Annotated in this window: 207 protein-coding genes, 2 tRNA genes, 10 pseudogenes and 2 riboswitches (2 of these 221 cut by a window edge); of the genes and pseudogenes, 110 read left to right on the top strand and 109 right to left on the bottom strand. The window is 59.1% G+C overall.

Features of this window, described 5'->3' with window-relative positions; all coding sequences use genetic code 11:
- A pseudogene (locus tag JOE39_RS09115) lies at positions 1-133 on the top strand (transposase) (its annotated part extends 127 nt beyond the left edge of the window); the annotation flags it as partial.
- A gap of 268 nt (positions 134-401) precedes the next feature.
- Here JOE39_RS09115 and JOE39_RS09110 read toward each other — a convergent pair.
- Positions 402-1016: an IS110 family transposase gene (locus tag JOE39_RS09110; RefSeq protein ID WP_280922631.1), complete on the bottom strand. Its 615-nt coding sequence runs from the start codon at positions 1014-1016 to the stop codon at positions 402-404.
- A 271-nt stretch (positions 1017-1287) separates the two neighbouring features.
- Here JOE39_RS09110 and JOE39_RS09105 point away from each other — a divergent pair, with 271 nt between their 5' ends.
- The 11 genes and pseudogenes from JOE39_RS09105 to JOE39_RS09055 all read left to right on the top strand — a co-directional run bounded on the left by JOE39_RS09105 (position 1288) and on the right by JOE39_RS09055 (position 11056).
- Entirely contained in the window at positions 1288-1548 is a 261-nt protein-coding gene (locus JOE39_RS09105; protein WP_080288651.1) for a hypothetical protein, read from the top strand.
- 151 nt (positions 1549-1699) lie between these two features.
- Complete coding sequence (locus JOE39_RS09100; RefSeq protein ID WP_210077449.1) at positions 1700-1966, top strand: hypothetical protein; 267 nt, start codon at positions 1700-1702, stop codon at positions 1964-1966.
- Entirely contained in the window at positions 1963-2454 is a 492-nt protein-coding gene (locus JOE39_RS09095) for a hypothetical protein (protein ID WP_146052060.1), read from the top strand. The genes JOE39_RS09100 and JOE39_RS09095 overlap by 4 nt, the downstream gene beginning before the upstream one ends.
- A 1328-nt stretch (positions 2455-3782) precedes the next feature.
- The gene (locus JOE39_RS09090; protein WP_003394681.1) at positions 3783-4694 is read left to right on the top strand and encodes a LysR family transcriptional regulator; all 912 of its coding nucleotides are present in this window, start codon (positions 3783-3785) and stop codon (positions 4692-4694) included.
- A gap of 277 nt (positions 4695-4971) precedes the next feature.
- A complete protein-coding gene (locus tag JOE39_RS09085) occupies positions 4972-6000 on the top strand; it encodes a nucleoid-structuring protein H-NS (protein ID WP_096113646.1) in 1029 nt (342 codons plus the stop codon).
- Positions 5997-7187, top strand: coding sequence for an isocitrate/isopropylmalate family dehydrogenase (locus tag JOE39_RS09080; protein ID WP_210077451.1), 1191 nt, complete (start codon positions 5997-5999; stop codon positions 7185-7187). Before JOE39_RS09085 ends, JOE39_RS09080 begins: the two co-directional genes overlap by 4 nt.
- Entirely contained in the window at positions 7171-7890 is a 720-nt protein-coding gene (locus tag JOE39_RS09075; RefSeq protein WP_209996140.1) for an RraA family protein, read from the top strand. Before JOE39_RS09080 ends, JOE39_RS09075 begins: the two co-directional genes overlap by 17 nt.
- Positions 7891-7924: 34 nt before the next feature.
- Positions 7925-8278: pseudogene (locus JOE39_RS09070) on the top strand (antibiotic biosynthesis monooxygenase); the annotation flags it as partial.
- 86 nt (positions 8279-8364) lie between these two features.
- Entirely contained in the window at positions 8365-9336 is a 972-nt protein-coding gene (locus JOE39_RS09065) for a nitronate monooxygenase (protein ID WP_044312964.1), read from the top strand.
- Positions 9337-9422: 86 nt separating this feature from the next.
- The gene (locus JOE39_RS09060; protein ID WP_210078646.1) at positions 9423-10202 is read left to right on the top strand and encodes a hypothetical protein; all 780 of its coding nucleotides are present in this window, start codon (positions 9423-9425) and stop codon (positions 10200-10202) included.
- Entirely contained in the window at positions 10199-11056 is an 858-nt protein-coding gene (locus JOE39_RS09055) for a DUF6282 family protein (RefSeq protein ID WP_096113643.1), read from the top strand. The genes JOE39_RS09060 and JOE39_RS09055 overlap by 4 nt, the downstream gene beginning before the upstream one ends.
- A 50-nt stretch (positions 11057-11106) precedes the next feature.
- Here the strand turns inward: JOE39_RS09055 and JOE39_RS09050 are convergent, their stop codons facing one another.
- The 3 genes from JOE39_RS09050 to JOE39_RS09040 all read right to left on the bottom strand — a co-directional run bounded on the left by JOE39_RS09050 (position 11107) and on the right by JOE39_RS09040 (position 14907).
- Positions 11107-12285: an LLM class flavin-dependent oxidoreductase gene (locus JOE39_RS09050; RefSeq protein WP_209996143.1), complete on the bottom strand. Its 1179-nt coding sequence runs from the start codon at positions 12283-12285 to the stop codon at positions 11107-11109.
- 82 nt (positions 12286-12367) lie between these two features.
- The gene (locus JOE39_RS09045) at positions 12368-13345 is read right to left on the bottom strand and encodes an LLM class oxidoreductase (RefSeq protein ID WP_017279612.1); all 978 of its coding nucleotides are present in this window, start codon (positions 13343-13345) and stop codon (positions 12368-12370) included.
- Positions 13342-14907: an MFS transporter gene (locus JOE39_RS09040; protein WP_209996145.1), complete on the bottom strand. Its 1566-nt coding sequence runs from the start codon at positions 14905-14907 to the stop codon at positions 13342-13344. Before JOE39_RS09040 ends, JOE39_RS09045 begins: the two co-directional genes overlap by 4 nt.
- Before the next feature lie 158 nt (positions 14908-15065).
- On the opposite strand from JOE39_RS09040, the gene JOE39_RS09035 reads away from it, so the two are divergent.
- Together JOE39_RS09035 and JOE39_RS09030 are read left to right on the top strand one after the other, a co-directional pair.
- The gene (locus JOE39_RS09035) at positions 15066-15962 is read left to right on the top strand and encodes a LysR family transcriptional regulator (protein WP_003394692.1); all 897 of its coding nucleotides are present in this window, start codon (positions 15066-15068) and stop codon (positions 15960-15962) included.
- A 42-nt stretch (positions 15963-16004) separates the two neighbouring features.
- Positions 16005-16631 carry a glutathione S-transferase gene (locus JOE39_RS09030; RefSeq protein WP_057445323.1) on the top strand — a complete coding sequence of 209 codons (627 nt, stop codon included), beginning with the start codon at positions 16005-16007 and terminating at the stop codon, positions 16629-16631.
- Between the two features lie 118 nt (positions 16632-16749).
- Here JOE39_RS09030 and JOE39_RS09025 read toward each other — a convergent pair whose 3' ends face one another.
- Positions 16750-18078 (bottom strand): ATP-binding protein, encoded by a 1329-nt coding sequence (locus JOE39_RS09025; RefSeq protein WP_057445363.1) that lies wholly within the window; start codon positions 18076-18078, stop codon positions 16750-16752.
- 464 nt (positions 18079-18542) lie between these two features.
- Here JOE39_RS09025 and JOE39_RS09020 point away from each other — a divergent pair, with 464 nt between their 5' ends.
- Positions 18543-20150, top strand: coding sequence for a M10 family metallopeptidase (locus JOE39_RS09020; RefSeq protein WP_003341977.1), 1608 nt, complete (start codon positions 18543-18545; stop codon positions 20148-20150).
- Positions 20151-20241: 91 nt separating this feature from the next.
- On the opposite strand, the gene JOE39_RS09015 is transcribed toward JOE39_RS09020, so the two are convergent.
- Complete coding sequence (locus JOE39_RS09015) at positions 20242-20451, bottom strand: hypothetical protein (RefSeq protein WP_147466148.1); 210 nt, start codon at positions 20449-20451, stop codon at positions 20242-20244.
- A gap of 10 nt (positions 20452-20461) precedes the next feature.
- On the opposite strand from JOE39_RS09015, the gene JOE39_RS09010 reads away from it, so the two are divergent.
- The 7 genes from JOE39_RS09010 to JOE39_RS08980 all read left to right on the top strand — a co-directional run bounded on the left by JOE39_RS09010 (position 20462) and on the right by JOE39_RS08980 (position 27791).
- Complete coding sequence (locus JOE39_RS09010; protein ID WP_210077454.1) at positions 20462-21865, top strand: amidase family protein; 1404 nt, start codon at positions 20462-20464, stop codon at positions 21863-21865.
- Between the two features lie 80 nt (positions 21866-21945).
- Positions 21946-22704: a DeoR/GlpR family DNA-binding transcription regulator gene (locus tag JOE39_RS09005; protein ID WP_003315397.1), complete on the top strand. Its 759-nt coding sequence runs from the start codon at positions 21946-21948 to the stop codon at positions 22702-22704.
- Complete coding sequence (locus tag JOE39_RS09000) at positions 22682-23962, top strand: Zn-dependent hydrolase (protein WP_003394697.1); 1281 nt, start codon at positions 22682-22684, stop codon at positions 23960-23962. Before JOE39_RS09005 ends, JOE39_RS09000 begins: the two co-directional genes overlap by 23 nt.
- Before the next feature lie 10 nt (positions 23963-23972).
- Positions 23973-24926 (top strand): aminoglycoside phosphotransferase family protein, encoded by a 954-nt coding sequence (locus JOE39_RS08995; RefSeq protein WP_057445325.1) that lies wholly within the window; start codon positions 23973-23975, stop codon positions 24924-24926.
- Positions 24923-25858 (top strand): choline/ethanolamine kinase--aminoglycoside phosphotransferase, encoded by a 936-nt coding sequence (locus JOE39_RS08990; protein WP_003315393.1) that lies wholly within the window; start codon positions 24923-24925, stop codon positions 25856-25858. Before JOE39_RS08995 ends, JOE39_RS08990 begins: the two co-directional genes overlap by 4 nt.
- Before the next feature lie 146 nt (positions 25859-26004).
- Entirely contained in the window at positions 26005-26265 is a 261-nt protein-coding gene (locus JOE39_RS08985; RefSeq protein ID WP_003315392.1) for a hypothetical protein, read from the top strand.
- Positions 26262-27791, top strand: coding sequence for a sodium:solute symporter family protein (locus JOE39_RS08980; RefSeq protein WP_003394700.1), 1530 nt, complete (start codon positions 26262-26264; stop codon positions 27789-27791). Before JOE39_RS08985 ends, JOE39_RS08980 begins: the two co-directional genes overlap by 4 nt.
- A 23-nt stretch (positions 27792-27814) precedes the next feature.
- Here the strand turns inward: JOE39_RS08980 and JOE39_RS08975 are convergent.
- Together JOE39_RS08975 and JOE39_RS08970 are read right to left on the bottom strand one after the other, a co-directional pair.
- Positions 27815-27976 (bottom strand): annotated as a pseudogene (locus JOE39_RS08975) (LysR family transcriptional regulator); the annotation flags it as partial.
- A gap of 15 nt (positions 27977-27991) precedes the next feature.
- Positions 27992-28828 carry a pirin family protein gene (locus JOE39_RS08970; RefSeq protein ID WP_024665008.1) on the bottom strand — a complete coding sequence of 279 codons (837 nt, stop codon included), beginning with the start codon at positions 28826-28828 and terminating at the stop codon, positions 27992-27994.
- Positions 28829-28940: 112 nt separating this feature from the next.
- On the opposite strand from JOE39_RS08970, the gene JOE39_RS08965 reads away from it, so the two are divergent.
- Entirely contained in the window at positions 28941-29852 is a 912-nt protein-coding gene (locus JOE39_RS08965) for a LysR family transcriptional regulator (protein ID WP_046266021.1), read from the top strand.
- 30 nt (positions 29853-29882) lie between these two features.
- On the opposite strand, the gene JOE39_RS08960 is transcribed toward JOE39_RS08965, so the two are convergent.
- From JOE39_RS08960 to JOE39_RS08930, 7 genes are all read right to left on the bottom strand, one after another.
- A complete protein-coding gene (locus JOE39_RS08960) occupies positions 29883-30332 on the bottom strand; it encodes a helix-turn-helix transcriptional regulator (protein ID WP_122219901.1) in 450 nt (149 codons plus the stop codon).
- Between the two features lie 283 nt (positions 30333-30615).
- Positions 30616-31239: a PqiC family protein gene (locus JOE39_RS08955; RefSeq protein WP_003394705.1), complete on the bottom strand. Its 624-nt coding sequence runs from the start codon at positions 31237-31239 to the stop codon at positions 30616-30618.
- Positions 31236-32915 carry an MlaD family protein gene (locus JOE39_RS08950; RefSeq protein WP_003394706.1) on the bottom strand — a complete coding sequence of 560 codons (1680 nt, stop codon included), beginning with the start codon at positions 32913-32915 and terminating at the stop codon, positions 31236-31238. Before JOE39_RS08950 ends, JOE39_RS08955 begins: the two co-directional genes overlap by 4 nt.
- Entirely contained in the window at positions 32908-33522 is a 615-nt protein-coding gene (locus JOE39_RS08945) for a paraquat-inducible protein A (protein ID WP_003315385.1), read from the bottom strand. The genes JOE39_RS08950 and JOE39_RS08945 overlap by 8 nt, the downstream gene beginning before the upstream one ends.
- Positions 33519-34148, bottom strand: a complete 630-nt coding sequence (locus JOE39_RS08940) for a paraquat-inducible protein A (RefSeq protein ID WP_003315384.1) — start codon at positions 34146-34148, stop codon at positions 33519-33521. Before JOE39_RS08940 ends, JOE39_RS08945 begins: the two co-directional genes overlap by 4 nt.
- A gap of 269 nt (positions 34149-34417) precedes the next feature.
- Positions 34418-34717, bottom strand: a complete 300-nt coding sequence (locus tag JOE39_RS08935) for a protealysin inhibitor emfourin (RefSeq protein WP_003342005.1) — start codon at positions 34715-34717, stop codon at positions 34418-34420.
- A 30-nt stretch (positions 34718-34747) separates the two neighbouring features.
- Positions 34748-35818, bottom strand: coding sequence for a M4 family metallopeptidase (locus JOE39_RS08930; protein ID WP_003394709.1), 1071 nt, complete (start codon positions 35816-35818; stop codon positions 34748-34750).
- A gap of 267 nt (positions 35819-36085) precedes the next feature.
- Here JOE39_RS08930 and JOE39_RS08925 point away from each other — a divergent pair, with 267 nt between their 5' ends.
- Positions 36086-36427 carry a hypothetical protein gene (locus JOE39_RS08925; RefSeq protein WP_003319121.1) on the top strand — a complete coding sequence of 114 codons (342 nt, stop codon included), beginning with the start codon at positions 36086-36088 and terminating at the stop codon, positions 36425-36427.
- A 92-nt stretch (positions 36428-36519) separates the two neighbouring features.
- Here the strand turns inward: JOE39_RS08925 and JOE39_RS08920 are convergent, their stop codons facing one another.
- Positions 36520-36837, bottom strand: coding sequence for a DUF883 family protein (locus JOE39_RS08920; RefSeq protein ID WP_003384070.1), 318 nt, complete (start codon positions 36835-36837; stop codon positions 36520-36522).
- Between the two features lie 153 nt (positions 36838-36990).
- Between JOE39_RS08920 and JOE39_RS08915 the strand changes: the two genes are divergently transcribed.
- The 3 genes from JOE39_RS08915 (at position 36991) to JOE39_RS08905 (ending at position 39398) form a co-directional block, all read left to right on the top strand.
- Positions 36991-37245, top strand: a complete 255-nt coding sequence (locus JOE39_RS08915) for a hypothetical protein (RefSeq protein WP_003315380.1) — start codon at positions 36991-36993, stop codon at positions 37243-37245.
- A 118-nt stretch (positions 37246-37363) separates the two neighbouring features.
- The gene (locus JOE39_RS08910; RefSeq protein WP_003394711.1) at positions 37364-38725 is read left to right on the top strand and encodes an MATE family efflux transporter; all 1362 of its coding nucleotides are present in this window, start codon (positions 37364-37366) and stop codon (positions 38723-38725) included.
- Between the two features lie 22 nt (positions 38726-38747).
- On the top strand, positions 38748-39398 hold the full coding sequence (locus JOE39_RS08905; protein WP_003394712.1) for a TetR/AcrR family transcriptional regulator: 651 nt from the start codon (positions 38748-38750) through the stop codon (positions 39396-39398).
- 16 nt (positions 39399-39414) lie between these two features.
- On the opposite strand, the gene JOE39_RS08900 is transcribed toward JOE39_RS08905, so the two are convergent.
- Together JOE39_RS08900 and JOE39_RS08895 are read right to left on the bottom strand one after the other, a co-directional pair.
- Positions 39415-42156 (bottom strand): glycoside hydrolase family 3 C-terminal domain-containing protein, encoded by a 2742-nt coding sequence (locus tag JOE39_RS08900; RefSeq protein ID WP_210077456.1) that lies wholly within the window; start codon positions 42154-42156, stop codon positions 39415-39417.
- Positions 42153-42395 (bottom strand): hypothetical protein, encoded by a 243-nt coding sequence (locus JOE39_RS08895; protein ID WP_003394714.1) that lies wholly within the window; start codon positions 42393-42395, stop codon positions 42153-42155. Before JOE39_RS08895 ends, JOE39_RS08900 begins: the two co-directional genes overlap by 4 nt.
- A 597-nt stretch (positions 42396-42992) precedes the next feature.
- On the opposite strand from JOE39_RS08895, the pseudogene JOE39_RS26535 reads away from it, so the two are divergent.
- Positions 42993-43274 (top strand): annotated as a pseudogene (locus tag JOE39_RS26535) (hypothetical protein); the annotation flags it as partial.
- 37 nt (positions 43275-43311) lie between these two features.
- On the opposite strand, the gene JOE39_RS08885 reads toward JOE39_RS26535, so the two are convergent.
- Both JOE39_RS08885 and JOE39_RS08880 read right to left on the bottom strand, forming a co-directional pair.
- Positions 43312-44190 carry a glycoside hydrolase family protein gene (locus JOE39_RS08885; RefSeq protein WP_010409283.1) on the bottom strand — a complete coding sequence of 293 codons (879 nt, stop codon included), beginning with the start codon at positions 44188-44190 and terminating at the stop codon, positions 43312-43314.
- 129 nt (positions 44191-44319) lie between these two features.
- The gene (locus tag JOE39_RS08880) at positions 44320-44799 is read right to left on the bottom strand and encodes an LEA type 2 family protein (protein ID WP_003411342.1); all 480 of its coding nucleotides are present in this window, start codon (positions 44797-44799) and stop codon (positions 44320-44322) included.
- A gap of 190 nt (positions 44800-44989) precedes the next feature.
- Between JOE39_RS08880 and JOE39_RS08875 the strand changes: the two genes are divergently transcribed.
- Complete coding sequence (locus JOE39_RS08875; RefSeq protein WP_210077458.1) at positions 44990-46198, top strand: acetyl-CoA C-acyltransferase; 1209 nt, start codon at positions 44990-44992, stop codon at positions 46196-46198.
- A gap of 91 nt (positions 46199-46289) precedes the next feature.
- Positions 46290-47063 carry an enoyl-CoA hydratase gene (locus JOE39_RS08870; protein WP_024662353.1) on the top strand — a complete coding sequence of 258 codons (774 nt, stop codon included), beginning with the start codon at positions 46290-46292 and terminating at the stop codon, positions 47061-47063.
- Here the strand turns inward: JOE39_RS08870 and tssI are convergent.
- Positions 47003-48610: a type VI secretion system tip protein TssI/VgrG gene (tssI, locus tag JOE39_RS08865; protein ID WP_057445328.1), complete on the bottom strand. Its 1608-nt coding sequence runs from the start codon at positions 48608-48610 to the stop codon at positions 47003-47005. The two genes, JOE39_RS08870 and tssI, sit on opposite strands and share 61 nt — an antisense overlap.
- Before the next feature lie 326 nt (positions 48611-48936).
- Between tssI and JOE39_RS08860 the strand changes: the two genes are divergently transcribed.
- Positions 48937-49641, top strand: a complete 705-nt coding sequence (locus JOE39_RS08860; protein WP_003364547.1) for a YebC/PmpR family DNA-binding transcriptional regulator — start codon at positions 48937-48939, stop codon at positions 49639-49641.
- A 20-nt stretch (positions 49642-49661) separates the two neighbouring features.
- Here JOE39_RS08860 and JOE39_RS08855 read toward each other — a convergent pair whose 3' ends face one another.
- Complete coding sequence (locus JOE39_RS08855; RefSeq protein WP_046266013.1) at positions 49662-50966, bottom strand: leucine-rich repeat-containing protein kinase family protein; 1305 nt, start codon at positions 50964-50966, stop codon at positions 49662-49664.
- Between the two features lie 78 nt (positions 50967-51044).
- Positions 51045-51590 carry a TetR/AcrR family transcriptional regulator gene (locus JOE39_RS08850; protein WP_003394725.1) on the bottom strand — a complete coding sequence of 182 codons (546 nt, stop codon included), beginning with the start codon at positions 51588-51590 and terminating at the stop codon, positions 51045-51047.
- Between the two features lie 106 nt (positions 51591-51696).
- Between JOE39_RS08850 and JOE39_RS08845 the strand changes: the two genes are divergently transcribed.
- Positions 51697-52926 carry an MFS transporter gene (locus tag JOE39_RS08845; RefSeq protein ID WP_024665017.1) on the top strand — a complete coding sequence of 410 codons (1230 nt, stop codon included), beginning with the start codon at positions 51697-51699 and terminating at the stop codon, positions 52924-52926.
- Between the two features lie 36 nt (positions 52927-52962).
- Here JOE39_RS08845 and JOE39_RS08840 read toward each other — a convergent pair whose 3' ends face one another.
- From JOE39_RS08840 to JOE39_RS08830, 3 genes are all read right to left on the bottom strand, one after another.
- The gene (locus JOE39_RS08840) at positions 52963-54099 is read right to left on the bottom strand and encodes a M14-type cytosolic carboxypeptidase (RefSeq protein WP_046266012.1); all 1137 of its coding nucleotides are present in this window, start codon (positions 54097-54099) and stop codon (positions 52963-52965) included.
- A 100-nt stretch (positions 54100-54199) separates the two neighbouring features.
- Positions 54200-54751, bottom strand: a complete 552-nt coding sequence (locus JOE39_RS08835) for a sigma-70 region 4 domain-containing protein (RefSeq protein ID WP_003394729.1) — start codon at positions 54749-54751, stop codon at positions 54200-54202.
- A 494-nt stretch (positions 54752-55245) separates the two neighbouring features.
- Entirely contained in the window at positions 55246-55713 is a 468-nt protein-coding gene (locus JOE39_RS08830) for an Lrp/AsnC family transcriptional regulator (RefSeq protein ID WP_046266011.1), read from the bottom strand.
- A gap of 173 nt (positions 55714-55886) precedes the next feature.
- Between JOE39_RS08830 and JOE39_RS08825 the strand changes: the two genes are divergently transcribed.
- The gene (locus tag JOE39_RS08825; RefSeq protein ID WP_057445330.1) at positions 55887-59369 is read left to right on the top strand and encodes an indolepyruvate ferredoxin oxidoreductase family protein; all 3483 of its coding nucleotides are present in this window, start codon (positions 55887-55889) and stop codon (positions 59367-59369) included.
- A 98-nt stretch (positions 59370-59467) separates the two neighbouring features.
- Here the strand turns inward: JOE39_RS08825 and cobM are convergent, their stop codons facing one another.
- The 4 genes from cobM to JOE39_RS08805 are packed head-to-tail and all read right to left on the bottom strand — an operon-like array spanning position 59468 to position 61592.
- The gene (gene cobM, locus JOE39_RS08820) at positions 59468-60217 is read right to left on the bottom strand and encodes a precorrin-4 C(11)-methyltransferase (RefSeq protein WP_003394735.1); all 750 of its coding nucleotides are present in this window, start codon (positions 60215-60217) and stop codon (positions 59468-59470) included.
- Positions 60218-60249: 32 nt separating this feature from the next.
- Positions 60250-60699 carry a cobalamin biosynthesis protein gene (locus JOE39_RS08815; protein ID WP_003394736.1) on the bottom strand — a complete coding sequence of 150 codons (450 nt, stop codon included), beginning with the start codon at positions 60697-60699 and terminating at the stop codon, positions 60250-60252.
- Positions 60677-61399 carry a CbtA family protein gene (locus tag JOE39_RS08810; RefSeq protein ID WP_003422949.1) on the bottom strand — a complete coding sequence of 241 codons (723 nt, stop codon included), beginning with the start codon at positions 61397-61399 and terminating at the stop codon, positions 60677-60679. Before JOE39_RS08810 ends, JOE39_RS08815 begins: the two co-directional genes overlap by 23 nt.
- A gap of 10 nt (positions 61400-61409) precedes the next feature.
- The gene (locus JOE39_RS08805) at positions 61410-61592 is read right to left on the bottom strand and encodes a CbtB domain-containing protein (protein ID WP_003342053.1); all 183 of its coding nucleotides are present in this window, start codon (positions 61590-61592) and stop codon (positions 61410-61412) included.
- Between the two features lie 98 nt (positions 61593-61690).
- Positions 61691-61906: riboswitch (cobalamin riboswitch) on the bottom strand.
- Positions 61907-61964: 58 nt separating this feature from the next.
- A riboswitch (cobalamin riboswitch) is annotated at positions 61965-62192 on the top strand.
- 118 nt (positions 62193-62310) lie between these two features.
- On the opposite strand from JOE39_RS08805, the gene cobW reads away from it, so the two are divergent.
- The 4 genes from cobW to JOE39_RS08785 are packed head-to-tail and all read left to right on the top strand — an operon-like array spanning position 62311 to position 68842.
- Complete coding sequence (gene cobW, locus JOE39_RS08800; RefSeq protein WP_004417420.1) at positions 62311-63375, top strand: cobalamin biosynthesis protein CobW; 1065 nt, start codon at positions 62311-62313, stop codon at positions 63373-63375.
- A gap of 3 nt (positions 63376-63378) precedes the next feature.
- Complete coding sequence (cobN, locus tag JOE39_RS08795; RefSeq protein ID WP_210077460.1) at positions 63379-67143, top strand: cobaltochelatase subunit CobN; 3765 nt, start codon at positions 63379-63381, stop codon at positions 67141-67143.
- A complete protein-coding gene (locus tag JOE39_RS08790; RefSeq protein ID WP_080392765.1) occupies positions 67143-68177 on the top strand; it encodes an AAA family ATPase in 1035 nt (344 codons plus the stop codon). The genes cobN and JOE39_RS08790 overlap by 1 nt, the downstream gene beginning before the upstream one ends.
- Before the next feature lie 53 nt (positions 68178-68230).
- Positions 68231-68842, top strand: a complete 612-nt coding sequence (locus JOE39_RS08785) for a VWA domain-containing protein (protein ID WP_024650383.1) — start codon at positions 68231-68233, stop codon at positions 68840-68842.
- Positions 68843-69001: 159 nt separating this feature from the next.
- Here JOE39_RS08785 and JOE39_RS08780 read toward each other — a convergent pair whose 3' ends face one another.
- Positions 69002-69268 (bottom strand): hypothetical protein, encoded by a 267-nt coding sequence (locus JOE39_RS08780; protein WP_003315350.1) that lies wholly within the window; start codon positions 69266-69268, stop codon positions 69002-69004.
- 329 nt (positions 69269-69597) lie between these two features.
- Here JOE39_RS08780 and JOE39_RS08775 point away from each other — a divergent pair, with 329 nt between their 5' ends.
- Positions 69598-70923, top strand: a complete 1326-nt coding sequence (locus tag JOE39_RS08775; RefSeq protein WP_029572916.1) for a sigma-54 dependent transcriptional regulator — start codon at positions 69598-69600, stop codon at positions 70921-70923.
- On the opposite strand, the gene JOE39_RS08770 is transcribed toward JOE39_RS08775, so the two are convergent.
- Both JOE39_RS08770 and pnuC read right to left on the bottom strand, forming a co-directional pair.
- On the bottom strand, positions 70900-71445 hold the full coding sequence (locus JOE39_RS08770; RefSeq protein WP_003394748.1) for an AAA family ATPase: 546 nt from the start codon (positions 71443-71445) through the stop codon (positions 70900-70902). The genes JOE39_RS08775 and JOE39_RS08770 overlap by 24 nt on opposite strands.
- On the bottom strand, positions 71442-72005 hold the full coding sequence (gene pnuC / locus JOE39_RS08765) for a nicotinamide riboside transporter PnuC (RefSeq protein WP_024665025.1): 564 nt from the start codon (positions 72003-72005) through the stop codon (positions 71442-71444). Before pnuC ends, JOE39_RS08770 begins: the two co-directional genes overlap by 4 nt.
- A gap of 251 nt (positions 72006-72256) precedes the next feature.
- Between pnuC and JOE39_RS08760 the strand changes: the two genes are divergently transcribed.
- The gene (locus tag JOE39_RS08760) at positions 72257-73087 is read left to right on the top strand and encodes an undecaprenyl-diphosphate phosphatase (protein WP_003394753.1); all 831 of its coding nucleotides are present in this window, start codon (positions 72257-72259) and stop codon (positions 73085-73087) included.
- Positions 73084-73518, top strand: coding sequence for a DUF1294 domain-containing protein (locus JOE39_RS08755; protein WP_003422931.1), 435 nt, complete (start codon positions 73084-73086; stop codon positions 73516-73518). The genes JOE39_RS08760 and JOE39_RS08755 overlap by 4 nt, the downstream gene beginning before the upstream one ends.
- Here JOE39_RS08755 and JOE39_RS08750 read toward each other — a convergent pair.
- Positions 73513-73881 carry an MmcQ/YjbR family DNA-binding protein gene (locus JOE39_RS08750; RefSeq protein ID WP_003342070.1) on the bottom strand — a complete coding sequence of 123 codons (369 nt, stop codon included), beginning with the start codon at positions 73879-73881 and terminating at the stop codon, positions 73513-73515. The genes JOE39_RS08755 and JOE39_RS08750 overlap by 6 nt on opposite strands.
- Before the next feature lie 126 nt (positions 73882-74007).
- Between JOE39_RS08750 and pcaD the strand changes: the two genes are divergently transcribed.
- From pcaD to JOE39_RS08730, 4 genes are all read left to right on the top strand, one after another.
- Positions 74008-74799 carry a 3-oxoadipate enol-lactonase gene (pcaD, locus tag JOE39_RS08745; RefSeq protein WP_210077462.1) on the top strand — a complete coding sequence of 264 codons (792 nt, stop codon included), beginning with the start codon at positions 74008-74010 and terminating at the stop codon, positions 74797-74799.
- Between the two features lie 80 nt (positions 74800-74879).
- Positions 74880-75839, top strand: a complete 960-nt coding sequence (locus tag JOE39_RS08740; RefSeq protein ID WP_010409175.1) for a LysR substrate-binding domain-containing protein — start codon at positions 74880-74882, stop codon at positions 75837-75839.
- A gap of 74 nt (positions 75840-75913) precedes the next feature.
- On the top strand, positions 75914-76522 hold the full coding sequence (locus tag JOE39_RS08735; RefSeq protein ID WP_010409173.1) for an FMN-dependent NADH-azoreductase: 609 nt from the start codon (positions 75914-75916) through the stop codon (positions 76520-76522).
- A 377-nt stretch (positions 76523-76899) separates the two neighbouring features.
- Positions 76900-77940: a hypothetical protein gene (locus tag JOE39_RS08730; RefSeq protein WP_003422925.1), complete on the top strand. Its 1041-nt coding sequence runs from the start codon at positions 76900-76902 to the stop codon at positions 77938-77940.
- A 9-nt stretch (positions 77941-77949) separates the two neighbouring features.
- On the opposite strand, the gene JOE39_RS08725 is transcribed toward JOE39_RS08730, so the two are convergent.
- The 10 genes from JOE39_RS08725 to glgA all read right to left on the bottom strand — a co-directional run bounded on the left by JOE39_RS08725 (position 77950) and on the right by glgA (position 92013).
- Complete coding sequence (locus JOE39_RS08725; RefSeq protein WP_003342075.1) at positions 77950-78603, bottom strand: glycosyltransferase family A protein; 654 nt, start codon at positions 78601-78603, stop codon at positions 77950-77952.
- Positions 78572-79198 (bottom strand): SAM-dependent methyltransferase, encoded by a 627-nt coding sequence (locus JOE39_RS08720; RefSeq protein WP_122219913.1) that lies wholly within the window; start codon positions 79196-79198, stop codon positions 78572-78574. Before JOE39_RS08720 ends, JOE39_RS08725 begins: the two co-directional genes overlap by 32 nt.
- Complete coding sequence (locus JOE39_RS08715; protein WP_122219914.1) at positions 79195-79968, bottom strand: PIG-L family deacetylase; 774 nt, start codon at positions 79966-79968, stop codon at positions 79195-79197. Before JOE39_RS08715 ends, JOE39_RS08720 begins: the two co-directional genes overlap by 4 nt.
- Before the next feature lie 13 nt (positions 79969-79981).
- A complete protein-coding gene (locus JOE39_RS08710) occupies positions 79982-80995 on the bottom strand; it encodes an acyl-CoA dehydrogenase family protein (RefSeq protein ID WP_046266006.1) in 1014 nt (337 codons plus the stop codon).
- Entirely contained in the window at positions 80992-83175 is a 2184-nt protein-coding gene (glgX, locus tag JOE39_RS08705) for a glycogen debranching protein GlgX (RefSeq protein WP_004417444.1), read from the bottom strand. Before glgX ends, JOE39_RS08710 begins: the two co-directional genes overlap by 4 nt.
- A gap of 156 nt (positions 83176-83331) precedes the next feature.
- Positions 83332-83718 (bottom strand): DUF2934 domain-containing protein, encoded by a 387-nt coding sequence (locus JOE39_RS08700; protein ID WP_003342088.1) that lies wholly within the window; start codon positions 83716-83718, stop codon positions 83332-83334.
- 17 nt (positions 83719-83735) lie between these two features.
- Positions 83736-86519 (bottom strand): malto-oligosyltrehalose synthase, encoded by a 2784-nt coding sequence (locus JOE39_RS08695; protein ID WP_046266005.1) that lies wholly within the window; start codon positions 86517-86519, stop codon positions 83736-83738.
- The gene (malQ, locus tag JOE39_RS08690) at positions 86516-88594 is read right to left on the bottom strand and encodes a 4-alpha-glucanotransferase (RefSeq protein WP_210077464.1); all 2079 of its coding nucleotides are present in this window, start codon (positions 88592-88594) and stop codon (positions 86516-86518) included. Before malQ ends, JOE39_RS08695 begins: the two co-directional genes overlap by 4 nt.
- Complete coding sequence (gene treZ / locus JOE39_RS08685) at positions 88584-90398, bottom strand: malto-oligosyltrehalose trehalohydrolase (protein ID WP_074908385.1); 1815 nt, start codon at positions 90396-90398, stop codon at positions 88584-88586. The genes malQ and treZ overlap by 11 nt, the downstream gene beginning before the upstream one ends.
- Before the next feature lie 16 nt (positions 90399-90414).
- A complete protein-coding gene (gene glgA / locus JOE39_RS08680) occupies positions 90415-92013 on the bottom strand; it encodes a glycogen synthase GlgA (RefSeq protein ID WP_024650370.1) in 1599 nt (532 codons plus the stop codon).
- A gap of 615 nt (positions 92014-92628) precedes the next feature.
- On the opposite strand from glgA, the gene JOE39_RS08675 reads away from it, so the two are divergent.
- Positions 92629-93120, top strand: a complete 492-nt coding sequence (locus JOE39_RS08675) for a GNAT family N-acetyltransferase (protein ID WP_003315325.1) — start codon at positions 92629-92631, stop codon at positions 93118-93120.
- Between the two features lie 158 nt (positions 93121-93278).
- Here the strand turns inward: JOE39_RS08675 and JOE39_RS08670 are convergent, their stop codons facing one another.
- Complete coding sequence (locus tag JOE39_RS08670; protein ID WP_003315324.1) at positions 93279-93452, bottom strand: DUF6026 family protein; 174 nt, start codon at positions 93450-93452, stop codon at positions 93279-93281.
- A gap of 263 nt (positions 93453-93715) precedes the next feature.
- Here JOE39_RS08670 and gnd point away from each other — a divergent pair, with 263 nt between their 5' ends.
- The 4 genes from gnd to JOE39_RS08650 are packed head-to-tail and all read left to right on the top strand — an operon-like array spanning position 93716 to position 98944.
- A complete protein-coding gene (gene gnd / locus JOE39_RS08665) occupies positions 93716-94741 on the top strand; it encodes a phosphogluconate dehydrogenase (NAD(+)-dependent, decarboxylating) (RefSeq protein WP_074908386.1) in 1026 nt (341 codons plus the stop codon).
- Positions 94741-96273, top strand: a complete 1533-nt coding sequence (gene zwf / locus JOE39_RS08660; RefSeq protein WP_003394792.1) for a glucose-6-phosphate dehydrogenase — start codon at positions 94741-94743, stop codon at positions 96271-96273. Before gnd ends, zwf begins: the two co-directional genes overlap by 1 nt.
- On the top strand, positions 96266-97075 hold the full coding sequence (locus JOE39_RS08655; RefSeq protein ID WP_003394793.1) for a Cof-type HAD-IIB family hydrolase: 810 nt from the start codon (positions 96266-96268) through the stop codon (positions 97073-97075). Before zwf ends, JOE39_RS08655 begins: the two co-directional genes overlap by 8 nt.
- Positions 97076-97126: 51 nt before the next feature.
- A complete protein-coding gene (locus JOE39_RS08650) occupies positions 97127-98944 on the top strand; it encodes a glycoside hydrolase family 15 protein (RefSeq protein WP_122219916.1) in 1818 nt (605 codons plus the stop codon).
- On the opposite strand, the gene alkB is transcribed toward JOE39_RS08650, so the two are convergent.
- The 3 genes from alkB to JOE39_RS08635 are packed head-to-tail and all read right to left on the bottom strand — an operon-like array spanning position 98945 to position 100158.
- On the bottom strand, positions 98945-99631 hold the full coding sequence (gene alkB / locus JOE39_RS08645; protein WP_122219917.1) for a DNA oxidative demethylase AlkB: 687 nt from the start codon (positions 99629-99631) through the stop codon (positions 98945-98947).
- A 24-nt stretch (positions 99632-99655) separates the two neighbouring features.
- A complete protein-coding gene (locus JOE39_RS08640; protein WP_003342120.1) occupies positions 99656-99838 on the bottom strand; it encodes a hypothetical protein in 183 nt (60 codons plus the stop codon).
- A gap of 14 nt (positions 99839-99852) precedes the next feature.
- Complete coding sequence (locus JOE39_RS08635; RefSeq protein ID WP_003315318.1) at positions 99853-100158, bottom strand: DUF1883 domain-containing protein; 306 nt, start codon at positions 100156-100158, stop codon at positions 99853-99855.
- A gap of 167 nt (positions 100159-100325) precedes the next feature.
- Here JOE39_RS08635 and JOE39_RS08630 point away from each other — a divergent pair, with 167 nt between their 5' ends.
- A complete protein-coding gene (locus JOE39_RS08630) occupies positions 100326-100679 on the top strand; it encodes a hypothetical protein (RefSeq protein WP_003315317.1) in 354 nt (117 codons plus the stop codon).
- A gap of 55 nt (positions 100680-100734) precedes the next feature.
- On the opposite strand, the gene JOE39_RS08625 is transcribed toward JOE39_RS08630, so the two are convergent.
- Complete coding sequence (locus JOE39_RS08625) at positions 100735-101016, bottom strand: hypothetical protein (RefSeq protein ID WP_003400694.1); 282 nt, start codon at positions 101014-101016, stop codon at positions 100735-100737.
- Between the two features lie 373 nt (positions 101017-101389).
- On the opposite strand from JOE39_RS08625, the gene galU reads away from it, so the two are divergent.
- The 3 genes from galU to JOE39_RS08610 all read left to right on the top strand — a co-directional run bounded on the left by galU (position 101390) and on the right by JOE39_RS08610 (position 105053).
- On the top strand, positions 101390-102229 hold the full coding sequence (galU, locus tag JOE39_RS08620; protein ID WP_003315315.1) for a UTP--glucose-1-phosphate uridylyltransferase GalU: 840 nt from the start codon (positions 101390-101392) through the stop codon (positions 102227-102229).
- 101 nt (positions 102230-102330) lie between these two features.
- Positions 102331-103689, top strand: a complete 1359-nt coding sequence (gorA, locus tag JOE39_RS08615) for a glutathione-disulfide reductase (protein WP_210077466.1) — start codon at positions 102331-102333, stop codon at positions 103687-103689.
- An 89-nt stretch (positions 103690-103778) separates the two neighbouring features.
- The gene (locus JOE39_RS08610; RefSeq protein WP_050511493.1) at positions 103779-105053 is read left to right on the top strand and encodes a PAS domain-containing hybrid sensor histidine kinase/response regulator; all 1275 of its coding nucleotides are present in this window, start codon (positions 103779-103781) and stop codon (positions 105051-105053) included.
- 9 nt (positions 105054-105062) lie between these two features.
- Here JOE39_RS08610 and JOE39_RS08605 read toward each other — a convergent pair whose 3' ends face one another.
- Positions 105063-106073, bottom strand: coding sequence for a DNA-binding protein (locus JOE39_RS08605; RefSeq protein ID WP_057445337.1), 1011 nt, complete (start codon positions 106071-106073; stop codon positions 105063-105065).
- A 176-nt stretch (positions 106074-106249) separates the two neighbouring features.
- On the opposite strand from JOE39_RS08605, the gene JOE39_RS08600 reads away from it, so the two are divergent.
- The 3 genes from JOE39_RS08600 (at position 106250) to ahpF (ending at position 109570) form a co-directional block, all read left to right on the top strand.
- Entirely contained in the window at positions 106250-107209 is a 960-nt protein-coding gene (locus tag JOE39_RS08600) for a site-specific integrase (protein WP_003394810.1), read from the top strand.
- Between the two features lie 110 nt (positions 107210-107319).
- A complete protein-coding gene (gene ahpC / locus JOE39_RS08595) occupies positions 107320-107883 on the top strand; it encodes an alkyl hydroperoxide reductase subunit C (protein ID WP_002553298.1) in 564 nt (187 codons plus the stop codon).
- 124 nt (positions 107884-108007) lie between these two features.
- Complete coding sequence (ahpF, locus tag JOE39_RS08590; RefSeq protein WP_003315309.1) at positions 108008-109570, top strand: alkyl hydroperoxide reductase subunit F; 1563 nt, start codon at positions 108008-108010, stop codon at positions 109568-109570.
- A gap of 92 nt (positions 109571-109662) precedes the next feature.
- Here ahpF and gloA read toward each other — a convergent pair whose 3' ends face one another.
- Positions 109663-110184, bottom strand: a complete 522-nt coding sequence (gene gloA, locus JOE39_RS08585; RefSeq protein ID WP_017278557.1) for a lactoylglutathione lyase — start codon at positions 110182-110184, stop codon at positions 109663-109665.
- Positions 110185-110284: 100 nt separating this feature from the next.
- On the opposite strand from gloA, the gene JOE39_RS08580 reads away from it, so the two are divergent.
- Positions 110285-110893, top strand: a complete 609-nt coding sequence (locus tag JOE39_RS08580; protein ID WP_003394814.1) for a DUF4946 domain-containing protein — start codon at positions 110285-110287, stop codon at positions 110891-110893.
- A 473-nt stretch (positions 110894-111366) separates the two neighbouring features.
- Here JOE39_RS08580 and JOE39_RS08575 read toward each other — a convergent pair whose 3' ends face one another.
- The 5 genes from JOE39_RS08575 to mexE form a co-directional block, all read right to left on the bottom strand.
- The gene (locus tag JOE39_RS08575) at positions 111367-111729 is read right to left on the bottom strand and encodes a histone-like nucleoid-structuring protein, MvaT/MvaU family (protein WP_002553302.1); all 363 of its coding nucleotides are present in this window, start codon (positions 111727-111729) and stop codon (positions 111367-111369) included.
- Positions 111730-112215: 486 nt separating this feature from the next.
- Positions 112216-113310, bottom strand: a complete 1095-nt coding sequence (locus JOE39_RS08570; RefSeq protein ID WP_161420953.1) for a tetratricopeptide repeat protein — start codon at positions 113308-113310, stop codon at positions 112216-112218.
- A 142-nt stretch (positions 113311-113452) separates the two neighbouring features.
- Entirely contained in the window at positions 113453-114850 is a 1398-nt protein-coding gene (locus JOE39_RS08565) for a TolC family protein (RefSeq protein ID WP_161420955.1), read from the bottom strand.
- Positions 114850-118041 (bottom strand): efflux RND transporter permease subunit, encoded by a 3192-nt coding sequence (locus JOE39_RS08560; RefSeq protein ID WP_024665043.1) that lies wholly within the window; start codon positions 118039-118041, stop codon positions 114850-114852. Before JOE39_RS08560 ends, JOE39_RS08565 begins: the two co-directional genes overlap by 1 nt.
- A 12-nt stretch (positions 118042-118053) precedes the next feature.
- Positions 118054-119295, bottom strand: a complete 1242-nt coding sequence (gene mexE / locus JOE39_RS08555) for a multidrug efflux RND transporter periplasmic adaptor subunit MexE (protein ID WP_024665044.1) — start codon at positions 119293-119295, stop codon at positions 118054-118056.
- A gap of 317 nt (positions 119296-119612) precedes the next feature.
- Here mexE and JOE39_RS08550 point away from each other — a divergent pair, with 317 nt between their 5' ends.
- Positions 119613-121541, top strand: a complete 1929-nt coding sequence (locus JOE39_RS08550; RefSeq protein ID WP_011268122.1) for a methyl-accepting chemotaxis protein — start codon at positions 119613-119615, stop codon at positions 121539-121541.
- Between the two features lie 67 nt (positions 121542-121608).
- Here JOE39_RS08550 and JOE39_RS08545 read toward each other — a convergent pair whose 3' ends face one another.
- From JOE39_RS08545 to JOE39_RS08510, 8 genes are all read right to left on the bottom strand, one after another.
- Positions 121609-122406, bottom strand: coding sequence for an amino acid ABC transporter ATP-binding protein (locus JOE39_RS08545; protein ID WP_010408945.1), 798 nt, complete (start codon positions 122404-122406; stop codon positions 121609-121611).
- A complete protein-coding gene (gene ehuD / locus JOE39_RS08540) occupies positions 122399-123049 on the bottom strand; it encodes an ectoine/hydroxyectoine ABC transporter permease subunit EhuD (RefSeq protein WP_003422880.1) in 651 nt (216 codons plus the stop codon). Before ehuD ends, JOE39_RS08545 begins: the two co-directional genes overlap by 8 nt.
- Positions 123050-123052: 3 nt before the next feature.
- A complete protein-coding gene (ehuC, locus tag JOE39_RS08535) occupies positions 123053-123730 on the bottom strand; it encodes an ectoine/hydroxyectoine ABC transporter permease subunit EhuC (RefSeq protein WP_003383635.1) in 678 nt (225 codons plus the stop codon).
- A gap of 57 nt (positions 123731-123787) precedes the next feature.
- Positions 123788-124660, bottom strand: a complete 873-nt coding sequence (gene ehuB / locus JOE39_RS08530) for an ectoine/hydroxyectoine ABC transporter substrate-binding protein EhuB (RefSeq protein ID WP_003383636.1) — start codon at positions 124658-124660, stop codon at positions 123788-123790.
- A gap of 248 nt (positions 124661-124908) precedes the next feature.
- Complete coding sequence (locus JOE39_RS08525; protein WP_065088828.1) at positions 124909-126552, bottom strand: ABC transporter ATP-binding protein; 1644 nt, start codon at positions 126550-126552, stop codon at positions 124909-124911.
- The gene (locus JOE39_RS08520; RefSeq protein WP_065088827.1) at positions 126549-127481 is read right to left on the bottom strand and encodes an ABC transporter permease; all 933 of its coding nucleotides are present in this window, start codon (positions 127479-127481) and stop codon (positions 126549-126551) included. Before JOE39_RS08520 ends, JOE39_RS08525 begins: the two co-directional genes overlap by 4 nt.
- A 4-nt stretch (positions 127482-127485) precedes the next feature.
- Positions 127486-128436 (bottom strand): ABC transporter permease, encoded by a 951-nt coding sequence (locus tag JOE39_RS08515; RefSeq protein WP_198702205.1) that lies wholly within the window; start codon positions 128434-128436, stop codon positions 127486-127488.
- Positions 128433-130064 carry an ABC transporter substrate-binding protein gene (locus JOE39_RS08510; protein WP_096134192.1) on the bottom strand — a complete coding sequence of 544 codons (1632 nt, stop codon included), beginning with the start codon at positions 130062-130064 and terminating at the stop codon, positions 128433-128435. The genes JOE39_RS08515 and JOE39_RS08510 overlap by 4 nt, the downstream gene beginning before the upstream one ends.
- A 542-nt stretch (positions 130065-130606) precedes the next feature.
- Between JOE39_RS08510 and JOE39_RS08505 the strand changes: the two genes are divergently transcribed.
- The 4 genes from JOE39_RS08505 to JOE39_RS08490 are packed head-to-tail and all read left to right on the top strand — an operon-like array spanning position 130607 to position 133539.
- Positions 130607-131272 (top strand): amino acid ABC transporter permease, encoded by a 666-nt coding sequence (locus JOE39_RS08505; RefSeq protein ID WP_003318930.1) that lies wholly within the window; start codon positions 130607-130609, stop codon positions 131270-131272.
- Positions 131253-131912, top strand: coding sequence for an amino acid ABC transporter permease (locus JOE39_RS08500; protein WP_003318929.1), 660 nt, complete (start codon positions 131253-131255; stop codon positions 131910-131912). Before JOE39_RS08505 ends, JOE39_RS08500 begins: the two co-directional genes overlap by 20 nt.
- A complete protein-coding gene (locus JOE39_RS08495; protein WP_003349498.1) occupies positions 131909-132670 on the top strand; it encodes an amino acid ABC transporter ATP-binding protein in 762 nt (253 codons plus the stop codon). Before JOE39_RS08500 ends, JOE39_RS08495 begins: the two co-directional genes overlap by 4 nt.
- Before the next feature lie 44 nt (positions 132671-132714).
- Positions 132715-133539: a transporter substrate-binding domain-containing protein gene (locus JOE39_RS08490; protein WP_050511508.1), complete on the top strand. Its 825-nt coding sequence runs from the start codon at positions 132715-132717 to the stop codon at positions 133537-133539.
- 59 nt (positions 133540-133598) lie between these two features.
- Here JOE39_RS08490 and JOE39_RS08485 read toward each other — a convergent pair whose 3' ends face one another.
- Positions 133599-134501, bottom strand: coding sequence for a LysR family transcriptional regulator (locus JOE39_RS08485; protein ID WP_017278569.1), 903 nt, complete (start codon positions 134499-134501; stop codon positions 133599-133601).
- A gap of 139 nt (positions 134502-134640) precedes the next feature.
- Here JOE39_RS08485 and JOE39_RS08480 point away from each other — a divergent pair, with 139 nt between their 5' ends.
- Entirely contained in the window at positions 134641-135738 is a 1098-nt protein-coding gene (locus tag JOE39_RS08480) for an NADH:flavin oxidoreductase (RefSeq protein ID WP_210077468.1), read from the top strand.
- 16 nt (positions 135739-135754) lie between these two features.
- Here JOE39_RS08480 and JOE39_RS08475 read toward each other — a convergent pair whose 3' ends face one another.
- The 5 genes from JOE39_RS08475 to JOE39_RS08455 form a co-directional block, all read right to left on the bottom strand.
- Positions 135755-136411, bottom strand: coding sequence for an NAD(P)H-binding protein (locus JOE39_RS08475; RefSeq protein WP_210077470.1), 657 nt, complete (start codon positions 136409-136411; stop codon positions 135755-135757).
- A 60-nt stretch (positions 136412-136471) separates the two neighbouring features.
- Complete coding sequence (locus JOE39_RS08470; protein WP_004404979.1) at positions 136472-136858, bottom strand: nuclear transport factor 2 family protein; 387 nt, start codon at positions 136856-136858, stop codon at positions 136472-136474.
- Between the two features lie 61 nt (positions 136859-136919).
- Positions 136920-137663, bottom strand: coding sequence for an SDR family oxidoreductase (locus JOE39_RS08465; RefSeq protein ID WP_210077472.1), 744 nt, complete (start codon positions 137661-137663; stop codon positions 136920-136922).
- 70 nt (positions 137664-137733) lie between these two features.
- Positions 137734-138837 carry an alkene reductase gene (locus JOE39_RS08460; protein ID WP_004404982.1) on the bottom strand — a complete coding sequence of 368 codons (1104 nt, stop codon included), beginning with the start codon at positions 138835-138837 and terminating at the stop codon, positions 137734-137736.
- A 57-nt stretch (positions 138838-138894) separates the two neighbouring features.
- Positions 138895-139476: a TetR/AcrR family transcriptional regulator gene (locus JOE39_RS08455; protein ID WP_004404984.1), complete on the bottom strand. Its 582-nt coding sequence runs from the start codon at positions 139474-139476 to the stop codon at positions 138895-138897.
- Positions 139477-139642: 166 nt separating this feature from the next.
- On the opposite strand from JOE39_RS08455, the gene JOE39_RS08450 reads away from it, so the two are divergent.
- The 3 genes from JOE39_RS08450 to JOE39_RS08440 all read left to right on the top strand — a co-directional run bounded on the left by JOE39_RS08450 (position 139643) and on the right by JOE39_RS08440 (position 141447).
- The gene (locus JOE39_RS08450) at positions 139643-139936 is read left to right on the top strand and encodes a metal-sensing transcriptional repressor (protein ID WP_003318923.1); all 294 of its coding nucleotides are present in this window, start codon (positions 139643-139645) and stop codon (positions 139934-139936) included.
- 7 nt (positions 139937-139943) lie between these two features.
- Positions 139944-140843: a nickel/cobalt efflux protein RcnA gene (locus JOE39_RS08445; protein WP_210077474.1), complete on the top strand. Its 900-nt coding sequence runs from the start codon at positions 139944-139946 to the stop codon at positions 140841-140843.
- 178 nt (positions 140844-141021) lie between these two features.
- The gene (locus JOE39_RS08440) at positions 141022-141447 is read left to right on the top strand and encodes a VOC family protein (protein ID WP_003364399.1); all 426 of its coding nucleotides are present in this window, start codon (positions 141022-141024) and stop codon (positions 141445-141447) included.
- Positions 141448-141501: 54 nt separating this feature from the next.
- Here JOE39_RS08440 and JOE39_RS08435 read toward each other — a convergent pair whose 3' ends face one another.
- The 3 genes from JOE39_RS08435 to JOE39_RS08425 form a co-directional block, all read right to left on the bottom strand.
- A complete protein-coding gene (locus JOE39_RS08435; RefSeq protein ID WP_004404992.1) occupies positions 141502-142374 on the bottom strand; it encodes a LysR family transcriptional regulator in 873 nt (290 codons plus the stop codon).
- Between the two features lie 58 nt (positions 142375-142432).
- Positions 142433-144286, bottom strand: a complete 1854-nt coding sequence (locus JOE39_RS08430; RefSeq protein WP_057445345.1) for an ABC transporter ATP-binding protein — start codon at positions 144284-144286, stop codon at positions 142433-142435.
- Positions 144287-144365: 79 nt separating this feature from the next.
- Positions 144366-144992: a TetR/AcrR family transcriptional regulator gene (locus tag JOE39_RS08425; protein WP_003347677.1), complete on the bottom strand. Its 627-nt coding sequence runs from the start codon at positions 144990-144992 to the stop codon at positions 144366-144368.
- 110 nt (positions 144993-145102) lie between these two features.
- On the opposite strand from JOE39_RS08425, the gene JOE39_RS08420 reads away from it, so the two are divergent.
- The 3 genes from JOE39_RS08420 to JOE39_RS08410 all read left to right on the top strand — a co-directional run bounded on the left by JOE39_RS08420 (position 145103) and on the right by JOE39_RS08410 (position 148017).
- Positions 145103-146308, top strand: a complete 1206-nt coding sequence (locus JOE39_RS08420) for an MFS transporter (protein WP_210077476.1) — start codon at positions 145103-145105, stop codon at positions 146306-146308.
- 103 nt (positions 146309-146411) lie between these two features.
- Positions 146412-146729 (top strand): helix-turn-helix transcriptional regulator, encoded by a 318-nt coding sequence (locus tag JOE39_RS08415; RefSeq protein WP_003347681.1) that lies wholly within the window; start codon positions 146412-146414, stop codon positions 146727-146729.
- Positions 146722-148017: a type II toxin-antitoxin system HipA family toxin gene (locus JOE39_RS08410; RefSeq protein ID WP_210077477.1), complete on the top strand. Its 1296-nt coding sequence runs from the start codon at positions 146722-146724 to the stop codon at positions 148015-148017. Before JOE39_RS08415 ends, JOE39_RS08410 begins: the two co-directional genes overlap by 8 nt.
- Positions 148018-148115: 98 nt before the next feature.
- Here JOE39_RS08410 and JOE39_RS08405 read toward each other — a convergent pair whose 3' ends face one another.
- The 8 genes from JOE39_RS08405 to JOE39_RS08370 form a co-directional block, all read right to left on the bottom strand.
- Positions 148116-149042, bottom strand: coding sequence for a PfkB family carbohydrate kinase (locus JOE39_RS08405; RefSeq protein WP_210077479.1), 927 nt, complete (start codon positions 149040-149042; stop codon positions 148116-148118).
- Positions 149032-150501 carry a cytosine permease gene (locus JOE39_RS08400; protein ID WP_210077482.1) on the bottom strand — a complete coding sequence of 490 codons (1470 nt, stop codon included), beginning with the start codon at positions 150499-150501 and terminating at the stop codon, positions 149032-149034. Before JOE39_RS08400 ends, JOE39_RS08405 begins: the two co-directional genes overlap by 11 nt.
- A gap of 160 nt (positions 150502-150661) precedes the next feature.
- Positions 150662-151675 (bottom strand): ADP-ribosylglycohydrolase family protein, encoded by a 1014-nt coding sequence (locus tag JOE39_RS08395; protein ID WP_024683109.1) that lies wholly within the window; start codon positions 151673-151675, stop codon positions 150662-150664.
- A complete protein-coding gene (locus JOE39_RS08390; RefSeq protein WP_003411152.1) occupies positions 151672-152391 on the bottom strand; it encodes a GntR family transcriptional regulator in 720 nt (239 codons plus the stop codon). Before JOE39_RS08390 ends, JOE39_RS08395 begins: the two co-directional genes overlap by 4 nt.
- Positions 152392-152618: 227 nt before the next feature.
- On the bottom strand, positions 152619-153095 hold the full coding sequence (locus tag JOE39_RS08385) for a thioesterase family protein (protein ID WP_032662163.1): 477 nt from the start codon (positions 153093-153095) through the stop codon (positions 152619-152621).
- 106 nt (positions 153096-153201) lie between these two features.
- Complete coding sequence (locus JOE39_RS08380; RefSeq protein WP_074909434.1) at positions 153202-154167, bottom strand: L-carnitine dehydrogenase; 966 nt, start codon at positions 154165-154167, stop codon at positions 153202-153204.
- 57 nt (positions 154168-154224) lie between these two features.
- Positions 154225-155112 carry a 3-keto-5-aminohexanoate cleavage protein gene (locus JOE39_RS08375; protein ID WP_032662161.1) on the bottom strand — a complete coding sequence of 296 codons (888 nt, stop codon included), beginning with the start codon at positions 155110-155112 and terminating at the stop codon, positions 154225-154227.
- 73 nt (positions 155113-155185) lie between these two features.
- The gene (locus JOE39_RS08370) at positions 155186-156130 is read right to left on the bottom strand and encodes a choline ABC transporter substrate-binding protein (protein ID WP_210077484.1); all 945 of its coding nucleotides are present in this window, start codon (positions 156128-156130) and stop codon (positions 155186-155188) included.
- Positions 156131-156323: 193 nt separating this feature from the next.
- Between JOE39_RS08370 and JOE39_RS08365 the strand changes: the two genes are divergently transcribed.
- Entirely contained in the window at positions 156324-157268 is a 945-nt protein-coding gene (locus tag JOE39_RS08365) for a GlxA family transcriptional regulator (protein WP_210078647.1), read from the top strand.
- A 317-nt stretch (positions 157269-157585) separates the two neighbouring features.
- Here the strand turns inward: JOE39_RS08365 and JOE39_RS08360 are convergent, their stop codons facing one another.
- The 4 genes and pseudogenes from JOE39_RS08360 to JOE39_RS08350 all read right to left on the bottom strand — a co-directional run bounded on the left by JOE39_RS08360 (position 157586) and on the right by JOE39_RS08350 (position 159746).
- The gene (locus tag JOE39_RS08360; RefSeq protein ID WP_210078648.1) at positions 157586-158242 is read right to left on the bottom strand and encodes a DUF4225 domain-containing protein; all 657 of its coding nucleotides are present in this window, start codon (positions 158240-158242) and stop codon (positions 157586-157588) included.
- 134 nt (positions 158243-158376) lie between these two features.
- Positions 158377-158445, bottom strand: a pseudogene (locus JOE39_RS26310) (Hcp1 family type VI secretion system effector); the annotation flags it as partial.
- A 106-nt stretch (positions 158446-158551) separates the two neighbouring features.
- Positions 158552-158809 (bottom strand): annotated as a pseudogene (locus JOE39_RS08355) (AAA family ATPase); the annotation flags it as partial.
- 22 nt (positions 158810-158831) lie between these two features.
- Positions 158832-159746 (bottom strand): LysR substrate-binding domain-containing protein, encoded by a 915-nt coding sequence (locus tag JOE39_RS08350; RefSeq protein WP_003347707.1) that lies wholly within the window; start codon positions 159744-159746, stop codon positions 158832-158834.
- Positions 159747-160056: 310 nt separating this feature from the next.
- Between JOE39_RS08350 and JOE39_RS08345 the strand changes: the two genes are divergently transcribed.
- The 5 genes from JOE39_RS08345 (at position 160057) to pgm (ending at position 168913) form a co-directional block, all read left to right on the top strand.
- Entirely contained in the window at positions 160057-161079 is a 1023-nt protein-coding gene (locus tag JOE39_RS08345; RefSeq protein WP_003347708.1) for a zinc-dependent alcohol dehydrogenase family protein, read from the top strand.
- 590 nt (positions 161080-161669) lie between these two features.
- Positions 161670-163172: a hypothetical protein gene (locus JOE39_RS08340; protein ID WP_209996249.1), complete on the top strand. Its 1503-nt coding sequence runs from the start codon at positions 161670-161672 to the stop codon at positions 163170-163172.
- Positions 163173-163263: 91 nt separating this feature from the next.
- On the top strand, positions 163264-164670 hold the full coding sequence (locus JOE39_RS08335) for a PLP-dependent aminotransferase family protein (protein WP_210077486.1): 1407 nt from the start codon (positions 163264-163266) through the stop codon (positions 164668-164670).
- A gap of 105 nt (positions 164671-164775) precedes the next feature.
- Positions 164776-167103, top strand: coding sequence for an ATP-dependent DNA helicase (locus tag JOE39_RS08330; protein WP_210077488.1), 2328 nt, complete (start codon positions 164776-164778; stop codon positions 167101-167103).
- Between the two features lie 163 nt (positions 167104-167266).
- Positions 167267-168913 (top strand): phosphoglucomutase (alpha-D-glucose-1,6-bisphosphate-dependent), encoded by a 1647-nt coding sequence (gene pgm / locus JOE39_RS08325; RefSeq protein ID WP_210077491.1) that lies wholly within the window; start codon positions 167267-167269, stop codon positions 168911-168913.
- A 74-nt stretch (positions 168914-168987) separates the two neighbouring features.
- Here the strand turns inward: pgm and JOE39_RS08320 are convergent, their stop codons facing one another.
- Positions 168988-169263 (bottom strand): peptidylprolyl isomerase, encoded by a 276-nt coding sequence (locus JOE39_RS08320; RefSeq protein WP_002553334.1) that lies wholly within the window; start codon positions 169261-169263, stop codon positions 168988-168990.
- A 123-nt stretch (positions 169264-169386) separates the two neighbouring features.
- Here JOE39_RS08320 and JOE39_RS08315 point away from each other — a divergent pair, with 123 nt between their 5' ends.
- On the top strand, positions 169387-170556 hold the full coding sequence (locus JOE39_RS08315) for a PilT/PilU family type 4a pilus ATPase (protein ID WP_010408289.1): 1170 nt from the start codon (positions 169387-169389) through the stop codon (positions 170554-170556).
- 50 nt (positions 170557-170606) lie between these two features.
- Here the strand turns inward: JOE39_RS08315 and JOE39_RS08310 are convergent, their stop codons facing one another.
- The 7 genes from JOE39_RS08310 to JOE39_RS08280 all read right to left on the bottom strand — a co-directional run bounded on the left by JOE39_RS08310 (position 170607) and on the right by JOE39_RS08280 (position 178799).
- Positions 170607-172184 (bottom strand): ABC transporter ATP-binding protein, encoded by a 1578-nt coding sequence (locus JOE39_RS08310; RefSeq protein ID WP_032662137.1) that lies wholly within the window; start codon positions 172182-172184, stop codon positions 170607-170609.
- A gap of 1 nt (position 172185) precedes the next feature.
- Positions 172186-173208, bottom strand: coding sequence for an ABC transporter permease (locus JOE39_RS08305; protein ID WP_003393951.1), 1023 nt, complete (start codon positions 173206-173208; stop codon positions 172186-172188).
- A complete protein-coding gene (locus JOE39_RS08300) occupies positions 173208-174269 on the bottom strand; it encodes a microcin C ABC transporter permease YejB (RefSeq protein WP_010408276.1) in 1062 nt (353 codons plus the stop codon). The genes JOE39_RS08305 and JOE39_RS08300 overlap by 1 nt, the downstream gene beginning before the upstream one ends.
- Positions 174270-176138 carry an extracellular solute-binding protein gene (locus tag JOE39_RS08295; protein WP_210077493.1) on the bottom strand — a complete coding sequence of 623 codons (1869 nt, stop codon included), beginning with the start codon at positions 176136-176138 and terminating at the stop codon, positions 174270-174272.
- 234 nt (positions 176139-176372) lie between these two features.
- Complete coding sequence (locus JOE39_RS08290) at positions 176373-176654, bottom strand: peptidylprolyl isomerase (protein ID WP_002553340.1); 282 nt, start codon at positions 176652-176654, stop codon at positions 176373-176375.
- A gap of 81 nt (positions 176655-176735) precedes the next feature.
- Complete coding sequence (locus JOE39_RS08285; RefSeq protein WP_003318550.1) at positions 176736-177818, bottom strand: 3-deoxy-7-phosphoheptulonate synthase; 1083 nt, start codon at positions 177816-177818, stop codon at positions 176736-176738.
- Positions 177819-178568: 750 nt separating this feature from the next.
- Positions 178569-178799 carry a DNA-binding protein gene (locus JOE39_RS08280; protein WP_003318551.1) on the bottom strand — a complete coding sequence of 77 codons (231 nt, stop codon included), beginning with the start codon at positions 178797-178799 and terminating at the stop codon, positions 178569-178571.
- A 129-nt stretch (positions 178800-178928) separates the two neighbouring features.
- Between JOE39_RS08280 and JOE39_RS08275 the strand changes: the two genes are divergently transcribed.
- The 5 genes from JOE39_RS08275 (at position 178929) to JOE39_RS08255 (ending at position 182617) form a co-directional block, all read left to right on the top strand.
- Positions 178929-179243, top strand: coding sequence for a transcriptional regulator (locus tag JOE39_RS08275; RefSeq protein WP_026175340.1), 315 nt, complete (start codon positions 178929-178931; stop codon positions 179241-179243).
- Positions 179244-179411: 168 nt separating this feature from the next.
- Entirely contained in the window at positions 179412-180056 is a 645-nt protein-coding gene (gene uvrY, locus JOE39_RS08270) for a UvrY/SirA/GacA family response regulator transcription factor (RefSeq protein WP_002553344.1), read from the top strand.
- A gap of 2 nt (positions 180057-180058) precedes the next feature.
- A complete protein-coding gene (gene uvrC / locus JOE39_RS08265; protein ID WP_003393963.1) occupies positions 180059-181882 on the top strand; it encodes an excinuclease ABC subunit UvrC in 1824 nt (607 codons plus the stop codon).
- A gap of 32 nt (positions 181883-181914) precedes the next feature.
- The gene (gene pgsA, locus JOE39_RS08260) at positions 181915-182475 is read left to right on the top strand and encodes a CDP-diacylglycerol--glycerol-3-phosphate 3-phosphatidyltransferase (RefSeq protein WP_003410850.1); all 561 of its coding nucleotides are present in this window, start codon (positions 181915-181917) and stop codon (positions 182473-182475) included.
- A gap of 66 nt (positions 182476-182541) precedes the next feature.
- Positions 182542-182617, top strand: a tRNA-Gly gene (locus JOE39_RS08255).
- Between the two features lie 92 nt (positions 182618-182709).
- Here JOE39_RS08255 and JOE39_RS08250 read toward each other — a convergent pair.
- Positions 182710-183168, bottom strand: coding sequence for a DUF393 domain-containing protein (locus JOE39_RS08250; protein WP_003393966.1), 459 nt, complete (start codon positions 183166-183168; stop codon positions 182710-182712).
- 498 nt (positions 183169-183666) lie between these two features.
- Here JOE39_RS08250 and JOE39_RS08245 point away from each other — a divergent pair, with 498 nt between their 5' ends.
- The 7 genes from JOE39_RS08245 (at position 183667) to JOE39_RS08215 (ending at position 192232) form a co-directional block, all read left to right on the top strand.
- The gene (locus tag JOE39_RS08245) at positions 183667-184335 is read left to right on the top strand and encodes a DUF3313 domain-containing protein (RefSeq protein WP_003393969.1); all 669 of its coding nucleotides are present in this window, start codon (positions 183667-183669) and stop codon (positions 184333-184335) included.
- A gap of 571 nt (positions 184336-184906) precedes the next feature.
- Positions 184907-187354 (top strand): TonB-dependent receptor, encoded by a 2448-nt coding sequence (locus tag JOE39_RS08240; protein WP_210077495.1) that lies wholly within the window; start codon positions 184907-184909, stop codon positions 187352-187354.
- A gap of 42 nt (positions 187355-187396) precedes the next feature.
- Complete coding sequence (locus tag JOE39_RS08235) at positions 187397-188386, top strand: amino acid ABC transporter permease (RefSeq protein ID WP_003393975.1); 990 nt, start codon at positions 187397-187399, stop codon at positions 188384-188386.
- Complete coding sequence (locus JOE39_RS08230; RefSeq protein WP_003393978.1) at positions 188379-189164, top strand: amino acid ABC transporter ATP-binding protein; 786 nt, start codon at positions 188379-188381, stop codon at positions 189162-189164. The genes JOE39_RS08235 and JOE39_RS08230 overlap by 8 nt, the downstream gene beginning before the upstream one ends.
- A gap of 28 nt (positions 189165-189192) precedes the next feature.
- A complete protein-coding gene (locus JOE39_RS08225; protein ID WP_010405221.1) occupies positions 189193-190122 on the top strand; it encodes an ABC transporter substrate-binding protein in 930 nt (309 codons plus the stop codon).
- 22 nt (positions 190123-190144) lie between these two features.
- A complete protein-coding gene (locus tag JOE39_RS08220) occupies positions 190145-191728 on the top strand; it encodes an FAD-dependent oxidoreductase (RefSeq protein WP_024684343.1) in 1584 nt (527 codons plus the stop codon).
- A gap of 69 nt (positions 191729-191797) precedes the next feature.
- Complete coding sequence (locus tag JOE39_RS08215; RefSeq protein WP_003318564.1) at positions 191798-192232, top strand: RidA family protein; 435 nt, start codon at positions 191798-191800, stop codon at positions 192230-192232.
- A 33-nt stretch (positions 192233-192265) separates the two neighbouring features.
- On the opposite strand, the gene JOE39_RS08210 is transcribed toward JOE39_RS08215, so the two are convergent.
- The 4 genes from JOE39_RS08210 to xylA all read right to left on the bottom strand — a co-directional run bounded on the left by JOE39_RS08210 (position 192266) and on the right by xylA (position 197511).
- Positions 192266-193402 (bottom strand): sugar ABC transporter permease, encoded by a 1137-nt coding sequence (locus JOE39_RS08210; RefSeq protein WP_210077496.1) that lies wholly within the window; start codon positions 193400-193402, stop codon positions 192266-192268.
- The gene (xylG, locus tag JOE39_RS08205; protein ID WP_024649737.1) at positions 193403-194959 is read right to left on the bottom strand and encodes a D-xylose ABC transporter ATP-binding protein; all 1557 of its coding nucleotides are present in this window, start codon (positions 194957-194959) and stop codon (positions 193403-193405) included.
- Between the two features lie 102 nt (positions 194960-195061).
- Complete coding sequence (xylF, locus tag JOE39_RS08200; protein ID WP_210077498.1) at positions 195062-196063, bottom strand: D-xylose ABC transporter substrate-binding protein; 1002 nt, start codon at positions 196061-196063, stop codon at positions 195062-195064.
- A 131-nt stretch (positions 196064-196194) separates the two neighbouring features.
- Complete coding sequence (xylA, locus tag JOE39_RS08195) at positions 196195-197511, bottom strand: xylose isomerase (protein ID WP_024663180.1); 1317 nt, start codon at positions 197509-197511, stop codon at positions 196195-196197.
- Positions 197512-197680: 169 nt separating this feature from the next.
- On the opposite strand from xylA, the gene JOE39_RS08190 reads away from it, so the two are divergent.
- Positions 197681-198880, top strand: a complete 1200-nt coding sequence (locus tag JOE39_RS08190) for a XylR family transcriptional regulator (RefSeq protein WP_032662114.1) — start codon at positions 197681-197683, stop codon at positions 198878-198880.
- Between the two features lie 5 nt (positions 198881-198885).
- Here the strand turns inward: JOE39_RS08190 and JOE39_RS08185 are convergent, their stop codons facing one another.
- Complete coding sequence (locus tag JOE39_RS08185; RefSeq protein WP_003393999.1) at positions 198886-199653, bottom strand: C1 family peptidase; 768 nt, start codon at positions 199651-199653, stop codon at positions 198886-198888.
- 402 nt (positions 199654-200055) lie between these two features.
- On the opposite strand from JOE39_RS08185, the gene JOE39_RS08180 reads away from it, so the two are divergent.
- Complete coding sequence (locus JOE39_RS08180) at positions 200056-200508, top strand: DUF3237 family protein (RefSeq protein ID WP_003394002.1); 453 nt, start codon at positions 200056-200058, stop codon at positions 200506-200508.
- Between the two features lie 434 nt (positions 200509-200942).
- On the opposite strand, the gene JOE39_RS08175 is transcribed toward JOE39_RS08180, so the two are convergent.
- On the bottom strand, positions 200943-201374 hold the full coding sequence (locus JOE39_RS08175; RefSeq protein WP_003394006.1) for a VirK family protein: 432 nt from the start codon (positions 201372-201374) through the stop codon (positions 200943-200945).
- 209 nt (positions 201375-201583) lie between these two features.
- Here JOE39_RS08175 and JOE39_RS08170 point away from each other — a divergent pair, with 209 nt between their 5' ends.
- From JOE39_RS08170 to JOE39_RS08150, 5 genes are all read left to right on the top strand, one after another.
- A complete protein-coding gene (locus JOE39_RS08170) occupies positions 201584-203212 on the top strand; it encodes a methyl-accepting chemotaxis protein (RefSeq protein ID WP_046265945.1) in 1629 nt (542 codons plus the stop codon).
- 244 nt (positions 203213-203456) lie between these two features.
- Positions 203457-204461 (top strand): sugar ABC transporter substrate-binding protein, encoded by a 1005-nt coding sequence (locus JOE39_RS08165; RefSeq protein ID WP_004417558.1) that lies wholly within the window; start codon positions 203457-203459, stop codon positions 204459-204461.
- 15 nt (positions 204462-204476) lie between these two features.
- Complete coding sequence (locus JOE39_RS08160) at positions 204477-206048, top strand: sugar ABC transporter ATP-binding protein (protein WP_004417560.1); 1572 nt, start codon at positions 204477-204479, stop codon at positions 206046-206048.
- Entirely contained in the window at positions 206035-207039 is a 1005-nt protein-coding gene (locus JOE39_RS08155; RefSeq protein WP_004417561.1) for an ABC transporter permease, read from the top strand. The genes JOE39_RS08160 and JOE39_RS08155 overlap by 14 nt, the downstream gene beginning before the upstream one ends.
- A complete protein-coding gene (locus tag JOE39_RS08150; RefSeq protein WP_004417563.1) occupies positions 207036-208022 on the top strand; it encodes an ABC transporter permease in 987 nt (328 codons plus the stop codon). The genes JOE39_RS08155 and JOE39_RS08150 overlap by 4 nt, the downstream gene beginning before the upstream one ends.
- A 7-nt stretch (positions 208023-208029) precedes the next feature.
- Here the strand turns inward: JOE39_RS08150 and JOE39_RS08145 are convergent, their stop codons facing one another.
- Both JOE39_RS08145 and JOE39_RS26305 read right to left on the bottom strand, forming a co-directional pair.
- Positions 208030-209268, bottom strand: coding sequence for an acyl-CoA dehydrogenase family protein (locus tag JOE39_RS08145; protein ID WP_016568275.1), 1239 nt, complete (start codon positions 209266-209268; stop codon positions 208030-208032).
- A gap of 197 nt (positions 209269-209465) precedes the next feature.
- Positions 209466-209696 (bottom strand): hypothetical protein, encoded by a 231-nt coding sequence (locus tag JOE39_RS26305; protein WP_032620811.1) that lies wholly within the window; start codon positions 209694-209696, stop codon positions 209466-209468.
- On the opposite strand from JOE39_RS26305, the gene JOE39_RS08135 reads away from it, so the two are divergent.
- The 6 genes from JOE39_RS08135 (at position 209695) to JOE39_RS08110 (ending at position 215762) form a co-directional block, all read left to right on the top strand.
- On the top strand, positions 209695-210909 hold the full coding sequence (locus JOE39_RS08135; RefSeq protein WP_210077500.1) for an SfnB family sulfur acquisition oxidoreductase: 1215 nt from the start codon (positions 209695-209697) through the stop codon (positions 210907-210909). The two genes, JOE39_RS26305 and JOE39_RS08135, sit on opposite strands and share 2 nt — an antisense overlap.
- Before the next feature lie 15 nt (positions 210910-210924).
- Complete coding sequence (locus JOE39_RS08130; RefSeq protein WP_003394033.1) at positions 210925-211365, top strand: hypothetical protein; 441 nt, start codon at positions 210925-210927, stop codon at positions 211363-211365.
- Positions 211366-211369: 4 nt separating this feature from the next.
- Positions 211370-212770 (top strand): LLM class flavin-dependent oxidoreductase, encoded by a 1401-nt coding sequence (locus tag JOE39_RS08125; protein WP_024663416.1) that lies wholly within the window; start codon positions 211370-211372, stop codon positions 212768-212770.
- A gap of 438 nt (positions 212771-213208) precedes the next feature.
- Positions 213209-214948, top strand: a complete 1740-nt coding sequence (locus JOE39_RS08120) for a tannase/feruloyl esterase family alpha/beta hydrolase (RefSeq protein WP_024684335.1) — start codon at positions 213209-213211, stop codon at positions 214946-214948.
- Between the two features lie 200 nt (positions 214949-215148).
- Positions 215149-215222, top strand: a tRNA-Cys gene (locus JOE39_RS08115).
- A 249-nt stretch (positions 215223-215471) separates the two neighbouring features.
- The gene (locus tag JOE39_RS08110; RefSeq protein WP_003314807.1) at positions 215472-215762 is read left to right on the top strand and encodes a hypothetical protein; all 291 of its coding nucleotides are present in this window, start codon (positions 215472-215474) and stop codon (positions 215760-215762) included.
- Between the two features lie 152 nt (positions 215763-215914).
- Here JOE39_RS08110 and JOE39_RS08105 read toward each other — a convergent pair whose 3' ends face one another.
- Positions 215915-216292, bottom strand: coding sequence for a YceK/YidQ family lipoprotein (locus tag JOE39_RS08105; protein WP_003345840.1), 378 nt, complete (start codon positions 216290-216292; stop codon positions 215915-215917).
- Between the two features lie 179 nt (positions 216293-216471).
- On the opposite strand from JOE39_RS08105, the gene JOE39_RS08100 reads away from it, so the two are divergent.
- From JOE39_RS08100 to JOE39_RS08085, 4 genes are all read left to right on the top strand, one after another.
- Complete coding sequence (locus tag JOE39_RS08100) at positions 216472-217110, top strand: isochorismatase family cysteine hydrolase (RefSeq protein ID WP_024649723.1); 639 nt, start codon at positions 216472-216474, stop codon at positions 217108-217110.
- Between the two features lie 226 nt (positions 217111-217336).
- Positions 217337-218350 (top strand): 2-oxoglutarate and iron-dependent oxygenase domain-containing protein, encoded by a 1014-nt coding sequence (locus JOE39_RS08095; protein ID WP_004417573.1) that lies wholly within the window; start codon positions 217337-217339, stop codon positions 218348-218350.
- A gap of 1 nt (position 218351) precedes the next feature.
- Positions 218352-218738 carry a hypothetical protein gene (locus tag JOE39_RS08090; protein ID WP_003314811.1) on the top strand — a complete coding sequence of 129 codons (387 nt, stop codon included), beginning with the start codon at positions 218352-218354 and terminating at the stop codon, positions 218736-218738.
- 179 nt (positions 218739-218917) lie between these two features.
- Positions 218918-219571 (top strand): lytic polysaccharide monooxygenase auxiliary activity family 9 protein, encoded by a 654-nt coding sequence (locus tag JOE39_RS08085; protein WP_044313171.1) that lies wholly within the window; start codon positions 218918-218920, stop codon positions 219569-219571.
- A gap of 203 nt (positions 219572-219774) precedes the next feature.
- Here the strand turns inward: JOE39_RS08085 and JOE39_RS08080 are convergent, their stop codons facing one another.
- From JOE39_RS08080 to JOE39_RS08065, 4 genes and pseudogenes are all read right to left on the bottom strand, one after another.
- Positions 219775-220806, bottom strand: a complete 1032-nt coding sequence (locus JOE39_RS08080; RefSeq protein WP_044313078.1) for a methionine synthase — start codon at positions 220804-220806, stop codon at positions 219775-219777.
- A gap of 26 nt (positions 220807-220832) precedes the next feature.
- Positions 220833-221816 carry a DUF1852 domain-containing protein gene (locus tag JOE39_RS08075; RefSeq protein ID WP_096134231.1) on the bottom strand — a complete coding sequence of 328 codons (984 nt, stop codon included), beginning with the start codon at positions 221814-221816 and terminating at the stop codon, positions 220833-220835.
- A gap of 726 nt (positions 221817-222542) precedes the next feature.
- A complete protein-coding gene (locus JOE39_RS08070) occupies positions 222543-224183 on the bottom strand; it encodes a methyl-accepting chemotaxis protein (RefSeq protein ID WP_210077502.1) in 1641 nt (546 codons plus the stop codon).
- 693 nt (positions 224184-224876) lie between these two features.
- Positions 224877-225132, bottom strand: a pseudogene (locus JOE39_RS08065) (tyrosine-type recombinase/integrase); the annotation flags it as partial.
- Between the two features lie 433 nt (positions 225133-225565).
- Between JOE39_RS08065 and JOE39_RS08060 the strand changes: the two are divergent.
- The 3 genes and pseudogenes from JOE39_RS08060 to JOE39_RS08050 form a co-directional block, all read left to right on the top strand.
- Positions 225566-225829, top strand: a complete 264-nt coding sequence (locus JOE39_RS08060) for a DUF1652 domain-containing protein (protein WP_010405090.1) — start codon at positions 225566-225568, stop codon at positions 225827-225829.
- A 148-nt stretch (positions 225830-225977) separates the two neighbouring features.
- Positions 225978-226103, top strand: a pseudogene (locus JOE39_RS08055) (DUF1652 domain-containing protein); the annotation flags it as partial.
- A gap of 7 nt (positions 226104-226110) precedes the next feature.
- A pseudogene (locus JOE39_RS08050) lies at positions 226111-226352 on the top strand (iron chelate uptake ABC transporter family permease subunit); the annotation flags it as partial.
- Here JOE39_RS08050 and JOE39_RS08045 read toward each other — a convergent pair.
- Together JOE39_RS08045 and JOE39_RS08040 are read right to left on the bottom strand one after the other, a co-directional pair.
- The gene (locus tag JOE39_RS08045; RefSeq protein ID WP_003314819.1) at positions 226349-226771 is read right to left on the bottom strand and encodes a hypothetical protein; all 423 of its coding nucleotides are present in this window, start codon (positions 226769-226771) and stop codon (positions 226349-226351) included. The pseudogene JOE39_RS08050 and the gene JOE39_RS08045 sit on opposite strands and share 4 nt — an antisense overlap.
- A 141-nt stretch (positions 226772-226912) precedes the next feature.
- Positions 226913-227575, bottom strand: a complete 663-nt coding sequence (locus tag JOE39_RS08040) for an XRE family transcriptional regulator (protein ID WP_096116674.1) — start codon at positions 227573-227575, stop codon at positions 226913-226915.
- 87 nt (positions 227576-227662) lie between these two features.
- On the opposite strand from JOE39_RS08040, the gene JOE39_RS08035 reads away from it, so the two are divergent.
- A complete protein-coding gene (locus JOE39_RS08035) occupies positions 227663-227851 on the top strand; it encodes a hypothetical protein (RefSeq protein ID WP_024663636.1) in 189 nt (62 codons plus the stop codon).
- Between the two features lie 77 nt (positions 227852-227928).
- Positions 227929-228774, top strand: a pseudogene (locus tag JOE39_RS08030) (SGNH/GDSL hydrolase family protein) (its annotated part continues 145 nt past the right edge of the window); the annotation flags it as partial.

The raw sequence follows: 228774 nt of genomic DNA, 5'->3' as shown, positions 1-228774 counted from the left end.
GCTGGGTGAGCCAGCTCCAGCAGAAGCGTAACGTTGTAACGCCTCAGAGCAAGCATTGAGTCCAGAGCAGCAGGAAATCCAGGAGCTCGAAGTTCGTATCGCCCGTCTTGAGCGGGAGAAATCAATTTTAAAAATCTATGGTCACCCCCTTTTTTGCAATGCTGATTCATGGGCGAAGTAGTTGGCTTGCTTAAATCTATCCGGCGTCTATTGGATGATTCACACGCGCCATGATGAGAGTCGCGCCTAACGATCCTGAAAAGGCGACCGGCTTCTTGCTGAGCCAATTTTTAAAACAGGTTCTTCGTCAGGCTGATAGGCCGTTTACGTCATCCACTATTCAGCTATCGCAAAACCTGAAAGGTAAATCGTGGTACAGCAACAACTGCCGAATCAGGCGCTCAGGCGCCTGGCCCTGCTTCGTACTGCGTATGGTGCGCGGCTATCGCCCAAGCGATTCGCGCCAGCTTGTTAGCCAAGGCACGGGCCACAACATTGGAGTGGCGTCGACTCAGCAATGAACGAACCCAGTCGGCCAAGGCTCCTTTCTGGTGATCGAGTCTCTGCATGTAGACCCTGGAACATTGCACGAGCAACTGTCGAAGGTGCTTGTCGCCGCGTTTACTGATCCCCAGTAAGTTGGCCTTGCCGCCGGTGCTGTATTGCTTGGGTACCAATCCCACTGATGCGGCAAAGCCCCGGCTGCATCGATACTGCTTACCATCGCCCATCGCCCATCGCCCATCGCCCATCTCCACAGCTAGCAGGCTAGCGGTGATCGGGCCTACACATGGAATGCTCAGCAAACGGCTACCCAGATCATCATCGGCCACTTGGCATGCCAGCTCTTTATCCATTGCCTTGATTTGCTCATCCAGATAGATGAGGTGATTGTGCAAACGCTGCAGCAGCACCGTCAGACGAACGGGAAGTTCATGCTCAGCCAAAACAACCGCCAGACGCTTCATGATGGCCAAACCCTTAGCCCTCGCAGGGTGTGGGGGTGACCATTTCATTAGGCTACCGCGTTCTTGATGTCGGAAGAACACGAGCCATGCGCTTATCGATCGTAAGCGCCTCATGAACCACACACTCCAAACCAGCCATTGAAGCTTGATGCTGTGCTCCCGATTCTTTTCAGAAGTCAGCACTTCATGATGCGACGCGACACCAAAGTCGAAAAAGTCTGCCTCTACCCCAAGTCAGTGGACTTCCGAAAGTCATCGACGGCCTTGCTGCGCTGGTTGAGCTGAACAACAGCGCGAAAACTCACACAATGGCCTTAGCGTGAGCATTGATGACGACCACGGTAGCACCAAGGATGCCGTCAGCGGCGCAGGGAAGTATGACTATGCCACAAGCAAAGGTTCACACGCTCAAATTAGCAGACAGCACGTCGCAGTTCCTGTCCGGCCGACGGGCAATGAGACATTTGGCAACGGCAAGCAGCGCACCAGTCAGCAAGTGGTCGAGACGACCAACCGCGCCTCGACGCTTGAAGCTGGAAATGATCTGAACATACTCAGACCAGTCCCGTCACAAAAATAAAAAAACCAGCATTCAACTCGCCGCCGCGGCGCAAGCCAGCGCCATTACGCCAGCTGTTTTTGCGGCAGTACAACCCGTCATCAGAGTGCAGGGCCTGCCCAGCAGTTCGTTCGCTTCCAAACCGCAAAAATGCCTGATTGAAACCGACCCAGTGCTCACCCAGCTCAAGCAGTTCATGAGTTCGGATTACCTGCTCGCAGGCCTGGGCTACGACCCCGAAGTCAGTGCCAAGCGCTTGGGCGATGGCTTGTATGAGCAACGCCTCGTCCAGCAAGCAGTCGTGGCCCGCACCGGTCAGGCGTTCATCGATGGACAAACCTCCAACGAGGCCCAGTTCAAGTACCTGGATCCGGCTCAAGGCTTGAGCGTGCGGGGGATAAATTACTGGCGCAATCCGACCAGCAGGCGGGTGGGTTGATATTTGACGTCGCCAGTGGTTTGATCACTGCAGAGATTGGTGGGTTTGCGGTCAAGTGGGTTGGAGGGAAGTGGGTTCAGTTTGGCAGTGGTGCAAAAGCTACCGTGGAGGTGCCAGCAAACCAGCCTGTTTCAAGACCACCGTATCCTGTGTCGCAGGCAGATGGTGATTTTGGTTACTTAAGTCAACCAAGGCCGAGTAAGCCAGCAGCTTTTTTTGATCCACAGGCTTCAGCCAAAACTTTTATCGATAACGGAAGGATTAGTATTTCGGATTTAGAGCAATTTGTACCGCCCCGTACTCCAAATAGCTTCCAGTCTTCTGCTACGATTGCAGCTGGTAGTAAGTTTCAGTATAGAATCAATGGTCAGAATATCGAAGTGAAATGGCATGCGCCTGATGCAAGCGCTGCTGAAAGATTTCCTGGTTCTAATTCGGGCTCTGGATGGACGGCACAGATTAAAATAAGAGGTAAATTGCTGGGGTAAGATGGTTTGCTGTATAGAAAACCCTCCAGTTCTACACATATACCAGTGGGTTTCTAGGTATGAAAAAAATTGCTTACTACGCTGCGCTGCCAGAGACTATGACTAATAGCGACCTTGATTCTGAATTTAGAGAGTTGTTAGAAGGCTTTGAGTCTGGCGTTGTAGATAGGTCTGATTTTGTAAGGTCTTTATTAGGGCTAAGTGATAGGCAATGGCATGCTTATAGCGTTATAGAGGTTGGGCTTAGTGGGCGAGTCGAACGATGTTGATATCATTATGGGATTGCTATGATCTAAATATGGGTGAAGATGCGATTAATATTATGGTGAGATTAGGGTTTGAGGAAGTAAGTAAGTTTCTTGGCTTGCTTTCACCATAATGTGTGTCATTGGAGGTTTTTAATGAGGTTTCACTTGCTCTATCTGAGCTAGGTGCTTCGGTTTCAGATCCATGCAGTGGCATGCGTTAGAGGGTCGTAAGCGATGAAGAAAGCTACTGCTAGTGTTGGCTGAGTCCCGTCAAGTGTAAGCATTGCCAACGATTGTATTGAAGCGCCCATACGAAGAGGTGGATGCCCTTGCCAAGAAGTTGGTTGGGAATCGTGCAAGTTATGATCCACTGGCATGCCGTGGCGGGTTGCAAGACAAGCATCAGGCCTTGAACGATAGCAAAGCCGGTTCGGTACGGTATGGTTAAGGCCCTTGGAGAGAACACGTGTAGTGATTAATGCTCGGCTGCCGAAAGCGGCTCTGCTAAGCTAGGCTCGCTTCTAAAATCTTTCGCTTTTAATGGCGAACGAAAGGATATAGTTACTCGCTTCTAAAGACCTTAATTACAACGAAGAGCGAGTGGCTGGCCATGTTCGCTGCAGTCATTTTGGAGCAAGTCAGATTTTGCGGTAGGGGGTCTTACTAGCGGCATTCGCGGCAATGGGGAAAGCATCGATATGCTTTCAGATGCTGGACTTATTAAGTAATGTATTTTATGAGATATAAGTTCGCTGATGGATAGGTTTTGATAACGTGTATCTTCGAGCTAAGAGTATAATTGATTTTCTTATCTATTCTAAAATAATTCTACCTTGCTTCTGTTTTAAAAGCTGTCACCCGAGCAAAACCCCCACTCCGGACACCCCCGTCCCAAATCATCCGAACCCCACTCCGCAATCCCCACTCCGCAATAAACTAAACTACCCAGCGGCACCCGCTCGCTAGTCGGGCCTGAGGAAGTCGTTAGCCTTATCCTTATCGTTCTAAACGCCTGCCAACACTCAGTTCAAAACATAACGAAGTTAACTATTCGCACGAGCGCATAAGGATAAGGCTTGGATGACAATGACTCCAGTGGATGGATCGGCTACCTTCGATGTTAACAACCTGTTCAGAAAACCCAGGATCTGTTTTGACTGGGAGGACCTGCGTTACTTCGTGATGTTTTCCACGGTCAGTTCCCTGAGTGGTGCTGCAAGGATACTGGGTGTGGAGCACGCCACTGTTTCGCGCCGTATCGCTTCGCTGGAAAGGTCTCTCAATGTAAAGCTTGTCGACCGTCGCAAGCGTTTGTATGAACTGACTGATGAGGGACGACGTGTGGCGGCGATCGGGCGACAGATCGAGGCGCAGACCCAGGCTGTTGGTCGTCTCGCGGTTGCGGCTCAGGTGGTGCAGGGTGTGGAGGTGACCATCAGTGCGCCGCCGTCGGTGGCGGTCGAGAAGCTGGTGCCACAATTGGGGGCGTTTCGGGCGATGCATCCCGGCATTATGTTGCGCTTGTTGGGCGATCACCAGTATTCGTCGTTATCCAGTTGCCAGTCTGACCTGTGTATACGGTTTTCCAAACCTGTTGAAAGCGGCATTGTCGCGCGGCGTATTGGCACGGCTTCCTTTTCATTTTATTGCGCACGTTTTTATCTGGAGCAACGCCCTCCGCAGCAGTATGAGTTTATTGCTTATGACAATGAACTGATGAGTGACAGTCAGAACGGTTGGCTGAGGGATATCGTCGGTGATCGACCCTTTGTGCTGGAGGCCAAAACGGTGGAGTTGCAAATTCGTGCTGCGGAAACCGGTGTGGGCATCGCGTTACTGCCCAGTTTTGCCGTAGAGGACAATGATCGTCTTTGCCGGGTGGAGTTGTCGGCTCCGCTGGAAGTCGATGTCTGGCTCGGCGTGCATGAAGACCTGCGCGCGGTGGCGTCCATCCAGGCTGCCATGAATTATGTGGAAAGCTGTTATCGCTAGCCAGGCCTGAGTTCGCGCTGGTCATGTTGACGGTAAACAGTCTTGTGGTGAAAAAATTCCCATCCCCTCATCAAATATCGACAGTTTACAAGTTCGGCTGTTTTGACGAGGATCAATGTCGAGTGGAGCAGTTCATGACTCGAAACTCCGAGACGTTAAGGTGTCGGCTCGGCAAGGTTTGTTAGATGGCGCGCTGTTGGATAATTATAAAAACTCATGCAGTGGCAAGATCATCTCAAGCACCCTGGTGACACCCTAAGGACAGCCGGAGATTCTCATGGCCGACGTAAAAATTCTCGACGTTACCTTGCGTGACGGTGGTTATCGGAACAACTTCAACTTCACAGAAGATCAGGCGCAGATAGTGGTCGCTGGCTTGGCCAGTGCGGGTGTCGACCTCTGCGAAATTGGTTATTGCAAAGGATCCTTCGCCCCGAAAGGCGAGCACGGTCTGACCAGTGATGTAGGCGCAGGCTTCATTGAAAAGATTGCGCAGACGGCCAACGGCCGTATCGAACTGGCCGTCATGGTTCACCCCAGAAACATCGCCACGGATGACTTCGCCATGCTCAAGGAGCAGGGCGTTTCGATGATCCGCGTCTGTTTGAGGCGCGATCAACTGGATGAGGGGCTTGTGACCTTGTCGCTGGCTCGCGATCACGGCTTCAGTGTCAGCGCCAATGTGACGCATGTCACCTCGCAGACGCCAGGCAGCGTGCTTGATACGGCAGTGCGCGCGGAGGGTGCCGGCGCAGATATCGTTTGCTGTGCGGATTCCAATGGCCACATGTTGCCAGCCGATGTAGACCGACTGTTCAGTCGTCTCTCAAGCCGGCTGTTGGTGCCGCTGGGCTTTCACGCGCATAACAATCTGTCGTTGGCGCTGGCCAATGCAGCGGCCGCCATAGAAGCCGGCGCTGAATACATCGACACGTCCATATGCGGCATGGGCAAAGGGGCCGGCAATCTTCACCTGAGTATGCTGGTTGCCTACCTGGAGCGTACGGGCGTCAGTCATGGTTATGACCTGGTAAAACTGATGGAACTGTCGGAAGCCACGGCCCGCGCGGTACCGCACAACAATATGCCTAGCCCGCTGATGGATATCATTCTGGGCACTTACAACTTTCCCTATGACAGCAGTCAACGCGTGCGAGACACCCTCGAGCGCTTTCAACTGACCTCCGAGTACCGAGCGATCGAGGTGATGCATCAGCAGGACAAGGTGGCGCGTTTTGCGCCGCGAGCGGTGTTGTCGACCATCGCTACCGGCTTGCCGAATGGCGTCAAGGGAGTCGCGCTATGACCACTCAAGCGCTCAGAAAGCGCATCTGTGTCTTGCCCGGTGACGGGATCGGCATTGAGGTCATGGAGGCGGCACTGCCGGTAATCGCGGCGTTGAACCTGCCGTTCGATCTGATTGCGGCGGACATCGGTTGGGAATGCTGGAGGGCCGAGGGGGAAACCGTTCCGGCCCGGACCTGGGAGATTATGGCCAGTTGCGACGCGACATTGCTTGGCGCAATCACCAGCAAACCTCTGGCAGAGGCCGAAGCAGAGTTGCCACTGGCGCTTCAGGGCCAGAACCGCCGCTATGTCAGCCCGGTCATTCAGCTCAGGCAGAATCTTGACCTGTACGCCAATGTCCGCCCGGTCAGTGACATGACTGGCGAAAACAGATTTCGCTTTGTCGTGATCAGGGAAAACACCGAAGGGCTTTATGCGGGGCTGGACTTCGGTTGTATCCCGGATGCACTGGTGCCGCTGCTCGAAGAGCGAGAAGCCCTCGGCGCGGCGTGGCAGCGAGAAGGGCAGGATGATGCGACGGTGACGTTGCGCCTGCAGACGCGAAGTGGCCTGACGCGTATTTTCGAATACGCCTTCGAGTACGCCCGCAAAAACCACTTCACGCGGGTCACGTTTGTCGACAAACCCATGGTCCTGCGGCACAGCAGCGCCTTTGCACGGGGCATCTTCGAAGCAACAGCTCTGCGTTATCCGGACGTGACCGGGGTCATCGAAAACGTCGACGCGGTTGCCCTGTGGATGGTGCAGCGTCCCGAGCGCTTCGGGGTGATCGTTGCCGAGAACATGTTCGGCGATATTCTTTCCGATCTCGGCGCCGGAGTCATGGGAGGCCTGGGGTTTGCGCCCAGTGGCAACTTCGGCAATTCAGGGGCTTATTTCGAACCGGTGCACGGCAGCGCGCCTGCCCATGCGGGGTTGAACAAGGCCAACCCCGGCGCGATGTTCATGGCCATCGCGCTGATGCTGGAGCATTTGGGGTTCCCGGCCGAGTCGGCGTGTATCAGCCAGGCCGTCAGCCTGGTTTCTCGCACATCCACACGCACATATGACCTCGGCGGTTCCCATACCACGGCTCAGGTGGGCGAAGCGATCGTTCAACAGTGCATCGAGTTGCAGTCCCGCACGTTCGGGTATGGCAACGAACAGGTTTCAGCACAGGGAGAACGTCATGTCAGCGCACTTTGAAGCTGTACCCATTGCGCAAGCCGTGCTGGAGGCATGTGAACATCTCGACACTGCGTCCCTGTCTGACGCTCTGGACAGCCTGGGGGTCGACGGCGGGCTTTCGGGTATTGCCTCGCAAGTACCTGGCACTCGTTGCGTAGGCATCGCATTTACCGTGCAGTACGAGCCGGTCGATGTCTCTGCGCTATTCAAGGGGGCTGCCAACTATATCGATCATGTACCGGCCGGTGCGGTGATTGTTTCCTCAAACAACGGACGCCAGGACTGCACGGTATGGGGCGACATCATGACCCACTTCGCGTTGGCCAATGGTATCAAGGGCACTGTGATCGATGGCGTGGCACGCGATATCGATACGGTCATCGAGTGCCGTTACCCATTGTTCAGTCGCGGGCGTTTCATGCAGTCGGCAAAGAACCGCGCTCAACTCCAGGCTGTACAAGTGCCTCTGCTCATCGATGGCGTAACAGTCCGGCCCGGCGACCTTCTGGTGTGTGATGGCAGCGGGTGCGTTGTGATTCCCCAGCAACTGGCCGCCGAGGTCGTACGCCGTGCCCAGGCGGTCGAGCAGACAGAACGCCGCATCATCGAAGCCATATCGGCTGGCTGGACGCTGGAAAAAGCCCGCAGCACCTATCGCTACGACCAGCCCTGGCTGACTGACGCTGAAAAAATCAGCGTCGCGATGCCTTCGCAGGCGTGAACTGATCTGCCTTCCCACTTGAATGGAAATGATGATGAAAATGGAATTGTTCGACGCCCAATCCGTCAGCGATGACAACGCGGTTTATCTGATCAATGTCGTACAGGTAAATGAGGGGGCTCAGGATCTGGCCATTCAGATTCTTGAAGAGACGGTCAGTTACGTGGCACGCACTTACAGTGCCTTCAAATGGAGCCGATTGATGAGAAGCATCGACGGCAAGACCGTTATCAATCAGGCGCAATGGAGCGATCGCAGCCAGTTCGAGTCGCTGTTTACCGACGCAGAGTTTCTGTCGCGCTATTCCCGGTTGAAAGAAACCGGTACCTGGGAATATCACCTGTACAACGTGGCCGAGTACATCACCCCTGAAATTGCCTTACAAAAGGCCGGCTGGAGCCACAACCGGCAGAAGGGGGCGGCGCACAGGCCGCCTTCGTCTGATATTCACTCGGATTGCACAGGGATTATGCGATGACCACGATCAATACAGCACTGACCTCACTTCTGGGCATTGACCACCCGCTGATTCTGGCGCCCATGGGCGGCGCTTCCGGTGGGCGTCTGGCGGCTGCGGTTTCCCGTGCCGGTGGCCTTGGTCTGGTGGGTGCCAGTTACGGCGACCCGCAATGGATGGCGCGTGAACTGGAGATGATGCGAGAGGTGCAGCAGCCTTGGGGCGTAGGCCTGGTCATGTTTACCGTGGCCAAACAGTTCGAATTGCTTCTTCTGGCGCTGGAGTATCGTCCGGCGGTGGTTGCCCTTTCGTTTGGTGATGTACGTCCTTTCGTCAGGCCCATCCATCAGGCCAATGCCAAAGTCATCGTTCAGGTGCATGACGTCGACCAGGCGCTTGAAGCGCTGGACGCCGGTGCCGATGCGCTGATCGTGCAAGGTGCCGAGGCGGGTGGTCACAGTTTGCGCCGCGCTTCATTGCCGCTGTTTCCGGCGGTCCGCGACGCTGTGGGTGAGCATGTCGTGCTGATCGGTGCCGGCGGGATCGCCGACGGGCGTGGCATGGCTGCTGCGCTGGCGCTGGGCATGGACGGCGTGATGATGGGTACGCGCTTTCTGGCTTCACAGGAGGCACTGCCTTCCGAACGGGTAAAACAGAGACTGCTGCAGGCGGTTGCGAGCGATACGGTGCGAACCCGGATCTTCGATCAGGTGCGCGGCATCGATTGGCCCGAGGGCTACAGCGGACGTGTGATCGGCAATGACTTTTCCGCTAGCTGGGTGGGTGAGGAGCAGGCTTTCGCTGCGTCAGCCGGTCAACTGCGCCTGGACTATGAAGCCGCGCTGGCGGCCGACGATGTCAGTATCCGGGCCATCTGGGCAGGCGAAGTCGCGGACCTGATCAAGGAGGTGCTTCCCGCACAACTGATTGTCGAGTCGACCTTGCGCGGGTATGCCGCCAGTGTCGAACGCCTTCGCACGCCCCGCTGAGCCTTCACGATTGAGCCCTCACGATGGAGCAACGACCGGACCCGCTCGACAAGGCGGGTCTGGTTCTTTTTGCAGGAGCAAAAGCCATGAGTCATTGCATGACCTTCCGGACCTTTGGTGCCGGGCATTCGCGCGTCTTTATTCTGTCACCGGTGATGCCGGTCTGGGACGAAGGTGGATTTGCCCAATCGTTGATCGAGCATTTCACCGCCGCCGGTTTTCAGGTCACGGTGTTTGATTCCCTGTCACTGCCCGTTGTGCCGGGTGAGGACTTTGGCGCATTTACCGAGCGCTGGGCCTGCGCACTCGAGCCATGGGGTGTGCCGGATGTACTGGTCGGCGTTGCCCTGGGCGGTGCATTGGCGCAGGCACTGGCAGGCAGTTCATTTCTGCAGTCGACACCTGCTTTGCTGCTGCTGTCTTCCCCGGCCAAGGCCGACGGGTTACTCGATTCCAAGCTGGGACATATGGCGGACCTGGCCGAACAGGGGCATGTCGAGCAAGCCAGGCATCTGTTGGACAACCTGGTATTGCCTGACGGGCAGGTCCATGAACGAGCGGACCCAGCCGGCCACGAGAGTGACGCGACGCTTTCGATGCAGGGGCAGCGCCTGACAGTGGGTTTCCGGTTGCTGGCTGGTGTGGATCTCAGTGAATGCCTGCTCGATTACCAGGGGCGTGTGTTGAGCGTGTTCGGCGAAAAGTCGCAGTTGGTGGGCGTGCGCAATGTGCTGCGTACCCGTGGCCGGAAGCAACGCTCGCTGTGCGTGGAGGGGGGCGGGATGCGTCCTCTGGCGGATGACCTGAAGCAGGTGCTGGACAGCATCGACGCGTTCCTGATGACCCGCCAGGAGTGTGTGCAATGAGCCAGGTCGACGCGCTGAACTTCATCGATGTGCATTACCACGCCAATCCTGACGCGTTCATTCGTCGTCATGGTGCGATCGAGGCGGGCAGGTGCTACGCGCGGGCACAGGGCAGGGTGGTGCTGAAGAATCATCTGGGGTGTACGGCAGCCCAGGCGTGGGAAGCGCGCGATCAGGGTTTTCCGGTCAGCGGCTCAGTGGTCCTGAACGAGATTGCCGGCGGCATCGACTATCGGGTGGTCGAGCGCAGCCTCTGTTTGCGTGGCGATGAGCCGGGGCGTTTCATGGTTCATTTGCCAACCGTGACCGGCAGAACGCATGCCAGCACGCTGGCCCGCAACCTGAGCCATCCGTTGTTGCGGGACAAGCCCATCAAGCCTGCCAGAGTGACATCGGAGAACGGCCGTCTGACGCCACAGGCGCTGGATATTCTGAGAATGGCGCGTGACTATCCGCTGGTGATCTCGACCGGGCATGCCGATGCCGATGAAGTCAGGACGCTGATCGACGAAGCGCTGCGGATCGGTGTGCCGAGGTTGATGCTCAACCAGCCTGCCAATCCGTTGACCGGTCTAGACGCGGCCGAGCTTGCGCTGATCGGCACAGAGCCATCGGTCTACATCGAGCAGACCGCACTGACGTACTTGCTGGGCTATCAGGACCGGCAGGATTTCAGCGATGTGTTGAGTCATGTCGGCAATGTGGTCTACAGCTCGGACCTGGGGCAGACCAGTCAGGTCGATGTCCACGAGTGGCTGTCGCTGAGCGGGCAGTGGTTCGACGCGTTCGGCTTGAGCGGCGAGCGCCGCACCGAGGTGACTCTGTTGAATCCGCAACGCATGTTGGCCCTTTAAGCTGTTCGGATAAGGCCGCCCTGGCCAGCACTGCCAGGGCGGCCTGGCCATCAGGCTACTTCTGCGGACACCTTCGAAGTAATCGCCTCCACAACTCTGGGTTCACGCAGGCCCGCGTCTTCCATCAGTGGCAGTGTTTCTCTCACGAAGTCCTTTATACCCTCGTGGTAATCGAGCCACGTCAGGGCAATGCCGTCGATCCCCCAGTCAGAATACTTCCTGAACAGCTCCACGATCCTCTCGGGTGTGCCTACCAGTGGCACCCCGGCGAATCCGGCCTTGAAGTGGAAACGGAAACGCACGGCGTCTTCGGGGGTGAAAATGCCGGTCTGGATACCCAGCTCGCCGGTAATGATGTCGCAGCCCTCATCGTCACCCACCTGGTTGGCGTAATAGTCCAGGTAAGCGTCTGCTTCCTCTTGCGTGTCCTTCTGCACCACGTAGCCATAACACCATATCTTTATGTCACGGCCGAACTTCTGTTTCGCCAGGTCCTTGTAGGATGCAATCTGCTCACGCACCGCTTGTTCGCCGTCCAGATGTTTGACGATCAGGAACGCGGCGTCGCAATGTTCTGCGCAGAATAGTTTGCCGCGCGGCGACCCTCCGGCATTGATCAGGTAGGGTTTATTCAAGGGTTGTGGCTGCGAGATTGCGCCGCAGATGTAGAAATACTCGCCTTTGAAGTCGAACGGGGTCTGCTGCTCCCAGGCATTTTTTGCAATGTGCAGCCACTCTTCCGCGTAGTCGTAGCGTTTGTCGTGCTCCATCATGTGGCCGCTGAACATGCGCATTTCCGCGCCATACCAGCCGCAGAGGATATTCAGCCCGAAGCGCCCGCCGCTGATGTGGTCGATGGTCACCGCCTGTTTGGCCGCGAACAGCGGGTGCACGGTGGGCAGGTGCGAGGTGGTGAACACCGCGATCTGACTGGTCAGGGCTGCAATCCCGGCAGCCCAGGTATAGGTTTCGAAACAGACACCGCCGGTATTGTTGGTACCGCCGAAACCTTTCCAGCGGCCTACCGGTATGAAGGCTTCAAACCCCGCATCGTCGGCAATCCGGGCGATTTCCAGGTTGCCAGCCCAATCGTCTCCGCGCAGGCGTTCAGGCGCATTGGTGACGGTGCAGCCACCCTCGGTATTGGTGGAGAAAACACCCAGCTGTATCTTGTTCGGGCTGCTGCGCATCGGGTTGGTTTTTATCGGATAGGATTTTTCAGCGCGCATCGTGACCTCCCAGGTCGGTGGTTGGATCGTTCGTCCTTGCTAAATCCTGAACCTGCGGTGGCCGTGCCGACCAAGTAGTCGGTCAGGCATGATCACCCCGGCGGGTCGGGAAGTACGGCAGCACATACTCTTCCAGCTCTTGTAACACTTCTGTGGCCGGACGCCTCAGGGGCTTGAGGTTCAGCGCCACATGCGAAACCCCCTGTTCCCGCTGACGCTGCCACAGGGCGATGAGGGCGTTGCGCCCGGTACTGATTCCGCGGCCGACTTTCATCGGCGCGTCCTTGTTCTCGTCCAGATCGAAGAACGTCGCATAGCCGTAGGGCTTGAAGTGCCTTTGCTCATTGGCACTGCGCCAATGATTGATCACTTCAGGCAAGGTGTCGAAGCCGCTCTGATGCCATATCCAGCCATCCATGTGATTGGCCAGCCATTTGATGTCCTGCTGACAGCGGCCGATGGCAAGCATCGGCAGCCGCCCGAAAACCGGTTTCGGCAGTAGGTCCAGCGCGCCATTGAGTTGCCCGTAATGGCGCGATCTGAACACTGGAAAAGACTGCTCGGTCACCGCGTGCAGCAGTTCGACGCCGTCCCTGAAGCGTTCCGCGCGGGTGTCGAAATGCTCGCCGAACGCGGGATATTCGCCGGGCCTGTCCCCGGTAGACAAACCCAGCAGGAAGCGCCCCTCAAGCAACACGTCGACGCTGCACGCCTGTTTGGCAACCATCAGCGGATTGCGCAACGTCAATATGATACCTGCCGTGCCGATGCAGATTTGCCGGGTGACGGCAGACAGCAGCGCGGCGTAGACAAAAGGGTCGAACACTTGGCCGGCGTCGCCGAACCCCGGATCGAGAAGCGGTACGTCGCGCAGCCACAGCGCGGCGAAACCGGCCTTGTCGGCCTGAATGGCGAGGGCCAGATGGTCTTTCATGGTCGGTGCTGCGGAGTCGGGGTAGCCCTCCAGCGGCGCGATCAACCCGAACGTGAGATGACCCGGCGCGAACACTTTTGCAAAGGCTGGATGCCGCTTTGCGCCTGGTATTTCATAGGGACTCACTTGGTTTCGCCCGCCAGTTCAAGCGTGTCGGAGGGCTCTATGGGCGGTTCTTCATGAGCGCGTACGCGACCAAGCAGCGCAAAGACCGCCACGGCCGTCAGCACGGTGGCGGCGCTGAGAATGAACAGCAGATTGCGGAAGGCACTGACGTACTGTTGGTGCAGCAACGCTGCCTGACCGGACAGAATACTTGTCGCATTGTGCAGATCGCCCAAGGCAGCGCGGTTGGCCGCTTCGGTGACCACATCAGGTGAGACATCCTTGAGTGCGTCGAAAAGTCCCCATTGAATGAACGTTGCAAGCAGGGCACCCGCGATTGCGATAGCGATCCCGTCTGCCGAAACGCGCACCGCGTTGAAGATGCCGGTGGCCATGCCGGCGCGTTTTTTTTCAACGACACTGATCGCCATGCCGTCCATCAGCCCCCAGGGCAGGCCGATACCGATACCGATCAAGGCCATCGGCAGCAACGCTGTCCTGATCGCGCCACTGTCCAGTGCCAGCCCCAGCCATAACAGGCCGGCCGCCACCAGCAGCAGCCCGACGCCGGACAGCAGTCCTGACGTGAAACGACGTGCCAGCTGCGCTGCAAGCAGGGGCACGATCAGCAGGGGCGCCGCCAGGGCTGTCATCATCTGCCCGGTTTCAAAGGCGCTGAGGCCGTCGATACCAATGAAGCGCGCTGGCAGCATGATGATCAGCACGACGAAGAAAAATGCGGGAGTGGCTGCAAGAATCTGCACGCCGACAAAGCGCGCGCTCTTGAACAACGAGAGGTCCAGCATGGGACGGGCGACGCGCCGCTCCACCGCAATGAATACCCAGAACAGCAGCAGTGAGCCGATGATGCCACCCATCACCAATGGATCGGTCCAACCCTCTTCAGGGGCGAGCAGAATGGCATAAGTGAACAGGGTCAATGCTGCGGTAAAACTGATTGCGCCCGGCCAGTCCATACCTGTTGCGTCGGGATCCTTTGACTCGGTGGCGCTGAACAGCACCAGCAGGAACCCCGCAACGCCGATGAGTGCAGTCGCATGGAATGACCATTTCCAGCCTGCCGAATCCACCAGCGAGCCGGCTGCGAGAGGGCCGAAGGCCAGACCTATACCGAAGGTGGTGCCCAGCAGGCTGAAGACTCGGGTGCGCTCGGCGCCATGAAAGGTCTGGGCAAGCGACGACATCGCCCCGGCGAACGCTGCTGCACCGCCCAGGCCTTGAACCAGTCTGAGCAGGTCGATCTGGACGACGGAGGAGGCTGCCGGAATGGCGAAGGTGGAGAGCACGAAGATCGCCAGCCCGATCAACCAGACGCGTTTTCTGCCGTAGATATCCGTCAGGCTCCCGGCGGCCATCATCGCGCTGCCGTAGGTCAGGATATAGGCGTTGATGACCCAGGTCAGCTCGACGGCTGATCCGCCCAGTGCCTGGTTTATCGACGGTAGAACCACGGCAGGGCCCGTGAAGCATAACGGGATCAGAATGCCGGTCAGGCAAGCGGCGAGCAGTTGCCCCCATCGTCCTGCAGTGGGCTGTGTTTGAACCCTGTGTGCTGTGGTCATGTGCAATGTCCCTGTGAAGCGTGCCTGGGTTTTGCCGTGGTGCACGCGTTTATCCAAGAGCGATCGCCCTGCCGCGAGATTAGGGGTTGCGCCCGCAAACAAAAACAGGCTTATGTTCCGAACGTATAGGACAGGGTTGTCCTGAATAGGAGTGGGTATTGGAATCGCTCGGAAGCATCGCCGTGTTCGTTCTGGTTGCTGAAACGCGGAGTTTTACCCAGACCGGAAAACGCCTGGGCATCTCTTCGTCGGGGATCGGCAAGAGTATTGGCCGTCTGGAGGAGAGCCTCGGCGTCCGCCTTTTTCATCGCAGTACGCGCAGTATCGCCCTGACGCTGGAAGGCTCGATATTCCTGGAGCGTTGCCGCCGGATTCTGTCGGAGCTGGAAGCGGCGGAAATGGAGTTGAGCAATGCCAGAGACTTGCCCAAGGGCAGGTTGCGGATCAGTTTGCCATTGGTCAGCGGACTGGTGATGCCGGTGATCATCGACTTCATGCGTACCTATCCCGATATCGAACTGGACATCGACTTCTCGGATCGCATGGTCGATATCATCGAGGAGGGCTTCGATATCGTGTTACGCACCGGCGATCCCGGTGACTCGGGGCTGATGTCGAAGCGGATGGGCAGTTTCCAGTTGCGCATCGTCGGCGCTCCGGACTATTTTGCCCGGCACGCTATACCCCGGCATCCTGGGGACCTGAGTCAGCACGCCTGCCTGTTGCACAAGTTTCCCTCCACTGGAAGGTTTGAACACTGGCCGCTGCGTCGCGAGGCGGGCGTCGACGATCTCGAGTTACCCCAGGCCATGGTGTGTAACACCACCGAGATTCTGGTGGACGTAGCGCGGGCCGGGTTGGGAATTGCCTGTCTGCCGGACTTCATGATTTCATCGGCCATTCGCAACGGCGAGCTGATACCTGTCCTGGATGATTACACGGTGCATACCGGAACGTTCAGATTGCTCTGGCCATCCAGCAAGCATCTTTCGCTGCGCCTGCGAGTCTTCATTGATTTCATGCACGCCCATTTATTCGCTCCCCCGACAGTGTGACTGCGCGGAGCGAGCCTGCAGCACCTGGCAAGGAGCACTGCTATGTACACGCTTTTCGGCACGCAAGGTTCGGGTTCGGCTGCGATCGAGATAGCGCTTCGGCGTTGCTCGGTACCTTTTACCCTGAGCGACGCCTGTGGGTGGGAAGAGGGGCCTGGGAAGGAGGCATTGAGGCGGGTCAACCCGATGATGCAAGTCCCCACGCTGGTGCTGGCCGATGGCGCGGTGCTCACTGAAAGTGCTGCGATCCTGATTCATCTGGGCCTGGAGCACCCCGACTCCGGACTTCTGCCTGGCAAGTCCGCGCAGCGTGCTCAAGCGCTACGCGCGCTGGTTTACATTGCAGCCAATTGCTACGCCGCCATCGGGATTATTGATTACCCGCAGCGCTGGCTGGCAGGTTCCGACGATGGTCTGGAGAGGCTGCTCGAAGCGGGAGCCCGGACGCGGTTGCATGAACACTGGGAGACGTTTGCCGACCTGTTTGGTGATGCCGGGATCTGGTGTTGCGATGCGCCCGGCGCAGTGGAGATTCTGGCCTCTGTCGTGACGCAATGGAGTGGCGCGCGAGAGCACCTGCGTAATGTCCGGCCCGATTTTCATGCGCTGTTGCTACTGGTTGACGCGGAGCCAGTAGTCAACGCGGTCATACGACGCCATTGGCCTTGAAACCCCCGGCGACAGGATGAAGCAGGTTAGAAAATAAAAAAGCCGAACAGTGAATGTTCGGCCATTTTTATTTAACGGGTATCTGAAGTCACCACGCCTCGCCGGCGATGAGCCGTTGTTATTGTTCGGTTATATGGGCTGGTGCATTCGTTGCACTGATCGGGCCCAGTATTCTCAAGTAGAGATATACGGTAGTGCCACTCCCCGGTGCTGTTTCGACGCGTGCGCCTCCGCCGGCATTTACCGCAAACTCCTGCACCTGAACAAGGCCAAGCCCGGCACCCGGGTCCGAACTTCGGGTCGTGAAGAAAGGTTCGAACATTTGCTCTTTGAGCTCGGCAGCCATGCCTGGGCCGTTATCTTTCAGGCTGAGTACCAGATAATCGCCTTCCGGGAATTGCGGGTCGTCCTTGACGGACTCCAGCCGGGTCGAGATATGCACCTTGCCGGGGCCCGAAATTGCATCACGCGCATTGCTCAGCAGATTCAACAAGGTGGTATGCAATTGCGCTTCGGCGCACAACACGCCCCAGCCTCGGGCGGATAGGTCGAATGACAGCTCCAGCGTGTCGCCCGCCGAACGCAACAGAAGATCACGCGCGGCATCGATCCGTTCGCTGACATCAATGCAGATCAGTTCGGAACCGTCCTGGCGAACGCTGTTGAGCAGGCGAGTCACCAATTGGCGACCGTGATCCACTGCTCGCAGTCCGGTATCGCTGAGCGTCTCGACGTCGGCCGGGCGGCGTGAGCGCATGCGGATCAGTTGCAGGCTGGCGCTCAGTGCTTGGAGCAGGTTGTTGAAGTCATGAGCGATGCTAGCGGTGAGCATACCCAGCGACGACACCCGTTGCGACTGGCGCAGGTTGCGCTCCAGCGCCAGGCTTTGGCTCTGGGAGCTTTCGAGCCCCAGCGCCAGCTCGGCGGCGTGCTGGTCACGTTGTTCCGAGACCAGGCGGTATTGCATCAGGGCTGCGGTTTGCCGCGCCAGTGCGAGCAGCGCACGACGTTGCTGTTCGCTCAGTACACGCGGCCAGATATCGATCACGCAGACGGTGCCCATTGCATGACCGGCCTCGGTACGAATCGGCGCACCTGCATAAAAGCGGATGTAAGGAGGCCCGAGTACCAGCGGGCTTTCTCTGAAGCGAGGATCAGTGGTCGCGTCTTCAACCACCAGCACATCGGAAGGCTGCAGGATGGCGTGCGCGCAGAATGCCAGGTCGCGATGCGTCTCCTGCACGTCCAGGCCGATGCAGGCCTTGAACCACTGGCGCTCTCGGTCAACCAGCGAGACCAGCGCAATGGGCGCGTCGCACAGTGTTGTGGCGAGCAGCACAATGTCGTCGAAGTCTTGCTCGGGAGCACTGTCCAGTATCTTGAGATGCTCAAGGGACAGGACACGTTCTTCCTCGCTGGCGGGAAGTGGCGCAGGGTGGTGGGTCATGGGGCGCACCGCGATCGGATGAAATTGGGTCTTATGATGCCTATGATCCATAGAGTGCAGCAAGGTATACGCCGCATAAATCAGCTCGGCGTGCACAGGCTTGCACGATGTCCCCTTTATTCAGCCTGCTCACTCGACTCGCAGTGAAGAAATCCTGCGCAGTGGAAGGGCGTCACGGCCGTGTTTGAACACCCTCGGAACAGTCACTTCTTACTGTCGTCGCCGGTTCGAACAATCTATATAACGGCGCGTCATTAAATGACGCCTGTAATAAAAGTTAAAGTTCGCTCGACATAAGAAGTTGGCAGGTGCCGAGAGTAACGAGATGGCCCTTTTTAGCGCTGTATTTGTAACTTATTGTGTCCATATTATGCGTGCCGTGTAATAAACTGCCGTCCGGTTTTTGCCTTGGCAAAGATCGTGAGCCCATTAATAACGTCCCGTATTCTTCTGGAGCAACGCCAATGCCCGGCCCAAATGAATCAAGCCCTGCCGAACTTCTGCCCGACGGAGCTACTGACGACCGAGTCACCAGCCTGTTATGGGGGCCATTCTGGCTCGGGGACTCGTCCGGTACCCATCTGACTTACAGTTTTCATCGGGCCGACTCCGTCTACGCCACTGACTACAGTCGCTCGCAGGAGCCTGGTGATGCCTATTCGCTGACCGACGCCCAGGCGGCAGCCGCAAAAAGCGCACTGGATGCCTGGAGTGCGGTGGCAGATATCAAGTTCACCGAGGTTCAGGACACACCCGATAATGTCGGAGACATCCGTTTCGGCGGCTTCAAGGGCCTGCAAGGCACCGAGTTTGGCCAGGCTTATGCGCCGGGTACACTGGGCCGCTCCGGCGATGTCTGGATCGGGCCGAACGTCAACGCGGCCGATCCTGCCAAGGGCACGGATGATTACCTCACGTTCATGCATGAAACCGGTCATGCACTGGGCTTGAAGCATTCGTTCGAAGCCTCGCAGTACAACGACGTTCTGCTCGATGCCAAATTCGAAGATGCGCGTTACACCATCATGAGCTACACCAACAATTACAGCTTCAAGCCCACCACACCGATGTTGCTCGATGTCGCGGCCATGCAGTTTATATACGGTGCCAACACCCACTACCACACTGGCGACGACGTCTACAAATGGGCACCTGGGCAGTCGGTATTCGAGACCATCTGGGACGCTGGCGGCAAAGACACCATTGATGCCAGCAATCAGGAAGCATCGGTGAAAATCAACCTCAACGAGGGTGAGTTCAGCACCATCGGCAAGGCGTTTCTCGATTACAACGCGAACCCTGATGCACCGACATCGATGAATTCCGGTCTGGCGATCGCCTACGGGGCGCACATCGAAAACGCCATAGGTTCCGCTTTCAATGACACGCTGATCGGCAACGACCTGGATAACGTGCTCAATGGTCGCGGCGGTCTGGATACCATGATCGGCGGGCTGGGCAACGATACCTACGTCATCGATCAGGCAGGCGAACTGGACCTCGTTCAGGAAAAGGCCGATCAGGGCGTCGATACGCTGAAGATCACCTATGACAATACCTCGCCCATTGCACAGGTGATCAACCTCAATGCCGGGACGTTGGCGAACTTCGAGAATGTCCATCTCAAAGGCGAGGGCGCGTTCACCGTGCTTGGCAATGACCGCAACAACACCCTGACCGGCAATGATGCGGACAACGTTCTGTTCGGCGGCGCCGGCAATGACAAACTGGTGGGCGGTCAGGGCGCCGATATCATGACTGGCGGTAGCGGCGCTGACCGTTTCGTGTTCAACAACCTGTCGGAAATGGGCAAAGGCCACAACAGCGACGTGATCACCGACTTCAATAGCCAGCAAGGCGACAAACTGAGCTTCCTGAAGATGGATGCCAACGTGGACACCAAAGCGCTTGATGCTTTCAGCTTCATCGGCAGCGGCGAGTTCACCGGCGCTGGCCAGCTGCGTTTTGCTGATCATGTGCTGTCCGGCAACGTCAACGCTGACCTGCATGCGGACTTTGAAATCCAGCTGGTTGGCGTCACCGAGTTCCATGCTCACGATCTGGCGGTCTGATCGCTGAGCTGAAAGACCGATCACCATGACAGGACTGCGCCGCTGGCAGGCGCAGTCTTTTCTGGCCGACTTCCCCCTTTCTTTTCTGGTTTTAATCGCGCACCGCAATTGTGCGATGCGGCGTTTTGCGCGTTTTTTGGCACCGCGACGGTGCTGTTACAAAATTTAAAACCACAAATTCAATATATCCAACAAAACCCACTTGACTGATCAGAGCCTGCTGAATGTAATGCGCCGACAGTCGTTGGTGCCGTGCGTTGCGCATAAGTGTCTGAGAGGTATCTGCTTTGATTGAATCCAAGCCATCTTCCATGCCTACCGTGATCGAGGCTGCCACGCGTGTCCGCGAAGGGTATCTGACGCCTATACACTTGACCGAGTTGTGCCTTACAGCGATTGAAACCCACAATTCCACACTCAATGCATTCGGTGATGTGTATGCCGAGGCCGCGCTTGAACAGGCCGCAAGCATGACCGCCGAACTGCAGCGCGGTCAGGTACGCGGGCCGCTGCACGGCATACCTTTTGGCATCAAGGATCTCTTTTCCACTGCAGGACTACGCACCACGCGGGGGTCGTTGACTGCGCTGGAGTCGGTGCCGGTACAGGATGCACCCATCATCCGTCGCCTCAAAAACGCTGGCGCGATCATTCTCGGCAAGACCGCGACCACCGAGTTCGGCTGGACGGGCGCCAGTACGTCGCGGGTGTTCGGCAACGGGCGCAACCCGTGGGCCCCGAGCCTCACCAGCGGCGGCTCCAGCTCCGGTTCGGCCATTGCCGTGGCGGCGCGCATGGTTCCTGCGGCCCTGGGCTCGGACGGCGGCGGCTCGGTACGCATACCGGGCTCGTTCTGTGGCGCATTTGCCCTCAAGGGCACATTGGGGCGTATTCCCACCTGGCCCTGGTCGGCCACCGAAATGCTCAGTCATGCCGGGCCGATCACCCGAAGCGTGCGCGACAGCGCGTTGTTGTTCGACATTCTGTCGGGCCCCGATCCACTCGATCATCAGGCGCTGCCAGCCCCCGACGAGTCCTTTCTGGCCCGTTGCGACCAGCCGCTGCAACCCTTGCGCATCGGCTTCTGCCCAACGCTGTTCGACACCCCGGTCGATGCGCAAGTCGCCGCAGCGGTTGACGCCGCCGTGGGTAATATCGCCAGGTCGCTGCCCGTTACGGTCAGCACGCTCAAGCCGGATTGGCAGGACCCGCTGGCAACCTTCGAAACCCTGTGGGTCGCCGGGCGCGGTATTGCCTATGGCAAGGCGCTTGCGCAGAAGCTGGACCAGCTCGATCCGGGCTTTGCCGATCTGATCAGGCGCTCTGCCCAGTACAGCCTGAGTGATTATCTGCAGGCCCTGCAACAGCGTGCGGCGTTCGCCAATCAGGTGCACGCATTGTTTGACGATTACGATCTGCTGCTCATGCCCACCCTGCCGATTCTGCCGTTTGCCGCAGACGATGTAGCCCCTGTTGGCTATGCCGGGCAGGACGGCGCTGTGCCGTGGGCGCGCTGGACGCCGTTCACTTACCCTTTCAATATCACTGGCAACCCGGCCGCCAATTTGCCTTGTGGGCGGAGCGAAGCAGGACTGCCGATCGGTTTGCAGGTCGTCGGCCCACGCTTTGCCGATGCCCAGGTGCTGCAGTTCTGTGCCGCGGTAGAGGCCATTGCGCCCTGGGATCAGCACCTGCCACCGGTTTCGGGGCAATAGACATGTCGCTCTCGCACACGGATCAGCGGCCCAAGGGGCCGGACACTGGAGTCATCACTTTGCAACGGAATGTTACCCCTATGCTCAATCAGCCGCGCCTGGACGAAATCATGCGCCTGCTCGTTCAACAGCAGCGGGTCAAGGCGTCGGACCTTGCACAATTGCTGTTCGTCTCCGAAGAGACCATCCGCCGCGACTTCAAGCATCTGGAAGAAGAGGGCAGGTTAAGGCGCATTCACGGCGGCGCGATTCTGCCCAGGTCCAGCGAAGAATTGCCGTTGCAGGAGCGCAGCAGACTCAAGCCTCGCGCCAAGGCAGGCATCGCCGTACGTGCTGCGCAGCTGGTCAGCGAAGGCATGGCCATCTTCCTCGACACCGGTACCTCGACGCTGGCGCTGGCCCAGCAGCTGACCCGGTTCAGTCAGTTGAAGATCATCACCAACTCGCTGGACATCGCTCAGCTGATATCGCACCAGAGCGACAATCAGGTTCTGGTTGCGCCCGGCGATGTGCGGCGCACCGACAACGCCTTGATCGGCCCCCATACACTGGAGTTCGCCCGGCAGTTTCACTACGACATTGCCTTCATGGGCATCGGCGGCATTGATCTGGACTTCGGCCTGATGGATTACCAGGAGCCGGAAGCCATGTTGCGCAGGACGCTGGTCAGGCATTGCACGCGCAGCGTGGTGCTGGCCGACGATGGCAAGTTCGGTCATCGTACCTTTATCAATACCCTGCCATTTGCCGCGATCACGACGTTGGTTACCAATCGCGCGCTATCCGACGAGTTTGCGACACGCCTGGAGAAAGATCATGTCGACACCCTCTATTCCTGAGCTGATCGAGCCGAGCGCAACTGATCTGGCAGCGTTCGAAGCAGTGTTTCGGCAAAGCTCGGCCATCGGTGCGACTCCGGCCGGAGGCCTGCATCGGCTGGCGGCCTCGGCTGAAGACGGACAGGTGCGTGACTTGTTTCGGGACTGGCTCGAAGCGCACGGCTTCGAAGTACGCATCGACGCGGTGGGCAACCTGTTCGGCCTCATGATCTTTGATCCCGACGCGCCTTATCTGCTCTGCGGTTCACACCTGGACAGCCAGCCGAGTGCCGGGCGTTTCGATGGCGTGTACGGCGTGCTTGCCGGTGCCGTGGCGGTGTCCAGCCTGGTGCGGCAATTGCTTGAGCGTGGCGAAGTCCCGCGCTGCAATCTGGCAGTGGTCAATTGGACCAACGAAGAGGGCGCGCGCTTTCAGCCGAGCCTGATCGGCAGTAGTGTGTTCACCGGTGCCTTGACGCTGGACGACGCCTGGGAAAGCCGCGATGGCGACGGCATCCGTCTCAAGGACGCCCTGCAGGCCATCGGTTATCTTGGCAACGATCGGGTTGATTTGAACATTGCCGGGTATGTCGAAATTCATGTCGAGCAGGGCGCAGGCCTGGAAAGCAGCCAGACCGCCATCGGCGTGGTGCGCGAGACCTGGGCTGCCCTGAAAAGGCGGGTACGTTTCGACGGCGAGCAGAATCACACGGGACCTACACCCATGGCTGCCCGTCGGGATGCGTTGCTGGCCGCCGCACATACCATCACTGCGGTGCATGACGAAGCCTTGCAGCACGGCGTGCAGATGCACAGTTCGGTAGGCCGTATCGAGGTCTACCCCAATTCGCCCAACGTGGTGCCTTCGCGCGTTTCGCTGCTGATCGAATACCGCTCCCGCGATGTCGATCTGCTGAGTGCTGCCTCGGAACGCCTGGATGCAACGCTGCGCGCGATCGTTGACAAGACCATGACATCGTTTGAAGTGGAAAGCAGCGTGTTGCGCTCACCTGCCAGGCTGCATGACGGGTTCGCTGCACTGGCGCACGGCGTAGGCGCCGAGCTGGGTTTGTCGACCACCGACAGCATGACCGTTGCCGGTCACGACGCCATCAGTCTGAACAGGCGCTATCCCGTGTGCCTGCTGTTCATCCCCAGCAGCAATGGCGTTTCTCATAACGAAGCCGAATACACCAGCGATCAGGACATGCACAACGGTTTGCGCATGCTGACCGGTCTGTTGCATCGGGCTTGTACCTCATCCGCGTCATTTGGTTGAGGAGCTGACCATGTCATATGCCGACGACTTGACCAAGCGCCTGCGCAGCGCATTGACATCTTGCGGGTTCGCGGCAGACGCCGAGATCGAGAACGTTACCCAGGGCGTGGCCTCGCCTTCGAGATTGTCGACCGAGTGGGCCGGCTTTCGGGTCAGCAGCGTGCAAGGCGGTTGCTACGCCAAGGTTCTGCATGCCGACATGGCGCCACTGATCGATTTCGATAACGTAGCCCAGGCCAGCGAATCTGCCGGCCGTAGCGCGGCGGCACCGCGCCTGCTTGGCGCAGACCAGGCCAATGGCGTGCTGGTCTTCGAGGACTTGGGTGTCGACTGGCGAGCTGCGCGGCTCGACGATCTGCTCGCACCCGGCCGGCTTCAAGCGCTGTGGGCACTCAAGCGGCAGGTGCATGCCGGACCTGTGCCTGATGTCGTGCGTTCACCGATGGCGGATATCCAGCGCCTGCGCACACTGTGCGAGCACGATAACGTTGCGCTGCCTGCCGAGCATCAATGGATCGACCGTTGCGTCGACATGGCCTGGCAGGCGCTGCAGAGCCGATCCGTGCAAGCGGCTCCGCTGCACGGCGACGGTGTGGCCAGCAACGTCATGGTGTCCAGCGAAGGTCAGTTGCGTCTGGTGGATTTTGACTACGGTGGCTGCATGGATCCGTGGTACGACGTCGCGATTACCCTCAATGAGCTTTATTCGTTCGAGCGTCAGTGGCGCGAGGGGATCAGCGCGTGGGCCGGGCAATGCCTGGAAATCGACTACGCCGTTTGCCGTCTGTATGCGTTGATCAACGACTGGTACTGGACATTGTGGGGGCTTTGGGCCGGTACCACGTCCTCGCGGCCACTGGAGTTTTCCAAGGTTGGGCAATGGACGCTGTTGCGTTGCCGACAATGCGTTCAGGACCCGCGGCTGGAAGGCTGGATGCGTCAGGTTCAGGAGGGTAGAGCATGAAAACGTTAGGGCAGTCGGTCAGTACCCAGGAGCGACAACTGGAAGCCGCCGTGCGCAGCATCGACAGCTGGCAGGGCCGCCGCGTTGGCTACGAGCCTGTCAGTGGCGGCATCTCCAACACCAACTGGCGGGTCGAGGTCGAGGGCGCCGACACGGCGTACTTCTTCAAGGTGCCAGGCGTCGGCACAGAGATGTTCATCGATCGGCACACCGCCCACGAGGCCAGTGTGAAGGCTGCGCAAACCGGTTATGGCGCACCGGTTTTCGCCTTCCTCGAAGCCTTTGGTGTCGAGGTGTTCGAGTTTATGGAGGGCTGGCGGGCGTCGTCCAACCATGACTTTCTGCAGCGCGACATACGCCACAGTGCCCTGCACGGGCTCAAGGCATTCAACGATCAACCGTTGCTGCAACAGACCAAGACTGTATTCGACATGATCGCCGAGCATCAGAGCCAGGTGGCGGAACTGAAGGGCATCAAGCCTCAGGATGACGATTGGTTGTGCCTGCAATACCAGCGCGCGAAAGCGGCGCTGCAAGCTTCCGGGATCGATCTTGCGCCGTGCATGAACGACACGCTGGCAGGCAACTTCATGCTCAACGCGGATCGCCAGATTCGTCTGGTGGATTTCGAGTATGCCTCCAACAACGACCGCCATTACGAATTGGCGCTGTGGTTTGGCGAGATGTTTTTCAGCGACGACATGGAGCTGGCGCTGATCGAGGATTACTTCGGCCAGGTCAGCGCGCAAACCGTAGCGCGGATCAAACTCAACAAAGCCTTGGCCGACATCAAATGGTCGACCTGGGCGATGGTGCAGCACGCGGTGTCGCAACTGGACTTCGACTTCTACAAATACGGCACCTGGAAGCACATGCGCGCGCGCAGCATCATCAATGATTCGCAATGGGAAACCTGGCTGCGGCAGGTCTGAGTCGATCTCGTCTCGCGCGCCTTCGAACACGTAAGACACGTATTTCAATAATAAAAAAGTAGCGGGTAACCGCGTGTTTCTTTCACTGCTTGAGTTTTATCCGATCACTTATCCATAGCCAGATCCTGAAATTCAAGGAGCACTCCATGAGTAACGTTCCGTCCCTTTCTACCCCCGGCCGCCTGAAGAATCTGGTGTTTGGCCTGTACTTCTTCGCGCTGTTGATGATGGCGCTGTTTCCGCCGTTTTACCTAAAGGTCAGCGGCAGCGCCGTGCTGGTGTTGGGCATTCCGCTGCCGATCTTCTACTGGATTCTGATCGCGGTGCTCATGGGGCTGGGCCTGTGGATGCTCTACGTGGTCGAGTCGCTGCTGGGTGAAATTCCACAAGAGGGGGACGGGCAATGATCAGTACGACTATGGTTTCGGATCTTTACATCACCTTCGGCCTGATCGGTGTATTTCTGGCGGGCATGATTGCAGTGCTGTACGCGACGAACCGCAAGAGCGAGAGCTTTTCCGATTACGCGGTGGGCGGTCGCTCTTACGGGCCGTGGTTCATCGCCATGTGCTACACCAACTCCTGGTGGCCGGGCGCAACGTTCACGGCGTTCTTCGCCTTGTCGGTCAGTGGCGCGCTGGGCTTTTACGGCATGGTTTACGCCACGCTGGGCGTGACCGCGATGTACCTGATGGCCAATCGTGCCTGGACCTGGGGCAAGCGCTTCAACCTGACCACCCAACCGGATTTGCTGGGCATGCGCTTCAACAGTCCCGTGGTCAAACGCATTGCTTCGATCATCGGCATCATCTCGGTATTCCCCTGGGTGGTGATGGGGATTCAGGCCCTCGCGACGCTTTTCCAGTTCGCCAGCTTCGGTCGTTGGGGCGTGACCACCTGCCTGTTGGTCGGCGTGGCGGTGATCCTGATTCGTCAGTACTGGACGGTGAGCATGGGCATGCGCGGCCTGATCATGACTGACATGTACCAGGGACTGATTGCCTATGTACTGTGCGCTGCGCTGTGCATCTTCCTGCTGTTCGGCGCGCAGGCCTCGTTCAGCAACCTGTCGCAGCTGCCCGCCAGCATGTTGGTAATCCCGGGCGGAGCAGGCAGTACCTATGGCCCGATGTACATGTTCAGCCTGATCTTTACCGGCGTGATCGGCTCGATGTGCTGGCCGATGAGCTTTCAGCGCATCTATACCGCCAGCGGCGTGCGCTCGGTAAAGAAGGGCACGCTGCTGACCATCCTGCTGGTCGGCGGCTTCTACGGCATTCTGATGCTCTTCGCCGCAGCAATCAGCCAGGACCCCAATGTCGCGGCTCATCCGCAACACGGCTGGTTCCTGTCGTTGTTCGATATCGGCGGGCCATGGCTGCTTGGCGTGGCAATCATGATCGTACTGGCGGCCAGTATCGGCCATGTCGACGGCTGCGTGCAGGTGTGCGGTACGCAGTTTGCCAATGACCTGGCGACCTGGAGCAAGCCACGCAGTGATCGCGAGAAGACCATTCTCGCCAAGGTCGGCATGGTGGTGTTCATTGCGGCGGCCTCATTGCTGGCCTACCTGACCTTCGACTACGCCCGCCTGCAATTGCTGGCGCAGATTTCCTATCAGGGCATCATCCAGTTGGCCGTGCCGCTGTTTTTCGGCGTCTTCAGTCGTCATGGCAACAAGCAGGGCGCGATTGCCGGCATGCTGGTGGGGATCGTGATCGCCATCGTGCTGACCACGGTCTACCCGGATGACATTCCGGCGTTGGGCTCGTTGACCAGTGGCATCGTCGGTCTGATTTTCAATGCGGGCATCTTCGTTGCCTGTGCCGTTGCCATAAAACCGAGTGCGGATGAAGTCAGACGCGTCGATGAGCTGTTCGCCATGGCCGCGCCAGCGCGTCGTGGCGTGGGTCCGGTTGTGGCGATGAGCTGATGCTGCCTGTGTGCTGATGTGGCTCAGCGCGCATTGATAAGGTCGATGAAAGCCCTCAGCGGCGAGGGCAGGTAGCGGCGCCCCGGGTAGTACCGATAAGGCCCGGTGAAGCGCTGCCACCAGGGTTTGAGTATCGGTTCCAGTGCGCCGCTGTCCCGGTGAGGGCGTAGCCAGTCTTTGAACAGGAGGCTGCTGCTCAATCAGAGCCTGCCTTCCTCGCGCAACAGTGCGCCGATGCGTTCTATCTCCAGCTCGCCCTGAATCAGCGCGGCTTTGCTGGTGTGTACCGAGTAGTAGCCTGTGACCAGGTCGTGCGGATGCTTGACTGCCGATCCCAGCACGAAGTGGGTATCACCCTTGGCGACGATGTCGATGGGGCGATCCGATTCCTCGAAAATCACCAGTTCACCCGCGCCGACCGGGCCGCCTGCGTCGAGCTGTCCGGTGTTGACTGCCAGCCAGCCCACGCTATGGCCTGCGGGTGGTGTGTAGCGCCAGTGCTCGCCATCCTTGAGCTGTACTGCCAGATAATTCATGCCTTCCGGTGCTGGCAGGCTGCTTTTTGCGCTGCCATAGCGTCCCAGCAGCACGTTTGCCGGGCCTTGTTGTGCAACCTGCGCTGCCGACAGGTACACACTTTGTGCCGGGCCATTTTCCTGCGCGGCGGGCAGTGCGACCCATAGCTGAAAGCCCCTCACAGCCGAACCGTTTACTGGCTGGGCGTCATGCCAGACGCCATTGCCGGCGCTCATCCATTCCACACCGCCGCTGAGCAGTACTCCGGATTTTCCAGTGGTGTCTTCATAGGCGAGTTCGCCTTCGATCATGTAGGTCAGCGTAGCGATACCCGAATGCGGGTGCATGCCGAAACCCGTTTTCCCCGGCTCTGACGTGAAGCAGATTCGATCGAGAAACACGAAAGGCTTCAACAATTGACCCAGATCGCCCGGGCTCACCAGTCGGGTGATCGGCCCGCGAGTTCTGCCGGTGGTGCGATGGACGATGGCGCGTGGCTGAATGCTGACGATGCTGTTCATGGCGTTCTCCTCTGGGCCTTGATGCCTGAGCGCAAATAATAAGCTTCAATGGATTGCTTGATTAGTCGGTATAGTTGGCTTGGACTGATCCATAAATACGAGGAATGCGGGCGTGGCGTTCGATCTCAACGATGTTGCGCTGTTCGTGCAGGTGGTGCGCAGCGGCAGTTTTGCCCAGGCAGCAAGGCAGTTGGGCATGCCGTCCAATACGATCAGCCGCAGGGTTCAGCAACTGGAAATGCAACTGGACACGCGACTGTTGCAGCGATCGACGCGCAAGCTGGTGCTCACTCAGGCTGGAGAGGAGTTCTACGACCGATGCGTGGGCGCGGTCGACGGGGTGATGGAAGCCGCAGAGCAGCTTGCATCCGGGCGCGATGAGCCAAGTGGCCTGGTGCGTATCGCAGCGATGGCTGATTTCTTCGACTTTTTCTCGATGGACTGGGTGGCCGGTTTTCTTGCCCGTTACCCGCGTGTTCAACTGGAGTTCGTGCTCAGTGATGATCACGCCGACCTGATCGCTGACCGGCTGGACATCGCCTTTCGGGGTGGCCCTTTGCAGGACTCTGGGTACGTCGGGCGGCAATTGATCGATGAAGGCCATGACACGATGGTCGCCAGTCCTGCTTATATTGCCGCTCATGGCATGCCTGATTCCCTGCAGAGCCTGCACAGTCATTACTGTGTCAGTGCAGTGCATCGCGGCGGCGTCACGGCATGGCGGTTACTCGGTCCGGACACGAAGATGCATGAGGTACACATTGCCAGCCGGTTTAATGCCAACACCGCGCAGGCGCTGCGCAAGGCAACCCTCGCCGGGCTTGGTATCGCGTTGTTGCCTGCGACGCTGATCCGCTCGGATCTACGGGATGGCCGGCTGGTGCCGGTACTGCCCCGGTACCAGCGCATCAGCCATGGTTTGCATGTGCTTTATCCCAGCCGACAGCATCTGCCGCCAGCGGTGTCGGCATTCATTGCGTTGGTGCTGGACAAACTCAGGGACAAGGCGTTTGCGGCGCAATGAGCGGCCTTGGCGGCACGCGATACTTGCGCGTTACTTGATTCTTGACGTCATGTAGATCAGCCGCACGGTTGCGACGGTGATCGCTTCGGCGTCATTCTTGATGTTTTCCAGCTGATTGCTGTCCACATTGCCAACGCCTGCGTTCGATTCGATCAGGCGGGTGAAGTGATACAGGTTCTGGGTCGCGTCGTGCAGGTTGCCGTGCAAGCGTTCGACGACGCGGTTGAGCGGGCCACAGCTGTGGCTGTCCGACGTTATGACAGCGGGGACATTACGCGTAGCACTGAGGCCGGTGACCACATAGGCAACATCAACGCCGGCATTCGAAATGCTGGACAGATAATCCGCACGGGGAGAGCGGACGCCATTTTCGTAGTTACCCTGGGCATTGGTTTCCACGCCTCCTATCGCGCCCAGTGCACTTTGCGAAAGCTTGAGGCGCAAACGTTCCTTTTTAAGCCGCGGTCCGATCCCTGTCATCCGTTTGTCCTCGATAAACTGTGCACCGCTACAGTCAGGGTTAACAAGCGTTTCTGGCGTCGACTGATCAGACATCCCTGCAAGGGCGAGGAGTTGAGTGTTCGGTCCAATCAGGTACTAACGTACCAGACAGGTGGCCGAGTGTACGTAGGAATCCGCCAGGGTGATACATTTTTGTACCGAATTGAACGCTTTGAGCCGCGATGCCCAGGCGTCTGGCCGGAGGGTTCCAGGCTGAGTTCGGCGAAAACAGGAGGTCTTTTGCGCAGACCTCCCGATAGAGTTACAGGCAGCGCGAGGCGCGCTGTGCGGTCCAGCTCGCAGCCGTGACGGCGATCTTGTCTGCCAGCTGCGCGACCGCTTTCTGGTGGGCAATGATGAGATTTTCCATGCCTTCACCGGCCTCCTCGCGGATCACGCTGCTGCAGGTCAGGCTTTGCCGTTTGCTGCCCGCCGTGGCGCCAGCCTCGCGAAGCCCGAGTGTCCACACCACATCAATCAGGGCGTAGTTGCCGGGCATCGACTCGAAACGCCGCACGTCGGTACGGATCGACAGCGTTGGCTGGTCACTGTTTTTCGGCAAGCCGGCCATGTCGCGGCTGCCGAAGCGACGCTCCAGTTGCGGGGTCAGCGCATCGTGAAACTCGTCGCCCAGGGGTGATCCCCAGCGTTCGGTGTCCAGAATGGCCAGGCTGCCGTTACCCTGACGAACCACCAGCGGCGGCTGGTCGACCTGCACCGGCATGATCACCGGCAGCATCTCGAACTGGAACGGCATGGGTTTGCTGGCGGCCGTGCTGGTCGCGCTCATCGGCGCGATCAGCGTGTAGTAGTGGGTCTGTGTCGAGGTGCAGGCACCCAGGCCCACTGCTGCGGCAAGTACCATCAGTTTCAGGCGCAAGGTCATTGTTTTGGCTCCGGATCAATGGCTCGGGACGAGGACGGGGCGTTGAACGAACGTGGCGCTGCGTCGCCCGTACGGCCGCGAATCAGCGATTCCGGGTGGCGGCTGAGGAAGTCGGTCAGGACCCGCACCGAACGTGCAGTACGTTGCACTTCATCCATGGCCTGGCCCAGTTGCTGACGCGCAGGTGAATCTTCGGCGAACGAGTCGTTGGCAGTCCCCAGGGTTTTCTCGGCCTGCTGCAAGGTGCCACGCATCTGCGGCAACACGCTGCTGTTGACCTGTTTGAGGGTTTTCTGCAATTCGCTGAGGGTGCCGTTGAGGTTGCCCGCCAGCTGGTCGATCGGCAAGTTGCTGAGCTTCTCGACGAATGCCTGCAACTGCTCCTGCAGCTTGTCGAAGCTGCCCGGCACGGTCGGAATCTCCAGCGGTCGGGCCTTGGCGTTGAACGCCACCTTCGGCGCCTTTGGATCGAACTCCATGGCAATGTACAGCTGGCCAGTCAGCAGGTTGCCGTTACGCACCTGCGCGCGCAGACCATTGGCCACAAAGGCACCCAGTACGCGGGCAGATTGTTCTTCTTCATCGCCCGAGCCGCCGAGTTCCTTGAGCTTGGACTCGGCTGCCCCCAGGCGCTTGGGATAGATCACTGCGCCAACGATGCCGGGGAAGGTCTTGGTGGCCGGATCGTAGTCCAGATCCACCGAAACCACCTTGCCGATGTTGACCCCGAGGAAGTCAACCGCCGCGTTGACCGTCAGGCCGCGAAGCGATTGATTGAAGCGCATGCGGATATAGCGAGGCTCGCCGTCGGGAGGTGCCATCGCCGTGGCCTGGTCATCGAATATCTTGAATTCTGCGTTCTCGTCCGCCGGTTTCGAATCCGGGCTCCAGTTCGGCTCGCGAAAGGCGATACCGCCGGAAATGATCGAGGTCAGGGACTGCGTATTGACCTTGACCCCTGAGGCGCCGACGGTGATGTCGACACCGCTGGCGTTCCAGAAGCGTGTGTCAGTAGTGATGTACTGGTCGTTCGGAGCGTTGATGAAAATCTGTATGTCGACGCCGCGGCCGTCCTTGGACAGGTCATAGGCCACTACCTGACCGACCTGAATGCGGCGGAAGTAGATCGGTGAGCCGATGTCCAGCGAGCCCAGATCATCAGTGTGCAGCGTGAAGCGCTTGCCTTTTTCGCCGAAGGTCACCGGCGGCGGCGTTTCCAGGCCGGTGAAGCTGGCCTTGGTTTCCTCGGCGCTGCCGGCGTCGGCGCCGATGAAGGCACCCGAAAGCAGCGTGTCCACGCCCGAAACCCCATGTGCGCCGATGCGCGGGCGCACCACCCAGAACTGGCTGTCGACCCGCGTGAACGGAGTAGCGCTGGTGTTCAGCTCGATGGTGGCCAGCACATGCGTGCGGTCGTCACTGAGGCTGATATCCGTGACCATGCCGATCACCACGTTCTTGTATTTGACCTGGGTCTTGTTGGCTTCCAGACCTTCGGCTGTCAGGAAGCTGACAGTGATTCTGGGACCGATGTTCATCCAGTCATGCAAGGCCATGGATATGCCAATGATCGCGGCAACGATTGGCACCAGCCAGATCAGCGAGACACGCAGGCGACGACGTTTGACTTCAGGGCGTGGCACTGAAGCAGGCGGGGGGAGGGTACTGTCAGACATCTTCAACCTCTGCGTCCCAGATAAGCCGGGGATCGAAACTCATGGCGGCGAACATCGTCATCACCACTACCAAGCCAAAAAACAGAATACCGATTCGCGGCTCGATAGTACTGAGCTCGCGAAACTGAACAAGAGACGCCACAAGGGCTACAACCAGCACATCGAGCATCGACCAGTAGCCGATCAGTTCGATGAAGCGATACAGGCGCGCGCGCTCGCGCATCGCCCAGGTGCTGCGACGCTGGCAGGTGATCAGCAGCATGCCCAGCACCAGAAACTTGATGCATGGCACCAGAACACTGGCGACGAAAATCAGGATGGCGATGTCCCAGGAGCCGCTTTCGAAAAACTCGATGACGCCGCTCATGATCGTGCTTTCGCTGCGGTTGCCCAGCAGGTTGGTGTACATCACCGGCAGTACGTTGGCCGGGATATAGAAAATCAGCGCGGCAATCAGATAGGCCCAGGTGCGGCTGATGCTGTTGGGTTTGCGTTTGTGCACAGGTGAATCACAACGCGGACAGCGTGTAGCGTCCTCCTGGCAGGCATAACCGCAGGTATGGCACAGGCACAGCTTGTGTTCATGGGCGAAAGGGATGCCGTTCATTGCGGCTGCACTCCCAGTTCGTCCCACAACCGGCGGATATCCTTGTTGGCAATCAGCAGGATCAGCACCATCAACATTGCCATGGCCCAGAGCCCGACGCCGGGGTGTACGTCGAGCATCCCGGACAGTTTGATGATCGCCACCAGAATGCCAAGCATGCACACTTCGAGCATGCTCCATGGGCGCAAGTGCTCCAGGGCGCGCATGCAGGTTCTGAAGCCGGGCGCCACGATGCCCTTGTGCGCGTGTACCAGCACCCAGAACAGCAGGACGATCTGCAATAGCGGCGCAAAAATGATCGAAAGACCGGCCACCAAGGCAATGATCGTGATACGTCCTTGAGCAAGGGCTTCAACCGATTGCCACAGCGTCACCTCGTTGGAGAGGCCCTTCATATTGATGCTGATGACCGGGAACAGATTGGCGAATACGAACAGTATCGCTGCAGCGATGGTCAACGCCAGCAACTGTTCTATGGTCACCCGATGGCCGCGACCGAGCAGTGCTTCGCAGCGAAGGCAGAATGCTGCCTCGCCGGGCTGCAGAGGATGGGCTTCGTAGAGCGAGTCGCAGTGCTCGCAGATAATCAGGCCGGAAGAGTGTTCGATAGGATGCACAGTGCTCATCGACGCCATTGGTGCAGAGGTAAGGAGGTAAGAACGCGCAGCACGAAAAGATACCTCGTTAATGGCAGTGTGAAGCGTTTTTTTTTTGTACGGTCAACGCTAGCAGATCGGTACAAATCATTGACCGCCAGGGTGTCGGGTGGTTCACATGTCACTGCGCCATTATTCCATGCGCGGAGTCATGGTGGCGAATCCGGTAGCAGCGATGCCCCCCATCTGTCGACGAAAGGGCATCGCTGCGGCCAGAGTCCTTTGGCAAAGGGCCTGTCTCAGAGCTTGCCCGGTTTGACGCGTTGCTTGAGAAAGCCGAGCAACTGGCGGGCAGATGCAGGCACGTTGTGTTCGTCGAACGTCAGGCAGATTGCCTTGGCGTCATCCTCGATGGTGATTTCGTACTGATTCAGGTCCCGCGCTTCGTCATTGAAAGCACTGCTGGACTGATTCAGGCCGCTATCGCTCACCAGCCTCTGCAACTGCTCGGCTTCGGGCTGCTCAAGGGTGGCTGTATCGACTTCACAGCGTTTGACTGCACCTGCAAAACCGCCGGATTGCACTAGACAGACCTTCATTTCAAGCACCTTTGGGTGGTTACGCTTTGGCTATACCTTGAGACCGACCTCTTTCCAGGCCGCCTGCACGGCTTTTTTGGCTTTGGGGCCGAAGCGCGGGTCCGAGGCTATTTTTACGCTGGCCTTGGCACAGTCGATGAATTGACTGTCCGAGGCCAGCTCCAGCATCGTTTCATACCAGATTCTGCCCGCCACTTCCCAGGCATTTCCGCCCAGCGCCTTGGCCACCAGCACGAATGCCCGGTTGGGAATGCCCGAGTTGATGTGCACGCCGCCGCGATCCTTGGCACCGGTATACAGGTCGGCCATCGTCGCAGGTTGCGGATCATCACCCAGATCCGGATCGTTGGAATACGCAGTGCCGGGTTTTTCCATATCGCGAATGCCTCGTCGCGTCGGGGCCGGCACCAGCAACTCCTTGCCCACCACCCAGTCCGACTCGGCGGCGCTGGTGCCTTGTTTCCACTGGCGCACCAGCATGCCGAATACATCGGCAAAGTGCTCGTTCAAGGCCCCGGATTGCCCGCGGTAGTCAAGGTTCGAGGTGAAACTCTGCACGCCGTGGGTCAGTTCATGACCGATCACTTCAAGGCTGCCGGTAAAGCGCTTGAAGACCAGGTCATCCCCATCGCCGTAAGCCATCTGGCTGCCATTCCAGTAAGCGTTGCTCAGCGGTACATGCTCACCGTTGAAATCCACTTCGGCGACGTGCACGGTCGAGACCAGCGACATGCCACTGTCGTCCAGCGAGTTGCGTTCGAACAGCTGCGCATAGAAATCATAGACGTCGCCTGAGCCATCGTAGGCTTCATCGGTCGCCTTGTCGCCTGTCGCTGCCTGGCCTTCCTTGCGCACCACCGCGCCGGGGAGATCGTCAGTGCCTTTGGCATCATGAATCACACGGTGCTTTCGTCCGTCAGGCGATTTGATCGCGTGCATGGATGGCATGGTTCGCGCAGAGAGGCGGGAAGCAAGGAATGCCGAGCTGCTCGTCAGGTTGGCAATGGCCCGGGCGCTGACCAGATTCTTGGGGGACTGCGCCATACGCTCGAGCATGTAAGGCGGAATGAAACAATGCAGGGGATTTCGGTCGTCGCACATGATGAACTCCTGTTCTAATGCATCGATGGCGGCAAGCCACCGATCAACATGGTCGCAGTCATGTGACACTTCCTGTGGCGTTTATATGCAAAGAAATATCTGATTACATGATCGGCGGTTGCCGCCAAACCGGCCCGATGTGGTGATAGCCCCGTATTGCAGGTACTTCACGTCATTCCAGAGGCAGTGCGACACCTCGACACAGGTGATCAACGGGCCGCGCCGCGATGTTAGACTCGCGCCACTTCAGACGAGGAGCAAACCTACGTGCGCAAGACGGTAATGATGATAGCGGTACTGGCTCTGGCCGGATGCGATGGAGGCGGGCCCGCCAGGGATAAAGTCCAGGGGACGGCAGCGACTGCTCCGGTCTCTACGCCGCAGTGGTTCATTCAGATGAACTCGCGGGAGGCGGTCAGCGATTCCAGCGCCTGGTTGCTCGAGCGCAGTTATGCCCCGATCATCGTGGACGTGGACGGGAAACAGCAGGTATTGATAGGACCTTATGAAAGCCAGGCCAAGGCCGAGGAAGAGCGCGTGGCGTTACAGGCGAAGGTGACCAAATCGCACCGTTTTGCCGAGCCGTCTGTGGTACAGCACACCCGCTAAGGCATTCGCCAGGTTTACATCTGCTTCATCACGCGTTACTGCATCAGCATCGCGGGCCAGCAACCTGGCCCGCGATGCCGTTCATCAGTCGATCAACGACGACCCAGCAGCAGGCCTACTACCAGGCCAAAGCCCGCAGAAATAGCCACGGTCTGCCATGGGTGACCACCGATGTAGGTTTCGGTCGCTTCGACAACCGGCTTGGTGCGGTCGCGAACGCTGGCCATCGAGTCCAGTGCCTGCTTGAGTTTGGCGCTCAACTGTGCGCGCAGTGTCTCTGCTTCTTCACCCACCAGAGCAGCACTTTCCTTGAGCAATTTGTCGGATTCTTCGATCAGTGCCTGCAGGTCACTGAATGCCTGATCCTTGATTTGATCGGCAGCTTGTTGAGCAGGGGTCTTACGAGCCATGGGTGTATTCCTTTCAAGTGGTGGCAACAGTGTTCAATGGAGTCTCGCGCATCCTGAAAAGTTGCAATTGCTTGAATGACCCGACGCAAGACTCTGCAAACAATGCCCCTTACGGGTGTAAGATGCAGCCGTTTTTAGCCGTAGGTGACTGTGATGAGTTTCAATCTGGCCAATCGGCCGCTCCCTGAGCGTACCGCTCTCGAAGACGAAAAATCCCGGCTGTTCGAACTGTGGCAGAGCAATCTGGGCAAGGCAAAAGGCGAGGCGGCACGCCTGATGGGCGAGCGCGCCAAGCGCAAGGGCAAGTGGTCTGAGTGGGTTCGTTCCGAACTGGACACCATGAGTCCGCCGGAATACGCCAACATGGTCCGCAGTGAAGTGAATCGTCTGATGGCGGCGAGCAGGTAGCAGCACATCCGACAGCGATCCGACAATCCGGCGCTGATCGTTCTTCACGGTACAGCGTGAGGGTGTCTTGGTGAGGGTGTCTTGCCTTCCTGATCCGTAAGGCCTTTTGAGAACGTTGATGGCCCAAGCCAGTGCAAGATTTACCCAAGGCAGCGTAGCGCGTCATATCGTCGTCACCGCCAGTGCCAGCGCCTTGAGCCTGTTCGCCGTCTTTCTGGTCGACATTCTCACGCTGGTCTACGTATCGATGCTGCATGATCCCGTGCTTCTGGCAGCGGTCGGCATTGCCAAAGTCCTGATGTTTTTCAACGGCGCGCTGGCAACCGGCCTCATCATCGCCGGGGCGTCGGTGCTTTCCGCGCGTATCGGCCATCGTGCGGCCAGATCGATACCCAGGCTCACTGGCAGCCTGATGCTCATGGTGATCACGGTCAGCGGTCTGGCAGCCGCCGCCCAGTTGACGTTTATCGTGCCGATCATGCGATGGCTGGGTGCCGAGGCGGCCACTTACGAAGCAGCGCGCAGTTTTATCTGGCTGACCCTGCCTTTTACCGCGTTGCAGGCGGTGATGCAGATGTCGGCGCAGATGCTCAGAACCATTGGTGACAACCGCCGGGCGATGGGCGTTGTGCTGTCCGCTGCCGCCTCGCTGGCAGTGGCAGACCCGTTTTTCATCTTCGGGCTCGGCCTGGGGCTCGACGGTGCAGGGATCGCGTTTGCCGTATCCGCAGCAGTTTCAGCATCCATCGGGCTGTATTGGGTGCGCAGCCGAATAGGCATGGTGTTTACCCGCCATCTGAAACTGTTGCGTCTGCATGCGCGGCATACTTTCAGGCTGGCGCTCCCGGCGATGGCGGCAAATCTGGCGACGCCGGTCGGTTTGGCTTATCTTGTCGCCTCGCTATCGGCATTTGGCACTTCCGCTCTGGCCGCGATGACGGTGCTGGATCGGGTCATACAGTTTTCGTACTGCGCTTTTTTTGCCCTGCCTGGCGCGCTGGCTCCGGTGCTGGGTCAGAACATTGGTGCGAGCCGCGATGATCGCGTGCGTTCTGCGGTCATTTTTACCCGGCGGCTGGTGGTCTGCTACGGGCTGGCCGTGTGGCTGGTGCTCCTGCTCTGTGGTGGCATGATTGCCGACCTCTACCAATTGGGGGACGAAGCCCGCGCCGTGTTCATGGCCTTTTGTTTGTGGGGCGGCGGTCTCTGGGTTCTGATTGGTCTGGATTTTGTCGCCATCGCGGTGTTCCTGACCATGAACAGGTCATGGTGGGTCGCGGTGTTTGCCTGGCTGAGGGCAACGGCGGGTACGGTGCCGTTCGTCTTCGCCGGGACCCACTGGTTTGGCAGCAGTGGTGCCTTGCCCGGCATGTTTACCGGCAATGCGCTCATCGCGCTGGTCTCCATCACCACGGCGTCGCTGACGGCGAAACGGTTTTTTACCAGCAGGGCCCCGGTCATGAGCGTCGGGGTACATTGAATCAAGGCGTTATCAGGTTTTTATGGTCATCGAAGAATCAGGGAATGAATCCGCAGAAACGGCACCACCCAAGCGTCGCCGCGCGCCCAAGGGAGACATGCGCAGAAAGGCCTTGCTGGACGCCGCTACCGTTGTTTTTGCCAGAGACGGCTATTCGAGCGCGTCGATGCGCGAGGTTGCACTGCTTGCCGGTATCACCACGGTAGGGTTGCTGCACCATTTCCCCAACAAGGAAGCACTGCTCGCCGCCCTGCTGGAACGCAGGGACCAGCGGGTCACCTCGCGTTTTCAGGATCTGGTCACCGAGCCGACGCTTGAAGGGTTTCTGAAGTTTCTCAAACTGAGCATGAGTTTCAGTATCGAGAGCGCCGAGGAATGTCAGGCCGCGTTGCTGATGAATACCGAGAGCCTGTCGAAGGCGCACCCGGCATGGGCCTGGCACCTTGAACGATTCCATCTGACCCACGAACACGCACGCGGGCATTTGCAGGCGTTGATAGAAGCGGGGGAAGTGCGCGGCGATATCAATGTCAAAGCCCTGGCCCAGGAGATCTTCTCGGTCATGGACGGCTTGCAGATTCAGTGGCTGCGAAGCCCCCAGGACGTGGATGTCATGGCGGTTTTCGATATCTATGTGCAGCGATTGGGAAGGGATATCAAGGCTCATCCATGAGCCTTGACGGGGTGCATCAGTAGGTCTGTGCAGCGCTGACCTGGACTGCCTTGCGCAGTGGCAATGGCAGCGGGTTGCTGTCACGCGTGGTCAGTTTTTCCGGGTACAGGGTGATCAGCGTCCTGTTGAGCGTGAGGTTCTCAGAATCCGCGCCGACGAGGATCTTGAATTTCCCGGCATCGACGTCCCAGCTTGCCGTCTTGTCGACGTAGTAAGCCAGGGAGCGCGAGTCTATCGGTACGCTGACGGTCTTGCTCTCGCCAGGCTGCAGGTACACCTTGGTGAAGCCCTTGAGCTCTTTCTCCGGGCGGTCAACAGCAGGTTTGACCGGCTGCACGTACAGCTGCGCCACTTCAAAGCCTGCCTTGTCGCCGGTGTTGGTCACCGTGAATTTCACGTCAACCGTCGAGCCTGGGGTCAGCACGTTGGTCGACAGTTTCAGGTCGCTGTAGCTGAACGTGGTGTAGGACAGGCCATAACCGAATGGATAGAGCGGCTTGGCGTGTTTCTTGTCATACCCGCGATAACCCATGTACAGGCCTTCGCTGTAGGTCATCTCGGTCAGCGGGTTGCTGCCGCGGTAGGCCGCCGGGTCCGGATAAGAGGCATAGCTCGGGTTGTCCTCAATGTTCTTGTCGATCGTGACCGGCAACTTGCCCGACGGGTTGATCTTGCCATAGAGGATCTCGGCCAGTGCCTGACCGCCTTGCTGGCCCGGGAACCAGGCTTGCAGTGCAGCGCCGACCTTGTTCGCCCATGGCTGCATATTGGCCACGCCGCCGCCGTGCATGACCACGATGGTGTTGGGGTTGGCCTTGGCGACGAAGCTGATCAGTTCCGCCTGTTGGTCTGGCAGATCGAAGCCGTGGTCGGAACCTTCGCCTTCGTTTTCAGACGTGGTGCCGGTCGCAACCACCACCGCATCGTATTTCGACAGGTCCTTTGGCGGACGCAACGCAGCCCAGCTCATCTGTACGCCGGTCAGGCCGCCCAGTGCCGGAATGAAATTGCCCTGTACGCGCTGGTATTCCAGTTTCACGGTATAGGTCTTGCCGGCCGACAATGCCGCAGTTTTACCCGACGTTGTCAGCGCATTCACCACATCGCCCGAGTAAGGCACGCCGTCGCTCTGCACGATGAGTTCATCGTTGACCCAGAGCTTGTAGGGGCCATCTGCACGCACCTTGAACGCCTGAGCACCCGAGATGGTGGGCTTGATGGTGGTGGTGAAACGTGCCGAGAAAGCACCGGCTGTCGGGCTGAAGCCAGACACCGCAGTGCTGCCTGCGTTGGTCACGTTGCTGCCGGTGGTCCAGTTCAGGTTCACGCCGGGCTCGACACGCGTCAGCACCGGGTCACCGGAAAAGCTGGTGTTGGAGAAGTATTCGGCTTTTACCCCGGCGTTGCTGATCCCGTTGTCGCCGGTTGCTGGCTGATACCACACCGAGCTCGCCGGATTCAGGCTCATCTCTGACAGATACGTGACATCGCTGCTGCTGGATGCGAGTTGCTGCAAACCGCTCAGCTCGGTCACGTAGCTGTTGGGCGGTGAGTTAGCGGTGCCGAAAGGCGATGCCGGTACGTCGTGCGCCCAGTTGCCGATCACGGCGATTTTTGCCGAACGGTCCAGCGGCAGCAGCGGTTTGCCGGCAGCGGTGTTCTCGTTGCGCAGCAACACGATGGATTCGCGCGCGGAATTCAGCGCGGCACGCATGCCGTATTCCGGATGCTCCAGGGTCTTGGCGGTGTTGAGGTTGTTCTGCAGGTCATAGCTGACGATGCCGCGCAGGTTGCGTTTGACCTTGTCGTCGATCACGTTCTGAGTCAGTTGCCCGCTCCACAGGTAGGGCAGGAGATTGGCTTCGGTAAACTGCAGGCCGGAGGGCATGTCGATGTCCGTACCCGCCCACGCGCCCTTGAAGGCATCATGAATGGCATTGAAGTCACTGATGACCATGCCCTGATAGCCCCATTCGCCCTTGAGCACTTCGGTGATCAGGTGATGGTTTTCGCAGGCGTAGTCGCCGTTGACTTTGTTGAAGCCGCACATGATCGAGGCGACATTGGCGTTCTTCACCATCGATTCGAAGCCTGGCAGGTACAGCTCGCGCAGGGTGCGCTCATCGACCTTGACGTCGATCGCCTGACGATTGGCTTCCTGCTCGTTGGCCAGGTAGTGCTTGCCGCTCGCCTGGATACCTTGGGCCTGGATGCCGTTGACGATAGCGGGTGCCAGCACGGCGCCGAGGAACGGGTCTTCACCGCTAACGTATTCTGCCGAGCGGCCGTTGTAGGGCGTCCGGTACAGGTTCGCGCCCGGCGAGAGCATCTGCTGACCGCCGGAAATGCGCGTTTCATAAGCGATGGCCAGGCCGAATTCCTTGGCCCGGTTGATGCTCCAGGTCGCTGCCAGCGCAGACTGCGACGGGTATTGAGCGCCGAATGTGGCGTTGTTGACGTGCACGCCCATGGACGAGTCATACGCCACGGTGCCCTTGATGCCCCACTTGAGCAGGGACGGGATCATGTGGCCGTCGTTGACGCGGGTGAAGTTGATCTTTTCCGACTGGCTCATGTTGTCGAGAATCGAGCTGACACGCGCCTCGACTTCGTTGCCGGTCGCCGGGGTCACGGCGGCGAGTGCCAGGTTGGCCTGCATGACGCTGAACGTCAGCAGGCTCAGGCCCAGCGTCTGTTTGAAGGCTGACAAGGCAAGTGTCCTTCCGGTCGATGTGATCGGTTGATTGAGGTTGTTCATGGTCGTTGTGCCTGGGCAGGGGCGTCGTCGGTGTCCACCGGCGCGTCAAGCAGGGACGACGAACTCTGTTGTTGGGCCGGATTGATCTTGTCGGCGCCTGACAACTGGTCGCGCTTGGCTTCCACCTGCGTCCGGATCTGTTGATCGGACCCATTGGCAGGTGTGCTGGAAGTTGAGTCCGCGGCGAAAGTTAAGGCACTTTGCGCGCACAGAAGTACTGCACTGAAAACAGACAGCATTGATCTATTCATCGATTGAATCTCGATTGATGGTTTGCAGGATAAAAACGGACGGCTGTTGCAATGGCGCAGGGCTCGGCTGAACACTCAGTCCAGCGCGACAGTAAAAAGTTCACAGGCCACTAAAGTATGAGCAATGGAGATTTTAATAAATGATGCCACATGGCTATCACGTGGTTTTTTCAGATGAGGCCAGATGATTTAAACAGAATTTTAAGAATAAAATCGTTAAATTGACAATTTTAACGCAATTAATAGCCAATATATTCCATCTATATGGGTTTTTATTGTTTTTTAATAAACCTAATTGTCGTTAGGTTTAGCGAGCTGGTAAGCTTCGCATCCTCGTGGTTCGTGCGCGTTTTAAAGGCTGGCTCTTTAAGAGAAAGTATCGAGATGTCCACATGAATTAATGAACGCTTAAAGGGGTTTTCACCGCGTGGAGTGAACATTAATCAACGACGCCCTTACTATTTATTCCATTAAAACTGGACGTGAAATTGTGCAGTATCGATCAACCTTTGCCCTGTACAAATGGCACAAGGGCGATAGGAATAATCAGCCGGTGGTGCGTCATTTTTATTTTCGTTAAAGGCAATAGTGGTGAGTGACGGAAAACAGCGGGTGGACCTCGCGGTGTTGAGCATCGTCGGTCGCCTGTGCTTCAGCAAACCGCAAAAACTGACCTTCGGTCAGATCTACAGGGAGCTGGTGCGCGCGTATTCAAGCGCCCCGGCGATCCATGTCTGTGTGGCGACGGTCGACACGCTGGTCAGGGAAGGGCTGTTGATCTCGACAAGAGTCCTGGAACCCGATCAGTCATTTCCCTACACCCAACACATCATCAGTGGTCTGACCGAGATCGGCGCAGCCTCGCTGAGAGGCTGCGAAGATGCGTTGACCGAGCCGCGCGGGGTTACTCGCTGTGTGGCAGCGACAGGTAATACTGGCCCAGTTCGGTCAGCTTGCCTTCAGCGTCCAGCAAGCTTGAAAAGTGCGGGTCAGGGTTCATCCGGCCCGTGAACCAAGCGTATCTGAACACGTCCTGGCGCTGCTCAAGGGTAGCGACCATCTCCGCCATCTGGCGTTTCTGCTTGTCGACTGAATCAATCTGCGCTCCGTCATCCGGGGCGTGCCAATTGGCGAACTCGGTGACCCAGAAGGGCTTTCCGTACTTTGCCAGTCGGTCGAGCATCCCCGGCAAGCCATAGTCGTACCAGTGAAAAGCCAGGTAATCGATGCGCGGGTCCCGATTCTGATTCATCGACCGATAGGCCGTGTAGAAGGCATCGAGCCACACGACCGGGTCGCCGTAGCCTGGCATGGTTCCCCAGTTCATCGCTGGCCCCACCAGCTTTACACCGGTCTGGGCGGCGATCTGTTCCAGCCTCGGCCAGAAGCTGGCCGCCGCTTCGGGTGTCATGTTGGCCTGATCGAGCAGATTCGGCTCATTGATCACCAGCAGATAGCGGATGGCTGAGTGAGCCAGCAGGTATTGCTTCAACTGCCCGTCGTCAACGTTGCCGTTCCACACCATCGGGATGAAATCCACACCGTACATCGAGGCGTAATCGTAAGACGCCAGACGGTCATGGGGCCTGGGGCTCCAGTTGTACCACCAGCTCACGCCCGACGATAACGCACTCAGGTCGGCGGGCAAGGCGATGTCGTAGGCGATGCCGCGCTTGGCGCTTTTTTCTGCAGCCCATGACGGTGCCATGCACAGGCTGAGCATCAGCGTCACAAGGGCCAGAAAAGTCGGGAAAAAACGTGCTGACGGGTTCTGTGGGGTCATTGGCAAATCTTCCTTGAGGGTGGGGAGGTGCAGAGCATGCGCTGCAGTCAGCCAGCAGAAAGCATGCCACCTGTGTCGTCCCGTTTACCCTGCCAAACCCCTACATGCATTACCACCCGTAATGACTTGTTACCAGGGATCTCCCTCTGCCTGGCGCAAATCCAGCGTGCCGCTGTCACTGAAGCGCATCGTACCGAACAGGCCGCCAGCCAGCTTGCCGCGAAGCGTATAGGGCAGATTGTCCAGACGCTGGCTCTGACTGAGCCCCAGTGCCTGGCGTAGGGCCGCGAATGCCGACACGCTGACCGGCACCACCAGCACTGCCTCGGAAAAGCGTCCTACAGTGCCTTTCTGGTTGCTGACCCCGGAGGCCAGCAGCCTGTCGTTCACGTCGAGGTCCAGCGCGACGCCGTTGTAGTTGATCTCGGTTTCGTTTGGATTCTGCACCCGCAACGTTACCGCCATGCGCAGTTCCAGACCCTGACCGGGGATGGGTTCGATACCCACGACGCTGATCGTCAGCGGGTCTCGATGGGGAATCAGCGCACAGGCGCTCAAGCCGAGGATGAGCAGTCCCGAGAGCAGGGCGCGGATCAGGCGTAGCGACATTCGTGTGCTCCAGCGTCAGGTTCAGTGATCTTCAGACCTCGCCGGTGATGAGAGATTCGGCGCGCCAGGCACGATGCCGGGATAGCGGCTAATCTGCCTGCCTCAACCATTGCGTCTGCAAGGCAGCAGGTTGATGATTCCACCGTACCTATAGAAAACCGTACCTATAAAAACAAGACTGGAGATAGCCATGTCCATCGAAAGGACACCCCCTCGTCAAGATCCTGTGGTCATTGTCAGTGCCGTGCGCACGCCCATGGGCGGTTTTCAGGGCGACCTGCAGAGCCTCAGTGCCACCGCGCTGGGATCGATCGCCATCCGTGCCGCTGTCGAGCGCGCAGGCATTGAGCCTGAAGACGTGGAGCATGTACTGTTTGGTTGTGTACTGCCGGCAGGTCTCGGTCAGGCACCCGCTCGGCAGGCGGCGCTGGGTGCCGGGCTGAGCCATGCGACGCTGTGCAGCACGGTCAACAAGATGTGCGGTTCCGGCATGCAGACCGCAATCATGGCCCATGACCTGTTGCTGGCAGACAGTACTGCGGTGGTGGTGGCTGGCGGCATGGAGAGCATGTCCAATGCGCCTTACCTGCTGGACCGCGCGCGCAGCGGCTATCGCATGGGGCATGGCAAGGTGCTCGATCACATGTTTCTCGACGGCCTCGAGGATGCCTATGAGCCAGGCCGGTTGATGGGCACCTTCGCCGAGGACTGCGCCGGGCTCAACGGTTTCAGTCGCGAGGCACAGGATGCGTTTGCCCTGGCCTCACTGGCTCGCGCGCAACAGGCCATTGCCGGAGGCCATTTCGACGCCGAGATCGTGCCAGTGCAAGTCACCGTGGGCAAAGAGTCGAGGCAAATCACTCACGATGAGCAGCCACCCAAGGCGCGTCCGGACAAGATTCCCACGCTCAAACCCGCTTTTCGCAAGGGCGGCACGGTCACCGCGGCCAACTCCAGTTCTATCTCCGATGGCGCAGCAGCGCTGCTGTTGATGCGTCAGTCCGAGGCTCAGCGGCGTGGCCTGAAGCCTCTGGCGGTGTTACATGCGCATGCTGCGTTCGCCGATCGGCCGAGTCTGTTTCCAACGGCGCCGATAGGCGCCATTCAGCGCCTTTTGGGCAAGACAGGCTGGGCGCTGGACGACGTCGATCTGTTCGAGATCAATGAGGCGTTTGCCGTGGTGCCGCTGGTGGCGATGCACGAACTGGGGCTTGAACACGAGAAGGTCAACGTCAATGGCGGGGCCTGCGCGCTCGGCCATCCGATCGGTGCCTCGGGTGCGCGAATCATCGTGACGCTGCTGGCGGCCTTGCAGCATCGACAGCTCAAGCGTGGCATTGCGGCGATCTGCATCGGCGGCGGTGAAGCTACCGCAATAGCTGTCGAGATTTTGAATTAACCATTATTAATCAATGGCTTGATCTAATAATTGAATGTTAATTCTATAAAAAGCTGCTTATTGCATAATTAAACAAAAAGGATATTTATCAATGCTTTACGAGACGCTTCTCATAGAGGTTGTAGGTAGTGTAGGTCTGATCAAGCTGAACCGGCCCAATGCGTTGAACGCCTTGAATGCGCGCCTGATCAACGAACTGAACCATGCCCTCGACCAGTTCGAGGCGGACGGTGCGATCGGCTGCATCGTACTGACTGGTTCGGAAAAAGCCTTTGCCGCCGGTGCGGACATCAAGGAAATGGTCGACCTGTCCTACCCACAGATCTACCTCGATGACCTGTTTCGTGAAAGCGACCGGGTCGCCGCCCGACGCAAACCCCTGGTGGCTGCGGTAGCCGGTTTTGCCTTGGGTGGCGGCTGTGAACTGGCATTGATGTGCGATTTCATTCTGGCCGCTGAAAACGCCAGGTTTGGACAGCCCGAGATCAATCTCGGCGTGTTGCCGGGCATGGGCGGTACGCAGCGCCTGACCCGCGCGGTGGGCAAAGCCAAGGCCATGGAAATGTGCCTGACTGGCCGGTTGATCGATGCTCATGAGGCCGAGCGCGCGGGTCTGGTGGCCCGCGTGCTGCCGCTCGATCAGTTGCTGCCGGAAGCGCTGGCAGTGGCAGCGGTCATCGCCAGTAAATCCCTGCCAGTGGCGATGATGGTCAAGGAGAGTGTCAACCGCGCATTCGAGGTCAGCCTGGCCGAAGGCATCCGCTTCGAACGCCGGGTGTTTCACGCCGCGTTCGCCAGCCAGGATCAGAAGGAGGGCATGCGCGCCTTTATCGACAAGCGCCAGCCCGATTTCAAGGACTGCTGATCTTTATGGCCCACGATCAGGATACGTTGCGCGTCAACGTGCAGCGCCGCGGCTTGCCCGCGCACCAGCAATCCGTCGTGGGCATTGACGTGCAAGTGCTCACCGCTCGCCACTCGAATACAGCCAGCCGGTTGTGCCGTCATCCCGTCCAGCTCATGGCCCGGTGACAGTACTGCACAAATCACAGGCCGTTCGGGATGATTGTCGAGAAAGCGGACCCGCACTCGTGCGCCCGGCGCTAGCCGATCAACCTCCGGGCAGGCGACCTCGGCCATCGGCCAGCGTTGTACGGGTTCGTCTTGCGGGCTTTGCACGTGCCAGTCGAAGCGGATTGAACGATATCCGGGTTGACCCGGCTGGGTGTCGCTGCGCTGCAATGTGGCGAAATGCTCACCGGTGGCCGCGGGTCTCGGGTGGTTGATCGACGGTCGAAACGGCGTCGCCCACGGAATGACCCTGAAGCTGTTGCAGTAACCGTTGCCTTGCAGCTGTTCAGCCTCGGGTGACGAACGTTGCGCTTCGACGAGGATGCGCAGGATTGCCAGTGCATCATGGGCGGCGGCACCTTTCAGCACCTGTAACTGCCTGCCCGCGTGAACCACTTCGGTCACTAACCATTGGTCATTGAGCAAGGGCTCCGGATGATCGAGCACCTGGATGACTTCACCACACTGCAAGGCGGTGTCTGTGCTTCGCCCTCTGACATCGCGCCTTTCGCAGCGCAGGCGCTCCAGCCTGCGACTGCCACGCTGCCGGCTCAGGGCCTCCTGGGGGCTGATTGCTCCACGAAAGCCTGGCGGTTGAAAGGCATGATTGGCCGCTATGGTCAGAGGGTGCTCGGGTGCGCGCGCAGGTTGCGGGTGGTCGGTGGGTTGCCTTGAAACAGGCGGAAAACCCAGTCGTTCGGCAAGGTGCTCCAGCGTCTCTCGCGGCGCGCCTGACGTTTGCGGGTGCTTGAGGCGCACCGGCAATGGCTGCGCCGGAAAGCTCGCAGCGTCGTCCGAGAACACCAGCCGATGGCCGCTCTGGCGATGCTCAAAACGAAAATGCATGCCTTCTTCCTCGCACAGGCGCTGCAGCAGGTGCAGATCGCTTTCGTCGTACTGGATATGCAGCGGCCTGGCAGGATAAAGACCATTCACGTGTTCGAATCGGTATGCGTTCGCGCCGATACTGTGCGCTTCAAGCAACTGCACGATCAGTTGAGGAATCGCAAGGTCCTGATAGGTGCGGCGTTGTCGATGTTGCACCAGCCGGTGCAGATCAGGCACCAGAATCAGGTGGTAGAGACTCACGCGAGCCCCGCGGTGGAGCCGCGCCGCATGGTCGATAAGGCCATGCCTGCCGCTGCCGGATTCGCCGAAGCTTAGAAACGCTTCACGATTCAATAGGCTGCGCACATCCAGTTGCGGGTCGCTGCCGATCATCCAGATGTCGAAGCGATACGTTTCATTGAGGGCTTCATGGCCTGCGAAGCTGATGATATGCAGATCCGGCTGGCAGTCGGTGATCGCCAGCATGAAGGGCACTTGCAGGTCCTTGCGCATCGGCGGGGCTCTCTAGCTTGAAAAACGGGGCCACGCAGGTTACGGAATACGGGGTTACAAAAGCATTGCTGCGAGGTTTTTCGGAAAAAGCCTACAAGCGTTGATGGAAAGACGATGATTGCGGTTGGACGAGTTGGCAGCCATCCTGGCGAGTTCATAAGGGCAATCTGCCTGTCGGGGGTTTCATCTGCCGTGATCGCGTATAAAATGCGCCGCGCCGGACAGGGTATTTGCCGGTGACCCTTTTTCAGCGCCTTGCCAGCGTCGCGTTCTGTCAGTTATGCAGGCGCAGACGGCGAGGTGCCTAGCGAATCAAGAGAGCAGACATGGGCGCACAGTGGAAGGTCAAGCATAAAGAAGCGGCAGCCAATGCCAAGGGACGTACGTTTGGCAAGCTGTCCAAGGAGATCATGATCGCGGCTCGTGCTGGCGCAGACCCGGACATGAACTCGCGTCTGCGGCTGGTGGTCGAGCAGGCCAAGAAGGCTTCGATGCCGCGCGAGACCCTGGAGCGTGCCATCAAGAAAGGCGCAGGCCTGCTGGGTGAGAGCGTTAACTTCGAGCGTCTGACCTACGAAGGTTTTGCGCCACACCGCGTGCCGGTGATCGTCGAGTGCCTGACCGACAACATTAATCGGACGGTCTCGGAAATTCGCGTGCTGTTCCGCAAAGGCCAGTTGGGTGCTGCGGGTTCGGTTTCGTGGGACTTTTTGTATCAGGGCATGATCGAGGCTGTTCCTGCAGCAGCGGATGCCGACCCGGAGCTGGCGGCAATCGAGGCCGGCGCCCAGGATTTCGAGCCCGGTGAAGAGGGCGCGACGCTGTTCCTGACCGAATCCACCGACATGGACGCGGTCTGCAAGGCGCTCCCGGAATTCGGTTTCACCGTTCAGTCCGCGCAACTGGGCTACCGCCCGAAAAGCACCGTGGACGGCCTGACCGATGAGCAGATGGCCGAAGTCGAAGCGTTTCTCGAAGCCATCGACAACCATGATGACGTGCAGAACGTTTACGTGGGCCTGGCAGGCTGATCACTGCGCAATGGAGCGCTTTACGCGCTCCATGTTTTGATCTGTAGAAGAACCTCTGCCAGCGACGGTCGTTGCTGGCAATCAGGCTGCACGCAGCTCGCCTGCAGCGCCTGTAGACCCGCCATGATGTTCTGATCCTGCGGTTCTGCCTCGCAACGCTCCAGCAATTCCCCCAGCAAGATACCGAATGCCCGCGTTTCGATGCGCTCCAGCGCCTCACCCAGCCCGGCTGACGGGTGAAAGGACGCCGCGCCGAAGTCGCTCAGCAGGCAATTGCCATCCTCTTGCACAAGAATGTTGTGACCATAAAGGTCGCCATGCGTGATCCCGCGGGCGTGCAGGTGCGCGGTGACCGATGCGATGCCTTCAGCGAGGCGCAGCAGCACCGGCAGGGAAAAGCGCGTGTCGTTGGCGTAGACATCGCGGCTACAGGACTCCAGGCTCGGCGGACCGGCAAGATTGCCGAAATCGGGGGCTATCAGCGCCATGACCAGGCCGCGCTGCTGCTCGGGATGCCCGCTGATCTGTCCAAGCACCTCGATCAGCTGTGCGTGGCGGCCTGCGGCGATGCAGGCGGCCATTTCATTGAGCGGCGAGCCATCGCTGGTGACCGCGCCCTTGTACAGCTTGACCGCTGCCATGCGCTCAGCGCCGGCGTCGTGCCAGACCGCCTGCTGGATGATTCCCGACGCACCTTCGCCCAGGCGCTGGTGAAGGCTGAGGTGCTGCCAGGGGATTTCCCGGATCGGCGCGGTGGGACGTTCGGCGCACAGCGGGTTGTCGGCGAAGGCGAGCCATGCCAGCGCAGGCAGGCTCAGCAGCCAGTCCGGCAACTCGGTCAGACGATTGGCCGCAATGCGGATCAGCTCCAGCTTGTGACACTGCGCGAGGGTCAAGGGCAGGGTGCGCAAGCGGTTGCCGGCGAGCATCAGCTTTTGCAGGTCCGGGCGGCGGCCCAGTTCGTCGGGCAGTGACTCGATGCGGTTGTCGGTGAGGATCAGCCAGCGCAGGCGCGGCGGCAGTGCCGCTGCGCTGACCTGCTCTATGCGATTGGCCTTGAGGCCGACAATCTGCAACTGCGGGCATTGGCCAATGCTTTCCGGCAGGTGCGTAAAGGCGTTGTCTGATACGAACAGGACGCGCAGGCGGGTCAGGCGACACAGGTCGTCGGGCAGCGAGGTCAGCCTGTTGCCGCTGAGATTCAAGACTTCCAGCGTGTCGGCCAGGTCGAAGATTTCGACCGGGAATTCGCTCAGGCCACAGGAGAGGTCAAGCCGTTTGATGCCTGCCAGCTTGCCGGCGCGTAGATCTGCGAGGGTGTGCATGAATAGGTTCGGTCATTGGTGTCGGACGAGGCGCGCATGATAACGGGAGTTGCCGCCTCTGACTCCCCGCAAAGCGGCTCAGCTAAGGCAGCGGTCGACCCATTGACGCACGCGTTCGGGCGTCGGCGCCGATTCGGCATACAGAATCCGGTAAATCATGGGCGCAATGACGGCATCGATCATGTCGTCGGCACTGGGGGAAGCCTCGCCGCGAGCCATGGCGCGATCGATCATGACCTGCAGCTGCTCGCGAACCATCGCTGCACACTTGCCCACACAGCCAGACGTGCTGGCGGCCACATCGCGCATCAATGCCCGGCCAGGTGCCGAGGACATTTCGTCCAGATACATTTCACTCCAGGTCAGCAGGTCCTGATGCAGACTGCCCTGATCGATCGGCACGTCAGGGCGCAGGCGCTCCAGGGCAGCGTCCGCCAGCAACGTGGTCAGATCACCCCAGCGGCGATAAATGGTCGACGGCGTAACGCCTGCACGGGTCGCGATCATCGGCACGCTGAGTGCTGAGCGATCGTGCTCCTGCAACAAGTCGCGGACCGCGCGATGGATGGATTCCTGCACCCGGGCACTGCGGCCTCCGGTGCGAATTGCTTCTTTAATAGCCATACGGCGGACCTTAACACAAAGTATTTGCTTTAAGCGCTACCACGTCGCACACTCCGCAAAAGCTAATTTATGGCTTTAACAGGTTGCATTGGCGGAGAGCGTATTCATGTCCCTTTCTTCAAACGATTCGACGTCGCCAGACGTGAAGTCTGACGGTCGGGCACCAAACCATCTCGGGTTTCTGGCGTTTACCACGTTATGCTTTTTTGCCGCGTCCAGCACGCCCACGCCGCTCTATCACCTGTACCAGGAGGCATGGGGATTCTCGGCGGGCGTGCTTACCCTGATTTTTGCAGTGTATGCATTCAGCCTGCTGGCCGCCTTGCTGATGGGTGGGTCGCTGTCGGACTATCTGGGGCGGCGCCCGGTGATTTTCGGCGCGTTGCTGCTGCAAAGCGTCTCGATGCTGCTGTTCATTCTGGCCAGTGATGTCAGCTGGCTGGTGGCCGCGCGTCTGCTGCAGGGTTTTGCGACGGGGCTGGCTGCCAGCGCACTGGGCGCAGCCTTGCTGGACAATGATTCGGTCAAAGGGCCGTTGATCAACAGTATTTCGCCGATGCTCGGCATGGCCGTTGGCGCTCTGGGCACGGCACTGCTGGCGCAGTTCGCGCCGATGCCGCTTATGCTGGGTTACTGCTTGTTGCTGGCCGCATTCCTGAGTCAGGCCCTGTACCTGGGACGCGTCGAGGAAACCGTCAGTCGCCAGCCCGGTGTCTGGCAATCCCTCAAGCCCTCATTGCATGTACCGCAGCAGGCACGGCGCATGCTGTGGCTGGTTCTGCCGGTGGACATCGCCGCATGGGCACTGGGTGGCTTCTTTCTGTCGTTGAGCCCGTCCTTGCTGGTGGCGGCGACCGGTTCCACTTCACCGCTCAATGGCGGCCTGGCGGTTGCGGCGCTGACCCTCAGCGGCGCGGCGGCGATTCTGACGCTGCGTCAGCGCGAGCCGGTGCTCGGCTTGTGGGTAGGTGCGAGCTTTTTGCCACTGGGTGTCGCGGTGATACTGCTTTCGATCAACCTCGGTTTGCTGTGGCTGTTTTTCGTCGGCGCAGTGGTCGCAGGTGTGGGGTTCGGATCGAGCTTTCTGGGCGCACTGCGCATGCTCATGCCTCTGGCGCATGCCCACGAGCGGGGCGGGCTGATGTCGGCTTTTCTGGTGCTCAGCTACCTGGCCTTCTGCATACCGGCACTGGTCGCCGGATACTTCGCCCACTCGGCGGGCCTGGTGATGACCAGTAATGTCTACGGGGCAGTGGTGATCACCCTGGCGCTGATCGCACTGGCCAGTCTGATCGTACGACGGGTCGCCAACGTAAACAAAAATGCCCACGCATAGGTGGGCATTTCGGTTTGCCTGAAGGTAGCAGCGCTCTTAGCGAAGCTCTTTTACCATCTCGGACAGCACGGTCAGTATTTCCCCGGCCAGTTGCGCAGAGCGCTTGCCTGACCAGCCGGTGACCGGGTCTGGCGCGTTGTCGTGATCCTTGAACGGCATTTCCAGGGTCAGTGACAGGCACTTGTAGCGTTCGCCCACGGCATTGGCGGCCAGGTTCATGTTGGCCTGACCGGGTGCGCCGCGTGGGTAGCCATGAACCGTCTGAAAGTTGTCGCTGACCTCGCACAGGCGGCTGCGAAAGCGCTCTTCAAGCTGGCGTTGTTGCGCGGTATACCCCGGATTACCTTCGCAGGCGGCGGTGAATACGTAAGGGATTTTCTCGTCACCGTGCACGTCGAGGAACATGTCCACGCCGTATTTTTCCATCTGCTGCCTGATGAAGGACACTTCCGGGCTTAGCGCTTCGGTACTGTCCTGCCAAGCGCGGTTAAGGTCCTTGCCGCTGGCGTTGGTGCGCAAGTGGCCATGAAAGGCTCCGTCCGGGTTGGCGTTGGGCACCAGATACACATCCGCTTCCGCCAGCAATTGCTGCAGTGGGGCGTCATCCTTTTGCTGGAGGCGTTCTATCACGCCCTCCATGAACCATTCGGCCATGTGTTCGCCAGGGTGCTGCTGGGCAATCATCCAGATCTTGCGTTTGCCTTCGGCACCGTCACCTTTGCGCAGCAACTGAATATCCCGACCCTCGACGCTTTTGCCGACAGCCAGCAACTGTGCACCGGCTTTTTCCTGAGCCTGTTCGATCAGCCAGTCATGGCGTTCACGGCTGTAGGGTTCGAAGTACGCAAACCAGACCTGCGGCTGCTCTGCGGCCAGGCTGAAATTCAGCGCCTTGCCGTCGAAATCCGACGCTACCCGAAACCAGTTCTGATGGTCGTAAGACGCTACAGCGTTGTAGCCGGTCCAGGCATTGTTGAAGGTGGATTCGCTGGCATTGATGAGGCTGAAGCCATAGGTCTGGCCGACGTTCAGGCCGTCTGCCTTGAAATGAAACCACTGGAAATGCGCACTTTGCGTGTCGGGCCGAATCGCCAGCCTGATATGCGCCGGGTCGCTTGCGTCGAGAACCAGAATGTTGCCGCTGTCGAAATCTGAACCGATAGTGAGAGTCAAGATAGGTGCCTGCTGCGTAGATGCCTTTTCAAGCGGCTACTGTACACCGATCAACATCGCGCCCTGCGACGTAAACTTCACTGCAACGGTCATCTGCGCGTCAGGACATGGCCTCGGCGGTGACCATCAGGCTGCAGATGAAGGCGGTCAGCAGGCACCAGACCAGATACACGCGGCGCTTGCGTCGATGCCAGCCGGATGCGCCGAGCAACGAGGCGGGTGCCTGCAACTGACGCCACAAACGCTCGCTGTTCTGGAAGGCCGAAAGGTGCGCGGCATCGGCGTCCAGCCAATGGCGAAATTCGATGCGTTCGCTGGCGGTTGCCGCAGGGCTCTGCAAGTGCACATACCAGCGGCTGGCGCGATCCTGAAGGGTGGCCTGAATGGCAGCGCTGGTGGTGTCTGCCGCGCCTGGCACATAGGCCTTGCCCAGCGCGCGAAGCATCGCGCGCTCTACCCGCGCGATGTCGACGCTCATGAAGGCTGCAATGTCGGCATAGGCCAGGCCGTCGAGTCGGCTGAGCAGGAATATCTGCCGGGTCCGGCGCGAGAGCTTGCCCAGTCGGTGGCCGAGTTCGATGGCCTGCAGCGTGGGTTGCGGCTCGGGCAGGCGGACGGGGAGGTGCAGTAGAGACGAGAGCTGATTACTCATGATGTATCGCTCGCTGATCGTCCATGGGAGTCTTCCTTGCGGTGTCGGGTAGCGTCCGTGACAAGCGTAGACTAGTGAATACGAGAATCATTCTCAAGTGAAAAGTCCCAGCATTTACGTTTTATCTGCCGCATCCAGGCGTTTTTGCCCTAAAAGCATGGCCTTGATCGAGGCGCCTTTGCTATGATCCCCGGCATTGCAACACACCGCGCAACACCCAGACTTCATTAGCCTGAAGCAGCGAAACCATAAAGAAAGAACCAAAAAAAGACCCGGCGATAAGCCGGGTCAAAAACCGTGATTAGCCTGATGAGGAGATAATCAGGAAGCCGACCTAAGACTTCCGGGTTATCCAGCGAGTCTCGCGACCCGCTGATGCAATAATAATCATTATCATTTGCAAGTCAAACGTTTTTATTGCCCTCATTGATACCGATAATCCGCCAGCGCTCGCTCGGCGGATTTTCTTTTCTCGATTTTCCCCGATTCTATTCCTAGTCCAGCGGCAGCTCCGTGGTGCGCTTCACCGTGCTCATGGCGATGTTCGAATGGGCCTCGTGGACGTGGGGCAATTGCAGCAAATGATCGCGCAGAAAGCGTTCGTAGCTGGCGATGTCCTGCGCCACCACCTTGAGCATGAAGTCCATCCCCCCGGCCATCGTGTAGCACTCCAGCACCTCGGGGTGGCCGATGATTGCCTCCTCGAATTCGGCCAGATAGCGGCGGCCATGGCCTGACAGCTTGACCTCGACGAACACGGTCATACTCAGTCCCAGCTTCTGGGTACTGAGCAGGGCGACCGTGCGTTCGATCACTCCGTCCTCCTGAAGCCGGTGAATGCGCCTCCAGCAGGGCGATTGCGACAGCTCGACCCGCTCGGCGATTTCCGCTGCCGACACGCTGGCGTCATGTTGCAGCAGACGAAGAATCTTGCGATCGATGGGGCTCAATTTTGGCTGCATGAATTGACCTTGTTTTTTGTTCTGGCCGAAAAAAGCATGCTGAATATCAGCAGATTTGCGCGCATTTAGAAAGAAAAAGCCTCTTTGCTGCTGGCAGTCTAGTTGCAAGGCTGCCGGGCAGGACCGTCCCGGCGTACAAGACCTGACCTTATAAGAACAAGAGAGGTATTCGCATGTCCCTGGCTGATATTCGTCTGGATGATAAATACCGGCTTGCCACCGGCAACCTGTACCTGACTGGCACGCAGGCCCTGACCCGCCTGCCGATGCTGCAAAAGCAGCGCGATGAGGCGCAGGGCCTGAACACTGCCGGGTTTATCTCGGGCTACCGCGGTTCGCCGCTGGGCAATCTGGACAAGAGCCTTTGGGACGCCAAGGACTACCTGCAACAAAACGCCATCCATTTTCAGCCGGGCATCAACGAAGAACTGGCCGCCACGGCGGTCTGGGGCAGTCAACAGGTCAACCTGTTCCCGCATGGCAAGTACGATGGGGTGTTCGCCCTCTGGTACGGCAAGGGACCGGGTGTAGATCGCTGCGGTGATGTCTTCAAGCACGGCAACTCAGCCGGTGTTGCGGCCAACGGCGGTGTGCTGATCCTGGCGGGCGACGACCACGGCTGCAAATCATCGACCATCGCTCACCAGAGTGAGCATGCGTTCATCGCATCGATGATCCCCGTGCTCAACCCCAGTAATGTTCAGGAGATTCTCGACTACGGCATCATTGGCTGGGAGCTGTCGCGCTACAGCGGTTGCTGGGTGGCGATGAAGACCATTGCCGAGAACGTCGACTCTTCCGCGGTGGTCGAGGTCGATCCATTGCGGATCAAAACCCGTATCCCGGACGATTTCGACCTGCCTGAAGGCGGTTTGCATATCCGCTGGCCGGACCCGCCGTTGGCCCAGGAGGCGCGACTCAATACCTACAAGATCTACGCAGCCAGGGCCTTCGCTCGTGCCAACCAGCTCAACAAGGTGGTGATCGATTCTGCGCAACCCCGGCTGGGCATCATCACCACCGGCAAGTCCTATCTGGACGTGCGTCAGGCCCTCGAAGAGCTGGGTATTGATCAGGAGCTGTGCGAGAAGGTCGGGATTCGCGTGCTCAAGGTCGGCATGAGCTGGCCGCTGGAGCCGGTGTCGGTGCACGACTTTGCCGAAGGGCTGGACGAGATTCTGGTGGTCGAGGAAAAACGCAGTGTCATTGAAGACCAGTTGACCGGTCAGCTTTACAACTGGCCTGTTGAGCGCCGGCCAGTGGTGGTCGGCGAGTTCGATGAGCAGGGCCGCTCACTGCTGCCGAACCTCAGCGAGCTGACCCCGGCAATGATTGCCAGGGTGATCGCCAAACGCCTTGCGCCGTTCTACAGCAGCCCGCAGATCGAAGCGCGCCTGCAGTTTCTCAGCGACAAGGAGCAAGCGCTGCAGGCCCCCCTGTTCACCACCCAGCGCACCCCGCATTTCTGCTCCGGCTGCCCGCATAACACTTCGACAAAGGTGCCGGAGGGCAGTCGCGCCCTGGCCGGGATCGGTTGCCATTACATGACCATCTGGATGGACCGCGAAACCGATACCTTCACCCAGATGGGCGGCGAGGGCGTGACCTGGATCGGTCAGGCACCGTTCACCGAAACCCCGCACGTTTTCCAGAACCTGGGCGACGGCACCTATTTTCACTCGGGGCACCTGGCGCTGCGTGCGGCAGTTGCGTCCAAGGTCAACATTACTTACAAGATTCTCTACAACGATGCGGTGGCCATGACGGGTGGCCAGCCGATCGACGGCGTGCTGCGCGTCGATCAACTGAGTCGTCAGGTATTCAACGAAGGCGTGCAGCGCATCGCGCTGGTTTCCGACGAGCCGGACAAGTACCCGAATCGTGAAGACTTCGCGCCGATTACCACCTTTCATCATCGGCGCGATCTGAACAGCGTGCAGCGCGAGTTGCGCGAGTTCAAAGGCGTGTCGGTCATCATCTACGACCAGACCTGCGCCACTGAAAAGCGCCGCCGTCGCAAACGCGGCACAATGCCTGACCTGGAAAAGCGCGCCTTGATCAACCCGGCGGTGTGCGAGGGCTGCGGCGATTGCGGGGTCAAATCCGGGTGCCTGTCTGTACTGCCCAAGGAAACGGCGCAGGGGCGCAAGCGCGAAATCGATCAGAGCGCGTGCAACAAGGATTTCAGTTGTGTGGAGGGTTTCTGCCCGAGCTTCGTCACCGTGCATGGCGGCAAACTGCGCAAGCCTGCGTTGCCCAAGCAGGTCGAAGCATTCGCGCGTCTGCCGGAACCGGCACTGCCGTCGCTCGACAGGCCGTTCAATATTCTCCTGCCAGGTGTCGGCGGCACAGGGGTGACCACCGTCGGCGCGATGCTGGGCTATGCCGCGAATCTGGAAGGCAAGGGCTGCAGCGTGCTCGATCAGGCCGGTCTGGCACAGAAATTCGGTCCGGTGGTCAGCCATATCCGCATTGCCGCGCGCCAGGAGGATCTGTTTGCCGTGCGTATCGCCGCCGGTGAAGCGCACCTGCTGCTCGGCTGTGACTTGCTGGTGGCTGCCGGCCCGGACGCGATCGCCAAGCTCGATAGCAAGATTTCCCATGCGGTGGTCAACAGCCAGCAAACACCGACCGCCGAGTTCACGCGCAATCCGGATGCCGTGTTTCCGGCCGAAGCCATGAAGCAGACCATCATTGAGGCGGTCGGCGCGGCGAAGACCCACTTTGTCGAAGCCACATCACTGGCTACTCGACTGATGGGCGACAGCATCGCCAGCAACCTGTTCATGCTCGGCTATGCGTTTCAGCTGGGCCTGATTCCATTGACCTCGGCGGCCATCGAGAAGGCCATCGAACTCAACGGCGTAGCGGTCAATCTGAATCAGCAGGCGTTTCTCTGGGGGCGTCGTACCGCACATGATCCTGCTGCTGTGGAGGCCTTCGTCAACCCGCAAAACAAGGTCAGCGAGCCGCAGCCAATGGACCTTGATCAGCGCATCCAGAGTAATGTCGATACCTTGAAGCAGTATCAGAGCGCCGCCTACGCCAAGCGCTATCTGGCATTGGTGCAACGCGTACGCGACAGCGAATCGCGCGCGTTCCCTGGCCAGCAGCCGACGCTGACCGAGGCCGTGGCATTCAATTACTTCAAATTGCTGGCCTATAAAGACGAATACGAAGTGGCGCGGCTGTACAGCAACGGCGAGTTTACCCGCCAGTTGCAAGCGCAGTTCGAGGGTGACTATCGACTGGAGTTTCACTTGGCACCGTCGTGGCTGGCCAAGCGCGATCCGCACAATGGCCTGCCGCGCAAACGTAGTTTTGGCCCGTGGATGCTGCGCGCGTTCGATGTGCTGGCGACGTTCAAATTCCTCCGTGGCACGGCGCTCGATCCGTTCGGTCGCAGTCTCGAACGTCAGCAGGAGAGGGCGCTGATTGACCGCTATGTCAGCGATATCGAACTGATCCTGCAACACCTTCAGGCGCAGAATCGCCACACCGCCTTGAGTCTGGCACGCCTGCCGGAACGCATTCGCGGCTATGGCTACATCAAGGAAAGCGCCATGAAAGCGGCTGCCGTGCAGGCCGATATTCTGCGCAAGAGCCTGGAAAGCGGCGAAGTGGCCGCGCCGAAGCTGTATGAGGCGGCTGCCTGAGGAGGGCAATACCGATCAGCGTGCCAGCCCAGCGTTGGCACGCTTTTCATCACGCCATGCGTCGCCGCTCATTACTGCGATCACCATGGCGGTACTGACTACACCGGCCTGAACAGGTGGGCATGCCCGGCGCGGTAAAGCGAGGACTCGCTGAAGGTGTCATCGGCAAGTACACGTCCGACCAGAATCAGCGCCGTACGGCGAAAGCCCTTGGCCTGTACCTTTTCGTGAATATCTGCCAGCGTGCCAACGGCCCAGTCCTGATCCGGCCAGCTGGCGCGATGCACCACGGCAATCGGGCAGTCGGCACCGTAATGTGGCATGAGCTCCTCGACGATCCGCTGCAGGTTGTTCACCCCCAGATGAATCGCCATGGTTGCCCGATGGCTGGCCAGACTGGCCAGTTCCTCGCCGTTGGGCATTGAGGTCTTGTCGGCATAGCGGGTCAGAATCACGCTCTGCGAAACGTCCGGCAGGGTCAGCTCGACGCCCAGCAACGCGGCGCAGGCAGCGGTCGCGGTCACCCCCGGAATGATTTCGAACGGAATGCCCAATTCGCGCAGATGGCGGATCTGCTCGCCGATAGCGCCATACAGGCTCGGGTCTCCGGAATGCACGCGCGCCACATCCTGGCCCTGTGCGTGCGCGCGCTTGATCAGCTCGATGATCTGCTCCAGATGCAGTTCGGCGCTGTTGGTCACCTGCACGGCCTGATGACCTTCCAGCACGGCGAGGGGCACCAGCGAGCCTGCGTAGATAATGACCGGGCAGCTGCGAATCAGGCGTTGGCCCTTGACGGTGATCAGCTCCGGATCGCCAGGGCCTGCACCGATGAAATAGACAGTCAATGAATTCTCCGGGGTGAATGAGCGCGGGGAGATTATCCGCTGTGCGCAGGGCTGATTGCCAAGGCAAAAGTGGCCTGCGCGCTTTTCTGCCGTTCGATCAGCAGGGTGGCCGTACCGTCGCCCAGTTGCGCCGCCAGTGCCAGGGCCGAGCCCTCGGCGACGCCATGACAGCCCGTGTTCTGGAACACCTGCGCAGAACGGTGAGTGAGGTGCAGTTCCCACGCCACCAGTTGCGCGGCGTTGAAGCACACCAGTGGCACAGCCAGTTGCCCGGCCAGCTCAAGCAGGCCGGGCTCGGTTTCTTTCAGGTCGATGGACGCCAGCGCGGTCACCCGGCCAATGTCCAGCTCAAGTGCCTGCAGGCTCTGCTCGAGCAGATCGCGCAACAGCGCAGCCGAGCAGCCGCGCCGACAGCCCAGCCCGGCAACCAGAGGTGCGCCGGGTTGAAGGGTCGCTGGATCAGGCCTGATGCAGGTCGACATTGTCGGTATGCACGTCGTTTCTGCGGAACAGCCAGGCACTGATCAACCCCAGCGCGACCCAGAACAGCGCGTTGGTCAGCAGCGAGGCAATCATGAACTGCGATTCCAGAGCCTCGGGAGCCAGGCTTTCATGGACCAGCGGCTGTGGCGCGCCAAGCACATGCGGGACCAGCAGAATCGCCACGCCCAGTGCTTTGAGCAGCCAGTTCTGACCGAACACCAGCAAGGCCAGCCCGGCGGCAGTCGACGCGGCAGCGCCGAGCCACCACAGTTGCCGCTGACTCAGCTCGGCGGCCGCTGTGCCTGGCAGTTCGGGTGGCAGGCCAAGGGTGGGGGCCAGCACGAACACGGCAAAACCGGCCAGCCCCCACCATGCGCCTTGCACGGTGCGACCTGGCGCCCGCAGGGTGTAAAGCCCGGCAAGCATCAAGGCGAAGCCCACCGCGACCACCAGGTTACCGCCGGTGGTGGACAGCACACGCTGCCAGCCGTTTTCGGGCTCCCAGGCCGCTTCGTCATGGGCATGGCTGTGTTCGGCCATCGCGCCGTCCGCGTGCTGATGCAGTTGCTCGGCAGGTGCGTTTTCGTAGGTCTCGGCCTGCTGGATCAGCGGCACCACCCACAGGCTTTGCAGCAGCGTCAGCAGCAGGGCGGCGAGCAGGCCGGTGAAACCTGCGGTGTAGGCGATTCGCTTGAACATTGTGAGGCCCTCAATGGCAAGGAAAGGCAGCGCTGTGACGGGTGTCGTGTGCCGCGTTGTGCACGGCCGCGATGTGCGAGAAACCGGCGAAGTACACCAGGCAGGCGCCGAGAAGCGCAGCGCTGATGGCGGCTGTCAGGCGTTGAGTACGTGTGGAGCTGGGCGCGGCGGCGTGGCTGCTGATGGTCGACATGGCGTTCCCTCTTGTTGGTGATCGGCAAGTGGGCCACGCGCAAAAGAACCTGCCGGCAGACGCCGGAGGTTTCAACTGCGCCCGCCCACCGCGGGTTTGTCATTGCAAGCATATCGGGCCGGTCTCCGGGCTCGCGAGGGACCAGGACGTCAGTGCGTCAAAGCCTGCAAGGTCACCTTCCCATGCCAGCGGCACAGTGGATCAGACCTACTCTCGCTTACCGTTGCGGGGGCAGCACCGGACTTGCTCGACAACGCGAGCGCACCGGTTTCCCGTTTCACCCCGTGAGGGGCACCCGAAACAAGGCGCACAGGAGAGCATGGGCGGCGGGGCAGCGTCAATCTGAACGATTGACCTCTCTGCAGTCACTGCGTAGCCTTGCTGATTCGAGGTTCTCCCTGCGTAAAACATCACCCAGTGGAGCTAAGACGGGAATGCGGTACATGCCGCAGCTGCCCCCGCAACTGTAAACGGTCATGTTCATTGCACAGCCACTGCTGCGGCGGGAAGGCGCGATGAATGCGTGTCGGCACATTATTATTCATTGTCTGCCGCACGCCGCCGTGAGCCAGGAGACCTGCCTCGAACGGGCCACACATGCTGCGGCTCTGGAGAATTCTCACTACAACCGGGCGGGGTGATCCGGTGGCGATCCGATCTGCGTGTCCTGCATGCGGTTCTCGTCCTGTTTGCCCGCCGCACTGCCAAAGGGCACCTGATGAAAACACTGGCCAAGCTTCCCGTCACCATCGTCACCGGCTTCCTCGGCTCGGGCAAGACCACCCTGTTGCGGCACATGCTCGACAACGCTGAAGGGCGGCGCATTGCGGTCATCGTCAATGAGTTCGGCGAGCTGGGCATCGACGGAGAAATCCTCAAGCAGTGCACGATCGGCTGCACCGAAGAAGAAGCCAACGGCCGGGTGTACGAACTGGCCAACGGTTGCCTGTGCTGCACCGTGCAGGAAGAGTTCTTCCCGGTCATGCGCGAACTGGTCGCGCGCCGTGGTGATCTGGACCATATCCTGATCGAAACCTCGGGTCTGGCGCTGCCCAAGCCGCTGGTCCAGGCTTTTCAATGGCCGGAAATCCGCAACGCCTGCACGGTCGATGCGGTGATCACGGTGGTCGACAGCCCGGCGGTATTGGCCGGTACTTTCGCTGCCTTCCCGGATCAAGTCGATGCGCAGCGCAAACTCGATCCCAACCTGGATCACGAGTCGCCCCTGCACGAACTGTTTGCCGATCAGCTGGCCAGCGCCGATCTGGTGATCCTCAACAAGGCCGACATGATCGACGCCGAAGGTCTGGCGACGGTGCGTGCCGAAGTCGCCGAGGAGCTGCCGCCTGCGGTCAAGGTGATCGAAGCCAGCAGTGGTCGCCTGCCGATCAGCGTGCTGCTGGGTGTCGGTGCCGAGTCCGAACTGCATATCGATGCTCGCAAGACCCACCATGATCACCACGACGATGACGATCATGATGACCACGATCACGACGCGTTCGATTCGATTTCCCTGAAGCTGCCGCAAGCCGATGAGAAAGTCCTGCTCGATGCACTGAATCAACTGGTGGTGCAACACGGCATTCTGCGTGTGAAGGGCTTCGCGGCCATTCCCGGCAAGCCGATGCGCCTGCTGATTCAAGGTGTAGGCACGCGTTTCGACAAGCACTTCGACCGCGCCTGGCGTGCCGATGAAGAGCGTGCCACACACCTGGTGCTGATTGGTCAGGAACTGGATGCCGCAGCCCTGCAAGCGCAACTCAATGCTGCGATTGTCGGCTGACCCATGCATTTACTGAGAACCCAGCCCGGCGGTTTCGTACCTGACGACAATATTGCCGATCTGGGCCAGACCCCGGCCGAGCTGGTGATTCTCTGCAGCGGCGACTCTAGCCTGGCGCTGCTGGCCGAAGCCGCCCGGCAGCTCCCCGACGACTACCCCAGCCTGCGTCTGGCTAACCCGATGCAGGTCCAGAATCACGCCTCTGTCGACCTGTACGTCGATGAAGTGCTGCGTCACGCAAAGGTCATTCTGATTTCTCTGCACGGCGGTATTGGCTACTGGCGCTACGGCGTCGAGCGGCTGATGGAGCTCGCGGCACGCGGCGTTCAGGTCATTCTGGTGCCCGGTGATGACCGTCCTGATCCGGAACTGAGTGATCTGAGCACCGTGCCTGCCGTAGAACGCGACCGACTCTGGCAGTTTCTGCGTCAGGGTGGCCTGCAGAACGCGCTGCAGTTGTACAACTGCATGGCCAGTCGCTGGCTGGACCGCGATTATTCCTGGGTCGAGCCCGCGCCGTTGCCGCGCACAGCCATCTACCATCCTCGCCTGGCAAGCGCGCAGCTTGCCGATTGGCAGGCAGACTGGCTTGCCGAGCAGCCAGTGGTGGCGCTGCTGTTCTATCGCTCGCACCTGCAGGCCGCCAATACCGGTTTCATCGACGAGTTCTGTGTGCGCTTGCAGGCGCAAGGCATCAACCCGCTGCCCATTGCTGTGGCCAGCCTCAAGGAACCCGGCTGTTTCACTCAGGTGGAGGACTGGCTGGATGAGGCTGAAACCGAGCTGATCCTCAATACCACCGGTTTTGCTCAGTCGAGTCCGGAAGCGCCGCATCTGCGTCCGTTCCGGCGCAACGTGCCGGTCATTCAGGCCATCTGCGCGCAGGACAACGAGCCTGCCTGGCAGGCCAGCGAACAGGGCCTTGGCGCTCGTGATCTGGCGATGCACATTGCCTTGCCGGAGCTGGACGGACGCATCATCAGCCGGCCGATCAGCTTCAAGGACCTGGCCTGGCGCAGTGAGCGCAGCCAGTCGGACGTGGTCTGCTACCGTGCCCAGCCGGACCGGATGGATTTCGTCGCGGAACTGGCGCGGCGCTGGATCGAACTTGCGCGCCTGCCCAATGGCGAAAAGCGCGTGGCGCTGATTCTCGCCAACTACCCGACTCGCGACGGAAGGATCGGCAATGGTGTGGGGCTCGATACCCCTGCTGCGGCGCTGAATATTCTGCGCGCCATGCAGGCCGAGGGCTATCCGCTGGCACCGTTGCCGGACACTGGCACCGAACTGATCCAGCAACTGCTGGGCGGCGTGACCAATGATCTGGACAGTATCGACCAGCGCCCGTGTCACCAGAGCATGGCGCTGGAGGAATACCTGGCGGCGTTCAATGAACTGCCGCAGGAAAATCGCGACGCAGTGAACGCCCGTTGGGGCACGCCGGACACCGATCCGATGTTTCGCAGCGGCCGGATGATGATAGCCGGACTGCGCTTTGGCCTCACGTTCATCGGCATTCAACCGGCACGGGGTTATCAGGTCGACCCGAGCGCGGTGTATCACGACCCGGATCTGGTTCCACCCCATGGCTACCTGGCGTTCTACTTCTGGCTGCGCAAGGCCTACGGCGCGCATGCGGTGGTGCATGTCGGCAAGCACGGCAACCTCGAGTGGCTGCCGGGCAAAGGCGTGGGGTTGTCGCGAACCTGCTGGCCGGACGCGGTGCTGGGCGCCATGCCGAACATCTATCCGTTCATCGTCAACGACCCGGGCGAGGGCGCACAGGCCAAACGGCGCACTCAGGCGGTCATCATCGATCACTTGATGCCGCCGCTGACCCGCGCGGAGACCTACGGCCCGTTGCGTAATCTGGAACTGCTCGCCGACGAATTCTATGAAGCGCAAATGCTCGATCCGCGCCGCGCGCGCGAGCTGCAGCGTGACATTCTCGAACTGGTCCGTGAAACCCATATCGACCGCGAACTGGCGCTGGGCGAGAACCTCGACAGCGATGCCGATGCGGCGCTCTGGCTGCCACGTCTGGACACTTACCTGTGTGATCTGAAGGAATCGCAGATTCGCGATGGCCTGCATATCTTCGGTCAGTCGCCACAAGGCCGTCTGCGCATCGACACTTTGCTGGCGCTGCTGCGTATTCCGCGTGGTGACGGGCGTGGCGCTCAGTCCAGTCTGTTGCGCGCGTTGAGCAAGGCCTTCGAGCTAGACTTCGACCCGCTGAACTGCGAGCTGGCCGAACCCTGGACCGGCCCGCGCCCCGCTGCGTTGCAGGCCTTGAGCAGCGACCCTTGGCGCAGTGCGGGCGACGCGCGCGAGCGGCTGGAGCTTTACGCCGCCATCCTTATCGAACGCGTCACGCAGGGCGAAGCGTTGACCGACTTGCCGGCGCACGATGATCTGGCCCAGATTCTCGACAGCCTGCGTGACGTCGTCGCGCCGCGTCTGGATGCCTGCGGCCCCGGCGAAATGCAGGGCATGCTTGACGCGCTGAGTGGTCGTTTCGTGCCGGCAGGCCCCAGCGGCGCGCCGAGCCGGGGGCGCCTGGATGTGCTGCCCACTGGCCGCAACTTTTTTACCGTGGATGTGCGCAACCTGCCGACCACCACGGCCTGGCGAATCGGCTTCCAGTCCGCCAACCTGTTGCTGGAACGACACCTGCAGGACCATGGCGATCACCTGCGCCAGTTGGGCCTGTCGGTGTGGGGCACGGCGACCATGCGTACCGGCGGTGACGACATTGCCCAGGCCATGGCGCTGATGGGCGTGCGTCCGGTGTGGGCGACGGGCAGTCAGCGGGTCGATGACTTTGAGATTCTGCCGATCAGCCTGCTCGACCGCCCACGAGTGGACGTGACACTGCGGGTCTCCGGTTTCTTCCGCGATGCCTTCGCCAACCTCATCAAGCTATTCGACGCTGCGGTGCAGGCCGTCGCGGCGCTTGACGAGCCCGACGACATGAACCCGCTGGCGGCCAGGGTCCGTGAAGAACGGCAAGGCTTCATCGCAGAAGGCCTGAATGAAGACGAGGCGGCGCGTCAGGCTGGTTGGCGGATATTTGGTGCCAAACCCGGTGCCTACGGCGCTGGCGTGCAGGGCGCGATCGATGGCCGTCTGTGGCAGAGCCGCGACGACCTTGCCGAGGTTTACCTCAATTGGGGTGGTTACGCCTATGGCGCTGCCGATGAAGGTACGCCCGCGCGCCAGCGCTTTGCCCAGCGGCTTTCTCAGGTGCAGGCGGTGCTGCAGAATCAGGACAATCGCGAGCACGACCTGCTCGACTCAAATGACTACTACCAGTTTCAGGGCGGCATGCTCGCCGCTTCTGAAACCCTCAGCGGGCAGAAGACCGCCAGTTACCATGGCGATCATAGCCAGCCCGACCTGCCGAAAATCCGCACCCTCAAGGAAGAGCTGAACCGGGTGATACGCTCGCGCGCAGCGAATCCGAAATGGATCGAAGGGGCCAAGCGCCATGGTTACAAAGGTGCTTTCGAGATGGCCGCGACCGTGGATTTCCTGTTCGCGTTCGATGCGACCACCGAGCTGATCGATGATCACCAGTACGCGCTGCTCGCCGACGCCTATCTGCTGGACCCGGCGACTCGCGATTTCATCGCCCAGCACAACCCCGATGCGCTGCGCGACATGACCGAGCGCATGCTCGAAGCCCAGCAGCGCGGCCTCTGGCAGGAGCCTGGCGAGTATCAGCAGGCGCTGGAAGACCTGCTCCTGGACATAGAAGAGAACTGATGACCGTGTTTGACTCAACGATGAGCGAAACTCCGCATTTTCCACTGGCCGCTGTGGTGGGTGCCGATGACCTGAAACTGGCGTTATGCCTGACTGCCATTGATCCGCGCATCGGCGGCGTGTTGATCGAAGGGCCAAGAGGCATGGCCAAGTCGACGCTGGCCCGCGGTTTGGCCGATGTGCTGGCCAGCGGTCAGTTCGTCACCTTGCCGCTGGGCGCTACCGAAGAGCGTCTGGTCGGCACGCTGGATCTCGACGCCGCGCTGAGCGAAGGCCGCGCGCGCTTCTCTCCAGGCGTGCTGGCCAAGGCCGACGGTGGCGTGCTGTATGTCGATGAGGTCAACCTGCTTGCCGACCATCTGGTCGATCTGCTGCTGGACGTCGCGGCCAGCGGCGTCAACCTGGTCGAGCGCGACGGTATCTCCCATCGTCATGCTGCGCGTTTCGTGCTGATCGGCACCATGAACCCCGAAGAGGGCGAATTGCGCCCGCAGTTGCTGGATCGCTTTGGCCTCAATGTGGCCCTGAGCGGCCATACGCTGCCTGCCGAGCGCAGTCAGATCATCCGTCGCCGTCTGGATTTCGACAGCGATCCGCAGAGCTTCTGCCAGCAGTGGCAAATGCAGCAGGATGCCTTGAAGCGGCGTTGTGAACAGGCACGTCAGTTGTTGTCGGGCATCGAGCTGGATGACCAGTCCCTGGCAATGATCACCGAGCGCTGCTTTGCCGCAGGCGTCGACGGCATGCGCGCCGATCTGGTCTGGCTGCGGGCTGCGCGTGCTCATGCAGCGTGGCGGGGTGCGGGGCACATTGAAGAGCAGGACATCGAGGCCGTTGCCGAATTTGCCTTGCGTCACCGGCGCCGCGAGCCCTCGCCACCGCCGCAGAATTCCGAGGCACCGCCGCCGCCACCAGGATCGTCCAGCAAACAGGCCGAGCCTGAAAGCGGGCAGGGCAGTTGGGGTGAGTTGCCCGCCCAGGCAGTCACGACCGGATCACGCCGCGAAGTGCCGAGCTGGCCAAAAAAGCCCTAGGCATCCGTCCCCGCGCCATACAGGGGGCGGATGCCATTCCCCGTCCCGGTCGACTGGCCTGCGGCAGGCAGGGCGCTGTGCGTGTCGGGGCTGATGGACCGGTGCAATGGTTGCCGACTTTTTTGCGCGGTCAGCCGAAGAGCCATAAGGACCTGGTGCGTCAGCCGCGTAGCAGCCGGCCCAGCGAGTTATTGCTGGTGATTGTCGATGCTTCGGCGTCTACCCGCCGCCATCAGGCGTTGAGTCAGGCCAAGGGCCTGCTGTCGCAGATGTTCGACGATGCCTATCGACGCCGGGCTCGGCTGGCCTTGCTGACCGCCAGCGGCACTGCGCCACGCTGGCAACATCAGGGGCTGAAGGCCTCATCGGCATTGACACCCTGGCTGGATGCACTGGGGGCTGGTGGTGGTACGCCGTTGCCGGAAGCGCTGCAACAGGCGGCTGAATGGTTGGCGCAACGGCAAAAACGCTATCCGGCCGAACAGCAGCGGGTTCTGGTGCTGACCGATGGTCGGATCAAGTCGTTGCCGGCACTGCCCGCGTTCGACTGCGCCAGTTTGCTGATCGATATCGAGAAAGGCCCGATCCGCCTGGGAAGGGCGCGGGAACTGGCATCGAGTCTGGGGGCCGAGTACCGGCACATTGATGAGTTGAAGCGGGTCTGAGGGTGGGGAACCCGTCAGGCCCTGTGCTCTCTTGCCGATGCTCTGCGGGGTTGGCGCGCGCAGAGCATGGCACTGAGAACAAATTCCTGTGGGCGCGGCGAGTGCGGCGATCCCACAGGTTTTCCATTACGCCAAGCGGGGAGCCGGCTCAGTCAGCCATCAAGCCGGCATGGTCCACGGCTCAAGGTCGTAGCCTTCGTTGCTGATTTCTGCACGGGCCTGTTCCAGAGCGCTGGCCAGCTGGCGCTTGTCGGAATAGGTGCTGCTCGGGATCTGCTTGCGACCGATACGATTGCTGGTGCGGTCGATCACCGTCAGGCTCAGTTCGCCGTTACCGTCCTGTGGTGCCCAGGCAACACACTGGAAGGGTTCAAAAGCGTGTCCAGCGATCAGAAGTGCATCGTTGAAGCGCAGTGGGGCGTTCATGGTCATTTCCTCAAGTGCCCATATCAATTCAGTCACGGCGGCGGGCTAACCGTCCGGCTGGTTACTTGTGTTGATGAACGACAAGGGGGCATGAGTCACACTGTTCAATGAAAATAGTTGCGAATTATTTTCGACGGGCGCGCGCATGGATGTCCCGGGCAAAAAGGGTCGGGCATGTAGCGCGTTAATGACTTCAGGTTATGAGCGTTAGACCCAAACGGTACAACGCCGCGTCAAATATTTGCTAGGGTGATGATTGGGCTCGCCAACAGACTGTTTATAAAAAGCTTTTCAAAATCCCTCCATACGCCGGGCGCCAAGGAAACTTCATGCATGGATCGGCCCCAACACGACGTCTGTTAATGCTCGATGGCGGTGACGACTGTCATCCATTGATCCCTGTTCTGATCGAAGCCGGCTGGACGGTGCAGGAAAGCCCATCGGGTTCGGCAATCATTTCTGATTGTGATGTAGGCCTGATTCACCTGACGTCCGATCATTTTGAACACTTGCCCAGGCTTGAGGCGCTGTTCGTTAACAGCCCGGTGCGCTGGATTGCCGTGCTGTCAGCCAGTGATTTGCGCCGCGAGAAAATCGGCGATTTCGTCTGCCGCTGGTTTTTCGACTTTCATACGCTGCCTTTCGATGCCGGTCGGCTGCACGCCTCGCTGGACAGGGCGTTTACGGCCGGGCCGCCGCCAGTGCAGGGCTCGCCATCGCCGTTCAGCGCGGACCCCGAGTTGCTCGGCGACAGTCGGCCTGTCCGTGAACTGCGCAGGCTGCTGAGTAAACTGGCGCCCACCGATTCGCCGGTGCTGATCAGGGGCGAGCGGGGCACGGGCAAGGAACTGATCGCCCGCAGCCTGCATGCTCAGTCCTTGCGACGTGACAAACCCTTTATCGTGGTTGATTGCGCAGCGCCTGACGGGCAGTCGATCCACACCGTGCTGTTCGGTCATGAGGACGGCGGGTTTGACGATGCTCAGGCGCGTAGGGTCGGACTGCTTGAAGCCGCAGACGGCGGCACGCTGTTGCTCGACGAGGTCGGTGAGCTTCCGCTGGATACCCAGGCGAGCCTGCTGCGTTTTCTCGAAGACCGGCAGATCGAGCGCGCGGACGGCGGTGAGCCGATTGCAGTGGATGTGCGGGTGCTGGCCGCCACTCGCGAGGATCTGGAAACGGCCGTGCGCAAAAAGCGCTTTCGCGAGGACCTTTATTACCAACTCAATGTGCTGCAGGTCGGTGTAGCGCCGCTGCGCGAGCGCCATGGCGATCTGGCGTTGCTGGCTAACCATTTCGCCCATGTGTACAGTCAGGAAACCGGCAGGCGGGCGCGCAGTTTCAGTCAGGATGCGCTGGTGGCGCTGGGCAAGCACGATTGGCCGGGCAATGTGCGCGAGCTGGCCGGTCGCGTTCGGCGCGGGCTGGTGCTGGCCGAAGGCAGGCAGATAGAAGCGGCAAATCTGGGCCTGCTGGGCGAAGAGGACAGTGTTGGCAACATGGGCACGCTGGAGGATTACAAGTCCCGGGCCGAGCGTCAGGCCTTATGCGACGTGTTGACGCGCCACAGTGACAATCTGAGCGTGGCGGCCAGAGTGCTGGGTATTTCGCGACCGACGTTTTATCGTCTGTTACACAAGCACCAGATCCGCTGAGTCGTCCAGCAACTGCGAGACAGCGCTCAGCGCCTGCTCGCGGCGCTGCTCCCAGCTACCGCCCACTATCCGGTAAGCCTGCTGGTGGTGTTCCAGCCATTCCCGGCTGGCGTTGAAAAAGGCCTGGCGTTCACCCAGCTGCGGCTGGCAGCGCTGGCCGTCGCTGATCCAGTCAACGCCCTCGGGCGACAGCAGCAGGTGCAGGTCATAGGAACGGCTCAGCAGTTGCTGTTCGATCCACGCAGGGCAGTCGCCGAACAGCGTGCGGCTCCAGAGCATGTTGCTCAACAGGTGCGTGTCGAGTATCAGCAAGTTTGGCTCTGCGCCGCGCGCGGCGTCTTCCCAGGCCAGTTGGCCCTGAGCGATGGCCGGGATATCGGCGTAATCTGTGTCGCGGCCCTGCTGATCGATGAAATACCGCACATATTCGCCGACCAACAGGCCGCCGAACCTATGCTGTATCTCCGCCGACAGCCAGCTCTTGCCACTGGACTCGGGGCCGGTGAGGACCAGAACTTTCATCGCGCCAGCGCCAGATCGTTGCGCCACTCGCGCCAGCCCTGCACCGCCAGCAGGGTGAACAGGCCATACAGCGCAGCCGTCAGGTAAAGGTCCTTGTAGATGAACAGGCCGACGAAAATCACATCGAGCAGGATCCACAGCGGCCAGCACTGAACGCGCTTTTGCGCCATCCAGACCTGCGCCACCAGACTGAACCCGGTCAATGCGGCGTCCAGCCAGGGTTGTGCCGCATCGGTGAAATGCGCCATGCCGGCACCCAGTGCAACGCTGATGAGTACGCCGAACGCTAGCCCCTTGAGCACCGAACTGTTCTGCAACGTGGTTACGGCTTTGACCGGAAGGCCGTCACCGTGCCGGGTCCATTGCAGCCAGCCGTAGACCTGCAGGCCTGCGTAGATGACCTGCAGGAGCATGTCCGAATACAACTTCACGTCGAAGAATATCCAGATGTAAATCACCACCATGACCAGGCCAATTGGCCAGCACCAGGGATTCTGCTTCACTGTCAGCCAGACTGCGATAACGCCGATGGCGGCAGCGAAGAGTTCAAGCCCGGACATGGCGGCTCCTTGGTGAGGGTGGTGAGGGGTGGGGCCGGCGATTGTATGCGCTTCTGCGCGCGGCGTGCAGCTTGTGTTGCGCCGGAGCTTACGTCAGCAGGCGTTGTGCGTGCAGGTCTGCTAGCATTCCGCGCCTTGCATTTGCGCGAGTTTCTTCAAGCTTCGTTCAGGCATGTGGCGGCATAGTGGCAAGCATTTTTTACACGACAACATTAAACAGCGAGCCTGCGGCATCGCTTCATGGGGGAATGATGGATCTTTGGACCGCTGCTCAGGCGTTGATATTGGGTGTTGTAGAAGGGTTGACGGAGTTCTTGCCGATCTCCAGTACCGGGCATCAGATCATCGTCGCCGACCTGATCGATTTTGGCGGCGAGCGTGCCATGGCCTTCAACATCATCATTCAGTTGGGGGCGATTCTGGCAGTAGTCTGGGAGTTTCGGCGCAAGATCCTCGACGTCGTCGTGGGTTTGCCCAAACAGCAACAAGCGCAGCGTTTCACCCTTAACCTGCTGATCGCCTTCATGCCTGCCGTGGTGCTGGGCGTGATTTTCGCCGATACCATTCACCACTACCTGTTCAATGCCATTACCGTGGCCACGGCGCTGGTCATCGGTGGGGTGATCATGCTTTGGGCCGAGCGCCGCGAGCACACCGTGCGCACCGAAACCGTCGATGATATGAGCTGGAGCGATGCGCTCAAAATAGGCTTGGTACAGTGCCTGGCGATGATCCCCGGCACCTCGCGTTCGGGTTCGACGATCATTGGCGGCCTGCTGTTCGGCCTGTCCCGCAAGGCGGCGACCGAATTCTCGTTCTTCCTGGCCATGCCGACCATGGTCGGTGCCGCGGTGTATTCGGGCTACAAGTACCGTGACATGTTTCGCCCGGACGACTTCGCGGTATTTGCCATCGGCTTCATCACCTCGTTCATCTTCGCGATGATCGCAGTGCGCGGTTTGCTCAAGTTCATCGCCACTCACAGTTATGCGGTGTTCGCCTGGTATCGCATCGCCTTCGGCCTGCTGATTCTGGCGACCTGGCAGTTTGGCTGGATCGACTGGGCATCGGCCAAGGCATGACAGCGAACCGCGAGTCGTCACGGCCAGCCAGCCGTGGCAGGTCGCCGGTCCGGCAACTGCGCTTGAAGGTACTGGTGTTGTTGCTGCTGTGTGCGTTACCGGTTTACGGCACGGCGTCGCTGTGGCTGAGGCAAGTCACGCCGATCCCGGCGCTGGTCTTGATCGTCATGAGCCTGCTGGCGTTCGTGCTTTACCGGCATGACAAGCGACAGGCCGGCAACGCGGGCCAGCGCACCCCGGAGAACGTCCTGCATGGCGTCGAGCTGCTCGGTGGTTGGCCCGGCGCGCTGCTGGCGCAGCAGGTGTTCCGGCACAAGACCCGCAAGGTATCTTTCCAGGTCGTGTTCTGGCTGATCGTGCTGGTGCATCAGGCGCTGTGGATTGACTGGCTGTTTTTGGGCAAGCGGCTTGTGCAACTGTTGCCGTTATAGCTTCAGGCCGATCTGCTGCCGTTTCGGCAGCTTGCCGACCACCAACTGGTGCGAGCGGGTCAGCAGGTCGCGCACCTCATCGGCGCTCAGCGTCTTCAGGTCGGCCACGCTGATCCAGTGCGCACGCGCCAGGTAGGGTGCAGGTCGTATGCCGGGTCGATCCACGTAACCCAGAAACAATTCCGGGTGGACCTTGAACGCAAGGTCCTCGCCGACCAGATCCATGACCGCGAACATTTTCTTTTCGGCGACGGAAAAAACCCGTATGCCGCCCCACTTGTAGTCTTCACGCGCGCCTGGCAGGTCGAGACAGAATCTGGCGATGTCTTCCTTGTGCAGGGTCTTTTGCGGGCTCTTTGGCATGGATGCTCCCTGGGTTCTGACGGCGCACGGTAAGCTGTTCGATAGCCGCACGGATATTCGATCCGCCGATTGTATGCTGCTGCGACACTGATTAGTGTGCAGCTTTGCCTTTCTCCGGAGTTTCGAATGTCTGCCGTGCAACTCGCTGATGGTCAACTGAACTACCTGCTCGAAGGTCCGGCGGGCGCGCCCGTGCTGGTGTTGTCCAATTCCCTGGGCACTGATCTGCACATGTGGGACAACCAGGTGCCTGCGTTCACACGCCACTTTCAGGTATTGCGTTACGACACGCGCGGCCATGGCAAATCGCTGGTCACTGAGGGCAGTTACAGCATCGAGCAAAACGGTCGCGATGTGTTGGCGCTGCTCGATGCGCTGGACATCGACAAGGCTTTTTTCTGCGGCCTGTCGATGGGCGGGCTGATCGGCCAATGGCTGGCAATCAATGCGCCGCAGCGCCTGCACAAGGTCGTGCTGTGCAATACGGCCGCCAAAATCGGCAACCCCGATGTCTGGAATCCTCGTATCGAAACCGTTCTGCGTGACGGCCAGTCGGCCATGGTCGCGTTGCGCGATGCCTCGATCGCACGCTGGTTCACGCCTTCCTTCGCGCACGCCGAGCCCGCTGCGGTTGACACGGTCGTCGGCATGCTGGCACGTACCTCGCCACAGGGCTACGCAGCCAATTGCGCGGCTGTGCGCGATGCGGATTTCCGTGAGCAGATCGCGTCCATCGAACTGCCGGTGCTGGTGATCTGTGGCACGGAGGACGCTGTAACAACCCCGGCGGACGGGCGTTTCATGGTCGAACGGATTCAGGGTTCGCAGCTCATCGAACCGCACGCGGCCCACCTGTCCAGCGTCGAGGCGGGTGAGGCATTTACCGGCCCGGTGCTGGCATTTCTGACTGCCGAATGACCCGGCGCGATCCTCAGCCGCGGCCTTGAGGCACGGAGCACGGCGCTGCATACTCCCGGCTCTGAAAACGAGGTGGCCGGGTGTTTGATCTCAACGATCTGTTTTATTTCGTCCAGGTGGTCGAGTGCCTCGGCTTTGCGCCGGCAAGTCGCAAGCTGGGGATCCCCAAGTCCAAGCTCAGCCGGCGCATTGCCGGGCTTGAGGAGCGCCTGGGGGTGCGCCTGATTCACCGCTCGACCCGCACCTTCGCGGTGACCGAAAGCGGGCGTGACTATTACGCGCACTGCGTGGCCATGCTGGTCGAGGCCGAGGCGGCCGAAGAGGCCATCCTGCGTTCCAAATCCGAACCGCAGGGCAGGGTGGTGATCAGTTGTCCTCCGGCTCTGGCAGCGATGGGCTTCAACGAGACCATCGCCCGTTTCGCGGCCGAGCACCCCAAGGTTCAGATCCAGGTCGAAAGTACCAACCGACGCGTCGACCCGCTGACCGAGAACATCGACATTGCGCTACGTGTGCGCTTTCCACCGCTGGAGGACGACGGGCTGGTGGTCAAGAAGCTCGGGCACAGTGCCCAGCGTCTGGTGGCGCGCGCGGACCTGGCGGCCAGGCTGTCGGCGACGCCTTCTCTCGACGCGCTGTCGACACTGCCCAGCCTCGACATGCCGTCTTCGAATCACGAGCACCGCTGGTTGCTGGAGACGCAGCCCGGCCAGTATGCCGAAATACGCCACACGCCGCGGCTCATCAGCTCGGACTTGGACATGATGCTGCAGGCCGCCTTGCAGGGTGTAGGCGTAGCGCAGCTTCCCGAGCTGATTGTCAGGGAAGCGTTGCAGGACGGACGTCTGATCGAGCTGTTCAGCGAGCACCGACCCAAGTGCGGCATCGTGCATGCCGTGTTCGCCTCGCGCCGAGGCCTGCTTCCAGCGGTCAGGGGCCTGCTGGATGTGTTCGAGACCTCGTTCAAAGAGCTTAGCCTGAGTCCTGATTCGCTTTATTGTTCTCTTAATAGAACGAACAGTCGCATTCAAGACCACTAATCAGCTATTGCGATCAAGGATAGGATGCTCGCCACTTCATCGCTCAGTGGCGATTTTCTTATGGGAGCTACGTTATGAATCTATTGCACCTCGACTCCAGCATCCTTGGCGATCACTCTGCTTCACGTCAGCTGACCCGTGAGGTTGTCCAGGCCTACCTGAATGCGCACGCCGACAGCCAGGTCACCTACCGAGATCTGGCCAGCGATGCGCTTGGGCATTTCTCTGCCGCCAGCCTCGCCGCAGCGGGCACGCCTGTAGACGTCCGTGACGCCGCCCAGCAGCAGGAAGTGGCAGGCAACGAAGCCACCTTGCAGCAGTTTCTCGATTCGGACGTGCTGGTCATCGGCGCACCCATGTACAACTTCACCATCCCGACCCAGCTGAAAGCCTGGTTTGACCGGATTCTGATCGCGGGTCGCACGTTCCGTTATTCCGAAGCGGGCCCTGAAGGCCTGTGTGGCGGCAAGAAAGTCATTATCGTTTCCACCTCAGGCGGGCTGCACGCCGGGCAACCCACGGGCACCGGTCACGAAGAGCTGCTCAAGACGCTGTTCGCCTTCATCGGTATCACCGACCTGCAATTCGTCCGTGCCCACGGCCTGGCGTATGGCGAAGAGCCGCGTGCCAGCGCCATGAGCGCTGCTCAGCAATACATTCAGAACGAGTTGTTCGCGGCCTGATCCAGAGCGCTGTACACGAAACTCTACAACCTGCGCGGGGTTTTCCTGCCGGGTTGTGGAGTTTTTTTGTTTCTGATGCGGGCCGATGGGTTGCCGGTAAGCTGCTTGTTGACGGGAGACAACCTTGACAGCTTCCTTACAGGTAATGGCGATCTTTCGGGACTAGACTAGCCTTTTCGAGCAATGCCTTGTCAGGCTGGCGAAAATAGTCGCCCTCGCGAAAAAACAACGGGCAGTTTATGGCCCGGCTTGTGCACTATTTCTGTTTTCAACACTCATATCTGGGTGGGTACGGCGCGCTGGAGCATGATGCTCGACACAAGCGCTTGATGGATTGTCCGGACGAGGTTCCGGATTTGCAAAGGTTGGGCCTTGCCATGGTACGTCTTTGTGCAGTGATGCTGGTTTTCCTGCTCGATAGCCTTGTTTCGGTGCACGCTCTGGCGGACGAGTCCTGGAGCGCGGGCTATCACGCGTTGAGTTTCCCTGATCCACTGGATTCCCAGCCGGTCGAGGCCATCGCCTTTTACCCCTCGACCGCCGCCGAGCAAGTGAGCATCCTGCATGGCTATCGCGTCGAGGCCGGTGAAGAGGCGCCTATCGCAATGGGCCGTTTCCCCTTGCTGTTGCTGTCGCACGGTAATACCGGCACCCCGCTGGCGCTGCATGACCTGGCCACTTCGCTGGCGCGGCAGGGGTTTGTGGTGGTTGCCGTGGTCCATCCTGGCGACAATGATCGCGATCACAGCCGTCTCGGCAGCCTGAGCAACCTGTACGGTCGGCCGCTGCAGATTTCCGAAGCGATCAGTACGGCCTTGCTCGACCCCTTGCTGGCCCCCTATCTCAATGCCCGGCAAGTGGGCGTGATCGGTTATTCGGCCGGTGGCGAAACCGCGCTGATTCTCGCTGGCGCGCAGCCTGATCTGCAGCGTCTGCGTCAGTACTGCGTCGAACGCCCGACAGACCGCGACGCCTGCAAGACGCAGGGCGAACTGGTCGCGGACCGTGATGACCTTCATGCTCAGGCTGATCCGAGGGTTGGCGCGTTGATGTTGATGGCACCATTGAGCCTGATGTTCGGCCGTCACACGTTGGGTGATGTGCACGTGCCGGTTTTGATGTACGCGGGAGATGACGATCAGTTGCTGGCGATCGACCGAAACGCAGAGGCACTGGCGCGCAAGCTGCCGCAGCCGCCCGACTACAAGCTACTGGCCGGGGCAGGGCATTTTGTCTTCATGGCACCGTGCAGTGATGAGCAACGCGCCAGTGCGCCGTTGCTGTGCAACGACCCTGACGGCGTGGACCGCGAGGATATTCACCGCAACCTGAGTGCCGAAGCGGTGCGGTTTTTCAGTGCGGCGCTGAATTCCGCCGACGATGACCGTTCAGGCATGCAAACGGCGCATCATCAGTAAGCACGCCGTTCAGGCATTCAGCGAACTTAGAAAATCACCAAACCCGCCCCTGGCTTTCGAGTCGAGGCGGGTGCTGGTTGTGACCTTGGGGCGGCAACTCCAGGCGATACGCGCACCGATCAACTCCAGCTGCTGAATCAGGTGCACGTCTTCGTGGCAGGGCAGTGCCGGAAAACCACCTGCGCTGATGTACGCAATCGAGCTGACGCCCAGATTGGCACCATGAATGTGTCTGTGACCTTCACGGTGCTGGTAATGCTGCAGGTAAGCAGCTTGCGCGGCCGCCGAGATGTCCTTGCTCCAGTCGCCGGGCGTGACCGTTCCGCATACCGCGTCGGCATCCAGCGCCAGCTGTTCGGCAAGCCAGTCACTGGCCACGGTGCTGTCGCCATCGGTACACGCCAGCCAGCGTGCACCCCGGTCGAGAAGAAACTCCGCGCCCTGTGCTCGAGCCTGCCCCACGTTGCGCGCCGACACTTCGAGAATCATCACGCCATGGGCACGCGCGATCTCCGCCGAGCGATCAGTGCAGCTGTCGAGAACCACCAGCACCTCTACGCATTCGCCCTTGAGGTCGGGGTGTGCAGCCGCTTGCTTTATCGTTTCGAGACACAAGTCGAGTAACTGCTCTTCATTGTGCACCGGGATCAGTATGCCGATCATCGGAGAATTCCTGTTCTGCTACGGAGGTTCCATCACGACTCCACAGGTCCAGCAGGAAATCCTGTTCGTGATGACTGAAAAGTCGATGCATGGACAAGCGTGCAGCAAGGATGTCGTGAACCGCCTGGGCGTTCAGCGGGCAGCCTTCGATATCGGGCCGCCAGTGACAGGCGAGCAACTGGCCATCCGGTGCGAGGGCCGCCAGTGCACGGTCGATCAGGCCGTGCAGGTCGTCGGCGTCCAGGTAATAACCCACCTCGCTGAAGACGATCAGGTCAAATTCGCCCTGTGGCCATTGCTGCGGCAAACGCGCCTGCAACACTTTGGCATGGGGCAGGCCGGCCAGACGCTTGCGTGCCAGATCCACAGCCAGATTCGAGGTGTCGCAGCACACCAGCGAATCGCAGCGCCCGGCAAGATCGGCACTGAGTTCACCGTTGGCGCAGCCAGGCTCGAATATCGAGCGGTAGCGTTCGCGGGGCAGAGCGGCCAGTGTCAAGGCGCGCTTACGCCGTTCGTACCAGCGTTGCTTGAATGCCCACGGGTCCTCGTTGTTGAGAAACAGCTCATTGAAATAACTGTCCTCGACGCTCATGTGAACACCACTTCAAAGGGCTGCAGCAGCCTTTCCAGCACTGCGTCCGGCAAAACCGGGGAAAGACCGATGGCCGGATCACCCTGCAACTGGCTGGTGAACGCTTGGGCAGCATTGCGTTTATGGGCCAGCGTGACCGGATCGAGCAGCAGCTTGCGCGCTCTGTCCCATGGCAGGCGTTGGTCTTCAGGATCAGCCCAGTGCCAGGCCCAGACCGGTACCTCGTGGAACTGTGCTCCGGTGGTCTTGCAGGCCTTGGCACTGGCTCTGCCGACCGCCTCATGGTCGCTGTGGCCATCTTCTGCCCAGGTGGCGAATACCACGTCGGCAGGGCCCAGATGCTGTTCAAGAAAGGCCACCAGTTGATCTTCCGCGTCGGCCACGGCGCCGTCCTGAAGGCCGCAACGCAACCACTCGAGGCGTTCTGCAGGTATACCGAGGCGATTTAAGGCTTCGGCACTTTCCTCAGGTCGGACTTTGCACAGACGATCGACGGGCCAGAGCGTGGAGCCCGGATGGCTAGCCGTACCATCGGTGACCGAGATCAGTAACAGGTTGCGTTCCAGTTGCGCCAGTTGGCTCATCAGACCGCCACAGGCCAGTATTTCATCATCCGGGTGCGGGGCGATGATCACGGCTCGGCAATTGGCCGGCACCAACAAGTCAGCGGTGATCACAGGCAGGCCGTGCAGCTTGGTCGAAGCGTTCCAGGCGGCGAGGGAAGTACCCTGGCCGGACTCGTCATCACTCACTACGAACCCTTCACTCATGCTCTATACACTCTCATAGTGACCACGTGCGTGCAGCGGGCAACGCCTTGCCGGACAACTGGCCCAACGCCGCCAAATCCTGCTCGGCGTGGCTCTGACGCAGGAAAACCGGCAGGTCGGTGATCAGCCGGGCAAAGTGCGGGTCCTTGCAATAAGGGCCGGCCCCGACGGCCCTGCCCACATGCTGAATCACCAGATCGGCGGCTTGTTCGACATAAGCACGGCAACGTCTGGCAAGCATCTCGGCATTCTCGGCGGGCGCCTGATCGAGGTGCGCGGCAGCAGCGCGCAACACATCGATTGCGGCATGCAGTGCGACGTCCACAGCGCCAAGGTGCGCAAGGGCGTGCGGGTCCTCACGCTTGCCGACATGGGCCACCAGGCGCTGCGCGATGGCGCGTGATGCGCCGTACCAGCAGGCCGCAATGCCGATGCCGCCTTGCCAGAAGCCTGGTCTGTCGAGATAGCCGCCCGGCTTCCCGATCGCCTGACCGATGGCGTTGTCGAAGACCACGTCGATACTGCCGGTAGCACCCATGCCCACTGCGCGCCAACCGTCGCTGGTCATGTGTACGCCGGGTTGGCCAAGGCGTACTGCAACCAGCTGCTGCCGATGTTCGGCGTCCCATGCAGTGATCAACGCATGGCTCAACGCCGAAGCGCCTGAGCACCATGCCTTGCGGCCGTGCAGGCGAAGTGCATCGCCTGCGCCGCTGATATTCACCCGTGCCTGCGGCGGCTCTGCCGCCCACATGCCCCAGGCGCTGAATTGTTCGGGGGGCGGGGCACCCAGTTCCGCCATGATCGCCAAGGCGTCTGTGTGCCCCTCGTACAATTTGCACAACCCCAGGTCGTGGCCTGCAACGCAGGCCAGCGCCCGCCAGCGCTCAAGTGTCTGACCGCGGGCAGGCAGGGGAAGCTGATCCAGACCTTCGTTGACCAATGCCTGCAAGCACTCGCCCAGCGCACGCGTATCGGCATAACCGTGCTTGCGCCAGTCGAGAAACTCGCTCAAGGCATCGATCATTGCTGGTCTTCACGCTTCAGTTCGAACAGCAGCAGCGAACGCGGCGTTACGGTGTATTGCGAACCGAACGCGAAGTGCTCCTTGCTGCGTGCATCATCCTGATTGGTGTCGATCAGGCACTCGTAATGGGTACCTTCAGGCACTTCCGGCAGGGTGAAGTTGACGCCGTCATGATGCGCGTTGACCACCAGCAGCAGCGTGGCGTCGGCACCCGCGCGGCGGATACCGGTTTCCTGTGCGCGACCGTCCATCAGCATGCCCAGGCAACGGCCATTGGCATCGTGCCACTGCTCGACGCTCATCTCGTTGCCATCCGGAGCAAGCCAGGTGACGTCCTTGACGCCGATCTCTTCGTTATAGTCGCCTACCAGGAAGCGGCTGCGACGCAGGATCGGGTAGGTTTGACGCAGCTTGATCACGCGAGTGACGAACTTGAGCAGCGCTTCGCCATCTTCGTCCAGATCCCAGTTGATCCAGCCAATCTCGCTGTCCTGGCAGTAGGCATTGTTGTTGCCGTGCTGAGTACGCGCGAATTCATCGCCCGCCACAATCATCGGTGTACCTTGTGCCAGCAGCAGGGTGGCGAACAAGTTGCGCATCTGGCGCAGACGCAGAGTATTGATTTCCGGATCTTCGGTCGGACCTTCAACGCCGTGGTTCCAGGACAGATTATTGTTGCTGCCGTCCTGGTTGTTTTCGTCGTTGGCTTCGTTGTGCTTGTCGTTGTACGACACCAGGTCATGCAGCGTAAAACCATCGTGCGCGGTGATGAAGTTCACGGACGCCTGTGGACGACGGCCGCGCTGGTTGAACATGTTGCCGGACGCGGTCATGCGCGCAGCGAAGTCAGCCAGTTGAGCTTCGTCGCCTTTCCAGAAGGCACGAACCGTGTCGCGGAACTTGTCGTTCCATTCCATCCAGCCGGGTGGGAAACCGCCCACCTGGTAGCCGCCCGGACCGCAGTCCCATGGCTCGGCGACCAGTTTGACCTGACGCAGCACCGGGTCCTGACGACAGGCGACCAGGAAGCTGTGGCGCTCGTCGAAACCGTCGTGGTAGCGGCCCAGAATGGTCGCCAGGTCGAAGCGGAAGCCGTCGACGTGCATTTCCGAAGCCCAGTAGCGCAGGGAGTCGGTGACCATTTGCAATACGCAAGGATGGCTCAGGTCGAGAGTGTTGCCAGTACCCGAGTCGTTGATGTAGTAGCGCTTGTCGTCCGGCATCAGGCGGTAGTACGAGGCGTTGTCGATACCGCGCATCGACAGGGTAGGGCCCAGCTCGTTGCCTTCGGCGGTGTGGTTGTAGACCACATCGAGAATGACCTCGAGACCGGCGTGGTGCAGGTGCGCAACCATTTCCTTGAATTCGGCAATCTTGCCGCTCGCCAGGTAACGCGGGTCCGGGGCGAAGAACGCGATGCTGTTGTAGCCCCAATAGTTGGTCATGCCCTTTTGCAGCAAATGCTGGTCGTTGACGAAGGCATGAATCGGCAGCAGCTCGACGGAGGTCACACCCAGCTTGCGAATGTGCTCGACGACCGGCGCTGATCCGAGACCGGCGAACGTGCCGCGCAGCTCTTCGGCCACCTCAGGGTGACGCATGGTGATGCCGCGTACGTGGGTTTCGTAGAAAATCGTCTTGTCCCAAGGCGTACCGACGCGCTGATCACGGCCCCAGGTGTAGGCCTCGTCGATCACCTTGCTTTTCGGTACGAAAGGGGCGCTGTCGCGTTCGTCGAAGCTCAGGTCGCCGTCAGGATGGCCGATGGTGTAACCGAACAGCGCTTCCGACCATTTCAGTTCGCCGACCAATTGCTTGGCGTACGGGTCGATCAGCAGCTTGTTATGGTTGAAACGATGACCATTCTTTGGATCGTACGGACCGTACACGCGATAGCCGTAGATCTGGCCCGGGTGAGCGTCCGGCAGGTAGCCATGGTAAATCTCGTCGGTGTATTCCGGAAGCTCGATGCGTTCCAGTTCGATTTCGCCAGTGGAGTCGAACAGGCAAAGCTCTACCTTGGTGGCGTTTGCCGAGAACAGGGCGAAGTTGACGCCCAGGCCATCCCAGCTTGCACCGAGAGGAAAGGGAAGTCCTTCACGAATGCGAGACGGGGTACTGCCAGGGTTGTCTAGCGGGGCTGAATTATCTTCTGCCGGTGTAGTGGACTTCGTATTCATGGTGACTTCCTGACGTCGAATGATTTTCTGAGCGGCCAAGGCCGCTACCGAAGCCGCTGGCTTCGATACTGACGATAATCTAAGGGGGTGTAGCAGGCCTCATCTCTGGTCAGAGCGAGACCTGCAATAGTTGACCGGTGCGCGGCCAGAAGAGTTTCAAGAATTCGACGGCTTGCGCGGCTTCTTCGGAGCAGGTTTGGCAGGCGCGTCGGTTGCAGCGGCTGCAGGGGGCTTGGCCTTGGGAGCAGGTTTGGCAGCCGCCTTGGGAGCAGGCTTGGGCTTGGCTTCGCCAGCAGGCTTCGGCGCAGGCGCCGATTTTGCGGCGGGCTTTGCCGCGCCCTTGGCAGGCGCCTTGGCGCTGTCTACCTCAGGCAGCTTGGGCTTGGTCGATTTGCGCACACTGGACTTGTTCGGCGCCAGCGCTTCGGCCTCGGCCAGCTTGCGCGCCATTTCCCAGTGACGCTCGTCGTGACCGGAAGGTTTACCCTCCGATTCCCAGATTTGGTAAGCAAAGTCGCGAATTCTTTTTTCGTCGGCACTCATCTTGAGACTCCCAGCTATTACATAGTTTGAATAAGCAGATTGACGGAAAATCTTTCAAGCGCTGCACTGAGCGGTACTTCCCGATCACTCGTCACGACAACGTCAGAAAAGAGTCCCTTCCAGTCAGAACCGGAGTCGGCAAACGGCAACATGATCCGTGTGTCGCCCCAATTGGCAGCATTAATCAATGGAGTTTGCGCAGTACCCAATAGTTCACTGCATGTGCGTGGTACTACGATGATAGCGCGCACTCCTTGCGTCTCCCGGGCAAAGGCCATCACCTGCTCGGCGTGGCTGCCCTTTACTTCCAGCGGTTGATAACTGCCCTCGCTGAACAGTCCCGGATGTTCGGCACGCAGGTTCAAGACCTTCGCGATCAGCGCCTGCTTGATGCGCCCGTCCTTCCAGTCAGTCAGCAGCTCGGTAACGCTTGCGTCTTCGGCCAGAGCCTGTTTCCGTGCAGCGTAGTCAACCGGGCGGCGGTTGTCCGGGTCCACCAGGCTGAAATCCCAGAACTCGGTGCCCTGATACAAATCAGGAACACCGGGTACGCTCAAGCGTAGCAAGGTTTGCGCCAGACTGTTGAGCGCGCCGGCGGTGGCAATACGGTTGGCTGTCGCACTGAGGGATTGACGCAACGCCAGGGCTTCCGGTGCCAGCAGCAAACGCTCCAGAAATTCGCGGCAAGCGGTTTCGTAGGGCTGATTCGGTGCACTCCAGCTGCTTTGCAGCTTGGCTTCGCGCAGGGCTTTCTCCTGCCACTGGACCATGCGCTTCGCGTATTCCTGGTGAGCTTCTTCGCCCTCCAGGCTTAGCGGCCAGCTGCCCAGCAAGGCCTGATAAAGCATCAGCTCGTCGCCGGCACTGATCGTCGGCTCGTCACCCTTGAGCGGCATCGCCAGCTGTCTCCAGCGCTCCACCTGTTCGGCGTACCACGGGGCGCATTCACTCAGCACCGCAAGGCGTGTACGCGTATCTTCGCCACGCTTGTGATCGTGCGTTGCAGTGGTCAGCAAATTGTCTGGAAACTTCTCCAGACGTTGCAGGCAAACCTGATGGAAGTCTTCTACCGGCGCACTGAAGTGCTGCGGATGGAAACCCACATCGTTGCGCGAGAGCAGCACGGCAGAGCGGTAGAACGAGGTGTCTTCCACCGACTTGGCGGCAACCGGGGAGGTCAGCTGCTGGAAGCGTACACAGGCATTCTTGTAGGCCTTGCGCAGCGGGCCGCGTGGCAGTTTTCGCCACGGTTCGCCACCCAGCCAGCGTGCCAGGTAATCCAGCACCGGCCAGTCGCCTTCGTTCAGCGTTGCACGCGCGCCTTCCATGGCCTGCTGGAAATACTTGTCGTCTTGCGCAGAGCGGCCGCACACCGAGATGTACGTGCGATAAATCGGAAAATTGACGATCAGCGCGAGCAGGGCACGGCGAATCGCACCCAGGGTCAGGTCACGGCTCATCAGGTCGCTGCGTGCAACCTGCAGCAACGATTGAGCAACGTTCTCGAAATCGCCCGCCAGCGTGCCATGCAGGACCAGATCACGGGCCACCAGTACTTCCTGATCGAAGTCAGCGGTACGTTCTGTCAGGCGGCTCCACAGCTCACCCAGAGGCTCTTCGCCCTTGGGGTCGTGTTGCAGCAGTGACACCTGGTTCATGAACTCGTAACCGGTCGTGCCGTCAACGCTCCAGTCTTCACGCAGCGGCTCGTCGGGGCCGAGGATTTTCTCGACGAAGATCGGCAGATGATCAATCTGCGCGTGCTCGGGGCGCAGTTTGAGCAGACTTTTGACCCGACGATGCAGCTTGCGACCGTAGCCGCGCGGATCAGCCAGGCCATCGATGTGGTCGATACGCAGCCCATCGACCAGGCCATCGGCAATCAGCTGGAATATCTTGCCGTGGGTGGCTTCGAACACCTGTGGCCGCTCGACACGCAGGCCGCCCAGCTCGTTGATGTCGAAGAAACGCCGCCAGTTGATGTCATCGCCAGCGGTGCGCCAACTGGCCAGACGGTAGTGCTGACGCTCCAGCAACTGGTGCAGGCGCTGAAAGCCTTGAGGCTTGCTCGAATCGAAATGCGCGAGGATCTGCTCGACACCCTTGAGCACCTGCGGGTCCTTGGCCAGCTCGGCTAACTCGGCCTTGGCCTGGCGTGCACGCTCATAGGCCTGCGGGAACTGCGCCAGTGCGGTGAAACGCTGGGCCATTTCCTTTAGTTGGGGGTGATCCACGGCCTGCAACAGCGAGTCGTAAGTCAGTGGGCAGATCGGAAAGTGATGCTGATAGTGCTCGATGTAGAACGCACCATGCTCTGCGTCGAAGCGCAGCGGGATTTCGCCGGCCTGCAATACCGTGCCGTAATCGCTGCTCAGGAATGGCAGCAACAGTTGACCTTCCAGCAGTGGGTCCGGCGAATTCCACTGAATGTCGAAGAACTCTGCATACGGGCTGCGACGGCCCCATTCCAGCAGGTCCAGCCACCACGGGTTGTCGGCACCGCCGACCGCCATGTGGTTGGACACGATATCAAGAATCAGCCCCATGCCGTGCTCGCGCAAGGTCTCGACCAGGCGCAGCAGGGCAGGTTCGCCGCCCAGTTCCGGATTGATGACCGTCGGGTCGACCACGTCATAGCCGTGCATCGAGCCGGCACGGGCTTTGAGCAGCGGCGATGCGTAGATGTGGCTGATACCCAGGCTGGCGAAGTAGGGCACCAGTGGCACGGCGTCGTCGAGGGTGAAATCCTTATGGAATTGCAGGCGCTGGGTGGCGCGCAAAGGCTGTAATGGACGGGTCATTGATCACGCTCCGTAGCCTGCAGCCGGGATCGGGAAAGCAATTCCAGTCGTCGAGCAGCATTCGGGTTATCTAGCAGAGAGGCCGCATCGCCGGGAAGACGCCTGCGCCAGTTGGGGTGGCTGTCAATGGTGCCGGGCAGGTTGGCCTGTTCTTCGACACCCAGCGCGTCTTCTATCGGCAGCAATACCAATGGCGCACGTGTATGACCCAGGTAGCTGATGCTCGCGTCGATGATCTGGGCCGGATCTTCAGTATCGGAGGGCATACTGTCGATGTTCTGACTCAAGGCACGCCGCAGGCTTTCATATTCCCGCGTGCGCTCTTCGCGCCACTGCGATTCGTGCTGATCGTCAATATGACCGAGGCGCGCGTTCCACTCGATATCCAGCTCGCTGAGCCAGCCTGCCAGGGTCGGCAGGTCGTGGGTACTGGTGGTCGCCAATGCTTGATCCGACCAGTCGAGAATCGGCTTGAACTGACCATTGTTCTGTTCGAACAGCAGTACACGCATGCCAAGAATTGCCCTGGCACTGAGTTTTTCGCTCAGGCCTTCAGGTACCGTACCGAGGTCTTCACCGAGCACGATCGCCTTGTGCCGCCAGGATTCCAGACTCAGCAAGCGAAGCATGTCGTCCAGCGGGAAGTTCAGATACGCGCCCTCGCTGGGAGGCGCCCCTTGCGGGATGACCCATAGGCGCTGCAAGCCCATGACATGGTCGATACGCAACCCGCCAGCATGGGCGAAGTTGGCCCGCAGCATCTCGATGAACGCGCGAAAGCCATTACGTTTGAGGCCGTCCGGCGAAAACGCGGAAATCCCCCAGCTCTGGCCGGCACGGTTGAGAATGTCTGGGGGAGCGCCGACGGTCAGAGCCGACAGCAGCTCGTCCTGGCGGCTCCAGGCCTGGCTTCCTGCGCCATCGGCGCCCACTGCCAGGTCGGCGATCAGGCCGACGCGCATGCCGCTGCTGCGTGCGGCAACCTGTGCACGCTCCAGACCACGGGCTATCAGCCATTGGGCGAACGCATGAAAGCTGATTTGCTCGCGATGGTTTTTGGCAAATTCTGCGACGGCGTCGCCGCGAGGGTCTTTGAACTGCTCAGGCCATTCATGCCAATTGCTGCCGATGTTCAGCGTTTCTGACTCGGCACACAGTGCTTCGAAGCGGCAGTGATTTTCCAGCGCTTCGCCACCGCTGTGGCGGAAGCTGTTGAAGTCTTCGTGCAGCGGGTGATCACCCGCGCTGAAGCCTTGATAAAGCGCGTGCAGCGCTTTCCATTTGGCGTTGGCCGCGGCTGGCCAGTCGATCAGCGTTTGTGTTTCAAGGCGCTTCATCTCGTCGCCGACGCGCGCGTCTTCGATGGCCTGACGCCACGCACTTTCACCGACAATCGCACCCGGCGACGCGTACAGGCTGTTGAGGAACAGCCTGCTGGAAGGTGAATAAGGACTGTAACGGTGAGGGTCATTGGCGAACATGGCGTGGATCGGGCTGATGCCCAGCGCATCGGCCCCTCGCTCGCCAGCAGAGCGCAAGACTTTCTCCAGCGCCTCGGTGTCACCAAAACCGCCATCGCCTTCACGCCGCAAGCTGTAAAGCTGGGCGGTAAGGCCCCAGCCGTGCGGCTTCGAGGTCTCGGTGGCCATTGCCATGCTGAAGCAGGTTTTCGGCGCGACCGCGATGGTCAGATGCTGTCCTGCGATTTCCAGCTGCTGGTAGCCGGGCGGAGCGAGCGCCGGAAGCTCTGCGTTCGAGGTCAGTCTGGCATCCAGTGAAGAGCCGTCTTCGAGGTGTAGCGTGAACGGCGTTTGTGGCGCGAACCACTGGGACAGGTCCAGATTGCTTTCCACATCGACCGTCAGCAGTGGCGGGGCGCTGGTGCCGTGACTGGCTTTTTGCAGGCGCAGCAGGCTGGCATCGATAGCCTCGCCGCTTTCAGCAGGATAGCCCAGCGCTTCCAGAACCTTGTGCAGTACATCCGGGCTGACGGTCTGCGGCCGAGCGTTGGCATCGACCCAGTGCACCGACAAGCCTGCCTCGGTCGCAAGCCTCTCCAATTGCTCATTGTTCATCCTGTTCCTCCAGAACATCACTTGCTTTCAGGCTGACAATGGCCGTGTAAGCATTGAGGATGCCGCGTGGGGAAAGTTCGGACGATTTCTCTGCGCTGGAGAATATCTCGCGGGCACCCGCTTGTGGCGGTGCGTCAACCGCATGCTCGCTGAGATTGAGGTCAATACGCAGCTCGCTGCCATCACCCAGTGTCCACCGCGCACTGACCGCCTTGTCACCGAGAATATCGGTCTTCAGGAAGCGTGCGCCCTGCAGGCGCGGCATGATCTCCTGATGGCGCAAGGCCAACAACTGCGTATAGAACTCCAGCCAGCTGCGATGATCCAGGCCTATGTCGGTATCGAGATCGACCGCTGAAAACGCCGGGCGTGACGCTTCGAATGTCTTGATGTCGTTTGGATCAGGAATGTGCTCGCGCTTTTCCGGATCGGCGAATGCGGCGAAATCAGCGAACTCCTTGCGACGTCCTTCACGTACCGCATCGGCCAGCTCGCCGTGGTGGCTGGTGAAGAACAGAAACGGTTCGCTGGCCGCCCATTCATCGCCCATGAACATCAACGGGATCATCGGTGAAAGCAGCAGCAGCGCAGTGGCGGCTTTCAATGCCGCAGGCGCGCAGAGCTGCGGCAGGCGTTCACCGAGTGCGCGGTTGCCGATCTGATCGTGGTTCTGCAGAAACAACACAAAAGCCGACGGCGACAGGTGCGCACTGGGCTCGCCTCGCGTATGCCCGTGACGCGTCGGTTCGCCTTGGTAGACAAACCCTTCGCTGAGCAGACGCGCAAGCTTTTGCGTGGGCTCTTTGGCGAAGTCTGAATAATAAGCGTCGGTTTCACCGGTCAACAGCACGTGGAGGGTGTTGTGCCCGTCGTCGTCCCATTGAGCATCGAAGCCCTTTTCCAGAAGACCGGCCTGGTTGAACTCGTTCTCAAGGTTCAGCCACACGTGGCGGCCTGGTTCAATGCGGCCACGAACCCGCTTTGCGAACTCGGGCAGGAAGGTCTCGTCGCGAATGGCGTGTACAGCGTCCATACGCAGTCCGTCGAAGCGATACTCGAGCAGCCACATCAGGGCGTTGTCAACGAAAAAGTCGCGCACCTGCGGGCGTCTGAAATCGATCGCATCACCCCACGGGGTGTGCAGGTCTGTACGGAAAAATTCTTTGGCGTAGCTGCCCAGGTAGTTGCCATCCGGCCCGAAGTGGTTGTACACCACGTCCAGAATCACCATAAGGCCAAGACCGTGGGCGGTGTCGATCAGGTGCTTGAGCTGTTCCGGCGTGCCATAGGAAGACTGCGGAGCGTAGTGCAGAACGCCGTCATAGCCCCAGTTGCGATCACCGGGGAACTGCGCAAGCGGCATCAGTTCGATTGCGGTAACGCCCAGTTTGGCAAGTCGTGGCAGGTGCTTTTCCACGCCAGCGTAGCCACCCATGGCGCCCACGTGCAGTTCATAGATGACAGCTTCGTGCCAGGGACGCCCGTTCCATGCAGTGTTTTGCCATGAATAAGCGTCAGGGTCGACGACGAGGCTTTCAGAATGAACGTCATCGACCTGCGCGCGGGAGGCGGGGTCAGGAACGTCCAGCTCGTGGTCGATCCTGAAGCGGTAGCGAGTACCCGCCTTGCAGCGGGCCTCCAGGACGAACCAGCCGTCTGACTGAGGCAGCATGGCCAGTGACTGGCCATCCTGCAGTTCGACATTTACGAAGGAGGCATCCGGTGCCCAGAGGGCAAACCGGGTGTGTTCAGGGTCCAACAAAACGGCGCCGTGGCGCCAGTTATCGTCTGTACGCAGGGGCATCCATTCAATCCTTAACCTAGTAGTTGCTGGAAATACTCACGTTTTTCTTCAACAGATCGCGATAGAGATCTGCGTAGGGCTCTACTGCCTGATGCCAGTTGAAGGGAGCCGCCATGGCACGGCAGCGCATGGCGTTGAGCAGCTCCGGATGGGCGAAGACCTGGAGAGCGCGATTCAGGGCCTCGGTGTAACTTTCGACTGTCGATTCATTGAACAGAAAGCCAGTGACACCATCTTCGATCGTATCGGCCAAGCCACCTGTATTGCGTGCGACAGGCAGCGAGCCGAAGCGTTGCGCATACATCTGGCTCAGCCCGCATGGCTCATAGCGGGACGGCATCAGCAGGAAATCGCTGCCGGCGAACATGCGTCGTGCGTCGGTTTCGTTAAAGCCAATGCGCACGCCAACACGCCCGGGGAAGCGTGCAGCCAGCTCGCGCATGGCATCTTCTTCTTCGGGTTCACCGCGTCCGATGATTGCGATCTGCCCGCCATTATTGACGATGTGTTCGGCAACGCCGATCGTCAGGTCCAGGCCTTTCTGGTACACGAGACGTGACACCACGGCGAACAGCGGCCCGGTAGAGGCATCCAGCTCGAACAGTTCACGTACGTAGTCAGCGTTGATTTCCTTGCGCGTCCATTCGTTGGGCGCAAAGTGGCAGATCAGATGTTCGTCGGTGGCGGCATCCCAGCTTTCGTCGATACCGTTGGGAATGCCGCTGAGCTGGCCCTTGTTGGCCTTGCTTTGCAGAAAGCCCTCAAGGCCGCAGCCGAACTCCGGGGTGGTGATTTCCCGAGCGTAGGTGGCGCTCACGGTGGTGATGTGGCTGGCGAAGGCCATGCCTGCCTTGATGAACGACAGCTGACCGTAAAACTCCATGCCTTCAGGGGTGATGGCGGAGTCCGGGATGCCCAGCTCACGGCTCGAGGCAGTGCTTACGGTGCCTTGATAGGCGAGGTTGTGAACAGTGAAGATACTTGGCGTGGACTGCCCGCGCCAGCGCATGTAAGCAGGCGCCAGGCCGGCGGGCCAGTCGTGGGCATGAACCAGCTCGGGGCACCACTGGCTCTTGACTTCGCCAGCCGCGAACTCGGCAGCTGCCAGGCCCAGACGGGCGAAGCGAATATGGTTATCGGACCAGTCGCGGCCAGTGCTGTCGGCGTAAGGGGTGCCTTCGCGCTCGTAAAGCTCCGGGCAGATCAGTACGTAGATCACCAGACCGTCTTTCATGTCCATACGACCGACCTTGCAAGGCGGCAGCGCTGCATGCCCGCCCAACTGGCTGATGATATGGATAGGATTACCGCTGTTGATGACCTGCGGATAACCTGGAATCAGTACGCGAACGTCATGCAGGTGGCGCATGGCTCGCGGCAGTGCGGCAGACACATCGCCCAGCCCACCGGTTTTCACCAGATCGGCCAGTTCGGAGGTCACGAACAACACTTTGCGTCTGTTGACCTGGGACATGGTCGGCTGAGGCTGAACAGTCGACGTTGGCATTTGCAACACAGGAACGCTCTTGTTAGAGAACACCGGCAGATGAGTCAGCTCGCCGACAGGCTGGTTAAAACTCTCTCCCTTCTGGGTTTTCACAGCGGCGCTAATCATCAATTTTTCCCCTTAAAACAGTCTTGGTGCATCACTTGATTTTTATTGGCCATTTCCTATGGCCGGGTACACATACGTGCACTACGCAAGATCGATACCCGTTTTGACCATGCATAGTGACAAAGCGGTGTGATGTCGCCATTACCGGATGTCAGCCAATAGCATAGATGCTCTAATCACCTGACCCGGCGGTTTTGGAGAAGTTTCGACTTTTTTATTTGCGAATGTCTGGCACAGGCTTCGACGCCCCGCATGATGGCAGGCTGCAGGTGGCAGCCGGGTTGTCGCTGCGCTTTTTCAAGGCTTTTTTCTGCGTCCGGAGAGCCCGTTACCGGTCGTCGGATCGTTGGACAATCCCGTCCAGACACTTGGTTTTCATCACTTATACCGTAGGGGGCCGGCTGTGATGAGCAGCAATGGTGCGTAACGCCTTTTCCGGGTGCGTGTATTGGTCAATCTGCGGGCGCGACGAGAAAATCCTTACATCTACGTTGGAACATTTTGGCGCAGGGCAGGATAGAATCGGGCCACAAGCCCCGGCCTTGACACTGGCCTGAGGCATCACCCTTTGACTGATTTCACTGAATCACTCTGATTGAATTGACGAGGATGGAAATGGAAGCCCCCGAGGTACTGGTACTGCAAGCGAGCTATACAAATCCTGTGCACGCGGATGCGATCGGGTTCGTTTTGAATGAATATGCGATGGATGCCATGGGGACCGGGCGGCCTCTGTCGAGCGACACCCGTCGCCAGTTGGCAATCGAACTCGCAAAGCGTCCCTATGCGTTCAGCGTGCTGGCATTCATATCGGGTGAACCGGTGGGGTTGGTCAATTGCTTCGAGGGGTTTTCAACCTTTGCCTGTCGTCCGTTGGTCAATATTCATGACGTCGCGGTGCTCTCACAATATCGTGGCCTCGGTATCAGTCAGAAAATGTTGCTCAAGGTCGAAGAAATTGCACGCCAGCGTGGCTGCTGCAAGCTGACGCTTGAAGTTCTGGAAGGCAACGAGGTTGCGCAAGGGGCTTACAGAAAGCTCGGTTTCGACAATTATCAATTGAGCCCTGAAATGGGGCGTGCCATGTTCTGGCAGAAAGCGCTGTAGAGAGCTTATTCGCCAAGGGTCTTTTTTGATCGTTCAGGTGCAGACCGGGCGGCTCGGAAGATCAAGCAGGCTGCGGGGATCAACAGGGGGCAGGTCAGGTGGGCAAGCCAGATGATCGGGCTTGCCCTGAGGCGTTTTGAAGAATGATACAGTTGCGGTCAGGCCTGAAGCATCTTGCCAGGGGCGGATAACTGCGATTGCTGCAGTATCGAGCTCAAATGAGCCACTTTTTTCTGCAACTGCTCGCGCTCTTCTTTTAATGTGCGCAGTTCGTCACGACGGATAGTGACATACAGGGTTTGTGGTGCAATTGCTGGTAGTACAGTGCCCATTGCTCACCTCGCAAATGGCGGATTCAACCTCAGAGAGGTCCATGGCAATGACTTTCAATCCCTGAGCGCCGCTGCTTACCCTCTCTATCGGCACCGATTTTGATTTCTTTTGCATGATTTTGGAACTTTTTTATTTTTAATTGTCGCGAATGTCTCTTAATCGCGACAAAATGCACCACAGGAGGGCGCTCGCGTCTTCATCTTCTCGCAAGGGAACCGACGTTCCGCCTCGCTTGACTAAACAGCATGCTCGCAATCTGTCGATGCGCTGGACGGCAAGCGACGCACCTTTTTACGATTTAAGGAGCACCTTCATGCAACTTGGGATTATTGGACTGGGCCGCATGGGCGGCAATATCGCACGCCGCCTGATGCTGAATGGTCACACGACTGTGGTGTACGACCGTGATGAAGCATCGCGCAACGCCCTGGCCAATGACGGTTCGACTGCGGTCGCAGATCTGAAGGAACTGGTCGGCACGCTCGCCAAGCCCCGTGCTGTCTGGGTAATGCTCCCGGCTGGTGCGCCGACCGAAGACACCATCCAGACCCTCAGCGAGTTGCTTGACGCCGATGACGTGATCATCGACGGCGGCAACACTTTCTACAAGGACGATATCCGTCGCGCTCAGGAACTGACCGAGAAGGGCCTGCATTATGTCGATGTCGGCACGTCAGGCGGCGTCTGGGGCCTCGAGCGCGGCTACTGCATGATGATCGGAGGCGAGGCTGCCGTTGTCGAGCGCCTCGATCCGCTGTTCGCGACACTGGCTCCGGGTCTTGGCTCGATCGAGCGCACCCGTGACCGCACCTCGACCGATGATCGCGCCGAACGTGGTTATATCCACTCCGGCCCTGCGGGCTCCGGGCATTTCGTGAAGATGATCCATAACGGCATCGAATACGGAATGATGCAGGCCTTCGCCGAGGGTTTTGATCTTCTCAAGCAGAAAAACTCCGAACTCCTGCCGCCTGAACAGCGTTTCGACCTGAACACGGCTGACATTGCCGAAGTCTGGCGTCGTGGCAGTGTGGTGTCGTCCTGGCTGCTGGACCTGACCGCCGACGCCCTGGCCACCGATCCGCATCTGGATGCGTTCTCTGGTTCGGTTGCCGACAGCGGCGAAGGTCGCTGGACCATCGAGGCGGCCATCGAGCAGGCGGTTCCGGTTCCTGTGCTGTCCAGCGCTCTGTTTGCGCGATTCCGTTCCCGCCAGACAAGCTCGTACGCAGACAAGATGCTCTCTGCCATGCGCTTTGGATTTGGTGGCCACAAGGAACCCAAGTAATGGGCCTGTCGCGTGGCAGTGCCGAGCAAAAAGCCGAGGTAGCCCCACCCACGACCCTGTTTCTGTTCGGTGCCCATGGGGACCTGGTCAAGCGCCTGTTGATGCCGGCGCTTTACAACCTGTCACGCGACGGTCTGGTGGATGAAGGGTTGCATATCGTCGGCGTCGATCACAATGCGATCAGCGATGCCGACTTTGCGAAAAAGCTCGAGAACTTCATTCGTGATGAAGCCGCCGGCAAGGTTGCCGGCGGCGGCAAGGATCCGCTCGATCCTGCGCTCTGGGGCAAGCTGGCCGAGCGCATCAGTTATGTGCAGGGCGACTTCCTCGACGATTCCACCTATCAGGACATCGCCAGCAAGATCGAGAGCACCGGTACCGCAAACGCGGTGTTCTATCTGGCCACCGCGCCGCGATTTTTCAGTGAGGTTGCCCAGCGGCTGGGCTCGTCAGGTTTGCTGCAGGAAACCGAAGAAGGCTTCCGTCGTGTCGTGATCGAAAAGCCGTTCGGCTCCGATCTGGCCAGTGCGGTGGAGCTCAACGGCTGTCTGCTGAAGGTCATGAGCGAGAAGCAGATTTACCGGATCGACCATTACCTGGGCAAGGAGACGGTGCAGAACATTCTGGTCAGCCGTTTTTCCAATGGCCTGTTCGAGTCGTTCTGGAACAATCACTACATCGATCACGTACAGATCACGGCTGCGGAAACCGTAGGCGTGGAAACCCGTGGCAGCTTTTACGAGCATACCGGGGCCTTGCGCGACATGGTGCCCAATCACCTGTTCCAGCTGCTGGCGATGGTGGCGATGGAGCCACCTGCCGCTTTCGGTGCCGATGCCGTTCGCGGTGAAAAGGCCAAAGTGGTCGGCGCGATCCGGCCCTGGAGTCAGGAGGAAGCCCTGGCCAATTCGGTGCGTGGTCAGTACGCCAAGGGCGTGATGGGCGACAAGGAGGTCGTCGGCTATCGTCAGGAAGATCGCGTGGAGCCGGACAGCAACACCGAAACTTACGTTGCGCTCAAGGTCATGGTCGACAACTGGCGCTGGGTGGGTGTGCCTTTCTACCTGCGTACCGGCAAGCGCATGAGCGCTCGCAGCACGGAAATCGCCATCTGCTTCAAGCCTGCTCCTTATGCGCAGTTCCGCGATACCGAAGTCGACCGGCTCAAGCCCAACTATCTGCGGATCCAGATCCAGCCCAACGAAGGCATGTGGTTCGACCTGTTTGCCAAGCGTCCGGGCCCGGAATTGAAAATGGAGGATATCGCGCTGGGCTTCGCCTACAAGGACTTCTTCGAGATGCAGCCCTCCACGGGGTACGAAACCCTCATTTATGACTGCCTGACCGGTGATCAGACGCTCTTTCAGCGTGCCGACAACATCGAGAACGGCTGGCGTGCAGTGCAGCCGTTCCTCGACGCTTGGGCCGCTCAGCCGCAAGTGCAGCTTTACGAAGCTGGCAAGGATGGCCCGCAAGCGGGTGAAGAGTTGCTGAGTCGTGATGGTCGGGAATGGAGAGAATTGAATGTCTGAACTGCCTGTACAGTTCCTGTTGTCTGACATCGACGGCACGCTACTGCGCCGTGATCACAGCCTTAGCCAAGCCAATATCGACGCCATCAAGCGTCTGCGTATTGCCGGCGTTCACTTTACGCTGGCCAGCAGTCGGCCGCCGAGGGCCATGCGTCAGGTGATCGAGGCGCTGGATGTCGACCTGCCCACCGTGGCATTCAATGGCGGCACCATCACCCATCCCGATGGCAGCCTGCTGGTGGCTCATCGCATTGACCCGCGCGCCGTTCGCATCTGTCTGGAGTTGTTTGCCGGGCAGAACGTTGCCATCTGGGTGTTTGCCGACGATCAGTGGCTGCTGATCGATCCCGACGCCGCTTACGTCGATCATGAGCTCGATGCGCTGGGCTATGACTATGTTCAGGTCGAGAGTTTCGAGCCGTATCTGGATCGCGTCGACAAGATCGTCGCGGCCAGCGGTGATTTCGAGCTGCTCAAGACCCTTGAGGCGCGCCTCAACCCGCAGATCGAAGGGCTTGCGCTGGCGGCCCGTTCGCAAAAATACTATCTGGATGTGACTGCGCTGGAGGCCAACAAGGGTTCCGCTCTGGTCGCGCTGGCGGACTATCTGGGCGTCGACCTGTCGCGTACGGCGGCCATAGGCGACGGCGGTAACGACGTGGCAATGTTCCACAAGGCCGGCTTGTCGATCGCCATGGGGCAGGGCGAGCAGACAGTCAAGGGACAGGCTGATCATGTTACTGATAGCAATGAGCAGGACGGAGTGGCCAACGCCATCGAGCGTTACATCCTGAACGTCTGATCGAGCTGCATACCCACGTTAACGAATCATCATCACGACGGGCATTTCTGAATGGCTGCACTGATCGAAGACTACGCATTGCTGGGCAGCTGCGAGACGGCGGCGCTGGTCGCCCGTGATGGTTCGCTGGACTGGTTGTGTTTCCCCCGCTTCGACTCGACGGCCTGTTTCGCCGCACTGCTGGGCGGTGATGAGCATGGCCGCTGGAAGATCGCGCCAACCGCCGAGGTTACCGCTGTCGAGCGCCGTTATCGCGACGGCACCCTGATTCTCGAAACGGTTTTCGAAACCCGTGACGGTCGCGCGATGCTGATCGATTTCATGCCCATGAAGACCTCCGGCCACGTGGTGCGCATGGTGGTCGGGCTATCCGGTCGGGTCGAGTTCGCTGTGGACCTCGCCATCCGTTTCGATTACGGCAGCAGCGTCCCTTGGGTCGAGCGAAAGGATGCTCATACACTGACCGCAGTCGCCGGGCCGGAAATGCTGGTTTTGCGCAGCCCTGTGGCCCTGCACCCACAGGATCATCACACCGCCAGCCTTTTTCACGTGGATGAAGGCGAGCGCAAGGTCTTCACACTGGCCTATCAGGCATCCTTTGCACCCTTGCTCGATCAGATCGATGCCGATCGGGCCTTGGAGACCACCGCAGCCTACTGGCGCGAGTTTTCTGATCGCTGCCCTGACGTCGGGCCGTGGACGGCGCAGGTAAAGCGCTCGCTGATTACGCTCAAAGCCATGACTTATGCGCCCACCGGTGGCATCGTTGCCGCCGTGACCACCTCATTGCCCGAGCAGTTGGGCGGCGAGCGCAATTGGGATTATCGCTATTGCTGGTTGCGTGACGCCACCATGACCCTTCTGGCATTCATGAATCTGGGTTACTTCGAGGAAGCCCAGGCCTGGCGGGACTGGCTGTTGCGCTCGGTTGCCGGTAATCCGGAGCAGATCCAGATCATGTACGGCGTAGGCGGCGAGCGACGTTTGCAGGAGTACGAGCTGCCCTGGCTGAGTGGCTATGAGAACTCGCTGCCGGTGCGTGTAGGCAACGGTGCGGCAACGCAGGTTCAGCTGGACGTCTACGGCGAAGTGGCCGATGCGATGATTCAGGCACTGCGCGGCGGTATGACGCAGCATCCGCGCAGTCTGGCGATTTCCAAGGTGGTCATGCCTTATCTGGAGAAGATCTGGCACCTGCCGGATGCGGGCATCTGGGAGATACGCTCCGAGCCGCGCCACTTTACGCATTCGAAAGTCATGGCCTGGGTGGCCTTTGACCGTAACGCCACGCAGATTGCCCAGGCTGCCGAGAGCGATGAGGATCGTGCGCTGGCAGTGCATTATCGGAAGGTGGCGGACGAGATCCATGCCGATGTCTGTCGCCACGGTTTCGATGCCGAGCTTGGCAGCTTCGTGCAGACTTATGGCTCGACAGAGGTGGACGCCAGCCTGCTGCAGATTGTGCTGACCGGTTTTCTTGCGCCCGAAGATCCGCGTGTTATCGGTACTGTCGCGCAGATCGAGCGCACGCTGATGCAGGATGGTCTGCTGCTGCGCTACGACAACGAGCGCAGTGTCGATGGCGTCGCCGGCCGTGAAGGGACGTTTCTGGTCTGTTCGTTCTGGCTGGCCGATGCCTATGTCTTGCTGGGCCGGGCTGATGATGCCGCGCGGCTGTTCGAACGGTTGGTGGGTCTGTGCAACGACGTCGGCCTGCTGGCCGAGCAGTACGATCCGAAGGGCGGGCGCATGCTGGGCAATTTCCCTCAGGCGTTCAGCCACATCGGCATCATCAATACGGCACTCAACCTGCACCGGGCGGTATGTCCGGCGCTGGCCAGGACTTCCGGCGCGCTTGAAGAGGCCTGATCAGCTGTCGCGGCCAGCCTTGCGAAAGGTCAGGTTGATTCGTTGCTCACCCAGTTGCGGATGCTCGGCCTGCTTGATTGGCAAAATGCCGTGGAAGCGCAACCTGTCCTCGTCACCCCAAACCACAACGTCCCCATGAAACAGGGAGATGCGTTGGGTCTTGTCGCTGCGCAGCTGGCCTCCGAACTGGAAGATGGCCGGTATGCCCAGTGATACCGACACCACTGGCCAGCGATGGTCGTGTTCGTTCCGGTCCTGATGCAGGGACATCCTGGCGCCCGGAATATAGCGATTGATCAGGCAGGCGTCAGGGACGAACCCGGCATAGCCTGCTGCCAGTGCGGCATCCTGCGCCAGCTGCATGAAGACGTCCGGCATCGCCGGCCAGGCCTGTCCTGTTTGTGGGTCGGTTGCGCTGTATCGGTAACCGTGACGGTCGGTTATCCAGCCCAGTTGTCCGCAACTGCTCAGCGCTGCCGACATGCTCAGACCGCTGGGGGTCTTCATGTGCCGGAACGGGGAGAGTCCCAGTGTTGCCTCAAGGGCGGACAGCAGCTGCGGCATGGCGCTCAGCGCAAAGCCTCTGAACAGCCATGACCCAGGCCCGATCCGCTCATCGTTTCGAGGCTGGGCCGTCTGGTCCGCGAACAGGTCCAGAGTGGCGGGAGTGTCACCTTTGCGTTGCATGATCGGATCGAGCTCCGGTGAGTATCAGAGAGCCTTGCTGACCTTGACGTCGGTAATAAGGTCGTCGCTCTCGCCGTGCATTTTTTTCAAGGCGGCCTCGGCTTCCTCGGTGGATGCCGATTGCAATTGGGCGAATTCAAAGCGGCGTTCGCCATTGAGCTTGTAGCTGACAGCGAATTTGGTCGTGCGCGGGACTGGATTGTTCACGGTGACTCCTTGCATCATCCCAGGCGAGTGGTCGAGCGCCGGACGATCTTGATCTTGTGAGTGAAGGGCAGTTTGCGTCCGGCGTTGGTATCTGCCTTGCGGCCTGCGGTATCGATGGTGATGTTCCAGAAACCGGTGCTTGGTGCGGCGATCTTGGCCGGAAATCTGTCAAACGCGCCGCCATGATAGGTGTGCCGACCACCATTTTTGAAGCTGCGAAAATTCGCATCGTTCATCAGGCGAATATTGCAGGTCTGAGAGCACTCGATGACGACAAGGTCGTCCTCGTTGAGATGCTCACGCTGGTGTACGAATTTCATGACGGGCTCCGAAATGGGGGTTTTTCTGAAAAATCAAAACGATAGCATGCGACGCCCGCAATTTGACGTCGGTGAGCATTAATTTGCCGTGTTTCCGGGAAAAAATGCCTCAGCCGGGATTTAATTGCCCTAGGGCTTGTCGTAGGACCTTTATTTGGAGGCTTTGTATGAAACTGGCTGCTGTAGTAGTCCTGGCTCTGGCAATGACTGGCTGTGCCACAGTAAATGACATTGAGCATACACCCCCCACCATGAACGTGATGTCGGGCAAGAATCCTCAGGAATACGCTGATTGCTTCGCTGGCAAGATCAGCAGCAGTCGCAAGCCGCCTCTGATCGAGCCTCGTCATGACGGCCTGCGGGTCATCGTCGCGCAGAAACTCAGCAAGGCACCCGCAGCATTGGTCGATATCGAGAGCCGCTCGGGCGGTAGTACGATCAAGGTCTACGAACGACTTTCCAATGTGCCTATCCGTTTCAGGGATGTGCAGAACGCTGCCGAAGCGTGCATTTCAGGCTGATAGGTCAGGCTCGGTCAGCTGGCCCTGCCTGTGGTGGGCAGGGCGGCAGACCCGACTATTTGCAGACCACCAGCACGCTGCGACTTTTGTAGTTGCCAACGTCCACGCCCAGTGTCTTGTCGCTTTCGGCAGGCTGAGGGGTACCATCTGTGCCGACAATTTCATAGCCTGTGCCTGCACAGGACGCGTCCGCCTTTTCGTAGCAGCTTGCCCAGGACATTGCCTCGCCGGAGCAGTCGATGCTCAAGCCCTGTTTGCCGTTTTTCAGGTAAGTATTGGAGGCGGTCGCGCAGCCGGTAAGGCCCAGCACAGCAATAATGGACAAAATTCTGATCATGTTTTTCGCTTCGAGATAAGGCCAGTGAATTAATAAATGCGAGCGTTGGACTGGTAACAGGTGCCATCGTTCCGCCATGTTTTGCATCATAAACTGCCGGCTTCTCGTTTGTCGCGGCCTGGCCATTCACGAACCCTGATGTAAAGGCTGCAGCCGTCGACAAAGGCCATTCCAGGCGGGCTGCGCTGGGTCTAACGGTAGTTTGAGGGTGAACTGCGCGGCATTTGTGTACAGGCAATATCCAGAAACTGCGGAACTATCTGTACGAGTATTCCTCTATGATGGCATCGGACGGCCAAAGGCAGCATTGTAAGGTGACTGCCCCATCATTAGACTGCGCCGTTAACACCAACAGCCCTTACCAAGGACTTTTATGATCAAGAAATGCTTGTTCCCAGCAGCCGGTTACGGCACTCGCTTCCTGCCAGCGACCAAGGCCATGCCCAAGGAAATGCTGCCGGTGGTCAACAAGCCACTGATCCAATACGGTGTTGAAGAAGCACTCGCGGCTGGCTTGACTGAAATTTCCATCGTGACCGGCCGCGGCAAGCGCTCGCTCGAAGACCACTTTGACATCAGTTACGAGCTGGAGCACCAGATCAAGGGCACCGACAAAGAGAAATACCTGGTCGGCATCCGCAAGCTGATCGATGAGTGCAGTTTTTCCTACACCCGTCAGACCGAAATGAAAGGCTTGGGTCACGCCATTCTCAGCGGTCGCCCGCTGATCGGCAACGAAGCGTTCGCCGTGGTTCTGGCGGATGACTTGTGCGTCAACCTCGAAGGCGACGGCGTGCTGGCGCAGATGGTCAAGCTGCATAAGCACTACGGCTGCTCGATCATCGCCATTCAGGAAGTTGATCCGTCGGAAACCAACAAGTATGGCGTGATCGCGGGTGAAGAGATCAAGCCTGGTCTGTTCCGCGTGACCGACATGGTTGAAAAACCGAAGCCTGAAGATGCACCGTCCAACCTGGCGATTATCGGCCGCTACATTCTGACGCCGGACATTTTCGAGAAAATCGAACAGACCGAGCCAGGCAAGGGTGGTGAGATCCAGATTACCGACGCCTTGATGAAGCAGGCTGCAGAAGGCAACGTGCTTGCCTATAAATTCAAGGGCACGCGTTTCGACTGCGGTGGCGCTGAAGGCTATATCGAGGCGACAAACTTCTGCTTCGAGCATTTCTACAAAGCCGGCAAAGCTCATTGATTTTTGAATGACGCTGCTGTGAGAACGCCACCTTCGGGTGGCTTTTTCATTTCTGAATGACCGTCAGGCGGTTATGCTGTGACCCTGCTCAGGAGATATCGATGGCTTTTGATTTTGATTTTTTTGTAATTGGCGCCGGTTCAGGCGGCGTTCGGGCGGCACGTTTTGCTGCCGGTTTTGGTGCGAAGGTCGCTGTGGCCGAAAGCCGCTATCTGGGTGGGACCTGCGTCAACGTGGGCTGCGTACCCAAGAAGCTGCTGGTATACGGGGCGCACTTTTCCGAAGATTTCGACCACGCCAAAGGGTTTGGCTGGTCATTGGGTGAGGCCAGTTTTGACTGGTCCACGCTGATTGCCAACAAGGACAGTGAGATCAGTCGCCTCAACGGCATCTATCGCAAATTGCTGGTCGACAGCGGTGTTACCCTGCTCGAAGGCCACGCAAAGATCGTCGGGCCGCAGCAGGTCGAAATCAACGGCCAGACTTATCGCGTCGAGCGTATTCTGATTGCCACCGGCGGCTGGCCGCAGGTGCCTGAGGTGCCAGGGCGCGAGCATGCCATTACGTCCAACGAGGCGTTTCACCTCAAGACGCTGCCAAAGCGCGTTGTGGTTGTGGGCGGTGGCTATATTGCCGTGGAGTTCGCTTCGATCTTCAACGGACTGGGCGCCGATACCACGCTGGTCTACCGTCGCGAACTGTTTCTGCGTGGTTTTGATGGCAGTGTTCGTACCCATCTCCACGAAGAGCTGCTCAAGCGCGACATGACGATTCGCTTCAACAGCGATATCGAGCGCATCGACAAGCAGGCTGACGGCAGTTTGCTGTTGTCCATGAAAGGCGGCGGTACACTCGAGACCGATTGCGTGTTCTACGCGACGGGGCGTCGGCCGATGCTCGACAATCTTGGTCTGGACAGTGTCGACGTCAAGCTGGATGAGCACGGTTACATCAAAGTCGATGAGCATTACCAAAGCAGCGAGCCTTCCATCCTGGCCATCGGCGATGTCATTGGGGGTGTGCAACTGACCCCTGTCGCGCTGGCTGAAGGCATGGCGGTCGCGCGTCGACTTTTCAAGCCCGAGCAGTATCGCCCGGTAGACTACAATCACATCCCGACGGCAGTTTTCAGTCTGCCTAACATTGGTACGGTCGGCCTGACCGAAGAAGATGCAATCAAGGCCGGTCACGATGTACAGATTTTCGAAAGCCGTTTCAGGCCGATGAAGCTGACCCTGACCGATGATCAGGAGCGCACATTGATGAAGCTGGTCGTCGATGCTAAAACCGACCGCGTGCTGGGCTGCCATATGGTGGGGCCGGATGCTGGCGAAATCGTCCAGAGCCTGGCCATTGCCATCAAGGCTGGCGCGACCAAGCAGGTATTCGACGATACTATTGGGGTGCACCCGACTGCGGCAGAAGAGTTCGTCACCATGCGTACGCCTGTCAAACGTTAAGTCACGCAGCGCCCGGAGTTCAGGAAGAGCTCTGGGGTAAAAGCTTGAAGAGGATGGATCCCGTGAATAGAGAACAACCGCCGGCCAGAATGCCATTGCATTCGGCTGAGCAGGACCGCGAAGTCGCGCAGTACATCGATGCCTTGCGTGAAAGCGAGCGTCAGTTCAGGACATTGGCTGACAACATGAGTCAACTGGCCTGGACTGCCAGCCCCCGAGGGCAGGTTCACTGGTACAACGAGCGTTGGTATGCGTACACCGGCGCCTCGCTCGAGGCCATGACTGCCTTGGGTTGGCGCTCGGTTCTGCATCCCGAACATCGCGAGCGCGTGATGGCGCGTTTGCAATACTGCTTTTCCACCGGCTCGATCTGGGAAGATACCTTCCCGATACGTGGCAAGGACGGCGCATTCAACTGGTTCCTGTCACGCGCGTTACCCCTGCGCGATGCACGGGGCCACATCACCCACTGGCTGGGTACTCACACCGATATCACCGCCCAGGTCAATGCAGAAGAAGCGTTACGCGAACTCAACGAGAGTCTTGAGTTGCGCGTCGCCGAGCGCACGCGCGAGCTGAAAACCACCAATGAGTTGTTGCAGGCCGAAATTGCCGAGCGAGCGATGGCTGAAGAGGTCTTGCGTCACGCGCAAAAAATGGATGCGATTGGTCAGTTGACCGGGGGCATCGCCCATGACTTCAACAATGTACTTTCCGGCGTGATTGGCGCACTGGACATGATCAGGCTGCGTGTGGAAGCCGGGCGGATCGGTGAGGTCGAGCGCTACCTGGATGCCGCAGCAAGCTCGGCAAACCGGGCTGCTGCACTGACCCGCAGGCTGCTGACATTTGCCCGCCGGCAGTCGCTCAATGTCACCGTGGTAGATGTCAATTGCATGGTCCGCTCGATGGAAGAGTTGTTGCGAGGTACGGTCGGCGCTCATGCGCATCTGCAGATCGAACTGGAGGAGGGGCTGAGTGCGATACGCACTGATGAGCATCAACTGGAAAATGCCCTGTTGAATCTGGTCATCAACGCTCGCGACGCTGTGCCTGTCGGAGGGACGCTGTGCGTGCGCAGTCGCTCGCTAACGCTTGCGACGCAAAAAGACGGTCTGCTGCCTGGCGACTATGTACTGCTGAGTGTCGAAGATAACGGCTGCGGCATTGCTCAGGATGTCATCGATCAGGTGTTCGATCCGTTTTTCACCACCAAGCCGGTAGGTCAGGGGACCGGGCTGGGTTTGTCGATGGTCTATGGCTTTACCCGGCAGACTGGTGGGCACGTGCATATAGACAGCACTGAAGGTCAGGGGACGCGGGTTGATTTGCATCTGCCGTGCGGCGAGGTCGCGCTTGCCTGAATCTTCAGGTCATGTCTGGTCTGATGGCTTCTTCTTGGCGGCTTTGGGTTTGTCCGGCTGATCGAGCCTGATCTGCAGGTTTTCCAGTGCCGCTTCCTTCTTGGTCAGCAGCAGTTCCAGCATGCGGCTCTGTTGCTGCGCATCGGTCATGCCTTGTTTGAGCGCGGCGTTTTCGTCCTGCGCGCTGCGTAACCTTTCTTCCAGTAGTGCGCATTGGGTGTGGGCGTGCTGCTGTTGTTCTGCGAAGGCGACATTCTGCGTGTTGGCTTGCTTCAACTGGTCGGTCTGGCTGTGCAGTTCGCGCAGGGTGGTGCGATTTTCAGCCAGCAGTCTTTCGTTGTCTCGATTGAGCTGTGTGATGTTTTCCTGGTGCATAGCCATGCCTTGCTGCGCCTGTCGCAGTTCCATTTGCAACTGCTGAACCTGGCTTTCGTGGCGTCGTTGCTCCTGTACGCGTTGTTCTCTGATCGAGTTGCGATAGTGCTCCAGCGCCTCGCGGGCATGCTGGTGCTTTTCTTCCAGAGAGTGGATCTGCCCGTCCTTGTCGTGCAGACGGGCCTCCAGATCCTGATTGGCCTGTAGCAACCGGGCGTGTTCTGTCTGCACATCCTGCAGTGTGCCTTGCGTGTGGCGCAGGGCGGCAGCTTGTTGTTCCAGTGTCTCTGCGCGCTGCTGTGCGTGTTTTTCCAGTTGGCTGATCTGCTCCTGAGTCGCCGCAAGTCGCCGCTGGAGGATATCGCGCTCGGCCTGATACTGATCGTGCGCCTGATCGATACGTTCCTGTGCTTGCTCCTGAAGCCGCTGGGCGAGATGAGCCACCAGATCGCTCAACTCCTCGTTGATATCCGGTGCCGGGGCTTGCGTGGATTCGAGCTCCTTCAGATAGCGGTGAATGGTGGTTTTCGACCCTGTATTACCCATTTCGATACGTACCGCATCGATGCTGGGGTTTTCGCCTCTGGACAGCAGGGACGCCCTTGCTTTCTGTACTAAAGCCTTGTTTACACCGCCGCGGGCCATGCTGTCTCCTACGATTTCGTACTGTGGTATGTACTCTGTAATTACATACTATCTGTTTTGAAATAATTAGCTATTTTTTGAATTAATTAACACGGGATATTGGCGTATTATCCCGTGTCAGGTGCTGTCAGCTACCTTTACGGCACCTTTACCGGTACACCCAGCAGGTTTTAGCCATGAACGACGTTGATCGCTATATCGAGGCGGCGACCCGCGACAACACGCGCCGCAGCTATCGGGCTGCAATCGAGCATTTCGAGGTGACATGGGGCGGGTTTCTGCCGGCGACCAGCGAAAGCGTGGCGCGCTACCTGGCGAGCCATGCCGGGACGCTGTCGGTGAATACCCTGAAGTTGCGCTTGTCAGCGCTGGCCCAGTGGCATATCAGCCAGGGCTTTGTCGATCCCACCAAGGCACCCATGGTGCGCAAGGTCATCAAGGGCATTCGCGCGCTGCACCCGGCGCAGGAAAAGCAGGCCGAGCCTTTGCAGTTGCAGGATCTGGAAAAAGTCATCGCCTGGCTGGAGATTGAAATACGTGAAGCGAGCGCACAACACGATCAGCCGCGTCTGTTGCGCGGTCGACGTGATTCGGCGCTGATCCTGCTGGGATTCTGGCGCGGGTTTCGCAGCGACGAGCTTTGCCGCCTGCAAGTACAGGATGTCAAGGCCATCGCCGACTCGGGAATCAGCCTTTATCTGCCGCGCAGCAAAGGCGATCGCGACAATCTCGGCAGGACCTACCAGACCCCGGCCTTGCAGCGGCTGTGCCCGGTGCAAGCCTATATAGAGTGGATCAACTGTGCCGCGCTGGTACGCGGTCCGGTCTTTCGGGCAGTAGATCGTTGGGGTAACCTTAAAGAGGAGGGGCTGCACGCCAACAGCGTCATCCCGTTGCTGCGTCAGGCGCTCCAGCGTGCAGGCATCGCCGCAGAGCACTACACCAGCCACTCGCTGCGCCGGGGCTTCGCCAGTTGGGCGCACAGTAACGGCTGGGACCTCAAGTCACTGATGTCCTACGTAGGCTGGAGGGACATCAAGTCGGCGATGCGCTACATTGATGCCGCTCCGTTCCTGAGTCCACCGGAGGCGGGGAGCGGTCCGAAGGTTTCTTCTATCAATAAGCTGCCTTCATAGTGAAAAGCAATCAGTGACATCAGGTTTGCCAATGAGCGATTGTCATCGATCATGCGTAAGCTTCACTCCATCGAATTCACAACCCATCCAACCCATCAGGAGATATACCGATGCCTATCATCAACAGCCAGGTAAAACCGTTCAAGGCTACCGCATTCAAGAACGGCGCTTTCGTTGACGTCTCGGACGCTGACTTCAAAGGCAAGTGGTCTGTCGTATTCTTCTACCCGGCCGACTTCACCTTCGTATGCCCGACCGAGCTGGAAGACCTGGCTGACAACTACGAAGAGTTCAAGAAGCTGGGCGTTGAAATCTACAGCGTTTCGACTGACACCCACTTCGCCCACGCTGCATGGCACAACACTTCGCCAGCGATCGGCAAGATCCAGTACACCATGATCGGTGACCCGACCCTGACCATCTCCCGCAACTTCGACGTGCTGATCGAAGAAGCCGGTCTGGCAGATCGCGGTACTTTCGTGATCAACCCTGAAGGTCAGATCAAAATCGTCGAGCTGAACGACGGCGGTGTTGGCCGTGACGCTTCCGAGCTGCTGCGCAAGATCAAGGCTGCTCAGTACGTTGCCGCTCACCCGGGCGAAGTCTGCCCAGCCAAGTGGAAAGAAGGCGAAGCTACTCTGGCTCCGTCCCTGGACCTGGTTGGCAAGATCTGAGTCGCATGAATCGGCTAGGGGCGTTGAGCTCTTGAGCAAGTAAACCGCATCGCCCCAAAAAACGCCCGGGCGGTAATCGCCTGGGCGTTGTTATTTCTACCCTTTGTAAACAGGAAGCCGCCACATGTTGGACGCCAATCTTAAAGCCCAGTTGAAATCCTATCTGGAGCGGGTTACTCGCCCCATCGAGATCGTCGCGTCCCTTGATGACGGCGCGAAGTCTCAGGAAATGCTTGCACTGCTCAATGATGTGATCAGCGTTTCCAAGGACGTTACCCTGAATGACAGCGGTACCGACGCGCGTACTCCGTCGTTCTCGCTGAGCAGCCCTGGCCACGATATCAGCCTGCGTTTTGCCGGTATCCCCATGGGTCACGAATTCACCTCGCTGGTCCTGGCGCTGCTGCAAGTCGGCGGCTATCCACCCAAGGTCAGTGCGGAAACCATCGAACAGGTTCGCGCGCTTGAGGGCGAATTCCATTTCGAAACCTATTTCTCGCAGTCCTGCCAGAACTGCCCGGACGTCGTCCAGGCATTGAACCTGATGGCAGTGTTGAACCCTGGTATCAAGCACGTCGCTATCGACGGTGCGCTGTTCCAGGACGAAGTGACCGATCGCAAGATCATGTCGGTGCCGAGCATCTATCTGAACGGTGAGTTGTTCGGTCAGGGCCGCATGGGGCTGGAAGAGATTCTGGCCAAGATCGACACTGGCGCCGGTGCGCGTCAGGCGGAAAAACTCAACGCCAAGCAGGCCTTCGATGTGCTGGTCGTAGGCGGTGGTCCCGCAGGTTCTGCGGCGGCCGTCTACGCTGCCCGCAAAGGCATCCGCACCGGTGTTGCCGCCGAGCGTTTCGGCGGTCAGGTGCTGGACACCATGGCCATCGAGAACTTCATCTCGGTACAGCATACCGAGGGGCCGAAACTGGCCGTGGCGCTTGAAGAGCACGTCAAGCAGTACGAAGTCGACATCATGAACCTGCAACGTGCCGACAAGCTGATCCCTGGCGCAGCCGGCGAGTTGCACGAAGTGAAGTTTGCCAGCGGTGCCAGCCTCAAGGCCAAGACGCTGATCCTTGCCACTGGCGCACGCTGGAGGGAGATGAACGTGCCGGGCGAGCAGCAGTACCGTAACAAGGGTGTGGCTTATTGCCCGCACTGCGACGGCCCGCTGTTCAAAGGCAAGCGAGTCGCTGTCATCGGTGGTGGTAACTCGGGCGTCGAGGCTGCAATCGACCTGGCGGGTATCGTGTCGCACGTGACACTGCTGGAGTTCGACGTGCAGTTGCGTGCCGACGCGGTGCTGCAGCGCAAGTTGCACAGCCTGCCGAACGTGACTGTGATCACCAGCGCGCAAACCACTGAAGTGACCGGTGATGAGCAGAAGGTCAACGGACTGCGCTACAAGAACCGCACTACAGGCGAAGAGATCACCGTGCCGCTCGAAGGTATCTTCGTGCAGATCGGCCTGCTGCCCAACAGTGAATGGCTCAAAGGTGCCATCGAGCTGTCGCCGCGTGGCGAGATCGTGGTCGATTCCCGTGGTGAAACCTCGGTGCCGGGTATCTTCGCTGCTGGTGACGTAACGGTCGCACCGTACAAGCAGATCATCATTGCCCTGGGCGAAGGTGCCAAGGCCTCCCTGAGCGCCTTTGACCATCTGATCCGTACCTCCGCACCGGCCTGATCGGACAGCGGTAAACAAAAAGCCCCGTGAGCGATCACGGGGCTTTTTGCTTTCTATGCGGGTCGCTCCTTGCCGGAGCGATCACCGCGGTCTCAGAGCGGCGTTGGCTGGATGATCTCCACCCAGTAGCCGTCCGGGTCCTTGATAAAGGCCAGGCTGTTCATGCGGCCATCGGACAGGCGCTTCTGAAAGTCGACGCCCAGGCTTTCGAATCGCTCGCAGGCGACCTTCACGTCCGGCACCGACACGCAGATATGGCCAAAGCCGCGCGGGTCGCTGTTACCGTTGTGGTACGACGCGGTGGCATCGCTTTCGGTACCGTGGTTGTGGGTCAGCTCCAGAATGCCGGGGATCGACTTCATCCATTCGTTGCGGGCAGCGTCGTCTTCCGGGATCTGTGCCTTGTCGACCCGCGCCAGAAAGTACAGGCTGAATTCGGCTTCCGGGAAGTCACGTTTCTCTACCAGGCTGAAGCCCAGTACGCGGGTATAGAAATCCAGCGATTTGGTGATGTCCTTGACGCGCAGCATGGTGTGGTTGAACACAAACTGCCGGGTGGCCGCTTCAGGATTGGCTGTGACGCCCGGTAGTGTGTTGAGTTCGTGCAAGCTCATCAATGTGTCTCCAACAGAATGTACAAATAATGCCAAATGATACGGGGCAGGGCAGGCAGTGCCAAACCCGGCGCGTATAACGTCGCGTCGGCCTTGCTCGATGCCGACAACAGGCTCAGAATTTCCGGTCAACCGTTTTGGCGACCCGATCATGATCCTTTCGCACTACCGACGCTCCGTGCCAAGCCTGTGCCTGTTCCTGCTGCTGGGCACTGCTCAGGTCCATGCCGCCGATGCAATGATCGTCTGGCCCGCAGGCTGGGAGGTCGAGTCGATACCGACCGAGTCGGGCGAGCCCGTTCAACCGTCCGTGCAGGTCAGACAGCGCGCGGTGAAAAACGATCAAAGTGGAAATCCGCTGATGGTCATGGAGCTCACCCAAACGCGGCTGGCGCCGGGACATGACGTCAATGTCCAGGGCGTTCTGCTGGAAATGCGTAAGTCGGTTCAGGTCAATTTTGCCCGCAGTGGGTTGCAGAGCGTCTGCACGCATGTCCGTGAAAGTCGGCTTAGCGTGGTGCCCGCGCTCGAAACCACCTGCACCATTACTCAGAATGGTGTGCACGTGTTGACCCAGACACTGGTCGCGGCCGCCAGCAAGGATCTGGCCTGGTCATTGTCCTACGCGGGATCGGCAGACGGTTATGCGAGCAACAAGGATGAGGCACTGCGTATTCGTGAGAGTCTGCGTCTGGACGTTACGCAGTGAGATCTGCCTTTTCGCAGACAAAAAGAAGCCCGCCGAGGCGGGCATGGGGCGCTATTCCTTTAGCGGTCTTCATCATCCGAGAGTCCATGTGAAAAAAGTGTGAAGCTGCGCTGTGTTGCGCAATCGATGCGTTTCAGCGCGACGAATCATTGAGAAACAAATAGTGATGTATCTCATCACGCGGTCAAACTGAATAATTACTCTACGCACTTCAGGAACTGTTCAGGTTTGTAACTGTGTGCTGAATCGCATAATCCGGATTTATTGACGTCATTATTCTCGCGGCATTTACACGCTGCATTGAAGTATACGAACCGGGCAGTCCACCTAATCATGTATATGAATTTCCGCTGCGGATCGACAGGTACTGTGTGATGACGCCTGAGCACAGCCCTGCAGTACGCAGGTGAAGAGCTGCAGTGACGAAGATAAAAAAGCCCTGCAAGTGCAGGGCTTCAAGTGACAACTTGCAATCAGGCACGCAGCCATGAATCAACAGTGTCTACACCGTATTGCTCTTTCCATGCCTTGAGGCCGCGATGGTTGCCGCCCTTGGTTTCAATCAGCTCGCCGGTATGCGGGTTCTGGTAAACCTTGACCACGCGTGCACGGCGACGCTTTGGCCCTGCGGGTGCAACCAGCGAGGTTGCACTCGAAGGGTCAAGGATTGCGATGATGTCACGCAGGCTTTTACCGTAGGTGCCCATCAGGTCCTGGAGCTTTTGCTCGAATTCGATCTCCTTCTTCAATCCGGCGTCATTCTTCAACGATTCCAGCTGTGCAAGCTGTTCCTGAAGGGCTTTCTCTGCTGCTCGAAACTCGGCAAGTCTGGACAATTAATATACTCCAACAATGTAATGGCTGTTGTCAGCCCTATAAAGCGATGAGACAAAACTGATAGGTCGATTCGCTCACTCGAGGGTGCCCGATACCTGCGGTTTCTATGCTGAAACTTGGCCTTTGCGGCTTGTCGTTGTGCAGATAGAGGGTATTTATAACTCAGTCGCCCGCAAATGATGCACTTTTTTTTCCAGTTAGAAAATAGCCTTTCACAAATTCGTTAAATGGCGCAGGGAGACGATGTTGGATATAGGGGATGATGTCCGTGTTGTAGGCAGAGGGGCGTTGTAAGTTATTTCCGATATTAGCCACGGATGGAAAACGTGCCATGAGAGAGTGAATGGCTTGGAAAAAGAAATATCCGACAGGCAAAAGGAGTGTCGGATGAGGAAATGGAGGGAATGTCTGAAGGCCACGTGCTGAAAGGCGCGTGGACCACTCAAAGATGGCCTTTCGCCCGTATCCACGTTGCGTTTTTGACCCTACAACCCCTGTTGCAGCACAGGGTCATCCGGGTTCTGCTGCTCGAGCTCGGCCAGCAGAATCTGCACGTTCTGCAACTGACCGTTCTCTTTCCAGTACTGGATCAGCAGCACCCTGGCCTTGCGATTTGCGGGCTGGTTCTGAACGATCTGGGTCAACTGGCGCTGTGCCGCTTCGAGCTCGTTCAACGAGTGCAGTGCAACCGCCAGGTCATAGCGATAGTCGTTGTTATCGGGTGCCAGTTCCGTGGCCTTGGCCAGGCTGAGCACGGCGAATTCCGCCTGGCCGTGGTTCAGCAGCCACATGCCCAGTGCGTGCTGGAGCATGGACGAGCCAGGGTTGTGCTCCAGCAACTGTGCGAAAAGGCCGCGCGCCTGCTCGGCCTGGCCCTTGCGGTCCAGTAATTCAATGTGCGCCAGCGCTGCTTCGATATTGCCCGGGTCCAGCGCGGTTGCCCGCTGCAGTGCCGTGAGCGCGGGCTCCAGATCGCCAGTCTGCAGATACAGCCTGGCCAGTTGCAGCTGGTTTTGTGCGCTTTGCGGCTGGCTCTTGAGTGACTCCTGAAACGCCTCGGCACTTTGCTGCAGAACGGCAAAGTACAGGCCCAGCTCATCAGGTGATAGGCCGAGCAGGGCGCTGGTGGCGCGAAACCTGACGGATTGTTCGGCGTCATCCAGCAGCGGGCCGAGCAACAGACTGCGCTGGCTGTTGGAGACCAGCCTGACGCTGACATCGATGGCCGCTTCGCGCACTTGAGCGGACGGGTTACTCAACGCAGCGTCGAGCAACTTGAGGGCCTGGGGGCTGGGATAGTCGTTCAGTTCGGCGAGCAGGCTGATGCGTTGCGTGTCAGACAGGTCAGTACGAGCCAGTTGTTGATACAGCACGCGCGCGGCACCCGGTTTGCCGTCATGTGCCTGCTCCAACGCCTGCGCATAGGTATGACTCAGCTTCACGGGAGCGGTCTGGATGGGCATGCGCCACCACCAGAAAACCAGCGAAAGCACCAAAAGCGCTGCAGCCGCTGCGCCGATCAGCCAGCGACGTCGAGAAGTGGGTTGAGGCGATAACCCCGTGTTAGAAAGTCTGGGCATATCGATTTCCAATGCTTGACGGGTTGCAGCTTCGGGGAGTGGCTGGCAGCTGTCAAACGGCAATCATGATGCAGCCGGGTTTCAGGCAAAAAAAGCCCCGCGGCCTGATCGGACGCGGGGCGGGTTTACCGGCTTTTCAGGTTCAGGCCTGAGGCTGCCAGCCACCACCCAGTGCCTTGTAGATAGCCACAATGCCGCGGTACAGCTCGATTTCTGCCTGCGCCTGAGCGTCCTCGGCCGCCAGACGCTCGCGCTCGGCATCCAGCAGGACCAGGAAGTCCGCCGTGCCTTCGCGATACTGCACCGAGGCCAGTCTGGCCGCCGAGCGACTCGCATCGCTTTGGCGCATCAGCGAGACCAGCCGCTGCTGGCGTTTGTCGTAATCGCTGAACGCGTTCTCCGACTCTTCCAAGGCGAGCAGTACTTGCTGCTCATAGTTGGCCAGTGCGCCCTCGGCGTCAGCGTCGGCACTGCGAATCTGCGCCCGGACACTGCCCAGATCGAAGGCTGCCCAGGTGATGCTCGGGCCCAGCGACCAGGCTCTGGCCGCTGACGAACCGATCTGCGAGCCGCGTCCGGCGGTAAAGCCCAGAAAACCGCTCAGGCTGACCCTTGGGAACAGATCGGCAGTCGCAACGCCGATACGTGCGGTCGATGCAGCGAGTTGTCGCTCGGCTGCACGGATGTCCGGCCGATTGCGCAACACTTGCGTAGGGTCGCCAATCGGCAAGGCCTTGGCGATGGCCGGCAGTTTGCTAGGGCTCAAGTCGACGCTGAGGTTTTCCGGACGCTCACCCAATAACGTGGCGATACGGTTGCGTTGGCGAGCCTGCTCGGCCTGCAACTGCGGAACGGTCGCTTCGACAGCGGCCAGTCGTGCCTCTGCACGCACCACATCCAGCTCATTGCCCACACCCGCATCCCGCAGTTGCGTGGTCACGTCCTGAGAACTCTGCTGATTTTTCAGGTTGTCGCGGGCAATGGCTTCTCGTAGCTGTGCGCCGCGCAGTTGGCCGTAGGCGTCGACCACCTCGGCAATCAGGGTGACCTGAAGCTGATAGAGGTTGGCCTCTGCAGCTTCCTGATCGGCGTCGCTGGCTTCCAGCTGGCGCTGGATGCGCCCGAACAAGTCCACTTCCCAGGCCATGTCCAGGCCCAGGTCGTAGCGCTCGCTGTTGACTCGGCGCTCGGTGATGCCGGGTTGCTGACCCTTGCCGATGTCACTGCTGGCGCGGCTGGTCACCACTGGCATCACATCGTTGGCGACGTCATCGCGAATGGCTCGCGCCGACTTGAGCCGGGCGAAGGCGACGCGCAGATCGCGGTTGCCGTCCAGTGACCTGGCTACCAGTTTATTGAGGGTCGGGTCCTCGAACTGCTGCCACCAGGCTCTGTCCACTTTGCTGCGGTCATAGCTGCCCTGGGCGGCGGACGCCAGTTTCGCTGGCGCCGTAACCGGTGCCCGGTAGTCGGGGCCCACGGCGCAGGCCGCCAGTGCCATGACCAGCAGGCTCGGGATGAAGACTTTGTACGCGCTCATCAATGCATCTCCGCAGGCAGGTTTTGCTGGCTGTTTACCCTGGCGGCCTTGCGGGCCTCTTGGCGTTCGACGTAATTACGGATAAGCACGTAGAACACCGGCGTCAGCAGCAGGCCGAAGAACGTGACACCCAGCATCCCGGAGAACACTGCGACACCCATCGCATGGCGCATCTCGGCACCCGCACCGCTGGACAGCACCAGAGGCACGACCCCCATGATGAAGGCGAACGAGGTCATCAGGATCGGCCGTAGACGCAGGCGGCATGCCTCCAGTACCGCATCCAGCGGGCTCATCCCTTCAGCCTGTTTGTCCTTGGCGAACTCGACGATCAGAATCGCGTTCTTGCACGCCAGGCCTACCAGTACGATCAGGCCGATCTGAGTGAAGATGTTGTTGTCGCTGCCGGCGATCATCACCCCGGCAATCGCCGAGAGCAGGGTCATCGGTACGATCAGGATCACCGCCAGCGGCAGGCTCCAGCTTTCGTATTGGGCTGCCAGTACCAGAAACGCCAGCAGCACACAGAGCGGGAACACGAACAGCGCGGTATTGCCCGAAAGGATCTGCTGATAGGTCAGGTCGGTCCATTCGTAGATCATGCCGGTCGGCAGTTCCTCGCGAAGCAGTTTCTCGACCGCTGCCTGAGCCTGGCCAGAGCTGTAACCCGGTGCCGCTGCACCGTTGATTTCAGCAGTGATGAAGCCGTTGTAGTGCATGACGCGGTCGGGGCCGGCGGTGTCGCTGACCTTGACGAAGGTTGCCAGCGGGATCATCTCGCCCAGGTTATTGCGTACCTTGAGCTGACCGATCTGGTCGGCATCCTGACGGAACTGCTGCTCAGCCTGGACATTGACCTGATAGGTGCGGCCAAACCGGTTGAAGTCGTTGGCATACAGCGAACCCAGATACACCTGCAGCGTGTCGAAAATATCACTGACTGCAACGCCGTGGGTCTTGGCTTTCTCGCGGTCAATCGCAGCATCGACTTGCGGCACGTTCACCGTGTAGCTGGTAAACAGCCCGGCCAGTTCCGGCACGCTGCGGCTTTTGGCGATGATGTTCTGGGTTTCCTTGTACAGCTCGTCATAGCCGAGGTTGCCACGGTCCTCGATTTGCAGGCGGAAGCCGCCGATGGTGCCCAGGCCTTGTACCGGTGGTGGCGGGAAGATCGCCATGTAGGCTTCCTGAATCGAGGCAAACTGACCGTTCAGCGCGCCGGCAATTGCATTGGCCGAGAGGCTCGGGTCTTTGCGCTCGTCGAACGGCTTGAGGGTCACGAACACCACGCCGTTATTCGGGCTGTTGGTGAAGCCGTTGATCGACAGACCCGGGAAGGCAATGGCGTCTTGCACGCCAGGCTGCTTGAGGGCCAGCTCCGACATGCGTTTGATGACATCTTCGGTACGGTCCAGGCTCGCGGCGTCCGGCAGTTGGGCAAATGCAACCAGGTATTGCTTGTCCTGGCTAGGGACGAAACCGGTCGGTGTGCTGGCGAAACCCATCCAGGTCAAAACCATCAGGCCCGCATAGACCAGCAAGGCAATGCCGCTGCTGCGAATAACCCTGGCAACCGTACCGACATAGCCATGGCTGGCTTTCTCGAAAAAGCGGTTGAACGGGCGGAACAGCCAGCTGCCGAGCATTCTGTCGAGGAAGCGTGAGAAGCGATCCTTGGGCGCGTCATGACCTTTGAGCAATACCGCGGCCAGTGCAGGCGACAGGGTCAGCGAGTTGAAGGCGGAAATGACCGTCGAAATGGCAATGGTCAGCGCGAACTGCTTATAGAACTGTCCGCTGAGCCCGGAAATGAATGCCGCAGGCACGAACACAGCGCACAGCACCAGCGCCGTCGCAATGATCGGCCCCGTGACTTCGGCCATGGCCTTGTGCGTGGCGGCGACCGGCTCCAGGCCCAGCTCGATGTTACGCTCGACGTTCTCCACCACCACGATGGCATCGTCGACCACGATACCGATCGCCAGCACCAGGCCGAACAACGACAGCGCGTTCAGCGAGAAACCGAACATATGCATGACCGCAAAGGTGCCGATCAGCGAGACCGGTACGGCCACCAACGGGATGATCGATGCGCGCCAGGTCTGCAGGAACAGGATCACCACCAGCACCACCAGGATCAGTGCTTCGAACAGCGTGTGAATCACTGCCTCGATGGAGCCGCGGACGAAGATCGTCGGGTCATAGACGATGCTGTAGTCCATGCCTTCCGGGAAGCTTTTCTTGAGCTCGGCCATCCGTGCGCGTACATCGTTGGAGATGTCGATGGCGTTGGAGCCGGGACGCTGGAAGATCGGGATCGCTACCGCAGGCTGATTATTGAGCAACGAGCGCAGCGCGTACTGGCTGGAGCCCAGTTCGATGCGTGCAATGTCCTTGAGGCGAGTGATTTCACCGTCGGCACCGGCTCGCACGACCACGTTTTCGAACTCTTCCTCACTGACCAGGCGGCCCTGAGTGTTGATCGACATCTGAAAGCTGGTGGCATTCGGGGAGGGCGGAGAACCCAGCTGGCCAGCGGCGACCTGACGGTTCTGTTCGCGAATCGCATTGACCACGTCAGTGGCGGTCAGGTTGCGTGAGGCGGTCTTGTTCGGATCGAGCCAGACCCGCAGCGAATAATCGCCCATGCCGAACAATTGCACGTCACCGACGCCGCCCAGTCGCGCCAGCTCATCCTTGATGTTGAGCACGGCGTAGTTGGACAGGTACAGCATGTCGTAGCGTTTGTCCGGTGAGGTCAAGTGCACGACCATGGTCAGGTCGGGGGAGGCCTTGTCCACAGTGATGCCGATGCGTGTCACTTCTTCAGGCAGCTTCGGCTCGCTGCGGGTCACGCGGTTCTGCACCTGCACCTGCGCGTTGTCCAGGTCGGTCCCCAGTGCGAAGGTGATGGTGAGGGTCAGCTTGCCATCGGCGGTGGCCTGCGAGGACATGTAGAGCATGCCTTCGACACCGGTAATCGCCTGTTCCAGTGGCGAGGCCACGGTTTCGCCGATCACCTTAGGGTTGGCGCCGGGGAAGTTAGCGCGTACCACCACGGTTGGCGGCACGACTTCCGGATATTCACTGATCGGTAGCTGGAACAGCGAGATGGCACCGGCGATCAGGATCAACAGCGACAGCACTGCGGCGAAGATCGGCCGTGAAATAAAGAATTTGGAGAAGTTCATCGGACGAGTCCCTTAGCCGCGCGGCGCGGCAGCGCTGGCGATTTTGACGGCCGCTTTGGGCGCCACTTGTGGCAGGTTGCTGGCTTCGAGGGCCTGGCGTTGTTTGAGCAGTGCGGCGAGGGTGTCGGCGCTGGCCATCGGAGTGACTTCAGGGTCCACAGGCTGGCCGGGACGAACGCGCTGCAAGCCTTTGACGACGATGGTGTCATCCTTGGCCAGACCATTGCGCACAATGCGCAGGCCTTCGATTTTCGGCCCCAGCTCGACAGCCCGGTAGGCGGGCTTGTTGTCCTTGTCCATGACCAGCACGAACTTCTTGCCCAAGTCGGTGCCCACCGCTTCGTCGTTGATCAGCACGGCCGAGTAAGTGCCGCTGCCCACCAGTTTCAGGCGCGCATATAGACCGGGGGTAAACGCACCGTCGGCGTTATCGAACACGGCGCGGCCACGAATGGTGCCGGTCCTCGGGTTGACCTGGTTGTCGACAAAGTTCATCTGGCCCAGGTGCGGGTTGCCAGGTTCGTTGGACAGCCCCAGGTACACCGGCGTGGTCTGACCGCGCTGGCCTTTGCGGGCCAGCTCGGTGTACTTGAGGAACACGCGTTCGTCCGCGTCGAAGTAGGCGTAGACCTTGTCGGTGGAGACCACGCTGGTCAGGGCGGTGACATCGGCGGTGACAATGTTGCCAGCGGTGATTTCGGCACGGCTCACGCGACCTGAAATCGGTGCGGTGACACGGGTGAAACTGAGGTTCAGTCGAGCCAGGTCCAGTTGCGCCTGAATGGCCGCGACACCGGCCTTGGCTTCCTGCGCCGAAGTGGTCCGCGATTCGGCCAGCTCGGCGGAAATCGCATTGTTGCTGCGCAGACGCTCACCACGCTGGGCTTCGCTGTCACTGCGCGAAGCGACTGCGCGGGCCTGTTGCAACTGGGCTTCGAGACGGCGGACTTCCGACTGGAAAGGGCGCGGATCGATCTGGAACAGCAGGTCGCCTTTCTTGACCAGCGCGCCGTCGGTGAAGGCTACCTGATCGATCTGACCGGCAACCCTCGGGCGCACTTCGACGGTTTCAGGTGCTTCGAGACGACCGGTGAATTCATCCCACTCGTTGACTGGCTGCTCCAGTACCTTGGCCACACTGACCTTGGCTGCGCCAGGCGCACTGGTGGCTTCCGGCGCACGGCCGCAAGCACTGATGACGATCAAGGCGAGGGCGGTGAGAGGGTAGCGCAGATGGCTGATTGTCTGGTGCATGGGAAGTTCCGCCAATAGTGAAGAATGGGGCGGATTCTGTTGCGCACGGGGTGTTATTAACGAATCGAATAAACCGAAGGTTACTATCACCGACAATGATGAGTAGCTATAGGTCTGTGAAACTCCCTGAGCGAGTGACCCTGAAGGCGGACTTTGGCCAGGTATTCGGGGCTGCAAGTGCTGGCCTGACAGAGTGCCAAAAAAGCTCATGTCATATTGCTATCTCTTCGATAAATCTTTGCAATCGCCGCGGCTATTAAGTTGTTCCGCGAACAGTCGATCCTTGGGTATCACGATAAATCCCGAGGAAAGATTTGATGAAGTCGACATGGCTGGACAATTTGAAGGTCAGCAAAAAGCTGAGTGTAGGCTTCGGTCTGATACTGCTGGGCGTGCTGACGGTCACCGCGATCGGTTACCTCAGCACCAACCTGCTGATCGAACGGCTGGGTAAGGCAGCCAAGGTTTCCGAGGTGAAGGCCGATGCGCTGAGCCTCAGGATCGCTGCGCAGACCTACACCGCCAAGCCTGACGCGAGCAATTCGCAGGGCTATACGTCGGCTCTGGACAACCTGGGCAAGACCATCGAGGACGGCCTGAAGATTCTGACCGTTCCGGTCAACGCCGATATGCTCAGAGGGATTCGCGACCAGGCGGGTGTCTTGAAGCAAACGTTCAGCCAGTTGGTCGATAACAATCGGCAAATTGATCAGGCCATGCAGCCGCTGATCACCATTTCCGAACAGGTCAGCGGAAGTTTCGAAACACTGCTGCAAAAGACCTTTGACGACGTTTCCCGCTCGCTGGACCAGAGCGGTATCGATCAAGTGAAGATTGCCGGCGACCTGCGCAATGGCATGACCAACTTTCGCCTGGTGTTTCGCCGTTATATCAGTATCCCGACTGCTGAAAACAGGCAGATTACTTTCGACGCTGCCGATTCGCTGATCGCTCAGGTGGGCAGCGCGCGCAATCAACTGCCTAACAAGGCCGGCCCGGCGGTGGATGAGGCGCTCGCGGCGCTGCAACAGTACAAGTCGTTGATGGTCTCCATCTCGCAACTGATGCAACAGAACGATCAGATTCGCGACAGCCTTCGCCAGCAGTCAATGGACATCGTCACCAGTGCGGAAAAGCTGATGGCGGGTCAGGTTGTCAGTGCCAATAAAGAAAAAGACAGTGCAGTAACCCAGCTGCTCACCGTGGCGGTGATCGTATTGCTGCTGGGCATCTTCGCGGCGATCCTGATTACCCGTCAGATCACCCGTCCGCTCGATTCGACAGTGATCGCGGCGCGTCGGATTGCCGACGGCGATCTGACCAACGACCTCAGTACCACTCGCCAGGATGAACTGGGCCTGCTGCAAAACACCATGCAACACATGACCGTATCGCTGCGGACCCTGATTGGCGGTATCAGCAATGGCGTGACACAAATTGCCACGGCGGCCGAGGAGCTTTCAGCCGTCAGCGAGCAGACCAGTGCGGGTGTCACTCAGCAGAAACTGGAAGTCGACCAGGTGGCGACCGCCATGAACCAGATGGCTTCCACCGTTCAGGAAGTGGCGCAGAACACTGAAGATGCATCGCAGGCCGCCAGACAGGCCAGTGATCGTGCAGCCCATGGCAGCAGCGTGGTGCAACACGCCACGCGTGAAATCAGCCAGCTTGCCGGTGAAGTGGGGCAACTGGGCGAGGCCATGCAGCGCCTGATTCAGGACAGTGACAAGATTGGCGGTGTCATCGATGTGATCAAGGCGGTGGCAGAACAAACCAACCTGCTGGCCCTCAATGCCGCGATCGAAGCTGCACGCGCAGGTGAGCAGGGCCGTGGCTTTGCCGTGGTGGCCGATGAGGTGCGTTCGCTGGCTCAGCGTACACAGTCATCCACGACTGAAATCGAGGCGCTGATAAAGTCCTTGCAGGATGGCACTGGCGCGGCATCGGAGCTGATGAATGCCAGCCGTCAACGTACTGAAGGCACCGTGGCGCTGGCGCGCCAGGCCGAAGAATCGCTGCTTGAAATCACTCATTCGATCGTGACCATCGAACAGATGAGTCAACAGATCTCTGCTGCCGCTGAAGAGCAGAGCGCCGTTACCGACGAAATCAATCGCAGTGTCATCAGCGTACGCGATATTGCCGACCAGTCTGCCACGGCTACCGAGCAAAGCGCGGCGTCTACCGTGGAACTGGCGCGCCTGGGCAGCAACCTGCAGGACATGGTTGCGCGCTTCCGGATCTGATGGTCGCCACTTTCAAAAAGTCGCGACGTTCAAACGTCTCACAATGCAAGAAGAGCGGCGCTGGCAATCAGCGCTGCTCCACCCGCTGCAGAAATCTTCGAGTCCGTTCGTTTTGCGGATTCAGCAGAATTTCGCTCGGGGTGCCGTCCGCCACGATGCGGCCTCCCTCCATGAACAGCACCCGGTCAGCGATGTCCTGAGCGAATTTCATCTCGTGGGTCACCAGTAGCATGGTCATCTGAAATTCGTGGGCAATCGAGCGAATCACCGCCAGTACCTCGCCGACCAGCTCGGGGTCGAGCGCCGACGTGACTTCATCGAACAACATGACCTGCGGACGCATGGCCAGCGCTCTGGCAATCGCTACGCGTTGTTGCTGACCACCGGAAAGCTGGCTCGGATAGGCATCGGCCTTGTGAGCAAGCCCGACCAGTCCGAGGTATTGATGCGCGCGCGCAAGGGCCTCTTCACGAGTCAGTCTGAGCACCCGTAACGGCGCTTCGGTGACATTTTCCTGCACGGTGAGGTGCGGGAACAGGTTGAACTGCTGGAACACCATGCCTACCCGATGCTCCACCGGAGCCTTGCGTGCGCCAGGCCAGCGCCATCCGGATGCGCGCGCGGGCACTGTTTCGCCTGCGACTTCTATGCTGCCTTGCTGGTAGTTTTCCAGGCCCTTGATAAGGCGCAATACCGTTGATTTGCCCGAGCCACTGGGGCCGATCAAGGCGACTTTCTGACCTTGAGGAATGCTCAGGTCCAGATGGTCGATGATCCGGTTGCGGCCGAAGTCCTTGACCACGTGTTTCAGCTGTATCTGCGCAATGGTGACGGACGGAATTGCGGTGTGTGCGAGATCAGACATGGCTGCGCCTTTCCAGGTATTTGAACAGCAACGAGGTCGGCACACTGATTGCCAGAAACATCAGCGCCATCACCGTGTACGGTTCGTTGTAACGATAGGTCATGCCAGCGATCTGCTTGGCAGCCTGAAACAGTTCAGGAATAGTAATCACCGCCAGAAGTGGCGTTTCCTTGAACATACCGATCAGGTAATTACCGAGCACCGGCAGCATGGGTTTCAACGCCTGCGGCAGGATGATGCGCCGCCAGGTGTCGCCACGATTGAAGTCAAGGGCGCGTGCGGCTTCCCACTGTCCGGCCGGGATGTCGTCAATGGCACCGCGATACGCTTCGGCAATATAGGCCGCGTAATAGCAGCCAAGACCTATCACACCGGTGGTGATCGCCGGGAAGGTGATGCCCGCCAGCGGCAGCGCGAAGAACAGCACATACAACTGGACCATCAACGGCGTATTACGGAAAAAGCTCAGGTAGCCTTTGCTCAGGCGATGCACGATGGTTATCTGCGAGCGCAGTGTCAGGGCCAGGATCAGACCGAGCAACACCGCGAGCAGGAACCCCAGCACCACGACCTGTACGGTCACCAGCAAGCCCTGAAACAGCTCCGGCAGAATCGACCAGGCGAATGCGATATCAAACTCCATCGTTCATCCCCTGGCCGTGCGCCACGCGGTGGCGTGCTGCTCATAACGCTTGACCAGCCAGCTCAATGGCCAGGCCATCACGAAATAGCACACCAGCACGATGCTCCAGATCAGCGTTTGCTGGCCCAGCGTGGTGATCAATTGACTGCCGGTAAAGGTCAGGTCGGTGAGGGTGATGAGCGAGACCAGCGACGTGGTTTTCAGCAGCTCGACCAACTGATTGCCCATCGGCGGGATCATGAACGGCAGGGCCTGCGGCAGAATGATTCGCCGAAATGCGCTTATCGGCCCGAAGTCCAGCGCACGCACAGCGTCACGTTGACCCTGGCTGACGTTGATCAGTGCCGAGCGAATGATTTCCGCGCCATACGCCGAAAACGTCAGGCCCAGCCCCAGCACGCCGGTGGTCATGGGGGACAGGCGGATGCCGAACAGCGGCAGAATGAAGAACAGATAAAACAGCAGCACCAATGCCGAGATGCCACGCAGCACCTCGACATACACCGTGGCGAACCAGCGTAACGCCCGGAAGGGCGACAGGCGCATCAGGGCGATTACAAACGAGAGCACCAGCACCAGCAGTTCGGCAAGCACGGTGATCTGCAGGGTGATCCAGGCACCGTGGGCCAGTTGTCTGGCGATGAAACCTGCGGTTTCCAGTGTTGCAGCATCAACAGGCATGGCCGTACTCGTGTGGGTCAGGGCCGTTTACTGCGCGCCCTTGCGGGGCGGGGCAGGTCATGGGTTGCAGCGTTGGACTGCGGTGATGGCCGGGTCAGCCAGTTCATTTTCGGTGTAGCCGTACTTCTGCAGGATTTTCAGCAGCTCGCCCGACGCCCGGAGTTTGGCCAGTTGTTCGTTAAAAGCCTGTTCAAACGCCGGATCATTTTTTGGCAGGCCATAGGCATGGTAATTCCAGCCCGGTTTGCCACTGGCGTCCGGGATCTGCTCGAAAGGCAAGGCGCGTTCGATGTCCGCGCTGTTGGCTTTCTTGATCAGACTGATGACTTCGGCGTCCGGGAAATAAACCACGTCCACGCGACCCGCCTGCAAGGCGGCCAATGCCTCGGTGTCCTTGTCGAACAACACCACGTTGCCGTTGGCGATACCGCTGTCTTTGGCTTCCTGAACCTGATTGCTGCCAGGTTGCGTGGCCAGGCGCACCTTGGTGTTGCCGGCGACGTCCTTGAGGCTGTGCAGGTTCAGCGGGTTACCGGTTTTGACAATGAACGCACCGCCGGATCGTGTCACCGGGTTGGAGAACGCGATGACCTTGCAGCGATTCGGATTGATGAACAGGCCTGCACCGATCAAGTCGAAACGACCGGCTGCCAGACCCGGCACCAGCGAACCGAAGTCAGTGATAGGCGTCTCGATCTGCTTGATGCCCAGCGGTTCTAGAATCGCCCGCAATATCTCGACATTGGCCCCGGTGGCTTTGCCGTCGGTGCCGATGTAGGCATAGGGCTGTTCATTGGCGATACCAGCGGTCAGGCCGTCAGTGCGACCTTTTTCCAGCAGTCCGGCCAGGGCAGGGAATGAAATGACGGCATTCAGCAGCAGCGCTGAACCCATCAGGGCTGGGAACGACAGGGGGGTGATGCCTTTCATTGCGGGTGCTCGAAGTAGGGGAATAGGGCTTCTTGCTGATGCGGCCTGAACATGCGGGTCAGGTGCGCAAGCGCAAGGTAGCTTGGTCTTGCCTGCATCCTGCTTCGGCAACGTTTAGTGCATAAGACGCAACTCTATAGCTATTAAAAAAATAATTTAAATATCGATAAGGAATATGCATATACGCAGTCGCCGCCGTTATGGATGCCAAGCGTCGTGCGACCTATTGATGCAAGACCAGGTATTTGTCAGTGCGTCCCTGTTTGCAACTCCAGACGCCGGCCAGGTATCGCGGCAATCAACTCCTGGGTGTAGGCCGCTTCAGGTCTGGCAAAAACTTCCTCGGCCAGACCCTGCTCGACGGTCTTGCCATGCTTGAGCACCAGTACCTGGTGGGCAACGCTGGCGACCACTGCAAGGTCGTGAGAGACCAGCACGTAGGCGATGCCCGATTCGGCTTGCAGCTCGACCAGCAGGTCGAGGATCTGCGCCTGCACCGACACGTCCAGTGCCGAGACCGGCTCATCGAGCAGCAGCAGATCGGGCTGCAGGGCCAGCGCTCTGGCAATGGCAACCCGCTGACGCTGGCCACCGGAAAGCTCGCGCGGCAGGCGGTCCAGATAGGCCACGGGCAACTGCACTCGCTCTATCAACCGGCGTGCGGCCTGCTCCAGTTCGCGGCCTTTGAGCAGGCCGAACGAGACCAGGGGTTCGACGATGCTTTCGAATAACGTGAAGCGTGGGTCAAGGGCCGCGAACGGATTTTGCTGCACCAGTTGGATACGCCGTCGCAGTGGTCTGAATTCGCGCCAGCCCAGGTCGGTGACATCCTGGTCGTCCAGTAAAACTCGTCCGTGGGTGGGCTTCTCCAGGCCCAACGCAATGCGCAGTGCAGTGCTTTTGCCAGAACCGGACTCGCCGACGATGGCCAGTGTCTGACCGGGAAAGACCTTGAAACTGACATCCTGCAACGCCTGAAACTCTGCCTCTTCGCCTTTTACGTAGGGCAGACGGTAGGTCTTGCTGATGTTGCTCAGGTTCAGCAATGGTGTGTCATTGGCCAGGACCCGGCGTGGAGCGACCGGGCTTTTGCGCTGGCCGAATGCTGGAGCGGCGGCGATCAGTGCTCGGGTGTAGGCATGGCCTGGGTTGACGAGAATCTGCTCGGGTGTGCCATGTTCGACCAGCTCGCCGTTGTTCATGACCAGCACCCGGTCAGCGCGGTCGGCCGCCACACCGAGGTCATGGGTAATGATCAGCAAGGAGATGCCACGCTCGGCCACCAGACGTTGCAGATGATCGAGGATCTTGCGTTGTACCGTCACGTCCAGAGCGCTGGTGGGCTCGTCGGCGATGATCAGGCGCGGATTGCCTGCCAGGGCGATGGCAATCAACACGCGCTGGCGCATGCCGCCGGACAGTTCGTGCGGGTACTGACGAGCGCGTAACAAGGGCTTGTCCAGGCCGACTTGCTGCAGCAGTTCCAGCACATCGGCATCGACTGTCGGATAACGCCCGCCATGCGCCTGCAGCAGTGCTTCGGCAATTTGCCGACCGATGCGCAGAGTCGGGTTCAGGCTGACCATCGGGTCCTGCGGCACCAAGCCGATCACGCTGCCGCGAATCCGACGTTTCTCGCGCTCGGACGCATGGCTCAGATCGTGACCATCAATCTGCAGTTCGCCACTGGTGATGGTTGCGTTATCCGGTAGCAGGCCGAGGATTGCGTTGGCCATCGTCGACTTGCCGGAACCCGACTCGCCGACAATCGCCACGGTTTCGCCCTTGGCGACCTGAAACGAAACGTTGCGCACGGCCTGATTGACCTGCCCGTCGAAACGATAGGCAACGCCCAGGTGTCGGATGTCGATCAGTTGCGGGGTGTCGGTCATCGTTGAATCTCTTCCAGAGTGCGTGCGATGTGGTTAAAGCTGAACACGATAGCGACCACGAACAAGCCAGGCAGTAGCGAAACCCAAGGCGCAGTCATCAGAAAGTGCCGACCGTTGGCGATCAGCGTGCCCCATTCGGCGGCTGGCGGTTCAGCACCAAAGCCGAGGAAGCTCAGCCCGGCCGTCGCCAGAATCGCCGCGCCGAAGTCCAGTGTGGCCAGCACCGCCACCGGGCCCCAGGCGTTGGGCAGAATGTGTCGCAGCAGGGTACGGGTCCAGCTCGCGCCGCCCAGACGTGCAGCTTCCACGTAGGGCAACGTCTTGACCCGCAGCACTTCTGCGCGGGTGGTGCGAGCGAAACCGGGAATGATCCCTACGCCTACTGCTATGGCTACCGGAAGGGTGCCGAACCCGATGGCTGTGACAATCGCCAGCGCCAGTAGCAAGCCGGGCAGGGCCAGCAATACATCGATCAGGCGCATGATCACCGCATCGATGCGCCCGCCTGCGAAACCGGAAATCACCCCCAGACTCAAGCCGCCGGCCATGGCGATGCCAACCGCCAGCAGTGCGGCCTGTACCGAGAGGCTGGAGCCGTGCACCACGCGGGTATAAAGATCACGGCCCAGCTCGTCGGTGCCAAACCAGTGCGCAGCATTGGGGGCGGTGAGCTTGTCGGCAGGCGAGGTGGCATAAGGTGCGTAGCTGCTCAGGAGATGGGGTGCCAGCGCGGCCAGCAGCGCAAAGGCGACGATTGCCACTGCCAGCAGAAAACCCGGGCGCCGCAACAGGGGGCGCGCGGCTTCCGCGATCCGGCTCAGGCTGCTGCGCCGTCGCCACAGCGCTGCAGGTGCGGTTTTAACTGGAATGGTTTCACCGGAAGCAACCAGGCGAGCCAGGCGCGCAAGGCGGTTGTCGAAGATAGTCATGTCTTCAGGAGACCTTTGGCATATGGGCGATGCGCGGATCCAGCGCGGGATACAGCAGGTCAACGATCAGATTGACCACGACGAACGCAGCTGCGGAGACCGCAACGATGGCCAGTACCACCGGGATGTCCTGACGCAGTACGGCTTCCTGGGCAAGTCGACCGACCCCGGAGCGGGCAAAAATGGTCTCCACCAGCACCGCGCCGGACACTGTGTTGCCAACCTGCAGGCCGATCAGTGTCAGCAGCGGCAGGGCAGCGTTCTTGAACGCATGGCGGGCTTGAACCTGCGCGCGGGTCAGGCCCTTGGCATAAGCGGTGATGATGTAGGGCTCTTTCCAGACGCCCTGAAAGCCGCGTTGCAGGACCTGGGCGTACACCGCGGCGCTAGGGATCGCCAGCGTGACGGCTGGCAATATCAGGCTTGAGAAACCCTGATTGCCGGTCGCCGGGAACCAGCCAAGAGTGAACGCGAACAGTTGAATGAACAGCAGGCCCATCCAGAAGACCGGCACCGAGAAGCCCAGCGACGGCAGTCGTGACAAGGCGACTTTCAAGGGCTGCCAGCGTACGTAGGCTGTGAGATACGCCAGACCGATCCCGCCGATCAGTGACAGAACAATGGCAAGCCCCGCGAGGCTCAGGGTTTGAGGCAGGCGTTCGATCAGCAACTCCGACACCGGGCGATTGAGCGTCAGCGAGTTGCCGAAGTCACCGTGCATGGCTCCCCACAGCAAATCGACGTATTGCTCGAATATGCCCCGGTCCAGCCCGTAATAGAGCTTGGCCTGAGCGAGGTCCTGCGCTGAAAGTGAGTCGATTTCGACACCCGAGGCGCTGAGCATGATCGACAGGGTGTCGCCGGGCAGCAGGTACAGAATGAAATAGGTGACGCTGTAGGCCCCCCAAAGTACCAGCAGTGCTTGCGCGATGCGACTGAGGATATAGCGGCTCATGGCGTTGCCAGCTCGATGTCGTTGAACAGCGCAAAGCCTTCCGCCGTCCAGTGGAAATTGCGTACGTTTTTCGCTGTGGCGGCTTGCCAGACCCGCTCGTAGACCGGGAACGCCGAGCCTTCGTCGACCAGCAGGTCCTGCAACTCGCCATAAGCCCGGGCGCGCTGTTCGCTTTGCGTGGCGGTCAGCCCGGCGTCGAACAGCGCAAGGGCTTTGGGCAATGTTTCCGGCGCGTAAAGGTTGGTCGCCAGTGTCGAACTGTTGGCGCTGCGCGGGTCGATGATGGTCTGCAGGATGATCGGGTCGGCGCGGGTCATGTAGGTGGACGTCAGGTCATAGTTGCCTGCCGCGTTGGCCGCAGCCCATTCGGCGGTGGTCACCACGTTGAGCTTGAGCTCGATACCCACCTTGCGCAGTTGATCCTGAATCAGCACATCACCAGCGGTTTCAGCGGGGGAAAGGTTGTAGGCCAGCTTCAGTCGCTTGCCTTCTTTATAACGATAGCCGTCGGCGTTTTTCTGCCAGCCCGCAGCGTCGAGCAGGCGCTCTGCACCTTGAGGGTCGTAGGCCAGTTTGTCGGCCTGGCTTTTATAAAACGGCGTGGTGACGTCGTAGATGCCGGAGACCACCGGGAATTGCGGGTTATAAACGGTGGCTGCGTAGGTCTTGCGGTCGATTGCCTTTTGCAACGCCAGACGCACGCTTCGATCGGCGAGGATGCGATTGCCGCGGGTATTGGGATACAGGTTCAGGGCCGGTCCTGGCAGCGACCGGCTCTGAATGGTCGCGCCCCTGGACTTGAACAGGCTGAGGTCCACCTCGGAGAACGGATTGCGCGGCCAGAGAATATCGACCTGCCCCTGAACGAACTGGCCGTTACGTACGCTTTCTTCCGGCACGTAGCTGACCTCGACCGCGTCCAGATGCGCCTCGCCCTTGTTCTGCGCATTGGCCGATGGCCAGGCATAGCCCTTGCGTTTGGTCAGGCGCAAACCACTTTCAGGGGTGTAGCGCTCCAGCACGAATGGCCCGGTGCCGATGATTGCACCTAGCGAGCGCTGCTTGACGCTGAGCGCGTAGGACTCTGGAGCAAGAATGGCGAGATTGGTGGTGGAGGTGGCTTGCAGAAAGCCTGCATTGGGTTGGGCCAGCACCAGTTTGATGGTGAAGTCGTCCAGCACCTCTGCGTGGTCGTAACCTTTGAGGTAAGTGGCGCCGAAGGTGGCTGGCAATTGTGCGGCGAACGACTTGTCCGCGTCGTAGGCCGTCTTCACCGCTTGAGCGTCGAAACGTGTGCCGTTGCTGAAGGTCACGTCCTTGCGCAAGTGAAAGGTGTACTCCAGCGCGTTGTCACTGATTTCCCAGCGCTCCGCCAGCCAGGGAATGATCTTGCCGGTCTGTGGATCCTGATCGGTCAGGGACTCTGCAATATTGCGCAGCACCACCCGATGCTCCAGCCAGTAAACCTGAAAAGGGTCAAGGCTGACCAGCGTGGTGTTGTCTCTGAAGAACGCCACCTTGAGGGTTTTGGCTGCCTGGCCGTCCTGGCCGGAAGGTGAGCAGCCGAGCAGGGTAATGGCTGTGACGGCGGCGAACAGCAGGCGCGAGAGGAAAGGGCGCCCAGTCATCGGACTGTGCTCCGGGTCGCGAATCCATTTGAGAAAGTCGAAGGCGGTGTACGGCGCATGGAAGGTCCTCTTCAAGTCGAGCACAGTGCTTCAGCACTGATTTCTTAAGACCGTATTCTTATGAGGGGGACGCTGTAAAAGTCTTTTTTCTTCTAAGCTAATATAGGATTTTATGATTTATAAGATGGTTTATTATGCTTAATTAGTATTTTTTCAGATGCTTGCTGTTTCGGGCACCGAACAACGTTGGCGAAAACGAAAAAGCCCTCGATTTGAGGGGCTTTCTGTCTTTGTCACCGTGCAGCCCATCCGCTCTGGATAGGTCATTGCATAGGAAGCAGGAAGTGCTTCCAGCTGTATTCAGACTTTTCTGACGCAGTCAGATGACAATTCAGGCGTGTGTGATTTTTCGCGCTCTATGCTTATTCTAAAAAGATATTAAATTTATAAAAAACAGAAGGTTAAGCTATATATCAATACATAAGTTCAAGGCCCCGCCTGATGTGTTTTCTGTACATGTACCTCGATGTGGATGGCCAGCAATGACCTTCGATTACGCATTTGCCATTTCCACCTTGCCTGCCTTCCTCAAAGCCGTTGGTGTCACCCTTCAGGTGGGGCTGATTGCAATCCTGACCTCGCTTACTGTAGCGGTCGTTAACGCTGCGATTGCCACGTTCAAGGTGCCGGTCCTGCATCGTCTGGTGCCGGTGTACGTCGAATTGGCGCGTAACACGCCATTGCTGATTCAATTGTTTTTCATCTATTTTGCCTTGCCGACGCTGGGGATTCGCGTGTCGGGTTTCGCGTCGGCAGTGATTGCGATGACCTTTCTCGGCGGTGCTTACCTGACCGAGATTCTGCGCGCTGGCATAGAGGCCGTGCCCAAGGCTCAGATCGAGTCGGGGTTGTCCATCGGACTGTCCCGCTGGCAGCTACTGCGCCACGTGATTCTGCCGCAGGCGGGCATCCTCAGCCTGCCGGCACTGTTCGCCAATTTCGTCTTTCTGCTCAAGGAAACCACCGTGGTCTCGGCTGTCGCGGTGCCGGAAATTCTCTACACCACCAAAAGCTACATTGCCCTGTATTACAAAACCTACGAGATGCTCGCGGTGATGACCGGCCTGTGCGTGTTGCTGTTCCTGCCGTTGTCTTTGTTACTCGGTCTTCTGGAAAGGAGGCTCCAGCATGGCCAGTTCGGGTCTTGAGTTGTTGTGGGTGTCTGCGCCGCAGTTGATCACGGGGGCAGGGCGCACATTAGGGATTTCACTGTTGGCAATCGTTTTCAGCAGTCTTGGCGGCCTGTGTTACGGCGTGCTGCGCAGCCTTGGCAAACGCTGGCTGGAGGTGCCGTTGCGGATCTATCTGGAGCTGTTCCGGGCGATTCCGGTACTGGTCTGGCTGTACTTGTTCTTCTTTGGGTTACCGATTTTCCTTGGCCTGAGCATTCCGGCGTTCTGGTGCGCGGTCCTGGTGCTTTCTTTGTGGGGGGCCAGCGAGGTCGGTGAGGTAGTGCGCGGCGGGCTGCGTTCGATTCCACGCGGGCAACGCGAAGCAGGCTTGGCAATCGGTCTTGGTCTGGGCCAGTTGTATGGTCGCGTGCTGTTGCCACAGGCACTCAAGCGGCTGACGCCGCCGGTGATCAATGTCTATACGCGGCTCATCAAGACCAGCTCGCTAGCTGTCCTGATCGGAGTCGTGGACGTGACCAAGGTCGGCCAGCAGATCATCGAGCGCACGTACGAATCGGTGCTGATCTACGGCTTCCTGTTTCTATTCTTTTTTATCGTTTGTTATCCGCTGTCGGCCGCCTCGCGTGTGCTTGAACGGCGCTGGAATCACGCATGAGCACATTGATCGAACTGTCCGGTTTCAGCAAAAACTTCGGTGACACTCCGGTGCTCCGAGACATCGACCTGAGCGTGAAAGAGGGCGAAGTCGTGGTGATTCTTGGCCCCAGCGGGTGCGGCAAGAGCACATTGCTGCGCTGCCTCAACGGCCTCGAACTCGGTCATGCCGGCAGCCTGCGCTTTGCCGGCAAGGCGCTGCCCGCCAACGCCGACTGGCGGCTGGTCAGGCAGCAAATCGGCATGGTCTTTCAGAGCTATCACCTGTTTCCGCACATGACCGTACTCGACAATATTCTGCTCGGCCCGTTGCGCGTGCAAAAACGTAGTGCAGCCGAGGCTCGTCAGCAGGCCGAGGCATTACTGCAGCGGGTGGGCCTGACGGAAAAACGTGATGCCTATCCGCGCGAGCTGTCCGGCGGCCAGCAGCAGCGTATCGCTATCGTGCGTGCGCTGTGCATGAACCCCAAAGTCATGCTGTTCGATGAGGTGACCGCAGCCCTTGATCCGGAAATGGTCAAGGAAGTACTGGAAGTGATCCTCGACCTCGCCCAGGGCGGGATGACCATGCTCATCGTCACCCACGAAATGGCCTTCGCGCGCGCGGTGGCCGACCGAATCCTGTTCATGGACCGCGGCCGGATCGCGGAACAGAACGACCCCGAAACTTTCTTCAGCGCCCCGCAGACCGCACGCGCGCAGCAGTTCCTGGAGAGGTTCTCCTACGTGGAAAACATGCCAAAAAGGAAAGCATCGTGAGCTTCAAAACTGCCCTCGTATTACCGTTGATTGCCTTCACCCTGATGGCGGGTTGCGACAAGCCTGCCGAGCAGAAGCCCGTGGCCAAGGCTGCCCCTTCACCGTCCAGCAGTTACCTGGAAACCATCAAGGCTCGCGACAAGCTGATTGTCGGCGTGTTCAGCGATAAACCGCCTTTTGGCTTCGTCAACGAGCAGGGCCAGTACGTCGGTTTCGACACTGACCTGGGCAAGCGTTTCGCCAAGGACCTGTTGGGCGACGAGAAGAAGATCGAGTTCGTAGTGGTCGAACCTGCCAGCCGCATACCGTTTCTGCAGAGCGACAAGGTAGATTTGATTCTGGCCAACATGACGGTTACGCCGGAACGTCGAGAGGCAGTGGATTTCACCAACCCGAATCTGCGTGTTGCAGTTCAGGCACTGGTGCCGCAAGCCAGTCCGGTCAAGACGCTGGACGATCTGGCGAGCAAGACCACCATCGTCACCACCGGCACCACGGCTGATCTCTGGCTGACGAAAAATCATCCTGACTGGAAAGTGCTGAAGTTCGAGAAAAACTCCGAGTCGCTGCAAGCGCTGGCCAATGGTCGCGGTGATGCCTATGCGCAGGACAATCTGGTGCTGTTCAGCTGGGCGAAGAAAAACCCCGGCTATCGCGTGCTGGAGCAGAAACTCGGTGACGAAGCGCCAATCGCTCCTGCCGTCAAAAAAGGCAATATCGAACTGCGCGACTGGGTGAACACCGAACTGGCCAGGCTGGGCGAAGAGAAATACCTGCTCAAGCTCTATGATCAGTATGTACGCCCAGAGCTGGCCGAGGGCACAGACCCCAATGCGGTCATCGTCGAAGGCGGAAGGTGGAAGCCTTGATGGCTATGATCTGATTTCCGCGGATGGAGCGCGAACCGGCGAGAGGCCGGTTCGTTTGTCTACAGCGTGGCACCGCCTGCAACTGCCTTGCTCTCAAGCTCTGCTTCGAGGCGATCGACGAACAAGCGTACCCGGTGAGGGACGCGCTGTCGGGTTGGCAATACCGCCGTGACAGACAACTGCTCGGGGATGACGTCCTCGAAGTGTATCTGCAGAAGGCTGCCTTCACGGATTTCCTGCTGAACATCCCAATAGGTCAGCATCGCCAGCCCGAGGCCCTGTTTGCACGCCGTGCGCACCGCTTCGACGCTGTTGGCCGAGAACGCCCCCTGAGCGCGAATGGCCACCGGCTCGCCTTCTCTGATGAACGGCCAGTAAGGCATCGCATGCAAGGTTATGCACGGGTGTTGACGAAGTTCGTCAAGGATTGATGGCTGGCCGTGCCGTGCCAGGTAGTCGGGGCTTGCACACACGACCCGGGGGTTGGGCGCCAGCGATCTGGCCACCAGCGCGGAGTCACGTATCGTGGCGATCCGAATGGCGACATCGATGCCCAGCCCGGCGATGTCCACGATGCTGTCCGACAGCGTCAGGTCGATACTCAGTGCCGGGTTCTCCTGCATCAACGCAGGCAGCAGCGGCATGATGACGGTCTGACCAAACACGCTGGGGGCAGTGACCCGCAATACGCCATTGGCCGTACCCGCATCGGCTTTCAGCGTTGCACGGGCGGTTTCGCTGGCGTGGAGCATGGTTTTGGCATGCGGCAGAAACACTTCGCCTTCCGGCGTCAGTGATACCGAGCGGGTGGTGCGGTGAACCAGCCTGACGCCCAGGTCGTTTTCCAGCGCAGCCAGACGTCTGGAGATTGCCATCGGCGACAACCCGAGTCGACGCGCCGCTTCCGACAGGCTCCTGCTGGAGGCAATGGCGGCGAACACCTCTATATCAGATATTTGCACGGATTCTATCCATTTTCGTTAAAGCGCCTTATCTGCACGGCCGGGTTCCAATGGGCTGCGCCAGCCCTTAACGTTGCTGCAGGTTCTGTCAATGACTGCGGGCAATTCGCAGCCGGTCTGCACAGTGAGGATTTGAAGTATGAGCGAGACAAACAAACACGTTACAGCTCCGTTCGATAGAGGTCATCTGAAACTGAAGAACAGGTTTGCGGTGGCGCCCATGACACGTGTGAGCGCGGACGAGCAGGGCAGTGCAACGCAGACCATGGCGCGCTACTACGAGCGGTTCGCCAAGGGCGGTTTTGGCCTGATCATCACCGAGGGCAACTACACCGATCGCAGTTCTTCCCAAGGCTACCGCTTCCAGCCCGGGCTCACCGATGACGAGCAAGCTCAGGCCTGGCGTGCCACGACCGATGCTGTGCACCGCCATGGCAGTGTCATGATTGCGCAGCTCATGCACGCCGGTGCGCTCAGTCAGGCTAATCGCTTCGTCAGCGAGTCGGTGGGTCCTTCGGCCATTCGTCCCAAGGGCGAACAGATGGCGTTCTATTACGGCGCGGGCAGCTACCGGATTCCGCGGGCGATGAGTGACAAGGATATTGCCGAGGCCATTGACGGGTTCGCCCACGCGGCGCAACTGGCTATCGGCACTGCAGGCTTCGACGGTGTCGAGATACATGGTGCGAACGGCTACCTGCTCGATCAGTTTTTGACCGACTACAGCAATCAGCGCACCGATCAATGGGGCGGTGAGGTCGGACAGCGTCTGCGACTGACGCTCGAGGTCATCGCCGCAGTGAAAAAAGTCGCCGGGCAGGCACCGGTGGGCGTGCGTCTCTCACAAGGCAAGGTCAACGACTTTCAGCACAAATGGGCGGGGGGCGAGCGCGATGCCGAAATCATTTTCGCTGCGCTGGCCGATGCCGGCGTCGATTACATCCATGTGACCGAACACGAAGCATGGCAGCCGGCGTTTGCCCAGGGTCAAGCCAGCCTGGTCGAACTGGCCAGTCGCTACGCGCCGGATGTCACGCTGATCGCCAATGGCGGCCTGCACGATCCGCAAAAAGCCGACCAGGTGCTTCGTGAAGGCGCGGACATCATCGCGGTGGGCAAGGGGGCGCTGGCCAATCCGGACCTGCCAGAGTTGTTGCGTCAGGGCGCGGCACTCCGCGACTTCGATCCAGCTATTCTCGGGCCGATTGCCAATATCAAGGACAGTGAGTTGGTGTAGGCGTTGCTGACAAGCATCAGCGCCGGCTGAGCGTGCGTAACGCCACGTAGACAGGCGTTGCGCCCTGGGTCAGTTCGATGATCTGCCGGGATATCTCGATTCGGTCGACCAGTGCAGCCAGGAAAGCGGCTACGTCATCGCGCGGTATTTCGCTATACGCGACAGCCGGACCTGCGCTGACCTCACCGGTACCCGCGCTGTCGACCAGGGTGCCTGGCCTTAGAATCACCCAGTCCAGTGCGGAAGAGGCCAGATACACATCGGCTTGTTTTTTCACCCGCATGTAATTCTCGAATCCAGCGGAGGTGTCTGTACCGCGTGCAGCTTCAGGAAATGCCGACACCAGCAGAAAGCGACTGACCCCGGCAAGCACAGCGGCCTCAACAGCGGTCTCCAGGCCCTTGCCATCAATGGCGTTGGTCAGCTCAATGCCTGCGCCGCCAGCCCCAGCGGTGAAAACCACGACATCGCTGCCTGTCATCGCAGCGGACAAACGAGAAGCGTCCAGCTCGGTGAGGTTGCCGAGCAATGGTATGGCGCCAGTCGCTTTGATTGCCGCCGACTGTTCTTCTTTTCGGTGCAGTGCGATCACTTCATGACCGCCGCCGCCAAGGTTTTTCAGAAGGCGCTGGCCGACCTTTCCGGCTGCGCCGATGACAAAAACTTTTGACATGAAATCTTCCTCTGGTGGGTCGTGCGCCGACGCTCAGCACTATCGGCGCAATCAGCCGTGTTAGCCTTCAAATTGATGGTAGACCTTGGCAATCACTTTCCAGCTGTCGTCGATTTTGATCAGCGTCAGGTAGTCGTTGTAGTCCGCACCAATGGCATCCTTTTCCATATCGACCCGGACCACTGCCGTGGTGGGCGTAATGGCAAGGACGTCCAGACGCGTCGTTATGTCTGGAGCGGTACCATTGGTTTCGACGAAGGTGTACAGGTTGCTGATCGGTCCACCCAGCAGTTGACCATTGGTGAAACCATACATCACTGCATCTTTGTGGAATGCTTCCTCGATAGTGGCAACGCTGCCTGTACGCAAGCCTTCTACGTACTTGCTGGCCGTTGCGATAACTGCGTTGTAGTCGTTGGTCGGGACGGCTTTGATGTTATTGCTCATGGGTGTTACTCCTGGGTTGGGAACTGATTGCATGGCAGGTGAATCAGGATCGCCTGCCTGATTACCAGTCCTGACGGGTTGGCGAGATGATCAGATCGTTCATGGTTACGTTGGCTGGCTGATTGAGGGCGTAGATCACGGCGCGGCTGATATCCTCAGGCGCAATGGCGATTTCATTAAGCGCTTTGGCCGCCTTGCGGCCCTCGGGATCTGTGACCTTGTCGGCCCAGCCGGTATTGATCATGCCGGGGCTGACAGTGCTGACGCGCAGACCGTGCTGCACGCCCAGCTCCTTGCGCATCGATTCGGTCATCGCCTGGACAAAGAACTTGGTAGCGCTGTAAACGCCGGCTGCCGGGCCGACCTGATGACCTGCGACCGAGTCCATGTTCAGGATCTGACCAGACTTCTGTTCGATCATGAACGGCAGAACTGCCGCTATGGAGTTCAGGTAGCCCTTGATGTTCACGTCGACCATCGCGTGCCAGTCCCGGGTTGCGAGATCGACCCAGTTGGAGAACAGCATCAGGCCTGCGTTATTGACCAGAATGTCCACAGAGCCATAGGTGTCATTGGCGAACTGTGCCATCCGCTGTGTTTCGTCAGCGCTGGTTACGTCAGTTACGCAGCTCACTGCTCTGTAACCGGAAGCCTGTAGTTCACTGATCATAGCGACCAGCCCTTCTTCATCCCGGGCGGCCGCTACGACATTGGCACCATAGGCTGCTAGTGATTTGGCTGTTGCCGCGCCGATCCCCGACGAGGCGCCGGTGACGATTACTGTTTTCTTGTCGAGATAATTCATGTCGTGTTTTTCCTTTATCGCGGTATTTCCGGCATCCGGGAGTTGATGGTGGGGAGGAGCCGGCTCTGGCTTAGTAATTACCCATTGGCCAGTCGATATAGCCTTTGGCACCGCCGCCGTAGTACGACTCACGAGGTGCAATGGTCAGCTCGGCACCATGGCGCAGACGGGCGACGAGATCGGGGTTGGATATGAACAAGCGACCGAAAGCCACCGCGTCGATCTTGCCCTGCGCCCGGCGCTCGATCGCCATCTCCAGGTCATAGTTGTTATTGCCAATGAACGGACCGTTGAACCGGGCGCTCAGTGCATCCATGTCGACACCTTCCGGCACTTCACGGGAGGTGGCAGTGGCGCCTTCGACAAAGTGCAGATAGGCCAGATTGAATGTGTTCAGTTGCTGGATCAGGTAGCCATGAAGGCCCATGACGTTGCTGTCGGGCGGGGTATTCCCGGCATCGGGCGTTACCGGAGACAAACGAATACCCACGCGGTCACTGCCCCAGATATCCACGATGGCCTGGGTGACTTCCAGCGTCAGGCGAGCGCGGTTTTCTATCGAGCCGCCATACTGGTCGGTGCGCTGATTGGTCGAGTCGCGCAGAAACTGGTCCAGCAGGTAGCTGTTGGCCGAATGGACTTCAACGCCATCAAAACCGGCCCTTTTGGCGTTCTCTGCGGCGTGTTTGTATTGCTCGATGATGCCGGGGATTTCGCCGGTTTCCAGTGCGCGCGGCATGGAGACTGGTACAAAACCGTCGACGGTGTAGGTATTGCCCTCGGCCTTGATGGCGGACGGGGCTACCGGTGCCTCGCCATTGGGTTGCAGGTCGACACTGGAGAATCGCCCCACATGCCATAGCTGGCTGACAATCTTGCCTCCTGCTGCATGCACAGCGTCGGTGACTGCCCGCCAGCCTGCGACTTGTTGATCACTCCAGATCCCCGGGGTCGCGGCATAGCCTCGACCCTGAGCGGAAATGTTTGTCGCCTCGGCGACGATCAGCCCTGCCGTAGCGCGTTGCGCGTAGTAGGTTGCGTGCAGTTCATTGGGAACACCATCCTCGCCATAGCGGCTGCGTGTTACCGGTGCCATCACGATACGGTTCGCCAGCTCCATAGAGCCCATGGTGACGGGTGAAAACAGGTCGGTAGTGTTATGGGTGTCATTCATCAAATACTCCACATAGTAGACCAGTCGTCTACTTAAAAGACTAAAAAAAAATGCCTGCTACCGCAGCAGGCGCTTGGTCATGGTCAGTGCTTTCTCGAAAGGTTCGGTGGACCTGTTCACCTTCGCCAGAAGGGAAGCGCCAAGCCATAGCTGATACAGGGACTCTGCGAATCCTTCATGATCGCCCTCGGGATGAATACTGTCATCGGCGACGCCCATGTCTACACAGGCAGTCAGGCGTTTAATGATGTTTGCTGTGCCGACCTCGAGCACACCACGCATGTCTTCAGACAGATCGCAGACTTCCGCCCCCAGCTTGACGACCAGACACTTGCCTTCGGGAAGGTCGGTGCCCTGGGTTTCTATCCAATAGTTGAAGTAGGCCATTAACCGCTCGGCACCACTTCCCGGACGTGCCATGAGGGCGTCGACTCGGCCCAGGTACTCGGAAAAATACTCTTCCAGCAGCGCCTGACCGAATTCTTCCTTCGATTTGAAATAGTAATAGAACGAGCCTTTGGGTACCCCAGCCGTGCTTAATACCTCGGCGAGGCCAACGGCGGTATAGCCTTTGTTCGTCATGAGCGAGCGGGCCACATCAATGATGTGCTGTCGCATGTCCTGGGCTGGTTTCTTCATAATGCCAAGCATCCTAAACGTAAACCGACCAGTCGTCTAGTAAGTTTTCGGGGAATCTGCCTGCGCAAAAAAGAGCCTTAGTAAATGTATATCGCATAGGCTTTGACTGTATCCCCCCTGGGGGGATAGAGTGCCGGTCTGAATCACCCAGACTGGAGCTCGATCCATGAGTGAACACGACCATCCCCACGGCCATACGCACCAGTCCCACGAAGCTGTCATCAAGCGCCTGAAACGGGCCGACGGTCATTTGCGCGGCATCATCACCATGATCGAAGAAGGGCGCGAGTGTGTGGACATCGCCCAGCAGTTGCACGCGGTCGAGAAAGCGGTGTGCCAGGCCAAGCGCACGTTGATTCAGGATCATATCGATCACTGCCTCGAAGACACGCTCGGTTCACTCGCCAGGGGCGAGCGGGCACCGCTGGAAGCCTTCAAGCAAATCACCAAATACCTTTAGGTCTCGCATGCCCAACTTCGTCGAGTTGTTGCAGCAAGGTGGTTCGCATGCCTGGCTGTATTTCCCCAGTGCCATTTTGCTGGGCGCGTTGCACGGGCTAGAGCCCGGGCATTCGAAAACCATGATGGCGGCGTTCATTGTGGCCATTCGTGGCTCGGTGAAACAGGCTGTGATGCTTGGCGTCGCAGCTACCGTTTCGCACACCGCCGTTGTCTGGCTGGTGGCCATCGGCGGGATGTATCTGGGGCAGGGGCTGGACGCTGAAACCACGGAGCCTTACTTTCAGCTCGCGTCGTCTGCCGTGATCATCGCCATTGCATTGTGGATGCTGTGGCGCACCTGGTGTGGCGAGCAGCTGTATAAGTTCGAAAGTGCCCGGCTGAGTCACGGGCATACAGGCCATGGCCATGAGCACGACGTGGACTCCCATGAGCATGAGCATGAGCATGAGCATGAGCATGAGCATGAGCATGGTCACAGCCATGACCACAGCGATCTGGAAGGCTTGAACCTGAGCGCCGAAGGCTATCAGGACGCCCATGAAAAGGCCCATGCTGACGACATTCGCAAGCGCTTCACCCATCGCGAGGTCAGCAATGGCCAGATCCTGATGTTCGGATTGACCGGGGGCCTTATCCCTTGCCCGGCGGCCATCACCGTGCTGCTGCTGTGTCTGCAGGTGCAGCAGGTCACCCTGGGCGCGATGATGGTGATCTGTTTCAGCGTGGGGCTCGCCATTACGCTGGTCACTGTTGGCGCTGCCGCCGCCATCGGTGCGCGAAAAGCCTCGAATCGTTTTCCCTGGCTCAGTGCCGCCGCTCGACGCGCCCCTTATCTGTCCAGCGTCCTGATTATCTGTGTCGGGATGTATGTAGGGATCAACGGCTGGATCGGTCTGCACTCGTGAGATGGCCGGGTGTTTGAGACTGGCAGCTATCACAAAAATAATTTGTGTATCTTGAAAATATATATTGATTTTTATTGGCGTCGGCCGGCTTTAGCATGAGTGGACCTTGAAGAAGTCGCCGGGCAGCGAGCGCGTCGTCCGGCTTCACCCGCCACCAAGAGCTGCAACCGGAGTCCTGATGAGTCTTTCTCCTTTCCACCTTGCAATCCCGGTTTATGACTTGGCCGCGACACGTGCCTTCTACGGTGAAGTGTTCGGTCTTTCCGAAGGGCGCTCCAGCGATCAGTGGGTCGACTTCGATTTCTACGGGCACCAGTTGGTGATTCATGAACACCCGAAAACCGCCTCTCAAGAGAGCGTGCACAGCAACCCTGTAGACGGTCACGACGTGCCGGTTCCGCATTTCGGGATCATTCTGGAATGGGCCCAGTGGGAGGCCTTGGCCGAACGCTTGAAATCCTTCGGCACCGAGTTCGTCATCGAACCCTACATTCGTTTCAAGGGGCAGGTGGGTGAACAGGCCACCATGTTTCTTTTCGATCCCTGCGGTAATGCGCTTGAGTTCAAGGCCTTCAAGGACATGAGTCAGCTGTTCGCAAAATAGTAAAAAGCCTGGCGCGCACCACGTCGCGCCAGGCTTGCTTGAGTGGGCGCAACGCTAACCAGTCATCACGTGGTCATTAATCAGCTGCACCAGCGTGCTCACCGGTTCGGTCAGGCTGCGGCGAGCACGATGTACCAGGCCGATATCGCGATGGAACGTATGCGCTTTCAAGTCGATAGAGCGCACACCGGCGTGCCATGTCTGCAGGGTTGCCGTTTCCGGAACCAAGGCTACGCCGACGCCGTTGGCGACCAGTTTGATGATCGCATCCAGTTCATCGAGCTCGCAGACTTCGCGCAGCGAGACATGGGTCTGGCGCAGGAACCGGTCGACCTGACGGCCACCAAACGACGATCGATCGTAACGAATGAATGGATGAGCCGAAACCAGCTCGGCCCAGTCATCCCCCGGCATGTCGACAGGCACGATAAGGCGATAGGGCTCACGGACCAGTGTCGTCCAGCGCAGGTCGCTTTGCAGTGAGAACGGCGGGCGGATGATCGCTGCCATGTCAATTTCGCCAGCGTCCACCTGATTGACCAGGTCCATGGACAGGCCGGGGATGACACGCGTCCTGCACGCGGGGAATTGCTGATGAAACCGAGCGAGCGCTTCCGGCAGAAAGGAGCGTTGCACAGAGGCTATTGCGCCGATGGTCACCAGCACGCTGGCGGGCAACCCGACCGTAGTAGTGCCCAGGCTGCTGAACTGGCGCACCAGATCCTGACCTTGTAGCAACACTTGCTGCCCCATGCGGTTGAGCTGGGCTGAACGTCCTTTTCGGTCGAACAATTCGACGCCCAGTTCAGCTTCAAGGCGCTGCATCTGCGCACTGACAGCGGCCTGGGTCAGCCCGATCTTGCTGCCCGCCGCAGCGAAAGTGCCTTCTCTTGCCACGGCGATAAATGTTTTCAGTTCTTTGATCATGGGCAAAGAATAATTGTATTTTTACTGAAAGCACATTTGTTTATTTTGTTGTTGATGCCTATCCCATGTCCTCGGCCACACCCTGATCCTCACCGAGAAACCCGCCGCTCTGGTGCTGCCATAGCCGCGCATAGGTTCCGTTTTTGCCCAGCAGTTCGGCGTGGGTGCCTTGTTCGATGATGCGGCCGTCGTCCATGACAATCAGCCGGTCCATGGCGGCAATCGTGGACAGGCGGTGGGCGATGGCAATCACCGTCTTGCCTTGCATCATTTCATCGAGGCTCTCCTGAATCGCCACTTCGACTTCCGAGTCCAGCGCACTGGTGGCTTCGTCGAGCAGCAGGATCGGGGCGTTCTTGAGCATCACCCGGGCGATGGCGACGCGTTGGCGTTGTCCGCCCGACAGCTTGATACCGCGCTCACCCACCAGCGTGTCGTAGCCACTGTGGCCTTGTTTGTCGCTCAGTTGGCTGATGAACCCGTCGGCTTGCGCACTCGCCGCAGCGCTGCGGATTTGCTCATCAGTCGCGTCGGGGCGTCCGTAGGCGATGTTGTCGCGAATGGAGCGGTGCAGCAGCGAGGTGTCCTGCGTGACCATGCCGATGGCACTGCGCAAGCTGTCCTGAGTGACGTGCGCAATGTCTTGCCCATCAATGCTGATCGACCCCTTGTCCACGTCATAAAAGCGCAGCAGCAGGTTGATGAGCGTGGATTTGCCGGCACCGGAGCGACCCACCAGGCCGATTTTTTCACCAGGACGAATGGTCAGGCTCAGGGCATCGAGCACCTGACGTTCGCCGTTGTAATTGAAGCTCACGTTATCGAAGGTGACCGCGCCACCGCGGGTGACCAGAGCCTTCGCGTCTGGTGCATCCTCGACCTTGGGACCGCGGGTCAAGGTTTCCATGCCGTCCTGAACGGTGCCGATGTTCTCGAATAGCGAGGTCATCTGCCACATGATCCAGTGCGACATGCCGTTGATACGCAACGCCATGGCGGTGATCGCCGCGACCGCACCGGTGCCGACCTGGCCCTGGTGCCACAGCCACAGGGCGTAACCGCCAGCACCCATGATCAGCGCGACCACCAGTGCCTGATTGACGATCTCGAATTGGCTGACCAGACGCATCTGGGCCAGGCCGGTGAGCTTGAAGTCCTCCATCGCGGCCCGCGCGAAATGCGCTTCACGCTTGGAGTGCGAGAACAGCTTTACCGTGGTGATGTTGGTGTACGCGTCCGAGACACGTCCGGTCATCGATGAGCGCGCGTTGGCCTGCTCCTGGCCGACCTTGCCCAAGCGTGGCACGAAGTACAGCATGGCCAGACCGAACAGCATCAGCCAGCCAAGGAAAGGCAGCATCAGTTTCAGGTCGAAGCCGCCGGCCAGGGCGATGATCGCGATGAAGTAGACGCCGATACCGAGGACGATTTCGACGATCGTGAACAGCACCTCGCGCACTGACAGCGCTGTCTGCATCACCTTGGTGGTGACGCGGCCGGAGAACTCATCGGAGAAAAAAGACAGGCTTTGCCGCAACATCAATCGATGGAAGTCCCAACGCAGCCGCAGGGGCAGGTTGATCGCCAATACCTGGTGCTGCACCATCGTGCGCAATGCCACCAGCACGATGCTGCTCAGCAATACCAGGCCGATGCCCCACAGCACGCTACTTTCCTGCACGGCCGTATCGCCGCCCGCCTTCCAGGTGGACAGCAGGTCCACGACCTGCCCGAGGAAGGAAAACAGCCAGGCTTCGTAAATCGACACACCGGCACACAGCAGCGCAAACGCAAGGATGTAACCGCGTGCCCCTCGCGTGCAGGCCCAGAGAAACCTTGCCAGGCCGTCAGGTGGCGGCGGCACTTCGTCAGGCGGGAAGGGGTCAAGCCATTTTTCAAACGCGCGAAGCATGGTGTTCTCCAAAAAAATCAGTGCAAAGAGTCTGGCGTCCTCGACGCCTCCCGAACCTCTTCCAGATTGAGCTTCAGGGTCAATGTTTGTCGGCGCCATTGCCCAGGCTGTCCCACAGTCTCATCACTTGGGTCACTGCGGCGTCCAGTGTGGCATGTGGGACACCGTCGCGCGCCAGTGTAGACAAACCCAGAAGAAAACTGTCAAACACGGCCGCGAGCGTTTCCGGTATTACCGTCGCGGGCAGCTCGCCTGCCGCAACGGCGCGCTGGATACAGGCCACGATACCTGCGCGGTTCAGATCCCTGGCGCGCGCAAGAGGTTCGGAAATGGCCTTGCTCTCGTCCGAGCAGGCGCTCATCAGCCCTAACGCCACCAGGCACCCCGTGGGATGCCCTGGCTCGCATTGCATTTTCGCAGAGCGGCGAAGGGTGAGTTCAATTGCGTCTCGGGGTGGCAGGGTCGTATCGAACAGGCTGTCGGTGACTCGCCCGTAGGTGTCGAGGTAATGCTCCATCACTTCATTGAACAGGGCCTGCTTCGAACCAAACGCTGCGTAGAAGCTCGGCGCCGTGATACCGCCACCGATGGTTGCCTTGAGCTGGCTGAGGGAGGTTGCGTCGTAGCCGTGCTCCCAAAACAGATGCAGCGCCTGAGTGATCGCTACATCACGGTCAAATGTACGCGGACGCCCCAGCTGTGCCATATCGAGTCTCCTTCGGAATTAATTAAATACTAATCGATACATAAGTCGTTGACCACCTGACTCCACCTGCTTATATTTGTACCGATCAGTATATTAGTGAGGGTATTTCAGTGACTACGGATGAGAAACAGGGCGAAACACTCCCGCTGGGGGCGTTACTGGCGCTGGCAATGACGGGGTTCATCTGCATTGTCACCGAGACCTTGCCGGCAGGTTTGTTGCCGCAGATCGCCGACGGGTTGGAGGTGTCCGCATCGTTTGCAGGGCAGATGGTGACTGTTTATGCGTTGGGTTCATTGCTGGCCGCCATTCCGCTGACGATCGCCACGCAAAGCTGGCGGCGCAGAACGGTATTGCTGGTGACGATTATCGGCTTTCTGGTGTTCAACAGCGTCACTGCATTGTCGTCCAATTATGGACTGACCCTGATCGCAAGGTTTTTCGCAGGCGTCTCGGCGGGTCTGGCCTGGAGCCTCATCGCCGGTTATGCACGGCGCATGGTGGTCCCGCAACTGCAAGGCCGCGCATTGGCCGTGGCGATGGTCGGTACGCCCGTTGCCTTGTCGCTGGGCGTGCCTCTGGGAACCTGGCTTGGCGGCTTCATGGGCTGGCGCATGGCGTTTGGCCTGATGTCCGGGATGACCGTGCTGTTGATCATCTGGGTGCTGGTCAAAGTGCCGGACTATCCCGGCAAGTCCTCCTCACAGCGCATGGCGTTACGTCAGGTCTTTTTCACGCCCGGCGTACGCTCGGTGCTGGGCGTGGTTTTCACCTGGATGCTGGCTCATAACCTGCTTTACACGTACGTCGCTCCCTTCGTTTCCGCGGCGGGGCTGGCGAATGATGTGGACCTGGTATTGCTGGCATTCGGGGTCGCCGCACTGGCGGGCATCTGGGTTACGGGACGGTTGGTTGATCGCCATCTGCGCAAGACAGTGCTTGCCAGCCTGGCAACCTTCGCAGCGGTGTCAGTGTTCTTCGGCGTGTTTTCCGGCTCTGCAACAGCCATTTACATCGGCGCTTTTATCTGGGGGCTGACCTTCGGCGGTGCCGCCACGCTGCTGCAAACCGCGCTCGCCGATGCGGCAGGCGAGGGCGCAGATGTAGCGCTTTCGATGAACGTCGTGGTCTGGAACAGCGCCATCGCAGGCGGAGGGTTACTGGGTGGCGTGTTGCTTGGCCACTGGGGAGCAGGTTCCTTTCCCTGGGTCTTGTTGATGCTTTTGCTGCTGAGCCTGTTGATCGCACTGCGCGCAGGTGCTCATGGTTTTGCACGGGGCAGCCGGCTGGACCGGGAATGTGGTCTGGCAGGGTGATCCGATCAAGAACCGGAGTATGGACATTAAGCTGCTTGCTGATATAGGAGGTTAATTCTATAATTTTGTGAATTAAATAGCTGAGGCGAGCTTTATACACATTATGTTGGATTTAAGCTTCAGCAAGCCCGGTGAGATCGTCAAGCGCCTTTGCGACCGCCTGCGCACAGAGCGTCTGGCGCTGAATATGACACAAGCCGACCTCGCCGGGCGTGCCGGCATCGGCACAAATACGGTCTCCAACCTCGAAGCCGGACGAAATGTCGGATTCGAGAACGTCGTGCGGGTGGCTATGGCTCTTGGCCGAACCAAGGAACTCGAAGGCCTGTTTCTGCCAAAGCTGGACAGCATCGAAGACATTCGACGCTACGAAAACAGCGCCAATCGTCTCCGTACAAAGAGGAAGTCCGGCGATGCTTGAGCAGGTTAACGTCTTCTACGAGGGCTGGGGTGAGCGATGGCAGTGGGGCACGCTGGTCTCGACGACCGCTTTGACCGGTCGCCCGCTGATCGTGTTCGAATACAGCAATGAAGCCAGACAAAGGGGCCTGGAACTGTCCTCCTATACGCTGCCCCTGGAGGGGGGCAAGTTGCGCCGAGACTTCCCGGACCATCAGCTGTACTTGCCAGGGCCTGTTTACGACTCGTTGCCGGATGGATGGGGCATGTTGTTGATGGACCGTCTTTTCAGGCGCCGCGGGCTCACCACCGCGCGCATCGGCCCTCTGGAACGGCTGGCCTATATCGGTAGCAGCGCAATGGGCGCCATGACGTTTGAGCCCGTGGCGCCCGAAGGGCAGGAATCTGACGTCCACATCCCGCTGGAACAGCTCGCCGCCGATGTGAAGCAAGTATTGCGTGGAAACGGTGGCGAGTTCCTGCAGGCATTACTGCTGGTGGGTGGCTCGCCTCAAGGGGCAAGGCCCAAGGCTCTCGTCTATCGCGATCCTGAAACTGGCGGGTTTACCACTGCGGCTACGCCGGGCTTTGAAGCATGGTTGATCAAGTTTCCGGCCAAAGAAGAACACGCAGAAGTGTGCGCCATCGAAATGGTCTACGCCGAGTGCCTGCGCATGTGCGGTATCGAGACCCCTGACACCCGGTACTTCAATCTGCCTGATGGCCTGGCAGCGTTTGCCAGTAAGCGATTTGACCGTCGCGATGGTTTACGTATACCCATGCAAAGCCTGGCCGCCTTTACGGGGGCAAATTACCAGTCTCCGGGTGTGTTGGACTACGTCAACTTTTTGCGGGCAACACAGATGTGTACCAACGATGTGCGAGAGATGGCACGCGCGTTCGAGCGTGCCGTTTTTAACGTTGCGTTCAACAACCGAGACGATCATCCCAAGAACTTCGCCTACATCATGTCGCAGGACGGTCAGTGGAAACTGTCGCCGGCTTACGACGTAACCTTCTGCGAGGGGGCAGGCGGATACCATCAGATGGACGTGATGGGAGAGGCGCTGGAGATTTCCCGTGCGCAAATGCTTCGGCTTGCCGAGGAAGCCGAGATGTCCCCGGACGCTGCAACTGGAGTGATTGACAGCATGTGTGATGTAGCAAGCCGGTTTACAGCCATCGCCGAGAACCTCTGTCCGCAGGTTATTACTCGAGACACCCTGCGCATGATCCAGAGCCGCATTGATCAGAACGTAGCCCGGTTACACCACAGTCAGGTCGACGGCGGTCACGGGCGATTCTTATAAACGACGCTGCCAGTGCTTAGGGCCGTGTGGAAGACTTTGAGCATCCGCAAACTTGCCTGTCATTATCTCCATCACGGTGCAGCGCGGCTCAAGCCAGCCTAAAAATCGGCCCCCACCAGCGCATCTACCTCCTCACGGCCAGGCGCAGTCGCCGGCCCCCGGCGTGTGACCGCAATCGCTGCTGCCGCATTGGCGCGCAGCGCCGCGCGGTCGACACTGCTGCCTCTGGCCAACTCGGCCAGCAGCACACCGGCATGAGCGTCGCCGGCACCATTGGTGTCGATTGCCGTGACGGCAAAGCCGGGTATGTGTCGCGTCTGTCCGGCATGGTGGATCCAGCAACCGGCTGGGCCGTCACGAATCACTATGAGCGCATCTTCGCGCAGAATGGACGCCAGCCTGTGGAGCGCGTCGGTTGGCGTCCGGGTTTGCGTGAAGCGCAGGGCTTCTTCGCAGTTGCTGGACCATACGCTGATCAGCGGAAGTACGGCGCGCATCTCGACGCCATGAAGCGCATCCACCAATGGGCCCGGGTCGAATACCACGGCAGTGCCGCTGGGTAATCCGCCCAGCCAGGCGAGCAGGGCTGTGACCTTGTTTTTGTGGGCCAGGCTGTAGCCGCTGACAAATACGTAGTCTTCGGCGCTGACCAGCACGCCCTGCAGGTCATCGGCAGACAAACCACCTTCAGCGCCCACATAGGAGATGAACGAGCGCTCGGCCGAGGCTTCCACCAATGCAACGGCCAGGCCGGTGTCCTCACCGGGAACGGGCATCGTGGAAATCTCCACACCTTCGTCGCGCATGGCCTGACGAGCAATGTCGCCGAAGCGGCCTTGGCCATGGCGACCCAGATAAACGGTGCGCAAGCCATTGCGGCACGCAGCGGCCATGACATTGAAGCCTCCACCGGCCTCGAACGTGGCGCTGCTGGCCAGCACATCTCCGCCCGACGGCGGCAGGCGGTCGATGGCCATGACCAGGTCAATCACGACCTGGCCGGTGTAGAACAATTTAGCGGGCATGGGCAGCCTCTTTGGTAGCGATACGGCGATCACGTGCCCCGCCGAGCAGCGCATACAGGCCACCGGCGACAATGAAGGTCACGATCCAGCCCAGGCCGTTATGACCCAGCCAGGAATCGGCAAGGAAGCCCTTGAACAGCACATGCTCCGGGGTGGTGGCCACGGTGGTGAAGCTGAAGCCAAGCACGATTGCCAATGCCCACGAACCCAACGCGCGCCATTCGACGCCGCCGCGATACCAGTAAGCGCTGCGTGGGGTCTGGTCCAGCAGGTCTTTTGGGGAGTAGATGTGGCGGTGCAGCAGGTCGACGACAAAGATACCGACCCACGCGGTAATGGGCACCGCCAACATCGAGATGAACGTAATGAAAGGGCCGTAGAAACTGTCGGCGATCAGCATGAAGTAGATCGAACCGGCAAAGATCGCGATGATATCGACGATGACTGCGTGTACTCGTTTGACCTTCAGGCCGAGGGTCAAGGTGGTCAGGCCGGCCGAGTAGACCGACAGGTTGTTGGACAGCAGCAGGCCGCCGAACGCAGTGATCAGATAGGGCACGGCCATCCAGGTGGGCAACATCTCGCGAATGGCGATGATCGGGTCGGTGGCTGACGCCAGATGATCGTTGCCCACCGACAACAGGCCGCCGAGAGTGATCAGCAAGACCAGTGGTATCCCCGCGCCAAACGCTGCCGAGGCCACCAGTCGAGTGGCCTTAACGCTGGCGTGCTGATAGCGCGACATGTCGGCGCCCGCGTTGGCCCAGCCGATACCAGTGCCTGCGGCCATGGTGCCGACACCGATTATCATCGCACTCAGCGGCGCTGCTGGCGCGTCGAAGACCAGGCTCCAGTCGATGTGGGTGAGCAGAAAGCCACCGACCACCAGGTTCAGCGCGCCAAACAGGTAAGTCGCCCATTTCTGGATGACCAGCAAGGTGGCATGGCCCAGGCCCGAGACGGTCAGGGTCAGCAGCACGAACAAGGCGATGAACAGCAGGGTCAGGCCAGGCGAGTTTTTCGCCTCCACGGGGGTGCCGAAAAGGATCGCGAACAGTGACAGCAGGACAAACGCGGCGGTGGTGGTGTTGACCGTTTCCCAGCCCAGACGCGACATCAGCGAAACCAGCGTGGGCCCGATATTGCCTCGCACCCCGAAGATGGCCCGGGACAGGGTCAGGCTCGGTGCCCGCCCGCGGCGCCCGGCAATGGATATGACGCCCACCACGGCGAACGAGCCGGCGGCACCGAGGATGGCGACGATAATTGCCTGCCAGATGGCCAGCCCCTGGAACGCTACCAAGGTGGCACCAAGCGGCAAGCCCAGGATGCTGATATTGGCGGCGAACCAGACCCAGAACAGTTGCAGCGGGTGGCCGTTGCACTCGTTTTCAGGAACGGGCTCGATGCCGCGGGTTTCCAGCTGACCCGCACTTTGAGAGGGGGACGATGTAGTCATTTGCGTTGCTCCTATTGCCTTTATTGTGGTTGTGGCAGTACGTCAGCAGGTGCAATCCAGTGCAAATTGGCTTTTCCGAAATCGGGTCAGCCTGATCGCCGCTCGGAAGGCTGAGGGCGAGGGTGATATTGTTCACAGTGGGCGAGCACAGCCCGGTCCATCAACCGGTGCGCAGGGCCAGCAGTTGTTCGACCAAAGGCGCGAGGTGGAGCGCGTTGACCGCATCAATTTGCTCTATCAACGCCGCCGGCCAGGCGTGCATGCCGTTGCAGGCACCCAGCATGGCACCGAGAATGGCGGCAATCGTGTCGGTGTCGCCGCCCAGGCTGGCTGCCATGCACACCGCATCGAACGGACTGAGCTGGCTGCTCGCCACGCGGTGGGCGAGGGTGAACGCAGCGACCACTGATTCCTGTGAGGCAACCGAGGTGCCAATCACATCGTGCACTCGGTCGGCCAGTTGGTCGTCTGTGCAGTCGGCGCACAGTGCCTTGGCCCATTGAATGCGCGCGGCGATACGCCCACCCGCAACCCAATGGCCATGGCGTTCGGCACTCAGGGCCACCTCGGCGCCTGTCTCCAGAGCTTCGGCCAAGGGCGCGCCATTGATCCCGGCGGACACCACGGCCGCGACCGCCGCCGCGCTGGAGATGCCCAGCGTGGTGTTATGGGTCACCTGGCAGGCCTGCACCACCAGGGCCATGAAGGCCTCGCGGTTGCTCACGTCGCCCGCGATGCCCACCGGGGTGATACGCATTGCCGCGCCATTGGTGGTGCCGAAGCGGCCGGCCTCTTCAGGGCTATGGCCGTCAAGGATCATTTCAATCGCGCGTTTGGTCGATGGCCCCAGCAAGTCGTAGGAGCCCTTGGCTTTCATCGCGGCTTCCCACTCGATCAGGCTGTGGGCCAGGGCTGTCGGGTCGATGCTGCCGCCGCCGGCCACCAGCAACTGTGCCACCAGGATGGCCTGCTCGGTGTCATCGGTGATAGCACCGGCCGGCATGTTGGGTGCGATCGGCTGGTCGGCATCGGCGCCGATCAGCGTACTGATACGGCCATAGCGTTGCAGGATCAACGCGCGCGGCAGCGACTGCGTCGGCATGCCCAAGGCGTCGCCCAAGGCCAGGCCATAAAAGGCCCCCAGGCCTCGGTCTTGCAGAAAGGTTGCGCTCATGTGGACGATCCGAAGGCGAGATGAAGGCGAAAATGCACGGGGTCCAACAGGCTCTCCACGTGCTCCATAAAACGTTCACGGCGGTCAAAGGTCGTGCGCACGGCCTTGAGAAACACCGTGCCGGGCTCGCGTGCCAGCAGCACGGCGTCATCACGGTTCAAAGGCCCTGCGCCGATCCACTGATCGCCCTTGTCGCCAATGAAACCGTGGGCGGCCATGGTCACCGTCAGTGACTGTTCCAGCAGGCCGTTTTGCGGCAGGTTTTCCAGGCCATCAACCGCCGGGATCAAGGCGCGCTCGAGGGAAACGATACTGCCATCGGCGGCGATACGTCGGCGGTCCAGCGCCACCAGGCTGGAAGTGCCCAGGCGCACTTCCAGGTCGGGCCGTTGCACCGCTACCAAGCGCAGGATTTCGGTGCGCACGCCAGCACCCGTGTCCGCCAGGGCCTGGGCCCAGCCGGCACGTTGGTCCAGGCTGAAACCGTCGTAGGTGACGATCGAACCCACACCGGTCTGCGTGGCAATGAAGTTACGCCGCTTGAGCTCGGACAACGCTTCGCGCAGCGTGCCGCGGCTGACGTTGAATTCCTGGGCCAGGAGATTTTCCCCGGGAAGCAGCGCGCCGGAGCTCATCTGACCGCTTTCGATACGGCGGATCAGCTCATTGATCACCTGGGTTTTCTTGTCGAATCGAACCTGTCTAGTCATGTACATTTTATAGTGGCCTGTTGGGTTGGAGTGCAAGCTGTTTTTGCATGGCAAACCGTGATGCAGCGCACCAATGTTTAATGGATTGCGCAAATGATGCGCGCAGTTCGACAAGTAACCCTGCAGGTCCGCCTGCCAGGTTTTTGAAGAGAGCCGTTTGTCACGCACCCTTCAGTGTCAGCCTGGGCAGTCCGATGTGGATCAAGGTATTGGCAGTGAGGGGGCTCTTTCGATTATTTTCCAGCGTGCAACCCAATCACCCGACCAAGGAGCTTGGGCCTCGGCAGCTCTGACTGCCCAGCGCTCATAGCGTCAAGTCTTTCCTTCGTTGCCTTGGTGAACATCGTTGCATGCGGGCCTGCCAGGTCTACGTGCAACAGCATCTGCTCATTGCCAGCCAGTTCCATCTCATCGCCTGCCAAATGCAAGCTGTGATAGAGATGTAGGCGCTTGGCGTCGTGGGCGATCAGTTGGGTATGCACCTCAACCTCGGCGCCGAGTTTCACTTCGTGCAGGTAATTGAGGTGCAGTTCCAGAGTGAACAGCGAGTGGCCGCTGGCTTCGCGGTTATCGCTATCCAGCCCCAGGGCTTCCATCAGCCCGTCAGTGGCATAGCTGAATATCAGCAGGTAGAACGCGTCACGAAGGTGGCCGTTGTAGTCGACCCAGTCGGGTTGGACTCGGGTGGTGTAGGTGGTCAGTGCAGGCATGTCGGGGGATTCCGGGTCAGTACTGATCAAATGAGGGAGCTGGCGTGCTCTGCAGGGCGATGGAAGATTCACAGCTCCCAGCAAAGGCAAGCCGGTTTCCCGAGGGTCATTCCGCAAAGCTCATGCCATGCCTGGCCTTGGTAGTCTTCACCGCCTCCATCACGGCGAGCAAGCAATCGTCACGGTAGCGCTCCAACGCCGAAATACTGTGTTTACCCAGCTGATCAGTGGTGCCGTCGACCACATCGTCGATCAGTTTGCCGGTCAGTTCCGGTGCCGGCAGGTAGGTCCATGGCAACTGCAACGCCGGGCCGAACTGAGTCATGAAGTGGCGCATGCCCGCATCGCCACCCGCCAATGTGTAGGTGAGAAAGGTGCCCATGAACGACCAGCGCAACCCGGCGCCGAAGCGGATCGCATCATCGATTTCGCCGGTGGTCGCCACGCCGTCATTGACCAGGTGCAGCGCCTCGCGCCATAGCGCTTCGAGCAAGCGGTCAGCGATAAAGCCGGGGACTTCCTTGCGCACATGCAGCGGGCGCATACCGAGTGATTCATAGACCTTGATTGCCGCCTGTATGGCCGCCGGAGCAGTATTCTTGCCGCCCACCACTTCCACCAACGGCAGCAGGTACACCGGATTGAACGGGTGACCGACCACGCAGCGCTCGGGGTGCGCGGAGCTTTCGTAGAAGTCACTTGGCAACAGGCCTGACGTACTCGAGCCAATTAACACATTCGGCCTGGCCGCCGCGCTGATCCTGCTGTGCAGATCCAGTTTCAGTTCCAGGCGTTCCGGGGCGCTTTCCTGAATGAAGTCGGCTTCTCTGACACATTCCTCAATGGTGGCCACGAAGCGCAGGCGAGTTTGGGATGCGCCGGGTACCAGGCCCTGTTGCTCCAGGGCGCCCCAGGCATTGGCGACACGTTTACGCAACGCTGCTTCGGCGCCGGGCGCGGGGTCCCAGGCGACCACATCCAGGCCATGGGCGAGGGCGCGGGATACCCAGCCACTGCCGATGACGCCGCTGCCAAGAGCGGCGAAGGTTTTGATTTCGGTGATAAAGCTCATGGCGACGCTCCTGAAGAGTGCGGTGATTCAATCACGGGGTTTTATGTCTCGGAGGCTTTAGCCACGCTTGGTAAGGCCCATCTTGATGCGGCCTTCTGCCGGGGTCATGACTCGTGCGCCCAAGCGGCTGAGAATTTCACTGGCGCGTTCCACCAATTGACCGTTGGTGGCTAGCACGCCCTTGTCCAGCCACAGGTTGTCCTCCAGACCGACCCGGACGTTGCCGCCCAGCAACACCGCTTGCGCAGCCATCGGCATCTGCATGCGGCCAATGCCAAAGCCCGCCCACACCGCATCGGCGGGCAGATTATCGACCATGGCTTTCATGGTGGTGGTGTCGGCGGGTGCGCCCCATGGAATACCCAGGCACAGCTGGAACAGCGGGTTGTCGAGCAGACCTTCCTTGATCATCTGTTTGGCGAACCACAGGTGGCCGGTGTCGAAAATTTCCAGTTCGGCCTTTACGCCCAGCGCCTGGATACGTCTGGCGCCGGCGCGCAGTTGCGACGGGGTGGACACATAAATAGTGTCGCCGTCGCCAAAGTTCAGGGTGCCGCAGTCGAGGGTGCAGATTTCCGGCAGCAGTTCCTCGATGTGGGCCAGGCGTGTCATTGGGCCGACCAGGTCGGTATTGGCACCAAACTCCATCGGGTGCTCACCGTCGCCAATCTCCAGATCGCCACCCATGCCAGCAGTGAGGTTGACGATGATGTCGATGTCGGCCTCCCGAATGCGCTCCATCACTTCGCGGTACAGCGCCACGTCGCGGCTGAACTTACCGGTGTGTGGGTCGCGCACATGACAGTGCACCACGGTGGCACCGGCTTTGGCGGCCTCAACCGCGGCGGCCGCGATTTGCTTGGGCGTGACCGGTACGTGAGGGCTTCGGGCGGTCGTGTCGCCAGCACCGGTGAGTGCGCAGGTGATGATGACGTCGTGGTTCATGGGTGGCTCCTTACAGGCGTGATGACGCCGTTCGCGACCCTGGAGGATCGCGAAACGGCCGTTCAAAATCAGGTTATTGGCTGCTCAATTGAAGGTTTGCCGCAGCCGGTTTGCCGTCGAAGGTGGTGACGCCTTCAAGCCAGCGCGCCTGGTCTTGCGGATGGTCTTTGAGCCATTGTCTGGCGGACTCGAGAGCATCCTTGTGATCCAGTAACGGCTGCATCATCCGGCTCTCGTCGGCGGCGGTGAATGTCAGGTTAGTCAGCAATTTGTGCACGTTGGGGCACTGTTCGGCATAAGTCGGCGAAGTGACCGTCCACACAGTGGCCATGCCCTCGTTCGGGCCCAGGGCGTCGTCGCTGCCGTTGAGGTAAGTCATCGCCACGTTGACGTTCATCGGGTGCGGCGTCCAGCCGAAAAACACCACGGCTTCCTTGCGGCGTACGGCACGGTCCACGGCGGCGAGCATGCCGGCTTCGCTGGACTCCACCAACTGGAATTTGCCCAGGCCGAACTGGTTTTTGGCGATCATCGCCTTGATCTGGGTATTGGCGCCTGAACCAGGCTCGATGCCGTAGATTTTGCCGCCCAGTTCCTTCTCGAACCTGGCGATATCGGCAAAGGACTTCAGGCCCTTGTCCGCCAGGTAAGTCGGCACGGCGAGGGTGGCGCGAGCGTCTTCCAGGCTCGGTTTGTCGAGCACTTTGACCTTCCGGGCTTCGACAAACGGCGTGATGGTCTGGGTCATCAGCGGGTTCCAGTAGCCCAGAAAGAGATCCAGGCGCTGGTCGCGGATGCCGGCGAAAATGATCTGCTGGGAAGCGCTGGTCTGTTTGGTCTTGTAACCCAGGCCGTCGAGCAACACTTGGGTCATGGCGCTGGTTGCGATCACGTCGGTCCAGTTCACCACACCCATGCGCACGTTCTGGCATGAAGCGGCATCAGTTGCCATTACATTGCTGCTCAACAGAGCGCTGGCGCTGAGTGCAAGCACGCTGCAGCTAATCAGTCGGTTCATGGAGGGGGCCTCGGCAGATTGTTATTGTGGGGTGTCGGCGTCTTTGTGCACCGTGGAAACAAATTACCCTGCCTGGAGAACGGCGAAGCGAACTGCAGCGACCCGCTTTTGCACTGCGGCGACCTGCCCCTTGAATGCGCTCATGAACGGGAGTATCAACGTGCCACGCTGCAGGTCCGACGAGAGCGCTGACATGGCCCAGGATTTCTATTTTTTGCTGATGCCGGGGTTCTCGGCCATCGGCTTTATCTCCGCGCTGGAGCCCTTGCGGGTGGCCAACCGCTTTGGTGGCGAGCTGTACCGCTGGCACGTCCTGAGCGCCGATGGCGGCGCGGTACAGTCGAGCAACGGCATGTCGGTCAACGCCGACGCGGCGCTTGAGTCGCTGAAAAAAGGCGCGACCCTGCTAGTAGTGGCTGGCTTTGAACCGCTGCAGTTCGCCACGCCGGCCCTGCAGCAATGGCTGCGTCGCCTTGATCATGAAGGCGTGACCCTGGGCGCCATCGACACTGGCGCCTGCGTGCTCGCTGAAACCGGCTTGCTCGATGGCCATCGCCTGACCCTGCATTGGGAAGCCATCGAAGCGTTCAAGGAGTCCTACCCACAGCTCACCGTGACCCAGGAACTGTTCGAGATCGACCGCCGCCGCATCACCTGCGCAGGGGGCACAGCGTCCATCGACCTGATGCTCGACCTGATCGCCCAGGCGCACGGCCCCGAGTTGGCGATTCAAGTGTCCGAACAATTCGTACTGGGCCGCATCCGCACGCGCAAGGACCACCAACGCATGCAGATCGCTACGCGCTACGGCACCGCCAACAAGAAATTGGTGCACGTGATCGGAGAGATGGAGCAGCAGACCGAACGCCCCCTCAGCACGCTGGCCCTGGCCGAAGCGATCAACGTCACCCGGCGCCAGTTGGAGCGCTTGTTTCGCCTGCACCTGAACGACACACCGAGCAACTTCTATCTGGGCCTGCGCCTGGAGAAAGCCCGGAAACTGCTGCGGCAAAGCGGTCTGAGTGTGCTGGAAGTGAGCATCGCCTGCGGGTTCGAATCGCCGTCGTATTTCACTCGCAGCTATCGAGCACGTTTTACGAAATGCCCGAGGGAGGATCGGCGGCGGGAGGGGGTTTGAACTTTAGTATTGGACGTGGGCGGGCGTACGTAATCGGTATACTGATCGACTCATTATTGAGTCTCTGATTAATTAAGAAAAACTGTATATTGCAGACTATATAAATCAAAGTCTGTTTATTTTTCCATGGAATAATTTAATGCAAAAAAAAGAAATTATAATAAAAAGTAGTGTTGCTACAAATCTAGCCGCAAAGACGCTAAGATCAAAAAAGTAACTAAGTAGAAGCAATATCCATACTGAATGAAAAGCCGCGCACGCAATCGCAAATAGATAAACTCTTGCGTTTGAAAAAAATCGTCCAGCTTTTTGTCGGTTCACTGTTTTTGCATTCCGTCTACGGTGATAGCGTCGGCGGCCCTATCTATGACCAATACAGGTATTGAGGTGTTTCTATATGCACGAACATAATCAGTTCTAATGTATCTAAATAGGCGCCAAGAGTCTGGTTTTAGAACCAGCTTAGTGACACCATATACAGACATCGCAAGGTCGGCTGACCCGTAGGCCATATTTCCTTCTTGTGCTCCGTAACCAACTGCTTTCGCTGCTGCTTGGTACCCCTTTCTTACTGGGCCTTCTGTGTCACTGCGCCCCTCCCAAAGGTTGCGCCCGTTTTCATAAACGTTATTTGCACCATGAGCCATAATTGGTACACCGGCAACGAGGCACAGCGTACCTACAGAGCCATAGCAAATGCCCGCGCCCGCTACGAATTGCATTGCTCCGGCGACTGCGCCAACGCCTTTTTTGGCAACCTCCCATGACTGAGTAAACAAGCTATTTTGTTCATCTTTTAGTTCTTTTAGGCCCTGCTCAGGACTTTTTTTACCTTCAGAGACATCATTAACAATACTTTTAGCGTAATAGGCGACTTCACGGTTGAACTGCAAGCGCAGTGTGCCGTTTTTAATATGCTTGATGCCTAATGTACAGGCTTGCTCCCCTAGGTTTTTAGCGGCGGCACTGACCATCAAATAGTTTGTGCTGTTTTCGTCTGTTGGTTTCATTCTTCACTCCCGCCAGGTGATGTATGTGCGGTTAGTCATACATCTACCCTTGAGATTAATTTTTCAATTTTATTTGTTGGTACTCAATCCATTCGCTTACCTTTGTGCCCATCGTCAAGAGACTCGCCCTCAACACCATCAACCTTCATAAACGCATCAAAAGACATAGAACTCCCTGTTCTTCAAAAACAAAAATGAAAAAATCAGTCGCATTTTAGTATTTCTGCAGAATTAGTACCATTGCAGAATGCACAATCACCTTCCGTTGGCGTCTGACAGTTCTCGTAGGGCAACAGGCGAGTGGGTGGTCAGGAAAACCTGGAGGGTTTCCGGTGTGTCCTTGGTGCCCAAGGAGTCCATGAAACGAATCAAACGATGAGGTTCCAGGCCATGCTCCACCTCATCTACCAATGCTATGGAGGCTGCCTGTGCTACCTGGCGTTGAAGGCCCGCTACCAGCAAGCGAGACGATCCCGTGCCGAGTGATAGCAGAGGAATGCCCTAAGGATTGTGCAAGGCAATGGCGCCATCACTACAGCCTCCCCAACGCCCCCTAAAGACTATCCGGATCCCCAAAAAACATCTGAATCCGCGACCTCAACCAACGCTCCCCGGGGTCATTATCCTGCGCGCCGCGCCAGGCCATGTGCAGTTCGAACGTCCTGGTTTCAATCGGCAGGTCTTCAGAGCGCACGCCTCCTGCGGCGGTCAGGACCTGCGCCGCATAATCAGGCACGGTGGCGATGATGTCGGTGCCGGTGAGCAGTGTGGCCAGGCCGTTGAACTGGGGCACGGCGAGGACGACGTGGCGTTTGCGGTCGAGTTTTTCCAGGTGTTCGTCGATGAAGCCGCTCAGGTCGCCGGCGAAGGAGACCAGTGCATGGGGGCGGGCGCAGAAGTCGTCGAGGCTCAACGGGCCGGGTATCGAGTCGGCGCGCAGCAGTTGCGGCTTGCTCCTGCGCAAGACTTTGCGCTTGGCGTTGGCGGGCAGGTCCTGGGTGTAGCTGACGCCGACGGAAATCTCCCCGGAGGCAAGCAGGGGCGGCATGAGGATGTAATTGACTCGCCTGACTACCAGCACAATGCCCGGCGCTTCGGAGCGCAGACGCTTGAGCAGGGTGGGCAACAGTGCGAACTCGACGTCATCGGACAGGCCGATGCGGAAGACCGAGGTGCTGGTCGCCGGGTCGAACTCCGAGGCGCGGCTGACCGCTGTCGAGATGGAGTCGAGTGCCGGGGAGAGCAGGGCGAAGATTTCCGTCGCCCGGGCGGTGGGCTCCATGCTGCGCCCGGTGCGCACGAACAGTGGATCATCGAACAGGCCGCGTAGCCGTGACAGCGCAGCGCTGATTGCCGGCTGACCGAGAAACAGCTTTTCCGCCGCACGCGTGACGCTGCGCTCATGCATCAGGGTCTCGAAAACGATGAGCAAATTGAGGTCGACGCGACGCAGGTCGTTGCGATTCATGCGGAATATCTCGGGCCATTTGTCGGTTGAGGACGTGAGCAGGGTGCGATAGTACGAGCAAATGCGGGTCGGGGGCAGCGAAAATTACTGTGGGGGTTACTGAATGTCCACACGGCTTGCAATGTTTCGTCGACATGCGAACAATGGCGGCCATTACGCGCATCGACGCCCAGACGCTGTCTGGCTGCGCCGTGCAGCGCACAGGACACAATCGATGACAGGCATGTCGACTATTAATAGCCACCGATGGTGTTGCCGGCAATGCCCGGATAAAGTTTGTGGCATCAAGGTTCACCAGGCGAGGTTCTAAATGTCCCGCACGATCCGTTTTCACCAGTTTGGCCCGGCCGAGGTGCTCAAAGTCGAAGAGCATCCTGTCGCGTCGCCTGTCACCGGCGAGGTACAGGTGCGTGTTCAGGCCATCGGTGTCAGCTGGTACGACGTTCTTTGGCGGCAAAATCTCGCGTCTACCCAAGCCCGGCTGCCTGCCGGTCTGGGTTATGAGATGGCTGGCGTGGTTACCGCGCTGGGCGACGGTGTTGATGATCTGCAAGTGGGCGACAAGGTCGCCAGTTTTCCTGCTGCCGACGCCAATCAGCACCCGGTTTACGGCGAATCCATCGTCATGCCGCGCCGTGCATTGACCCGCTATCCGGATGTACTGACGCCGGTCCAGGCCAGCGTGCATTACACGCCGTATCTGGTGGCTTACTTTGCATACGTTGATCTGGCGCGTATCAAGTCCGGTCAAACCGTACTGGTCACCGACGCCAGCCACTGCTCCGGCCCTGCATTCGTGCAGTTGGGCAAGGCGCTGGGTGCTCGGGTCATCGCCGCGACCAAGACCGAAGACGCCCGTGAGTATCTGCTGTCACTGGGGGCCGACAAGGTGGTCGTCACCGAAGAACAGGACTTGTTGATGGCGATCAACAAGTACACCGACAACCGTGGTGTCGATGCCGTCTTCGATGGCCTTGGTGGTCCGCAGATGTCGATCATGGGCGATGTGCTTGCGCCACGTGGCAGTCTGGTGCTGTATGGCCTGCAAGGTGGTAATCAGACGCCGTTTCCGGCCTGTGCCGCGTTCCAGAAGAACATCCAGTTCTACGTGCATTGCCTGGGCAATTTCACCGGCAAGCCCGAGCTGGGCATTACCCAGGATCAAGAAGCGCTGCAGCGTGCCTTGCAGGACATCAATCAGATGACTCGCGACAAGGTACTGGCGCCGTTGCAGACGCGCAGCTTTCCGTTCGAGCAAGTGGTGCAGGCGCACCGTTACATGGATGTCTGCCCGATTGGCGGGCGTGCGGTGCTGGAAGTCGAGGCGGTCTGATTCATCACCTCCTGGTCAGCGCTCGTTATTGAAAAGCCTTCCGGTCGGAAGGCTTTTTGCATTCTATATTGCAAAAGAGACGCCAGATATTAAACGACGTCAATGACGCACCTGTCAGCTTGCCGAGAAGTGCATAACCTTGAATGAAGGGTGAAAATAAAATCGACAACAGGGTCGGCAGGATTGTTTATTTGAGTGTATGAGTTCTGTCAGTGAAGGCGGCATTATAAATATCATTTCCTACGAGGCAGAATGAAATATTAACAGCGACGGGTGCTCGGCCGCTTGTGGTAAAGCCTGAGCGTCCTGGCTGTTGGGGTTGCGGGCTGTTAAGTTGAAAAAAATCGTTTGTCGCCTGCGTTCAATTGCACACATTAAACAGTGTGTTTAATCAGTTGAAAGTGTGCTCCGGACTGCACTGTTTTTCAACGCAAACTGTCTATTGTAATTGTTTCAAAGATGCTGATAATGCGTCGGTAATTACCACTCAGGGAATGAGTCATGCGCGACTATAAGTTTGGTTGTCAGCTTGATGTTCAATGTTCTGTCTGCACCGTGTCATGTCTTGAGCGACAGGCAGGTGGCACACAATGAGTTCTATTCACGAACAGGCAATGAATTATGTCTACCAGCAAGTGCTGCAACGCTTGTTGGGGTACTTCTCGCGTGCAGAGCGCACCGCGCTGCAGTTGTTGATCCAGCGTCTGATTGTTGCGGCCGGCGGGATCGAGCGGATTGCCGGCTTCAAGGTGCTGGTGGCTTTCGGCGGTGGCAAGGACAGTGCCTACACGCTTGCCTTTTTGCGCGCTGCCCAGTTGAGCATTGCCTGCCGCTCGCCCGCCACGTTCAACCTGCGGGTTGCCAATCGGCGTCACGCGGGCATGACCCCTGCGGTGATGGATAACATCAACCGCACCTATTCAGCGTTGTTTCTGTATGACGACCCGCGTGTCGAGATGCTGGTGATCGACAATCAGTACACCCAGGCCTTCGAGCCGGACCTGCCTTTTTCCAGTGCGGGGCGTGAGCAGAATCGGCTGGACATGCTGCTGGGTGGACACCTGTCCGCAGGCGACGCCCGCACTACGTTTTGCAACACCTGCTACCTCGGGCTGGCGGAGTTTCTGGGGCGCGCCCTGAGCTGGGGCAGCGGTGTCGATGCGGTGGTCAGTGGCGACTCGCGCAGAGAGCAGCGTCAGTACGCGACCTGGATCATGCGTCTGGCTCAGCGTACCGGGCAATACTCGGGCAGTTGGGGCAAGCAGACGCTGGCCAGCGTGCTCAAGGTCATCGATACGATTGGCCAGGCCTATTATCACGAGCTGTACGGCGAGGACGATGACAGCCCGCCGGCAAGCCGAGCCATGGTGCTGCCTGAAAAAAGCAGCACGCCGGCGTTCATCACTATTGCCGATCTGGTCAGTTGCAAGGCGGACGAGCACTGGAACCTGCTGACCGAATTCCTCGATTTCCGCTTCGATGATCTGTCGTTCAGTTTCAGTGAATCGGATTGCGCCAACCCTTTGTTGATGGCTCACATGCGCGGGCTGACGGCGCAGTACCTGCAAGCGCGTACTTATGCCGACGGGATCGCCGAATACCTTGAACTGGCGACGTCACTGATGCGCAGAAAGCAGATGCCGCCGCGATTGATCGACCAGACGCTCAGCGCTTATGCCGGTCGGGCGCGCATCGAGGCGCGCCGCGAGCTGGCATCGAGCTTCGCTCAGGAGGGCTTCGGCCTGAACGAGACTCAACTGGTGTGCATGCTGTTTTCGCCGTTCGTGGATCATGGCCATGGCCTGGAGTCGTTTCTGCGCAGTTGCCACTCAGGGATGCTGGTGGCGCTGCCGGATCTGCACAAGGCGCTGTCGGGTTCGACGGCGCCGGACCAGGTCATGCAGTGGCTGGTGGATATCAGCGGTTTGAGCCTCAAGTCATTGCACAACCTCTACGGCAAGCAGCGGGTGAACTTCGACGACCCGCAGTCAATCATTGCCAGAATCCGCGCTGCCGACCCCGACAAGCGCCGGATCATGACCGTCGACCCTGCGACGGGTCAGGCAGTGGCCGAGATGCTCTCGGGACGCTGATCCGGTTGCTAGGCATGGCTGCTGCCTGCAAACGGCGTCGGTCATGCAGCAATGTTCTGAAGCCTGTTCTGGTTGAGCGGCGGGTACCTGCATGAAAAACAACACGGATTTCGCCTATCAGGCGGTCTACCGCTACCTGGTGCGTCTGGTTGACCAGCAGCAGGGCGAGCCGGCGCTGAAAATGCCGTCACTGCGACAGCTGGCCCAGCGACTGAACGTATCGATATCGACGGTGCAAAGCGCCTATTCATTGCTGGAAAAGGAAGGGCGCGTCTATTCGCTGCCAAAATCGGGTTATTACTCGGTAGCGCGCAGCTTGAGTGCGCAGGGACACGTAGTGCCGGACGCAGACGGCGATCTTTTGCAGGCCCTGTACGACAACGCCCGGTGTCCCGGCATGGTGTTGCTGGGCTGCGATGAGCCGGCGCTTTTGCACGTCCAGGACAGTCCGCTGCCAGCAATGGAACGCGAGCTGGGCAGGCATTACCCGCGTCAGCGGGACCCGGTTTTTCAGCCATTCGGCGAGCCGGAACTTCGCACTGCGTTGGCCGCCCGTTACACCCGCGATGCAGCGCATTGCTGGCACGCTGACAATGTCTATGTCGCCGCTGACTTTCACGGCGCACTCAAGGCGGTGCTCGGCACGCTGCGGCTGCGCGGCGGCACTGTACTGGTGGAGTCGCCCTGTGCCTGGGGGGTGCTGCGCCTGCTGCAATCATTTGATATCCGGGTTATCGAACTGCCGCTGGACGAGACCGGCAGCCTTGATGCGGCCCGGCTCGACGGTCTGCTGCGCGGCCATGACATAGGGCTTGTCGTGTTGCCCTCGTTGCTGAACCCGGTGCGAGGCAGCGTGCGTCCGCAGAACAACAGCCAGGCTGTCGCCGAAGTGCTCAATCGTCATCAGGTCTGGGTGCTGGAAAACGACAGTCACACCGGGCTGCAGTTTGTTGGCGGGCAAGCTCCGCTGCGCCACTGGATCGACCCGCAGCGGCTAGTGATCATCGGCGGATTCGAGAAGAGCATGGGGCCTGAAGCGCCCTATGCTTACCTGCTGTGCAAGAGCCTGGATACGCGATGGCAGCAGTATTTCTGCCTGCGAGCATTCGAACTGCCGCCGCTTCGGCAAAGGGCCATCGCCAGGTTGTGCAGCAGCGGGCGTCTGGACAGGCAGTTGCTGGCGTTGCGAGAGACGCTGGGCAGACGCATGCAGTCGATGACCCGGCAATTGGATGAACACACCGGCGGGGCGCTGCGTTATCAGTTGCCCGAGGGCGGCTGCGGCGTGTGGGCCGAGAGTGCGTACCCCGTGGACATGCGCCAGGTCTTCATTGCGTTGCTGGCCCAGTCGATTGTCGTCAGCCCCGGTGAGCTGTTCACTGTGCAGAACCGCTACTCGCAACATCTGTGGGTCAGTTATGCCACTGACTGGACCCGTGAACCTGCCAGGCTGCTGAGCGCGCTGGGAGAGGCATTGGGCCAGGCTCGTCTGCCATAGACGTCGACATGGCAGGCCGTCGATCCATTTCTGTTTGCCAGACGTGTTTCAAGGTTGTTAACTGGACGCTTGTCCAGTATTCACAACCAACGGCTCCCCAGCGCAGTGACCCCGAACGCCCCCGTAAACCCTGATCCCGAGCCTGTCCTCGCCAGCGAGCCGCCTGCACGTTATGTCGTGGCCGTGCGCGCGTTGTGTGAGTTCACTGCCAAGGTCGGCGACCTCGACCTGCGCTTCACGCCGTCACCCACGGCACAGGAAGGCATTGCCGGGCATCGCACGGTCGCCACGCGGCGCGGTGCCGATTACCAGGCCGAACTGTCGTTGAGTGGCGATTATCGCGAGCTGACGGTAAGGGGCAGGGCGGACGGCTATGACGCCAGTCGCAATCAACTGGAAGAGGTGAAGACCTATCGCGGTGAACTCGACGCGATGCCGGCCAACCACCGTCAGTTGCACTGGGCGCAGGTGAAGGTCTACGGCTGGCTGCTTTGCCAGCGCCTGCAGCTTGAGAGCGTGACGCTGGCGCTGGTGTATTTCAACATTGTCAGCGAGCAGGAAACCCTGATTCGCGAGCCGTTCAGTGCGGCCGCGCTGCAAGCGTTTTTTGAACGACAGTGCACGATATTCCTCGGCTGGGCGCAGCAGGAACTGGCGCATACGCGGGCGCTGCACACGACACTGGGCAGCCTGAAATTCCCCCACGCGTCTTTCCGCACCGGGCAGCGGGTGTTGGCCGAGTCGGTGTACAAGGCCGTCAGTACCGGCTGTTGCCTGATGGCTCAGGCGCCGACCGGTATCGGCAAGACGGTGGGCACGCTGTTTCCCTTGCTCAAGGCCGCGCCCGGCCAGAAGCTCGACAAGATTTTCTTTCTCACCGCCAAGACGCCGGGGCGTCGACTGGCACTGGATGCGCTGGAAGTCATCAATCACAGCGCGCCGGAGCTGAAGCTGCGGGTCCTCGAGCTGGTGGCGCGCGACAAGGCCTGCGAGCATCCGGACAAGGCCTGTAACGGTGATTCCTGTCCGCTGGCCAGCGGCTTTTATGATCGTCTGCCAGCCGCTCGCTCGGCGGCGCTGACCTCGCCGTGGCTGAATCAGGCGGGCGTACGCGATGTGGCCTTGCAGCATCAGGTCTGCCCGTATTATTTGAGCCAGGAACTGGCGCGCTGGGCTGACGTGGTCATCGCGGACTACAACTATTACTTCGACCTGAGCGCGCTGCTGTTCGGCCTCGGTCAGCTCAATCAGTGGCGCGTTGCGGTGCTGGTCGATGAAGCCCACAACATGGTCGAGCGGGCACGCCAGATGTACAGCGCCAGCCTTGACCAGAGCCAGCTGAAAGCCTTGATTCAGACAGCGCCCGAGCCTGTGAAGAAAGCCTTGCAGCGTCTGGATCGACAGTGGAATGCGCTGCACAAGGTACAGCCCGGCGCCTATCAGGCGTACTCGGCAGCACCGGAAAAGTTCATCGGCAGCCTCAACCAGTGCATCTCGACCATCGGTGATCATTTCAACGAGCACCCGCAGGCCGTGGATGGCACGTTGCAGGGGTTCTACCTGGAAGCCATCGGCTTTGTGCGCATCGCCGAGCTGTTCGATGAGCATTTCATTTTCGACATCACTCGGCGCGAGGCGGGCGGCAAGTGCATTCTGTCGCGCCTCAGCCTGCGCAACGTCGTTCCCGCGCGTTTCATCCGCCCGCGCCTGACCGCTGCGCGCAGCACGGTACTGTTTTCCGCAACGCTCAACCCGCGCCACTATTACGCGGACCTGCTGGGATTGCCTGCCAACACGGCATGGATCGACGTGGAATCGCCGTTTCATCACGATCAGCTCGACGTGCGCATCGTCAGTCGCATTTCCACGCGCTTTACCCATCGTCAGGCTTCGCTGGCGCCGATTGTCGAACTGATGGCCGAGCAGTTCGACACGCGGCCGGGCAATTACCTGGCGTTCTTCAGCAGTTTCGATTACCTGCAACAGGTCGCCGAGCTGATGGCGCGCACTCACCCGCACATCAGCCTTTGGCAGCAGGCACGGGGGATGAGCGAGAGTGAGCGCCACGCATTTCTCGACCGGTTCACCCTGAGCAGTCAGGGCATCGGTTTTGCCGTGCTGGGCGGCGCGTTCGGTGAAGGCATCGACTTGCCGGGCGCACGCCTGATCGGCGCATTCATCGCTACCCTGGGCCTGCCTCAGCTCAATCCGGTCAACGAACAGTTCAAGCAGCGTATGGCCGCGCTGTTCGGTGCCGGTTACGACTACACCTACCTTTACCCTGGCGTGCAGAAGGTGATACAGGCAGCCGGACGGGTTATTCGCAGCCAAAGTGACAGCGGTGTGGTCATGCTCATCGATGACCGCTTTGCCGAGCACAAGGTGAAGCAGTTGTTTCCAGCGTGGTGGCGGCCCGAAACGTCGATGGCCTGAGTTCGGTTGCCGTTTTGGCCATTGAGCTGAAACAGAGGCAGATGTCGGGGATCAATACTCAAGCAGCGCTGTCGAACTGCCAGTAAACTGCGGCATCGACCACCTTGGCAGCTGCAACAAGTCTTTATTTTTTCTCCGTATTTCATTTCTTCGTGGAGGTTGTATGAGTCTCAGTCCTTTCGCCGGCAAGCTGGCACCTGCGCAGTTACTGGTCGATATTCCGAGACTGGTCACGGCTTACTACACCGGCCAGCCCGATGCATCGGTGTCCACTCAACGTGTTGCGTTCGGCACTTCCGGGCACCGTGGCACATCGTTTGACCTGGGTTTCAACGAATGGCATGTGCTGGCTATCAGTCAGGCGATCTGCCTGTACCGCAAGGCCAACGGCATCGACGGTCCCTTGTTTTTGGGTGCCGATACCCACGCGCTGTCCACCCCGGCCGCTGCCACCGCGCTTGAAGTGCTGGCCGCCAATGGCGTGCAGGTGATGATTTCGCAAGGTGACGAATACACCCCGACGCCTGCGGTATCCCACGCGATCATTTGCTACAACCGCGGCCGTACTTCAGGGCTGGCGGACGGCATCGTCATTACGCCGTCGCACAACCCGCCGCAAAGCGGTGGCTTCAAGTACAACCCGCCCAATGGCGGCCCGGCCGACAGTGATGTCACCAAGTGGATCGAGAACAAGGCCAACGAACTGCTGGCCGAGAAAGTCACTGGCGTTTCACGCATCAGCCATGAAAAAGCGCTGCGTGCCGATACCACGCACCGCCATGATTACATCAACACCTACGTGGCCGACCTGAAAAACGTGATCGACATGGACGCCATTCGCAACTCGGGCCTGCGTCTTGGTGTCGACCCGCTGGGTGGCGCCGGAGTGAATTACTGGTCGGCGATTGGCGAGCATTACGGCCTGAATCTGGATGTGGTCAATAAATTTGTCGACCCTACGTTCCGTTTCATGACGGTCGACTGGGATGGCCAGATTCGCATGGACCCGTCCTCCAGCCACGCCATGCAAAGCCTGATCGGTCTCAAGGACCGCTATCAGGTTGCATTTGCCTGCGATCCGGATCACGACCGTCATGGCATCGTGACCCCGTCTGGCGGACTGATGACGCCCAACAGCTACCTCGCCGTGTCTATCGACTATCTGTTTCAGAATCGTCCTGAGTGGCGTGCCGATGCAGCGGTCGGCAAGACCGTGGTCAGCAGCGGCATGATTGATCGTGTGGCCAAGCGCCTGGGCCGTCGCCTTTATGAAGTGCCGGTCGGCTTCAAGTATTTCGCGCAAGGCCTGTTTGAAGGCTCGCTGGGTTTTGGCGGTGAAGAAAGTGCCGGCGCCTCGTTCCTGCGCCGCGACGGTACGGTCTGGACCACCGACAAGGATGGTCTGATTCCGGCCTTGCTGGCTGCGGAAATGACCGCGCGCACCGGTCGCGATCCAAGCCAGATCTACAAGACCATGACCGAAGAGCTGGGCGAGCCGTTCTCGACCCGCGTCGATGCCAAGGCCAACCCGCAACAGAAGGCACTGCTGAGCAAGCTGTCGCCGGAGCAGGTGACTTCCACTGAACTGGCGGGTGAGCCTATTCAGCAGGTGCTGAGCAATGCACCGGGCAACGATCAGGCGTTTGGTGGCGTGAAGGTCATGACCGAAAATGGCTGGTTTGCGGCGCGCCCTTCAGGCACCGAGGACATCTACAAGATCTACGCCGAGAGCTTTGTCAGCGAAGATCACCTCAAGCGTCTGGTGGCAGAAGCTCAAGTGCTGGTAGACGGCGCCATTTCGCCGAACTGATTGCCGCGCTGGTCAATGCCCGAAAAACCTCGAACCGCTCTCGGTTCGGGGTTTTTCAGCTTTTGAACGGTGTTTCAGTCGCGATAGAACACCTGCACCAGGTGATAGCCGAATTTGCTTTTGATTGGCCCATGCACGACGCGCAACGGCTTTTTGAAGATCACCTGATCGATGGCACCGACCATTTGCCCAGGCCTGACTTCGCCCAGATCGCCGCCACGTTTGCCGGACGGGCAGCTAGAATGCTTTTTAGCCAGCACGTCAAATGCCTCACCCTTGGCAATGCGCAGCTTGAGCTGTTCGGCCTCTTCGGCGGTCTTCACCAGAATATGGCGGGCTTGGGCTTTCATGTCGCAATATCACCTGCTGCAAAAGGCTGCCATTATGCCTGCTCTTGCTGAGCGACGCCCGCACGTCACGCGTGCCGTCCTGACGGCCGTGGTCTTTTTACTTCATTTTGTACGGTATTGATTATGGATTTCCCGGCGCTGTTGAAGATTCTGGCCAGTCAGGACGGATCGGACCTGTACCTCTCCACCGGAGCACCACCGTGCGCCAAGTTCAACGGTGTGCTCAAGCCACTGGGCAGCGAAACCTTCAAGCCGGGGGAGGTCGCAGTCATTGCCCAGGGGCTTATGGACGAGGAGCAGAAGCTCGAGTTTCAACGCGAACTGGAGATGAACCTCGCCGTTTCTATGGCGGGTATCGGCCGGTTCCGGATCAATATCTTCATGCAGCGCAACGAGGTGTCCATCGTCGCGCGGAATATCAAGCTGGACATCCCGCGTTTCGAAGACCTGTTCCTGCCGCCCGTGCTGCTCGACGTGATCATGGAGAAGCGCGGTCTGGTGTTGTTTGTCGGGGCCACCGGTTCCGGGAAATCGACCTCTTTGGCGGCGCTGATCGACTACCGTAACCGCAACGCCAGCGGCCATATCATCACCATTGAAGACCCGGTCGAGTTCATCCATCGCCACAAGAAGTCGATCGTCAACCAGCGCGAAGTCGGGGTCGATACTCGCAGCTTCCATGCGGCACTGAAGAACACCCTGCGCCAAGCGCCGGATGTGATTCTGATCGGCGAGATTCGTGATCGCGAGACCATGGAGCATGCGCTGGCGTTTGCCGACACCGGCCACCTGGCGATCTCGACACTGCACGCCAACAACGCCAACCAGGCGCTGGACCGGATCATCAATTTCTTCCCGGAAGAGCGTCGCGCGCAGTTGCTGCATGACCTGGGCAACAACCTCAAGGCATTCGTCTCCCAGCGACTGGTCAGAACCCCGGATGGCAAGCGCCGCGCGGCGGTGGAAGTGATGATGGGCACGCCGACCATTCGCGACCTGATTCAGCGCAATGAACTGACCGAACTCAAGGGCATCATGGAGAAGTCCGGCAGCCTCGGTATGCAGACGTTCGACACGGCGCTATTCAATCTGGCCGTTGAAGGTGCAATCAGCGAAGAAGAAGCCCTCAAGAACGCCGACTCGCAAAACAACGTGCGCCTGCGCCTCAAACTGCACAGTGAAGGCGGCGCCGGGACCCTGACCACACCGCCGCCGGCACCGACCGGCAGCAGTACGGCAAGCACCGCCGAGTGGGGGCTGGTCGATGATGACGCGCCGGGTCCGCAGGCTTAAATCGGTGACGCTCCTACGCCTTCCGGGCAGAAGCTTCGCTGTGGGCCAGATCATTCAGGATGCGCGGCCGCCAGCAATTCCTGCGTGTAGGGATGTTGCGGCGCCTCGAAGACATCATGACTGGCGCCACGCTCGACGACTTTGCCATCCTTGACCACGATCACGTCGTGGGCGAGGGCTTTGACCACTGCCAGGTCATGGCTGATGAACAGATACGTCAGGCCATGCTTTTCCTGGAGTTCGCGCAACAGCGCCACGACCTGTTTCTGCACGGTGCGGTCCAGCGCCGATGTCGGCTCATCGAGCAGAATCAGTGCGGGTTTCAGCACCAGCGCGCGGGCAATGGCGATGCGCTGACGCTGGCCACCGGAAAACTCATGGGGATAGCGGTGCCGGCTCTGCGGGTCGATGCCGACTTCTTCCAGCGCCCGAATGACCTCTGCATCGCATTTCGCCGGGTTGTACTGGCTGTGCACCTCCAGTCCTTCACTGATGATCTGCGCCACTGACATGCGCGGGCTGAGGCTGCCGTAAGGGTCCTGAAAGACCACTTGCATCTCTTTACGCCACGGGCGCATCTGTTTCTGACTGAGGCCGTCCAGCGCCTGTCCGCGAAAGCGGATGCTGCCGCGTGACTCCAGCAGACGCAGGATCGCCTGGCCCAGTGTCGACTTGCCGGAACCCGACTCACCAACGATACCGAGGGTTTTGCCGCGCTCGATGCTCAGGCTGATGTCATCCACCGCCTTGAGGTATTCCTTGTGCCGCCGCAGGATGCCGCCGGTCAGGGAAAACCAGACCTTCAGGTTGTCGACTTGCAGCACCGTTTCCCGGGTGTCGCGTGGCAGCGGCTCGCCGGCAGGTTCGGCGTCCAGCAGCAGGCGGCTGTAGGGATGCTGAGGTGATTTGAACAGCGACTTGCAATCGGACTGCTCGACGATTTCGCCGGCGCGCATTACGCAGACGCGCTGAGCGACGCTGTGCACCAGGTTCAAGTCATGGCTGATCAACAGCAGCGACATGTTCAGGCGCTGCTGCAGCTCCTTGAGCAGCAGGAGGATTTTGCGTTGCACCGTGACGTCCAGCGCAGTGGTCGGCTCGTCCGCAATCAGCAGCTCCGGCTCGCAGGCCAGTGCCATGGCAATCATCACCCTCTGGCGCTGGCCCCCGGACAGCTCGTGCGGATAGGCTTTCAGGCGTTTTTCCGGCTGTTGAATGCCTACCAGCTCCAGCAGCTCGACAATGCGTTTTTGCGCTTCACGACCACTGATGCCGCGATGCAGCAACAATGTCTCGCCGATTTGCCTGGCTACGCTGTGCAGCGGGTTCAGCGAGGTCATCGGCTCCTGGAAAATCATCGCAATCCGGTTGCCACGCAGCTTGCGAAGGGTGCGGTCGTCGGCCCCCACCAGTTGTTGACCCCGGTAGGTGATGCTGCCTGTGGTCAGGGTGCCGCTGCGGGGCAGCAATTGCAGGATCGAATGGGCGGTGACGGACTTGCCGGAACCGGATTCGCCAACCAGTGCCAGACACTCGCCACGGTGCACATCCAGGCTCAGGTGGCTGACCACTTTCTGCCCGTTGAAGGCGACGCTCAGGTCGCGGATTTCGATCAGGTTTTCCGACATGTCAGGACCTCGGGTCGAAGGCGTCACGCAGCGCCTCTCCTATGAATACCAGCAGCGTCAGGATCAACGCGAGGGCAAAGAACGCCGTCAGCCCCAGCCAGGGCGCTTGCAGGTTCTGCTTGCCCTGGGCGATCAGTTCGCCCAGCGACGCGCTGCCGGCAGGCATGCCGAAGCCCAGAAAATCCAGTGCAGTGAGGGTCGAGATGGCACCGGTAAGAATGAACGGCAGATAGCTCAACGTCGCATTCATCGCGTTGGGCAGGATGTGGCGCAGGATCACTTTTCGATCCCCCAGACCGAGCGCGCGAGCGGCCTTGACGTACTCGAGGTTGCGGCCGCGCAGAAACTCGGCGCGCACCACATCGACCAGGGTCAGCCAGGAGAACAGCGCCATGATGCCCAGCAGCCACCAGAAATCGGGTTCGACGAAGCCTGACAGGATGATCAGCAGGTACAGCACCGGCAGGCCCGACCAGACCTCCAGCAGACGCTGACCGAACAGGTCGACCCAGCCGCCGTAATAGCCCTGCAACGCCCCGGCGCTGATGCCGATCAACGCGCTGATAAAGGTCAGTGCCAGCGCAAACAGGATCGACACCCGGGCGCCGAAGATGACCCGCGCCATGACGTCGCGAGCCTGATCGTCGGTGCCGAGCCAGTTTTCTACAGAGGGCGGGCTGGGGGCCGGGGTGGTCAGATCATAGTTGGGCGTGTCGTCACTGAACGGGATGGGCGGGAACAGCATCCAGCCGTCCCCTTTGCTGATCAGCGTGCGCACGTAGTCGCTGCGGTAATCGGGCTGGAATGGCAGCTCGCCGCCGAATTGCTGCTCGGTATAACGCTTGAACACCGGGAAATAGAGTGAGTGCTGATAGCTGACCAGCAGCGGCTTGTCATTGGCGATCAGTTCGCCACCCAGGGTCAGGGCAAACAGTCCGCAGAACAGCCACAGCGACCACCAGCCGCGGCGATTGCTGCGAAAGCGCTCCAGGCGACGACGGGCCAGCGGCGAAAGGCTGCGCATCATGCATTCCTCGCGCTGAAGTCGATTCTGGGGTCGACCAGCGTGTAGCAGATATCGCCGATCAGTTTTATCAGCAGGCCGAACACGGTGAAGATGAACAGCGAGCCGAACACCACCGGATAGTCCCGCGACACAGCGGCTTCATAGCTCATGCGGCCCAGGCCATCCAGCGAGAAGATCACCTCGATCAGCAGCGAACCGGCAAAGAACACGCTGATGAAGGCCTGCGGAATGCCCGACACCACCAGCAACATGGCATTGCGAAACACATGGCCATACAGCACCCGCCGCTCGCTCATGCCCTTGGCGCGGGCCGTGGTCACGTATTGGCGGGTGATTTCGTTGAGAAAGGAATGTTTGGTCAGCAGTGTCAGCGTGGCAAAGCCGCCAATGACCAGCGCCGAGACCGGCAGCGCCAAGTGCCAGAAATAGTCAGCGATCTTGCCGATCGTGGTCAGTTGCTCGAAATTGTCCGAGACCAGTCCGCGTACCGGAAACCAGTTCAGCGACGTGCCGCCACAGAACACCACCACCAGCAGCATGGCGAACAGAAAGGCTGGCATAGCGTAACCGATGATGATGGCGGTGCTGCTCCAGATATCGAACTGGCTGCCGTGTTTGACCGCTTTGCGAATCCCCAGCGGGATCGACACCAGGTACGTCAGCAATGTCGCCCAGAGCCCCAGCGATATCGACACCGGCATTTTCTGCAGAATGAGGTCGGTCACCGTTGCGCCGCGAAAGAAGCTGCTGCCGAAATCCAGTCGTGCGTAATTCTTCAGCATCAGCCAGAGACGTTCGTGCATTGGTTTGTCGAAACCGTATTGGCGTTCGATCTGCTTGATCAGTGCCGGGTCCAGCCCCCGCGACGCCTTGGAGTGGCCACCGGCGGACTCGCTGGCACCGGCGCCCACGGTCGCACCGCCGATCCCTTGCAGGCGAGCAATGGCCTGCTCCACAGGCCCACCCGGAGCGGCCTGCACGATGAAAAAGTTGACCAGCAGAATGCATAGCAGGGTAGGGATGATCAGCAGCAGGCGACGCAGAATATAACCCAGCATTCACTGCATCTCCGAAACGGTGGCTGATGCGCCGCGTTTTTCAGCGAATTGCTCATTGGTCAGCGGTGTCGGGCTGATTTCCCACCATGTTTCGATGGCCTCATTGTTGCTGGCCTGAATTTTCGGGATGCCGAAACGGTTCCACCAGACGGTTGAAGAGCCTGGCGGATAATAGTTGGGAATCCAGTAGTAGTTCCACTGCAGTACCCGGTCAAGGCAATGGGCGTAGTCGGTCATGGTCTGCTTGCTGTCGGCCTTGAGCAGGCCGGCAATCAGCGCATCGACGGCGGGGTCTTGCAGCGCCATGTAATTACTCGAGCCAGGGTCCATCGCCACTTTGGAGCCGAAACTGCTGTACAGCTCGGCACCGGGCGATGTCGAGACCGGGTAGCCGGTGACAATCATGTCGTAATCGCGGGCCATGACGCGGTTAAGGTATTGCGCGGCATCGATGCGGCGAATGTCGAAGTGGATACCGATCTGCGCCAGGGTGCGTTTGTAGGGCAGCAGCATTCGCTCGAAGCCTGTTTGTGCATTGAGAAAGGTGAAGCTGAAGGGTTCGCCCTGGGCATTCACCAGCTCATCGCCCTTTGGCGTCCAGCCTGCTTCCTTCATGAGGGCCAGCGCTTGCAGCTGCTTGTCGCGAATAAAGCCTGTGCCATCGGTTTTGGGCGTCTCGAACACGCTGTCGAACACCTGATCGGGGACTTTGCCGCGCAATGGTTCGAGGATTTTAAGCTCAGCCGGCGTGGGCAGTTCGCTGGCGGCCAACTCCGAGTTGGAGAAGAAGCTGTTCTGGCGGATGTACATGTTGCGCATCATCTGCCGGTTGGTCCATTCGAAGTCCCAGAGCAGCGACAGCGCCTGGCGCACGCGGCGGTCCTGGAACATGGGGCGGCTCAGGTTGAAGACGAAACCCTGCGAGCTTTGCACCGCGCCTCTGGCCAACTGGGCTTTCTGCAGGCGTCCGTCGCTGAGCGCCGGGCCGTCATAGCGAATTGAATAGCCGGTGGCCGAAAACTCGCGGTTGTAATCGTAAGCGCCGCCTTTGAGTACCGTACGTGCAACATCGGTGTCGCCGAAGTATTCGATGCTGAACCTGTCGAAGTTATACAGGCCTTTGCTGACCGGCAGGTCCTTGCCCCACCAGTCCGGATCGCGCTCGAAGGTGACGGTGCGGCCCGGGTCCACATGGCTGATCCTATAGGGCCCGCTGCCCGGCGGAATCTCAAAGCCGGCACCGCTGGCGAAGTCACGGGTTTTCCACCAGTGCTCGGGGAATACCGGAAGCGAAGCCAGATCGAGGGGCAGGGTGCGGTTATCGCTGTTCTTGAAGTCGAAGCGGATTTGCGAAGGTGATTCGACCTCCACGCCCTTGACCGCTTCAAACTGGGTCCGGTATTGCAGGTTGCCCTGCGTCATCAGCAGCTCGTAGGTGTACTTCACATCACTGGCGGTAATCGGCGTGCCGTCCGCGAAACGTGCCTTGGGGTTCAGGTAAAAGCGCAGGGAGAGGCCATCCGCGCCACGCTCCATTTTCTCGGCGACAAGCCCGTAGACGGTGTAGGGCTCATCCATCGAGCGCGTGGCCAGTGGGGAGTAGAGCATGCCATTGATCTGCGAAACGCCCATGCCCTTGTCGGTGAACGGCATCAGGTGATCGAACTGGCCGATTTCTATGGCCGAGCGCCGCATGCTGCCACCTTTGGGGGCGTCCGGGTTCACGTAATCGAAGTGCTTGAAGTCGGCGGGATAGCGTGGCGCTTCGCCGTAAACGGTCAGAGCGTGTTGCGGGGCTGCGGACAGCGATTGGGCAGCGCCAACGAAGGTCAGCGTCAAGGCGAGCAACGATGAAAAAACAAAACGCATGACTCGAATCCTGACTGACGTTCGCAAGCGAATGTCAGGGTTAAAGGCGACTGGCTGTACAGCGGTGACAACAATCATGGCAGAGCTCATGCCTCTGCATCGCGCTATCTTCTACAGACAAATGGGCGCTTCGCCAAGCCACTGCGCGCATGCCGGGTCACTGTGTCGTTGAAACGGCCACATACAAAAACGGCCCATCCGAAGATGAGCCGTCTGGCACCCGGTGCGACAGGATCAGTCCTGACGGCTGGTCACTTCCAGCAGGTGATAGCCGAACTGAGTCTTTACCGGACCCTGAACGGTGTTCACCGGAGCACTGAATACGACAGTGTCGAATTCCTTGACCATCTGGCCTGGACCGAACGAACCCAGGTCACCGCCTTGACGGCTCGACGGGCAGCTGGAATTGGCCTTGGCGATTTCAGCGAAATCAGCGCCGCCTTCGATCTGCGCCTTGAGTTCGTTGCATTTTTCTTCGCTCGAAACAAGGATGTGGCGGGCAGTGGCTTTAGCCATGGGGAATAATCTCCTGTGAAAAAAAAGAAACAGCCTACCGGATTCAGTGCGGTATTTCCCGACAAAGTTCCTTCGCTCTGTTTATCTGTAACGCAGACGGTCAACCGCACGACGCAGCAGGCGTTCGGTACCTTCCCAGCCAAGGCAGCCATCGGTGACCGAAACGCCGTACTGCAGCGTTCCGCCCAATGCCTGGCAGCCGTCGAACAGGTGGCTTTCGATCATCATGCCGATCAGCGAGGTGTTGCCTGACAAGCGCTGTTCCAGTACGTCCTCGAACACACCAGGCTGACGCAGCGGGTCCTTGCCACTGTTGGCGTGGCTGCAATCGACCATGATTCGCGACGCGACATTATTCTTGCTCAGGCTCGCCTGCACGTTGGCCACACTTTGGTGATCGTAATTGGGGCCGCCGTGACCGCCGCGCAGCACGATGTGCGTATCCGGATTGCCTTGTGTCTCGATAATCGCGGGGTGGCCATGACGGTCCATGCCAAAGTGGCGATGTGGATGCGCGGCCGAACGCATCGCGTCGCTGGCCACCGTCACGCCGCCGTCAGTACCGTTCTTGAACCCGACAGCCATGGGCAGGCCGCTGGCCATTTCCCTATGGATCTGCGATTCGGTGGTCCGAGCGCCAATCGCGACCCAACTGAGCAGATCGTCGAAGTAGCCCGCCGCCATGGGTTGCAGTATCTCGGTGGCGATCGGCAGGCCCAGGCCCAGCATCTCCAGCATCAATTGCCGCGACAGCGTCAGGCCCTCGGCCATGTCGTCACTGCCATCGAGGCGCGGATCGTAAGCCAGGCCTTTCCAGCCCACGGTCGTGCGCGGTTTTTCGACGTAAGCGCGCATTACCAGCAGCATCTGATCACTGACTTGCGCGGCAAGGTCGGCCAGTCGCTCAGCGTACTCAAGGGCGGATCGAGGGTCGTGGATCGAGCAGGGGCCGACGATGACCAGCAGTCGCGAGTCTTGGCCTTCAAGTATGGCGCGTACGGCGCGGCGATGGGCGGCAACCTGTTCGGTGAGCGCTGCGCCGAGGGGCAGACGCATCTTCAATTCCAGAGTACCTGGCAGGCGTTTCGAGGCGGGGCTGTTGTCCGCCAGATTGACGGCGTGGCTGGACAGGTCGGACGGGGTTACGGCAACGGACGAGTTCATGTTCTGGCTTCCTGGGCTGGCGGGAGCTCCCGCGCAGACCTACTGGGGTGTTCGACAAAGGGCTTCTAGAACCGGGGGTATGTGCTTGCCACCTGGCAGAGACCGAACGGAGGCGGCAGGCTGTCCCGAACGGAGGTGGCTAAATCGCCAGGCAAAATCGATGTCGTTGCGGTAATAAGTGGCGTAGTTCATGTCGTGATCCTCGATGCGATGCAGGTTGATTGCTTACGGCTGTTCTTGAACAGACCGTTGAAATACGTAGTCCTGAAAAAACAAAACCCCCGGTCGGGAAGCCGACCGGGGGTTAGAGAATTCTCTGGTTGGCGTCCCCTTAATGTGGGCGCCGGATGGGTATCAGGCGCGCCAGTGGCTAAACCAATACCCATAATAAGAATCAACGGATGCGCTCACCGAGGCCGCTTGCGCAGCCACGGCGCGCGCACGGCAAGCAATGCCGGTAGCAACGTCGAGTAGCGGTGAAGTGGATTGCAGCATGGTGGGTCTCCGTAGATTGAGCGCAAGCTTACTTCAGGAAAGGAGGCACCTTCAATTGGAAAATTCAATCAGCGGGATTATCGATTTCTGCGAAGGCAGGCAGATGGAATCTCGTTAGCGACAGCGAACCGCTCAACGGTCGACGGCATGCAGTATTCGGGGCGGGCTATTTTGCCTGCAACGCTGTATACCTGAATGCAGGCAACGGCTTTGGCGTTTTGTCCGGGATGCGTTGTCGCCAGCCAACAACGGCTATTATTCACGTGCATCTTCATGCAGGGCTTCCGTGTTCGGGACCGTCCCGATCTTCATGCCCAGCAGTACAGCTACCTTATGCGCTTCACCGCGCCTTCCTTTCTTGCGTCCTGCCAGTACCTGGTAAGTGGTCGCTGGATCAATGCTGTTTTCACGAGCGAACTCCTGAACAGATTTGCCCTGTTGATCCAGCCAAGCCTTGGCTTGTGCGGCGGTGCGTATTCCGGGCATAGTTCAAAACCGTTCAAATCTATTCAATTCCGCGGGATTCTAACATTCGTTAGGATAGCTACAACAGGATCATAGGTTCAAATGAGTGGAATCGGTTGCCGGTTGAGAAAGGAAAGAGAGCGTCTGAGGATGTCTCAGCGTACATTTGGTGAGATAGGAGGGGTCGAGGCCAACGCCCAAGGGAAGTACGAAAATGGTGATCGCGCGCCGAAGGCCGATTATCTGGCTGCGGTTGCGGCCAAAGGTGTTGACGTACTTTATGTGTTAACTGGGACGCGAACGCCGGTGCCGATCGACAACCTCAGTCTCATCGAAGAAAAGATCCTCGGCAATTACCGGGTGCTGGGCAAGGAAGATCAGGACGCTATCCGGCGCCTGACAACCACTATTGCCGAGCTCTCGGGGCTATCATCGGGGGCTGCGGAACTTCCGTCGGCCAAGTGATACAAGACCGGAACGGGCGTAGCCCTGCCGGCACATCGAGTTTTTACAGCCCTGCCTGATGTGCCTGCCATCATATTGATGTGAGACGTTGCTCGCAGTGCTAGGTCTGCCTCGTTGTTTTTGTTATGGTGATTGGCATTCGTTATGACCGTTGCGCGAGGTGTCTGCTTGATTAAGGTGCTAGTTGTCGATGACCATGATCTTGTCCGGACAGGCATCACACGCATGCTGGCCGACATTGATGGTCTGCAGGTTGTCGGGCAGGCCGATTCCGGCGAGGAATCCCTGAAGAAAGCGCGCGAGCTCAAGCCTGACGTCGTATTGATGGACGTCAAAATGCCGGGTATCGGAGGGCTGGAAGCCACGCGCAAGATGCTGCGCAGCCACCCTGATATCAAGGTCGTCGCTGTCACCGTCTGTGAAGAAGACCCTTTCCCGACCCGTTTGCTGCAGGCTGGCGCTGCCGGTTACATGACCAAGGGTGCCGGGCTTGCGGAAATGGTCCAGGCCATTCGCCTGGTGTTTGCCGGTCAGCGCTACATCAGCCCGCAGATTGCCCAGCAACTGGCATTGAAGTCGTTTCAGCCGCAAGTCAACAATTCGCCGTTCGATCTGCTGTCCGAGCGCGAGATCCAGATTGCTCTGATGATCGTCGGCTGCCAGAAAGTCCAGACCATCTCGGACAAGCTGTGCCTTTCACCGAAAACCGTTAATACCTACCGATACCGTATCTTTGAAAAGCTCTCGATCAGCAGTGATGTTGAACTGGCTTTGCTCGCTGTACGTCACGGCATGGTTGATGCCAGCGCCTGAACATGACCCAGACATTTGATCCAAGTGCATTTCTCGCGACCTGCAGCGGTCGCCCCGGCGTCTACCGTATGTTCGACGCCGAAGCCACACTGCTTTACGTCGGCAAGGCCAAGAACCTCAAGAAGCGTCTTGCCAGCTACTTCCGCAAGACTGGACACGCGCCCAAGACCGGGGCGCTGGTGTCGCGTATCGCCCAGATCGAAACCACCATCACGGGCAACGAAACCGAAGCGCTGTTGCTGGAGCAGACCCTCATCAAGGAGTGGCGGCCCCCGTACAACATTCTCTTGCGTGACGATAAGTCCTACCCCTATGTGTTTCTGTCCGATAACGCCTTTCCGCGGCTGAGCATTCATCGTGGCACCAAGAAGGCCAAGGGTCGTTATTTCGGGCCTTACCCAAGTGCAGGCGCGATTCGCGAGAGCCTCAGTCTGCTGCAAAAGACTTTCCAGGTGCGGCAGTGCGAGGACAGCTACTTCAAGAACCGCACACGTCCTTGCCTGCAATATCAGATCAAGCGCTGCAAAGGGCCATGTGTCGGGCTGGTCGAGCCTGAGGTGTATGCCGAGGACGTACGTCACTCGGTGATGTTTCTCGAAGGGCGCAGCAATGCCCTGAGCGACGAGCTGAACGCCTCCATGGAAAAAGCCGCGATGGCGCTCGATTTCGAACGTGCAGCCGAGTTGCGCGATCAGGTTGCCTTGTTGCGCCGCGTCCAGGATCAGCAAAGCATGGACGGCGGTACCGGCGATGTCGACGTGGTCGCCGCATTCGTCAACCCTGGCGGTGCCTGCGTGCACCTGATCAGCGTGCGGGGCGGGCGGGTGCTGGGCAGCAAGAACTTCTTTCCGCAGGTGGGCATAGAAGAGGAGGTCGGCGAAGTGATGTCGGCATTCCTGGCACAGTATTTCCTCGGCGGCATCGACCGTGAGCTGCCCGGCGAAGTTATCGTCAATGTCATCAACGACGATTTCCCCGCGTTCGTCGACGCCGTCGAAGAGCTGCGCGGCGTCGAGATGGTCATCAGTCATCGCGTGCGCGGCACCCGGGCGCGCTGGCAGCAAATGGCGGTCACCAATGCCGAGCAGGCACTGACCGCGCGGCTGGCCAACCGTCAGCACGTTGCTTCTCGGTTCGAAGCGCTGGCCAAGGTGCTGGGTCTCGAAGACCCGCCAATGCGCCTGGAATGCTACGACATCAGCCACTCCAGCGGTGAGGCGACCGTAGCGTCCTGCGTGGTGTTCGGCCCCGAAGGCCCGATCAAGTCCGATTACCGGCGTTTCAATATCGAAGGCGTAACTGCAGGCGACGACTATGCCGCCATGCACCAGGCGTTGACCCGGCGTTACAGCCGCATCAAGGCCGGGGAGGGCAAGTTGCCTGACGTGCTGCTGGTGGACGGCGGCAAGGGGCAGATGTCCATGGCGCGCGACGTGCTCAATGAATTACAGGTTCCTGATCTCATCCTGCTCGGTGTGGCCAAGGGCACCACGCGCAAGGCAGGTTTCGAGACTTTGTATCTGAACGACTCGGCGCATGAATTCACGTTGCCCGGCGACTCTCCGGCCCTGCACCTTATTCAGCAGATTCGCGACGAGGCACACCGTTTCGCGATCACCGGCCACCGTGCCCGCCGCGGCAAGACCCGGCGTACATCGACCCTCGAGGGCGTGGCGGGTGTCGGGCCGACCCGGCGTCGTGACCTGCTCAAACATTTCGGCGGATTGCAGGAATTGTCCCGTGCCAGCATCGATGAAATAGCAAAAGCACCCGGAATCAGCAAAAAGCTGGCAGAGTCGATTTATGCAAACCTGCACAGCGAGTAGAATGCTCGTTCACCTCGTAGCCAGTTGTGCCGATGAATATCCCTAATCTGATCACCGTACTACGCGTTTTACTGATTCCGATCTTCATTTTGTTGTTCTACATGCCTTATCACTGGAGCTACATGGCGGCCAGTGCAGTCTTTGCGTTCGCTGCGGCGACCGACTGGCTCGACGGGTATCTGGCCCGCCGTCTTGAACAAAGCACGCCCTTTGGTGCCTTTCTCGATCCGGTAGCCGACAAACTGATGGTGGCCGTGGCATTGGTGCTGCTGGTTCAGGCGCATGCCAATCTATGGCTGACGCTGCCCGCCGCGGTGATCATCGGCCGTGAAATCGTAATCTCTGCACTCCGCGAATGGATGGCGGAAATCGGCGCGCGTGCGCAGGTTGCCGTTTCCAACATGGGCAAGTGGAAGACAGCGGCGCAGATGCTCGCGCTGGTCATTCTGCTCGGTAACCCGCCGGCCATCACCGTTTGGGTCATTCTTGGCTATGCGTTGCTGCTTATCGCTGCGGGGCTGACACTCTGGTCCATGGTGCAATACCTGAGAGCCGCATGGCCGCACCTCAGGACGACTGCAGAAAAAAAATAAGTTTTTGAATCAAAGGCTTGACGCCGCTATCTGAACCGCTAGAATAGCGCCCGTCATCAAGACAATGCGGGAATAGCTCAGTTGGTAGAGCACGACCTTGCCAAGGTCGGGGTCGCGAGTTCGAGTCTCGTTTCCCGCTCCAAATATTGATTCACTGAACCCTGCGGGCTTAGTGAATCAGCAAAAAAAGACGCCCAGGCGTCTTTTTTCGTTTCTGCGGTAAGCAGTCCTTGTTTACCTTTCCGTACTGGAATTCCGCTTGGCCGAAGCAGGTTTTGCGTCCGGGACCGCACAGCTGTTGCTACTGCAACGGCGGCTGCCGTCAGGGTGGGGCAGCCAGGCAAGGTAAGGGCGCGAGCGGCAAAAAAGCCGGTAGCCCAGGTTGAACACGGGCCTCATGAATCGCCACGACAGCGGCGCGACCCACGCACCCAGGCCGGCCGCTCGCCAACTCCAGAGTGTCGCGTCCAGACCCTTGACCCACGTGCCATCGTTGAATCTGGCGTGCAGTAACGACTCCATATCCTCAAGTGTGAATCCCAGAGAAGTGGCGTCAAAGGTGTCATCACGAATATCCACGAACAAAAGCCGCTCAGGCTTTGCATGGGCGCGCAGGGTTCTGACCTCTCGGGCGCAGAGCGGGCAGTCACCATCGAAGTAAAGTGTCAGCGGCCATTCAAATTTCTTGTACATCGCTAATAGTCTTGTATAGGTTTTTTACACCTTATGCTCAAAAGACCGTGCTGACAATGGGCGGTGGCCTTCATCCGGGCCTTGGGTTTCGAGTACTACCGATCCAAGGGGTGTTTAGCCCACACTTACCTGACACGCTGCCTGTCTTTCCAGGTCAATAATCTTAAAGCCATCAAAAGTATACCGGTGTGTACATTTTAGATTGACGAGCGCTTTGCAAACGTCTAAAAGTATACACCTTGGTACAGTTTTGGTGTTGCCGGTTTCGCTACGAGCGACGGCAAAGCCCAAACGGAATGAGTCATCTTTCAGTGCCAACAGATAGCGAACGATTGAATGCCGTGCAATGCGGTATCAACGTTCGCGAATAGCCCGCAACAGGCAAAAAAGAGAGCTCCTCACTAGAAACAATGCTGTTCAAGCGCGTTGCCTGCAGGCGTGCCTGATGGACGGTGAGCGTTTGAATTTCAATGACCGGATCCTGCTGGAGAATTCCGCATGCACTACGTTAAACACATGAAGTTGTCCGTGCTTTTGTTGTTGGGATTTCTGGCCGCGGGGTGTGCCAGCCACGAACCGTCCCCTTACTCGGGCATAGAGTCCTCGCTCGAAATGCGGCCTAACGAGCAGGACAGTACCGGGCGTATACCGTTTAAATACACCACCGCAGTCAACTGGAATAAATACGATCAAATCATGCTTGAGCCCGTGGTGATTTACACGGGAGTGGATGCCCAGTTTTCCGGGCTGGAGCGCAAGGACCGCATAACCCTTGCCAACGACATGACGGTCAGGTTCTCCGAGGCCTTGGGGCGACACTTTCGATTCACCGCCACGCCGGGGCGCGGTACGTTGAGGATTCGTCTGACACTCACCGGGGCCGAGACCACTGTCGCCGGGCTGTCGACGTTCTCCAGATTCGATATCGGCATGGGCTCTTATAACCTGGTTCAGGCGGCCCGAGATCGTAAGGGGACTTTTACCGGCTCCGTGAGTTATGCCGTCGAGATCTACGACGCGTCCACTTCGCAACTGCTGGCGTCCTATGTCACCCGGCAGTATCCGAAGGTCTATGACATCGGCTCAACCTTCGGAAGTCTGTCGGCGGCGCAGGCCGGCATTTCGAGAGGGGCGGACGAGCTGGTTGAGCTTCTGCTCTCGAAGTAGGCAATGTGGCGTGAAGCCCGGCTTGATAACCGGGCTTTTCGATCTGGAAAATTTCTCATGCAGAAAATGTTATTTTTAAATAATTAAATTTAATCTAGATCAGAAATAATAATATTAGCTTATGACCAAATAGAATTATATTTTCGAAATTGATTCCGTTATGTTTGGTTTCAACAGCCTACCCCTTACCTCGGATGGTACCAATCGTAATCAAGATTCTGTGTGTCATGCCGCCAGACTGCACGGTGTGACAGGGGCGCTGCAACGCTGACCCCGGTGCAGAATCGTTGGAAGGGAGTTCAACGTATGTTGCCTGTTCAATCCTGCCATTGCCTTTACTTCTCTCGCCCTGTCACTGACAGGCGCGTCGCCTTGCCACTGCTGCGCACCAACTGTTCGCCTCACAGCTAGTTCGTTCAGACCGCTAAGTGCCAAACCCGGCCGCAGGCTTTCCTGCATGTCGTTGATCACTTTTAAAACCGTGCATGCCGCGCCGTCCTCAAAACAGCGGGAATGTCCGATTTCGCGATTTGGATGTGTGGCTGCTATGACAGCCATGTCTGGAGTGGGTATGAAACAAGCCTTACAACGTGCCCGGGTATCGACTGCTGCAATGGGCTACTGCCCATTGGCGTTGGCGATAGGGGGCGTGTTGCTGTCAGGGACCATAAGAGCCCAGGAAAACAACACCGACGACCCGCGTACCTTGTCCACTGTGGTGGTCACCGGTAATCGCGGTGCCGAGCAACGCACGGTCACCAGCAGCCCGGTACCGATCGATGTGGTCAGCGCCAGACAACTACAGAGCACCGGCAAACCCGGACTGATGGAAGCCCTGAGTGCAGTAATTCCATCGCTGACCCTGCCGGAAAAAACCGGCTGGGATGCCAGCGGCATTGCCCGTGCGCCCAACTTGCGTGGCTTGAGCGCCGCCGAAGTGCTGGTGCTGGTCAATGGCAAGCGTCGTCACACCAGCGCCACCCTGAACATCAACGGTATTAACACCGGGGCTGCCCCTGCGGACCTGGACCTGATCCCCATCAGCGCCATCGACCATGTTGAAGTCCTGCGCGATGGCGCAGCGGCCCAATACGGTTCCGATGCGATTGCAGGGGTCATTAACGTCATTCTCAAGGCTGACACCAGCGGTACCTCGGTGAGCAACGCCGGGCTCGGCTATGACGGCAAGAAGCAGACTGTGCAGCAAAGCCTCAACAAGGGTTTCGAGATTGGCGACGGGGGCATTGTGCAACTGGCGCTGGACGCCCGCAGCCAGAATGATGACAACAAGGCCAGCGCCAATGGTTACAGTTACGAGCAGGCCTATGACCTGGCGGGCAAGTCCACGTATGGCGGCTACGGCACGCCAAAGACCAACCTGCTGACTCTGGGTTACAACGCCGAACTGCCCATCAATGACAGCCTGAGCCTGTATTCCTTCACCACGTATTCACGTCGTAAAGCCGAGCAGGGGCAAAATTTTCGCCTGCCGACCATCACCAATACCATTACCACCGGGCCTAACGGATACCCGGCGGGATACACACCGACCTGGTACATCGATGAAGATGATTTCCAGGCCGCATTTGGCGGCAAAGGCACCGTCGGCGAATGGGATTGGGATCTTTCCAGCACCTACGGACGCAACGAAGCCGCGCAGGGCACCACGCACAATCAGAACCCGTCCCTGGGTGAAGACACGCCCAATCGCTTTACTTCCGGTACGTGGATCTCCACCGAACTGACCACCAATCTGGACTTCAAGCGCGGCTTCGACATCGGCCTGCAAAAGCCCCTGGATTTGTCCTATGGCCTCGAGCATCGGCGTGAGACGTATGAGGTGCAGGCCGGTGACTATGAATCCTATGCCAATGGCGGCTACTGCATTACGCCGGGCAACTGCGCGTCTTCCGGAGCGCAAGTCACCAACGGTATTTCCCCTGACGAAGAAAGCAGCGCGTCGCGTAACAGTGTCGCCAGTTATGTCGACGTGGGCTTCAACCCTGTACCGGACTGGTACGTTGGCAGCGCATTTCGCTACGAGCATTACAATCAGGGCGTGGGTGCGACCCGCAGCGGCAAACTGACCACGCGTTACGATTTCACTCCCCAATTCGCTATACGCGCCACCGTCAGCAATGGTTTCCGTGCGCCGTCTCTGGCCAACAGCCTGTTCAGTGCGCGCTCGACCACGTATGGCGTGGTGGACGGGGTCTATCAGTCCATCAACTACGGCGTGTTGCCAACGGGGTCCGGGGCTGCGAAAGCGCTGGGTGCCGAGGACCTTAAACCGGAGCGCTCGACCAACTTCAGCCTCGGTTTCACGCTCACACCGACCGACCGCCTCACGCTGACCGCCGACGCCTACGTGATCAATTTGCGTGACCGCATCACCCTGACCGGCACCTTGCTGGGCAATGAGGTCACGCAGGTGCTGCTCAACAATGGCATCGACTCGACGTCGGGTGGCCAGTACTTCATCAACGGTGCCGACACCCGTACCAAGGGGCTGGACCTGGTCAGCAATTACAGTCAGGACCTGGGGCAGTACGGATCACTTAAGTGGACGGCGGCGTTCAACTGGAACCAGACAAAGATCCTTGGCTACAAGGAGTCCACCTCGATTCTCGGTACGTCCTATGAACTGATGGACCGCGAAGCGCGCAATCTGATCACCGGTGTGCAGCCGCGCACCAAGCTGATTCTGGGCGGTGACTGGAGTATCGAGCGCTTCAACCTGAATCTGGCGCTGACCCGCTACGGCGCTTACAAGGAGGTCAATTCCTCAGCCAATCGTGATCTGGACCGGGTGTACGGCGCCAAGTGGATCACCGATCTGGACCTTGGCTACAACCTCAGCAAAAACCTCAATGTCGCCATCGGAGCCAAGAACCTGTTCGACGTCTATCCCAAAAAGCAGGGGATTCCCAGCAGCACCATGGTCAGCAGCTACGGCACCTATTCGCCCTACGGTTTCACTGGCGGCTACTACTACACCCGGCTGACTTACGCCTTTTAAGGCCAGCACCTGACAACCCAATATTGCGTGCGAGGAACCACCATGCCCATTGTCGCCAAACCCTATGACTTCATTGATGAGCCCAGTCATTATCCGCTTCCTCAGAGCCGCGTAGCACCCCCGCCGATAAAGGCGTTGCAGGTCGTTCCCGCCCGGCATCCCGGTCGCTGGTTCGGGTCGATATTCGCAGCGCTGGTGCTGCTGGCCATTGTGCACTCGCTGGCGACCAACCCACGTTGGGAGTGGGGCGTCTTCGGCCAGTGGTTCTTCTCGCCATCGGTGCTGCGCGGCCTTGCGCAGACGCTTCTGTTGACGTTGCTCAGCACGCTGTTCAGCATCATTCTCGGCACGGCGCTGGCGTTGGCGCGCCTGTCGGGCTCGCCGCTGCTGGCGGCACTGGCCTGGGGCTACATCTGGTTTTTCCGCTCGATGCCTGCGCTGCTGGTGTTGATCATCCTCTACAACTTCGCCTACCTGTACGACCACATTGTGCTGGGGGTGCCGTTCACCCAACTGGTCTTCGCCGAGTGGTCGACGGTGGACGTGCTCAGCCAGTTTACCGTTGCGGTACTGGGCTTGAGTCTGATGCAGTCGGCCTATACAGCAGAAATCATTCGCGGTGGGCTGATCGGTGTCGATGCCGGTCAGCATGAAGCTGCTGCGGCACTTGGCCTGCCTGTGTCGCGGCGGATTTTCCGGATCATTCTGCCCCAGGCGTTGCGCTCGATTCTGCCTTCAGGCTTCAACGAGATCATCGGACTGGTCAAGGGAACATCCATTGTTTACGTGCTGGCCTTGCCAGAGCTGTTCTACACCGTGCAGGTCATCTACAACCGTACCCAGGCAGTGATTCCGCTGCTGATCGTGGCCACCGTCTGGTACCTGATTATCACTACGGTGCTGACCAGCGCCCAGTATTACGTCGAACGCCATTTTGCCCGAGGCTCGGCACGTGTACTGCCGCCGACACCCTTGCAGCGCCTGCGCGGTTGGCTCAAGGGCAGCGTGTCCGGGGAGAAGCACCATGGGTGAGGCCTCCACGCCAGTGCGCGCAGGGCGCATTCAGATCCAGGGCGTGGGCAAGCGCTTTGGCAGCCAGCAGGTGCTAAAGGACATCGACCTGAGCATCGAACCGGGAAAGGTCACGGTGATACTCGGTCCTTCCGGTTCCGGCAAGTCCACGCTGCTGCGCACCATCAACCACCTGGAAAAGATCGACAGCGGGTACATCACCATCGACGGTGATTACGTTGGTTATCGTCGCAAGGGCGACCTGCTCTATGAACTCAAGGAGCGCGAGATCCTCAAGCGGCGGATCGACGTCGGCTTCGTGTTCCAGAATTTCAATCTGTTCGCACACCTCACTGCCTGGGAAAACATCGCCGAAGCGCCTCTGGCCCACAAACGCTGGAGCAAGTCCGAGGCCCGGTTCAGGGCAAATGAACTGCTGGCCAGGGTAGGTCTGGCAGACAAGACAGATGCTTACCCGCGCCAGCTTTCCGGTGGTCAGCAACAGCGTGTCGCCATCGCCCGTGCGCTTGCGCTGGACCCCAAGGTCCTGCTGTTCGATGAGCCCACCTCAGCCCTTGATCCTGAACTGGTCGGCGAGGTGCTGGACGTCATCAAGGGCCTGACGCAACTGGGCGTCACGCTGGTGGTGGTCACTCATGAAATCGGCTTTGCCCGTGAGGTGGCAGACCATGTCGTGTTTCTCTGCGAGGGCCGACTGATCGAGCAAGGGCCTCCGGAGCAGGTGTTCCGCCAACCTCGACATCCTCGCACGGCTGCCTTTCTCGGCAAGGTGCTATGACTTTCCCGCTATCAAGGAGTGACCACTGATGTTCATCAATAGCGCCCGTGTGGCCTTGCTGACGCTAGCCGTCAGCGTCGCCCACAATACGTTGGCGTCGACCGCGCAACCGGTCGATCTGAGTCCCGACCGGCCACGCATTCATGTGCCGCGTAACGAGGCGGCCATCGCACAGATCCCGGCGGGCTTCAAGTTCGCCCAGCCTGGCAAGTTCACCGTGGCCGTCTCCGGTGTTGCGGGGCCGCCGTTGGCGCTGCTGGCCAATGATGACAAGACCACTATTGGCAGCGAGGCCGATACCGCGCAACTGGTAGCGGACAGCCTGGGCCTGCAATTGAACGTGGTGCAAACCAGTTGGGAGGACTGGCCATTGGGCGTCAGTTCGGGGAAATACGACGCGGTGATCAGCAATGTCACGGTCACGGAAGCACGCAAGAAACGCTTCGATTTCGCCACTTACCGTCAGGACGTACTGGGCTTCTACGTAAAAGCCAACAGCAAAATCAGCGAGATAAAACAGGCGTCGGACATTGCCGGGTTGAAAATCATCGTCGGCTCCGGCACCAATCAGGAAAAGGTTCTGCTGGCGTGGAACGAAGCAAACGAAAAGGCCGGTATCAAGCCTGCGCTGTTGCAGTACTTCGATGATCAGGCGGCCGCACAGCTTGCCATTCAGTCGGGTCGCAGTGATGCGCTGTTCGGGCCCAATTCGATATATGCCTATTCGGCCGCGATTACTGGCGGCATCAAGCGGGTAGGCACGGTCAACGGCGGTTGGCCGCTGCAGGCGGATATCGCCGTGACCACGCGCAAGGACAACGGCCTGGTCAAGCCGATTCACACCGCCCTGGAAGGGGCGATTGCCGGCGGCCAGTACGAGCAGGTACTCAAACGTTGGGGGCTGGACGTGGAACGCGTCGACAAGTCGCTGATCAATCCGCCCGGCTTGCCGGACTGAAGCGTTGAAGGGAGCAAACGATATGGGACTGACACGACGTGAAGCGCTTTCCAGTATCGCTGCCGTGGGCGGCGAGACCGCCGTCAAGGATGCGCTTGCGGTACTGGGGCTGGGACCTTCATCGCATCGACGGCCACAGCCTCTGAAACTCGGCGACGGTCTGGGGCAGGGCACTCGCGTGCTGGTGCTGGGGGCAGGCATTGCCGGGCTGGTCACGGCACTGGAGCTGAAGCGCGCAGGTTTTGCCGTGCAAGTGCTGGAAGCCCGTGATCGAGTGGGTGGCCGTAACTGGACGCTGCGCAACGGCGATCGGGTGGATTACAAAGACGGCCGCTCACAGACCGCAAGCTTCGATTCAGGCGTGTATTTCAATGCCGGTCCGGCGCGCATTCCCAGCCAGCATCGGACGCTGCTCGACTACTGCAGTGAACTGGGTGTGCCGCTTGAAGTACTGGTCAACAGCAGCCATGGAGCACAGGTACGCCCGGACCTGCAACGCCCCGCGTTCACTGTCGGCCAGGCGATCAATGACGCCCGCGGCCATCTTTCCGGTTTGCTGGCCAAGGCGGTGCAGCGCGACGCGCTGGACGATGTGTTGAGCGGCGAAGAGCGTCAGCGGCTGCTGGCGTTCTTGCAGGTATATGGCGACCTTTCGCAGGAGCTGGCTTACGAGGGCAGCCTGCGCTCCGGGTATCAAACGTCGCTTTCTCATCCGGGAGCCTTGCCGAGCAGTGCGCAACCGGTGGCGCTGGATCGCTTGCTGCACCCCGAATTATGGGGCGCGCTGCTGCACACCGAGTTTCCCGAGTTTTCCGCGACCATGTTTCAACCGGTCGGTGGCATGGACCGGATCACCGACGCCTTTTACCAGCGCCTCACCGACCAGGTGCAATTGGGCGCGCAGGTACGGCAGATTCGTCAACTGGAAGACGGCGTGGCAGTTACCTATCACGACAAATACAGCGGTCGCGAGCATGTGGTGCGCGCCGACTATCTGGTGTCAACCCTGCCACTGCCCTTGCTGGCCAGACTGGACACCGATTTCAGTGACCCGGTCAAGGCGGCCTTGCTCAGCACCCGCAACGATCAGGCGACCAAGGTGGCCTGGCAATCTCCGCGTTTTTGGGAAACCGACTACCGCATCTACGGCGGGTTGTCCTGGATCGACCATCCGGCGCGTCTGTTGTGGTATCCCAGCAACGACTTGAACACCCGACAAGGCCTGCTTGTGGCGGGTTATGTCACAGGGGAGGGGGCCGATGCGTTCGGTGCGAAACCCTTCGACACACAATACGCCACTTCCAGAGAAGCGGTAGAGCTGCTGCACCCGGGGTATTCGCGGCAGCTGCGCAACCCGCTGGCCGTGTCCTGGGAGCAGATCCCTTACAGCGAAGGGCCTTGGTTGCAACGCGAACATTTCCCTGCCGCTGCCAGTGCGTTGCTGGACGAGCCCCACGGTCGTGTGTACTTCGCCGGTGACGGGCTGGTGCAAAGCGGAGTTGGCATCTGGCAGGAGTCAGCGGCCAACTCGGCGCGACATGTGGTGGCGCAACTGGCCGAGCGAGTGACGCAAGCGCGGCAGATTTCGACCCTTGCCGCGTCATGACGTGCAACTGCACGAGCCCCGCGTTTTACGTAACCCTTATTCCTGAATATCCATTGAAGGAGAGACACCATGAGCGACAGCATTCAACGCACCAGCGTCGGCGATTTTCCGATCTCGCAAACCGTGACAGTGCCAGCCTCGACCAGCCTGGTATTCGTCAGCGGCACCTTGCCTGACCTCGCCGACCCGCATGCTCCGGCGGGTACGCCGGCAGCCTATGGCAACACCGAAGTACAGACCGTTTCGGTATTCAACAAACTGCGCAGAATCCTTCAGCAACAGGACCTAGATCTGGGCGATATCGTACAGTTGCGGGTATTTCTGGTCGGTGCCGAGGAAACCGCCGGCAAGCTGGATTTTGCCGGGTTGCAGGCTGGTTACACGCAATTTTTCGGCACGCCGGAACAACCTCTCAAACCCGCGCGCACGGCGTTGCAGGTGGTAGCGCTGCCATTGCCCGGCGCGTTGATCGAGGTCGAAGCGATAGCGGCCAGACCGGCTTGATCGCGCGCTGTCAGCTTGCGTGTCGGGCAGCGATCAGCGCCGCCCGGCGCGGGTACTCACGTCCACCCACACTGCCAGCACCAGAATGCCGCCCTTGACGATCATCTGCCAGTAGCTGTCGACATCGAGCATCGACATGCCGTTGTCGAGACTGGTGATGACCAATGCGCCGAGCAGGGCACCGTAGACAGTGCCTGAACCGCCACGCATGGACGTACCGCCGATGAAGCATGCGGCGATGGCGTCGAGTTCGCCCATGTTGCCGGCCGAGGGTGAGCCGGCGGCCAGGCGTGCGGTGTTGACCAGCCCGGCGAACGCACACATCACGCCCATGATGCCGAAAATCCACAGCTTCACGGCCTGTACGTTGATGCCGGACAGGCGCGTGGCTTCCATGTTGCTGCCGACGGCGTAGACACGGCGCCCGAACACCGTCTGGGTGGTGACATAACTGAACACGCCGAGCAGGACCAGCAACAGCAACACCGGAACGGGGATTCCGTCGTAGCTGTTGAGCACATAGACAAAGCCGCCCAGCACAGTGCCGATCAACACCACACGCAACACATCACGAATCAGTGAATGTGCCGCCAGCCCGTGCAGCGCTCTGTTGCGCCGTTGTTTCCAGGTCAGCAACAGCGTCAGCGCCAGCAGCAGAATACCGAGCCCGGTGCCCACCGCATGCGGCAGATAACCCTGGCCGATATAGACCAGCGACGGCGACACCGGAGCGATGGTCGTGCCGCCGGTGATCCCCAGCAGAACGCCGCGAAACGCCAGCATGCCACCCAGCCCGACGATGAACGAGGGGATCCGCAGGTAGGCGGTCATGTAGCCGTTGGCCAGGCCGATCAGCAGGCCGCACAAGGCGACCACGCTCAGGTTTGCCAGCAGCGGCACGTGGTAAACCACATCCAGAATCGCAGCCAGGCCACCGAGCAGGCCAAGCAATGAGCCCACCGACAGGTCAATCTCGCCGCTGATGATCACCAGCACCATGCCGCAGGCCAGAATCCCGGTAATGGACATCTGTCGCAGCAGGTTGGACAAGTTGCGCGGCGTCAGGAAGCCGCCCTCGGTCTGCCAACTGAAGAACAGCCAGATAACGGCGATGGCAATCACCAGCGCGAGCATTTTGTAGCGGGTGAAGAACTGTTTGACCTGGTTCATCTACGCGGTCTTCCGGGCATTATTGTGAGGGGCATCGGAGTGGCTGAGTGCAGCGGCGAGGACCTGCTCCTGAGTCAGGTCATGGTTGATGAAGTCGCCGCGCAACTGGCCGTCGCCAATCACCAGTACGCGGTCGGACACGCCCAACACTTCGGCCAGCTCCGAAGACACCATGATGATCGACACGCCCTCGGCTGCCAGCGCGCCCATCAGCTTGTAGATCTCATACTTGGCACCGACATCGACGCCGCGGGTGGGCTCGTCGAGAATCAGGACGCGCGGGCGGGTCAGCAGCATCTTCGCCAGCACGGCTTTCTGCTGATTGCCACCGGACAGGCTGGTAATCGGCAAAAACGGGCTGGCCGTCTTGAGGTGCATGCGCGAGATTTCCCGGTCGATACTGCCCAGCTCTGCCTCGGCGTCGATGCGGGTCATGTTCGAGTAACTGTCGAGGACCGCGAGGGTGATGTTCTGGCCGACGCCCAGGTCCGGAATGATGCCCTGGCGCTTGCGGTCTTCGGGGACCATGCACAGACCGGCGCGTATCGATTTGAGCGGCGTGCGCGTGTCGATAGCCTGGCCATTGAGCCACACTTCACCGGTGTACCGACCGGGATAGGCACCGAACAGGGCTGACACCAGTTCGGTACGGCCCGCGCCCACCAGCCCGGCAATGCCGAGGATTTCCCCGCGCCTGAGGACGAACGATACGTCGTCGACCCGCTTGCGCCCGGGATTATCGACGTCATAGCAGGTGATATGCCGCGCTTCGAAGATCACCTCGCCGACATCATGCGGCTCGGTGGGATAGAGGTTGCTCATTTCGCGTCCGACCATCTGGGTGATGATCTTCGCAATGTCCATGTCCGCCATTGCGGTGGTTGCAATATGTTTGCCGTCGCGGATGACTGAGATGGTGTCGCACACGGCGGCCACTTCATCGAGCTTGTGCGAGATGTAAACGCATGCGACCCCCTTGGCCTTCAGGTCGCGAATGATGTTCAGCAGCACCTCGATTTCGGAACGGGTCAGGGCCGAGGAGGGCTCATCGAGAATCAACAGGCGCGCCTTCTTGTTCAGCGCCTTGGCGATTTCCACCAGTTGCTGGTAGCCGCCGCCATATTGGGAAACCGGCAGTGCCACGTTCATGTCAGGCACTTTGAGTTCACGCATCAACGACTCGGCGCGGTGGATCATGGCCGGATAATTCATGCGCCCGCCGGGGAGCGTCAGCTCGTGACCCATGAAGATGTTTTCGGCCACCGACAGGTCCGGGACCAGCGTCAACTCCTGATGGATGATGACGATCCCTGCCGCTTCCGTTTCGCTGATCGATTGTGCCTTTAGTGGTTGGCCGTCCCACAAGATCTCGCCCTCCCAGGTGCCGTAGGGATAGACCGCCGAAAGGACTTTCATCAACGTCGACTTGCCCGCGCCGTTCTCGCCGCACAGGCCGACGCATTCGCCGGGCTTCACTGTAATATCGATGCCGTTGAGCGCTTTCACACCGCCAAAGGATTTGACGATGCCGTTCATTTGCAGCAGGTAGTCAGACATGGCGCAGGGCTCTACGAAGGTGTGATGGCTTGGCCTGAGCGACGGCCCTGCCTAACCACAGGGCCGTGCTCTAGATTTTAGCGACGTATCAACGATCGAGGCTCATTGCGCGGCAATCTGCGCCTTGGTGTAGAACCCGTCTTTCTCCAGCAGGTCGATGTTGTCCTTGGTCAACGCTGTAGGCGTCAGCAGGATGGTGTCGACTTTCTTGCTGCCGTTGTCGTATTTCGAGGTGAACTCGGGTTTCTCTTTGCGTGCCAATTGCACTGAAAGCTTGGCGGCTTCCGTGGCAATCAGTTTCAGCGGCTTGTAGACGGTCATGGTCTGGGTGCCATCGATGACCCGCTTGACCGCCGCGAGGTCTGCGTCCTGACCCGAGATAGGGACTGTGCCGGCCAGTTTCTGTGCCGCGAGGGCCTGAATAGCGCCCCCGGCAGTGGCGTCGTTGGAGGCGACGATGCCATCAATCTTGTTGTTATTGCGGGTCAGGGCGTTTTCGACAATGCTCAGGGCTTCGGTAGGGCTCCACTCCTTTACCCACTGCTGGCCGACGAGCTTGATATCACCTCTGTCGATAGCCGGTTGCAGCGCCTTCATCTGGCCTTCGCGCAGAATCTTGGCGTTGTTGTCGGTGGGCGCGCCGCCCAGCAGGAAGTAATTGCCCTTGGGCGCTGCTTTCAGCACGCCGTTGGCCTGCATCTCGCCGACTTTTTCGTTATCGAAGGAAATGTACGCATCGATATCGGCATTGAGGATCAGCCGGTCATACGACACCACCTTGATCCCGGCCTTCTTGGCTTCCGCAACGGCATTGGTCAGCACGGTGGCGTTGAACGGCACGATGACGATCACATCGACGCCGCGCGCGATAAGGTTTTCTATCTGCGAGATCTGTTTCTGCTCATTGGCATCCGCCGATTGCACGAAGACCTTGGCGTCGAGCTTTTCCGCCGCCGCAACGAAGTAATCACGGTCGCGTGACCAGCGTTCCAGACGCAGGTCATCAATGGAAAAACCTATTTTCGGGTGCGCAGAGTCAGCCATCACCGGCAGGGACAGCAAGGCCAGCGCGCTGGCGAGCAGCGTACGTTTCAGGGTGTTCATAGGGTGCGTCCTTTTATTGTTGTTTGAGACACTTCTTGACTGGGCGATAACGATAGAACTGTAGAGCGTTGCCGGACGTCGCGTATGAAGATTTGTCGCCTGAATGTCACGGCGACGTCCAGCTAAGCCTGTCAGGCGTAGATAAAGCGATTGACCACACCTTCAAGCAGTTCCTGACGGCCACTGACGGCCTGCGGGTTCAGCTCGTTGGCGAAGGCGTGTTCGGCGAGCGACGCAAGGCTGAATTCGCCCGCCAGTACCGATTGGCCAAATGGCTGCTGCCAGCCTGCGTAGCGCTGGTCCTTGAAGTGCTGGAGTTTATCGTTCTGCACCATGGCCGCGGCACGCTCCAGCGCCAGGGCGAGGACATCCATCGCGGCGACGTGGCCGTGAAACAGGTCGATATCGTCGAGGCTCTGGCGACGCACCTTGGAGTCGAAATTGAAACCGCCGTTGGTGAAGCCGCCAGCCTTGAGGATTTCGTAGGTGGCGAGGGTCATCTCTTCGACGCTGTTGGGGAACTGGTCCGTGTCCCAGCCGTTCTGTGGGTCGCCACGGTTGGCGTCGATGCTGCCGAAGATCCCCAGCGAGACCGCTGTGGCGATTTCGTGGTGGAAGCTGTGCCCGGCCAGCGTGGCGTGGTTGGCCTCGATATTGACCTTGATCTCGTTTTCCAGGCCGTACTGCTGCAGAAAACCGAACACCGTGGCGCTGTCGTAATCGTACTGATGCTTGGTCGGCTCCTGTGGCTTGGGCTCGATCAGCAAATCACCCTTGAAACCTATCTTGTGCTTGTGTTCAACGACCATGCGCATGAAGCGACCGAGTTGTTCGCGTTCACGCTTGAGGTCCGTATTGAGCAGGGTTTCGTAGCCTTCGCGACCGCCCCACAATACGTAGTTGGACCCTTTGAGACGCTGGGTGGCATTCATTGCGCTGAACACCTGGGTCGCGGCGTAGGCGAACACTTCCGGGTCCGGGTTGCTCGCAGCGCCTGCGGCGAAGCGTGGGTTGCTGAAGCAGTTGGCCGTGCCCCACAGCAGTTTTATGCCGCTCTGTTGCTGATGGCGCTCAAGATGATCGACCATGTGCGCGAAGTTGTGGCGATACTCCTTGAGTGAGGCGCCTTCCGGTGCCACATCGGTGTCGTGGAAGCTGTAGTAGTCGATGCCGAGCTTGGAGAAGAACTCGAACGCCGCTTCGGCCTTGCCGATGGCCAGTTCCATAGGGTCACCGGAACCTTGCCATGGGCGCTTGAAGGTGCCGACACCGAACATGTCGGCGCCCGGCCATACGAAGGTGTGCCAGTAGCAGGCCGCCATGCGCAAGTGTTCGCGCATGGGTTTGCCGAGGACCAGCCTGTCGGCGTCATAGTGGCGAAAGGCGAGGGGCGAGTCGCTGTCAGGGCCTTCGTAGCGAACCCTGTCGACGTCGGGGAAGTACGGCATGAGCGTTTTCCTTATTGTTCTTGGCGGTGTCTGGATACTAGCAACGGCCCTGCATGCGCTGATTATGAAAATCGTCAACGTACAGTGCGATTTTGAGTGTTGAGATTCGTCGGTCAGCGGCCTAGTCTGTGGCCCACGGCGTCGTGCTTATCGAATCGGCATAAAAACAATGAAAACCGTACCTCCCGTTCACCGCATCGCGCTGTTGTTCAACGGCAGCAAGATTTATGACCGCGGCATCATCAGTGGCATCGGCAACTACCTCAGCAGCACCCGGGTGTCTTGGGACTTGTTCCTCGAGGAGGACTTCCTCTGTCGCCTGAAAGGCATCGAGCGCTGGCAGGGCGACGGGATCATTGCCGATTTCGATGACCCGCTGATCGGCGAGGCACTGGCCGGGATCAAATTGCCGGTGGTAGCGGTGGGCGGGTCCTATCAGGACGAACGCGCCTACCCGAAGGGCATTCCATATGTGGCGACTGACAATCACGCCTTGATCAAGGCAGCCTACGAGCACCTGATCGAGGCCGGGTTGACGCGCTTTGCCTGCTTCAGCCTGCCTGAAGCGCAAGCCAATCGTTGGGCGCAGGAGCGAGAGCAGGCCTTTCGCCGCTTGCTGCAACGCGACGGCCTGCACGCCGAGGTCTATCGTGGCCTGGGCACCAGCGCGCCGCTCTGGGACAGCGCCGTAGAGCAGCAGATCGCCTGGCTGCAAAGCCTGCCCAAGCCGATCGGCATCATCGCCGTGACCGACGCCCGCGCCCGTCAGCTATTGCAGGCCTGCCTGACCGCCGGAATTGCTGTCCCCGAACAGGTGGCACTGATCGGCATCGACAATGATCCGTTGACCCGGACCCTCACTCGCGTGCCACTGAGTTCGGTCGTTCAAGGAACCGATACGATGGGTCGCACCGCTGCACGTCTGCTGCACCAGATGCTGCACGGCATGCCGTCCTCGGGTACACACATTCTGATACCGCCTGACACTGTCAACGTGCAGGCTTCGAGTCTGCATCAGCCCTTGGGTGACCCCTATGTGATGCAGGCGCTGCTGTTTATCCGGCAGTACGCGTGCCAGGGCATCAAAACTGCACAGGTAGCCGCCTATGTGGGCGTCTCGCGCTCGTCACTGGAGTCGCACTTTCGTCGGGTAAGGGGCTGCAGCGTGCACGACGAGATCCTGCGTTTCAAACTGGCCGCCGCTGCAAACGGACTGGAAAACACCGGGCTGGCTATTGCCGAGATCGCCCGTGATTGTGGTTTCCGGTCTGCGCAATACCTGCACACCGTGTTTCGTCGCGAGTTCGGCTGCACGCCGCGAGAGTACCAGCAGGGTGCCAATGCGGCCGTGCAATGCTCAAGTACCTGACAAGGTCAGGCAGCCACGACCCTGATCGTCCAGAAGTCGGAGGACAGATTTTCATCCAGCAGATAACTGTAGGGCAGGGTGAAGTAGCCTTCCATGCCCCAGCCAGCGCCCCATGAGTTGCGCAAGATGAAATGCTGATGGGCATCGTTGTAGCCCACTGCCAATACGCAGTGCCCTCCCAGCATTTTTTCGTGAGGACCCGGCATTGGGGCATGCCCGGTCTTGGCAACTTTCTTGCTTTCAAAGCTCTCGTAGACGGAAAAACCAATGACAAACGGATAACCTGCCGCCAGGCAGCCTTTCATCTGATTGAGGTTTTGCGCAACTTTCTGATAAGACACCGCCTTGTACTTTCTTGCATCCTTGTAGCAGGCTGCCGGAGGTTTGACAGCAAACTTCTCAATATCATAAGGCCACTCTTTCTCGGGACAATCACCTTGCTTCACTACACTTTTAATGCCGTGCCGGATCATCGCGCCGCTGTCCGAATCGACGGTATGTTCAATAACCCGTTCGTTGTAATAGATAAACAACCGCGAGGGTTCGAATGCCGGCGTCAGCTTTTGCTTCATGCGATCAAACTGAATCGCTCCGGCAATGCCGTTTGCGGTGCAACTGCCCAGTTGGCCCTGATCGTATACAGGCGGGCAATGGGGGCGCAGGTCAACCCTGTGTGGAAGCGCCGCCAGTGCGGTGGGCGGGGCGGCATACAGATGATCGCGATGATCAGGCAGATCGCGAATCCATCCATACTGTTTGACGGTATAGGTCATTTCGTATCCCCTTGTAAGGCACGGTCAGGAAAATTGATATCGCTCATGTAAGCAGGTTTTCGATAGGCGTGGATTAAAATTCATTTAGTACATAGTGTGCTATGAGTTGGCCGGGCAGGCTTGGTTGGCCAAGGGTGTTAGTTGAGTAAAAACCATTTTAATCAGTTCATTACATGGCCTTATGCAATGGGCTTACACCTCTTTTTGCGCATGGCACGGACCAGGGGTTTTATCGGAAGTGGCGAAACGATACCGCTTGGGCGGAACCTGTCCTGCACCCTGATAAGCGTACCAATTGGTACATTTAAATTGACAGCGTGCGGTGCACGGGCTAAAAAATACTCCTTGGTACAGTTATGGGCGAAGCGTCAATCGCCGCATGCAAGATGAGGGGGTAGGGGGATGGAGACGATGAAACTGCATGAAGTACTGACTGCTCGCCTGCGTATCGATAAGCCGCAAGCGCTTTGCAACCCGCAGCGGGGGCAGCGCAGCAGCGGTGAGATACTGGGAGGAGAGTTTAACGGCGATGGATTGCAGGGGCAGGTTCTTCCGGGAGGCAGCCTTTTTCTCGTGCCCCAGGATGACAGCCTTGCACGATTCAGCCTGTACTACACCTTGCTGACTGACGATGGAATAAAGATAGATGTCGTTGGAGAGGGGCTCGTGGCCTTCGATGAAGCGGACCGCGCACCATTGGACGAATCGCGCTGTCGGTTCACGTGCAGCAAGCAGTTCAGCGTTGCTTCCGGTGCGCATGATGACCTGCAGAGAAACCTGTACGTCGGCAGAGTAAATTTACACGCCGGGGATGACCGCATGCGTGTCAGTATTTTTCAGGTTAACGAGATATAAAGAGCCTTCACAGAAGCAGGCAGATGTGAAAGCGAGTGTTGGCTTTGTCTATTGAGGCGCAACCCTTGTCGTCGACACCTGTCGGGCCCGGCGCAAAGAAATTTAAACTATTTTTTCTATTGATGTATAGAAGCAGGGCTTGATTCGTTTGCACCCGGAAGAGGGGGTGCCTTGTCAGGCCTGAGCGTGTGGGAGCTGGATGCTCCGGGTACTCGGCAGCACAAGCAAAGCATCGTGAAAAGGCTTCATCCGGGGCCGTTGAAGCATGTTCATTGCATCCCGATCATTTTGTCGAAGTCGCCAGTTCACAGGGGTTTGAACTGCTCGAAATGTTGTCTCCCGACAAGCAGCTCGAGCGTTACTGTCAAAGGCGTGAGGAGGGTCTGTCGCTCACGCCGAATATCTATCTGGTTTATTCGGTTAAGGCGTGAACCTTACTGGCTGACAAAAAAGCTCAAGCCCTTGCCGACCCCACACTCATAACTCACTGGACTGCCCACCTGTTGATAACCAGGAACATTCAGCGTGGTCATGCTGAATGTGGCGGTGCCGTTCGAGCGTATCTGATAGCGAATGAATTGCTCGATGGGCTTGTTATTGCGATCGAGGCTGAAGTGAGTGTCCGAAAACGCCAGGGTGCCGTCGGGGGTAATGCGGTAGGCATCGATGCGTTTGCCGCCTTTGGTTTTGGACGGCTCGGCACCGGCGATCGAGGATTTGCATTGTCCCAGGTCGATCACCACGGCGACCGACTCTCCAGTGTTCAACGCCTGGGTAATGGCGGAGTAGGTGGGTAGTGCGTCGCCTGCGTGAGCGAGGCCTGGCAGTGAAAGAGCAAACAGTGCAGCGGCGTAGGAATGTTTCATGGCAGCTCCAGGAAGTCAGTCTGAAGGGCGAAAAGACCCGTCCATCTCGCAATTATCGAGCGTCGCGAAACCTACCATAAGCTTCGATCCAGATGGGCCCACGATAGCAGTGGCACCTCTCTGTTCAGAGCATCTTCATCCTTTTTCCTGTTCTGCCGATAGACATGACGGAGTTAATTTATTCACCGGTCACGGGAAGGGGATTGAAGATGCTGAGACAGCTGAAAATAGCCGCGCGGACCTCCGCCTGCTTTGCGTTGATGGTGGTGCTGGTGTTCGGGCTTGGTATTTTCAGCATTCAGCAATTGCACGGTATTCGTGAGCAATCGCTTGAAATCGAAAACGACGCGCTTCCAGGGATTGCGCTGGGTGACGATATTGCCCTGGCGGTCGAGAAAACCCGCACTACCGTGGCTAAAATGCTTGCCTCGCATGACCCTGCACAGGTGACTCTGGCTCACACCGAGCTCCTTGAAAAGAAGGCCGGGTTCCAAAAGGCCGTAGAGGCCTACGACCCGCTCATCACCGAGGATGACGAGCGCGCGCTCGTCGAGGGGCTGAAGAGCACTTATCAGGGCTACATCGACCGTGCCGAAAAGGTCTATACGCTGATCAACGAGAATCAGGCGGATGCCGGAAGGGCGCTCGTCTGGGGCGAGATGAAGGCCATGGCGGAAAGTATCGAAGCCGCCCTGGGCAAGCTGGAAAAGATCAATGATGACTCCGAAGCCGAATCCAGCGCTGCAGCGACGTCGGTGTATGAGAACGCCCTGATCGTCACTTATGGGGTCATGTTTCTGACGGTGTTGTTAACCGTATTGCTTGCCTGGCGTCTGACCAAAAGTCTCGCAGTGCCGATCAGTCAGGCGTTGCACAGTTCGGAAACCATTGCCGCGGGCGACCTGCGTCCCAGCGCAATCAACCGCGAGGGCACTGATGAAGCCGCCCTGTTGCTGCAATCAATGGAGCGCATGCGCGGCAATTTGAGCCAGACCCTGACCCAGGTGGGCGACGCCGCTCACCAGTTGGCGTCGGCCACGGAAGAAATGAGCGCCCTGATGGTTAACAGCAACGCCGATCTGGTGGTGCAGAACAGCGAAATCGAAATGGCCGCCACCGCCGTCACCGAGATGAGTCAGGCGGTCGATGAAGTGGCGCGTAATGCGGTGACCACTTCGGTGGAATCCAAAGCTTCTTCGGTGTCGGCCCGCGAAGGTCAGGAAGAGCTCAATCAAACCGTCCAGTCGATCCTTGAACTGACCCGAAATGTTGGCACGGCCTCGACCGAGGCGCAGGCGCTGGCAACCCGCACGCTGGATATCACCAAGGTTCTGGATGTTATCCGCGCAGTGTCTGAGCAAACCAACCTGCTGGCGCTCAACGCGGCCATCGAAGCGGCACGCGCGGGCGATGCCGGACGGGGTTTTGCCGTGGTCGCCGACGAGGTACGCGCGCTGGCCCACCGTACCAGCGAATCGACTCGCGAGATCGAAACCATGATCGGGCACATCCAGCAGGGCACCAAAAGTACTCTGGTCGCGCTTGAAGTCAGTACCGAACAGGCGCAACGCACCAAACAACAGGCCGAGTCGGCCAACGCTGTGCTGGCCAGCATCGCCAGCTCGGTCATGGTTATCGATGAGCGCAATACGGTGATCGCCAGCGCCTCCGAAGAACAAGCGCTGGTTGCGCGGGAAGTGGACCGCAACCTGGTGCGCATCCGTGATTTGTCGGCACAATCGGCGGTGCGCACCAGCCAGACCGGCAGTGCCAGCCAGTCGCTGGCCGAGTTGGCGAGTGACCTGACGACCACCCTGGGGCAGTTCAAGCTCAGATAACACGGGCCGATAGCAGGCCCGTTACCGCATCGATTCGTTGTTGTCCGTGCAACAGCGAATCGACAAAGTGTCCGGCGTTTGCGCCGGTAAAACCTGGCTACTGCGCACCCACACCATCCAGCGCAACGGCGTGAAAGCGCCTGCCGCCGGGCCTCGCGCCATAGCCAGGCGCAGCGCACGGTTTTGGGCATGACCTATGCACTGCCGATCAGGATTGTTTTCCTGAGCCAGCGGAGCCACCCGAATGCCTGATGCCGTCCCGACCCCCAAGACCAACCGCCTGCATGCAATAGGGCGCACTCTGATGCTGACCCTGCTGGCCACCAGCCTCGTCGCAACCGCTTATGCCGAGGACAGCGACGTGCCTTCGCTGGCCGGTAAACGCATTGCGATCAGCATGACCGGCACCAGTCACTACTTCGATATCAAGGCCTTCCAGGCGCAGGTGGATGAGGTCAAGCGCCTGGGCGGCACGCCCATCACGCTCGATGCCGGTCGCAACGACAAGAATCTGGTCAATCAATTGCAGACCGTGGTCACGCAAAAGCCCGATGCGGTGATCCAGACCCTCGGCACCCTCAGTGTTATCGACCCTTGGCTCAAGCGCATCAGCAAGGCGGGTATTCCGCTGTTCACCATCGATGCGCCCTCGCAATACAGCCTCAACAACACCACGTCCGACAACGTGGCCACCGGCAAGGCATTGGCCGGGCAACTGATCAAGGACGCAGGTGGCCAGGGTAACGTGCTGGTGTTCAATGGCTTTTATGGCGTGCCGGTCTGCGCCATTCGTTATGACCAGCTCAAGGTTGCGCTCAAGGATCATCCGCAGCTGAAAATCATCGAGCCGGAGCTGCGCGATGTCATTCCCAACACGGTTCAGGACGCCTACTCGCAAGTCTCGGCGTTGCTCAACAAGTACCCCAAAGGCAGTGTTTCGGCGATCTGGGCCGCCTGGGACATCCCGCAACTGGGCGCCAGCAAGGCACTGATCGATGCCGGCAGAACCGAAATCAAGACCTACGGCGTCGACGGCACGCCGGAAGTGCTCGAGCTGATGCGCCGCGAAGATTCGCCGGTGGGTGCCGTGGTTGCCCAGCAGCCTGCATTGATCGGCAAAACCGCGGTGCAGAACGTTGCTCGTTACCTGGCCGGACAGCACGATCTGCCAAAGGAGACCCAGGTGCCCACCTTGCTGACCACGGCCGCCAATCTGCCGGATGTGCAAAAGCTCAGAGGCGATAACTGACGCGGGAGATCAATCATGAGATCAGCGATTGCAGACGTCGCGGCGGTGCCGCCGGCCTTGCACTTGAAGGGTATCAGCAAGCGCTTTGGCGCCACCCAGGCGCTGGATGGCGTAAACCTTAAGGTCGAGGCCGGAACGATTCACGGGCTGGTGGGTGAAAACGGGGCGGGCAAGTCGACCCTGATCAAGGTTCTCGCCGGTATTCATCGCGCCGATGCCGGCCGTTTGAGTATTCATGGCCAGCCGTTCGACAGTTTCACTCCGCGTCAGGTCGAGGCCGCAGGCGTGCATTTCATTCATCAGGAGCGACTGCTGCCGGGCAGCTTCAGCGTCGGCGAGGCGCTGTTTTTCGGGCAGGAAATCAAGCGTGGCCCCTTCGTCGATCGCCGTGCCCAAGAGCGTGAGGCGGCAAGGCTTCTGGACGATTACTTTGCCATGCGCCTGCCCGCCGGGGCGCTGGTACGCGATCTGGACAGCGCCCAGCGACAGATATTGCAGATCACTCGCGCGTTGCTGGCCAGGCCGAAGGTGCTGGTGTTCGACGAGCCGAGTGTGTCACTGGTCAAGCAGGAGGTGGACCGCTTGCTGGACATCGTTCGACGCCTGCGCGATGAAGGGCTGACCATTGTCTACATTTCCCACTACTTGCAAGAGATCGAATCGCTTTGTGATCAGGTCACCGTGTTGCGTAACGGCCGCGATGTGGCGGTGGTCGATCCGGCACTCACCAGTACTGCGCAGATCGCCCGGCTGATGGTCAATCGGGAGGTAGGCGAGCAATATTTTCGTGCCCGGACATCACCCGGCACGCCCGTGCTGCAACTGCGCGGGCTGGGGGCAGGGCGCTTTTACGACGGCGTTGACCTGAGCGTGCGGCGTGGCGAAGTGCTGGGCCTGACCGGGCTGGTCGGCTCGGGTGCCAAGGAGCTGCTCAAGAGCCTGTTCGGGCTGCTCAAGCCGGATCGCGGCGAATTGCTCTTGAACGGTCAGCCTTTGCAGTTGAAATCACCGCGTGACGCGGTACGCCATGGCATCGCACTGGTCCCCGAGGAGCGCCGCACGCATGGCGTGGCACCGGCGCTTTCGGTGCTGGAGAACATCACGCTGGCCAGCCTGGGGCGCTTCAGCCGCTGGGGATTGCTCGACGCTGCGGCGCAAGCCGGGGAAAGCCAACACCTGATCGACGAACTGGCAATCAAGACCTCAGGCCATGATGCGCCGGTGCACGCGCTCAGCGGTGGCAACCAGCAGAAGGTTGCGCTGGGCAAGTGGCTGAGCCGCCATTCGACGTTATACCTGCTGGACGAGCCCAGCGTTGGCGTCGACATCGGCGCCAAGGTGGAGATCTACCGATTGATTGCCCGGCTTGCCGAGGGCGGCGCGGCGGTGCTGGTGCTGTCGTCGGACTTGCCGGAGCTGATCGGCATCACTCAGCGCATTGTGGTCCTGCACAGAGGACGCATTGCAGGCGAATTCGATTCATTGAGCACCGACAGCGACCAACTGCTGGCCTGCGCCACGGGCGCCAGTGAAAGCTACCATGACAGCCAATCACTCCCTGCGGAGGCCCATTATGTCCGCGCTTGATCTATCCGTTGCGCAGGCTGGCGATCCAGCGCAGCGCTGGCTCGTGCAGCTGGCGCAGCGCGGTTCGTTGCTGGTGTTTCTGGCGATTTTGCTCGGCTTTGCAGTTAGTGCGCCGAACTTTATCAGCCTCGGCAACATCAGCAATGTGTTCGCCCAGTCAGCAACCCTCGGCATACTCGCGCTGGGGCTGACCTGCGTGGTTATCGGTGGTGGTTCCAATGTGGTCAGCGGCGGCCTGGACCTGTCGCTGGCGGCCAATCTCGGTCTGTGTGCGGCCGTCTACAGCAGCCTGAACAATGCCGGGTTCGATGCTTGGCAAGCGATTGGCCTGACGCTCGGCTGCGGCCTGCTGGTCGGCGCGTTCAACGGCCTGGCGGTGGTGTTTCTACGCTTGCCGCCGTTACTGGCGACCCTGGCGAGCATGAACCTGATTGCCGGCCTGGAGCTGGTGCTGACCCAGAACACTGTGCTGGCGACCGACTCGGCATTGCTCGACAGCCTGGCGTCCGACGTCTGGCTGGGTATTCCCGCGCTGGCCTGGGTACTGCTGGGTGTCGCTGCGGTGTTGTGGCTGGTGATTCAGCACAGCGCGTTTGGTCTGCGTCTGTACGCCATTGGCGAATACCCGCAAGCCGCCGAGGCTGCCGGGTTGAATCTGCGGCGCTATGTGTTTGCCAGTTACCTGATTGCCGGCGGATGCGCCGCCATTGCTGCGTTCTGTTCCGCAGCGTTTTTCAGCGGCAGCACGACCGGTTCCGGTGACATGTTGCTGTCAGTGGTGGCCATCGCTTTTCTCGGCGTGGTGTTCTCGCGGCGTCTGACCGCAAACATTCCCGGCACCCTGTTGGCGACGCTGCTGCTGGGCTTTTTGATCAACGGTTTTCAATTGCTGAACATTTCCAGTTTCTGGGTCAACGGCGTGCAAGGCGTGTTGATTCTGTTGGTGGTGGCATTTTCCGGGGCATTCGGCCGCCGGGAGGGTGAACAATGAGTACGCTGACCCTGAGTACCTCCTCGACGCTCGTCAAGGTGCTGCCGCGCCTTTTGCCAGCGGTCCTGCCGCTGTTGGTGTCGGTCATCCTGCTGTTTTTCGCGATCAATGCGCCGGGCTTTCTGAGTTGGGGCAACCTGTCGAGCCTGGTGCTGAACAACTTCGTGTTGCTGGCCATCGTCGCAATCGGCATGACCTTGGCCGTTGCGGCTGGCGGCATTGATCTGTCGGTGGGAACGGCGCTGGACTTTGCCGGCCTCGGTTTCGTCGTCACCCTGAATGGCGGTCATGGTCTGGGCGCGGCCATTGCGGTGGCCCTGCTGGCAGGTGGCATTGCGGGGGCGTTCAACGCGATGCTGATCGCCGGGCTGCGCATTTCGCCGTTCCTGGCGACGCTGGGTACGCTGTTTATCGGCACCAGCGTGCAACAGTTGTTGTCCGACGGTGGCCAGCCGATCTATATCGCTCAGGGCGCGTTACCGGGCATCAGCGCTGTGTTGATCCTCGGCGTGCCGTTGCCGCTGTTGGTGGTAGGGTTGCTGGCAGGGCTTTACGGGCTGATTCTGGCGCGTGGCCGTCTGGGACGGGAAATCCTTGCGCTGGGCACGCAGCCGCAGCTGGCGTATTACTCGGGCCTGCCCACGCGGCGCATTGCCGTGCAGGTGTTTTTCGCCAGCGCGCTGGCCTGTGCGGTGGCGGGTATCCTGCTCAGCTCGACGGTCAACGCCTACGTGCCGATGTCAGGCAACGCTTACCTGATCAATGCCATCGGCGCGGTGTTCATCGGTACGACGCTCAGTCGTCAAGGGCGTCCGAATATTCCGGGCACACTTTTGGGTGTGCTCTTCATCAACGTGATCGCCAACGGCCTGTTGCTGATCGGCTGGAACTTCTATTGGCAGCAGGTTGCGACCGGGGCGCTGATCTTTCTGGTGCTGGCGTTCAGTTTTACCAGTCGCCACCTGCTGCGTAACGCGGTGTGAGTGCTCTTTACGCGTTGCCTTTACCGCTGCCGATCTGCCAGACAAACGGCGGCTCGGTGCCGTTGATGCGCCAGTCACCGACAATGCGCGCCTTGTAGATCAGCGGATTGTGCGATGCCGCTGTGCGCGCATTACGCCAGTGGCGATCCAGGGCCTTGTTGACGCTGACACCTGAAGCGCCCAGTGCGTTGAACAGCTCAGTTGCAGCGCGCAACACCAGTTCCGAGACGATCACCTGGGCCTTGGCGGTCTCGATTTCGGCGGCGATATTGGCGTCTTTTTCCCGCTGTGGGTCATTGCCAAAACGTGCCACGTACGCACGCTGCAATGGCTCGGCGGAGCGCAACGTTGCGGCCTCTGCGGCGTAGACCTGAGCGGCGATCTGACCGACCACTTGCTGCACTTGTGAGTCCTGGCTGACGCTCCCGGCGTTGCCATGGCTGAAGACGCGTTTGCGATCGCGCACTTCCTGAGCGATGTCGCGTTCGACAGCTCGACCAATACCGGCCAGCACCGCCAGCAGCACCAATTGATAAAACGCCGTCTGGTATTTGAAGCGTTGCTCGAACGGTATGACGTGTGTGGCCGGCAGCGGTACATTGTCGTAGACCGAGGTGCCGCTGCCGGTGGTGCGCTGGCCGAACCCGTCCCAGTCGTCACTGTGGCGCACACCGGCATGCCTGGCGTCGACGACCGCGATCACGTCGGCGCCGGTATCGGAGCGCTGGGCGTAGACGTCGATCCAGTCGGCAAAGATGCTGCCGGTGCTGTAGAACTTGGTGCCGTTGAGCACGAAACCATCGCCTTGCGGGCTGACCTTGGTAATCACGTCGCCGATTTTCACCGCGCCGACTTCGGTCCAGCCGTTACCCACCAGATCCCCGGCGACAAAGCGCGCAAACCACTGGTCACGGTCCGCGCCGGGTGGTGCATTCAGGCGGTCTTCAACGAAGGCGAAATGCGCGCGCAGGGCTTGCGGAATGTTCGAGTCGGCTTCGGCCAGCTCGATCAGCAGTTGAAACAGCTGGCTGATCGATGCACCCGCACCGCCATATTCGGTGGGTACACGTACAGCGCCGAACCCGGCTTTCTGCAGCCAGGCAATCGGTTCATGGGGCAGGGCGCGTGCTTGTTCGCGTTCGACGCTGCCAGCGCCGATCTCACGGAAGATCGGGCGAAATCGGTTGGCCAGGGTTTCGTAATCGGTCCCCAGCGAGAGCGGGTTTGAGCCGGTTGTTTGAGTCATGCAGTACTCCTGAGCGCGAAGAGATCGGCACACGGGCCGGTGGAAGGTTCGCAGGACTCTCTGCATGCTTTATGCCTGAATATAACTAATTGATTTTAATAGCCTATTTTTGGTGAGATGTTTTTCTTGTTGGTCAGCCAACAGTGGCATGAGCGCTGGCTGGCAAACCCCATCGCGTCGTCAGCCACGTCGGCAGCTCATGAGCCCTGAAATACCTGTGTCTGCGCTGGATGCGCTGCGAGTGCGCCGCTGTTCGGCCAGCAACAGCGTTCGAACATTTTGCGCTGCAGGGTGCGGCCATTCATGAGCGTTGCTTCGCAACTTACTGCTTTTAAAGGGAAATATTTTTCGGCACGGGCTGTGCAATGTTCAGGGTCAAGCGTGTTGAGTGTTTTCAACCTGTCGCCAACGAGCAGGAGCCTGTCCATGAGTTTTCCTTCCTCCCTTTCAACTGCCGCACCTCCCGCAGCGCATGTCATTGGCTCGGACGCCGAAGCCCTTGAAGTGGCCAGAGCATTGGCCGGTCGCTTTGCTGAAGAAGCTTCAGTGCGTGATCGCGAACGGCGTCTGCCGGTCGCCGAGCTGGATGAGTTCTCCGCCAGCGGCCTTTGGGCCATTACCGTACCCAAGGCCTATGGCGGTGCGGGCGTTTCCTATGTCACCGTCGCGGAAGTGATCAAGCTTGTTTCTGCCGCTGACCCTTCACTCGGGCAAATCCCGCAGAACCATCTGGGCGTGCTCGATATTCTCTTGCAGACCGGCACCGAGGAGCAGAAGCGCCACTACTTCGGCAAGGCGCTGGCCGGCTACCGCTTTGGCAATGCGTTCTCGGAGTCGAAAAGCAAGAACGCCGGCGCCTTCCAGACCCGGATTCGATTCGATGGCGAGCACGCAGTGCTGGACGGCGAAAAGTTCTACTGCACCGGCGCACTGTTCGCGCACATCGTGCCGGTTTCAGGCGTCAACGAGCAGAATCAGGTGTTCATCGCTTTCGTCGAGCGCGACAATCCGGGGCTGACCATCATCGATAACTGGGACGGTTTCGGTCAGCGCACCACGGCCAGCGGCGGGGCGGTGTTGAAGGCCGTTCGCGTACCCTCGAGTGCGGTGATCCCGGCGCATCGCGCTTTCGACGAACCGACTGCCCATGGGCCGATTTCGCAGATCATTCAGGCGGCGGTGGATACCGGCATTGCTCACGGCGCGTTCGAGGAAACCCTGAAGCACGCCCGGTTGGCCCGGCCATCGATCGACAGCAAGCAGGATTTCGGCTGGCAGGACCCGTTCAGCATTGCTGCCATCGGCGACTTGCAGTGGCGGCTGCACGGCACCGACGCGATCCTCGCCAAGGCCGGGCAGGCCATCGACCATGCCCTGGCCGAACCCAGCGAAGCCAGCGTCGCACAGGCCTCGGTAATCGTCGCCCAGGCCAAGGTGCTGTCGGCGCAGATTGCCTTGCTCGCCAGCACCCAGCTGTTCGAACTGGCCGGCACCCGCTCGGTGCTTGGCAAACTCAATCTGGATCGTTACTGGCGCAACGCGCGGACCCACACGCTGCATGACCCGGCGCGCTGGAAATACCACCTGATCGGCAATCAGGTGCTCAACGGTATCGCGCCGCCACGTCACGCCTGGAACTGATCGAGGAGTACGCCCATGACACATCCCGCTGTTACCGCACAACTGGCGGTTGCTACCGAAGACCTTGATCAGGCGCGCCAGGGCCTGCAACACACACTCGACTACCTGCGTGAGCACGGTCGGCCGTGGTCGCTCAGTGGTCTGCAGCGCATCGTCGATGACCCCTATGTGATCAGCAAGGTCGGGGATCTGCAGATTCGTCTGGACGTCGCCGCCGCGCTGCTGGAACGCGCCCGGCGGCAGGACGGTTCTGCCGAACAACGCCTGATCGCCAGCAGCGAGGCGGTCATTGCCAGCGCCGATGCTTTGCAGGCGGTGGGCAATATTCAGTACGAATTGACCGGGCAGCGCCCGTCACTGCCAGCCCCAACCGGCCGTGAACCGCTGCGCTGGCACTATCAGGTTATCGGCAATCAACGCCTCAATGGCGTGGTTCCGCCGCAGCTTCAGGAGTAAGTGTATGTCCCGCCAAATCCGCCTCAACGCGTTTGACATGAACTGCGTCGGCCATCAATCGCCGGGCCTCTGGGCGCATCCGCGTGATCGCTCCTGGCAGTACAAGGACCTCGAATACTGGACCGATCTGGCGAAAATTCTCGAGCGCGGCAAGTTCGATGGTTTGTTCATTGCCGATGTGCTGGGTATTTACGACGTCTATCGCGGCAACGGCGAGGCGGCGATTCGCCAGGCCACTCAGGTGCCGGTCAACGACCCGTTGCAGCTCATCCCGCCCATGGCGCTGGTGACTGAACACCTGGGCTTCGGCCTGACCGCGTCGCTGTCGTTCGAACATCCCTATCCGTTTGCCCGTCGCCTGTCGACGCTGGATCACCTGACCAAGGGGCGCGCAGGCTGGAATATCGTCACCTCGTATCTGGAAAGCGGCGCGAAGAACCTGGGCCAGAAAACCCTCACCGAACACGACGCGCGCTACGACTACGCGGAGGAGTATCTGGAGGTGTGTTACAAACTCTGGGAAGGCAGCTGGGAAGACGGCGCGATTCTGCGTGACCGGGAGCGCCGGGTATTCAGTGATCCCACCAAAATCCACGAGATTCGCCATGTCGGCAAACACTTCCAGGTGCCTGGCATCCACTTGTGCGAGCCGTCGCCGCAACGCACGCCTGTGCTCTATCAGGCCGGCGCTTCAAGCCGCGGCAAGCAGTTCGCCGCCGAGCACGCCGAATGCGTTTTCGTTGCAGCCCCCTCGAAAGTCCTGCTGAAAAAGACCGTGGCCGATATCCGCCGGCGCACTGCAGAGGCTGGTCGTGACCCGTCCAAGGTGCTGATTTTCAATTTGCAGACGGTGATCCTCGGCGAGACGGATGCCAAGGCCAAGGCCAAATTCGAAGAATACAAAAGCTGGGTCAGTTATGAGGGCGCGATGGCTTTGATTTCCGGCTGGACCGGCATCGACTTCAGCCAGTTCAAGCCCGACGAACCCCTGCGCCACGTTCACACCAATGCCATTCAGTCGGCCGTCGAGACCTTTTCCACGGCAGACCCGAACACGATATGGACGCCGCAGGCACTGGCCGATTGGGTCGGCATCGGTGGCTTCGGCCCGCTGTTTGTCGGCAGCCCGGAAACCGTGGCCGATCTGCTGCAGGAGTGGGTTGAAGAAACAGACGTCGACGGGTTCAACCTGGCGTACGCGCTGACCCACGAAACCTTCATTGACGCGGTCGAACTGTTGGTGCCGGAGCTTCAGAAACGCGGCGTCTACAAGACCGAATACGCCAATGGCACGTTGCGCGAAAAGCTGTTTGGCGATGGCTCGCGCCTGGAAGCAGGTCATCCGGGGGCTGTCTTCCGTGACCTTGCTGCGCTGCATCGCAACCGGCAAACGGAGACTGCGTGAACGCGTGACACATAGGGTCACGACAGGCATTCCCACTGGAGCGTGGGAAACGAGAATTCTCCAGATCACTATTGTGCCCACTCCGCGTGGGAATGCCTTTCTGGACGCTCCGCGTCCGATGTTGAGTGCTCGGAACGGTATGGATGCGTGATGTGCGCTCAGCACAGTGACGGTCACAACTCCAGCTTATAGCCCACCCCCATACAGCGATTGGATCGGGTCTTGACCCGGGCAGGCCTGTTCCTGTTTGCGGCTCAGGTTGCCAACAGATGCAGTGCTGTCGGGGCTCTTCCAGCGTGGCACCGTCCAACGAGGCTTTGGTGATTTTTTCTACTAGCCTTTGAATAATCGTTAGGCTTAAACGTTTTACCCTTACGCGCAGTGCGGCCATTTGCAGGTTCGCACTGTGGTTTTGATCCTTCATGAACAGGAGTTCTCATGAAACCCTCCCAGCCGAAGTACGCCCACGCCTTGTTGCTGCTGGTCACTTCACTCAGCATTCAGACGCCGGCTATGGCCCGTGTGGCATCCTCGGCGACCGCCGACAACGTGGCTCGGCTTGCAGTGGTCAAACCGGTCAGCAGCTGTACTGCACTGAGCAGCGTGGATCTCAGTGATCTCGGCGGGCAGGGCAGTCGTGTGCTGGCGGCCAGTGAGTCGACCCGTGATGGTGTTGCGGTGTGTACTGTGGAAGCCCGGTTGGCTCCGGAGATCAACTTTCGGCTCGAGCTGCCAACCGGCACCTGGGAGCAGCGTTACCTGCAAGTCGGCTGCGGCGGGTTGTGTGGCAACGTCAACTCGACCGTGCGCGCCGCTGATGGCTGTACATCCCTGAGTGCTGGCGCATTCGCGGTGGCCTCCACCGACATGGGCCATCAGGCGGCAGACGAGCATTTTGGCGATGACCCGCAAAAACGCGCCGATTTCGCCCATCGTGGTGTGCACCTCACTGCGCTGGCCTCGAAGAAACTGATCGCCGCATTCTATGGACGCAAAGCGCAATATGCCTACTTCAGTGGCTGCTCGGACGGCGGTCGCGAGGCGTTGATCGAAGCACAGCGTTACCCGGACGATTTCGACGGCATCATTGCCGGAGCCCCGGCGCTCAACTTTCAAGTGCAGAAAACCCTGTATCACGGCTGGATGGCGCGCTCCAACCGCGGCGCAGACGGCAAGCCGATTCTTCTCGCTTCACGACTGCCGTTGCTGCACAAGGCCGTACTCGAACAATGCGATCTGCTGGACGGGCAGATCGATGGCCTTATAGCGGATCCGCGTATCTGCCGCTTCGACCCCGCAGCGCTGCAATGCAAGGCGTCCGCCGACCCCGCCACGTGCCTGAGCGCAGAGGAGGTGGCCACGGTCAGACGCTTTTACGAAGGCCCGAAGGACGCTGTCAGTGGCGAGCGGCTGACCCTGGGTGGCCCGCAGCCGGGTTCGGAGCTGGCCTGGGCTGGGGTGTTCGTGCCGGTCAGCGCCGATCAAATTGTATACAGCGAAAAGGCCGCGCTGGAGGCCATTCGCAATGTCGTGTTCGAGAAGAACCCGCCTGCCAGTTTCGATTTGAATGCGCTGGCGTTCGACGAAAAAACTTTTGACCAGCTGCGCCCGCTGCATGCGCTGTACGATGCTACCAATCCCGATCTCTCGCCATTCGCCAGCCGCGGCGGCAAGCTGATCCTCTGGCACGGCTGGGCTGACCCGAACGTCTCACCACTCAACACCCTGGCGTATCACGAGGCGCTTGAAGCCGAGATGGGCAAGACCCGCACCGAGGCCTTCTCTAGGCTGTACATGTTGCCCGGCGTTTATCACTGCGGCGGCGGGGAAGGGCCAAGCCTGGTCGATCTGCTGACACCGGTCATGGCCTGGGTCGAAAAAAGCCGGGCCCCGGATGCCATCGTTGTCCGACAGGCAGGCCCCGACAAGGCCGGCAACAGGCAGAGACCACTGGCACAGTCGCTGCCGGCGTCCATGGTCAAGGAAAACGTGGGCAATCGCGGACGTACTCGCAAGGTCTTCCCGTACCCGTTCATGGCCGAGTACGACCACAAGGGCTACGCGAAAAACGCAAACAGCTACCAGCGCGCCCAGCCGCTGACCACGGAAAAAACACCGCAATGGATGGGCAGCGGGTTCTTCAAACCCTATACGCCTCTGGAGCGTCAGGCGCAGTAGCGATTGCAGCGATGCAGCGTCGGCGAATTATTTTCTCCTCGTTCTTGACATGGCATGCGAACCAGTACAGAATTGCGTCCATTCCTGAGCGAGGAATTGAAAAAAAACCTTTAGATTCAATGGGTTGGAAGCCAAAGAAATACAGGTTTCCCGTGAAATCAAAATGCGTTTGATGTTCAAGTGAAGCATCTTTCGTTTGAGGCCGAGTAGCAAAATGGTTATGCAGCGGATTGCAAATCCGCCTACGCCGGTTCGATTCCGACCTCGGCCTCCACTATTCAAAGCCCCGCAGATTAACGTCTGCGGGGTTTTTTATTGGGCGCAGATTTGTATTTTTCCATCTGATCAGGACAACTCCGGGACACTGAAATCATTCATAGGTACCACGCTTAGCCAGCAAAAGAGCTGACTCATACACGTTTGAAAGCTGGCGTGAGTGGCGTGAGTGGTCTATTAATTTGATGTGTGTCTTAACGAGGGTTCAGCCTTGGTCGGTAGAATTTCTGATTCCGAACTTCATGAAATGCGGATTCGCAAGTTGCAGAACGACATCGCCGATTCAGAGCGTCTCGGGATGCCGGTGAAATTCATGCATCTGTCCGCGCTGACGCCCACCAGTCGGGAGCAGCATATCGAACGACATGGCGAGTTGTTCACGGGGCAGCAGATGCTCGATTGGTGGGCAGAGGGGGATAATCGGGTGCGCTGTCGATGCGCATGCACCCCGGTTCTTCTGGACAGACAAGGCAGGCCAATGACGCCTGACCTGATAGCCAACGCCAAGCAGGCGCTGAAGGCCTTCAAGCTTTCCTGATCTTTCGTCTGATGCTTTTTGCGCAATGGACGTGTTTCGGCAGATCCGATTCCCGACTGTGCTCCCGCCATTCAAAAGTCCCGCAGATTAACGTCTGCGTGGTTTTTATCGGGCGCGAGAAAATGAGGGATTCCGAAAGCCGAGTTCAGACGCTATTTAAAGCGGCTTGCGTTGATATAGCCGTATTGGTTTTGCTGATAAATCGTGTAAGGCAGGAGCAATGTATCTACGATGCCTGATAAACCCATGTCCAGTAAAACCCACTCAGGCGCATTGGTCTTCTGATAAGCGCTACTCTGTTTGGGCTCGGCGTTCAGTTCACAGAAATCGAGCATGACCCCGCTGTAAACGCGCGGAATGGAGGAGCAATTTGATTTCCAGTCAGTAAGCTTTTCACCTGCGACGGAATCGGGTCTAAACGTAGTGTTGATCGTTCCGCACCCCGTCAAGGCAAGTGCCAGCAGTAGCATGCCATGGGTTTTCAGATGAAACCTGCCTGACGGTTTTTGCTCTACGAAACTCGGCTTCATAACAACGTTCCTTGTATTTTTGATGCGTTTAGGACGGCAGTTCAGGCGCATGAGGCACATACGTTGTAATGCCGCGTGAACGGTGCACAGTTCTTCCCAGCAGATGCTATGGAGACCTACAGCACGATTATTGCTTGGCAAGACTACCTAGCCTGTCAGGCTCAATCGAGGTAAGTCCCATGAGCAAACCCCTTGTCCGCTGGCCGATCGATCCGCGCAGAACAGCGGTCATCGTTGTAGACATGCAAAAGGTATTTTGTGAGCCCAGCGGGGCGTTGTACGTAAAAAGTACTGCGGACATCATCCAGCCTATCCAGAAGCTGCTGCAAACCGCACGGGCTGCGCAGGTGACGGTGGTTTATCTTCGCCATATCGTGCGCGGCGATGGTTCTGATACCGGGCGCATGCGCGATCTTTATCCGAATGTGGACCAGATACTGGCACGGCATGATCCGGACGTTGAGGTCATCGAAGCACTCGCGCCCAGGTCGGGTGACGTGATTGTCGACAAGCTGTTTTACAGCGGCTTTCATAACACTGACCTGGACACCGTGCTGCGTGCGCGGGATGTCGACACGATCATCGTCTGCGGTACGGTCACCAATGTGTGTTGTGAAACCACGATCAGGGACGGCGTGCATCGTGAGTACAAAGTCATTGCCCTGAGCGACGCGAATGCTGCGATGGACTACCCGGACGTCGGGTTCGGCGCTGTTTCAGCCGAGGAGGTTCAGCGAATATCGCTGACGACGATTGCCTATGAGTTCGGCGAAGTAACGACGACCGCCGACGTCATCGAGCGTATTGCAAGCGCCTGAAAACAGCGGGCGAATGTGCGCAATTCTGGCCCGTTTTTTCATACCTGTGCATTCAAACCATGCGTTCTGTTTCAGACCATTTGATCCGGCTTTAACCGTCGAAACAGCTAACTGCTTGTATGAACGATGAATTCTTCCAGTGGCATGCTTTCTGCTCTTGCCTCGCTGACCTTCACCCTTGTAGGTGAGCCTTTTCGGCAGTGTGTCAGCGAGAGGAAACAGCCGTATGACTCTGCACTATGTGCCCATTATCAACCTGGCCCCTTATTTTTCAGAAGACCCGGACGGCAAGGCTGCCGTAGCCAAGGCAGTCAATCAGGCGTGCAGGGACATCGGGTTTCTGGTCATCACCGAGCACCAGATTCCCGGAGAGCTTATCGACAGGGTCTCGCGTTTGACCCGCCAATTCTTTGATTTGCCGCTGGCGGAAAAGCGCAAGGCAGATCGGCCCAGCCCGGAGATGGTGCGGGGTTACAGTGCGGTGGCCGAGGAGAGCCTTTCCTATTCTCTGGAGGAGAGTGCGCCGGGGGATCTCAAGGAGTCTTTCTCCATCGGGCCGAGCGATGTGCCGGATGAAGATTATTATCACAATGCCCAGGCCGGCTCGCACTTCGCACCGAATGTCTGGCCTGCGCAAAACCTGCTGCCCGGATTCAAGGAGACTTATCAGGCCTATTTCGATGCCATGAGCGAGTTGGCTCAATCGTTGATGCGCCTGTTTGCCCTGGCATTGGAACTGGATGAGTGTTTTTTCGATGACAAGATCGACCGGCATATCAGCATGTTCCGCAGCCTGAGTTATCCGGACATCAAGACCGAAGTCGAGGCTGGCCAGTTACGCGCCAGTGCGCATACCGACTACGGCAGTCTTACGATAGTGCGTCCTGATAACGCGCTGGGCGGCTTGCAAGTACGTAATCGTCAAGGTGAGTGGGTCGATGTGCCGTATGTCGAAAATGGTTTTGTGGTCAACATTGGCGATCTGATGATGCAGTGGACCAACGACCAGTGGATTTCCACGCTGCATCGAGTGGTCAACCCGCCGATGACCAGCGAGCAGGACAATCGTCGACAGTCTCTGGTGTTTTTCCACCAACCCAACTACGACACGTTGATTCAATGCCTGCCAGGCTGCCTGCAACCTGGCGCCACACCTCGGCATGCGCCGGTGACATCAGGCGATCATTTGCTGTCCAAGTTCGTCAAGCAGACCACTTTTGGCGGCAGCAAGGTGGCCTGATATGAACTCATTGTCTTACGTCAACGTGTTCGCGGAGGACATCGTCCGCCTGAGCACGTTCTACTCGAACCTGTTCGGCTTTCGCGAAATCGAGGCCATCAGATCACCGATCTTTCGCGGACTGGACACCGGCAAGTCCTGCATTGGTTTCAACGCACTGGATGCGTATGAGCTGCTTGGCCTGGAAGCGTTTGCAGGCAGCAAGGGGTGCAGGTTTTTGCTCAACATCGACGTGTCCGACCAAGCCGAGGTGGACCGACTGGTGCCGCTGGCGGTGGCGCAGGGCGCAATACTGGTCAAGGAACCGTACCTGACCTATTACAACTGGTATCAGGCCGTGCTGCTGGACCCCGAGCAGAATGTCTTTCGCATTAACGTGATGCTCTGAAACGCTAATGCCGAGTATGGAGTGGGGAGCGGGCTGGCTTGTCTAGCTTCCCGCACCCTTGTTTCAGGGTTTTATGGAAAAATCTACTCGCTGAACTGCTAGCTATTCCGTTCAGGAAAGCAGGTCTTCAATTGGGTAACAGGCAAGGTATGCCTGATTTAATAATTGAGGACAGGGACATGAGTGATGCTACCACCACGGGAGTTAAACACGGGCGGATTACAGACCCTGCAACGAGGGGCTCTTATGCAATGGATCAGAGCTGGGTACTGGAGTGGCACCTGCATGGGATAGAAAGCGGCAAAAACTTTCCGGATACCATTGGAGGTGAATTCGCTGGTTTTAAATCTGATGTTCCCAGTGCGGAGCCTCCAAAGGATGGCCTTATAGTGAGCGGAGGTTGGACCGACGAGCGTGAGTGCTTGAATTATACCGATAGAGAGGTCGCAGACAGACTGGCAGCCAAGGGCAACGCTGAAGGCTGGCCTCGCCAAGGTGTGAAAGGTGTCAGCACTTTTATGGTGACTTGGCGGTATGAGGCACCGCATGTGACGCGTGGTTATCGCTGGTTCATTACTAAAGATGGCTGGGATGAGAGCACTCGATTGACGCGTGCCCACTTTCAAGAGAAACCTTTTTACGAAGAGATCTCTCTTCTTGACCCGTATAGCGAGCACCGTGAAGAACTTGCTCCGAAAACAGAGATCTCTGCAGTACTGCCAGAGGGCAAACAAGGTCACCACGTCATCCTTCTTCTCTGGATCGTTGCTGAATCACCGATGGCATTTTATCAGACGCTTGATGTCGATTTTGACAAGCCGCCCGTTAAGTAGTGAACGCTACGCGTCTAGAAGCTTCCAGAATCCGTTCTATTGGGAAGGTGTAGACGAGAAGGACAGGGTGCAAGCGACCAGCGAAGCGTTGGCCATGCGTGTTCTGCATAAGGAATAGATGATCAGAAAGCCCGGCTTCAGCGCCGGGCTTTTTTGTGCAAGCCAGGCCTGAGTATCGCCTACTGACTTGCGTACGTAGCCGATCACTGGCTCAAGAGTTCTTTGCGGACGATGTCTGCCCCTGCACTTAACGCGCGCAGCTTGCCGCTGGCGACATGACGAGGGAGAGGGGCCATTCCGCAGTTGGTGCAGGGATAGAGTTTGTCGGCGTCGACGAATTTAAGCGCTTTCCTTAGCGTGTTGGCGACTTGCTCAGGCGTTTCAATGGCATGGCTTGCCACATCAATGGCTCCTACCATCACTTTCTTGCCTCGAATGAGTTCAAGCAGATCCATAGGGACGTGCGAGTTGTGACATTCCAACGAGATGATGTCGATACTGGAGTTTTGCAGCCTGGGAAAGGCCTCTTCGTACTGTCGCCATTCGGAGCCCAGCGTTTTTTTCCAGTCGGTATTCGCCTTGATGCCGTAGCCATAGCAAATATGCACGGCCGTTTCACATGTAAGCCCTTCAACTGCCCTTTCCAAGGTGGCGACGCCCCAGTCATTCACTTCATCAAAGAACACATTGAATGCAGGCTCATCAAACTGAATAATATCAACCCCGGCAGACTCTAGCTCCTTGGCCTCCTGGTTGAGGATTTTGGCAAATTCCCAAGCCAGTTTTTCACGATTTTTATAATGAGCATCGTAGAGGGTGTCAATCATCGTCATTGGTCCGGGCAAGGCCCACTTGATAGGCTGCCTGGTTTGCTGGCGTAGAAATCTTGCGTCTTCAACAAAAACTGGTTTTCGGCGAGCGACAGCCCCCACCACCGTTGGCACGCTCGCATCATAGCGGTCTCGAATTCTAACGGTCTCGCGCTGTTCAAAATCGACGCCATCGAGATGCTCAATAAATGTAGTTACAAAATGCTGGCGCGTTTGTTCACCGTCGCTGACGATATCAATATTGGCCAGTTGTTGTTCTTGCAGCGACAAACGTAACGCATCCTGCTTACCTTCAACCAGTTCTTCCCCTTGCAATTTCCACGGTGACCAGAGCGTCTCAGGTTGTGCAAGCCAGGAAGGTTTAGGCAAGCTGCCAGCAGTGGAGGTGGGCAAAAGTTTTTTCATGAAAAATCAACCTTGGTTTTAAATGATCAAAGAATGCAGCTTGCGGACCACTGATCCAGAAGGGGCTGATAGGGTTTGATAAAGTGCTCTTCAACAAATTTCCCTTGCTTTATAGCCAGCTGACTTCGCTCCTCGCGGTCGTACACAATGCGGGTCAATGAGTAATCGTTATTTTTCAAGCTAGGCTGATAGATTTTTCCTGCCGTTGAATTTGCGTTATATATCTCAGGGCGATAAATTTTCTGGAAGGTGTCCATCGTGCTGATGGTGCTAATAAGCTCCAGATTGGTGTAGTCACCCAGCAAATCGTCCGAGAAATAAAACGCCAGAGGCGCAACGCTGTTCGGGGGCATGAAATAGCGAACCTTTAAACCCATTTTCATGAAATATTCATCCGTCAACGAGTATTCATCCTGCTGGTATTCATACCCTAAAACAGGATGCTGATTCTCGGTCCGGTGATAGGTTCTGGCGCTCGATACACTCAGGCAGATAACAGGCGGTTTGTCAAAATGCGCTTTGTAGCTGGTTGAATTGACAAAGCTTTTGTAGAGCTTTCCGTGCAGATCTCCGAAATCTTCTGGCGTGCTGAGCCCGGACTGGTTTTTCTTGTGCTCTGGTAATCTCACGCTGAAATCATAGTCTCGCACGTAGGAAGAGAAGTTATTTCCTACCATTCCGTTAATATGCGTATTGGTTTTTCGGTCAATGATCGTTGTCTTCAAAACCTCAATTAACGGAATAGCAGAGTGATCACCTTCAGCATCGATATTCATTTCCGCAGAGACAATGTTCAGCGCCAGCGTATAACGATCGCCTTTAGGGTTGTCCCAGTGCGCCAGGGCATTGAAGCGATTGTCGATCATCTTCAAGGTATTACGTAAATTCTCTCGGCGACTTTTTCCCCTGGCCAGGTTCGCAAAATTAGTCGTGACTCGGGTAGTGTCTGAGGGTGAGTAATTCTCATCGAAACAAGTACACTTGATAGAAAATGTGAATTCTTTTTTCATCTAGGCTTGGCATCCTTCCTTACGAGGCAACGCCCGGATAGGCGTCTTGCCCCTTTTAGCGTTGACTGATGTCTGTGTCTTCGATCAGCAGCCGTTATTCTGCTGAGGGTGAAGAGCTGTAGGGATTTTAGGTCGGTTGCCTACATGAACAAAAACGAATTGATTTCAATAAATCATTAGTCACGCTCATGATTGCCCTAAGGGTATGCAGGTCTCTGGGAGGGGGGATCGGTCAATATTCAGCGTGGTCGATGCTGATGGTGAGTGATTCTCGATGTCTGCATGGACAGACAGATTTTGGCGAGGTCATGGAAAGCACCACAAGTCAGGATGAGGTCTACGGCCCGCGCAATTGATGTATCGATCGCCCAAGCCCAGTCTCACGGCTTGGCTTTTCCATGCCTGCGATTTACTCAGATCCCTCGGGACGTCTGGTTACCAAGTTCAGCGAGGGCCTTATTCGTACCTATTTTCCCTGTGATCCGCAAAAAAAGGATGGAGGGGCTTTGGTGTAGTTGCTGATCGGTATTCGCTCCAGTTCATGTCCTGGATGTATTCGCATGGGATGACAATGCTGTCTGGGGGCGATGTGATTTCAGACCAGTCTAGCGGCGTGCCGTCTTCGCGCCTCAAGCGAGGCGGAAGATCTGTGCGCAAGCACACAGGCATCTGAATGCGCTATTGTCAGATGCCTACTATATACACACGCGTTCTGATCAACTTTATTCAGGTCTTGAACTTATTGACCAATACTCCAAATGAGGCGGCAAGTCGAGAAAGCTCTGCACTCGAGGCATTGGTTTGGTGCGCGCCAGTTGCAGTCTGAGTGGAGATATCTTGAATATTAATCAGGTTTCGGTCCACCTCTCGAGCTACGTGAGCTTGCTCTTCGGCAGCACTTGCGATCACGAGATTTTTCTCATTAATCATTGAGACACCTTCGGTGATTCTGTCTAGCGCGTGACCTGCCTGAATCGCTTGATCACGGGTTTCTCCTGCAAGGCTCCTGCTGTTATTCATAGAGATCACTGCTTCATCCGCACCCGCACGAATTTGGGCCATCATAGCCTCAATGTCTGCGGTCGATGCCTGCGTTCGGTGCGCAAGGGCGCGCACTTCATCGGCGACTACCGCAAAGCCGCGACCCTGCTCGCCAGCCCTGGCTGCCTCAATTGCGGCATTTAATGCCAACAGGTTGGTTTGCTGGGCTATGGACTGAATAACTGCGAGAACGCCTGTGATCTCATTGACTCTCGTGGCGAGTACCGTGACCTTTTCAGTCGATTGAGAAATCTGCTCTGCCATAGTATTAACCGATCCAACGGCATTCTTTACTTGATCACGTCCTTCAATAGCACTGCGGCTAGTTTCTTCAGAGGACTCAGACGCGCCTGAGGCATTGCGCGCTACCTCCTCAACCGCTGCTGTCATCTCGTTCACCGCCGTAGCGGCTTGCTGGATTTCATCATTCTGGCGTATCAGCGCTTTGGAGCTTTCCTCCGTAACTGCATTCAACTCTTCGGACGCAGAGGCCAATTGATCAGCCGCATTGGCAATTTCTTTAACAGTATTTCTTAGGTTAACTTGCATCGTGCTTAGTGCTGATTGCAGTGTGCTGATCTCGTCATTCCCGGTGACATCAATTTGTTGAGAAAGGTCGCCGTCGGCCACTTGTTTTGCGGTCCGTAGCGCCCCCAAAAGCGGTCGAGTGATCGAGCGTGTGACCAATAAGCCCAGAATAATTGCAGCAACAAACGCGATCACTACGCCTATGCCCAATGAACCGTATGCGACGCTCGAAGTCTTCGCGGCTTCTATAGCGACGTCATCACTCTGGCGCTTGTTAGACGCTACCATTATCTTTAACTCATCGTTTGTTTTCTTGTAGGCAGGATCCACCTCTTGTGCGAATAGCTTGTTCGCGCTTTCAAGGTCACCTTTCGCCGCTAATTCGATCACGCGAGAGGATGCGTTAATGTACGCTGGCCAGTCTTTTTTAAACTGATCACCTGCCGCTCTTTCATCGTCTTCCAGAGGCGTTTGCCGATATGCATTGAAAAGTTGTTCTACTTCTTTTTGATTGTCTGCTAAGGACTTCAACGTCTCGTCATATTTGGCTTGGTCTGCCTTTGCAAATTTATACAGCAGTGCGCGGTGCAAGTCGCGATAATGCGCTATCGCATTTGAGCGTGCATTACTCGTGTTGTACACAGATACGAGGTTGTTATTGACGATCCCATCTACGCTGTTTTTGAGGCCTGTGATACCCGTGTATCCGACAAGGCCTACACCTAGTGTGACAACTGCGCATACCACAAACGCAGAAATTAGGCGTGTTGATAACATAGTGCCGCGTAAGAGATTCATCGTAGTGTAGTCTTCCTTGATTTCCCTATCCGAACTAGAAGGGTAATGCAATCGTATCGGCCAGTTACTGCCGTTCCTTCAGTGGCTGGCGACAAGCGGTTCAGCCCTGCACCCGTTGTTCAAGGCAACTGTCGTTAAAACGTTGTCAAGCCACGCGCCGATCAGTATCGCTGCCCGAGCAGTGTTTACCGGGAGCGCGAGTAGTTTGGCGAGCAGGCGCCAGAAGCGATTGATCATGCTGCCACTTGGTGTTGAGCTGCTATGCGCCACGGATCGTTCGCTTGAGTGAGAGCTACCATGGGCGGCGGGGTAACGCTTTTGCCGCACATGTGGACCTGCTGCGGTGACCAGAGCCAAGGTTGGTACCGGTTCGCCGCGCCGCTGACGCTCTCGGTCCCGTAATAACTGATCAGGAACGCGGCAAAGAGTTTTTTGGAATTGCAGACCACGACTTTTTTCGTGGACCAAAACAAAAAGGGCCTACTGAGCAAAATGCTCCGTAAGCCCTTTATATATATGTGGTGCCCCGAGCCGGGGTCGAACCGGCACGTCCAAAGGACGAGGGATTTTAAGTCCGTAAATTTATCCTTTATAAACAGATGGTTAGCAATAATCCTGCACCGCATGACACGTTAATTACCTGCCTTGCAGCCCTTTAAATTCAAGGGGGTAAAAATAATTGCGGTGCAGAATTCACTTGGTTGGAGTGACCTTTTTCCCGATCCTTTTGCGGATGTAGTTTTCGGTCATCACCACGGTGGTGTGCCCGAGCTGATCGCGGGCTTGAAGGATATCGCCGCTCGACTCAGCCTTATCCGTGCCGGCTTTCGCTCGCAGGTCTCGCATCTGAAATTTCCCTTCTCCACACCGGCCGCCTCGCGTGCCGCGTCAAATCTTCCCCGCAACATACTGCTCGTCATGGGCTGGCCGTTAGCTGAACGTAGAGCCGCTGGCGTGCACGCCGGTTTTATTCACGCTTGCTTGCCAGGTCATTCACTCGGTCAAGGCGTTTCACCATCGTCAGCCGTACAGGGTTCTCCCTGTCGTGGGCAGCCTTTCGGGGCTGTCTGATCGCCGGTCGCCGGTAGAGGCAATGCGGTCTGTTGTTTGTTGCGCAAGCTGTTAAAGAGCGGTTCGATCCGCTGGGCCTGTTGAGGGGCTGTTTCGCGTCTCGATGGGCGTAAATATAGGATAAGCCATATTTTCAGTAAATGGGCATCCCCATATTATTTTTTTCAGCGATGTAAAAAAACCGCTCGTTGGTGGTCCAGCTCAGATCGAAGAGGGGAAGAACGATCTGGGGACGCAAATTTTTGGAACCGGCTGAATTCGTACAGGCCTAAAAATTACAATGCCCTGATACCCGAAAAGGAGGTGGCGGTATGATTTCGAGTTTGGAGTTGAGACACATCGTTGAGACTGCATTTCTGCCCATGCGATGCGTCTGCACGATCGCGCCAGACGGCTCGATGACTGTTCAGATATTCGACCAGAATACGAACAGGGAAGAGATTACGGTCACGGGGATCGACGTTTCAGGGCTGGTTTCGGCTCGCGCTATCGCGGCGCTGGTGATGGAGCTGAAGGAAGATCTGAAGAACCGCCATTTGGTGCCTAATTGGCATGAGAAGGGGCGCAAAGCTTAGAGTAACTTCCTCAGGCCAGGCTCCAGCTGCGAGCAGAGGGGGGCGGGAGGTGAATTAGGCACCAGGCCGGCACTGTCCAGTATCCCGACTACACTCCGCGAACCGCATGCTTAAGGAATTCTCCTGGCTTGCAACCAGGATGGACCGAATGAATTCCCAAAAGAACCTGAGGCCTTGCATAGAGGCAGCGTGTTTGCCGATGAAGTGCGTTTGCGTGATCGCACCTGACGCGTCAATGACGATCCGGGTATTCGACACGAACAACGAGGCGGAAGAGCAGCACCGTAGGTTTTGTCGGCCTGATGGTGCCGCACATTGCTAGACGTCTGATAGGTTCGCAGTATCAAAGACTGCAGCCCACCGCCACCCCGCTGGGCGGATTACTGATGATCCGGCGGAAGTCGTCTCCCGCAGGATGATCACGCCTAAGGACCTCCCTATAGGTATGCGACAGCGATGTTGGGCGATTTTTAAACGGGTTGAGGCTGGCGTGGACACGCTTTATAAGCAGCCAGCTCCTTAGTTGCCCACTCGCTTGAACCAGTAATTGTCCATTTTTGTTTCCCAGTTCCCTTTGCTGTCTTTAGGTATTACGCCGGCCCACAGCACGTCCAACTGTCGATTGTATGTCCCGATGGAATGCCCACCGTAGGCTCCCTCGAACGAGATGACCATTGGCCCTTGGCCTTTGATGCCCTCAACGCCTTCGTGACAGTAGGCTTTGTTAACACGAGTCTCATTAAGGTTGTATTTTAACTCCAACGTCACACAGTTCGTCCCACAGGCCTCTGCTGATGGGGATATGTTCAACACGAGATGCTGATCGCCGGCGGTTGTCTCCCACCGCCCGGACAGATCGCTGCATGACTTGACGTCAGCGGCTTGAGAGACTGAGGAAAACAGCGCGGCGACTATAAGACCCAACGTCACAGAACCTTTCATAAAAACTCCTTATTGAATTACCCTGTTTTAAGAAAAATTAGCGTACCTTGAACTGAGAAAATTAGCGGAGCGACTACCAATACCGCGACTCTAAACACTTCATCTCACATTCCATAATGACCGGGCAGATGACCCGGTCGATCACGCAAACTTCGTCAGCGACCTGACCACCACACCAATGATCCTGCAGTCTTCGGTGCACTGCACGGTCGGATAGGCCGAGTTCAGCGGCTTTAGGTATCTGACGCCGCCGTCCTCCACCAGCTTCTTGAACGTTGCCTCGTTGCTGCCGGCCAGCTTCGCGATCACCAGCTTGCCTGGGAGGACCTCTGCACGGGTGTCGATGAGTATCTGTGAGCCCTCTGGAATCGAAGGGGCAGTAGGTGCCGTCATCGAGTCCCCTTTAACCACCAGCCAAAACGCCGGGCCCTTGGCCTTGTAGTCAGACACGTCGTACTCATCAGCAGCACCTGGCGGATAAGGCTCAACCGCTTCCGACCACTCGCCGGCCGCGACCCAGCTCACTAAAGGGTAGCGATACATATGTGAGGACTGCTCAGCCATGGATACGTTGGAGGGTTCGTTAGACGTGATGAACGCTGTCATGTCGCCTTTTCCGTCCGAAAGCCACAGTGCATTCACGCCGCAGACGTCGGCGATCTTCGCCACATGAGCAGTTGCCTTGGACTTTCCACGCTCCAAGTCGGAAATAGATGTCTGCGTGATGCCCGCGCGAACTGCCAATTCTGCTTGATTGAGCTTTGCGTGCTGCCTTGCGGCCTTTAATCGGTCTTTAAATTCCATCCGTTGAGTATTACGGGCGCTCCCATATCCTTGCAAATCGGTTTTCCTATAATCTAGTATATGGGTATTCCCGTATGGAGGGGCAGCATGAACAGTATTTACAAGGACCTCGTTGCCTTCTTCGGCACCCAGGAGGCCACAGCTGAAAAGCTCAAAGTTGATCAAAGCACCGTTTCCGGATGTGTTCGGGAAAAGCATGGGATGTCTCCAGTAATTGCCAAGCGCGCGGAGGCTTTGACCGGAGGTGTTTTCAAAAAAGAGTCCCTTTGGCCTTGAGCAGCAGGTCTGGGCGGCCAACGGTGAACCCGACAAATCACAAGGCAATGACCACGCGAACGATGGCGGCGGTTATTTCATCCACCGTGTGGATGCTGCCATCACGCACCAACGACCGCACGACTGCTGGCATGACGCTGGCGGACTCCAAAGCCAGCGTGATGAAGATCGTGATGGCTTTCCTCAACACTCCGGGGAAATACCTGATTGTCGGCACCGGCACGCCGCGTTTCGGCAGCAAGGCGCTGGCCGGGCAGGCGCTGACGGATGCGATCGGCTACAAAGACTGGGTGTTGAGCTATGTCAGCCAGTTCGTGCCGGTCGTGAACATTTGGGATGGCTTCACCGAGGCCATGACCGTGGAGGGCCTGCACCCAAACATCCTGGGTGCCGACTTCATCAGTTTGCGTGTAGTGCCGATCATCACCGCCAACTTCGAATTTCCCGGCATTCCGCTGCCGACGGACGCTGGCGACGTTTACTCGGCCATCCGCCCGTTCGGCTGCCTCAATGCCAACCCGCTGCTGGCGGGCACTGGCGGTTCTCTGCCTGCTGGCGTGAATGCCGCGGCCGGGTCGGTGCTGGCGGACGGATACAAGGCCCTAGGCTCTGGCCTGGCCGGTATCACCACGCGCTGGTTCGAGGAGCCTGCCGCCTATGGCGAGGCGCGGTGCATCGAGCTGCGTGGCAAGATGGCGGCGGCGGGCGGCTACATCTACATGCAACCCACGGCCAACGTGATACAGACCAACCTGGCGGCCGGCGACGTTATCGAAATGGTGTCGGCGGTAAAAATCATGGGTTCGTCGCGCGGCATTCTGGCTTGGGAAGCTGAGTTGACCATCACCAAGACGGTCAGCGGTGCTTCGTCCACGTTCTACTATCGGTCAATGGACAAGTACCAAGAGCCGTTCACCATGCCG

This window comes from Pseudomonas sp. PvP100 (assembly GCF_017833055.1).
GTDB classification, from domain to species: Bacteria; Pseudomonadota; Gammaproteobacteria; order Pseudomonadales; family Pseudomonadaceae; genus Aquipseudomonas; species Aquipseudomonas syringae.
The sequence above is the reverse complement of the archived record's forward strand: the minus strand, read 5'-3'. Positions and strand labels throughout refer to the sequence as shown.

Excerpts from the sequence above, each read along its gene's own strand:
- JOE39_RS08625 (WP_003400694.1), bottom strand. The coding sequence starts at position 101,016 with ATGATCAGAATTTTGTCCATTATTGCTGTGCTGGGCCTTACCGGCTGC.
- JOE39_RS08915 (WP_003315380.1), top strand. The coding sequence starts at position 36,991 with ATGAGTTTCAATCTGGCCAATCGGCCGCTCCCTGAGCGTACCGCTCTC.
- JOE39_RS08730 (WP_003422925.1), top strand. The coding sequence starts at position 76,900 with ATGGTACGTCTTTGTGCAGTGATGCTGGTTTTCCTGCTCGATAGCCTT.
- JOE39_RS08515 (WP_198702205.1), bottom strand. The coding sequence starts at position 128,436 with ATGAGCCGCTATATCCTCAGTCGCATCGCGCAAGCACTGCTGGTACTT.
- JOE39_RS08475 (WP_210077470.1), bottom strand. The coding sequence starts at position 136,411 with ATGTCAAAAGTTTTTGTCATCGGCGCAGCCGGAAAGGTCGGCCAGCGC.
- JOE39_RS08725 (WP_003342075.1), bottom strand. The coding sequence starts at position 78,603 with ATGATCGGCATACTGATCCCGGTGCACAATGAAGAGCAGTTACTCGAC.
- JOE39_RS08470 (WP_004404979.1), bottom strand. The coding sequence starts at position 136,858 with ATGAGCAATAACATCAAAGCCGTCCCGACCAACGACTACAACGCAGTT.
- JOE39_RS08815 (WP_003394736.1), bottom strand. The coding sequence starts at position 60,699 with ATGTCGACCTGCATCAGGCCTGATCCAGCGACCCTTCAACCCGGCGCA.
- JOE39_RS09090 (WP_003394681.1), top strand. The coding sequence starts at position 3,783 with ATGACAATGACTCCAGTGGATGGATCGGCTACCTTCGATGTTAACAAC.
- JOE39_RS08550 (WP_011268122.1), top strand. The coding sequence starts at position 119,613 with ATGAAGTCGACATGGCTGGACAATTTGAAGGTCAGCAAAAAGCTGAGT.
- JOE39_RS08600 (WP_003394810.1), top strand. The coding sequence starts at position 106,250 with ATGAACGACGTTGATCGCTATATCGAGGCGGCGACCCGCGACAACACG.
- JOE39_RS08300 (WP_010408276.1), bottom strand. The coding sequence starts at position 174,269 with ATGCTGGGTTATATTCTGCGTCGCCTGCTGCTGATCATCCCTACCCTG.
- JOE39_RS08525 (WP_065088828.1), bottom strand. The coding sequence starts at position 126,552 with ATGACCGACACCCCGCAACTGATCGACATCCGACACCTGGGCGTTGCC.
- JOE39_RS08225 (WP_010405221.1), top strand. The coding sequence starts at position 189,193 with ATGTTCATCAATAGCGCCCGTGTGGCCTTGCTGACGCTAGCCGTCAGC.
- JOE39_RS08155 (WP_004417561.1), top strand. The coding sequence starts at position 206,035 with ATGTCCGCGCTTGATCTATCCGTTGCGCAGGCTGGCGATCCAGCGCAG.
- JOE39_RS08235 (WP_003393975.1), top strand. The coding sequence starts at position 187,397 with ATGCCCATTGTCGCCAAACCCTATGACTTCATTGATGAGCCCAGTCAT.
- JOE39_RS08495 (WP_003349498.1), top strand. The coding sequence starts at position 131,909 with ATGAGCACATTGATCGAACTGTCCGGTTTCAGCAAAAACTTCGGTGAC.
- JOE39_RS08760 (WP_003394753.1), top strand. The coding sequence starts at position 72,257 with ATGGATCTTTGGACCGCTGCTCAGGCGTTGATATTGGGTGTTGTAGAA.
- JOE39_RS08430 (WP_057445345.1), bottom strand. The coding sequence starts at position 144,286 with ATGCTTCGCGCGTTTGAAAAATGGCTTGACCCCTTCCCGCCTGACGAA.
- JOE39_RS09000 (WP_003394697.1), top strand. The coding sequence starts at position 22,682 with ATGTCGACACCCTCTATTCCTGAGCTGATCGAGCCGAGCGCAACTGAT.
- JOE39_RS08385 (WP_032662163.1), bottom strand. The coding sequence starts at position 153,095 with ATGCCTGCACTGACCACCTACACCACCCGAGTCCAACCCGACTGGGTC.
- JOE39_RS08960 (WP_122219901.1), bottom strand. The coding sequence starts at position 30,332 with ATGACAGGGATCGGACCGCGGCTTAAAAAGGAACGTTTGCGCCTCAAG.
- JOE39_RS08720 (WP_122219913.1), bottom strand. The coding sequence starts at position 79,198 with ATGAGCGTCGAGGACAGTTATTTCAATGAGCTGTTTCTCAACAACGAG.
- JOE39_RS08735 (WP_010409173.1), top strand. The coding sequence starts at position 75,914 with ATGAATCTATTGCACCTCGACTCCAGCATCCTTGGCGATCACTCTGCT.
- mexE (WP_024665044.1), bottom strand. The coding sequence starts at position 119,295 with ATGCACCAGACAATCAGCCATCTGCGCTACCCTCTCACCGCCCTCGCC.
- JOE39_RS09020 (WP_003341977.1), top strand. The coding sequence starts at position 18,543 with ATGCCCGGCCCAAATGAATCAAGCCCTGCCGAACTTCTGCCCGACGGA.
- JOE39_RS08610 (WP_050511493.1), top strand. The coding sequence starts at position 103,779 with ATGCCATTGCATTCGGCTGAGCAGGACCGCGAAGTCGCGCAGTACATC.
- JOE39_RS08435 (WP_004404992.1), bottom strand. The coding sequence starts at position 142,374 with ATGATCAAAGAACTGAAAACATTTATCGCCGTGGCAAGAGAAGGCACT.
- JOE39_RS09075 (WP_209996140.1), top strand. The coding sequence starts at position 7,171 with ATGTCAGCGCACTTTGAAGCTGTACCCATTGCGCAAGCCGTGCTGGAG.
- JOE39_RS08230 (WP_003393978.1), top strand. The coding sequence starts at position 188,379 with ATGGGTGAGGCCTCCACGCCAGTGCGCGCAGGGCGCATTCAGATCCAG.
- JOE39_RS08950 (WP_003394706.1), bottom strand. The coding sequence starts at position 32,915 with ATGTCTGACAGTACCCTCCCCCCGCCTGCTTCAGTGCCACGCCCTGAA.
- JOE39_RS08990 (WP_003315393.1), top strand. The coding sequence starts at position 24,923 with ATGAAAACGTTAGGGCAGTCGGTCAGTACCCAGGAGCGACAACTGGAA.
- JOE39_RS08520 (WP_065088827.1), bottom strand. The coding sequence starts at position 127,481 with ATGACTATCTTCGACAACCGCCTTGCGCGCCTGGCTCGCCTGGTTGCT.
- JOE39_RS09085 (WP_096113646.1), top strand. The coding sequence starts at position 4,972 with ATGGCCGACGTAAAAATTCTCGACGTTACCTTGCGTGACGGTGGTTAT.
- JOE39_RS08210 (WP_210077496.1), bottom strand. The coding sequence starts at position 193,402 with ATGAACCAGGTCAAACAGTTCTTCACCCGCTACAAAATGCTCGCGCTG.
- JOE39_RS08350 (WP_003347707.1), bottom strand. The coding sequence starts at position 159,746 with ATGAATCGCAACGACCTGCGTCGCGTCGACCTCAATTTGCTCATCGTT.
- pcaD (WP_210077462.1), top strand. The coding sequence starts at position 74,008 with ATGTCTGCCGTGCAACTCGCTGATGGTCAACTGAACTACCTGCTCGAA.
- JOE39_RS08750 (WP_003342070.1), bottom strand. The coding sequence starts at position 73,881 with ATGCCAAAGAGCCCGCAAAAGACCCTGCACAAGGAAGACATCGCCAGA.
- JOE39_RS08775 (WP_029572916.1), top strand. The coding sequence starts at position 69,598 with ATGCATGGATCGGCCCCAACACGACGTCTGTTAATGCTCGATGGCGGT.
- JOE39_RS08375 (WP_032662161.1), bottom strand. The coding sequence starts at position 155,112 with ATGAACCACGACGTCATCATCACCTGCGCACTCACCGGTGCTGGCGAC.
- JOE39_RS08390 (WP_003411152.1), bottom strand. The coding sequence starts at position 152,391 with ATGTACATGACTAGACAGGTTCGATTCGACAAGAAAACCCAGGTGATC.
- JOE39_RS08070 (WP_210077502.1), bottom strand. The coding sequence starts at position 224,183 with ATGAATCTCTTACGCGGCACTATGTTATCAACACGCCTAATTTCTGCG.
- JOE39_RS08700 (WP_003342088.1), bottom strand. The coding sequence starts at position 83,718 with ATGAGTGCCGACGAAAAAAGAATTCGCGACTTTGCTTACCAAATCTGG.
- JOE39_RS08220 (WP_024684343.1), top strand. The coding sequence starts at position 190,145 with ATGGGACTGACACGACGTGAAGCGCTTTCCAGTATCGCTGCCGTGGGC.
- JOE39_RS08340 (WP_209996249.1), top strand. The coding sequence starts at position 161,670 with ATGAGTTCTATTCACGAACAGGCAATGAATTATGTCTACCAGCAAGTG.
- JOE39_RS08465 (WP_210077472.1), bottom strand. The coding sequence starts at position 137,663 with ATGAATTATCTCGACAAGAAAACAGTAATCGTCACCGGCGCCTCGTCG.
- JOE39_RS08695 (WP_046266005.1), bottom strand. The coding sequence starts at position 86,519 with ATGACCCGTCCATTACAGCCTTTGCGCGCCACCCAGCGCCTGCAATTC.
- gorA (WP_210077466.1), top strand. The coding sequence starts at position 102,331 with ATGGCTTTTGATTTTGATTTTTTTGTAATTGGCGCCGGTTCAGGCGGC.
- JOE39_RS09060 (WP_210078646.1), top strand. The coding sequence starts at position 9,423 with ATGAGTCATTGCATGACCTTCCGGACCTTTGGTGCCGGGCATTCGCGC.
- JOE39_RS08605 (WP_057445337.1), bottom strand. The coding sequence starts at position 106,073 with ATGGCCCGCGGCGGTGTAAACAAGGCTTTAGTACAGAAAGCAAGGGCG.
- galU (WP_003315315.1), top strand. The coding sequence starts at position 101,390 with ATGATCAAGAAATGCTTGTTCCCAGCAGCCGGTTACGGCACTCGCTTC.
- ehuC (WP_003383635.1), bottom strand. The coding sequence starts at position 123,730 with ATGCCTGTTGATGCTGCAACACTGGAAACCGCAGGTTTCATCGCCAGA.
- JOE39_RS09065 (WP_044312964.1), top strand. The coding sequence starts at position 8,365 with ATGACCACGATCAATACAGCACTGACCTCACTTCTGGGCATTGACCAC.
- JOE39_RS08060 (WP_010405090.1), top strand. The coding sequence starts at position 225,566 with ATGATTTCGAGTTTGGAGTTGAGACACATCGTTGAGACTGCATTTCTG.
- JOE39_RS08570 (WP_161420953.1), bottom strand. The coding sequence starts at position 113,310 with ATGCCCAGACTTTCTAACACGGGGTTATCGCCTCAACCCACTTCTCGA.
- JOE39_RS08830 (WP_046266011.1), bottom strand. The coding sequence starts at position 55,713 with ATGCAGCCAAAATTGAGCCCCATCGATCGCAAGATTCTTCGTCTGCTG.
- JOE39_RS08240 (WP_210077495.1), top strand. The coding sequence starts at position 184,907 with ATGAAACAAGCCTTACAACGTGCCCGGGTATCGACTGCTGCAATGGGC.
- ahpC (WP_002553298.1), top strand. The coding sequence starts at position 107,320 with ATGCCTATCATCAACAGCCAGGTAAAACCGTTCAAGGCTACCGCATTC.
- xylG (WP_024649737.1), bottom strand. The coding sequence starts at position 194,959 with ATGTCTGACTACCTGCTGCAAATGAACGGCATCGTCAAATCCTTTGGC.
- JOE39_RS08095 (WP_004417573.1), top strand. The coding sequence starts at position 217,337 with ATGACTCTGCACTATGTGCCCATTATCAACCTGGCCCCTTATTTTTCA.
- JOE39_RS08445 (WP_210077474.1), top strand. The coding sequence starts at position 139,944 with ATGCCCAACTTCGTCGAGTTGTTGCAGCAAGGTGGTTCGCATGCCTGG.
- JOE39_RS08320 (WP_002553334.1), bottom strand. The coding sequence starts at position 169,263 with ATGAAAGCCCAAGCCCGCCATATTCTGGTGAAGACCGCCGAAGAGGCC.
- JOE39_RS08185 (WP_003393999.1), bottom strand. The coding sequence starts at position 199,653 with ATGACCTATACCGTCAAACAGTATGGATGGATTCGCGATCTGCCTGAT.
- xylA (WP_024663180.1), bottom strand. The coding sequence starts at position 197,511 with ATGCCGTACTTCCCCGACGTCGACAGGGTTCGCTACGAAGGCCCTGAC.
- JOE39_RS08755 (WP_003422931.1), top strand. The coding sequence starts at position 73,084 with ATGACAGCGAACCGCGAGTCGTCACGGCCAGCCAGCCGTGGCAGGTCG.
- JOE39_RS08245 (WP_003393969.1), top strand. The coding sequence starts at position 183,667 with ATGCACTACGTTAAACACATGAAGTTGTCCGTGCTTTTGTTGTTGGGA.
- ehuD (WP_003422880.1), bottom strand. The coding sequence starts at position 123,049 with ATGGAGTTTGATATCGCATTCGCCTGGTCGATTCTGCCGGAGCTGTTT.
- JOE39_RS08275 (WP_026175340.1), top strand. The coding sequence starts at position 178,929 with ATGTCTCAGCGTACATTTGGTGAGATAGGAGGGGTCGAGGCCAACGCC.
- glgA (WP_024650370.1), bottom strand. The coding sequence starts at position 92,013 with ATGATTAGCGCCGCTGTGAAAACCCAGAAGGGAGAGAGTTTTAACCAG.
- JOE39_RS08295 (WP_210077493.1), bottom strand. The coding sequence starts at position 176,138 with ATGCGTTTTGTTTTTTCATCGTTGCTCGCCTTGACGCTGACCTTCGTT.
- JOE39_RS08935 (WP_003342005.1), bottom strand. The coding sequence starts at position 34,717 with ATGAAGGTCTGTCTAGTGCAATCCGGCGGTTTTGCAGGTGCAGTCAAA.
- JOE39_RS08145 (WP_016568275.1), bottom strand. The coding sequence starts at position 209,268 with ATGACTCAAACAACCGGCTCAAACCCGCTCTCGCTGGGGACCGATTAC.
- JOE39_RS08040 (WP_096116674.1), bottom strand. The coding sequence starts at position 227,575 with ATGGAATTTAAAGACCGATTAAAGGCCGCAAGGCAGCACGCAAAGCTC.
- uvrC (WP_003393963.1), top strand. The coding sequence starts at position 180,059 with ATGACCCAGACATTTGATCCAAGTGCATTTCTCGCGACCTGCAGCGGT.
- JOE39_RS08545 (WP_010408945.1), bottom strand. The coding sequence starts at position 122,406 with ATGTCTGATCTCGCACACACCGCAATTCCGTCCGTCACCATTGCGCAG.
- JOE39_RS08450 (WP_003318923.1), top strand. The coding sequence starts at position 139,643 with ATGAGTGAACACGACCATCCCCACGGCCATACGCACCAGTCCCACGAA.
- gnd (WP_074908386.1), top strand. The coding sequence starts at position 93,716 with ATGCGCTGGACGGCAAGCGACGCACCTTTTTACGATTTAAGGAGCACC.
- JOE39_RS09025 (WP_057445363.1), bottom strand. The coding sequence starts at position 18,078 with ATGACCCACCACCCTGCGCCACTTCCCGCCAGCGAGGAAGAACGTGTC.
- ehuB (WP_003383636.1), bottom strand. The coding sequence starts at position 124,660 with ATGAAAGGCATCACCCCCCTGTCGTTCCCAGCCCTGATGGGTTCAGCG.
- JOE39_RS08985 (WP_003315392.1), top strand. The coding sequence starts at position 26,005 with ATGAGTAACGTTCCGTCCCTTTCTACCCCCGGCCGCCTGAAGAATCTG.
- treZ (WP_074908385.1), bottom strand. The coding sequence starts at position 90,398 with ATGCCCCTGCGTACAGACGATAACTGGCGCCACGGCGCCGTTTTGTTG.
- JOE39_RS08900 (WP_210077456.1), bottom strand. The coding sequence starts at position 42,156 with ATGAACAACCTCAATCAACCGATCACATCGACCGGAAGGACACTTGCC.
- glgX (WP_004417444.1), bottom strand. The coding sequence starts at position 83,175 with ATGAATACGAAGTCCACTACACCGGCAGAAGATAATTCAGCCCCGCTA.
- JOE39_RS09055 (WP_096113643.1), top strand. The coding sequence starts at position 10,199 with ATGAGCCAGGTCGACGCGCTGAACTTCATCGATGTGCATTACCACGCC.
- JOE39_RS08150 (WP_004417563.1), top strand. The coding sequence starts at position 207,036 with ATGAGTACGCTGACCCTGAGTACCTCCTCGACGCTCGTCAAGGTGCTG.
- cobN (WP_210077460.1), top strand. The coding sequence starts at position 63,379 with ATGCATTTACTGAGAACCCAGCCCGGCGGTTTCGTACCTGACGACAAT.
- JOE39_RS08440 (WP_003364399.1), top strand. The coding sequence starts at position 141,022 with ATGAGTCTTTCTCCTTTCCACCTTGCAATCCCGGTTTATGACTTGGCC.
- JOE39_RS08370 (WP_210077484.1), bottom strand. The coding sequence starts at position 156,130 with ATGAACCGACTGATTAGCTGCAGCGTGCTTGCACTCAGCGCCAGCGCT.
- JOE39_RS08970 (WP_024665008.1), bottom strand. The coding sequence starts at position 28,828 with ATGAACAGCATCGTCAGCATTCAGCCACGCGCCATCGTCCATCGCACC.
- JOE39_RS08995 (WP_057445325.1), top strand. The coding sequence starts at position 23,973 with ATGTCATATGCCGACGACTTGACCAAGCGCCTGCGCAGCGCATTGACA.
- JOE39_RS08190 (WP_032662114.1), top strand. The coding sequence starts at position 197,681 with ATGAAAACCGTACCTCCCGTTCACCGCATCGCGCTGTTGTTCAACGGC.
- JOE39_RS08125 (WP_024663416.1), top strand. The coding sequence starts at position 211,370 with ATGTCCCGCCAAATCCGCCTCAACGCGTTTGACATGAACTGCGTCGGC.
- JOE39_RS08670 (WP_003315324.1), bottom strand. The coding sequence starts at position 93,452 with ATGGGCACTGTACTACCAGCAATTGCACCACAAACCCTGTATGTCACT.
- JOE39_RS08885 (WP_010409283.1), bottom strand. The coding sequence starts at position 44,190 with ATGACCCCACAGAACCCGTCAGCACGTTTTTTCCCGACTTTTCTGGCC.
- JOE39_RS08790 (WP_080392765.1), top strand. The coding sequence starts at position 67,143 with ATGACCGTGTTTGACTCAACGATGAGCGAAACTCCGCATTTTCCACTG.
- pgm (WP_210077491.1), top strand. The coding sequence starts at position 167,267 with ATGAGTCTCAGTCCTTTCGCCGGCAAGCTGGCACCTGCGCAGTTACTG.
- JOE39_RS08105 (WP_003345840.1), bottom strand. The coding sequence starts at position 216,292 with ATGAAGCCGAGTTTCGTAGAGCAAAAACCGTCAGGCAGGTTTCATCTG.
- JOE39_RS08415 (WP_003347681.1), top strand. The coding sequence starts at position 146,412 with ATGTTGGATTTAAGCTTCAGCAAGCCCGGTGAGATCGTCAAGCGCCTT.
- JOE39_RS08305 (WP_003393951.1), bottom strand. The coding sequence starts at position 173,208 with ATGCGCAGCCTTTCGCCGCTGGCCCGTCGTCGCCTGGAGCGCTTTCGC.
- JOE39_RS08490 (WP_050511508.1), top strand. The coding sequence starts at position 132,715 with ATGGCGGGTTGCGACAAGCCTGCCGAGCAGAAGCCCGTGGCCAAGGCT.
- JOE39_RS08675 (WP_003315325.1), top strand. The coding sequence starts at position 92,629 with ATGGAAGCCCCCGAGGTACTGGTACTGCAAGCGAGCTATACAAATCCT.
- JOE39_RS09050 (WP_209996143.1), bottom strand. The coding sequence starts at position 12,285 with ATGCGCGCTGAAAAATCCTATCCGATAAAAACCAACCCGATGCGCAGC.
- JOE39_RS08425 (WP_003347677.1), bottom strand. The coding sequence starts at position 144,992 with ATGGCACAGCTGGGGCGTCCGCGTACATTTGACCGTGATGTAGCGATC.
- JOE39_RS08715 (WP_122219914.1), bottom strand. The coding sequence starts at position 79,968 with ATGAGTGAAGGGTTCGTAGTGAGTGATGACGAGTCCGGCCAGGGTACT.
- JOE39_RS08380 (WP_074909434.1), bottom strand. The coding sequence starts at position 154,167 with ATGAGCTTTATCACCGAAATCAAAACCTTCGCCGCTCTTGGCAGCGGC.
- JOE39_RS08405 (WP_210077479.1), bottom strand. The coding sequence starts at position 149,042 with ATGCCCGCTAAATTGTTCTACACCGGCCAGGTCGTGATTGACCTGGTC.
- JOE39_RS08980 (WP_003394700.1), top strand. The coding sequence starts at position 26,262 with ATGATCAGTACGACTATGGTTTCGGATCTTTACATCACCTTCGGCCTG.
- JOE39_RS08880 (WP_003411342.1), bottom strand. The coding sequence starts at position 44,799 with ATGTCGCTACGCCTGATCCGCGCCCTGCTCTCGGGACTGCTCATCCTC.
- JOE39_RS08290 (WP_002553340.1), bottom strand. The coding sequence starts at position 176,654 with ATGGCTAAAGCCACTGCCCGCCACATCCTTGTTTCGAGCGAAGAAAAA.
- JOE39_RS08410 (WP_210077477.1), top strand. The coding sequence starts at position 146,722 with ATGCTTGAGCAGGTTAACGTCTTCTACGAGGGCTGGGGTGAGCGATGG.
- JOE39_RS08365 (WP_210078647.1), top strand. The coding sequence starts at position 156,324 with ATGGCCCAGGATTTCTATTTTTTGCTGATGCCGGGGTTCTCGGCCATC.
- JOE39_RS08160 (WP_004417560.1), top strand. The coding sequence starts at position 204,477 with ATGAGATCAGCGATTGCAGACGTCGCGGCGGTGCCGCCGGCCTTGCAC.
- JOE39_RS26305 (WP_032620811.1), bottom strand. The coding sequence starts at position 209,696 with ATGGACAGGCTCCTGCTCGTTGGCGACAGGTTGAAAACACTCAACACG.
- JOE39_RS08045 (WP_003314819.1), bottom strand. The coding sequence starts at position 226,771 with ATGAAAGGTTCTGTGACGTTGGGTCTTATAGTCGCCGCGCTGTTTTCC.
- JOE39_RS08480 (WP_210077468.1), top strand. The coding sequence starts at position 134,641 with ATGAGCGAGACAAACAAACACGTTACAGCTCCGTTCGATAGAGGTCAT.
- JOE39_RS08630 (WP_003315317.1), top strand. The coding sequence starts at position 100,326 with ATGAAACTGGCTGCTGTAGTAGTCCTGGCTCTGGCAATGACTGGCTGT.
- JOE39_RS08085 (WP_044313171.1), top strand. The coding sequence starts at position 218,918 with ATGAGTGATGCTACCACCACGGGAGTTAAACACGGGCGGATTACAGAC.
- JOE39_RS08870 (WP_024662353.1), top strand. The coding sequence starts at position 46,290 with ATGCTTTACGAGACGCTTCTCATAGAGGTTGTAGGTAGTGTAGGTCTG.
- JOE39_RS08360 (WP_210078648.1), bottom strand. The coding sequence starts at position 158,242 with ATGGTCAGTGCCGCCGCTAAAAACCTAGGGGAGCAAGCCTGTACATTA.
- JOE39_RS08845 (WP_024665017.1), top strand. The coding sequence starts at position 51,697 with ATGTCCCTTTCTTCAAACGATTCGACGTCGCCAGACGTGAAGTCTGAC.
- JOE39_RS08580 (WP_003394814.1), top strand. The coding sequence starts at position 110,285 with ATGCCGACAACAGGCTCAGAATTTCCGGTCAACCGTTTTGGCGACCCG.
- JOE39_RS08930 (WP_003394709.1), bottom strand. The coding sequence starts at position 35,818 with ATGTGCGACGACCGAAATCCCCTGCATTGTTTCATTCCGCCTTACATG.
- JOE39_RS08310 (WP_032662137.1), bottom strand. The coding sequence starts at position 172,184 with ATGTCGGAAAACCTGATCGAAATCCGCGACCTGAGCGTCGCCTTCAAC.
- JOE39_RS08035 (WP_024663636.1), top strand. The coding sequence starts at position 227,663 with ATGAACAGTATTTACAAGGACCTCGTTGCCTTCTTCGGCACCCAGGAG.
- JOE39_RS08920 (WP_003384070.1), bottom strand. The coding sequence starts at position 36,837 with ATGGCTCGTAAGACCCCTGCTCAACAAGCTGCCGATCAAATCAAGGAT.
- gloA (WP_017278557.1), bottom strand. The coding sequence starts at position 110,184 with ATGAGCTTGCACGAACTCAACACACTACCGGGCGTCACAGCCAATCCT.
- JOE39_RS08110 (WP_003314807.1), top strand. The coding sequence starts at position 215,472 with ATGCGGATTCGCAAGTTGCAGAACGACATCGCCGATTCAGAGCGTCTC.
- JOE39_RS08895 (WP_003394714.1), bottom strand. The coding sequence starts at position 42,395 with ATGCTGTCTGTTTTCAGTGCAGTACTTCTGTGCGCGCAAAGTGCCTTA.
- alkB (WP_122219917.1), bottom strand. The coding sequence starts at position 99,631 with ATGCAACGCAAAGGTGACACTCCCGCCACTCTGGACCTGTTCGCGGAC.
- pnuC (WP_024665025.1), bottom strand. The coding sequence starts at position 72,005 with ATGTCCGGGCTTGAACTCTTCGCTGCCGCCATCGGCGTTATCGCAGTC.
- JOE39_RS08180 (WP_003394002.1), top strand. The coding sequence starts at position 200,056 with ATGGAGACGATGAAACTGCATGAAGTACTGACTGCTCGCCTGCGTATC.
- JOE39_RS08905 (WP_003394712.1), top strand. The coding sequence starts at position 38,748 with ATGGTCATCGAAGAATCAGGGAATGAATCCGCAGAAACGGCACCACCC.
- JOE39_RS08280 (WP_003318551.1), bottom strand. The coding sequence starts at position 178,799 with ATGCCCGGAATACGCACCGCCGCACAAGCCAAGGCTTGGCTGGATCAA.
- JOE39_RS08635 (WP_003315318.1), bottom strand. The coding sequence starts at position 100,158 with ATGAAATTCGTACACCAGCGTGAGCATCTCAACGAGGACGACCTTGTC.
- JOE39_RS08510 (WP_096134192.1), bottom strand. The coding sequence starts at position 130,064 with ATGACTGGGCGCCCTTTCCTCTCGCGCCTGCTGTTCGCCGCCGTCACA.
- JOE39_RS08780 (WP_003315350.1), bottom strand. The coding sequence starts at position 69,268 with ATGAACGCCCCACTGCGCTTCAACGATGCACTTCTGATCGCTGGACAC.
- JOE39_RS08855 (WP_046266013.1), bottom strand. The coding sequence starts at position 50,966 with ATGCACACCCTCGCAGATCTACGCGCCGGCAAGCTGGCAGGCATCAAA.
- JOE39_RS08080 (WP_044313078.1), bottom strand. The coding sequence starts at position 220,806 with ATGAAAAAACTTTTGCCCACCTCCACTGCTGGCAGCTTGCCTAAACCT.
- pgsA (WP_003410850.1), top strand. The coding sequence starts at position 181,915 with ATGAATATCCCTAATCTGATCACCGTACTACGCGTTTTACTGATTCCG.
- JOE39_RS08395 (WP_024683109.1), bottom strand. The coding sequence starts at position 151,675 with ATGAGCGCAACCTTTCTGCAAGACCGAGGCCTGGGGGCCTTTTATGGC.
- JOE39_RS08655 (WP_003394793.1), top strand. The coding sequence starts at position 96,266 with ATGTCTGAACTGCCTGTACAGTTCCTGTTGTCTGACATCGACGGCACG.
- JOE39_RS08175 (WP_003394006.1), bottom strand. The coding sequence starts at position 201,374 with ATGAAACATTCCTACGCCGCTGCACTGTTTGCTCTTTCACTGCCAGGC.
- JOE39_RS08875 (WP_210077458.1), top strand. The coding sequence starts at position 44,990 with ATGTCCATCGAAAGGACACCCCCTCGTCAAGATCCTGTGGTCATTGTC.
- JOE39_RS09040 (WP_209996145.1), bottom strand. The coding sequence starts at position 14,907 with ATGACCACAGCACACAGGGTTCAAACACAGCCCACTGCAGGACGATGG.
- JOE39_RS08770 (WP_003394748.1), bottom strand. The coding sequence starts at position 71,445 with ATGAAAGTTCTGGTCCTCACCGGCCCCGAGTCCAGTGGCAAGAGCTGG.
- JOE39_RS08130 (WP_003394033.1), top strand. The coding sequence starts at position 210,925 with ATGACACATCCCGCTGTTACCGCACAACTGGCGGTTGCTACCGAAGAC.
- JOE39_RS08860 (WP_003364547.1), top strand. The coding sequence starts at position 48,937 with ATGGGCGCACAGTGGAAGGTCAAGCATAAAGAAGCGGCAGCCAATGCC.
- tssI (WP_057445328.1), bottom strand. The coding sequence starts at position 48,610 with ATGCGCAAGGACCTGCAAGTGCCCTTCATGCTGGCGATCACCGACTGC.
- ahpF (WP_003315309.1), top strand. The coding sequence starts at position 108,008 with ATGTTGGACGCCAATCTTAAAGCCCAGTTGAAATCCTATCTGGAGCGG.
- JOE39_RS08850 (WP_003394725.1), bottom strand. The coding sequence starts at position 51,590 with ATGGCTATTAAAGAAGCAATTCGCACCGGAGGCCGCAGTGCCCGGGTG.
- JOE39_RS08400 (WP_210077482.1), bottom strand. The coding sequence starts at position 150,501 with ATGACTACATCGTCCCCCTCTCAAAGTGCGGGTCAGCTGGAAACCCGC.
- JOE39_RS08955 (WP_003394705.1), bottom strand. The coding sequence starts at position 31,239 with ATGACCTTGCGCCTGAAACTGATGGTACTTGCCGCAGCAGTGGGCCTG.
- JOE39_RS08910 (WP_003394711.1), top strand. The coding sequence starts at position 37,364 with ATGGCCCAAGCCAGTGCAAGATTTACCCAAGGCAGCGTAGCGCGTCAT.
- JOE39_RS09030 (WP_057445323.1), top strand. The coding sequence starts at position 16,005 with ATGTACACGCTTTTCGGCACGCAAGGTTCGGGTTCGGCTGCGATCGAG.
- JOE39_RS09010 (WP_210077454.1), top strand. The coding sequence starts at position 20,462 with ATGCCTACCGTGATCGAGGCTGCCACGCGTGTCCGCGAAGGGTATCTG.
- JOE39_RS08100 (WP_024649723.1), top strand. The coding sequence starts at position 216,472 with ATGAGCAAACCCCTTGTCCGCTGGCCGATCGATCCGCGCAGAACAGCG.
- JOE39_RS08835 (WP_003394729.1), bottom strand. The coding sequence starts at position 54,751 with ATGAGTAATCAGCTCTCGTCTCTACTGCACCTCCCCGTCCGCCTGCCC.
- JOE39_RS08135 (WP_210077500.1), top strand. The coding sequence starts at position 209,695 with ATGAGTTTTCCTTCCTCCCTTTCAACTGCCGCACCTCCCGCAGCGCAT.
- JOE39_RS08075 (WP_096134231.1), bottom strand. The coding sequence starts at position 221,816 with ATGAAAAAAGAATTCACATTTTCTATCAAGTGTACTTGTTTCGATGAG.
- zwf (WP_003394792.1), top strand. The coding sequence starts at position 94,741 with ATGGGCCTGTCGCGTGGCAGTGCCGAGCAAAAAGCCGAGGTAGCCCCA.
- JOE39_RS08460 (WP_004404982.1), bottom strand. The coding sequence starts at position 138,837 with ATGAATGACACCCATAACACTACCGACCTGTTTTCACCCGTCACCATG.
- JOE39_RS08945 (WP_003315385.1), bottom strand. The coding sequence starts at position 33,522 with ATGAACGGCATCCCTTTCGCCCATGAACACAAGCTGTGCCTGTGCCAT.
- JOE39_RS08560 (WP_024665043.1), bottom strand. The coding sequence starts at position 118,041 with ATGAACTTCTCCAAATTCTTTATTTCACGGCCGATCTTCGCCGCAGTG.
- JOE39_RS08500 (WP_003318929.1), top strand. The coding sequence starts at position 131,253 with ATGGCCAGTTCGGGTCTTGAGTTGTTGTGGGTGTCTGCGCCGCAGTTG.
- JOE39_RS08565 (WP_161420955.1), bottom strand. The coding sequence starts at position 114,850 with ATGAGCGCGTACAAAGTCTTCATCCCGAGCCTGCTGGTCATGGCACTG.
- JOE39_RS08215 (WP_003318564.1), top strand. The coding sequence starts at position 191,798 with ATGAGCGACAGCATTCAACGCACCAGCGTCGGCGATTTTCCGATCTCG.
- JOE39_RS08170 (WP_046265945.1), top strand. The coding sequence starts at position 201,584 with ATGCTGAGACAGCTGAAAATAGCCGCGCGGACCTCCGCCTGCTTTGCG.
- JOE39_RS08345 (WP_003347708.1), top strand. The coding sequence starts at position 160,057 with ATGTCCCGCACGATCCGTTTTCACCAGTTTGGCCCGGCCGAGGTGCTC.
- JOE39_RS08940 (WP_003315384.1), bottom strand. The coding sequence starts at position 34,148 with ATGAGCACTGTGCATCCTATCGAACACTCTTCCGGCCTGATTATCTGC.
- JOE39_RS08315 (WP_010408289.1), top strand. The coding sequence starts at position 169,387 with ATGGATTTCCCGGCGCTGTTGAAGATTCTGGCCAGTCAGGACGGATCG.
- JOE39_RS08455 (WP_004404984.1), bottom strand. The coding sequence starts at position 139,476 with ATGAAGAAACCAGCCCAGGACATGCGACAGCACATCATTGATGTGGCC.
- JOE39_RS08710 (WP_046266006.1), bottom strand. The coding sequence starts at position 80,995 with ATGATCGATGCCTTGAGCGAGTTTCTCGACTGGCGCAAGCACGGTTAT.
- JOE39_RS09005 (WP_003315397.1), top strand. The coding sequence starts at position 21,946 with ATGCTCAATCAGCCGCGCCTGGACGAAATCATGCGCCTGCTCGTTCAA.
- JOE39_RS08650 (WP_122219916.1), top strand. The coding sequence starts at position 97,127 with ATGGCTGCACTGATCGAAGACTACGCATTGCTGGGCAGCTGCGAGACG.
- xylF (WP_210077498.1), bottom strand. The coding sequence starts at position 196,063 with ATGAACACCCTGAAACGTACGCTGCTCGCCAGCGCGCTGGCCTTGCTG.
- JOE39_RS08285 (WP_003318550.1), bottom strand. The coding sequence starts at position 177,818 with ATGAACTCGTCCGTTGCCGTAACCCCGTCCGACCTGTCCAGCCACGCC.
- JOE39_RS09110 (WP_280922631.1), bottom strand. The coding sequence starts at position 1,016 with ATGAAATGGTCACCCCCACACCCTGCGAGGGCTAAGGGTTTGGCCATC.
- JOE39_RS08120 (WP_024684335.1), top strand. The coding sequence starts at position 213,209 with ATGAAACCCTCCCAGCCGAAGTACGCCCACGCCTTGTTGCTGCTGGTC.
- JOE39_RS08810 (WP_003422949.1), bottom strand. The coding sequence starts at position 61,399 with ATGTTCAAGCGAATCGCCTACACCGCAGGTTTCACCGGCCTGCTCGCC.
- cobW (WP_004417420.1), top strand. The coding sequence starts at position 62,311 with ATGAAAACACTGGCCAAGCTTCCCGTCACCATCGTCACCGGCTTCCTC.
- malQ (WP_210077464.1), bottom strand. The coding sequence starts at position 88,594 with ATGAACAATGAGCAATTGGAGAGGCTTGCGACCGAGGCAGGCTTGTCG.
- JOE39_RS09080 (WP_210077451.1), top strand. The coding sequence starts at position 5,997 with ATGACCACTCAAGCGCTCAGAAAGCGCATCTGTGTCTTGCCCGGTGAC.
- JOE39_RS08805 (WP_003342053.1), bottom strand. The coding sequence starts at position 61,592 with ATGTCGACCATCAGCAGCCACGCCGCCGCGCCCAGCTCCACACGTACT.
- JOE39_RS08250 (WP_003393966.1), bottom strand. The coding sequence starts at position 183,168 with ATGTACAAGAAATTTGAATGGCCGCTGACACTTTACTTCGATGGTGAC.
- JOE39_RS08505 (WP_003318930.1), top strand. The coding sequence starts at position 130,607 with ATGACCTTCGATTACGCATTTGCCATTTCCACCTTGCCTGCCTTCCTC.
- JOE39_RS08825 (WP_057445330.1), top strand. The coding sequence starts at position 55,887 with ATGTCCCTGGCTGATATTCGTCTGGATGATAAATACCGGCTTGCCACC.
- JOE39_RS08165 (WP_004417558.1), top strand. The coding sequence starts at position 203,457 with ATGCCTGATGCCGTCCCGACCCCCAAGACCAACCGCCTGCATGCAATA.
- JOE39_RS08335 (WP_210077486.1), top strand. The coding sequence starts at position 163,264 with ATGAAAAACAACACGGATTTCGCCTATCAGGCGGTCTACCGCTACCTG.
- JOE39_RS08090 (WP_003314811.1), top strand. The coding sequence starts at position 218,352 with ATGAACTCATTGTCTTACGTCAACGTGTTCGCGGAGGACATCGTCCGC.